Below are 167,330 nucleotides of genomic sequence, written 5' to 3' on the forward strand. Positions count from 1 at the left end.
GGGAGGCCCTGCGCCAGTCACTATGGCGACGGCTTTCAGCCTGGCAAACGTGCTCCCAGTCACGACAAAAATCTCGGCAATCACACCTGCAAACACCACTCTCGGCCTGCTGGGACTGACAAACGTCGCTGCGATCGGCGGCCCGCCGGAAGATCCGATACACAAAACCCCATAGCTCAGAGACTGCCGACCGCGGGTTCCTGCATGAGAGGCTTTCGTACGCCTGACGGCACCCGAAACCCTTCACCATACCATCCCAGTCGTAGGGCATCCCCTGGCGGAGCCCCGATAGCAGACCTGTGGATCGCGCGGCAGCATGTTGCGCCTCCGACAGGAGGCATTGTGGCTGCCGCAAAACTCCCTATTCTGCGACGTGGCAAAAGTCGGGAAAACAAGTCTCGCTTGAATCGGGAATTTTGCGACAGGGAACTGTTCATTGGAGTCTATCTGCTGATGACACCGGACGAATTGAAGATCGTGCGTCGAGCTTATGCGAAGCAGATCACGGCGGCTGTTAGAATTGTCGATGAGCGTGTTGAAACAGCTTTTGCCGAAGTGCCGCGAGAAGATTTCCTTGGTCCCGGCCCGTGGCCGATCTTCCGAATGCGAAAAGCCTATGTTTCGACCCCGACCGCCGACCCGGTCTACCTCTATACGGATGACGTTGTTGGTATCGTCCCTGAGCGCCACATCAACAACGGACAACCTTCACTTCATGCCTTCCTGCTTTCGCAGGCCGCCCTGCGAGCAGGCGAGCATATCGTGCATGTTGGCGCTGGTGCCGGCTACTATTCTGCGATCATGGCGAACCTCGTTGCCGCATCCGGCAGGGTGACGGCGATTGAGTTCGAGCAGGAGCTTGCTGCGCGGGCGAAAGCAAATCTCGCTGCCTATCCGATCGTTTCAGTGGTCCAGGGAGATGGCAGCTCCGTAGCGTTCGATTCAGCCGATGTGATCTATGTGAACGCCGGCGCGACCCGGCCCGCGAATATCTGGCTGGACCGGCTCAATAATGGCGGAAGGCTGATCCTACCGCTTACGACCGATCTTGGATTTACCAGCAGCAATTGGAGCAACATGCATCTTCGCGGGGCGGTGTTCCTCGTGACGCGTAGGGATGAGGAATTTCACGCGCAATGGATTTCGCCGGTGGCCATCTTCCCTTGTGAAGGAATGCGCGACGCGGAATCGGAAAAAGCGCTCGCGGAGGCATTCGAGAGCGGGGAGCACAAGCGGGTGACGCGGCTGCATCGTACTGATGAGGTGCCGGCCGAGCAATGTTGGGTTCGCGCTCCCGGCTGGTGCTTGGCCTATGTTTAGGCAACGGTCCGGCATCATACTGTCGCAGAAATGCTAACATGTTCTAATTCAGGCTGTAGCCGGAAGTTGATCCCGTTCTCAAGGTAGAGTCCTCGCCCTTTCTTCCATTTAGTTCTCGAGCACCCATGTCCATTTCAGATGCGATCTACCGCCCCTTCGAAAGCCTGATCCGCCCGCTCGACATCCCCTATCGGCCGTTGCCATCGAAGGGGCCGGGCGCCGTTCTCCTGCACTTCATCTCTATGTTTCGCGGCATACTGATCACGCTCGCCCTTTCCACTATGGCGATCGAGGCGATGAATCTGACGATCGTTTGGGGACTGTCGGTCATCGTCGATGGCGTAACGCAGCAGGGCGCTCGCGCTTTCCTGCACAATGACCGGCTGCTGCTGATTTTCCTCGGCCTGATGCTCTTCCCCGCCATTCCGATCGGCTCCTTCTTCGTCAATACGCTGAACTCGCATACGCTCGGCATCGCCATGCCTGCCGCCATTCAGTGGCAGGGCCACAGAGCCGTGGAGCGCCAGGATCTCGCCTTCTTCCATGATCTCTATGCCGGACAAGTCGCCTCGCGCCTGCAGCAGGTAGCTTCCGCCGTGCAGCAGCAGGTCATCTCGGCTTTCCAGTCCATCCCGCGCTTCGTTATGCAGATGGTTGGCTCCGTCATTCTCCTGACCGCGCTCTCCTGGCAGCTCGCCCTGCCGACCATCGTCTGGATCACGCTCAACGTCCTGCTCGCCGTCAGGCTGGCGCCTGTCTTCACCGAGCGCTCGCGCCGCTCCGCCAAGCGCCGCAGCCTGATTTCCGGCGCCATCACTGATGTCTACGCCAATATGCAGATGGTGAAACAATTTGCCGCCGAAGACAGCGAGGCGGGCGCTATCCGCGGCATCATCGGCAAGGCCATCGAAGCGCAGCAAAGTGAGCAGCGCATCTATCGCACTTCGGAGGTCATCGTCGTTGTTCTTAACATGATGCACTGGCTGGCAATCCTGTCGATCGGCTTCACCGGGCTCGTCGATGGTTTCGTCACGATCGGCGAGTTCACTGCCGCCGTTTATGTCCTCTCCCGGCTGTCCGGCCATACCTTCACGTTCCTGCAGATGGGCCAGCAGATCTTCCAGGCGATCGGCACGATCAAGGACGCCATGCCCGTCATGACGACGCCGCCGACGATCACCGACGGGCCGGATGCGGCCGAACTTGTTGTGCATCGGGGCGAGATCCGGTTCGAGAATGTCCGCTTCGCCTACAAGTCGGGCAAACCGGTGATCGACGCCCTGTCGCTGACCGTGCGGCCCGGCGAGAAGGTGGGCCTCGTTGGCCTTTCTGGAGCTGGCAAGACGACGCTCGCAAACCTGCTTCTGCGCTTCTACGATATCAAGGACGGCGTTATCCGGATCGACGGGCAGGATATCCGGGCGGTGACGCAAGCAAGCCTTCGCCGCTCGATCGGCGTCATAGCCCAGGATGTCGCGCTGCTGCACCGTTCCGTCGGTGACAATATCCGCTACGGCCGGCCGGAGGCGACGCAGGAAGAGATCGAAAGGGTCACGAAGATGGCGAGCGCCGATGGCTTCATCGCCGATCTTGCCGACAGCGAGGGCCGCAAGGGCTATGACGCCTTCGTCGGCGATCGCGGCATCAAACTGTCGGGCGGCCAGCGCCAGCGAGTGGCCATCGCCCGTGTGCTCCTGAAGGGTGCGCCGATCCTGGTGCTCGACGAGGCGACCTCGGCGCTGGACAGCGAATCCGAGGCCGCCATCCAGGAAAGGCTGAACCTCGTGATGGAGGGAAAGACGGTGATCGCCATCGCCCACCGCCTTTCGACCATTACCAGGATGGACCGCATCGTCGTGCTGGATCACGGCCGCATCATTGAGGAGGGCAGGCCGGAAGAACTGGTCGAGCAGGACGGGCTGTTTGCCCGCTTGTGGAAACGCCAGACGGGCGGCTTTATTCCTGACGACATTAGCTAACTCAGCCTTTGTCGCAAAAATCCTAACATTCGCGACAAAATCGGTGAGGCGGAACCTTCAAGGGAATTTGTATCGCAAAACTCAGTCGCAAAATCTGAAGATTTGCGACCAGTTTCGCGACATATCTGATATCCGCTTCGAGGCGATCCCGGACCTTCGCGTCGACGCCTCGAATGTCTGCCTTCGCGGTGACCGTCTTAGCAGCCGACAGTCCCCTTCCGGCCGAAAGTAGTCATTGGTGGCATTGCTACGGAAGGGCGGATATTCAGGGCAGCTCACAGGCCGTCCGCATTTTGCAGGCCGCCGTTCGCTACTCCTGGGTTTTCTTTTCCGCCCGTCCGGGGCATGGTCTGGCGCAATGAGTAAAGATTCTTCCGATCTGTTCGGTGCGCTTTTCGAGGCGGCGCCCGCGAAACCTGTGATGAGCCGCACGGTTCCGGTTTTGGTGCCGCTGCCGGCGCCGAAGGCCTATTCCTATGCGGTGCCTGAGGGGATGGCGGTCGAGCCCGGTTCCGTCGTGCAGGTGCCGCTCGGGCCAAGGCAGGTCATCGGCGTCGTCTGGGATGGCGATGACGATGATAGCGTCGATCCGAAGAAGCTTCGGCCGATCACGCGTGTGTTCGATTGCCCACCGCTCGGCAAGCATATGCGTGATTTCATCGATTGGGTCGCGACCTACACGCTGTCGCCGCCGGGGCTGGTGGCGCGCATGGCGTTGCGTGCGCCGGCCGCCTTCGATCCTGAGCCGATGATCGAGGGGCTGCGCTTCATCGGCGGGCAGCCGGAGCGGCTGACGCCGGCGCGCGCCAAGGTCATGGAGACTGCCGCCGACGGACTTTCGTGGACGCGCATTGGCCTGGCACATGCGGCGGGCGTTTCCACAAGCGTCGTCGACGGGCTGATCTCGCAAGGCATTTTCGAAACCATCTTCCTGCCGCCGCCGCCCGTCGTCGCCCGGCCTGATCCGGATTATATCGGCTCACGGCTGGAGGGGCCGCAGAAGGAGGCGGCCGACGAGATATTGGTGGATGTGCGCAAGGGCGAATTCTCCGTCTCGCTCATCGACGGCGTCACTGGCTCGGGCAAGACGGAAGTCTATTTCGAAGCGATTGCCGAAACGCTCAAGCGCGGCAAGCAGGTGCTGATCCTGCTGCCGGAGATCGCGCTGACGGCGAGCTTTCTCGAGCGTTTTCAGGACCGTTTCGGCGCCAAGCCGGCCGAATGGCATTCCGATCTCGCGCCGCGCATGCGCGAGAAGGTCTGGCGGCAGGCCGTTACCGGCGAGGTGAGGGTCGTGGCCGGGGCGCGTTCAGCCCTGTTCCTGCCGTTCGAGGATCTCGGTCTCATCATCGTCGACGAAGAGCATGACCCGGCCTACAAGCAGGAGGACCGCGTCTATTACAATGCGCGCGACATGGCTGTCGTGCGCGGCCGCATCGGCGATTTTCCCGTCGTGCTGGTCTCCGCCACGCCCTCGGTCGAAAGCCTGGTCAACGGCCAGAGTGGGCGCTACACCACCATTCACCTGCCGACGCGCTTCGGCGATGCCGCCCTTCCCGACCTGCATCTGGTCGACATGCGCCGGCACGCGCCGGAGCGCGGCGGCTTCCTCTCGCCGCTGTTGATCCGCGCGATCGGCAAGACGGTCGCCAAGGGCGAGCAGGCGCTGCTGTTCCTCAACAGGCGCGGCTACGCGCCGCTGACGCTTTGCCGCGTTTGCGGCCATCGTTTCCAGTGCCCGCAATGTTCAAGCTGGCTGGTGGAGCACCGGTTTCGCGGTCAGATCCAGTGCCATCAATGCGGCTATGCGGAGCGCACGCCTGAGGCGTGCCCCGAATGCGGCACGCTCGATCATCTCGTCGCCTGCGGGCCGGGCGTCGAGCGCATCGCCGAGGAGGTGGAGCGTCATTTCCCTGAGGCGCGGACGATCATGCTCTCCTCCGACATCATGGGCGGCGTCAAGCGGCTGCGGCTGGAGCTTGAAGCCATCGCCAAGGGCGAGGCTGATATCGTCATCGGCACGCAGCTCGTCGCCAAGGGACACAATTTTCCGCTGATGACGCTGGTCGGCATCGTCGATGCCGATCTCGGCCTTGCCAATGGCGATCCGCGCGCAGCCGAGCGGACGTTCCAGCTGCTGTCTCAGGTGACGGGACGCGCCGGCCGAACCGGGCTGAAGAGCCACGGTCTGCTGCAGACCTACCAGCCGCAGCATCCCGTCATGCAGGCGATTGTATCGGGCGATGCTAGCGCCTTTTATGAGCGCGAGATTTCCGAGCGCGAGAGGGCGGTGCTGCCGCCCTTCGGCCGGCTCGCCTCGATCATCGTTTCGGCCGAAACCCGCCAGGATGCCGAGACCCATGCCCGCGCCATGCGCAGCGCCGCGCCGCAGGTGCAGGGCATTTCCGTGCTCGGGCCGGCGGAGGCGCCGCTGGCCTTGGTGCGCGGCCGCCACCGGTTCCGGCTGCTGGTGCACGGCCGGCGCAATTCGGACATGCAGGGGTTCCTTCGGTCGATGCTGGCGCAATCGCCTAGGGAGCGCGGCTCGGTGCAGGTCCAGCTCGACATCGATCCACAGAGCTTTCTGTGATTTGACCCGGCTGATATGGCGGCGATGCCTTTCCCTGATCGGCCGGATCATGCCATAAGTCGGCCGTCTCATTGACGTGATTTGCGCACCGATCGATCTTTTGGGGGCAACTGATGGAGCTTTATTTTCCGACCGATTTCGGTGAGCAGCTTGCCTTCTGCTCGGCGGCATTCACGGCGCTTATCGGCATCGTCATGATGTTTGCGCCGGGCTACACCTATCGTTTCTTTCGATTGCAGGTGCGCGAGGGGCGCTCTGAAGCCTATGCCGAGGCACGTTCGGCGGGCGGCTTCCTTGCCGGCTTCGGGCTTATGGCGATCCTGCTCGCCCAGCCGATGATCTATCTGGCGCTTGGCGCCTCCTTCGGCGTTGCGGCGTTCGGCCGCATCCTGGCGATCATGTCGGATCGGGGAAGTGTATTCTTGAATCTTCTTCTTCTGGTTGTGCAGGCGATTCTGGCTGCTCTACCGCTTCTCTATGGAATGGGCTATATTTGAGCAGAAATAGGCTCGGCGTGGCCTTATTTGCCTGCGCTATCCCCATGCTTTTCGATTTTTGCCATCATAATTTCACCCGAATGGCCTATTCGGTGAATACGCGTGTTGCGAGTCTCAATATCCTATGTTAGACGAACCCCGAATTTCGGATGAGGTAGGAGAGCACTCCTGCTGATTTCTGGGGGAAATCAAAACGAATTCAAGGGTATATAGTTTCCGTCTCACGGAAGCTTAGTTCTTGGGTTGAAATCAGGGAATTTTGTGCCCGTGGCAGACACATCCCAGCATATTTCTGGTGTTGCAGAACGATATGCCTCGTCATTGTTCGAATTGGCCCTTGAGGAGGGTGCAGTACCGACAGTGACCGCCGATCTTGATCGGTTCCAAGCCATGCTCGATGACAGCGATGATCTGAAGCGTTTCGTCCTCAGCCCGGTCTTTTCGGCCGAGGAGCAGGTCGGCGGGGTTCAGGCGCTGGCGGCAAAGGCAGGCTTCGGCGTCTATTTTACCAATTTTCTCAAGCTTGTGGCCAGCAACCGGCGCCTCTTTGCGCTGCCGGGCATGATCAAGGCTTTCCGCATCATCGCCGCGCAGCATCGTGGCGAGGTTTCCGCCGAGGTCACCTCGGCGCATGCGCTTACCCAAGCGCAGGAAGATGAATTGAAGGCGGTGCTGAAGGGCGTCACCGGCAAAGACGTGGCGATCGCCGTCACCGTCGATCCGTCGATCCTCGGCGGCCTGATCGTCAAGATCGGTTCGCGTCAGATCGATACGTCCCTTCGCACCAAACTCTCCACCCTTAAGCTTGCATTGAAAGAGGTCGGCTGATGGATATCCGCGCCGCGGAAATTTCCGCAATTCTGAAAGATCAGATCAAAAATTTCGGCAAGGAAGCTGAAGTCTCCGAAGTCGGCCAGGTTCTTTCCGTCGGTGACGGTATCGCCCGTGTCTACGGTCTGGATAACGTCCAGGCCGGCGAAATGGTCGAATTCCCCGGCGGCATCCGCGGCATGGCGCTGAACCTTGAAGCCGACAACGTCGGTGTGGTCATCTTCGGCTCCGACCGCGACATCAAGGAAGGCGACACCGTCAAGCGTACCGGCGCGATCGTCGACGTTCCTGTCGGTCCGGAACTGCTTGGCCGCGTCGTCGACGCGCTCGGCAATCCGATCGACGGCAAGGGCCCGATCAACGCGACGCGCCGTTCGCGCGTCGACGTCAAGGCTCCGGGCATCATTCCGCGCAAGTCGGTCCATGAGCCGATGTCGACCGGCCTCAAGGCCATCGATGCGCTGATCCCTGTGGGACGCGGCCAGCGCGAGCTTGTTATCGGCGACCGCCAGACCGGCAAGACCGCCATCCTTCTTGACACGATCCTGAACCAGAAGGCCATCCATGATGCGGGTCCGGACAGCGAAAAGCTGTACTGCGTCTACGTCGCCGTTGGCCAGAAGCGTTCGACCGTTGCTCAGTTCGTCAAGGTGCTCGAAGAGCGCGGCGCGCTGAAGTATTCGATCATCGTCGCCGCCACGGCTTCCGATCCGGCTCCGATGCAGTTCCTGGCGCCATTCGCCGGTTGCGCCATGGGCGAATATTTCCGCGACAACGGCATGCATGCGCTGATCGGTTACGACGACCTGTCGAAGCAGGCCGTTTCCTACCGCCAGATGTCGCTGCTGCTGCGCCGCCCGCCGGGCCGCGAAGCCTATCCGGGCGACGTTTTCTACCTGCATTCGCGTCTCCTCGAGCGCGCTGCCAAGATGAACGATGAATTGGGCGCCGGTTCGCTGACCGCTCTGCCTGTCATCGAAACGCAGGGCAATGACGTTTCCGCCTTCATTCCGACCAACGTGATCTCGATCACCGACGGCCAGATCTTCCTCGAAACCGACCTGTTCTACCAGGGCATTCGTCCGGCCGTTAACGTCGGTCTGTCAGTTTCGCGCGTCGGTTCGGCCGCGCAGATCAAGGCGATGAAGCAGGTTGCCGGCTCGATCAAGGGCGAACTCTCGCAGTATCGCGAAATGGCCGCCTTCGCTCAGTTCGGCTCGGATCTCGATGCCGCAACGCAGCGTCTGCTGAACCGCGGTGCCCGCCTGACCGAACTCCTGAAGCAGCCGCAGTTCTCGCCGCTGAAGAGCGAAGAGCAGGTTGCGGTGATCTTCGCCGGCGTCAACGGCTACCTCGACAAGATCGCGGTTCCGCAGGTCGGCAAGTTCGAGCAGGGTCTGCTGTCCTACCTCCGTTCGGAAGGCAAGGAGATCCTCGATACGATCCGTACCGAAAAGGCTATCAGCGACGCGACCAAGGGCAAGCTTACGGCTGCTCTCGACAGCTACGCCAAGTCTTTCGCCTGATCGGACCTCACTTCTAGGACGGATACCGGATGCCTTCACTTAAGGATCTGAAAAACCGGATCGCCTCCGTCAAGGCGACGCAGAAGATCACCAAGGCGATGAAAATGGTCGCCGCGGCGAAGCTTCGGCGTGCCCAGGAGGCGGCCGAGGCCGCACGGCCGTATTCGCAGCGCATGGGCGCCGTTCTCGCCAACATCACGGCTGCTGTAAGCGAAGCTGACGGCGCGCCTCTGCTGATGACCGGCACCGGCAAGAGCGATGTGCATCTGCTCGTGGTCTGCACGGCTGAACGCGGTCTTTGCGGTGGTTTCAATTCGCAGATCGCGCGCTTTGCCCGCGAGCACGTTCGCAAGCTGCTTTCCGAAGGCAAGACCGTGAAGATCTTCACGGTCGGCAAGAAGGGTTACGACATCCTGCGTCGTGAGTATTCTTCTCTGATCGTCGAGCGCAAGGAACTGCGCGACGTCAAGCGCATCGGCTACGAGAATGCGGATGCCATCGGCAAGCGCATCATCGAGATGTTTGAAGCCGGCGAGTTCGATGTCTGCACGCTGTTCTACTCCGAGTTCAAGTCGGTGATCAGCCAGGTGCCGACCGGGCTACAGCTCATCCCGGCTTCGGCTCCCGCCGCCGTCGAAGAAGATGCCGCCCACAAGGGTGCAGTTTATGAATACGAGCCGGATGCGGCTTCGATCCTTGAGGATCTGATCCCGCGCAATCTCTCCGTCCAGGTCTTCCGCGCGCTCCTTGAGAACGTTGCCGGCGAAATGGGCGCCAAGATGAGTGCGATGGACAATGCGACGCGCAATGCTGGTGAGATGATCAACAAGCTGACACTGAGCTACAACCGTCAGCGTCAGGCACAGATCACCAAGGAATTGATTGAAATCATTTCGGGCGCGGAAGCGCTCTGAGGCTAGGAAAAGAGGGTAAGATTATGGCTGACGCAGCTCAGGCCGCAGTTTCGGTCGGCAAGGTTACGCAGGTTATCGGCGCCGTCGTTGACGTTCATTTCGATGGCGATCTGCCGAAGATCCTGAATGCTCTCGAAACCAGCAACAACGGCAACCGCCTTGTTCTGGAAGTCGCGCAGCACCTCGGCGAAAACTCGGTCCGCACGATCGCCATGGACTCCACCGAAGGTCTGGTTCGCGGCCAGCACGTTTCGGACACCGGTGCGCCGATCTCGGTTCCGGTCGGTCATGAAACGCTCGGCCGTATCATGAACGTCATCGGCGAGCCCGTCGACGAGGCCGGCCCGCTGGTCACGGCCCACAAGCGCTCTATCCACCAGGACGCTCCGTCTTACGTCGAGCAGTCGACCGAAGGCCAGATCCTGGTCACCGGCATCAAGGTCGTCGACCTGCTGGCGCCTTATGCAAAGGGCGGCAAGATCGGCCTCTTCGGCGGCGCAGGCGTCGGCAAGACCGTTCTCATCATGGAACTGATCAACAACGTCGCCAAGGCGCACGGTGGTTACTCGGTGTTCGCAGGCGTGGGTGAACGTACCCGCGAAGGCAACGACCTTTACCACGAAATGATCGAATCCGGCGTCAACAAGCATGGCGGCGGCGAAGGCTCCAAGGCTGCCCTGGTATACGGCCAGATGAACGAACCGCCGGGCGCCCGCGCTCGCGTCGCTCTGACCGGTCTGACGGTTGCCGAAAACTTCCGCGATGAAGGCCAGGACGTTCTGTTCTTCGTGGACAACATCTTCCGCTTCACCCAGGCAGGCTCGGAAGTGTCGGCTCTGCTCGGCCGTATTCCTTCGGCCGTGGGCTATCAGCCGACGCTCGCCACCGACATGGGTCAGATGCAGGAACGCATCACCACGACGACGAAGGGCTCGATCACCTCGGTTCAGGCCATCTACGTTCCGGCCGACGACTTGACCGACCCGGCGCCGGCTACCTCGTTCGCCCACTTGGACGCAACGACGGTTCTGTCGCGTTCGATCGCCGAAAAGGGTATTTATCCGGCCGTCGACCCGCTCGACTCCACCTCGCGCATGCTCGACCCGATGGTCGTCGGCGAAGAGCATTATGAAATCGCTCGTAAGGTCCAGTCGACCCTGCAGCGCTACAAGTCTCTCCAGGACATCATCGCCATCCTCGGCATGGACGAACTGTCTGAAGACGACAAGCTGTCGGTTGCCCGCGCCCGCAAGATCGAGCGCTTCCTGTCGCAGCCGTTCTTCGTCGCCGAAGCCTTCACCGGTGCGCCGGGCAAGCTGGTCGCCCTCGAAGACACGATCAAGGGCTTCAAGGGTCTGGTCAATGGCGACTACGATCATCTGCCGGAAGCTGCTTTCTACATGGTCGGCTCGATCGAAGAAGCGATCGAAAAGGCCAAGAAGCTGGCTGCCTGATAAGGCCAATCCATCGGCGCGCGGCATTGCCCGCGCGCCCTTGCCTTGCGAATGAGACAATCGAGAAGTGACGGGTCATGGCTGACAATTTCAATTTCGAACTGGTTTCTCCGGAGCGCCTGCTCCTGTCGGAGCAGGTCATCGATGTCGTCATCCCCGCCTCGGAAGGCGAGATGACTGTCATGGCTCATCACGCGCCGACCATGACCACCATCAAGCCGGGTGTCGTCAAGGTGCATCTGGCCTCGGGCAAGAAGCAGGATTATGTCGTGTTCGGCGGTTTCGCCGACATCCTGCCGACCGGCTGCACGCTGCTGGCTGAGTCTGCCGTTACCGTCGAGGACATGAGCCGCGACGAGCTGGAGCGCCGCATCAATGCTGCCAAGGCCGAGCTTGAAGATGCCGAGCATCACGAGCACAAGTCGCGCCTTGAGCATTTCATCATGGAACTCTCGCATCTGCGCGGCTCGATCCCGCAGGATTGAGCTTCATCTCAGTCCCGATTTTGATTGTGAGCGGCCTTCGGGCCGCTCTTTTCGTTTGAGCCGGGTCTTGTCCGTGAGCTGTAATTGCGGTGCTTCTCATTCGTTTTGCGCTTCGCCCAGCAGGTGCCGGTGCAGTTGTCCGGCCTCCGCCGAGAGGGTGCGGAAGCGCGGTACGCCGAGATAATAGCCGAAGCCGCTTTCGATCCGATCATTGCCGATGGTGACCAGCGCGCCGGAGCGTAGCTGCTCCTCGATCAGCCCGAGGCTGCCAAGCGCGATGCCTTCGCCGCGAAGTGCCGCCTCGACCGCCATGATATAGGTGGAGAAGGTAAGCCGCGGCCGGGGCAACTTGCCCTTCAGCGGACTGCCGATGCGGCCGAACCATTGGCGAAAGCTGATCCAGTGGGCATTGGCGCGCTCGTAGTCGATCAGATCCAGCGTCGCGATATCGGCTGATGTCAGTGTCTGCGGCTCCAGGCCCCGACTTGCCAGGTAATCGGGCGATGCGATGGGCACCAGGACTTCCTTCATCAGCAGCGTCAGGTTCCAGCGCGGATGTTCGCCGGTGGAATAGATGATGATGAGATCGTGGGTCTCAGACGCAAGTTCCGAGTGTGCATCCGTGGTCAACAGGCGAACGGAGACGCCCGGATTTTCCTTGCCGAAATCCCTGAGCCTCTTTCCGAGCCAAAGATGCGAGACCGAACCGCTGGCGGCGATCGAGATGATCTCGCCCGTGCCGGCGCGGAAGGGTTCCAGGCTCTCCTCCAGATATTCGAGCGTGGCGCGCACGCGCTGGAACAGCCGCTCTCCCTCCGGCGTCAGTGCCAGGTTTCGTCCGCGCCTGGTGAAGAGCGTCGCGCCGAGGTGATCTTCCAGCCCTTTGATACGGCGGCTGACGGCCGCCTGGGTGATGTTCAGCTCTCGGCCGGCGCGGGAGAAATTCATCGCGCGGGCGGCGGCGTCGAAGACGCGGAAGGCTTCCAGGGGTATTTTCTCGAGCATTGGCTCTCCATGACTTCAGATCATCAATATTCCCGATAATTGCCCGGATTTGAAGATCTGAAATTGTGATGCAGGATCACGACATCGTATCAGCCGCATTTATCAGGGGATCCCCCGTGTCCTTTTCCATTTCCGCCATCCCAGACATTCGTTTCGGCGACGGCGCCCTGTCCGACCTTCCCGCCGCAGTCAAATCCTTCGATGGTGTCGGAGCTGTTCTGCTTGTCATCGACGCCTTCCTGGCGCAGTCGGGCCTTGCCGGCAAGATCAGCGCTGAGCTCGCGGAAGCCGGTGTAATGACGCAGGTCTTCTCGGACTTCTCCGGCGAGCCGAAGCTCGCGCATCTGCAGGCCGCCATTCAGGTCGCCGAGGGAGCGGATATGGTGATCGGCATCGGCGGCGGTTCGGCGCTGGATATCGCCAAGATCGTCGCCTGCTGCGCGGCCTCCGGCGAGGACCCGATGCACTACGCGCTGGCCGCCAACCCGCTGCCGAAGAACCCGCTGAAGAAGATCATGGTGCCCACCACCGCCGGCACGGGCTCGGAGACGTCGGCGACGAACATCTTTGCCGGCCCCGAAGGCAAGAAGCTCTGGATCTGGGGTCCGGAAACGAAGGCGGATCTCGTCATTCTCGACGCGGCGCTGACGAAGACGTTGCCGGCCAACCTGACGGCATGGTGCGGCCTCGATGCCTTCATCCACGCTTTCGAAGCGGCGACGAACCGCAACACCCATCGCGGCGCGCAATTCTATGCGCATCAAGCGCTGCGGCTGATCACAGGTGCTCTGGAGACGGCGGTCAAGCAGCCGGATGCCATCGCCGCCCGTGGCGATGTGCTGCTCGGTTCCTGCTTTGCCGGTATCGCCATCGACAATTGCGGCACGGCGATCGCCCATAATGTCAGCCATGCGCTGGCGGGTCTGGCGCCCGTCCATCATGGTCTTGCGACCGCGCTCGGCTTCGAGGCGACGCTTGGCTGGCTCGTCGAGGCGGATACGGCGGAGCTGAATGCGGCGGCAAAGGCCTGCGGCGTCGCCAGCGCCGCCGAACTGCCTGGCTTCGTCTCCGATTGGATGGATCGTTGCGGGATCACGCGGTCACTGCCATCAGCCTTCAAGCCGTTCGACGCCACTGATCTTGCCCGCGAGATGCGCGCACCGGAAAACCTGCCGATGCGGCGCTCGACGATCCGCGATGTGACGGATGCCGACATCGACCGCTTTGCCGCTGCCGTCATGGCGCTGCCGAAAGGAATTTGAGATGACCAAGGAATACACGCGCGACTATTGGGAAAATGTTCTCTCCAGCCTGAAGCTCGAGGGGCGTCACTTCATTGATGGCGCCTATCGCGCTTCCTCTTCCGGCGACACCTTCACCCGCATCCGCCCGATGGACGGCAAGCCAGGCGCGCAGCTGGCACGCGGCAACGCCGCCGATATCGACGCTGCCGTCGCTGCTGCTCGCGCCGCCTTCGAAAGTGGTGTCTGGCGCAGGAAGGAGCCGCTGGAAAAGAAGAGGATCATGCTGAAATGGGCCGAGCTCATTCGCGCCCATGGCGACGAGCTTGCCATGCTGGAGACGCTGGATGTCGGCAAGCCGGTCATGGCCTCGCTTGGCGTCGACGTGCGCCTCTGCGCCGAAGGCATCCAGTTCTATGGCGAAATGATCGACAAGATGTATGACGAGATCGCCCCGACCGGCCCGAATGCCCGCGCCCTGGTGCGCAAGGTGCCGATCGGCGTGATCGGCGCGATCACGCCCTGGAATTATCCGATGATCATCGATGCCTGGAAGCTCGGGCCGTCTATCGCCGCCGGCAATTCCGTGGTGCTGAAGCCGGCCGAGCAATCCTCGCTTTCGGCGATCCGCCTGGCTGAACTTGGCTTCGAAGCGGGCCTGCCCGCCGGTGTCCTCAATGTCGTCACCGGTTACGGCGAGGAAACGGGCAAGCCGCTGGCGCTGCACATGGATGTCGACATGATCGCGTTTACCGGCTCGACCGAAGTCGGCAAGCTGATCATGGGCTATGCGGCGCAATCGAACGTCAAGCGCGTGGCGCTGGAACTCGGCGGCAAGTCGCCGCTCGTCGTCTTCGAGGATGCCGATCTCGATGCCGCCGCGGTCGCCGCCGCCTGGGGCTGTTTCTACAATTCCGGCGAGACCTGCCATGCCTCGACGCGCCTGATCGTGCAGCGCTCGGTGCAGGACAAGCTGATCGAGAAGATCGAGGCGGTGACGCGCTCGGATATCGCGCTGAAGCATCCGCTCGATCCCACCGCCCAGATCGGCGCGCTGATCGAGGAGGAGCACATGAATAAGGTGCTGGCGATGATCTCGGCCGGCGAGAAGGAGGGTGCGCGCCGCGTCTTCGGAGCCGAGCGTGTGCTCAGCGAGACCGGCGGCTATTATGTTTCGCCAGGTGTCTTCGTCGACATGACCAACGATATGAGCCTGGCGCGGCAGGAGATCTTCGGACCCGTACTCGCCGCCATTCCCTTCGATACGGAGGAGGAAGCGCTCAGAATCGCCAACGACACGATCTACGGGCTCGCCGGCGCCGTCTTCACCAAGGACATGGATCGGGCGCATCGCTTTTCCGAAGAGATCCATGCGGGTACGGTGTGGATCAACGCCTATGACATGTCGAACTTCGCGACACCTTTCGGTGGCTTCAAGCAGTCGGGCTTCGGCCGGGACCGATCGGTGCATGCGATCGACAAATATTGCGACTACAAGACCATCTGGCAGCAGTTCGGCTGAGACATGAAAATCGGCATGATCTCGAAAGCCGCTCACGTTTTTCGGGATCATGCTTGGGGAAGAGGGACGCCACCATGAGCAAGATCGTTTCCATAGAAATCACCCATCATCGTCTGCCGCTCGATCCGGCGTTCAAGGCGAGCTGGGACGGCCGGCCGCGCCGGCACTTCGATGCGACCATCGTGCGCGTCAGGGATGACGAGGGCCGCGAAGGCATCGGTTCCGGCGATCTCATGAAGGGCTTCGAGGGCCATGAGGATCTGTTCATCGGGCGGGACCCTCGGCATCTCGAGCGCCACTACGAAGTGCTGTCGCATATCAACTTCCATTATGGCCGCTGCTGGCCGATGGATCTGGCGCTATGGGATCTTTCCGGCAAGGTCACCGGCGAGCCGGTCTGGCGCATGCTGGGCGGTCGCGCCAGCCGCGTACGGCTCTATGCATCATCCGGCGTGCTGCGCGAACCGTCTGCGATGGCCGATCAGGCGGAACGCTATATCGAGGAAGGCTTTCCGGCGATGAAGGTGCGCTTCTCCTCGTCGGCGGGTGGCCGTGGCGGCTGGCGCGAGGACGTCAAGGCGCTGGAAGCGATCCGAGCCCGCGTCGGCGACAGGCTGGAGCTCATGGTTGATTGCAACCAAGGTTGGCGCATGCCCTGGGATACGACGCTCTCCTGGACCTTCAAGGATGCGTTGACGGTAGCGAGAGAACTGGAACGTCTCGGCGTCTACTGGATGGAAGAGCCGCTACATCGTTCCGATCGCAAGGGCATGAAGGAGCTGAAGCAGGCGACGTCGCTGCGCATTGCCGGCGGCGAGATGACGCGTGAGCTCTATGAGTTCCGCGACATCATCGAGGAGCGCGCCTTCGATGTCGTGCAGCCCGACGTGGCGCTGGTTGGCGGCATCACTGGCTGCCGGCGCCTCGTCTATCAGGCGCGCGAGGCGGGCGTGCAGTTCACGCCGCATTCGTGGACGAACGGCATCGGTGTTCTCGCCAATGCGCATCTGAGTGCTGGGGTCGGCGATGTCGCCTGGCTCGAATATCCCTACGACAATCCGGAATGGAGCGAAGCACGCCGCGACTATCCGATGGCATCGCCGCTGAAGCATGAAGCGGGCTGGCTGGATCTCGGGGAAGCGCCGGGTCTCGGCATCGTTCTCGATGAGGAGCGTCTGAAGGCGACGCGGATCTAAGGTTGCTTCCGATGGGGTGTCCTGTCTGGTTTTCTCGTCCCGTCACGCAGTGGCGGGACGCTTCGCAAGGTGTTCCCGGGTGCGAGCCCAGCGCATGACGGGGCGCTCCAGAAGCACATAGCTCAGCGTGCCGATGACAAAGATGATGGCGGTCGCAACCAGGCTCGAGACAATCCAGCCGCCGAACACATTGTCGGAGCCGACGCCGAACGTCCAGGGAAACAGCTGCTGCATCAATGTCAGGACGATGTCCTGCCAGATATAGACGCCAAAGGAGACGGTGGCGATATAGCGACTGAGGCGGTTGTCGAGCAGCCTTCCGAGGAGGGCCGACTGGGGCAGGGCGCAAAGCGCCACGGCAACGCCAAGCGGAAAGAGCGGAAAGCGATAGGGTATGTCGAGCCAGCCATAGCCTTCTCCCTCGCCGCCGAGGGATAACGGCAACTGTGATGCGCTCATCACAATTGCAAGCACTCCGACGAGATCGTAAATCACTGAGCGCCTTGCCGGGATCATGGTCTGGATGCCTGCCGCCAGGATGCCGATGGCGAATATCGCAAAGAAGCCGATGGGGTTGTAGCGCGGCATCCATTGCTTGGCGCCGCCCTGAAAACCATATTCCCATCCCCGGCCGACACTGTCGGTCGGCAGATAGGTGACAACAAGCCAATGGCCGACCAGCGATGCCGCGATAAGGCCGACCCAAAAGAGGCGGCTGAAGAGGGCGGAGCGCCATCCCAGCTTGAGACGAAACAGGAGCAAAAAGCCGATCGGCAGAAGCACGTAACAGGTCGTCTCGAAGGGGATCGACCATAACGGCCCGTCACCCTGCACCGGGAAGAAGGTACGCCAGTGCCATTGGCTCATCAGGAAGAAGCCGGCGATGTAGCGGCCGGCCAGTTCGCCATCGAGCGGAAAACCATAGATCGTGAAGCTCAGTACGAAGCCGACCGTCAGGGCAAACCAGAAGCCCGGCAGGATGCGGGCCGCGCGGCGCATGGCATAAATTTTCAGCGATGGTGATGGCTGGTTGCCGTCCAGCGCCAGCCAGAACGGGCGCGACAGAAGAAAGCCGCTGAGAACGAAGAAGACCGAGACGCCGTAATTGCCGTAGCGTACGAGATAAAAGGTCAGCGCCAAATCGTCGGGAACGTGGTTGAAATTCATGCGAAGCACGAGATGGTGGCCAAGCACCATCAGGCATGCGACTGCGCGCATGAAATCCGCTCCTCCCAGACGCGCGGTCTTATCCATCAGCCTCCCCGCCGAAATCTCCTCCGTAGTGGGTTAAGCCATCGATGCGGCATCGGCAAGCACAAGCGCTATCCTCTGTCCGTGATGGCGCTGATGCAGGGGAGTGGCAGACGCCCGAACCATGATGGCAGGCCCGGGCGTCGAGCCGGTCTTCCGCACCTGCCAGAAACGGAAAACCGGATTCGGATGTTGCGGATCAGGCAGCGACCGAGCGATAGGGGCGGGTGACGCGGGCCGGTTTCAGGGCAGCGCTCCACCAGTTCAGCCGCGCGATCAATAGAACCAGCGATTGACGCGCCTCGATTGGATTTTCGAGTGAGCCGTCCTCGGCAAACCTGCCCCAGGGATTGGCGAAGCTCACCGTGTCGCGCACGGTCACGGCATGCAGTTCGGCAAAGACCAGCCGCAACTGCTCAACGGCGCGCAGGCCGCCGGAGATGCCGCCATAGGAAACGAAGGCGACGGGTTTGCCGTGCCATGGCTCGTAGACGAGATCGAGCACGAATTTCAGCGAGGCCGTGAAACTGTGATTGTATTCGGGCGTGACGATAATGAAGGCATCGGCCTGCGAAAGCCGGGCGGAAAGGGCGGCGGCTCCGGCGTGCTCGCGGTCATGCTGGAACGGCAGATCGAATTCGAGGGGATCGATGATGTCGATCTCGATGAGGGGATAGTGCACCAGTTCCCGGGCGACCCAATTGACCACCCGGTCACATAGGCGGCCCGGACGTGTGCTGCCATAGATGATCGCCAGCCTGGTTGATTCCGTCATATCTTGCTCCTGCTTTACGCGGTTTGGAGCTTGGGTTATAGAACCTCAAGTAAAGTTGAGGTCAATAGCCTATCATGGGAAAAATCGAGCTAGGCCAATTTTCCAAGTTGCTGACGGTCGGCGAGGTTTCGGCGCGAAGCGGCGTGGCGGTTTCGGCGCTGCATTTCTACGAGGCGAAAGGGCTGATCGACAGCCATCGCAGCCGTGGCAACCAGCGGCGTTATCCGCGCGAGGTGCTGCGCCGGGTCGCCGTCATCAAGGTGGCGCAGCGGATCGGCATTCCCCTTGCCGAAGTTCAGGCGGCGCTCGAGGCGCTGCCGCAGGGGCGCACCCCGACGGCAGCCGACTGGAAAGCGCTTTCGAAACGATGGAAGAATGATCTCGATGCACGGATCCGGCGCCTGCAAGGCCTGCGCGATCAGCTCGATGGCTGCATCGGTTGCGGCTGCCTCTCGCTGGAAAGCTGTCCGCTGCGAAATCCCTGGGACAGGCTTTCCGAAGAGGGGGCGGGGCCGCGCTTGCTCGACCCCGAAGATTGAGGCGAAAGCATAGAGCGGTTTCGTGTTTCACAGAATAGCTTTGGTGCTCCATGCTATTGCCTTCACGCAATTCCAGACGGAAAACCGCTACGCACTTTTCCTGGAGTTGCTTTATGCGTGGACGCGGCTCTCAGCCATGTAGCCGTCAAGTGCGGCGGCTTCTTCCTTCGAGAGGTAAAGGCCCTTCTTCGAGCGGCGCCAGAGAATGTCTGCGGCTGAATAGGCCCATTCGTGTTCCATCAGATAGCGCACTTCCGCCTCATAGAGATCGCTTCCGAAGCAGCGGCCGAGATCGGCGATCGTCTTTGCGTCGCCAAGGATCGTCGCGGCACGCGTGCCGTAGCGGCGCACCAGCCGGCGCGCATGCTGATCGGCAAGGAAGGGATAGCGTGACTTCAGCTTGGCGACTTCGGCATCATAGCCGCGAGCCGGGAAGTCGCCGCCCGGCAGCGAGCTCTTCGCCGTCCATGGCGTTCCCTTGAGGCCGATGGCCTCGCCGATCTTCTCCAGCGCATGTTCGCCCAGACGGCGATAGGTCGTGAGCTTGCCGCCGAAGACGTTGAGCAGCGGCGCCTGGCCTTCCTCGCCTTCCACCTTCAGCACGTAATCGCGTGTTGCCTCCTGCGCCTTCGAGGCGCCGTCGTCGTAGAGCGGGCGCACGGCCGAATAGGTCCAGACGATATCCTCTGATCGTACCGGCTCCTTGAAATATTCGCTGGCGGCATTGCACAGATAAGTGGTTTCCTCATCGCTGATCTTCACATCCTTCGGGTCGTCCTTGTAGTCGCGATCCGTGGTGCCGATCAGGGTGAAATCCTGTTCGTAAGGAATGGCAAAGATGATGCGATTGTCCGGGTTCTGGAAGAAATAGGCGCGGGGATCGGAGAATTTTTTTCGCACGATGATGTGGCTGCCCTGAACCAGGCGGACATTGTGCACCTGGTTCTTGCCGAAAGCGTCGGACAGAACGTGATCGACCCAGGGGCCGGCGGCATTGACCAGCAGGCGCGACCGGAACAAACGCTTCTCGCCGGTGATCGTGTTTTCCGTTTCGATTGCCCAGACCGCGCCTTCGCGGCGGGCTGAGATCACCTTCGTCCGCGGCATGATCGTCGCGCCGCGGTCGGCCGCATCGCGGGCATTCAGCACCACCATGCGGGCGTCATCCACCCAGCCGTCCGAATATTCGAAAGCCTTGGTGAAGAGCGCCTTCAGCGGTTTGCCGGCCGGATCGGTCTTCATGTTCAGCGTCGCCGTCGGCGGCAGCAGCTTTCGGCCGCCGAGATGATCGTAAAGGAATAGGCCGAGGCGAATGAGCCAGGCCGGACGGATACCGCCCTTATGATAGGGGAGAACGAAGCGCATCGGCCAGATGATATGCGGTGCCATCGCCCACAGCACTTCGCGCTCCATCAGGGATTCGCGCACGAGCCGGAATTCGTAATGTTCCAGGTAACGCAAGCCACCATGGATGAGTTTGGTGGCGCCGGACGATGTGCCGGAGGCGAAATCGTTCATTTCGGCGAGCGCGACCTTGTAGCCGCGTCCGGTCGCATCGCGGGCGATACCGCAACCATTGATGCCGCCGCCAATAACGAAAATGTCGTAGATCTGCTCGCTCACCCGCCCCTCCGCAAAGGTCAGCCCATCTCGTGAAGATGGAAATTCGAAAATCAATCCATCTAAAGCGAAATAGATACGAATGTCAAACGAACGTTTTTTGACAGAAAGCGAGCCGGTCAGATCTGTCGGCGGGAGGTTTCCACGAGGCGAACGTCATGCTCCGCCGCGGTTGTCCGCACAGATTCGACGCGACATTCGTCGGTGACGAAAGTGTGCACTTGCGACAGATGGCCGATGCGCACCGGAGCGGTACGTTCGAACTTGGTGCTGTCGGCGACGAGAATGACATGCCGGGCATTGGCGATGATCGCCTGCGCCACTTTCACTTCACGAAAATCGAAATCCAGAAGCGCGCCATCGCCATCAATCGCCGAGGCGCCGATGACGGCGTAGTCGACCTTGAACTGCTTAATGAAGTCGACAGCTGCCTCGCCGACGATCCCGCCATCGGAACCGCGTACGACGCCGCCGGCAATGACGACCTCGATCGATGGGAATATTCGTAACTTATTGGCAACATTGATGTTATTGGTGATCACCATCAGTTCGTGATGACCGAGAAGCGCCTCGCCAACGGCCTCTGTCGTCGTGCCGATATTGATGAAAAGCGAGCTGTTATTGGGGATGAGGCCGGCGGCGGCGCGACCGATCGCCTGCTTTTCGAGCGCGGCGATCGAGCGGCGCGCCTCGTATTTCACGTTTTCGGTTCCGCCGGGGAAGATTGCGCCGCCATGCACGCGCGACAGCACGCGACCGTCGCAGAGATCGTTGAGGTCCTTGCGGATGGTTTGCGGCGTCACCGAAAAGCGCAGCGCCAGTTCCTCTACCTGTACGCGCCCCTCCGCCTTGGCGATGTCGAGTATCTCCGTCTGGCGTCCGGATAGGAACATGATCTTCGCTCCCTTTCTTTCGTTTTTTTTGTCATCATATGATAAAGTGAAAATTCCGCAATTACCGACGCGCGGATTGTGTGATTGGGGAGGTCGTCGTGTTTCATCCGAAGCTGTTCGAAAATCGCAACGTCGTGGTCACCGGCGCCGGTCGCGGCATCGGGCTGGAAGTGGCCAGGCAGTTTCTCGATTGCGGTGCCCATGTTCTCGTCCATATCGGGCGCAACTCCGCACGCGACTTGCCCGATTTCCTGATGGAGGCGGAAGCCGACCGCCGCGCCTTTCTGATCTCAGGCGATTTCGCCGCCGGCAACGGTACGCGGGATTTCGTTAGTGCCGCCAGCGAGCGATTCGATCGCGTCGATGTGCTGGTCAACAATGCGGGCACCATGGTCGGCCGCTTTCCCGCAGGCGAACTGACGGACGAGCAATATGAAAGAATCGTCCACCTCAATCAGACCGCTGTCATGGAGGTGACGAGAGGATTGTTGCCGCTGCTCAGGGCCGCAGGGCAGGCCGCGATCGTCAACACCGTATCGATTTCCGCTCTGACCGGCGGCAGTCCCGGCTCTGCCATCTATTCCGCGTCGAAGGCTTTCGTTACCACCTATTCGAAGGCCTTGGCGCGAGAGCTGGCGCCTGACGGCATCCGGGTAAATTGCGTCTCGCCCGGCACGATATCAACCGATTTCCATGAGCGTTACTCCTCAAGGGAGAAACTGGAGCAGACGCGCCGGTCGATTCCGCTTCAGCGTTTGGGTACACCGGAAGATTGTGCCCCCGCCTATCTCTTCCTCGCAGCGCCGACGCTCTCCGGCTACGTCACCGGGCAAGTGATCGAGATCAATGGCGGGCAGCTTATCTGCTGAGAAATCGGACCTTTTTTGGTCTCCGTGTCTTTTGAATCAGCTTGCGAATTCATAATATTATAAGCATATCCCTATGTGAGTTCTCACCAGAGGCTGTGTGATATGTCGTCGTCTCCACCGCAAGGCGGTGCCGCAGAGCATGATATCGAGGAAATGACGGGGAAGGCGCGCAATGCGAGCGTCTTGCTGAAGGCGCTCTCGCATGAGACCAGGCTGGTGATTTTGTTCATGCTCGCCAAGCGCGAAAAAACCGTGATGGAACTCGAGGCGCTTCTTAACTTGCCGCAGGCCGTGGTTTCCCAGCATCTGGCGCGGCTGCGCCTGGAAAAGCTGGTCGATACGCGCCGGGAAGGGCGGCTCATTCACTATGCCGTCGCCCGTTCGGAAATCTGCACCGTGGTCAATTGGCTGCAGGAGGCCTTCTGTCAGAGCGATTGTTGATCGTTTTTGGCGGGCGTGTCGGCTGACGACGGAACGCCGCCGCCTTCCTCGGAACGTCGGGTACGGCGAACTTTTTGCCCTAAAGGCCGAGGTGAACGGCGACAAGAAGCTCGGAAATCCCTTAGCCTCGTTTTGGCCTTCAATTCATCATTGTATCGTCAACTGCACGACACGACAGTGTTATGCGGGAGCGCTAATACGCCTTCATGGCATTGAAGGAGAATAGTCCGTGCAGAATAGTGAAATGACGATGTCGGAAGTTTTGCGAGACCCGGTGATCCGGAAAATGCTTCGTGCCGATCGCGTGTCGTTGAGCGAATTTGCGAAGCTTCTGGAAAAAACGGCCCGCGCAAGACATGCGGCCTTTGCCGAAGAGCATGCAATGCCGCTCATCCCTCGTATTCTCATTGAACGTCCATCTGCCGGTAAATGAGGTAGGTCACTGAGAGTTTTCGGAGAGGCGCCGCCGCAAGCGAAATGATTCCTGCCGGCGATAGCAGAAGAGATAGTGAGCTAGCCCAAGGTTTGGCGAAACAGCTCCTCGGCTACATTAACTTGTGCCTCTAGGTCCGTCGCTCCTACGCAGTTGGAGGATCCTCGTTCAATGCATCGGCAAGTTTTCGCATGAGCCTGACAAGCTCGTCGATGTCATTGATATCCCAAGCTCCAAGGATCGAACTGCCGATCCTGTCACGCGCAGCGTCCACCGCGTCCGTCATGAGCTTTCCCTTTGGCGCAATAACAGCCTCACGCACACGGCGGTCCGCAGCACCGGCTTGCCGGGCAACAAGATCGAGGCTCTCAAGCTTCGCGACCTGGCGACTGACGGTCGTATAGTCGCGGCCGATGCGATCCGCCAGATCGACCACGCCGATCGGACCGAAGCGCTCAATTGAGACCAGCAGGGGAAAAAGCGCCCGCTCGAGCGGAATTCCGGCCTCCTTGATGAGCACCTCGTCGCGCTGCGGTCGGTTTATCACGCTGACGATATCCAGCACTGCTGCATGAAGCTTCCGGAATTGCAGCTGTATATGTGTATTTTGCACATTATTTCTTGACGCCATCGCAGGTCTCCCATATGGGTGTATTATGCACATAATTTGGATGATCAAAAAGGAAAATATGCGATGAAAGCTGCAATCGTATTGAATGCCGGGCAAGTCCCAATCTTTGGTGATTTCGAGACGCCTGTCCCATCCGCCGACGAGAGGCTTGTTTCCGTCAGCGCCGCCGCGATCAGTCAAGTCGTGAAGAGCCGGGCGTCGGGAAAGCACTACAGCTCCGGCAATCAATTTCCCTTCATCGTGGGGATCGACGGCGTGGGCCGGCTTGACGACGGTCGGCGGGTTTATTTCGTTCTGCCGAACGCACCTTATGGCAGCATGGCTGAGCTTGCCGCGGTGCGATCTGCCCAGTGCATTGAACTGCCCGAGGAGCTCGACGATGTTACGGCGGCGGCTATCGCCAATCCCGGAATGTCATCATGGGCGGCCTATCAAGAGCGGGCCAAGCTCAAATCCGGAGAGACCATTTTGATCAACGGCGCAACCGGGACCTCGGGTCGGCTGGCTGTTCAGATCGCTAGATATCTCGGAGCGAGCAAAGTCATTGCGACGGGTCGAAATTCCGACAGTCTCAAAGCCTTGGAAGGGCTTGGCGCTGATGTGACCATTCCGCTCGTTCAGGATAAATCGGCTGTGGAAGATGCATTCAAGGAGCAGTTCGCGTCCGGTGTGGATGTCGTCATCGATTATCTATGGGGTGAAAGTGCGGAAAGCCTTCTCATCGCGGCCGCCAAGGCCGGCAAGGATGCGGTACCGGTCCGTTATGTCCAGATCGGCTCGATTAGCGGCTCGGAGATAAGCCTGCCAAGCGCCGTGCTGCGTTCGTCAGCCATCACGCTGATGGGCAGCGGTATAGGAAGCATCGCGCTCGACCGCATCATCAACGCGACTGCCGAGTTGCTCCGGGCAACAGTGCCGGGAAACTTCAAGATTGCCTCTAAAACCATTCCACTTTCCGACGTCGAAAATGCCTGGCCTCTTGATGACAGCAATCGGCGCACCGTCTTCGACATCGGCGGCGGCGCATGATTGCCAGTGGGGTGCGGTGATCCGGCCTATGCCGCACTCCTCTTTCCGATGTTGCGCTCACGACGCGGCCCATTTAACTGTCTCATTCGGGAGAGTTAAATGATCGACAAGCTGGAATTCTTCATCGCGCTTGCCAACCAGAAGCATTTTGGCCGCGCCGCCGAGGAATGCGGCGTGACGCAGCCGACCTTGTCTGCGGCGATCCGGCAATTGGAGGATCAGCTCGGCGTCATGCTCGTCAGTCGCGGCTCGCGCTTTCAGGGGCTGACGCCGGAGGGGCAGCGCGTGCTGGAATGGGCACGGCGCATCGTCGGCGACAGCCGAACCATGCGCGAGGAAATGCGGGCGGCGCGCAAGGGCCTTGCCGGCCATATCCGGATCGCCGCCATTCCGACGGCGCTTGCCATGGTGTCGAAGATCACCACGCCTTTCCAGGAAAGGCACCCCGACGTCACCTTCTCCATCACATCGCGCAATTCGCTGCAGGTTCTGAGCCTGCTCGAAAATCTCGAGATCGATGCCGGCATCACCTATCTGGAAAACGAGCCGCTTGGCCGCGTCACCAGCGTACCGCTCTATGCCGAGCGTTATCACCTGATCACCGCGGCGGGCAGCCCACTTTCCGAGCGTGAGAGTGTCACCTGGAGGGAAGTCGGGGATCTTCGGCTTTGTCTATTGACGGCTGACATGCAGAATCGCCGCATCATCAACCGGCATCTGGCGGAAGCCGGCACGGTGGCTAAGCCGACGCTGGAATCCAATTCGATGATCGTGCTGTTTTCTCATGTCCAGACTGGGCGCTGGGCAAGCATCATGCCGAAGAATATCGCCGATTCCTTCGGCTTTCCGGCCGATATCCGCAAGATCCCGATCACAGAGCCGGATGCCGAACATCTCGTCGGCCTGGTCGCCACGCATCGCGAACCCTTTACACCGCTCGTCTCGGCTCTGTTGCATGAGGCGAGATTGCTCGCGGAAGGCGATAAGAATCGATAGAAATCTTCTATCGAACGACGGGACTGCCTTATTGATCCTTAGCCTCCTCCCTGCAACTCTCATCCTAGGCGTGCGTCGATCGCGCACCCACGGAGGAAATGCCGCATAAGCGTTTCCGAAAATCGCCAGCGGTTTTCGGGGTTATGCGCAGGAGGCTGCTTATGAGTTTGAATTTGGGCGCGGCCGATATCGCGACCCGTGCCGGCGTTATCATCGACACCATGAAGTCGATGGAAGGGCCGCTTCTGCCGATCCTGCATGGGATTCAGGAAGAATTTGGCTATGTGCCGCAGGACACGCTGCCGCTGATCGCTAGGGCACTGAACCTTTCACGCGCCGAAGTGCACGGCGTCATGACCTTTTATCACGATTATCGCGACCATCCCGCTGGCCGTCATGTCCTGAAGCTCTGTCGCGCCGAGGCCTGTCAGTCGATGGGTGGCGATGCTCTTGCCGAGCGCGTCAAGCAGCTGTTGGGCATCGATTTTCATCAGACGACGCTGGATGGCATCGTGACGCTGGAGCCTGTCTACTGTCTCGGCCTTTGCGCCTGCGCGCCAGCGGCAATGCTGGATGGCGAACTTTATGGGCGGCTTGACGACGAGAGCGCCGAAGACCTCGTGAAGGAGGCGCGCCAGTGACCTTGACCATCTATGTTCCCCGCGATGCCGCCGCCCTCTCGCTCGGGGCTGAAAAGGTCGCCAAGGCCATTGCGCAGGAAGTCGCCAAACGCGGCCTCGATGCGCGGATTGTGCGTAACGGCTCGCGCGGCATGTTCTGGCTGGAGCCTTTGGTCGAAGTCGAGATCGGCGGCAAGCGCGTCGGCTACGGGCCGGTGAAGGCCAAGGATGTTCCCGCACTATTCGACGCCGGGCTCGCCGAAGGCGGCAAGCATCCGCTCTGTCTTGGGGAGGTCGAAAACCTCCCATTCCTGAAAGAGCAGACCCGTCTGACCTTTGCCCGCTGCGGCATTACCGATCCCCTTTCACTGGGAGATTATGAGGCCCATGGCGGCCTTAGGGGTCTGCGCCGCGCCATCGGCATGGCAGCGGCCGACATCGTCAAGGACGTCACGGACTCCGGCCTGCGCGGCCGGGGCGGGGCGGGTTTCCCGACCGGCATCAAATGGAAGACGGTGCTCGATGCGCCAGGCGACCGCAAATATATCGTCTGCAATGCCGACGAGGGCGACAGCGGCACATTCGCCGACCGGATGATCATGGAGGGCGATCCCTTCGTGCTGATCGAGGGCATGGTGATCGCTGGCCTGGCGACCGGCGCGACCAAGGGCTTCGTATACACGCGCTCGGAATATCCGCATGCGATCGCCGCGATGACCGTAGCGGTCGAAATCGCGCGGAAAGCCGGCGTTCTCGGGGCTTCGGTTCTCGGCTCGGGCAAGGCTTTCGATATGGAGATCCGTACCGGCGCTGGTGCCTATGTCTGCGGCGAGGAGACGGCGCTACTGAACAGCCTCGAGGGCAAGCGCGGCATCGTGCGCGCCAAGCCGCCGCTGCCGGCGCACAAGGGCCTGTTCAACTGCCCCACAGTCATCAACAACGTAATTTCGCTCGCCTCCGTGCCCGTCATCATGGACAAGGGTGCGGCCTTCTATCGCGATTTCGGCATGGGCCGCTCGCGCGGCACGATCCCGCTGCAGATTGCCGGCAATGTCAAATACAGTGGTCTTTACGAGACGGCCTTCGGCCTTTCCCTCGGCGATATCGTCGACAGGATCGGCGGCGGCACGGCAACGGGGCGGCCGGTGAAAGCCGTGCAGGTGGGTGGACCGCTCGGCGCCTACTTTCCGCGCGCCTTGTTCGATACGCCATTCGACTATGAATCCTTCGCGGCCAAGGACGGTCTGATCGGTCATGCCGGCATTGTCGTCTTCGATGATACCGCCGACATGCTGAAGCAGGCGCGTTTCGCCATGGAGTTCTGTGCGGTCGAAAGCTGCGGCAAGTGCACCCCCTGCCGCATCGGCTCGACCCGCGGCGTTGAGACGGCAGACAAGATCGCCCGCGGTATCGAGCCCGAGAAGAACAGGGTTCTGCTCGCCGATCTCTGCAACACCATGAAGTTCGGCTCGCTCTGCGCGCTCGGCGGTTTCACGCCCTATCCCGTCATGAGCGCGATGACCCATTTCCCGGAGGATTTCTCTCCGGTTCCCTTGATTGAAGCGGCGGAGTAAGACCCATGTCTCTCGTTCCAGAAATCGACTACGGCACACCCGCCTCCCGCTCCGAAACCATGGTGACGCTGACCGTCGACGGCCGCCCGATTACCGTGCCCGAGGGCACATCGATCATGCGCGCCTCGATGGAAGCCGGCATAAAGGTGCCGAAGCTCTGCGCCACCGACATGGTCGATGCCTTCGGTTCCTGCCGCCTCTGTCTCGTCGAGATCGAAGGCCGTAACGGCACGCCTTCATCCTGCACGACACCGGTTTCTCCGGGCATGGTGGTGCACACGCAAACCAACCGGCTCAAGGATATCCGTCGCGGCGTGATGGAGCTTTATATCTCCGACCACCCGCTAGACTGTCTGACCTGCGCCGCCAACGGAGATTGCGAGCTGCAGGACATGGCCGGTGCCGTCGGCCTGCGCGACGTACGCTACGGTTATGAGGGCGACAATCATGTCAAGGCGCGCTCGAACAGCGACATCAATCTGAAATGGATGCCGAAGGACGAGTCCAATCCCTATTTCACCTATGATCCTTCGAAATGCATCGTCTGCTCCCGTTGCGTGCGGGCCTGCGAGGAAGTGCAGGGCACCTTCGCGCTGACCATCGAGGGCCGGGGCTTCGGCTCACGCGTCTCGCCTGGCATGCATGAGCATTTCATCGACAGCGAATGCGTCTCCTGCGGCGCCTGCGTGCAGGCCTGCCCGACGGCGACTCTGACGGAAAAATCGGTGATTGCTATCGGCCAGCCAGAGCATTCGGTCGTCACCACCTGCGCCTATTGCGGCGTCGGCTGTTCCTTCAAGGCGGAGATGCGCGGCGAGGAACTGGTGCGAATGGTGCCCTGGAAGGACGGCCAGGCCAATCGCGGCCACTCCTGCGTCAAGGGCCGCTTCGCCTATGGTTATTCGACCCACAAGGACCGCATTCTCAACCCGATGGTGCGCGAAAAGATCAGCGATCCCTGGCGGGAAGTCACCTGGGACGAGGCTTTTGCCCATATCGCCACCGAGTTCAAGCGCCTTCAATATCAGTATGGCCGCGAATCCGTCGGCGGCATCACCTCGTCGCGCTGCACCAATGAGGAGACCTTCCTGGTGCAGAAGCTGGTGCGCGCCGGCTTCGGCAACAACAATGTCGATACCTGCGCCCGTGTCTGCCACTCGCCAACAGGCTATGGCCTCGGCCAGGCATTCGGCACCTCTGCCGGCACGCAGAATTTCGACAGCGTCGAGCATTCCGATGTTGTCCTCGTCATCGGCGCCAACCCGACGGACGGCCATCCGGTCTTCGCTTCGCGCCTGAAGAAGCGGTTGCGCCAGGGTGCGAAGCTCATCGTCATCGATCCGCGCCGCATCGATCTGGTGCGCACGCCGCATGTCGAGGCAAGCTATCACCTGCCGCTGCAGCCCGGCACCAATGTCGCCATTCTGACGGCGCTCGCCCATGTCATCGTCACCGAGGGCCTGTTCGACGAAAAGTTCATCCGCGAACGCTGCGACTGGTCGGAGTTCGAAGATTGGGCGGCTTTCGTCGCCGAGCCGCAGCATAGCCCTGAGGAAACGGAAAAATACACCGGCGTTCCCGCCGATCTCGTGCGCGGTGCCGCCCGCCTTTTTGCCGAGGGCGGCAACGGCGCGATCTATTACGGCCTCGGTGTCACCGAACACAGCCAGGGCTCGACGACCGTCATGGCGATCGCCAATCTCGCCATGGTGACCGGCAATATCGGCCGGCCGGGCGTTGGCGTGAACCCGCTGCGCGGCCAGAACAATGTGCAGGGCTCGTGCGACATGGGCTCCTTCCCGCACGAGCTGCCGGGCTATCGCCATGTCTCCGACGATGCGACGCGCGATATCTTCGAAAAGCTCTGGGGCGTGAAGCTCGACAAGGAGCCGGGCCTGCGCATCCCCAACATGCTCGATGCCGCCGTCGACGGCACGTTCAAGGGCCTCTACATCCAGGGCGAGGACATCCTGCAGTCCGACCCGGACACCAAGCATGTCGCCGCCGGCCTTGCCGCGATGGAATGCGTCGTCGTCCACGACCTCTTCCTGAACGAGACGGCGAATTACGCCCATGTCTTCCTGCCGGGCTCGACGTTCCTGGAAAAGGACGGCACCTTCACCAATGCCGAGCGCCGCATCAACCGCGTGCGCAAGGTCATGAGCCCGCGCAACGGCTATGCCGACTGGGAAGTGACGCAGAAGATGGCGCAGGCCATGGGTCTCGGCTGGAACTACACGCATCCGTCTGAGATTATGGACGAGATCGCCGCGACGACACCGAGCTTTGCTATGGTCTCCTACGACTATCTGGACAAGATGGGCTCGGTGCAGTGGCCCTGCAACGAGAAGACGCCGCTCGGTTCGCCGATCATGCATGTCGATGGCTTCGTGCGCGGCAAGGGCAAGTTCATCCGCACGGAATATGTCGCGACCGACGAACGCACCGGCCCGCGCTTCCCGCTGTTGCTGACGACCGGACGCATCCTCAGCCAGTACAATGTCGGCGCGCAGACGCGGCGAACGGAGAATGTCGTCTGGCACGCAGAGGACCTTCTGGAGATGCATCCGCACGATGCTGAGCAACGCGGCATTCTCGACGGCGACTGGATCAAGCTGACAAGCCGCTCCGGCGACACGACGCTCCGGGCGCTGATCACCGACCGCGTTGCTCCGGGCGTCGTCTACACGACCTTCCATCACCCGGACACGCAGGCGAACGTCATCACAACAGATTATTCCGACTGGGCGACGAACTGCCCGGAATACAAGGTGACGGCGGTACAGGTCTCGCCGTCCAATGGTCCGTCACAGTGGCAGGTCGATTATGACGAGCAGGCCCGGCAGTCGCGTCGTATCGCCGGGAAAATGGAGGCTGCGGAGTGATCCGGAGCGTGCGGAGAGATACCCCCCTCTGTCACTATCGTGACATCTCCCCCACAAGGGGGGAGATCGTTGGGAGTTTGCCGCTTGTCACTGGTAAGACAATAAACTGCGATTTCAGCAGAGTCGATGTTCGCTTTAGGCAAGAGAGTGCTGCGAGCTACCAATCTCCCCCCTTGTGGGGGAGATGTCACAAAGTGACAGAGGGGGGTATTCCACGCCCCGTCACTCAATGACCCCCTTCGAACCCACCACGACCGTCCCCGAGACCGCATGCCGTAACGGCGTCGTCCACTCGGGCTCCCGCATCGTCCCCGAGGAGGTGCCGATCGCCTTTTCCTATGGCGGCTCGTCACATGCCGTCATGATGGGAACGCCCGCTGATCTCGAGGACTTTGCCATCGGCTTCAGCCTGACAGAGGGCATCATTACGAATATCGACCAGATCGCCGCCGTCGAACCGATCGAGGACGAGCAGGGGATCGATGTGCAGATCACCCTGGTCGATGATGCGGCTGACGCGCTGCGCCTGCGCCGTCGTCACATGGCTGGGCCTGTCGGCTGCGGTCTGTGCGGCATCGAATCGATTGAGCAGGCGGTGCGCAAGGTGCCTGATGTTTCCGGAGTTGCGCTGTCGCTCTCGCATGCGGATATCGTCCGCGCCATCGCTCTCCTCAATGACGCCCAGCCACTGCACCGCGAAACGCGCGCCGTGCATGGGGCGGGCTTCTACGTTCCGGCCAAGGGATTGATTGCCGTGCGCGAGGATGTCGGGCGGCATAATGCGCTGGACAAGCTCTGCGGTGCGGTCATCCGGTCTGGCCATAAGGGTGGGGAGGGCGTGGTGGCCGTCACCAGCCGGCTATCCGTCGAGATGGTGCAGAAGGCTGCCATATTGGGCAGTTCAGTGCTGGTCGCCATCTCCGCGCCGACGGCGCTCGCCATCCGCACGGCCGACGAGGCCGGCATGACGCTGGTGGCGCTGGTGCGCGGCGACGACTTTGAGATTTTCACCCATCCGCATCGCATTATCACGGGGAGCATCGCCGATGTCGCCTGACGACAAGCCGCATGGCAAGACCGAAACGAAGCTCATCTATATGGCGAACCAGATCGCGACCTTCTTCAAGACGCAGCCCGCAGGCGAAGCGGTGAATGGTGTCGCCACGCATATCAACAAATTCTGGGAGCCGCGCATGCGACGCCAGCTTTTCGAGATCATCGATCATGGCGATAGCGGGTTGAGCCCTCTCGTGCTGGAGGCCGCTTCGCTGATCCACAGGCCGGCTCCGGCCGAAATAATTAAGCCGGCTTAGTATCTGGGCTGACAAGGGCAATGGGATGGAGGCGGGAGAATCCATCCGCGAATGCAATTCCCACAAAAGGGTTTAGGTGCCGGTCTTCGAAATGAGGAGGAGTTGTTCATGACGGCTGCGTATACGAATATTTCCAGGGAAGCGGCGACAGCGGGTCTGCTCGATCGCGAGCGCATTATCGCCAAGCCCGGCTTCAACAGATGGCTGGTGCCGCCGGCGGCGCTGGCGATCCATCTCTGCATCGGCATGGCCTATGGTTTCAGCGTCTTCTGGCTGCCGCTGTCCAAGGCGCTCGGCACGCCGACGCTTGCTCCAGCCGAATGCGCCAGCCTCAATCTCCTCTCCGCGCTGTTCACGACAAGCTGCGACTGGCGCGTCAGCGATCTCGGCTGGATCTATACGCTGTTCTTCGTTTTGCTCGGCTCTTCCGCCGCCATCTGGGGCGGCTGGCTGGAGCGTGCCGGCCCGCGCAAGGCCGGTGTCGTCTCCGCCTGCTGCTGGTGCGGCGGTATCCTGATTGCCGCGATCGGCGTCATCTTCCACCAGCTCTGGCTGATGTGGATCGGTGCGGGCGTCATCGGCGGCATCGGGCTCGGTCTCGGCTACATCTCGCCGGTGTCGACGCTGATCAAATGGTTTCCCGACCGGCGCGGCATGGCGACGGGCATGGCGATCATGGGCTTCGGCGGCGGCGCCATGATCGGCGCGCCGCTCGCCAATCTCCTGATGACCAACTTCCGCGTCGACGGTTCGGTCGGCGTCTGGCAGACCTTCATCGTCATGGGGGCGATCTATTTCGTTTTCATGATGGGCGGAGCTTTCGGCTATCGCCTGCCGCCGACCGGCTGGCGTCCGGAAGGCTGGACAGCACCTGCCGCCAAAAGCACGATGATCACGACGAAGCATGTGCATCTGCGCGACGCTCACAAGACCAAGCAGTTCTGGCTCATCTGGGCCGTGTTGTGCCTCAATGTCTCGGCCGGTATCGGTGTCATCGGCATGGCCTCGCCGATGCTGCAGGAAATCTTCGGTGGCGCGCTGATCGGCCTGCCGGACCTTGGGTTTGCCGCCTTGAGCAAGGATCAGGTGGCCGCCGTCGCGGCGATCGCCGCCGGTTTTGCCGGCCTGTTGTCCCTGTTCAATATCGGCGGACGTTTCTTCTGGGCATCGCTCTCCGACAAGATCGGCCGCAAGAACACCTATTACTGCTTCTTTCTCATCGGTATCGTGCTCTACCTGCTCGCCCCCTGGGCGGCCGGCATTCACAGCAAGATTCTGTTCGTCGGCGCCTTCTGCATCATCCTCTCGATGTATGGTGGCGGCTTCGCGACCATTCCGGCCTATCTCGCCGATATCTTCGGCACACAGTTCGTCGGCGCGATCCATGGCCGGCTGCTGACGGCATGGGCGACGGCCGGGATCATCGGCCCCGTGGTGGTCAACTATATCCGCGAGGCACAGAAGGCCGCCGGCGTCGAAGGCGCGCAGCTCTATACCTTCACCATGTATATCCTCGCCGGCATGCTGGCGCTGGGCCTCATCGCCAATTCGCTGGTCAAGCCGCTTTCGGACAAATGGTTCATGTCGGATGAGGAAGTGGCCGCCTTGCAGGCAAAGACGGCTGCCGCCAATGCCGGTCCGACCGGCTCCTTCGGCATAGGCAAGGGCGGGTTCGACGGCAAGGCACTTATTGCCTGGGCTCTCGTCGGCATCCCGCTGCTCTGGGGCGTTTGGGTGACGATCAGGAGCACGTACGCGCTGTTCGGCTGAGAGTTCGTCCGCACGAAAGCGCTATCGGTCAGCAACCGCCGCCTATGAGGAGCCTGCAGAGATAAGGCTCCTGGATTTTTGGGTGTCCCGTTCGTCAATACGACGTGCGGGACACCCAAATCATTGCATCAGATTCCGTAAGACGAAATCGTCTCCGGATCGATGCCGTGGGTGTCGAACCACCACTCCATGGACTTGCCGGGATGCCTGTGACGGAGCCGCTCGTACTTTCGCACGAGGCGGTTTTGACGCTCCACCTCTTCCTGGAAGAACGGGTGGTCCAGCGTGCCGCCAAGGGAGTGGACCCGGCGCAGAAGCTTGCGAAGCACGTAGCCCTGTTCCTTGTTCCCCGGACGATAGCCACTTTCGATGATCTTTAGAGCCGTGCCGCAGAGCGTCTCGAGAGCGTTCTCCGGCAAAGTCCCGTTCGAAAGCATGTCGAGGCGTTCAGCTCCGAAACCGGCGTCGATACAGGTGCCGAGCGGATTGACGATGTTGCCGATCTCGATCCCGTCCTTGTAGAACTCTGTACAGTATCCGCTGATGCTGCCGTCGCTCCACGTGCATTCCGGATCCGCGACGATGGGAATACGACCGCGATAGAGCGGCGTCCATTCGTCGATCCTGTCCGGATGGATCGTGACATGGTCTGGCCACACCCCGATTTGCTCGAGGAATTCAAGCCAGAACTCGATGGCCTCGGACAGCGTCATCTCCCGGAAGGAGAATAGCCCAAGCATTGTGAAGTGGAGGAAGTGTGTGCCGTCGCCAATCTCATCGAGGTCTCCCATCCGCAGGCAAGCCTGACTGTTCGAGACAGTACCCTTATGGGAAGGATTGGAGAAGAGCGGCTTGTACTGCTGCATGCCAGCGCTGCAGAAGAGCGTGGTATCGTCGTGCGGCCGTACGGATTGAAAGCATGCGTAATCGATGCCTTTGGAAAGGCAGTAGTCACGGTAGTCGTGTATCAGGCGTCCCGCGATGTCATAGGCAACCTCCTTTTGGTTCATATGCCCAGGCGGAAAATAGAGAGGCCGCGCCGGGATTGCAAGAAGAGCGATTTGGCAAGGCAGTTCCTTGCGTAGACGATGTCTTGGATGTTGCCGACCTGGGTGACGATCTGCTCAAGGGCCTTGCCCGTCTGGCCGGCAGGGGCCGCCTCGACGCCGGATTTCAATGGCCGCAATCCATCGTTCTGCGGCCTTTGCCGAAGGCTATCCCCACCTACCGTTCCGCTAGAACTATGCGGCGAGTTCTTCCGCTTCGCTTTCCTTGAACATCTTGGCGAGGTTCAGGAAGCAGATCATGCCGTTCTCGGTGGCGATGATGCCTTCGCAATAGGCGCGGTCGAAGGATGCGGTGACTTCCGGAACCGGCTGCACCTGGCTGGAGGCGATCGTGAGGATGTCGGAGACGCGATCGACCAGCATGCCGATGACCATGTTGTGGACTTCCGCGACAACGATGGCGCTGCGTTCGTTGGCGACCGTGCTCTGCATGCCGAGCTTGTAGGCAAGATCGATGATCGGGATGACCGAGCCGCGCAGGTTCATGACGCCGATGACATCGGCCGGCGCGTGCGGGATCGGCGTGGACGGCGCCCAGCCGCGGATTTCGCGGATCGTGGTGGTCTTGACGCAGAATTCCTGCTCATGAAGGCGAAAGGCAATGATCTCCAGAGTATCGCCGCTGAAGCTGGTGGAATTGATCGTGGCCATGAACGTTCTTCCCATTTGAAACGTGACGCCAGATTCGGCGTATTACCGTGACGATAGAGGAAGAACATTGCTTAAACCTAAACCTATACAAGCGGTTTCGACAGTAAGAGGACGAAACGCGCCTTTCCGCCGAAACGGGCATGATCCCGAATACGTTGTTCCGGGATCATGAAAATGCGCGACTATGCAGCTCTTGTCGGACGATCGAAGATGCGCCGGCCGAAGAGGCTTGCCGCCATTTCCACGAGGACGCGGGCGCTCTTGCCGCGATCATCGAGGAAAGGATTGAGCTCGACCAGATCGAGGGACGAAACCAGGCTGCTGTCGGAGAGCATTTCCATGATGAGATGGGCCTCGCGATAGGTCGTGCCACCCGGCACCGTCGTTCCGACGCCCGGCGCTATCTCCGGATCGAGGAAATCGACGTCGAAGCTGACATGCAGCAGGCCATTGGCGGCGCTGACCGTGTCGAGCACCTTGCGTATGATGGCGGCCACGCCCTGTTCGTCGAGCGAGCGCATGTCGAAGACGTTGACACCATGTTCGCGGATTTCCTCGCGCTCGTGCGCGTCGACGGAACGGATACCGACCTGGAAAACCTTCGTCGGATCGACCAGCGGCCTGCCTGCCGGCAGAACGCCTGCTATTTCAGCCTCGCCGCAGAAGAAGGCGACGGGCATGCCGTGAATATTGCCCGACGGCGATGTAGCGGGCGAATTGAAATCGGAATGCGCGTCCAGCCAGAGCACGAAAAGCGGCCGACCGACCTCTGCCGCATGGCGCACCATGCCGGAGACGCTGCCCATGGACAGGCTGTGGTCGCCGCCAAGGATCAGCGGAAAGCTTCCGGACGATGCGACGTCATAGACCTTGGCCTCGAGCGCGCGTGTGAAGGCGCCGACGATCTTCAGGTTGTGGGCATGCGGATGTTCCGGCAGGTCGGCGGCGGGAGCGGGATGCAGGTCGCCGCTGTCGGTGACGCGATGGCCGAGTTCGATCAGCGTCGTTTCGATGCCGGCGATGCGGAGCGCCGTCGGGCCCATGCCGGCGCCGCGGCGGCCGGAGCCTTCCTCAAGGGGAACGCCGATCAATGTGATGGGTGTGGATTGCGTATTCATCGGCGTCGCTCCGAGGGTTAGAGCAATTCCAGGAAAAGTGCGCAGCGTTTTCCGTCCGGAATTGCGTGAAGACAATGAGATAGAGCGGTTCAGAGATTCGGTGAAGAGCTGAACCGCCCTGGAAGCTGTCGGGCCGCATTATTGATTGTCTGCGTGACAGCAAAAAGATGGAAAATTGTCGAAAATAGATTAGCTTTCGACAGATTGATCAATGCGATTTAGCAGAATGATAAGCATATGGATGACCTTGACCGCGACCTCCTCAGTGCTCTGCGCAACAACGGGCGCATCTCCGTTTCGTCCCTGGCAGCAGCAACCGGCGCTTCGCGCGCCACTGTCGCGGCGCGGATAGAGCGGCTGGTGGAAAACGGCACCATCGCGGCCTTCACCATCCGAACCGGCCACGAAACCCGCGCCGCCGGTGTCAGGGCCATCGTGCTCATCGAGGTGCTCGGCAAGTTGGCGGACAAGGTCGCCGACCAGCTTCGCGGCCTGCCGCAGGTGAGGGCGCTGCACAGCACCAACGGCAAATGGGACTTCATCGCCGAACTCGAGGATCGCGACCTCGCCTCCTTCGACGAGACGCTTCGCCGGATCCGGCTGATCAATGGCATCAATACGACGGAATCCAATATATTGCTGAAGACCAGCAAGATGGGATTTTAAGAGAATTCCCCTTCTCCCCTTGGGGAGAAGGTGCCCGAAGGGCGGATGAGGGGGAGACGCGAAACTGCACCGGGATTGAACGCCAAGCGAAAGACAACTTTCCAGTAGCGCTCCCTCACCCGGCGCTGTCGCGCCACCCTCTCCCCGTTGGGGCGAGGGAGTTTTACCTTCAATACTCGTGCTCGTAGACGATGCCGGCTTCGCCAGCGCCGTCCGAGCCCGCGGCGCCGCGCAGCTTCACGCCGCGCCCGACATCGAGATTGATGATCGCCTTGGTGTTGTTGGCGGCGCCTTGCTGCAGCTCGATATAGGTACGCTTGTTCAGATATTTCCCGGCTCCGACCTGTGCCTGGCCGTTCGCATCCGTCGAGATGTCCAGATCGTCGACGCCGAGATGGCTGCGCAGGCCCTCGAACAGTGAGGTGGAACGCCCGCCGGCCAGCTGGCTTGCGGCATCGGCGAGCTGGGCGATCTGCATGGCTGATAGTTTCGACATGGACTGACCGAAGATGAGCTGCGCCAGAACTTCGTCCTGCGGCAGGGCAGGTGAGGAGGAGAAGCCGATCTGCGGGTCGGTGGCAAGACCCGTGACATCGACGGTGATGGTGGTGGAGCTTACCGACGACGTGGCTTCCATGTTGAGCGCCGGGATCAGGTCCCCCCCGAAGGTGATCTTGCTGGTGTCGGTGAAATCCAGCCGGCGGCTGAGGATGGTCAGGCGTCCGCGCCGCATGGTGAAGCCGCCGGATACGACCGGTTCTGACGCGGTGCCGCGGACTGAGATATTGCCGCCGAGTTCGGCATCGATGCCGCGGCCGCGCACGAAAATCTGCGATGGCGCTTCCAGTTGCAGGTCGATGCCCAGCGTCGTCGATTTGCTCCTCGGCGCTTCCGGCTTCTGGTCCTTGAACTGGGCATTGACCGCAGCCGAAGCATTCTTGTGCTTGATGTTGATCTCGGACAGCGAGGCGGGCAGCTTTTCTGGAACGGTGATCGACGCCTTGTTGATCCTGAGATTGCCCGTCAGCATCGGGGCTGTCAGCATCGGACCCTTGATGCCGAGCGTGCCGTTGACGGTTGCTGCCACCAGGGTTCCGTCGACATAGGTCGCATTGTTGAACTTCACCTGGATGTCTGCCGGGAAGCCGCTGTCCGGGGTTATGCCGACCGTACCGCTGCCCGATATGCTGCCGCCGCTGGCGAGATTGCTGCTCAGTCGCGAGATGACAGCCTGCCTGCCGTCGAGCGTCACGGTCAGGGCGAGGCCGTTGAGGGTCAGGTTTCGGCGGACATCGACGAGCTTGGTGCCGTCGGTGGAAATCGTGCCCGTGACGGCAGGGGCTGCCGTCGTGCCTGCGACCTGTATGTCGATCCTTGCCGTACCCGTCATGACCATGCCTTGGGCGGCAAGCTGGCCGGCAAGGGCGTCGAACGGCAGATTGCCGGAAAATTTCAGCGCCATTGCCTTGCTGCCGGCGATGGCGACGGTGCCGCCGCCATTGAGCGCCAGGCCATTCTGGCCGGTCAGGTTGGTGTTGATCGTGACGACATTGTCGGCGAATTTACCATCAGCCTTGATGCCGAGCGGCGCAAGGCCGGCGGATTTCGTCTGGCTGGTTGCCGCGCCCGACCAATTGGTCTGGAAGGCGACGACAGGCGAGGTGGCCTTGCCGGTAACCGTCACCGTGCCGGAGATGACGCCTTCGGCTGCGAGCGTCGGCGCCAAGACATTGGCGAGGCTTGCCGGCAGGTTTGCGATTTTGGCGGTTATGTTCAGAGCCTGACCGGCTGTGCCGTCGACGGTGACCGAGCCGCCACCTGTCTGGATCGTCAGCCCGTTGAGCGAGGCCGCACCGTCCTTGACGACGATCTTGGTCGGCGATGCCAGTTTTACCGGTATCGTCCGCGGCGCACCGGCGAAAGTGTCGAGGCTTATTGTGGTCTGGACACCGGCGGTTTCGACATTGCCGCTCGCGGTCAGGGGCGCGTTGTCATAGGTCGATTTCAGATCGAAATCCGTGCGGCTGCCTTGCTGGGTAAAGGTCAGCCCAAGGTCGGCGATACGGTTCGAGCCGGAGGCAATTGTGGCGGCGCGGATGCTGCCATTGGCGGAGAATGCCTTGAGGTCGTCGACGCTGAGGGCCACGGCCGGCTTGCTGATGACGAGATCGTCGCGGCGGATGCCGTTGCCGCTGGCGTTCACCTTCAATCCGATCTTGCCATTGGCGCTCGCTATATCGAGCGAGCCCTTGAGGTCGCCCTCGGCCTTCTGTCCGGCCAGCGCCGCGAGCAGGCTGAGATCGGGCAGATCGAATGTCAGCGCGCCTGATGGTTCGAAACTCGGCGACAGATCCAGCTTGCCCTGCAGTTTGTTCGCGCCGATTTCAGCTGATAGCGAGGGAATGCTGGTGCGGCCGTCCTTGGAAACGGCGTCGGCGGTGATGCGGATCGGCTTCCCGTCGATCGCGCCGCTGGCCTGGATGTTTGCCTGCGGAGCGTTGGGGTCGGCGGTCCCGGTCACGTCGATATCGAGCGTATCGAGAAGCCGTCCGGCGAGCTTGACGTTGACGGCCTTTACCGTCGCATCGATGCCGAGCGCGGTGAGCGGCCCCTTGGCCTTGAGGCCGATGTCGGCCTGACCTTCGGCATTCGGGATGAGCTTGGAAAGATCGAGCAGCTTGCCGGAAAGATCCGATGTCAGCGACTGGTCGTTGAGCGCGACATTGCCGCTGATCTCGGCAACGTTCGATTTCACCGCCAGATTGGAGAGCGTCATCTTGGTCGGCACCGTGCCGCCAACCTGGCCCTCCACTGAAATCGTCCCTTCGAACTTGTTCGATACGCTGTCCGGCAGCACGCCGGGCAGGGCGAACAGCTTGAAATTGCCCGTCAGCGCCTTCGTCGACAGCGTATATTTGCCATTGACCGTGCCGCCGATGCTGGCGCTTTCCAGCGTCGTATTGTTGAAGCCGATCGTATCGGGTGAAAGCTGCAAAGGTGCAGTGAGCGAGATCGGTGCTCGGATCAGCCGATTGAGATCCGGGCTGACGAAGGCCGTCTGGCCGACGACGAGACGCAGTTGCAGCGGCCCTGACATGGTCGCCAGATTGAAGGCATCGCTCCTGGCGCTGAGGTTCACCTGGCCGATCTGGCCCTGCGGCGCACTGGCGCTCTCAAGCGCGGCCTTGGCATCGATCCTCACCGATTGCGCCGCACCCGTCAGCGCGATATCGACGCGCGAAATCAAGGCGCGGACCTCACCGTCCTCCATCGGCCAGCGAAAGTCGACAGGGCCTGATGTGCCGATCAGGTTGGCGTTGAGGCTGTTGTTGCCGGCGGCATCGAGCGTGCCTGATGCGGCGATGACGACGCTGCCGGTGGCAAGATTGCCCGTCTGAATGTCGATCTTGCCCTTGCCGTCGAAGGTTGCCGAAAGATCGATCGTCGTCTGGCCGGTAAAGAGCGGACGCATGGTCGGCGGCAGCAGCGAATCCACGTCTCCGCCGCCCTTGACGTCTATGTGGTGCAGGCCATCAGCGGAAAGGCTGTGATGGCCGTTGATGGCGACCGTCGGCTTGCCGTCGAGTGCGGCCTGCAGCTTGCCGGCCCAGTTGGAAAGCGGGCCTTCGCCCGAAAGGTCGATATTGATCGCGGGGCCGCCCGGCAGGTGCAGGAGGCCGGCCAGCATGCCGTCGCGCGGTTCGCTGATCTGCGTCTTGAGCTTCAACTGGTTCTCGGCCGGTGCGAAGGCGATGTCGGCGGAGAACTTGGCGTCGGGCACATCATGGCGGTTCGCATTGAGCGTAAGGCCCATGCCGCCGCTGTTCGCCTTGACGCTGCCGTCGGCGGCCAGGATGAAGTCCTGACCGGCCACGGCCTGGCCGATGCGAAGGTCGGGCAGGGCGAGGGCGCCGATATCGATGGCGATGGGCAGGGAAAAGCCGCCGCTGCTGCTTGCGGCCAGCGGTTCCTGTGCGGGTGCTGCCGTCGAGACCGGCAAGCGCTGGAGGTCGACCAACTCGGCCGCGACGCGATCGGCTTGAAACGTGCCCGTCAGCAGCGACATCGGCGACCAGTCCACCGCAAGGTTCTGCACCTTGGCGAAAACGCCCTTGGTGTCGGCGACCGTGATCGAGCCTACCCGCAGATTGCCGTTCAGGAGGCCCGAAGGCGCTGTTATTGTGATGGTGTGGTCGGGTGTCGAGGCGAGCTTTGCCACTTGATCGACGGCATAGCCGGTTGCGGAAGGTACCAGGCCGACCACGAGCACAGCCGCGATCACGAGCAAGAGGATCGCCACGACCGCGTAGGCGATCCAGCGTGCCAATTTCCCGAGAATTCGAATCAATATGCTCATGAAAGCGATAGTAACCTCAGTTTTGTAACCGTGTGCTGAAGCGTCCGCGACAACTGTAGGTTTTGGTCAGAAGGCCTGGCCGATGCCGGCATAGATGCCATAGGCCGTGCCGTCGGGATATTTCTTCAACGGAACGGCGACATCGAGCCTGATCGGACCGAATGGCGTAGCGTAGCGCAGGCCGACGCCCGCGCCAATGCGCAGATCGGAAAAGTCCGGGAAGGCGGTATCGGTGACGCTGCCCATATCGACGAAAGGCACGATGCCGATCGTGTCGGTGATCTTCACGCGGGCTTCGAACGAGGCTGTCGTGTAGGAGCGTCCGCCGAGCGCATCCCCATTGGAATTGTAGGGCGATATCTCCTGATAGCCGTAGCCGCGGACCGAGCCACCGCCGCCGGCATAGAAGCGCCGGGTGGCGGGAATATCCTCGATACTGTTCGCGCCCAGCAGCGAGCCAACGGCAAGCTTGCCGGCGAAGACGACGTTGTTGTTGGCGCCGACACCCTGATAGCCGGTGATCGAGCCTTCGAAGGAGCTGAACACCGTGCCGCCCATTGCCTCATAGCTCGGCTTTGCGAGGACTGAGGCACGGTAGCCTTCCGTCGGGTCGAGCTTATTGTCACGCGTATCGCGAACGTATTCGAGCGGGATCGCCACCGTCAGATAGTTGTGCTTTCCGAAGGCATCGGTCGTGTCTGACTCGTAGCTTACCTCGCCGCCGGCGGAGACGGTGTTCTGATCGTTCAATTCGTAGGCAAGACCGGCGCTCGCCGTGACGGTGTCCGCATCATAGGCATCCGGATGCAGGCTCTGCATCTTCAGCCCGGTGGTCAAGGTTGCCGCGGGATAGAAGGTTGCGGGCCTGACGTAGGTGATGCCGGCGCTATAGTCGAGCTGGCCGACATCGGTCGTTTCGCCGAGGCGGGAGACGGATCCTTCGATGCGCAGCGAATCCGCGCGTCCCGTCAGATTGCGGTGTCCCCAATAGCCCTGCAGGCCGAAGCCGTCGATGGTGGAATATTGCGCGCCGACGCCGAAATAGCGCTGCTTGCCTTCGGATACTTCGATGGTCGTGGGGATGCTGCCGTCCGGCGCCAGCTTGTCGGCCTCGCGAATGGTGATGCTGGAAAAGACGCCGAGTTTTCTCAGGCGGTCCGAGGCCTTCTTCAGCTCGTCGGGCGAATAGGGCTTGCCTTCGTTGATGCGGGCGTAGCGCTTGATGAAATCCGGATCGACCGACTTCTGGCCGGTGACGGCGACATTGCCGAAAGGGGCGACGGGGCCGCTATCGACCCTCATCGACACATCGACCGTATTGGTCGCATGATCGGCGACGACGTCGCGCTTGTTCAACCTGGCAAGCGGATGGCCTTCATTCTTGAAGTCGGCGACGATCTTGTCTGCGGCCTTCAGGATGGTCAGCGAGCCTGCGTCTCCACCGCGCACCAGCCCATAGCGCGATGCATCCAGACCGGCGGCATCGCCAAGCAGGTTGATCGTGCCGAGCTTGAAGAGCGGACCGGGATCGACGCTGATGGTGACGGTAACGGGCTTGGAGCGATCGAAGGTCGGCGTCGGCGGCAACGCGTCGAGGTTGGTGCCATTGATGGTAATGGTGACCACGCCGCCATAGCGGGCTTTCTCATAAAGGGTGGCAATGAGCCGGTCCCGGTCGTCGCGTGCCTTGACGACGACGCCAAGGTCGCCGGACACGGGCTTGTCCTTGTCGGAAATCAGCATCGAGCTGCTGCTCAAGGCTTCCTTCATATCCTTGTCGAGATTGTCCGCCTTCAGATCGACCGTGTAGCGGACGGGATCGGAAACCTGATCCGCCGTTTCGTCCTTGCCCCACAACTTTATGCCGAAAATCTTGAAAGCAAAGGCATTTTCAACGCAAATTGGCCCGAGCGCAAGCGCTGCCGCAACCGCTGCAACGGTTCCTGCTTGCCGATACGCAATACTCTTCCTCGGTCCAGTTCTTTTATGCATACGCCGCTTTACGGTTACATGAGAACTTACTCAGGTTGACGTTTCCCCCGGGTTAACGCGCGGGCACCATAGAGGCAAAAGTTCCTCAGGTGTACCGTTTTGGAGTCAAAAACCTGGAAAAGATGACCGCCGAGGGGCGAACGCCCGGATTTCCGGTAGGGTTCCGGCATGTCTGGATGAGCTTTGCGGCGACGCGCAGGAGTTGTCGTCGCCATGTCGAAGCCAAGGCATTTCGCCTGGCTGGAATCAAAAAGTCCCGGACGTGTGGTCCGGGACTTCGGTATCTCGATCGAGGATCGATCAGTAACCGCCGTAGCCGCCACCATAACCGCCGCGATAGCCGCCGCGCGGGCAATCGTCGATATAGCGACGACCGTACCTGTCGCGATAGTAGCACTGGCCGGGCTGCTCCTGGACACTGCCGATGACGGCACCTGAAACACCGCCGATGGCCGCGCCGACGGCAGCGCCGCGGACGTTGCCGGTAACTGCACCGCCGATGATGGCGCCAGATGCGGCACCGATGCCTGCACCCTGTTCTGTCGGCGTGCAGCTTGCGATAGACAAGCCGACCAATGCGAGCATAAGAACTTTCTTCATTTACTCTCTCCAACGTTAGTTAAGCCGAACCCGGCCAACGTCGTCCCAATTCTTCAGCTCCACCAGGATGGGCTGTCTCTACAGTCCTGCAACTATAAAAAATATCGTGCAAAATATGATTGTCCATTGGGCGCCGGCAGTTTTTTTGTTGCTGAACAAAGGCGGCTTCTTATTCGGGCAATAAAACAATCCTTGCGGCATAGAAAATCTGCCAGCTTTCTAAAGTAGAGGTTGATTGGACTGCAAAAAAGTCAAATGATGCTCTTTGCCTCTGGAGGAGAGGCGAGGAGGAAAATATGGCAAAAGTGACTTTGACGGTGAATGGCCGTGCGGTCAGTGGCGAGTGCGAGGATCGCACGCTGCTTGTCCATTTCATCAGGGAAAAGCTTGGCCTCACCGGAACCCATGTCGGTTGCGACACGAGCCAATGCGGCGCCTGCGTCATCCACATGGACGGTAAGTCGATCAAGAGCTGTTCGATCCTGGCCGTGCAGGCTTCCGGCTCCAAGATCACAACCATCGAGGGTCTGGCCGCCAATGGCGAGCTGCATCCGGTTCAGGCTGCCTTCAAGGAGCATCACGGCCTGCAATGCGGCTTCTGCACGCCGGGCATGGTGATGACGGCCGTCGACATGATCAATCGTCATGGCGGAGCGCTGGACGAGAAGACGGTGCGCAGCGAGCTTGAAGGCAATATCTGTCGATGCACCGGCTATCACAATATCGTCCAGGCGGTGCTATCAGCCAATGCCGAAATGCACGCCGCCAATCGGGCGGCCGAATAGAATTTCACCGAGATCGTCTGGCGAAGCGCCTCGACCGTTATCTTGGCGTTTGCCGGCCCCGGAACCCCAATGGAGGATGTGATGGGCGTTGAAGGCATTGGTGCGCGGGTTGCGCGCAAGGAAGACAAGCGATTTTTGATGGGCAAGGGGCGCTACACCGATGATATGGTGACGCCGGGTATGAAATATGCATTTTTTGTCCGCAGCCCGCATGCGCATGCAAAGATCAGGAGCATCGACATAGCGGCAGCCCTGGCTATGCCGGGCGTGATCGGCGTGCTCGAAGGTAAGCAATTGCTTGCCGATGGCATAGGTAATCTGATCTGCGGCTGGATGATCCATTCCAAGGATGGTTCGCCGATGAATATGGGGGCCTGGCGGCCGCTGGCAATCGATACGGTTCGCTATGTCGGCGATGCCGTCGCCATCGTCGTCGCCGATAGTCTTGGCGAAGCGCGCGATGCGGCCGAGGCCGTGGCGGTCGATTATGAGGAACTGCCGGCAGTCGTCCAAGCCGTGGACGCGCTGAAAGCCGGCGCGCCGCAGATACACCCTGAAGCCGCAGGCAATCTGATCTTCGACTGGGAGCTTGGTGACGAAGCCGCAACCGACAAGGCGATTGCCGAGGCCGCGCATGTCACCGAGATCGAGCTCTACAACAACCGGCTTTCGCCGAATGCCATGGAGCCGCGCGCCACGCTCGGGATCTATGATTCAGCCGAAGACCATTACACTTGCTACACGACGAGCCAGAACCCGCATGTGGCGCGGCTCGTCATGAGCGCCTTCTACAATGTCGCGCCGGAAAACAAGCTACGCGTCATCGCGCCGGATGTCGGCGGCGGCTTCGGCTCGAAGATCTACATCTATCCCGAAGAGATCGTCTGCCTCTGGGCGTCGAAGAAGACCGGCGTGCCGGTCAAGTGGACGGCTGATCGCACCGAAGCGTTTCTCACCGATGCACATGGCCGCGACCATATCTCCAAAGTGAAGATGGCCTTCGACGCGCAGAACCGGATTATAGGGCTGAAGGTCGATACGATCGCCAATCTCGGCGCTTATATGTCGCTGTTCTCCTCGGCGGTGCCGACCTATCTCTATGCGACGCTGCTGTCGGGCCAGTACGCCATTCCCGCGATCCACGCCAATGTCCGCACGGTCTATACCAATACCGTGCCGGTCGATGCCTATCGCGGCGCCGGCCGTCCGGAAGCGACCTATCTGCTGGAGCGCACCGTGGAAACGGCTGCCCGCGAACTCGGTGTTTCGCCGGCGGAACTGCGGCGGATCAACTTCATCCGCTCGTTCCCCCATCAGACGCCGGTCATCATGAATTATGACGCCGGCGATTACGAAGCCTCACTCAATGCCGCGATGCAACAGGCAGACTGGAACGGTTTCCCAGTCCGGAAGGCGGCGGCCGCCCGGCGCGGCATGAAGCGCGGCATCGGCATGAGCTGCTACATCGAGGCGTGCGGCATAGCGCCGTCACAGGCGGTGGGGTCTCTCGGTGCGGGCGTCGGCTTGTGGGAATCAGCCGAGGTGCGCGTGAATGCCGTGGGAACGGTGGAAGTGCTCACGGGTTCGCACAGCCACGGCCAAGGGCATGAGACCACCTTTGCGCAGCTCGTCGCCGACCGGTTCGGCGTGCCGATCGACAGCGTCTCCATCGTCCATGGAGATACCGACAAGGTGCAGATGGGCATGGGCACCTATGGCTCCCGCTCGGGCGCCGTCGGCATGTCCGCCGTGGTCAAGGCGCTCGACAAGGTGGAGGCGAAGGCGAAGAAAATCGCCGCGCATCTGATGGAAGCCGACGAAAGCGATATCGTCATCGAGAATGGCGAATTGAAGGTCGCCGGCACCGACAAGGCGTTGCCCTGGTTCCAGGTGGCGCTCGCTTCCTACACGGCGCACAATCTGCCCGCCGGCATGGAGCCGGGACTGAAGGAAACCGCCTTCTACGATCCGGCAAACTTCACCTTTCCAGCCGGCTGCTATATCTGCGAGGTCGAAGTCGATCCGGAAACCGGCAAGACCGAGATCATCCAGTTCGTCGCGGCTGACGATTTCGGCAACATCATCAATCCGATGATCGTCGAGGGACAGGTGCATGGCGGCATCGCCCAGGGCATCGGCCAGGCGCTGCTGGAAGCCGTGCATTACGATGAGAGCGGCCAGCTTCTGACGGCAAGCTTCATGGATTACACCATGCCGCGGGCCGACGACCTGCCGTCCTTCAAGCTCTCGCACCAGAACACGCCTTGCCCGAGCAATCCCCTAGGGATCAAGGGGTGCGGCGAGGCGGGCGCCATCGGTTCGCCGCCGGCGCTGATGAATGCCATCACCGATGCCATCGGTAACAATGCGCTTACCATGCCGGCCACACCGCTCAAGGTATGGGAAGCGGCGCGGGCCGTGGCCTGAAAAGAGAGGAGGAGAAGATCATGTACGCAACAAACTATCATCGCGCCTCCTCGGTCGACGAAGCCGTCAAGCTTCTGTCGGGCGTCGACGAGGGCAAATACGTCTCCGGTGGAATGACGCTGATCGCCACCATGAAGCAACGTCTGGCCTCGCCGAGCGATCTCGTCGATCTCAGGCATATTCCCTCGCTGAAGGGCATTCGTGTCGACGGTCGCAGGGTCACCATCGGGGCGGCGACCACCCATGCCGAGGTTGCTTCTTCGGCTGCGATCCGCTCTGTCTGTCCCGCGCTCTGCGAGCTCGCCGGCATGATCGGCGATCCGCATGTCCGCCATATGGGCACGATCGGCGGATCCGTCGCCAATAATGATCCGGCGGCGGACTATCCATCCGCCATGCTGGCGCTCAACGCCACCATCGTCACCGACCGGCGTCAGATCGCGGCTGAAGACTTCTTCGAAGGATTGTTCGAGACGGCGTTGAAAGGCGGCGAATTGATCACCGCCGTCACCTTCGAGGCGCCGGAAAAGGCGGGTTACGCCAAATTCCCCAATCCGGCCTCGCGCTACGCCATGACCGGTGTCTTCGTCGCCAGGAGCGAGGCAGGCGTGCGCGTCGCGGTCACGGGTGCCGGCGCGGACGGTGTATTCCGTCAAACTGACATGGAACAGGAACTTGCGGCGAACTGGTTGCCGGATGCCATCACGAGCGTGACCGTCGATCCCGCGGCTTTGCTGTCCGACCTGCATGCGACGGCGGAATACCGCGCCAATCTGGTCAAGGTCATGGCCAAGCGCGCCGTGGCCGCCGCATAGGCCCGCTATGAAAAATGCCGGAGCGGCGGCTTGAACCTCCGCTCCGGCTCTTTCGAGCATGGTTTGGATTGTCAATTTGACGTGATCATTTATTCTTGTCTGGAATTGTTCAAAATTATGGGCCATTTGCCGCAGTGGCGCGCGAAAGCGATACGGAGGGGTTGACGTGCAGACCGGCATTTATGAAAAACGGTTGCATGGTTCTGGAGCAGATGATGGATTTCGAAGCATTTTTTAAGGGCGAGCTGGACGGCCTGCACGATGAAGGCCGCTACCGTGTGTTCGCCGATCTGGAACGCCGCCGGGGCAATTTTCCGCGCGCAACGCGCTATACGCCCGACGGCCCGCAGGAAGTGACCGTCTGGTGTTCCAACGACTATCTCGGCATGGGCCAGCATCCGAAAGTGATCGAGGCGATGAAACAAGCCATCGATCACTGTGGCGCGGGTGCGGGAGGCACCCGGAATATTTCTGGCACCAACCATTACCATGTTCTTCTGGAGCAAGAGCTCGCCGATCTGCACGGCAAGGAAGCCGCGCTGATCTTCACGTCAGGCTATATTTCCAACTGGGCGACGCTCGGCACGCTCGGCGCGCGCATTCCCGGCCTCATCATCTTCTCGGATGCGCTGAACCACGCCTCGATGATCGAAGGCATTCGCTATGCGAAGTGCGACAAGGTCATCTGGAAGCATAACGACCTGCATGATCTCGAAGCCAAGCTGAAGGCTGCCGATCCGAAGGCGCCGAAGCTGATCGCTTTCGAATCCGTCTATTCCATGGATGGCGATATCGCCCCCATCAAGGAAATCTGCGATCTTGCCGACAGGTACGGCGCGATGACCTATCTCGACGAAGTGCATGCCGTTGGCATGTACGGCCCGCGCGGCGGCGGCATTGCCGAACGCGAAGGCCTGATGGATCGTTTGACCGTCATCGAGGGCACGCTCGGTAAGGCATTCGGCGTCATGGGCGGCTATATCGCCGCTTCCACAGCGCTCTGCGACTTCATCCGTTCCTTCGCGTCCGGCTTCATCTTCACGACGTCGCTGCCGCCGGCTCTGGCGGCAGGTGCAGTCGCCTCGATCCAGCACCTGAAGGTCAGCCAGTTCGAACGCATGCGCCATCAGGACCGCGTGCGCAGGCTGCGTGCGCAGCTCGATGCCGCCGGCATCCCGCACATGCCGAACCCGAGCCATGTCGTGCCGGTCCTGGTCGGCGATGCGGCCAAATGCAAGTGGATTTCCGATCTGCTGCTTGACAGCGGCGTCTATGTCCAGCCGATCAACTACCCCACAGTGCCGAAGAAAACCGAGCGCCTGCGCATCACGCCGACGCCGCTGCATTCGGATGGCGATATCGAGCATCTGGTCGGTGCGCTGCATGCGCTCTGGTCGCGCTGTGCGCTGGCTCGCGCGGTCGCCTGAAGCGGCCGCTTACGCTTAACCTTAGGAAGGCCGCGGCTTACGCGGCCTTTTCTTTTTGTGCGACAAGCGCGGCCGCGCGGCTGCGGGCTTCCTCGTCGGCGGCAAAGACGGCGTCCATGGTTTCGGCGCTGCCTGTCGCGATCATCTGATCCATGACGGCCTCGGCGATGTCGGCCATCTCCAGGAAGCCGATGCGGCCGTCCACGAAGGCATGGAAGGCGATTTCCTCGGCCGCGTTCATGATCGCGCCCTGCAGGCCGCCGCGCTCGAGAGCGGTGCGGGCAAGACGCAGCGCCGGGAAGCGAACCTCGTCCGGCGCCTCGAAATCCAGCCGCGCCAGCTTGGCGAAATCCAGCCGATCGACGCTGAGCTTCGTGCGGGCGGGGTAGGTGAGCGCGTAGCCGATGGCCGTGCGCATATCGGGACAGCCGAGCTGCGCCAGCACCGAACCATCGCTGTAGCCGACCATGGAATGAATGACGGATTGTGGGTGAACGACGACTTCGATCTGGTCGGGGCGGACGTTGAACAGGTGCTTGGCCTCGATCATCTCCAGCGCCTTGTTGAACATCGAGGCGCTGCCGATGGAGATCTTGAAGCCCATGGACCAATTGGGATGGGCGCGGGCAATCGTCGGCGTGACATTGGCCATCTGCTCGCGCGACCAGGTGCGGAAAGGGCCGCCGGACGCGGTGATGATGATGCGCTCCACCGCATGCTGCTGATCATCCTCCAGCGCCTGGAAAATGGCGCTGTGCTCGCTGTCGACCGGGATCAGCCGGCCGCCGCCTTCGGCAACGGCACGCACGAAAAGTTCGCCGGCCGAGACGAGACATTCCTTGTTGGCAAGGGCGATATCGGCGCCGCGCCGGGCGGCCGCCAGTGTCGGGGCGAGGCCGGCCGTGCCGACGATCGCCGCCATCACCCAGTCCGATGGTATGGAGGCGGCCTCGATCAGGGCATTTCTGCCGGCACCAACAGCGATGCCGGTACCAACAAGCGCGTCTTTCAGTGCCTGATAGCGATCCTCATTCGCGGTAACCGCGAAAGCCGCGCCGCAGGCTTTGGCCTGCTCGGCCAAGAGGTCGATATTGTCATGCCCGGTGATCGCGGCGATGTCGAAGGCTTCACGTCCGCCCAGCTGCGCAATGACATCGAGCGTATTCTGGCCGATCGAGCCGGTCGAACCCAATATCGTCAGGCGGCGCCGCCCCTTGCTGCCGGTGGTCATTCAGGTATCCGCATATTGCCGAAATTCCCTAAGGCTCTACAGGGGAACGCGAAGTGCGGCAAGTGTGATGCCATGCAACCCCACTTGCCCGCCGATGCGCGTTTAAGGCGAAACCACTGATTCGATGATATTTTCAGCCAATTATTGAACCAAATGCGAAGTGCTGCGTTTTCCGTCCACTCGAATGCGGAGGGTAGTGGATGGTTTTCAAAGCGGCGACATTTCACGGCATGGAGCTCGATCTGGAAAGTGAGCAGTCCAGACGCTCGGCACTGGAATCCACAGTTGCCAATGCGCTCGCCGTCGCCGGCGGGATCGATGCGTCCGATGTCACGGTGACTGCCGCCGGCCAGGAGATCCGCCTGGACGGCACCGTCGCCACCCTGCAGGAAGTGAAGCGGGCGACTACGGTGGCGGAGTCGATCCCCGGCGTCAGGCTGGTGAGGAACAGGATCGCGGTGGGGTGATATCCCGCTCGTGCCCTTGTCTTTCGCTGAACATGGGTTCGCGATTCATCTCATTTTTCTGAGGGGAAACTCATGGGAAAGATGATGGCGGCCGTCGCGCTGGCGGGCATCCTCGTGGGCGCTCCATCAGTATAGCGCAGAAGGTTCACGTGATGAGCGCCTGCAAGCAGCATAATTGCGGCTCGGAGCGGATCGCCGTCATGTACAATACAGAAATGCGGTAGCGTTCAATGGCGGTTATCGTTGGCTCTGCGTGCCACCGGGCCGGCAGCCACGACCAACCACACCCTGCGGAAAGAGTGGAAAACCTCGCAGCGTCACTTGCCGAGCCAGCCCTTTCGGTGCCCCGCTGATTTGTAATTGTGGCGGAGGGTCAAGCTGATGTACCGAACGACGACAGAAGAAGAGCGCGAATTCCTAGCGCTGTTTGGCCTGGTTGTGATGGACTGGAATGTTCTTGAGGCAGCCATTGAACTGATCACTTACCGTCTCGCAGGTGGCGGCGGCCACATAGAGGTACTGACCGGTCATCTGGGCGCGCTCGGCATGAATGAAGCTATGAAGACTTTGTCGACTGAGTTCGGCCCTGCGGATCTACGTAACGATATTGCCCACCTTGCTGAAATGTTCGACCGCCTTCGGGAATACAGGAACTATTATGTCCATGGAATCAGGCTGCTAGGAGCGGGAGGTGATAGCGGTCCGGTGATCGGGCTTAGTCAGAGCACAACATCCAAATCTCGACTGAAGCTACATCAGGCCATTGTTACGAAGGACGAGTTGATGGTCCTGTCTGGGCAACTCGATGAATGCAAGCGTTTTGCCGATTGGCTCACCGTCAAATTATATGGGATCGAAGGGCCAGAGATGCCGATCTTACCCCGCCCGGACACGCCTGCGTTGCCGGTTAGATTAAAAAAGCCAACGATCTTTCTGACTGACCAAAGATAGCTGCGGCGCACAGTGAGCGATAAGCCTGTCAAAACACTAGCGCGCCCGTGAGCAGGCCTACGAGAGCGCCTATGCCCTGAAACGCTTCCCACATCAGTGAAAACCATCTCCAGCATGATCCATGCAGCGATCGGCGCGCCGAACATAGGTCTCAACCGTGCGGGGATCTCGATGCCGGTCACTTCCATGATGTGCGATATGCTGGCCCGGTTCTCCGCGGCCGACGCGAAGAAGCCGGCGCGCAGCGAGTGCCCAGAAGCTTCTCGACATCGAGGCCGGCCGTCTTAGCGCGGAAAGCCTTTATCCAGATAGTACCCGAACGCTTGGCAGAATGTGTTTTTGTGTTCGATTTTTCTGGATATCGGCGACGATCTGGTGAGCGCGCTTCCTTGCACGAGAAATGACCGCATCTTTGCTGATCGCATACTGGATCATTGCTGAGCCAATAGTGATCTGCATAGTTTCGTCGTTTAGTTGCATTCCGCAGACGCCTTGACCGACGGCCAGAATGGCGACCTTTTCAATCCATAACGATTCCGGCTTCGCGAGCGCTGGCATGGCGACCAGTGCAAATCCTATGCCCAAAATAGCAGCTCGCATCTACTCTCCTCCATCGCCTTATGGAGCAACGTGGCTGAGCATGTCGCATGTTGCAATTCATGTCGCATAGATTCGCGGTGATTCGCCGGGAAACCAACGGGGGCCAGTTGCAACAAGAATGCGACACGAGCTGGAGCGGTTTAATAGGTTTGTCCCAGAGGGGATAGATCGTAGTTGATTTTGTTGCGTTTTTTACCCTCGTTTAATTTGATATGTCCCTGACGCTTTAATAGGTCTGTCCCTGAAATCGCCCCCAGAATTAGGGCAATAAAAAAAGGCTCCGAATCGGAGCCTTCGAAAACGTCGTAAGATGATGGTGGCGCTAAGTCGTTACTCGGTCAAAAGTGAACTTGTCCAGATCGCTCCGCCAATAGTACCTTCCTGGCCGGGACCCGGGGTCGAAGCTTGGCTCAATGCCGAGCAATTCCATGCGTCGCGCAACGACATCGGCACGTGTGCCATAAATCGAGGCGATTTCGGCAACCGAAATATGAACGCGCTGAAAATCCTCGAGAGCCTTCGGTTCGATGAACGACTGCATCTGGCGCGACGACCGATTGAGTCTCCTGACCGACGAAAGGACCCCGCTCGCGACAAGAGGGTAGGCTTTGTACTTCGTGGTATTCAATAAATTGGCGGCTTCCGCGATCGTTAGAAGATCGGGACCAATCTCCTGCTTGACTAAAAGACGTCGCTTCTCTTGGGCCTCCTTCAAATTCACGAAGAGATTGACGAACGTGGGGCCGGTGCCGGTCCGGGCAACACCATGAATTTGGCCGTCCAGAATCATTTCAACAACTTCATTTAGCTGGCAGTTGCACCTGTGGGCCACCCTCAAGATTGGCAGGTAGCCATCGAGATCGATCGCCGTCTGAGCCCGTTCAAACAGGCGACTTTGAAAGTCGGTCAGCTCTTGCCTCCTGATGCGGGTGTAGATGCGAAGACCGCCACGATCTGCCTCGACGCGAGGCAAAAAACCGGCATCGATAATCTCGTGCAGCCTTGGCCCCCTCAAATCCAGAATGGCCGCCGCCTCGGTAAGGGATAGCGTATCCTGCGCTGCCTTCAGGATGGGCTTCGCCAGCTCCGCGTCGAAGGAAACCCTTGCCGTTGTTGCCGTTCTCGCTTTCAGAAGTCCGGCTTTCGTCAAAAGCTCTACGATGCGCGGTTCCCTCAGGCCGTATTCGACACTCGCTGAGCGTACGGTGTGACGGTAGCGCCTGCGCGTGGGCAGAATACAGATGTGGCCTTCACCCAATGGCATGTTTCTTTCCGCCAGGTCCTGAAATAGCTCGACGAGGGTTGTATAGGCCGGAACATCGCGATTGCGACGAAGCCAGCACAAGATTGGTTCCATCGGGGCCGCCTCGTCTTCCAAGGCGGGGCTTTCACCGAGCACAAGTTCCGAAACCAATTCCGAGATGTAGGCTTCGCCCAGCTTTACGGCGTTGAATCCGTACTCCGCATCGTCAAGGTGCTCGAACGAGCCATTTTCGCTAACCGCAGCGCCGCGATATCGACGCAGAAAGCGGCCGAAATGCTTGCTAAGGTCGGCGACTACATACGCCTCGAGACCATCAAGGAAAGGAAATGACCTCCCTCCCCGGATGCGGCTGGTGAGATAGATGTCCAGCTCCCTCGGACGATCGCCGTCGGCATCCCGATCATTGTTGGCAAACTCTTGTGGATGGGACCGAACGAAAGAAGCGAAATCGTCCTGGCCGTCATCACAGGCCACTTCCGTGATGCGCGACCCGTGGAGTGGGCAGGTTCGAATTGCCTTGGTTTCCCACCATGCTCGCACATAAGGGCGGGAGCCGATGCGGCCTTCTCCCGCCCGAAAGTCGTTCTCGACGCAACTGACACAGAAGCGGTGAGTCTTTCCGCGGCGATACTCGCGGCTGAACACCGCATCGCCCAACCCGAAGCAAAGCTTCTTGTCGAGCGTTCGCGAAGCGTAGCGAGCAAGTTTTGTGTGGTCTTCTCCAGACCATTCAGCCAGGAGAGCCATGGCAACGGAATCGCCGCGGGAGATCGCGAACGCTGTTGTTTCCGTGCAGTCCAGGAATGCCTCAAGCGAGGGATAGCCGTTTGCCGTGGAGAGGCGGGATGCGAAACCAAGCGGCGTTTCACATTCGTGAAACATGATCGAGATCGGCAGTTTCATCGGAACTTCCTTTCGAATGCCGTTATCAGGCGAGGTCCGCAAGTGCATGACGGGGGACGAGATCGCGCCAGCGGGCGGCGGTAAAGACGTTGTCACGGGGCATGCACCCGGTGTCGCGTTCGTAGTTCCGCGCGAACTCCTTGAGCGAGAGCGACTTTCGCCCTCGCTCAAGCGCACGGAAGCATGCCTCCTGCACCATCGCGATCATCGAGCCGAACGCGCCGTTGCCCGCCAGACACAGCTTCTCCGGGAAGTCGTCTTCCAGAAGCTCTGCGGACAAGCCCAGGCCGCATCCTTCGGTGGTTACCTTCGCCAAAATGCCGGTGATCCACTGCGTGTCCGCGGGGCAGTTAAGTGCGTCGTAGCGCAGGACGCGGGAACGGTTGGCAAGCTGGGGGTCGCCCCTGAGCAGTTCCGCCAGCTCGGGAACGCCGGAATAGATCGTGTGCAGAGGCCAGTCGGCAATCTGGATCAAGCTTTTCAGCGTGTCCTGCACATGGCGGATGGCCGTCGCAGTGTTGTGCCGCATGACGTGTTGCATTTCGTCGATATGGAGGTACTTCACGCCACGCTCGCGAAGCTGGACCTTGAGGACCGCAAAGAGCGTGTGTTCTGTCATTCGCTCCTTTGTGGGCAATCCCAAAGCCGTTAGGATCGCGATCGCCAAGGCCTTCGTGTTGCAAGGCCGCGGCGCGTCGATGCTCAGCACTGGCGAGACGGTCTCGCCGTGCTCGTTTAGGTACGGACGGAATTCCGGCATCGTTTCGAAGTGGTGCTGGAGCGAGCGGGTCTTCCCGCTACCCGAATCCCCGATAACAAACAGGGCGCGCCGTTTGGAACCAGCACCCAGTTCGCAGTCTTCGACGTTGACGGCCATCTCCCGGAGATAGGAAGCCAGCTTCGTGTCGCGGCCCGTCGTGAAATAGCTACCGCGAACGCCAGCCTTGAGGGCCGCGAAGTCGGAAGTTTCGTTGGACTTGGCGTTGGTCATGTCAGTCGTCCTCGTTGTAGTCGAGAGTGGAAACGATAGGGGCCGGCCGCGACGGAGGACCTTGCTCGGTCGTGGGTGCGTTCGCGCCAGGGGTGGATTTCAGGTGGTCGATGGGCAAGGCGCGCCTCGGCGGCCCGCGGAGGGGATCGGCGGGAAGTGCAATCTCCGACACGAGTTCGGGCAAGGTGCCGGATCGACGGGTGCCTGGCTTCCAGCCGCGCATGACTTCACGCTCCATGCGCTCACGTTCTTCGGCATCGGGAATGGCGGGGTTCAGATGGGCGCGGATGGTCGCCGATTCTCCGGCGCGCCGAAGCTTGTTGACGGCTCCGTACATCGCTGCCATCCCGTCTTCCGCCTCGGCGGCATTGTGCGCGAGTTCCTCCTTGCGGGCCGCGATCCACTCAGCGAGCGAAATGTCATCGTTGATGCCGACGGTGTTTTCGACGGTGAACCAGCCTTCGTTGCCTTTCACCGCGATCCAGCGGACGTTCTCGGGATCGGTCTTGATCTCGAACTCATTCTTGCCGTGGTGCATGCGCTGGACGTTGAGTTCGTCGCTTCCGTAGGTGATGCACTGGTAGGTGATCCCGTCGTCTGAGATCGGCCGCTTCGAAGGCTCGCCGAAAACGTGGAGCATTTCCTCGTCCGACGGCACCTGCCGAACGCGATACTCCTGCGTGGCGCGGACCCAGGCATTGTGCGGGGAATTCCCGCCGAGCGAGGCATGTGGCTTGTTGTGGTAGATGTCGCAGATCGCGTAGGTGAACATCCGGACGAACTCGTCCGTGGTTACCGCGGCAAATTCTTCCGGATCGTAGTCCCCCTTCTCGGCAACCGAACCAAAGGTGCGACCATCGAAGAACTGGGCGATCATCGGGCCGACGGAATGGAAAAGGCTCTCGATGAACGGACGGCGCGCGGGGTCGCCTGCGGGCGGACAGGTCGGGTTCACGAGGGCGGCCTTGAAGACCGTGCGCGTGCGGTCGGCGATGAACGCCGATCCGTTGTCGGAATAGACTTCCTTCGGTCTCAGCATGCCGATCCAGGGCGTTTTTGCGCCCACCGATTGCGAAAGCAACCGCTTGTCCGTCATGATCATGCGAAGCGCCGCGATGGCGGCGTTTGCAGTCGGATTGAATGTTGCCCTGAGCGCGAGGACATAACGGGTCGCAACGTCGATCGCCGCCACGAACCAGATACGCACCTTCGGAATGTTCGCGCGCACCTTCTCTGGGAGGCCCTCGTATAGACCCGTTTCCACGAGCAGCGTCATGAGGTCGACATTGACTTCGTCAATCTCGACACGCTGTCCGGGAGCCAGGATGTCGTAGGTCCGCAGGTTTCTGGAGTACTTGTCGACCGCCCACTTTTCGCCGTGACGGCTGGCGTCTTTCTCGAACTCGTCGAACCGGTTGATCATCGATTCGAACTTGGTTCTCGAAACCTTGTGCAGCTTCGTGGTCCGCGTCTGGTTGATCTCGAAAAGCTCGGCGCAATACAGCAGGTAGCAGTGAGCCTTCGTGGGTTTCTTGCGCGACAGATACCGACGCGCGCCACGGTGGGCGACCGCCATGCTCTCGGGGCAGCTCATGAAGAGGCGCTTGCCGGGGCCGTGATGACGATGCGCCAGCGCGAGCGTCTTCCTGCCGCATCCCATGTAATCGGCATAGTCGCGGTTGAACTGGCGCACCGACGGCGCACCGAACGAGATGGCCCCCTGATCCCCCCGCTTGCGGCGCTCGCCCTTCGTACCCTTTTCGATTTCATCCGCCCACTGGTCGAGCAGAGGCTGAAGCTTCTCTTCGGAGCGCGGGAGCGACTTTCCGGCTCTGAGGCACTCGTCCTCGTAACGCAGGATAAGCTTCTCGCGAAAGCTCGGCAGGGCGCGTTTCTCGGGATCGAGGCCTTCGAAGGTCTCGTCGCCCCAGATGAGGCGCAGTTTCTGTTCCGGGATGCTGTTGTAGCGATAGCGGATCGCCGCCCGCTTTTCCGTCAGTTGGCGGTGGATTTCCGCATGGCTCATAAAGACCTCGCGCCCGTCATCTTCGTGACGCACTACGTAGCCGTCCCCATCGGCGCGCAACGGAATGTAATTCTGGTTGGCGCAGGTGAAGAGGTCGGTGTCATCCATCTCGACAATGGAGTGGTGGTAGACGAGCGCAGGCAGGGCGTGGTTCGGCATCGAGGTCTCTTGACTCCGTTGAAAACGATAGGGCAGCGCGGGAAAGGACAGTCAGGACGGCACGGTCAGCCAGCTCAGGTCCGAAATGCGCCCCCGGGAGAGCGGGACCAGATGGCCACGATCAATCAGTTGCCACACGGCATCGCGCCGACTTCCGACATGGCGGCAGCCTCGGAGCAATTCGCCGAACCGGAAACGACCGGCGAGACGTTTCGCGATCGATAGGGTGGTTTCGTACTCGATCGTGTCGAAATGCTCGCGGGCGCGCAGGATGTCGTGGGCGTTATAGAAAGCCTCGTAGGTCGCATCCTCTTCCGTCATGAGGCGCAGGTCGTCCGCCACATGGGAAAAGTCTTGTCTGGCGATCCTGTTGAACATTTCGAGGATTTGCGCCTGCTTGCGGGCGTGTTTCACCGCGATGGCCACGCGGAAACCGTCGTTGAACACCACGTAGTAATCGAAGGTATGGTCGTGGATCACGCCATCGTCGTCGGAGAACGAGAGGACGGGGAACTGAGAATGAAGTTCCCGTACATCGGCGCGCCCCTGCATGATCGTCGAGACACGGTGTTCCAGCTCGCTCTCGTGGAACACCACGGTGCCGTTGAAGATCGTGAAACCGCGCGCCGTCTTCGCCTGGCGAAGCGCCGGACGCCGCGTCGCGTGTCCTTCGGTCGGCTCGTTCCAGAAGAGTGGGATGTCGCCGCGCTGGCTGGTGCGGCCGCGGTATTTACAGTCCTCCGTCTCGGTGCGGCCGTGCTTACCCTTCAGCTGGATTACGGGGGCTTCGTATTGCCGAGAAGACGCAGCCATAGGCGCAGGCGCACGGCGACGGTCGACAAGAAAGCCGAGTCTGGCCTTCTTGAGCGCGATATTACGGGCAACCGTGTGGGCGATGTTCATGCTCGGCTCCTTCCACCTTGTCGCTAAGCGACCTGCAAGATTGGCTGGAGGAGATGCCTTTTCGGAAGAGGACTAGCCTCGTTTCGAGAAGTCAAAACCTGCCATTCGCAGTGTGGTTCCGCCGTCCGCGGGGACGGTGATCCCCGCGTCAGGCAGCTATCTTCCGGTTGCTGTGCTTACAGGCCGTGGCGGCCCGGGCGGTCGGATACGGAGCAGATCATGCGGGCGATCTCCTCCTCCAACGGGATGGTCGTCAGGTCGTCGAGGGTGGGAAGATCGATGTCGGCCGTTCCGATAAAGAAAGCGGAATCGAGAATGTGTTTGGACAGATACATGGGCGCACTTCTCCTGTGGCCGCTCGCGTAGGCGGCGGCGTGCGTTGAAACGGATTGGAAAGCGGAGCTCCGTCCGGCGTCTACCTAGACCGGCCAGCAGGAGCAAATGCAGTCAGGCGTCGCCGCCTGGCTATTCGCTCCGGTTCACGGGCGGTGGGGCAGATGGTTTCCGGGGCAAGATGTGCCCCGGAAACCGACGTCCGGCGTGCGGGAGAACGCGGATCGACGATCGCCGTTAACGCTTTACGCGTCATACGGCGATGTGGGCCGGTTTTCCGTTTGATTTCCGGGGCGTGCCCATCTACAAGTACGTCATGGCTTAAATCCTCAAATGTGGGCCATAGGCTGACACCTGCGCTAACGGGTCCAGCCACTCCAAAACGGACCGCTCTGAACAGCGGTCCGTTTCTATCTCCGGCACCAGACAACTGGCACCGTTGAGTGGCATGTAGCCCTACACCCCCGGCAATATCAAGACCCCAACCTTGAGCGAAAAATGCCGATCGCGGCCGAGATTCAACTCTGACGCGTCCAGCCGATTTTCGACTCATCAGCTCTCCGCTGCAGACGGGCAAGCGACGCGCAAGGAAATTCGCGGAAAACCGGAGGCCACTGATTTCCTTGGAAAATTCTAGAACTCGTTGGTGAATCCTTGGAGAGGCAAAAGAGCAGCTGCGACGCGCAGGTGTCGCAAGGATTCGATGGTCCAAGGTCTCGCTTAGCGAGTTCTTGAATTCTCGTTTTGGATGTACCGGGCCTCTGTTCTCGCAGACGGCGTCGAGAAGCCAAGAAGCCTTGCGTGGTCTCGATTTCGAAGGCGTCGACACTTGACATGTGCCTTCCGAGAAAGATTGCCAGACCAGCGCGAGCCGTCTGCATTTTCCCGAGTTATCCGGAGAGCTCGCGTTAGCCAAACCCTCAGCGAATTCCTTGATTTCATGTCTTGCCATGACGCGATCTCCTTTCTTTGCCAAGGATTCGGGAAAGGATTCCCGATTTTAATAATTCAAGAACTCGATGCGGCAATTGATCGAGATTTCCTTTGCTCAGGCGTGTTGGCGGACTGACTTGAGCGGAGGTTCATTCGACAGCTCCGCGCAACCTATGCCGGTAGATGCAAAAATTAACCTTTCTGAAATCACTCGTAAAAAAAGCGATTTCAGGCTCTTCGAAGGCCAGGTGGCTCATTCAAACAGCCGGTTGCGTCGCTCGAAGCGGCATCTTGCAATGCGGTGCGAACGTCATCCGCCGAGAGCATACGCTCCTTCATGAGCCTTTCGTGCAGGGTCAACAGGACGCTTCGATGGTCTTGGAGCAGGGACTTTGCTCTGTCGAACTGCGTTTTCAGCATGGCGTCCACCGCCTGCCGGAGACCCTTTCGCTGCGATCGGAACGCCGACAGTCGTTCGGGAGTATCGGCCGTTTCCACCGCGAGGCTGCCGCCCAAGCCCCATTTGATTTCCATCATCGTCGCCAACTCGGTTGCCTGGTTCAGGTCCGCGTGCGGGTGACCGGCCGCTGCGGTCTCGAAGTCTCCGAACATCAGCTCCTCGGCCGCGGCTCCCGCGAGCAGCACCGCGATCTTGTTCTGGAAGTAAGTCGATGTTTTTCGGGCGAACATCCGTTCCTGGAACCTGGCCCCTCCCAGGGGCTGGACGACCAAGTCCTCTCGAACGGTTTTGTTGATCGAAACGGAGATCAGGGGATCGGCATCAACCAGCACACCGACGATGGCGTGGCCGAGCTCGTGGACGGCAACGAGTCGCTGCATGGCAATCGGGATCGTCCGAGTGGGTGGCAATGCTCCCTTGACGTCGGAAAGGATAATATCGCGGCCCTGCCGGCGAGCGCTACGTCGGGCCTGCCGGACACCCTTTTCGATATCCGCTCCAGACCACCCTTCCGACGCCGAAGCGACGATCCGGATTTCCTCGTCCGAAAGGCGGTCGCCAAGGTAGAAGCGGAAGATGCCCGAACGGGTTTCCTCGTCGGGAAGACCGATTTCGAAATGGCGTTCGAGGCGGCCGGAGCGCAGCAATGCGGCATCGATCAGATGAGGATAGTTCGTAGCGCCAATGACGATGACGCCGTCACGAGCTTGCCCTCCGTCCAAAAGCTCGAGGAGGCTATTGATCACCTGACGAGCATAGGACGAGTTGCGACCCGCGTCCTCGGTCCGGCTCCCGATGGAATCGAGCTCGTCGATCAACAGGATGCTCGGCTTCGCAGCTTCGGCGTCTGCGAAGCTCTTCCGCATAGCCGTCAGCATGTCGCCAAGGTAGCCGGAACCCGAGGATTGCCACTGAGCCGCCGATGCGTAGACGAACTTCGCTCCGCAGGTGCGCGCCAAGGCTGACCCGAACGAGGTTTTGCCCGAACCCGGCGGACCATACAGAAGGACGCCGCGATCAATGTCGTCCCAGGTGATCTTTCCGTCACGCCACGCTTCCACGTCGTCAGAGAGTTCCAGTCCCCAAGACTTCGCGTCACCGTAACCCGAGAGTTCGTGCAGGGTCGGCCCGGAAGGGACGTCCGTCGAAACACCCGTATTGGGATACAGACGCAGCCTCCGAAGAGCGGCAGGCAACGGACGCCCGTGTCGAACGGCGATCGCTGCGTGGATCGGGGGCTGACTGGCGAGGAGAGCAGCGTCTTCGTCGGTGAGATTCCCGAAGCCCATGTTGCGTGCTGCGATGCGGTGATCGTCGGCCGAAGGAGATGGTAGCTCCGCGACGACGTCTGCCGCGAGCCGGATTTCGTTGGCCAAGAGTTTCTTGTCGGCTACCAGAATGATAGCGCGTCTGAGCCTCTTTAGTTTCCTGAATTCCATGAACCCTTCATCCACGTCGGTCTCGTCAAGGACCGGGACGACGTAGTTGTAGCCTTCCACTTTGCTCAGTGGCAGGGTTCCCTCGAGCAGAAATCTGGCCGCGCGTTGGTACGCATTGAAGTTGCCGCCCGGTGGCAACGCGAATGCCACCACGAAACCCGATCGCTTCTTGAGGAAGTGCCGGATAACCCGGGACATGGTGATGACCGCCAGATGGGTAGGCAGCGACAGTGCGTCGCTATCCTCGTCGTCAAAGGGGTCGATGTATGTTTTAGGGAAGCGTCTGCTTTTCTTGATGGTCATCGTGGCCTCGGTGTTCGGAATTGGAGCGCGGACTAAAGGTCACGCACATATCCGTCTCACCGTGGTCTCAGGACCGATCAGGCCAGCATCGAGGTCCACCGAGATGAAGCCCTGAATGATCAGGCTTGCAAACCCGGCCACCGCTTTCGTTTCCGTGAAGGCCGCCAGGCTTTCCGCAACGGTCAGGGTACCGTTTTCGTCGAGCCCGGCGAGCAAACGTAGCCGATCTCCGAGCGGCACCTGGTAGTTGGTGTACCTTAGGAGGTCCTTCGCGTTTCGAAGTCTCGGCCCGCCATAGATTTCATCCCGCCGAAGCTGGCGGTAGGACATCCCCATTTTGCGTGCGGAAGCCGCCAGCAGGTCGATGTCGACATCCCTGTCCGGCGCGTCAACGAGTTCGAGGCAGCCATCGGCATCGAGGATTTCGAAATCCGGCACGTGAGCTTCGTCCCCGTAAGGAAGCGAGGACGGCAGGCATTTCCAATGAATGATGGCAGGATCGAAATCGAAAATACAGGCGGCGTCACGCGACACCTGCGATCGGTAGATGGTGACACCGTTACACTTGATGGTACCAGCTGGATAATAGGTTCGGATCGACGCGGTTTTTCTATTGGCGCGCAACGTCAGCGCGCGGGACGCAATACCCATAAGAGCACCTCAATGACCTAATAGATGATCGGAGCCGCCGACGGGCGGTTCGAAGATCAACGTATTCGTATGAGGGCGGCGCGCTGTTTCATGACGTGAACATTTAGAGAACATCGCGTGCACCGTCAAGAGGTCGCACGCGGAAAAGTTGAATTTTGTTGCCATTCAAGGTGCGAGGTTACTGTCTGACAATCCGCGACCTATGACAAAAACGGTGCGTCAGGCATATCAAACACCGTCTCGAACTCCCAACTCTCTTGCCAAGCGGAATCGATGTCGAGCGGGATACGCGTCACCTTGAATCCCGCGCTTTGATCCCATTCCAGCACCGCGTAATTTCCGAAATTGAGGTTGCGATACTGCTTCCACCGATCTCCTTTCAAAAATACCTTGGGGCGGATCGTACGGCGGAGATCAAGCGCCGAGACGTTGATGAATTTTGCGCCTTGGTGGCTGGTTTCAGCGAAACCGTGCCGATGACCAAAGAGGAAGACAGCGACACCAGCAAAATCAGTCTGTGTTTTAACAAGTCGGTCGTGAGTGACGATAACCGTTCGCTCCCTTGGCGCTTCCACTTGCGTCAAGACCTGACTGAGGCTGCGGCGATTCCATGCAAGGACCTCATCAGAAATGGATGATCGCTGACGCAAGTACTGGCTATAGGCATCTGCGCCCTTTATGTCTTCGACCATCTTGGAAAGTGCGTTGTTTCTCCGGCGGCGTTCCGCATCCAGAGCTTTCAGCTTCCGCTGAGACGGCGACCTCCGGGAAGTGGCCGTCAACGCATCAACGGAAGCAGTGTACTCGGCCTCGATGAGGGCCTTCTGTCGGATCGCCTCGTTTTCTGCGTCGTTGAGAGCGCGGATAATTTCAGAATGAGTGTCGCCTATTTCTTTATATAGACGGAGCGCCTCGGGGTTCTGCCCCCAACTGGCGGTGCACCCGCTGAAACCAGCGAAGGTTATCGGACCAGACTTGAACGGGGACAGGTGCAGATGGTGACAAGGGTCCCCGAAAGAAACATCGTAGCTGAGCTTGTGATCCCAGTTTCCATAAACGTACAACACCGGGCATTTGAAAGTCGCCAGGACATCGAAAATCTGATGGGTGCTATCTGAACCTATGTCACCCGCAACGATAAGCGCGTCAAAGCAATTGGATTCCTGCGCTCGCATCTTCTCGACCGCACGAAGGTTGTTGTGAATGTCGGAGAGGAGCAAAAATCTCATTCGTGTGGCCGAGTTGACGGGGGAGAATATCACGGCCTGCGTCTGTCAGTAACTGCTCGACCGCATCGACGGGGGCGTATGTCTGGAGTGGAGATTTTGAGAGCAAGGGCTTCCCCGAACGCTTGGGACACCCCGAAAGTCAGTCTTGTCGGCATTTGACCTCGTTGCCTTCGCTTGCCGCGATATAGGTGCGTTCAGCCGCTTACTCTACCTCGGTCGCCGGCGAATGGAATATGCCCTCGGCGCGTTCCCAGTCGGGGAAATCTGGATCGAAACGCCGGGGCTCGATGGCGAAGCCCGCGCGCGTCATGCGAGATGACGACGTAGCTTCCGTCATTCAGGAACCGATAGTCTCCCGGTCCAGCGCACCTCAATCCCTTCCCTATGATCTCCGGGTCATAGGCTATGTTGCGTTGGCAGATAACTAGCGCCACCGGCTAATGCGCTGGAAATCCCGACGCTAAAGAGGCGTGGTGATAGAGGTTGTCGAACTTGCGCACGAAGGCTTCTTGCAGGCCTTGGTCGGTTTTCAAGGCTTGGCGATAGTTCGCAAGGTAGGCGTCGATTGCGTCGCCCATGGCGTCACGGTTGACGACCTTGGTTTCGAAATCTACCAGCGGGTACCTGGACGAGCCACCTTTGACGACCCAACCATCCTTTGTCTGCGCTTCGTGGACGAGGCCGCAACGGATGTCGCGGTAGAAAGCGGTCGCCTTGGCTTTTGTCGGGATAAAGTTCGAGAACGGCGTGTTCCTTCGAAGGAAGTCCACGAACAGTCTCTTGCTGTCGCCGTACTCAAAATTAGCCCCCCAGTCTGCTCCGTGGCTGTAGTTCCACCCTAAGCGCAGGGACGCAAGGAACTCCAGAAGCGAGCACTGGATCGTGAGTATCAGAAACCCTTCGCCTTTCAGGTTTCTACTACGAGCGATTCCTTTGATGGGGTCGAGGTAACGATGCCTCAGTCTGGTGTCGAGACATTTGCCCGTCGCGTTCTCCCACTGCTCCGGAGAGGGGGCCACGGCCAGAGCGGCCTTAATCGCCGGCCAAGCGCCAGGAAATTGATCTTGGTTGTGCGGCGAGTTCACCCGCTCGGTGAGGATCGTGTCAGACATCTGGAGAGACCGGCGTGCCGATTACCGTCAAAGAAGCTCCCTCAGCCAACATCTCGCGATAGTCGACCTCGATCGGTGCCGAAGATGGTCTCACGTATACGGATGACTCGGGTAGCTTTTCGGCTAGACCCCTGATCGTTTTCGCCAAGCCATGTATAATCTTATGCGTGAGTTCCATTGTTGCTATACGCTTGAATAGCTCGCCGAATTCGAGCCCGTGATCGAATTGGAGGTGGGGAAAGGCGAATGTGCCGCCTGGAATGTCCATGTGCGTCACATCCATCCGCACATGCGCGAAACTCTCGTCGGAATGGGCATATGCCTTCTGTCGAAGGTTGACGATCAGTTCATGCAGCGCTCGCTCTTTCGCCGTAAGCTTGACCCCTATTCCCCGCAACGACAGCTGATCGTGCCGACTTCCCTTACTCTTGGTGAAGGCTCGGCCGTAAGAAACGATGAACGTGGTTTCGAAGCATTTGAAGCGCCGAAGCTCGATCGTCGAGTACTTTGCTTCCGGGTCCAACTCTTCCCCGAGAAACGTAATCGCGCTTAGGGCCATCTGTAGATCGGCATGCGCGATGAGCAACCGCTTCAAAAGGTCTCGCTCGTCGTTCGTGATTGTCGTCTTATCAGTTTCCACCCGTTCCCCTCGCGCGTAGCCCGTGCGTATATATAGTTTTATTGTGGTCCTTAGGCCAACCGGAACGCACAGCTTTCTCCGTGAGTAAGCTTTCCAACCTCAACTTATGACAGTATCGGGTCTTGCGAGACAATCTAGATTTCGATCCGGGGTAGACATGGTTTTGAGTACTGAAGAGGCGCTGAGGCGTGTCAGATCAATCGTTCCGATGCTGGTCGCCGATGTACAGACGGCCGTCCTGTCTCATGCTGTTCTAGAGGCCAGCAACGACACGATCCCCGCTGGCATGAAAGGGCGTTGGACTGAATTCAACGAAACGTACAACGCAGTCCAGAACGCTCTTACTTTGAAGCTCGCGCTGGACATCGCGCGTATCTTCGACGTTTCGGCTCCCGGGAGGTATGCCGTCGAGGAGCAGGACAAGGCATCGGTGCAGGTCCTGGCGGCGCTATTACAGCGGGAGGACGTCACGGCGGAGTTGGAGAAGACCGCAGCGGGATGGATGCCCGGTTTCGACTATGCGGGCGACGATTTCGCGGACATGCCCGATGGCGTCAGTCGTGTGCTGGAAGAGATGGCAGAGGATGATGCCGAGGAGAACAAGGTTGGTTGCCGCGCTGCGATCAACGCGTTCGTCGCCGAGGCGGCCAAGTTGAAGAACGAAGCCGAAGAGGCGCACGGCGCGCTAACCAGGGTGCGGGAGTTCCGCAACAAGCGGCTGGCCCACTCGCTTTTCGACAAAGAGCCTGATGCCCTTCCTCGGTATTCGGACCTCGACACCTTGCTTGGGATCGCCAAAATTGCAGCACGGCTGTCCAAGCTGGCTGTGGAAGGCGGCAACACCGAACTTGAGGAGCAAGCGAAGCGGAACCGGATCAATGCCGAGGGTTATGTCGTTTGCGTACTGGACGGCTTGAAACGGGCATCAAAACCGGAAACTTAGGTGAGAGCGGTTCTATTTGGAAAGCTGCTTTGCAATCGCTCCGAGGCAACCTGCGAAATCCTCGACGATTTGACCGCTCCGGCGCTGACGGCTCGTCGGTCGCAACCACTCGAGATCGAGAGGCAATCTGGTATCGGAGCTGCCGGACGTTTGATTGAAGACGACTGTCATCGCTTCAACGATCATCGAGAGGGTCAGATTTCATGTATGTCTATCGCCGTCTTCAACGCAGTGGTTAAAGTGATACGATCGACTGTAGGGATTGATGGTCGAGCATCGCGACCTGCGGGGAAGGACTGCTGCTGTCACACTAGCTGTTAAGGGCGGCCCAACGAGCCGCCCTTAACTTGACTATCGCACAGGGATCGGACGCGTATGCGAAAGAACGATCGGCTTGATGTGCATTTCAGTCTCCTTGTTGATCACTAGCCAAATATAGTAAAACGGCTCGCGGTAGGCGACGTAGATTCTTGGTCGGATTCTACGTATCACCACTAATCATCTGATCGTACTTAGATTTTTTTTGGTCTCGAGGCGACGAACTTCTGTCGGATTTGTTCATGGGATCGCATGTAGTTTGCGAGAGACGGCTCGTCAGACAGCGTCTCGTATCCCTTCAGAATCGGCTTTTTGAAATGGAAAACTGGGTGGTTGTAGTCGTACTCGTCAATGGGTGCGCGTTTCATGATTTTTTCGATCGTGTCGAGTACGACGAGGGCATATTTCTCGACAAAGTCGCCCTCGGCATGCGAGGCGAGGCAGGAAGCTACCATCAGTGCAACCCGCGCTTCGTCATACCGCCAGTCACAGATGCTAAGAAGCCAATCTATCTCGCCGAAGAAGCCGGTCTCACGAACCCGTGAGAGTAGCAAGGCTCGTTGCCTGTCGCTGGTAGCGGCCATGTCTACTCGGCCAGACAACTCGTTGCAAAGCGATTGAAGTAAGTAAAGACGCTTCAATGGCTTGGGTGCCTCGTCAGCGGGCCCCTGTTTTTTGGCGGAATGCCATAGAGCTGCACTTGTCGACATGGCTAATTCTGTGTGCCATCCAATTTTGCGTTTGTTCGGAATCTTTGCTTCGACCTCAATGAAGCATAACCAGCCATAGTAGTTGGCAAGCATCGCCGCGCCATCCAGCGACAATCCTTCCGCTGGCAGCGGGACCCCAGAGTCCTCGCCAGCCATGCCGACGTTATCGACTGAGGATTCGAGACTATCGTCCTCGTCGGGATCGTAACCGTCTGGGAGTGTGATGTTCGCCAGTCGCAGAAGCTCTCGAAACACCGGATCATAGTGGTCTCGAAACGCCTGCAGTCGTTGCGTTTGATCCTCGTAGCGCGTTGTCGCCACTTTCTCCATCGAAGACAAGAAGACGGTTGTGCTGGGCTGATATCTTACCTCATCGATCGAACAAACTTGCAGTGCCGCACGGACAAGTCGATCAGGGGCACGTCGGCCTCTGACTAAGCCGTATGGATTGGTAAAGAGGTCACCAACCCACTTTGGGTCTATGTCGCCTTTTTTGATCTCTTTTGGCTGCGCTGGTTGAAGAATATTGCCTAATTCAACTTGAGTATGCGGCCTTGCGAGCGGCGACGCGGTCCATGTCTTTGTCTCTGTGTCAAAGAAGTCACGATAGAGCCGAAGTTTCACCGCGGCGATAGACAATTCAACATCAAATTCAAATGCCATCCCAGCACCCTCCAACGTAGAATCCGTCATGAATCTACACGCATCTTTTGATGGTGCAATACGTGTAGAAAATGATCCGTATCTGCACGTAGTTCTCAACCGAAAAATGGTCGTATAAAAGAATTTAATCCAGCGTTTTCAATGATTTAGCTGAAAGGCATGTTGCGAGCATGGAAGGATTTTCTTCCCAACCGCTGAGGTGGTTAAATGCTCGCAAGGATCGCAATGGCTCTCGTTTTGGGAGTATCTGCAGTGGCTTTCACCGCGACGTCGGTAGCGATAGCCGACTTCTCCGTCGAGCCCCATCCGGCAACGACAGTCTGCCGCGGGTACAAGGAAATTCTCGATCTAATCGGAACGACGGAAGGAACGGATCGCGGCCGTGGGTACAACGAAACGCTGTCATACGGCGCATTCACTAACGGCCCCGTGAATTTGGTGGCGTTGTCTCTCATAGAGATCGACTCGCTACAAACAGAGATGTTGAAACACCCTAAGAACTCTCTCAACTCTTCGGCTGTTGGTCGCTACCAGATAGTGAGAAAAACTTTGCGAGCGCTTCGAAAACAGCTCGGCCTGACGGGCCATGAGTTGTTCGACGCATCGATGCAGGACAAACTCGCCAAGGCACTCCTGGATGGCCGAGGCTATCAGAAGTGGGTAGACGGCCTCATCTCCGACCGCCAGTTCCAAGCAAACCTTTCATTTGAATGGGCGAGCCTTACCAACCCGGCAACAGGGCGTGGCTCGTATAAAGGCCAGAACGCTCAGATCAAACTGTCCGTCCAGCAAGCGGCTCTCGATCGGGCGAGATGCGACCTGGCGGACCAACGTATTTCGACTGCATTCCCCTTCTAAAGCTTGCTCTGTCAATGGTTCGTATCCGAACGGGTGCGAACCATTGCTACCAAAGCGTTGCTGGCAGAAGCGCCTGAGGTCGCAACCCTGCTGGCGTCACCTAGCTTTGCTGTTGCCCCTAGAGCTTCGGGGCCGGGGCCGCGTTCCCGACGTTCTTGGCTTTCGCCGCATCGATCCGTTGCCGGGCGTCGGAGTTGTCCGCGTCGAAATCCTGGGTGAGATGCAAGTGGTCCATCATCTTCATCTCAAGCTCGTTTGCCAGACCCGTCTGATCACCGCGGACGACGAAGTCGATGTAGATGCCGCACATGCCCGCCGATTGCTTCGCCTTTTTCGCGGTAAATTCATCAAGACCAACGGGGAAATCGCTCGTACCAATGCAGGCCATCGGTGACGCGAGCTTTTCGGCGTGTGCGTCATCTGCGCTGAATTTCCATGCGGCCCAAATGCTGGTGGCGCTCTTCCCCGTGACCGAAGGCTCTCCGTATTTCTGGACTGCCGCCGCATAGACAGATTCGGTCGTCGGTCGTTGCGAAGGCCTGAATTTCAACTCTCGTGTAGCCGCGAATAGTTTGTTGCCCGAACCCAAGCCCGTGAACGCGAATTGCATCCGCTCGTGCTCCATGTCATCCGGGTTGGCAAGGTCGTTGTATAGGGTCCTGCCATTTGCGACCCATTCGGTGCCTTCCGGCAGCTTCCACTTCACGAACTCATATCGCGCGTCTGGCCGTACTTCCTCGAATTTCGCGATGACCTGGTCGGCGCTCATACCGAGAGCCATTCCGTTTATGTCAAATTCGGCTGCCTGCGAACCGGCGGCTCCTCCAAGAAGAAGCGCGGTTAGCGCGGTTAGTAGGGAGGTCTTCATTTGTGATTAAGCATGGAATGTTGACCCCTCCAGCGGGGTGATACTTATCCAATTTTGACCCCTCTACGGTTTCATCCGACCATCCGGCTTTTGGCAGCGGATGGAGTGGGGAGTTGAAGAGAGTGGACACCATTGCCCGCGTTCGACGAGCCTTCCATGTTCAAGGCTGGTCGGTGAAGAAGATTACTCGCGAGCTGAATGTTTCGCGCAACACGGTTCGCAAGATTCTCCGGTCCGATGCGACCGAGTTTTCCTACAAGCGAGAACATCAACCGCTGCCCAGGATCGGTGCCTGGAAAGATGATATTGAACGGTTCCTTGTTGCCAACGAAGGCAAACCATCACGCGAGCGGCTTACGCTGATCCGGATTTATGAAGAGGTTCGGGCGCTCGGATATGAGGGCAGCTACGATACCGTCCGACGTTATGCCCGGACTTGGGCAAAGAAGCGGGGGACGGTGACGGCGGAAGCCTATGTGCCGCTCTACTACGCACCAGGTGAGGCTTACCAATTCGACTGGAGCCATGAGATCATCCTGATAAACGGCGTGACGACGACTGTGAAGGTCGCGCATGTCCGGCTCTGCCACAGCCGGATGATGTTTGTGCGGGCCTATATGCGCGAGAGCCAGGAGATGGTGTTCAATGCGCACGACAAGGCCTTCGCCTTCTTCCGAGGCACCTGCACGCCGCCTCGAAACGGAAACGCGTAGCGGCAAGCAGGGTCGAACGGCGGACTATCTCACTCGTCTCGACTTCATCATCCTTGACGAACTCGGCTACCTGCCGTTCGCCCAGGCCGGAGGCCAGCTACTGTTCCATCTGATCAGCAGGCTCTACGAACGGACATCAATCATCGTCACCACAAACCTGGCCTTCGGTGAATGGCACACAGTGTTCGGTGATGCCAAGATGACGACAGCGCTTCTCGACCGTCTCACCCACCATTGCGAGATCGTTGAGACCGGAAACGAGTCCTGGCGCTTTAAAAACCGATCTCAAAGTTAAAGCCGAAGAACGACATCACCCGCGCTTGGCCTACCCTCTGCAACCCCGGCCAGCGCCGGGCAGGCCAAGCGCTGATCTACAGCATATAGGGGGTCAAAATTGGATAAGTAAAAGGGGTCAATGTTCAGTGCTGATTGACACTTGAAAAGCTCAAGGCAATCTTCGACGCGTGTGACCGCACCAAGCTGCAGGAGCTTTCTGTGCCAGTCCGAAAAGGTATCTCGACCGAAAGGATTTCGCTATTTCGCGGATGCGCCGGCCCAGCGCATACCCGGGGTATGTCGGGACAACCTCACTCGACAAGGCAATCTACTACGCCACATGGCATAGGGAATGGCATTTGGAGCACGGACATGCAGGCGAAGCCGCGGTTTACGCCGCGACGGTTTGTCTTGGCGATGTCTACTGTCGGCTCGATCACAATGAAGATGAGTTCTTGGTCGTCCCCGATAATATGTGGCGTATCGAGGTTCCGGCATCGGAGTTCAGGCTTAATCGGCCACGGCATTAAGCTTTGAGAAGCTGCTGACCGTCCCGCGGGGAACAATCTTTATCAAGCTGGCTTCCGCTTCAACTTCATGGACTAGGACCGCAGGCTGACCTCAGATCAAAGGACGACCCTAAGCTCCATCTTGTCTTTCACCGCGAAGGTCTCGACCCCGTGAAAATTCAAGTAGCGCTCGACAAGGTCAGTCAGAGGCTCGAAGTCCTTCATGCCCGACCACTTTTCCATCTCAAAAAACCGCCGTCCCTGTTCTGCGGCCTCGGCCACCACCCATCCGCTCGGATACCGTTGCAGTTCTTCCAAACGCTTCTCATACTTTTCGGAAACTGCCGCATGTTCGTCGTCATCTTCACGACGACACAGAATTCCGTCAACATGCCCGAGGGCGTAACCCATCGACTGAAACAGGAAGCTTACCCTCGATCTGGCCGCTTCCCAGAATGCTGCCAAGTCTCCGGTATCGTCCAATTCAGCTCTTGCTTCGACGATCTGATCATCGATCTTTCCGACTACTTCTTCAAGCAAGTCGATGTAGCCAAAGCCAAATTCGGGCAGAACCCAAGCCGCACCACGTTGGGCAAAATACTCCGACCGCAAGGGGTTACCGATAGCCTGTAGATGGCCATCGCGTTCGTTCTCCGGGCTCGCATTTTCCCATCCGCCAGGAAACGTTGCCGTGAATTTGGCAACGTCGGCAACATGCATGAGTTCATGCAGAAAAGTCTGGAACGCTAGCTTGCTGTCGGGATGACCATCCTCGAAGAGGTTGCGAACCAAGGGCGTCCAGATAACCACAGTACTCCACAGTTCGCCGTCGAGTTTTTGGTGAACCGCCATCGCCGCGCCCGTGGCAAATTCGTTCGCCGTAGCAACATGGTCGTCCTCACCTTCAAGCTTTACGCTGTGCAGAGCTTCCTGGTAATCACATCCGATGACAATCGATCTCAGATGGCTGAGGTCGCAGGCTTTGGAAATTTCCCTGGCAAGACCAATCATGCGATGCCCGAGTGTTCGCGCTTCGTCTTCATCCTCATCGTTCCATCCGCGCAATGACACATTTATGTTCGGGTTGAGAGTCGCCTCCCGCATACCCTCACTCGTTTTTGCATCGTCGGCGACTTCATCTATCACTGCAAATAATCCCAATCCATTGATATCCTGACTATTTCAAAGTCGAGTTGATGGCTTCTATTAATTTCGTCCACCCTTTGCGCTCTGTCTCGCTCAGATCGCTTGAGGAGTGATCTCGGGTCCATTTGACATAGGCTTTTGCCAGTTTGTATTTCGAAAAACTGGTGCCGCCCTTCCTCGTCAAAAGATCGATCACGGGAGTGGTAGGCGAAGCTGTTGCCTCCGCGGAAATGTCGATCCCCAGGCCTGACGTCGCTACAGTGATAAGTGTATCGCGGAGCAAGTCTTCGATTTCGGCCTTGGGAATTGAAGGAGCAGTGAAATCCATCGTGCGCAAAATTCGTTTCGCGCCCAACCTATGAACCAGGACATCCTGCTTTGCGGCTTGATCGCCTGCATTATCCGAATCGAGGAGCGCCGCGACCTTCAGGTTATGGGCAACCAGGATCGTTGCGAAGTAAACGACCTTGCTAGCCGTGTTGGCAGGAACAAGCGCGATTTTGGAATTCAGGTCGACGATGCCTTCCTGTCGTAGCAGCTCAGCCGTAGCTTCGACATACCAGAAGTCGGTAAGACCCTCGAGTATGAGATTGCGTTGCTGGGCGAAAAGGCTTTGTGCAAGATCGTAACCCAAAGCCTCTTGCAGGGGCAGGAGCGCAGCAGGGTCGGCGGCGGTAACTGTCGTGTGGGCTTTGGTTCCGGTTTTCCTGTCCTTCATCTCGATGACCCGAACCAGATCAAGCTCATCAGGGCCAACGAGAAAGGGCGAATGGGTGGTGTATACAGTCTGGTTCGCCTGCGCCAATTTTGAAATGGTCTCGCGGAAGTCGCGCTGCTTAAGCGCGTGCAAACTCATTCCCGGCTCGTCGAGCAGAAGGATCGCATTGGCATGCTTCCCTGCGGTCTCCGAGAAAAACACCACGAAAAACGACACCAGCCACTGGAAGCCTTCCGACCGTTGGTCGAGCTCGATCTCGACGCCCAACTCGTCTTCGACGACGACCTTCAGGTACTGGCCGTCCGCAGTAATCCTTAGCCGGTTGGCCTCTGCTCTATCCGGATTGGGATTCCATACATTTACGATTTCAGACGTCAACCGGACACTTGCGGCGTTGAGTTGGTAGGATCGCTGATCGAGTTGGTCCCTGTATTTTTTAAGTGCATCGTGATCATTGGCACCTGGTTCAGGTGCTCGTCCGAGTGTGGAAAGCTCGCGTGCCGTGAAACCGAGCAGTTTCAGAAGGCACTCGTTTCCATAGTCATACTGGTCGTCATCCAGCAGCTTCTGCTCGATACGTGTAGCCAGATGATCAAGATGAATTAGCGGTCTGACGCGATAGTAGTTGGAAAACAGCACGAAAACGGGGATCGCTTTCGCGAGCGTCTGGAGAGCGGTGTCCCGTCGCGCAGCGAACTTCGTCAGCTTCAAGAGCTTGTCATACCGCGCTTCTTCGGTTTCGTTGGCTTCGTCGACAAGCGGCAGATGTTTCGTCAACCAAGTCGATACGACTGTGGCAACGTCGCCTTGGAGCCAGTAATTAGCGCCAGACCATCTGGCCAGCGCTGCCTCCAACAGCTTGCTGGATTTTTCTTCTCCCTCTTTCTGTCGGGAGTCTATATGTGCGGACAGCCGTTGCAAATCCTTGGAGATTCCCTCCGTTGTCGCTACCGCAGGCCCGCCTTCAAAGCTGTGGGTCCAAGAATTGTCCAAGCGTCTGGTGAATATGTATGTAGCCTGCCTGAACTCTTCGTCGATCGAGGCTTTGTCATCCTCGTCAAGCGTGAAGTGGGCGACGACGACGTCCGTTTTCGCTGGGTCCGCCTTTTTCGTCGTGATATCGTTGTAATCCTTGCGAGGATAGTCTCGTAGCACGTCGAATTTGGCTGTGCCTGCCGGTGCATTGATTTGCTGGAGTGCGCGCAAGATTGCTGACTTACCAGCCTCGTTCGGGCCAACCATGATCGTCTTTGACTCTTCGAAATCAATCCAACCCGAGTCTTTGACGCTGCGGTAGTCTGTTATCCGGGCTTTCGAAAGCTTCAACTGCTGATCCTCCAATATTGTCTAAAGTCTATTGCGAAATAGGTCCTTATTTCAACTTAAGATAACTGAAAATCGACAGCTTCTTATCGCGTACGTAAGCAAGCTCGGTCATTAGACCACTTGGTGAGAAGTTCATTTGCAGCCTTTCGAATGAGGCCAAACGGTTATGAGTTGGTCCGATAACCGCTTACCATCGTCCGCGGATACCGATTTTTCTGGCCGTTGAAATCAAACCACGACAACGAATCCTGCGTCGAAGTCTCCATAGCTCGGTTCGCCTGGATAACCGCGTGGATTGGAAACCACCCGTGTCGAACCGACCATGTAATCCGACTTGTTGTGCAGGTGCCCGTGTACCCAAAGGTTTGGTCCGCGACCGTCCTCCATCAGATACTCGAGATCGGATGCATAGGCCGCCGTCAAGACCTCCGAGTGCCGAGGTTCCTCCACCGATTTCAGGCTGGGCGCGTGGTGAGTCAAGAAAACGAGCTTCCGATCACGGAGCCCGCCACGACGTTCCTCCAAAAACCTCCGGCTCGCCGCGTGTTTCTGGAAAGTGATCGCAAAGGAGGTGCTGTCGATGACGAAGATCAACTGGAATTCCACCCAGATGAACCAGAAACTGCCAATACCGATCCGGGCTGCACGGAAGGTTGGCGAGGTGCTGAAATACGTAGGAGACGGGAAGGTAAGTTCGGATTACACGAGGTACATGTGAGTTTCCGTATACCTCTGTTTATCCGTTTAACTCCCGGCAATCTAAGCGCTCTCTGACGACGAAATATTGGGCTGCGTGATGCCAGTTCGGCTGCTCGAATCGCATGAGCCCCTGGATCGCTAGTTGCAGATCGCATCATTATCGCCATGGCTAGTTCTTGAAACTCGCTAGCCAGCAACGGCCCCTAAATGGTGGTGGTTGCCACCTAGCTCGCATGACTCGTGTTCGAATTTCAGTAAAGTCTGGAATGCGGTCTCCCTCTCATCACCGCAGCAAGCCGCATAGATTTCGGTCAGCCGCTCCCAAGATGACGGTTTCAGAACGAGGTTTTCCTCAACGAATGTAGAAAGGAATTTTACGATCGCGCCAACCGCATCTTCGACGTTCAGGTGACCCGCTTGTGTGGTCCTGTTCGTGGATGTGGGCGTCTGGATGAAGGCATGTAGTTCAATGTGAACCTCGGCAGGGTTTCCAAATCCACCTGTGATTTGAATGACCGCTCCGACCGCTCCGTCTGTCCGTTCAAACTCCAGTTTTACGCCTCGTTCACCCTCAGCAAGTAACAATAAAGTTCGTTCCGCGCGATCAACATTCATTGGCTCACCTCCGCAGCCAGACTTCGCGTTGGCTACGCAAGTGACAAGGATCGCTGATGTTGTTGGTTGGGAAGCGTGGCGAAAAGCTAACGGAGGTATCGGGAGACGATACGAAGCGCCTGATACTCGCGTTCGGACGCGAGGGTGGATCGACGTTTGCTCGAAGGAACGCAAAATTAGTCGTGGAGACAACACAGAATGCCGGACACTGGTTTTTCTGCACGTGTAACCAGGACCGCGACACTTTGCTGGTCCCGTATGAATATGCCTATGTCCATCGCCGGATAAATTCCTCAAATTCTCATCACCATGACTGTCCCTTTGCCATAGACCCGCTGCGTCAGCTAGCTGTGGTAAGAAGCATGCGCCCGCATCCCCCCGAGAAGGCTTTCAACATCCTCTCGGCTTTCGCATCAGACAGGGGCGCACAGGAAGAAGACAGAACCGCCAGGACAAATACCGTTCGCCGCTCAAAGCTTGCTCGAGTCCTCGTCGCGCTGGCAGAGAGTTCCGGATTGCAGAAGCAAACGTCCGTAGCCACGTCCATCAGCGAGCAATTCAATTTGGTGGCGAAGCAAGCGGAAAAATATAAGCTCGCGGGCGATGTTCCATTGAAGCCCATGCTTTGCAAATACCCTCCCAAGCTCACAGAATTCCTTCGTGACTTTGACGAGAATGCCCGTCGTTTCACCTGGCCCAAGGGTTCCCGAGAACACGGTATCCTTTTACTCAAAGCGCTCTGCGTCGAGAATGGGAGCCTTGTCTTCAGCAACCAGGTTCGAGTTCCTGTAGCTGGGCCGATCGCGATCTTCGGACGCGATGATGCCCCGCGAAGAAAAGATCGTCCATATCTAGCAATTGGACTGATTGCAAAGCAATCTCAGTCATCTCCTCCCGAGGTAATCAGGGCCTACGTTCACCCTTGCTACTCGCATGACAACTTGATGTTGGTGGATAGCAACTACGAACGCGAGACCTTCAAATACCTGAGCACGATTCAAGCCGAATATTCAGGACGTCTCGACTTCGAGATAGAGAAGCCACTTTCAGATGTCGGCAAACGCTTTGAACAGGCGGAAGATGCGATCCCCGAGCGCGATAATCAGGAAATCGAGGCGCGAGGAGCGCCTCCAATCCTCATACCAGATTTTATCTTGAGGTTTGGAAAAGGTGACCAGCACGCCGGAGATTTTTTCGTGGAGACCATGGGCTTTCGATCCTCGATTTACAGAGCTGTCAAGCGGCGGGTGGTTCCGGAAATGGCGCAGGCGCTCGGAGGACTTGAGTGGGTGGAACATGACTTCCATTTTCCCAGAGATAAAACACCTCAGCAGCGTCACGAAAACTTCCGGACAGACGTCAGAAGTAAGTTAGCCGATTTAATGCGAAAGCGGTCGATCCGTTAAAGGCGTGCCAGAAAATAGGAGTGGCGAATAATAACCTGTTCGCGACCTAGTTGAGGGATTGAAGGCATACTCTGCGAGTGTAAGTTGCCCAAATCACAAACGTTGGGCAAGCGATTCTATGAGCATTACCGATGATCTGCTCGCATTTGCGAAGACGAGACCAACATGGGAACAGGACTTGTTCCGGCGCATCTACACGCAGCCTGATCTGGTCGAAAATGACTATGTTGAGGTCTTGGCCATAATTAAGGCCGCAAATGGAATCGAACTCGCCGTTGCGCCCGGTGATCCAGTCCCGCTTACTGTCGATCACGTGTTGCATAGAGCTGACGGCGCTGATCCTGTAGTGCTCGGTTCGATCAACGACATTCGTAGCGCGATGCAGTTGGCATCCGGACAAACGCTGTCTTTCGCGGTCAATGGGTTGACGATCGTTTACGGTGAAAACGGAAGTGGCAAGAGCGGTTACTGCAAGCTTCTAAAGCAGATTTGCCGCGCTCGGCGAGAGCGCAATGACGAAGTCGTGCTGGAGAATGCCTACTCGACGGACAGGCTTTCCAAGCCATCTCTCACGGTACGCTTCAAAGTAGGGCAAGCCGAAGTCCAGGATCATCGGTGGGAAACGGGCGCTCCGCCTCCGCAAGCCTTGTCCCGAGTGAGCGTCTTCGACAGCCGCTTGGCACCTCTCTATGCCGATAAGCAAGACAAAATCGAGTTTCTGCCGGCGGGGTTGGATGTGCTGCCGCGGGTGGTCAAGGCGTGCACAGAACTAAGCCGACGCCTGCACGACGAAATGGAGCCGATAAAGACGATTGTGGCCAGCCCTCTGCCCGACATAGAGCGGGACACCCCACAGGCCGAAGCCATCGGGAAGCTCAACGAGAAGACCGCCTTGAAATCCATTCCAAGCGCGACAGCTTTCCAGAATCTCGCGCTTTGGTCGTCAGCTGACGACGCGAGGATCGAATTGGTGCAGGACGATATACGTAGCGACCGGGCAGCTCTTGCCAAAGAGAAGACTCGCGGTGTCGGCATTTTGGAAAAGCTCAAAGAGCGGCTCGTGCATGCGGAAAACCTATTGTCTGCCGACGCGGTCGCGCGTTTGAACTCCACAATAGCGAAATGCGTCGCAACCCGGCAAGCGGCGACGCTTGCCGCTAGCCTCGAATTCCGCGAAGACCCGCTTGCAACAGTAATCGGCTCGGAACCGTGGAAGCAGATGTTTGGGTATGCGGTAGCGGTGTACGCTGACGCGTTTCACGGGGCGGAATTACCGTCGCATGGCGATAACGAAGTTTGCCCCCTTTGCGCTCAGAAACTATCGAATGGGGCGTTCGACAGACTGGTGAAGTTCCGGGCGCTCATTGCGAACGAAGCGGAAAAGCAAGCTGAGTCAGCGCTTGCGTCTCTGACCTCCGAGGTATTGGTTCTACGACAGTTGACTCTGCCGTCGGCCGATCAGATCGTCAGCGCTTTGACCCCTTTCTTCGTGGAAGGCAGCTCGGAAGCGAGTGTCGTGAATGACGTACTCAATTGGTTGGTATCCGCTGATCAGTTTCGGTCAGCTCTTACGAAGTCTGCCGAGTCACTCGAAGACGTGATGGTCCTTGGCGTACTGGAACCGGGCAAGTCCAGCGAGGTCGAAACTTGGGCCTACGCGCTAGCGGCGGCCGCAGCGGCGGATCAGGCTGCCGCGACTGATCCAGAGCGTTTGACCGGTCTCAAGACCGAACTCCGCGATCTTCGCGGACGCAAGCAGCTGCATGACAACCTGCCAGCGGTCCTCCAACGAAGGAGCCAACTGGTCAGCTTGTCGAAGCTTTCCGGATGCATCGCTTCTCGCCATAGCGCGCCGATCTCATCCAAGAATACTGAACTGTGCGAGAAGTACCTGACCGAAGACTTCCGCGGGAGGCTACAGAAGGAAATAGGCGACTTGGGCATAGGGTACCTGCCTGTCGTTGTGACTGGACGGACCGATAAGGGGGTCAGTTATGTTGGGCCCGACCTGTCGAAGTCGATTTCAGCAAAGACCTCGAATATCTTGAGTGAGGGTGAATTCCGCGCATTGTCGCTCGCGTGCTTCTTCGCCGAAATCTCTTCCATTGACGGCCATGACGGCGTGATCCTAGACGACCCCGTTTCCTCGCTCGACCATAAGCATGTTAGGCAGGTGGCCACTCGTATCCTTTCGGAAGCCAAGCACCGTCAGGTGATCGTATTCACCCATGAATTGAGCTTCTATTATGAACTCTGGCATCAGGCCATGGAGGCTCAAGTCGAAGTCTTACGGCATTGGATCGTGAAAACTGAAGAACATGGCTTTGGCACGGTTCGAAACGACGATGCTCCATGGCAAGTCAAGTCCACCAAGGATCGCTTGGCGGCGCTGGACATCAAGCTGACATCCATGGCCAGTAGGGCATCGAAAGACACCGAGGCTTACGAACGTGAAATCACCGATTTCTTCACTGGGCTGAGAGAGACTTGGGAGCGCTTGGTCGAGGAGATGCTTCTCAATGGTGTTGTCGGCCGCTTCCAGCCCGGAGTGATGACACAGTCTCTGAGTGGGGTTGAGGTCAGGGACAGTGACTTTACCACGATACATTTCGGAATGCGCAAGACCTCAGAGCTTTCCGGTCACGACTGGTCCAAAGGCAGGTTGCCCTATTCTCCCAGCGTCGATGATATGAAGCGCGAAGTTGAGACGGTGAGGACCTATTTCGCTGAGCTTAGAAAGAGGCGTGACGAACTGGCCTCCACCCGGCGGAAAGCCGTGTCGGCTCCGCAAAAGGCCGAGACGCTGCGTTAGTCCACGGCGAGGTGAACTTCGATTTCAACTTGAATGCTCGTGCGTCATGGAAGCGGTCGTCCGACTTAGTACGCGCTGCCCTGACTAACCAAGATAAAATGGATCAGACATTTCCGATACAATTTATCGATCTCCAGACAGCTCAGATGACGCCATCAGCGCCGTATGATGTGGGTTAGGGGCAACACAGGTAGCATCTGAGGAAAATTATGCTGATTTATCTCAGGGACAAACCTATTGAAGCCTCAGGGACATATCAGCGCTCGTAGGGACAAACCTTTTGAGCGATTCCACGAGCGGCTGAGAAATCCATACTAAGCGATAGAAAACAATGGTGATCTCGACGCGATTCGAACGCGTGACCCCCAGATTAGGAATCTGGTGCTCTATCCTGCTGAGCTACGAGACCACTTGAGATGATCCATACAAAAGCAAAGGCGCGAAGCCAAGCCCTTTTACGTCCTCGGGACAATTCGCTTTTGCGGTGCCGTGCGCCCGGGTGGGGCGCACGGAAAATGGTGGCGGCGTCTCAGGCGTTGAGGCGCTGTTCGGCCAGCCGCACCCAGTAGGAAATGCCGTGGGCGATCGCTTCGTCGTTGAAGTCGTAGGCCGGGTTGTGGAGGCCGGCCGAATCGCCGTTGCCGACGAAGATGAAGGCGCCGGGGCGGGCGAGCAGCATGTAGGAGAAATCCTCGCCGGCCATCATCGGGTCGACGTCGGGGACGACATTGCCCGCGCCGGCGATTTCCTCGGCGATGGCGGTGGCGTGGTCGGTTTCGTCGGCATGGTTGAAGGTGACGGGGTAGTTGCGGTGGAACTCGATTTCCACCTCGGCGCCGTGGCTGGCGGCGATGCCGGAGACGACCTGCCTGAAGCGCTGTTCGGCGAGGTCGCGCATCTCGGGATCGAGCGTGCGCACCGTGCCGCCAAAGCTCGCCTCGCTCGGGATGACGTTGTGCGCATTGCCGGCATTGAAGGTGGTGACAGAGACGACGACCGATTTCAGCGGATTGGCGCTGCGCGAGGCGATGAGCTGCAGGTTGGAGACGATCTGCGCGCCGATGGCGATCGGATCGATCGTCTTGTGCGGCATGGCGGCATGGCCGCCGACGCCCTTGATGGAAACGTTGAATTCGTCGGTTGCCGCCATGATCGGGCCCTTGCGGATAGCGAAGTGGCCGACGGGCAAGCCCGGCAGGTTGTGCATGCCGTAGACTTCGGCGATCTGGAAACGCTCCATCATCCCGTCCTTGACCATGGCGTCGCCGCCGGCGCCGCCTTCTTCGGCCGGCTGGAAGATGACGGCGATATTGCCGTTGAAATTGCGGGTCTCGGCGAGATATTTCGCAGCACCCAGCAGCATGGCGGTGTGGCCGTCATGGCCGCAGGCATGCATCTTGCCCGGTGTCTCGGAAGCCCAGGGCTTGCCGGTGATCTCGGTGAGCGGCAGGGCGTCCATATCGGCACGGAGGCCAACCGTGCGTCCCTCGCCTTTGCCGCGGATCAGGCCGACGACACCGGTGCGGCCGATGCCCGTCACCACTTCGTCAACGCCGAAGGAGCGGAGTTTTTCAGCGACGAAGGCGGCGGTATTGTCGACCGCATAGAGAAGCTCCGGCCGCGTGTGGATGTAGCGGCGCCATTCGGTCACTTCGCCCTGGAGTTCGGCGGCTCTGTTCAAGATCGGCATGCTGATGTTCCTGCTGCTCAATATCTGTTCTGGTTCAACTCTTCGGTTTGTCGCATAGCCTTGGCCAGCGCAGCGCATCTTCCAATATCACGCACGATCAAAAGGTCGTGATGCCAAAGCGTCTCGCCTCTGGGGAAATAAAGTCGTCAATCGCCTTTGCCTTCTCCTAGCCATATAGGTTAAATAGACGAAGCTTTCGAGAAAATTCCGGACCTCTGAAGGATAGATCGTGCCGACGAAGCAGAATCGTTTGTATGCCGCCCTGCGGCTCGTTCCCGTGGCCGCAGCCGCATCCATGCTTTTCCTGTCGACCGCGCAAACGGCCGGAGCCAATCCGCATGTCCTCGTCGATGTCAGCACCGGGCGCGTGCTCGATCAGCAGGAGGCGTTCCGCCGCTGGTATCCCGCCTCGCTCACCAAGCTGATGACGAGCTACGTCACCTTCCGCGCCATCCAGTCCGGTCAGATCAATCTCGACACGCCGGTCGTCATGTCGAAGCTCGCCACGGCGCAGCCGCCGGCCAAGATGTATTTCAAGCCCGGCCAGAAGATGACGCTCGACAATGCGTTGAAGATGATGCTGGTCAAATCGGCAAACGATCTCGCCATGGCGGTCAGCGAGACCGTGGGCGGCTCGCAGCAGAGCTTCGTGGCGCGGATGAACGCGGAGGCGGCCCGCCTCGGCATGCGCGACACGCATTTCATCAATCCCAATGGTCTTCCGGGCAAGGGGCAATATACGACGGCGCGTGATCTTGCCGTTCTCAGCGTCGCGTTGCGCCGCGAGTTTCCGCAATATGCCGGCTATTTCTCGCTGGAAGGCTTCACCAACGGCGTGAAGCAGGTGCCGAACATCAACATGCTCATCGGCCGCTTCGACGGCGCCGACGGCATGAAGACCGGCTTCATCTGTGCGGCAGGCTTCAATCAGATCGCATCGGCGACCCGCAACGGCCGCACGCTGATATCAGTCGTGCTCGGCACCGACAGCCTCGCGGCGCGCGCCGACGATTCCGCCAATTTTCTGGAAAAGGGTTTCCAGAACCAGCTTTCCGGCAAGGAGACGCTGGCAAGCCTGCGTCCTGACGGGCCGCAGGCGGCCGATGTCGCCGATGTCACCGCTGAGATCTGCAGCGCCAAGGGCGCACAGGCGCGCAGCGAAACCCGCGATCCCTTCGGCCGCACCAAGGTGCAGTCGCCCTATATCCACGAAATGGATCACGAGCCGAATTTCGTCTATGCCGGCCTGATCGGCGGCCAGGACGTCATGACCGCCAGCAAGGGCGATAAGGACGATGCCACCGCCAAGGGTGACAAAGCCATCAAGGGCGACAAGATTGCTATCTCCGGCCGGGCGGCGGACAATGTCCCGATCCCGATGCCGCGTCCCACTTTCTGATATCGGATTGGAACCATGAGCGTTTCGCAGCAAAGAGTGCCGGTCGCGATCCTGACCGGCTTTCTCGGAGCGGGTAAATCGACCCTGCTCAACCGCATCCTCAAGGATGAGGACATGCGCGATGCGGCCGTCATCATCAACGAGTTCGGCGATGTCGGCATCGACCATCTGCTGGTCGAGAGCTCCGGCGATTCCATCATCGAGCTGTCCGACGGCTGCCTGTGCTGCACGGTGCGCGGCGAGCTGGTGGATACCTTGGCGAACCTCATGGATGCCATGCAGACCGGCCGCATCCGGCCGCTGAAGCGCGTTGTCATCGAAACAACAGGCCTTGCCGATCCCGCCCCTGTCATGCAGTCGATCATGGGCAATCCGATCATCGCGGCCAATTTCGATCTCGATGGCGTCATTACCGTCGTCGATGCGGTCAACGGGCCGCAGACGCTCGATAACCATGAAGAGGCGCGCAAGCAGGTGGCGGTCGCCGACCGCTTGATCGTCTCGAAGACCGGGATTGCCGGCGCGACACCGGAAGACCTGCTGGAAGGCCGGCTCCGGGCGCTCAATCCGCGCGCGCAGATCCTGAACGCCGACAGCGACGAGGCCGGCCGCGCCGCCATTCTCATCAACGGCCTTTACGACCCGGCGTCGAAGATCGCCGATGTCAGCCGTTGGCTGCATGACGAGCTGGAGGCCGACGATGATCATCACCATCACCACGATGACCACGATCACCACCACCATCATCACGGTGAGCACGGCCATCACCACCACGGCCATCGGCACCAGCACGCCCATGACGTGACCCGTCATGACGGATCGATCCGGTCGTTCTCGATCGTCGAGACCCAGCCGATCGATCCGATGGCGCTGGACATGTTCATCGATCTGCTGCGTTCGGCGCATGGCGAAAAGCTGCTGCGCATGAAGGCGATCGTTGCCGTGTCCGACCGGCCGGAGCGTCCCGTCGTGCTGCATGGCGTGCAGAACATCTTTCATCCGCCGGTGCGCCTGCCTGCCTGGCCTGATCCTCAGGACCGGCGCACGCGCATGGTGATCATCACCAAGGATCTGCCAGAAGATTTCGTCAAGGGCCTGTTCGACGCGTTCCTGAGCAAACCGCGGGTCGACACGCCGGATCGCGCCGCACTGCAGGACAATCCGCTGGCGGTGCCGGGGATGAGGTTCTGAGAAGCCGATTCTAGGTCAGCTTCGACCACATCAAACAACCCGCCTCGCCCTTCGAGGGCCCTGCGGGCCACCTCAGGGTGAGGCTGATCTTTAGGGTGCGGCTGGCCTTTATGCATTGAGGCCTGGTTCGGGGTGATTAGAGGACGGCGGCACTCGCTCCATCCTCATGGTGAGGCGGGAGCGAAGCGACCCTCGGACCACGAGGATGGCCCACCGGCCGCAACGGATCACCCCTTGCGGATCACGAACCGATGACCTCTATCGGTCTTTTCGCTCGATAGCAGGGCATGGCCCTTTTCATTGCAGAGATGCGGAATATCGATGACGGCGAGGGGATCGGTCGTTTCGACCGTCAAGGTGGCGCCGCTCGGCATGCCGCGCAGGCGCTTTTCCGTCTTGATCGCCGGATAGGGGCATTTCAGTCCGCGCAGATCGTAGATCTCGGCGTCGAAACTATTCACTCTTCGCCCAGAACTTCCAGAACGGCGGCTTCTTTGCCGGCTCGGTCTGTGCGGTTTCGACAGCCGGATTTTGCGCGTAGGCGAGCGGATAGACGACCGGGCTCATCGGGTTCGCCATCGGGATCGGCACATTCGCCGGAATGTTGGTCGCGATCAGGGGACCGCCGGTCTGTTGCGCCGCCGCATCGGGAGCTGATGTCGCGAGCCGAATGCTTGCCGTCGTCGTCGGGCTTGCCACAGTGCCGCCGCGCGCGACCTGCTGCGCCGATTGATTGGACATCATCGACTCGAGATCGGCGACCTTCATCATCTTGCCGGCGGCAAGGGCCGTGCCGGTCGGCGCATAGGCAAGATCGTGGCCCTTGCGCTGCTTGGCGACGACGGCCTTGCGCTCGGCTTCGGTCGGGTCATACCAGGCCATGTCGCTATATTTCTTCGTGGCCGCGGCATAATCGGCCTGATATTGCTTGTCGTAGGTGGCAAGAGCCATCTGCAAGGCAGGCGGAGCCGTCATCACGGGGCATTTGCCGCCGGCGTTGAACGGGCCGCTGGCCTGCTGATTGAAGACGTATTTCTTCTCGCAGACTTCCACTTCCGGCGGCCGCTTGGTGACTTCGAAGTTGTCGTAGCCGACCTTCAGCATCTTCCAGAATTCGATATTGGGGCTGAGCCGGTGCTTCCACATGTTTTCCGCCGTCATGCGGAAGGGGAAAGCCTCGAGCTGAATGGCCTTCTGGCCGCCCTTGAAGGCGTCGCGCGCGAAGGCATAGATTTCCAGCACCTGCTGATCGGTCATCGAATAGCAGCCCGACGACGAGCAGGCGCCGTGGATCATCAGATTGGCGCCGGTGCGGCCATTGGCTGCGTCATAACGGTTCGGAAAGCCGGTATTGATGGCGAGATAGTATTTCGAATTCGGATTGAGATTGGCCGGCGTCAGCATGTAGAAGCCTTCCGGCGCTTGCCGGTCGCCTTCCTTGACCTTCGGGCCCAGGCGGCCGGACCAGGCGCAGATATTGTAAGCGGCGATCACTTCGAAACGATTGTTCTGGTTCGCCTTCAGGATCTCCATCGCGCCTTCTTCCTTGAAGATGCGGATCATGATCGGCGAATTGCGGTCCATGCCCTTTTTCGCCATGTCGGCAAGGATATGACTCGGAAGCGGCTGTTCGACCTTGTTCGCCACCTTCGACAGATCGATCGACGCGGTATCCAACGCGTCGTTGCAGCCGGCGAGCGCCAGCGTCATCAGGAAGATGTAAGCAAGGTTACGAATGCGCATTCTGACTTGGCCCATAAATGCGAAGAGCGGCAGCTCGATCTGTTTCGCCGCTCCCCCCTCGAAGCATGAAACGGAATCATAGATGGCTTATACTTGAAAATTCCTTACCAGCCTATGACGTGCCCGCGAAGCGTCGCAAGCTTTTCTTTGCCATAAAAGCTTCGATAACAGGAATGTGGCCAAGATTTGGCCTCATTCCCGTTTTTCGCGATCACGTTTTCAGAATGCGGTTTAGAGATTGCGACCGATGTTGAGGAATTTCTGGCGACGGTCGCTGCGCAGCTGTTCGCCCGAACGGCTGGAAAGCTCGCCAAGTGCGTTGGAAATCACGTCTCCCGCGGCGGCGATCACGGTCTGCGGATCGCGATGCGCGCCGCCAAGCGGCTCGGGAATGATGCCGTCGATCACACCAAGGCCTTTCAGGTCTTCGGCGGTGATTTTCATGTTGGTGGCGGCTTCCTTGGCGCGGGTGGAATCGCGCCAGAGGATCGAGGCTGCACCTTCGGGCGAAATCACACTGTAGATCGAATGCTCGAGCATATAGACGCGGTTGCCGGTGGCGATCGCGATGGCGCCGCCGGAGCCGCCTTCGCCGATGACGACGGAGATGATCGGCACCTTGACGCCAAGACACATTTCGGTGGAGCGGGCGATCGCCTCCGCCTGGCCGCGCTCTTCCGCTCCGACGCCGGGATAGGCGCCCGCGGTGTCGACCAGCGTGATGACCGGCAGCTGGAAACGGTCGGCCATTTCGAGGATGCGGATCGCCTTGCGGTAGCCCTCGGGGCGGGCACTGCCGAAATTGTGCTTCAAGCGGCTCTTGGTGTCATTGCCCTTTTCCTGGCCGATGATGGCGATCGGCTGGCCGCGAAAGCGGGCAAAGCCCGCCTGGATGGCGGCATCCTCGGAGAATTTGCGGTCGCCGGCCAGCGGCGTGAATTCCGTGAACAGTGCCTCGGCATAGTCGACGAAATGCGGACGCTGCGGATGGCGGGCGACCTGCGTCTTCTGCCAGGCATTGAGCTTGGAATAGATGTCGGCCATCGCCTCGCGGACACGGATTTCAAGCCGGCCCACTTCGTCTGACGTGTCGATGCTCTCGTCTTCGCTCGCCAGTTTCTTGAGCTCGTGAATCTTGCCTTCGAGATCCGAGATGGGCTTTTCGAAGTCCAGATAATTGTGCATGAGGTGCGTTTCCGATCCTTTTGCGCGTGACGAGCGACGGCAGGTTTAACCCTTGTGCCGGTCCTATTCCTGTTTTTTGGCCTGTTTGGCAAGGGGGTGATGCGTTTGGACGAGCTGATGAAGGCGTTCTTCCAACACATGCGTGTAGATTTGCGTGGTCGAAATGTCCGAATGGCCGAGAAGTTCCTGCACCACGCGCAGGTCCGCACCGTTTGCCAGCAGATGGCTTGCAAAGGCATGGCGCATGACATGCGGCGAGATCATCGAAGGCGTCAGCCCGGCGCGGATGGCAAGATCCTTGAGATCGCGAGCGAAGACCTGGCGCGGCAGATAACCCTGCCTGGAGGCCGAAGGGAAGAGCCACGGGCTTTCCGGGGCGGGCTCTTTGGCATTTGCCGCCAGCGCTGCCTGTAGCCGTCCATAGGCCTTCAGCGCTGATATGGCCGACTGCGACAGCGGCACCAGCCGTTCCTTGTTTCCCTTGCCGCGAATGATGAGGAAGCGCCCTTCGTGGTCCAGCACCTTGGCCGGCAATGTAACGAGCTCGCTCACGCGCATGCCGGTGGCGTAAAGCAGTTCCAGCAGCACAAGCATGCGCAGGCGCTGCAGCCGGTCAGGGCCTTCGGCTGCCGCTTCCATTTCTGCCTGAGTCAGAAGGCGTGTCACTTGGTCGACGCCCATGGTCTTCGGAAGGGGACGGCCCTTTTTCGGCGCATCGAGGATTCCTGTGGGATCGTCGGTGCGCAAGCCTTCTGCATAGAGGAATTTGTAGAACTGGCGCATGGCGGAAAGCCGCCGTGCCTGAGAGGAGGGTTTGAAGCCCTGGATCGAGAGGCCGGAGAGATAGGCGCCGAGATCGTTCGGCCCTGCCTCGGTCAGGCGGACGCTGCGCTCGGACAGGAAGCCGTGGAGATCCTCGAGATCGCGCTCATAGGATTGCAGCGTGTTGACTGCGGCGCCGCGTTCGGCGCTCATCATCTCCAGGAAGGCTTCCAGATGCGCCCGGCCCAGATCTCTCACCCCAGCCCTCGCATTCATGGCTTCAACGAGCCGGTGACCGGCGGATTGATGCGTTCCGGCGGAATGCGGATCGTGACTTCGCGCGGCTGCGGATCGACGAAGAGCACGAGCGCCCACATTGCCCCATATATCGATCCGCCGATGACCGCGCAGATGACAAGGAAGCGAAACAGGGTTGGCATTCGGAAATTCTCCTCGTCCCAGTCATAAGTCCGGCGACGCAATAATTATACCCACCAAGCGTTAGCTGAAGGATATTGCAGACATGTTTACGCAGCGGCGTCTTGACGCTACAGGCGCATTTGACGATACCGTTTCCAAAGAAATTGTGAATGGGCCGATGAGTGAACAAGTCCTGACCCTTGCAGAGAGCCTCAAAGACAGGGCGCGCGCCGCGCTCGGTCAGCGCAATCTTGTCCTCGTGGGATTGATGGGGGCGGGGAAGTCGTCGATCGGCCGGCTGGTCGCCCAGCAGCTTGGCATTCCCTTCGTCGATACGGACGCCGAGATCGAGCGCGTGTCGCGCATGACGATCACTGAACTATTCGCCGCCTATGGCGAACAGGAGTTCCGGGCGCTGGAAACGCGCGTGATCAAGCGTCTCCTCAAGGGCGGGCCGCGTGTTGTCTCGACCGGCGGCGGTGCCTTCATCAACGAGAGCACGCGGTTTCATGTCAAACGCGGCAGTCTTTCCGTCTGGCTGAAGGCCGATCTCGACGTGCTCTGGGATCGGGTCAACAAGCGCGATGTGCGTCCCCTGCTCAAGACCGAGAATCCAAAACAGACCCTCGAGGACCTGATGAACGCGCGCTATCCGATCTATGCGGAAGCCGATCTCACGGTTCTGTCCCTTGATGTGGGCAAGGAGACCATGGTCAAGGAAGTCCTTGCCGCCATCGCCGAGGGAAAGAAAGCAGAAAGCAAAACACCATGAATGCGATCACAGCGGCTTCCGCAGAACGTCTGGTGCGCGTGCCTCTTGGCGAACGCGCCTATGATATCCTGATCGGCCCCGGCCTGATCGCCCGGGCAGGGCGCGAGATCGCCGCACGGCTGAAGGGCCGCAAGGCTGCTATCATCACGGACGAAAACGTCGCGCCGCTCTATCTCGACGCCTTGGTCGCGAGCCTGCAGGCCGCGAGCATCCAGGCATCCAGCCTCGTGCTGCCGGCCGGCGAGAAGACCAAGAGCTTCGAACATCTCATGACGGTCTGCGATGCGGTGCTGACCGCGCGTGTCGAGCGCAACGATGCCGTGATCGCGCTCGGCGGCGGCGTCATCGGCGATCTCGCCGGCTTTGCGGCCGGCATCGTGCGCCGTGGCGTTCGCTTCGTTCAGGTTCCGACCTCGCTGCTGTCGCAGGTGGATTCTTCCGTCGGCGGCAAGACCGGCATCAATACCCATCACGGCAAGAACCTCATCGGCGTCTTCCACCAGCCGGATCTGGTGCTTGCCGATATCGATGTGCTGAATACGCTGAGCGAGCGCGAATTCCGCGCCGGCTATGCCGAAGTCGCCAAATACGGCCTGATCGACAAGCCCGACTTCTTCGCCTGGCTCGAGTCCAACTGGAGGCAAGTCTTTGCCGGTGGTGCGGCCCGCATCGAGGCGATCGCCGCAAGCTGCCAGGCAAAATCAGATGTCGTCGTTGCTGACGAGCGCGAAAACGGCCCCCGCGCGCTGCTCAATCTCGGTCACACCTTCGGCCACGCGCTCGAAGCCGCCACCGCCTATGACAGCCGCCGGCTGGTGCACGGCGAAGGGGTCGCGATCGGCATGGTGCTGGCGCACGAATTTTCTGCACGTCTCAATCTGGCAAGCCCGGACGATGCAAAACGGGTCGAGGCGCATCTGAAGGTCGTGGGCCTGCCGACCCGGATGGGCGATATCCCGGGCGAGCTGCCGCCTGCCGAGACGCTGATGGATGCGATTGCGCAGGACAAGAAGGTCAAGAGCGGCAAGCTGACGTTCATTTTGACCCATGGCATCGGCCAGTCCTTTGTCGCCGACGACGTGCCGTCCTCGGAAGTCCTGAGTTTCCTGAAGGAAAAGCATCCCTGATGACGGTCGAGGGCACGCTGGCTGTACTGTTCGAATATTGGCCCGAGATCATCTCGATCGTTGTGCTCGTGCTGCTGTCGGCCTTCTTCTCCGGTTCGGAAACGGCGCTTACCGCCGTCTCTCGCAGCCGCATCCATACGCTGGAGGCAAACGGCGACGAGGACGCCGGGATCGTGCGTCGGCTGATCGAGCGCCGGGACCGGCTGATCGGCGCGCTGCTCATCGGCAATAACCTTGCCAATATCCTATCGTCTTCGCTGGCGACCAGCGTCTTCCTCGGACTGTTCGGCAACTCGGGCGTGGCGCTCGCGACGGTCGCCATGACCGTCATCCTCGTCATCTTCGCCGAAGTGCTGCCGAAAAGCTGGGCCATTTCGACGCCGGACCGCTTTGCGCTCAATGTCGCCGGCACGGTGCGGCTCTTCGTCGCCGTCGTCGGTCCGGTATCGAGCTTCGTCAATGCCATCGTCCGATGGATCCTTGGCATTTTCGGCATCAACCTCTCGAAGGAGGTGTCGATGCTGTCGGCGCATGACGAACTGCGCGGCGCTGTGGATCTGCTGCACCGGGAAGGGTCGGTGGTCAAGGCAGACCGCGACCGCCTGGGCGGGGTGCTCGACCTCGGCGAACTCGAACTCTCCGACATCATGGTGCACCGCACGGCGATGCGCGCCATCAATGCCGACGACCCGCCCGAGGTCGTGGTGCGCGCCATCCTCGACAGCCCGTACACACGCATGCCGCTCTGGCGCGGCACGATCGACAACATCATCGGCGTCGTCCACGCCAAGGACTTGCTGAGGGCGCTAGCCGAGCGGAATGTCGAGCCGGAGAACCTCGACATCGTCAAGATCGCGCAGAAGCCCTGGTTCGTGCCCGACAGCACCAATCTCGAGGATCAGCTCAACGCCTTCCTGCGCCGCAAGCAGCATTTCGCCGTCGTCGTCGACGAATATGGTGAGGTGCAGGGCATCGTGACGCTGGAGGATATTCTGGAGGAGATCGTCGGCGATATCGCCGACGAGCACGATATCGACATCCAGGGTGTGCGGCAGGAGGCCGACGGCTCGATCGTGGTCGATGGCGTGGTGCCTATCCGCGACCTCAACCGTGCGCTTGACTGGAACCTGCCTGACCAGGAGGCAACGACGATTGCCGGCCTCGTCATTCATGAATCGATGACCATTCCCGAAGAGCGGCAAGCCTTCACCTTCTACGGAAAGCGCTTCATCGTCATGAAGCGGGAAAAAAACCGCATCACCAAGCTGCGCATTCGCCCCGCCGAGACGGAAGAGAACAAGCCGGAATAAGGGCCATCTACCGCAAGATTACCAGCGCACCGCCTCTCCGGGTGCAGCCGGCTCCACGGCAAGCGCATGCAATCCGGCATCCAGTTCCGGCTTCAGAAGATCGTTGATCGCCCTGTGGCGTGCGAGGCGCGGCATGCCCGCGAACTTGGCGGAGACGATGCGAACTCTTATATGGGTCTCGCCGGTTCCGGTCATGTCCGGCTGGTGGCCGGCGTGCAAGTGGCTTTCATTGATGACGGCAAGACGCTCGGGCGCGAAGGCGTCGTTGAGTTTCTTCTCAATGCGGGATTGCAGTGTCGTTTCCATGTTCCCGCTTCGTCCTTCCTAGCGAAAAAGGTTCCCACAAAGCCTGCAACATTCCCATTTGTCAATTCTTGTTGTGGGCTAATCCAGGCCCCATAATTAGGGCACTATGGGACTTGATTCAAAATACTTCGATCGCATTCGAACCCGCCGCAAACGCCCGCAGGAACCCGAGCAGGGCCCGCCGACGTGCCAATGGGACGGCTGCGACAAGCATGGCACGCATCGCGCACCCGTCGGGCGCAATGCGGAAGGGCAGTTCTTTTTGTTCTGCTTCGAGCACGTCAAGGAATACAACAAGGGCTACAATTATTTCTCCGGCCTCTCGGACGGGGAGATCGCGCGCTACCAGAAGGAAGCCGTTACCGGCCATCGTCCGACCTGGACCGTCGGCGTCAACAAGGCGGCGAAGCACAGCCCCTTGCAGTCGGAAATCCGCTCTGGCGCCTATACCCGGGTTCGCGATCCCTTTGGCTTCGTCAAGGATGGTGATGGGCGCGGCAGCGGACCGCGCTTCCCGGAGCAGCGCAAGCTGAAAACGCTGGAGGCGAAAGCATTCGATACGATGGGGCTCGGCGCCAATGCCTCTGCGCCGGACATCAAGCGCCGGTACAAGGAATTGGTGAAAATGCATCACCCGGATGCCAATGGCGGCGACCGCGGCTCCGAGGAGCGTTTCCGCGCGGTTATTCAGGCCTATCAATTATTGAAACAGAACGGTTTTTGTTAATTCCTGTCCTTGCTCTCCGCCTTCAATCAGGTATGGTCCAAATCGGCTGAAGCCGTGGGCAACCGCGGCAGGGTGCGCGTTTGGCTGGCTGCACCTCGGTCAACTTTCCGGACGCGGCGTTTCTTGTCCGGGACTCTGTTCAAGGATGCTCGCCAGCGATCATTTCATCGCGCCGAGATTTTGCTTTAGTCCCGGAGAAGTATCGCCGCTGTTCCGACCGAACGGATGCGGGCAACAAAGCTGCGGCGTTTCGGATAAAATGGCTGAGATTGATATGGCTGGGTGAGAGCCACCCGCCCTGGAGACATGATGAGCAAGATTGACCTTGATATTTCCGAGATTCCCGACACCACCGTTTCGGTTCGTGATGTTTTCGGTATTGATTCCGACATTCGCGTTCCCGCCTACAGCAAGGGCGGCGCCTACGTGCCCGATCTGGACACGGACTACCTCTTCGATCGCGAGACCACGCTCGCCATCCTCGCCGGTTTCGCCCATAACCGTCGCGTGATGATCTCTGGCTATCACGGTACCGGCAAATCCTCTCACATCGAGCAGGTCGCCGCGCGCCTCAACTGGCCTTGCGTGCGTATCAACCTCGACAGCCATGTCAGCCGTATCGACCTCGTCGGCAAGGATGCGATCGTCGTCAAGGACGGGCTGCAGATCACTGAATTCAAGGACGGGATCCTGCCCTGGGCCTATCAGCACAATGTCGCGCTCGTCTTCGACGAATACGATGCTGGCCGTCCGGATGTGATGTTCGTCATCCAGCGCGTGCTGGAATCGTCGGGCCGCCTGACTCTGCTCGACCAGAGCCGCGTCATTCGTCCTCACCCGGCCTTCCGCCTGTTCGCGACCGCCAACACCATCGGTCTCGGCGACACGACCGGCCTCTATCACGGCACGCAGCAGATCAACCAGGCGCAGATGGACCGCTGGTCGATCGTAACGACGCTGAACTATCTGCCGCACAACAACGAAGTCGCTATCGTGCTCGCGAAGGTGAAGTCCTTCCGCACCGACAAGGGCCGCGACACGGTCTCCAAGATGGTGCGCGTCGCTGACCTCACGCGTGCGGCCTTCATGAACGGCGATCTGTCGACCGTCATGAGCCCGCGTACGGTCATCACCTGGGCTGAGAATGCGGAGATCTTCGGCGATGTCGCCTTTGCCTTCCGTGTCACCTTCCTCAACAAGTGCGATGAGCTGGAGCGGCCGCTGGTCGCCGAGCATTATCAGCGCGCCTTCGGTATCGAGCTGAAGGAAAGTGCTGCCAACATCGTGCTCGAAGCCTAGGGAAGAACCCACACATCATGTCAGGTCGCGGAGACAATTCCAAAGCGAAGCCGGGTGCTCCGGTGGACATGGAGCCGTTGCGCCGTGCGATCACCGGCTGCGTGCGCTCGATCGCCGGCGATGCCGAGGTCGAGGTGGCATTCGCCAACGAACGCCCGGGGATGACCGGTGAGCGTATTCGCTTGCCGGAGCTTTCGAAGCGGCCGACAATGCATGAGCTGGCGGTGACGCGCGGGCTTGGCGATTCGATGGCGCTGCGGCTGGCCTGTCACGACGCTCGCGTCCACGCCGTCATGGCGCCGCAGGGCGCCGATGCGCGCGCTATCTTCGATGCCGTGGAGCAGGCGCGTGTCGAATCGATCGGTTCGCTGCGCATGAGCGGCGTTGCGGCCAACATCGGCTCGATGAATTCGGAGAAATACGCCAAGGCGAACTTCTCCGGCATCGAGCGGCGGGAAGACGCACCGGTCGGTGAGGCCATGGCGATGATCGTGCGTGAGAAGCTGACCGGCCAGATGCCGCCGGAAAGCGCCGGCAAGGTGCTCGACCTCTGGCGCTCCTTCATCGAGGACAAGACCGGCGGCGAGCTCGACAATCTGCTTTCGACCATCAACGACCAGCAAAGCTTTGCCCGCGTCGTCCGCAATATTCTGACGGCCATGGAAATGGCCGAGGAATATGGCGACGAACAGTCGGAGCCCGACAGCGATGAGCAGCAGAGCGAAGAGGACAAGCCGAACGGCGAAGACCAGGACAACGACGACGTCAAGGAAGACGAAGGCTCGGATGCGGCACCGGCCGAGGACAGCGAAGCCTCCGATGAGCAGATGGACGACGGCGCGACCGAGGACGGCGGCGAGATCTCTGACGACGACATGAGCGAGGAAGGCGAGGAAGATTCGGAAACGCCGGGCGAGACCCGCCGTCCGAATGCGCCCTTCGCCGACTTCAACGAGAAAGTCGACTATCACGTCTACACCGAAGAGTTCGACGAGACCACGACGGCGCAGGAGCTCTGCGACGTGGCGGAACTCGAGCGCCTGCGCGCCTTCCTCGACAAGCAGCTTGCGCATCTGCAGGGCGCGGTCGGGCGGCTTGCCAACCGTTTGCAGCGCCGCCTGATGGCGCAGCAGAACCGCTCCTGGGACTTCGACCTGGAAGAGGGTTATCTCGATCCGGCACGCCTGACGCGCCTGATCATCGACCCGATGCAGGCGCTGTCCTTCAAGATGGAGCGCGACACGCAATTCCGCGATACGGTCGTGACGCTGCTGATCGACAATTCCGGCTCCATGCGTGGACGGCCGATCACTGTTGCCGCTTCCTGCGCCGATATTCTGGCGCGGACGCTGGAGCGCTGCGGCGTCAAGGTCGAGATCCTCGGCTTCACCACGAAGGCCTGGAAGGGCGGGCAGGCACGCGAGAAATGGCTTGCCGGCGGCAAGCCGCAGACGCCGGGCCGGCTGAACGACCTGCGCCATATCATCTACAAGTCCGCTGATGAGCCCTACCGGCGGTCGCGCGCCAATCTCGGCCTGATGATGCGCGAGGGCCTGCTCAAGGAGAATATTGACGGCGAGGCACTGATCTGGGCGCATAACCGCCTGCTCGGCCGCCGCGAGCAGCGGCGTATCCTGATGATGATCTCGGACGGCGCGCCGGTCGACGATTCGACGCTGTCGGTCAATCCGGGCAATTATCTGGAGCGGCATCTGCGTGCGGTCATCGACCAGATCGAGACACGCTCGCCTGTGGAGCTGCTGGCGATCGGTATCGGTCACGACGTGACGCGCTACTATCGCCGCGCCGTCACCATCGTCGATGCCGACGAACTGGCTGGTGCCATGACCGAGCAGCTCGCATCGCTGTTCGAGGATAAGACAAGCATGCCGCGTTCGCGCATGCGCCGCGCAAGCTGAGCCCGCTCAGGCTTTCTTTCGCATCGGCCTCCCGGCCGATGCCCTTTCCCTCCGGCGATGCCGGTTCCAAGGGCCGGCCGGTCGCAATGAGATGCATCAGCCTGATGGCCATGTTGGCGCTGCTCGTCGGCTGCAGCTCCAGCGGCAAAGGCGATGAGGGCGGTCCGGCCGATATTCGCGCCACTGTCATTTCCACCTTCAGGCCGGGCTCGCAGGAAACGCAGTTCGGGGCGCTGGAATTCATCGGCGGTCTTGAACTCAGTTCGGACAATGCGCTCCTCGGCGCCATCTCGGCCATCCGCTTTCGCCCTGATCAACGTCATTTCATCTCGATACTGGACACCGGCCACTGGTTGACCGGCGCCATCGAGCGTGACGACAAGGGCCGGCTGAAGGGTGTCACCGAGGCGCGCATCATGCCGATGATCGACCGCTATGGTGGCACCGATGCCGGCAAGGGGGCGATGGATGCCGAGGGGCTGGCCTTGCGCGGCGATCATGTTCTCGTGAGCTACGAGCAGCATCATCGTGTCGATACCTATCCCGACCCGGGTTTCGAGACCTCGCCGCCGGACGACACCATCCCCATCCTCATTCCCAGGCGGCAGCTGCGCGCCAATCGCAGCCTCGAAGCCTTAATGATCGCGCCGCGGTCGAGCCCGCTTGCGGGAGCAGCCGTCATCGTTGCGGAGGACAGCCTGGATGATCAGGGCAACATGCTTGCGGCCATCCTCGACGGACCGCTGCAAGGCCGCTTCACCGTGCGGCATTACGGCGACTTCGATGCCAGCGACGGCGTCTTTCTGCCTGACGGGGATTTGCTGCTGCTGGAGCGGCGCTTCGGACTGGCCCATGGTCTCGGCATGCGCATCCGTCGCATTGCCGGCGCAGATATCAAGCCGGATGCGGTCGTGGACGGCAAGGTGATTTTCGAGGCCAATTCCAGAGAACAGATCGACAATATGGAAGGGATCGACGTGTTCCGCGCGGCCGATGGCACCCTGCACCTTATTCTGGTCTCGGATGACAATCACTCGATCCTGCAGCGCAGCCTGATACTCGAGTTCCGCCTGCGCGAAGAAAGCCTCGTCAGCCAGAACTAGAAGCGGTTCGGTCGAGAATTATTGCCCGATCACGCAGTCGGCGCCTGCGAGACCGGCTTCAGCATGTTCATCAGCGCGCCATAGGGCAGCAGCATGACGAGGCCAACGGTTACCTTGACCGAGAAATCGCCGATCGCCCAGGAAATCCAGCGCGGGGCCGAGGTGGAGAAAGCGCCGAGGATCGGTGCCCATTCGATCGCGAAGGGATCGTTTGGTCCGAAGAAGACGAAGAAGGGCGCGAAGGCAAAGGAGAAGAATATCAGCGTGTCCAGCATCGAGCCGATCAGCGAGCCGAACAGCGGCGCACGCCACCAGGCCATGCGGCGCAGGCGATTGAAGACCGAGATGTCGAGGAGCTGGCCGGCGAGATAGGCCGAGCCGGAGGCGATCGCGATGCGGGGCTGTGCCGTGAAGAACGACAGGGCGACGCCGACGACGAAACCGGCGAACACCACCTTGCGCGCGGCCTTCGGGCCGAACTGACGGTTGGTCAGATCGGTGATGAGGAAGGCGACCGGATAGGTGAAGGCGCCCCAGGTGAGGATATCCGCAAGGTTGATGCCGGCAAGCTGAGCCTGCAGCGGATACTGCACAAGGATATTGGAGGCGACGACGACGAGCGTCATCAGCAGAACGTAGATAAGGGTATGGCGTGCCGTCAGCATTTTTTTATCCTGGGTGATGCCACCAGTTGGAGGAAACCGGACATGGAAAAAGGCTTGTCCGGAAACCGTGCAAGCCTCTTAGCCCGTATGATATCGCGGAGTGCTAGAGCTGCTTATGCGGCAGCAGCGACTGCAGCTTCAGCGGTCTTCTTGATGATCTGGCGACGCAGCAGGCGGGCACGTATGCTGAGTTCATTTTCGCTAGCCTTGATAAGGAAAGCGTCAAGGCCGCCACGGTGTTCGACCGAGCGCAGGCCTGCAGCGGAAACGCGCAGACGATAACGCTGGCCAAGAACGTCAGAGATCAACGTGACCTGGCAAAGGTTCGGCAGGAACCGACGCTTGGTCTTGTTATTGGCGTGGCTGACATTGTTGCCCACGAGGACGGCCTTGCCGGTCAATTCGCACATGCGGGACATAGTACACCTACTTTTGTTTTTCTTGGCCATCAGATAGACATCCCGGGCAAAGCCCGACGCGCAATCCAAGAGGCCATAATTGGAAAGTTGCGGTTCTATAGTCAGAGCAGCCGGCCGCGTCAAGCCAAACCTTGTGTTTTCCCGCAATTCCGTCAAAAAGCTGCTGTTCTCTTGCGGTCGCAGCAAGCAGGTAAAGTGCCTATATATCCTGCTTGATCCTCGTTGAAGGCCCTGATCATGGTTCAAATTCGGAAGTGCCTTATTATCTTGGCCGTCGTCGCGTCGATGCCATCCCTGGCGTCGGCCGATGTGCTACGGCATGAAACACGGTATCGCGTTTCACTCGCCGGCCTGCCGATCGCCAGGGCGGATTTCAAGACCGAAGTTACGGGTAACCAGTTCACCATCCGCGGCGATATCACGTCCGCGGGCCTTGCGGATCTCGTTACCTCGATCGATGCGAGGACTGATGTAGCCGGCGTCGTCAGCGATAATAAATTGCAGGCCACGCATTACTCGCTCTTCTATAAAAGCGGCAAAAAAGAACGCACCTATGATGTCGCCTACACCAACGGCAATGTGACCTCGAATACGATCGTGCCGGAGCCGAAGCGGTCAGATAGCTGGATCCCGCTGGGTGAGGCCGATCTGAAGTCGGTGCTCGATCCCATTTCCGGCATGATCTTTCCGATCACGCCCAGCCTCAATCTCTGCAACCAGACCCTGGCCGTCTTCGATGGCGAGATGCGCATGGATCTGAAATTGTCGCCGAAGGGATCGCACCCGTTCTCGACTGATGGATTCAAGGGCAAGACCATTGCCTGCGGTGTCCGCTTCACGCCGAAGAGCGGCTACAAGAGCACCCGCAAGGACTATCTCTATCTTGCCAAGAGCGACAATATGGAGATCTGGTTTGCCAAGGCGGATACCATGAATGTATATGCTCCCGTCTACGTGCGCATCCCGACGCAATACGGGACGGTGACGATAACCGCCGTGAAATACGGTAGCTGAGGTCGTCAAACGCTTCACAGAATCGCTTGACGACCTCAGCCGTTATTTCTACGCAATTCCGGACGGAAAACCGCTGCGCACTTTTCCTGGTATTGCTCTAGCGGGCATGGGGACGTCCGCGGCATCAGACTGGGGGCAGAGTTGAAATTTCGTGCGACACTGACGGGATTCTCGGCCATCGTAATGTGGTCGTTTCTGGCGCTGCTGACGGTGGCCTCCGGCAAGATGCAGCCGTTTCAGCTGCTTGCCATCTGCTTCGCCATCGGCAGTATTCCCGGCATCGTCGTCTTGGCGCTGAGGCCGGAGCGCCTGCAGCTGCTGCGTCAGCCGGCCAACGTCTGGATAACAGGCATCGTGGGGCTGTTCGGCTATCACTTCCTCTATTTCACTGCGCTGCGTCATGCGCCGGCGGTGGAAGCGGGCCTCATCGCCTATCTCTGGCCGCTGCTGATCGTCGTCGGTTCGGCGCTGCTGCCAGGTGAGCGGCTGCGCTGGTATCACATCCTCGGCGCGCTGATGGGGTTGGCGGGCACGGTTCTGATCGTTGGCCGCAACGGCTTTCATTTCGAAGGCGCCTATGCCGTCGGCTATGGCGCCGCCTCGCTGTGTGCCTTCACATGGTCCGGCTATTCGTTGATGACGCGCCGCTTCGAGGCAGTGTCGACCGATGTCGTCACCATATTCTGCCTCGTGACATCAATTCTCTCGTTCGTCTGCCACCTCGGCCTGGAAGAGACGATCTGGCCCGAGAGCCCGACGCAATGGATCGCCGTGCTCGGTCTTGGTCTCTTTCCAGTCGGAGCGGCATTCTATGCCTGGGATTTCGGCATCAAGAACGGCGATATCCAGATTCTCGGCGCGGCAAGCTATGCCGCGCCATTGCTGTCGACGCTGATCCTGACCTTGTTCGGCTTTGCGGAACCGAGCTGGGGCATAGCGTTCGCCTGCCTGCTCGTCACCGGTGGAGCTGTGCTGGCGGCACATCGCATGATCCTGCGCCTAGATAATGGGGGGTCGGCGCAGGCGGAAGCGGCGGAGTAGGCTTTCGGCACGTTATGCCGGAAGCCGTATCCTATTTCTTGAAGATCTTTTCCAGAAACGCGACGAGCGACGGACGCCAGACATCCATCTCATGCTGGAGATCCGGATACTCGTGGTATTCGTGAACGATCTTCTTTTCCTCGAGCGTCACCTTGAGGCCGGCGACGTCCTTGCCGACGACCTGATCCTTGCTTCCAACCGTTACTGTGAAATTGCGCAGCGCCTTGTTGATCTTGGCCGGTTCGTTCAGCGCGGCATCGACGGCCTTGTTCGGCACGGTTGTCGTGCTGACGCCGCTGAAGGTCGCGACCCAGCCGAAGGTGCCGAGATGCGACAGGCCGGAGACGAGCGCCTGGTATCCGCCCTGTGACAAGCCCGCTATCGCGCGTCCGTCGCCGGTGTCGCGCACCCGATAATGCTTCTTCATATAGGGAATGAGGTCTTCGACGAGCTCGCGATCGGCGGCAATGGCGTTGTTCGGAAAGAACGTCTTGCGGAGATCGGCACCGAGGGTATTCTCGGCGATCGCGTCCGGCACATCGGTTTCCGTATCCGGAATGACGACGATCATCGGCTCGATCTTTTTCTCTGCAAGAAGGTTATCGAGGATCTGCGGTGCGCGGCCTTGCGCCACCCAGGAGCCGACCGTGTCGCCGAAGCCGTGATAGAGATAGAGCACCGGCAGCGGCTTCGATGAATCGGTGTAGCCGGGCGGCGTATAGACATACATCTGCCGCTCGGATTTGAGCGCCTTGGAATGCAGGGTCACCAGCCGCAGGTCGCCATGCGGCACATTGCGGGTGTCGAGAATGCTGCCGGGCACCAGAATGAGGCTGGTATTGACCTGCCGCTGCGGCTTGGGCGCATTGGTGCCGGTGTCGATGCTGCGGAAGCCGTCGATGTTGAAATAGTATTCATAGAGATCGGGTTTCAGTACCTCGGTCTTCACGCTCCAGGTGCCATCGTCACCCCGTTGCATGGCCATTGGATCGTGCGATCCAAGGGCGACGGAAACCGCTTTTGCCGCAGGGGCAAAAAGGCGGAAGGTGATCGACCCATCCTTTTCGACCGAGGTGACGAAGTCTTTCAGCGGGCGATCGGCCGGCGGTGAGGCGGGCGCATCGAGGGCAAGGGCGGGAACGCTCATGACGCAACCTGCCACGATGAATAAAGGGAACAACAAACGCACGAAAAAGCCTCCTCAAGATGAAACAATATTCTCTCTCCCCGTGTAAAGCTGACGCAGCGTGACGCTTTTTCAAGACGGTCGGCATCGCACCGGCGCTTTGGGCCTGCGCGATGTCAACGAATGGTAAAGGGTTTCAGGTGGAGACTGGCTTCCAGTCCGGTGCGGCCATCTCGAAGCTGGAAAATTCGAAACCCGGTGCCACCGTGCAGCCGACCAGTGTGAATTCGCCGAGGCTTTCGGCAGATTGCCACCAGTTGGCGGGAATGATCGCCTGCGGACGCTCACCCTTTGCCAGATCGGTGCCGAGTACCAGTGTTTCGCTGGCCCTGCCATCGGCGGACCGATGCAGGGCGAGCGGCGCGCCGGCATAATAGTGCCAGACTTCGGCGGCATCGCGGACCCGGTGCCAATGCGAGCGGTCGCCCGCCTCCAGCAGATAGTAGATCGCGGTCGAGTGGCCGCGCGCGCCGCCTTGTTCGTCACGGAAGGTCTGCACGTACCAGCCGCCCTCCGGATGCCGCTGCATGGAAAGCGTTTCGATGATCTCTTTCACCCGCATCAGAAATTGTCCTTGCGCTTGCGGATCTCTGTGAAAACCTCTTCGTTGCTGCGGCTTTCCATCAGCAGGTGACGGCGGATCGAGGGATCGGCGGCGCGCAGGAAGGGATTGGTTTCCTTCTCCAGTGCCAGCGTCGTCGGAATGGTGAACTTGCCTTCTGCCCTCATTGCCTCGATATCGGCGGCGCGCGCCTTCAGTCGCTCGTTGTCGGGATCGATGGTCAGCGCGAAGCGGGCGTTGGAAAGCGTATATTCGTGGCCGAAATAGATTGCGGTCTCATCCGGCAATACGGCAAGCTTCTGCAGCGAGGCCCACATCTCGGCTGGTGTGCGCTCGAACAGCCGGCCGCAGCCCAGCGCAAACAGCGTGTCGGCGGCAAACAGCAGCTTATCGTCCGCGAAGTGATAGCAGATATGGCCGGCCGTGTGGCCGGGCGTCTCGATGACGTTGACCGTGTGACCGGCGAACTCGAACGTATCGCCATCACTGACGGCCCGGTCGAGGCCCGGAATGGCGACGGCTTCGTTGATCGGGCCGATGATCTCGCAGCCGAATTGCTCCTTCAGCGCCAGATTGCCCTCGACATGATCGGTGTGATGATGGGTTGTCAGGATGTGGCTGATCGTCCAGCCGCGACGATTTGCCGCCTTCAGAATGGGATCGGCTTCCGGGGCGTCGATCGATGCCGTCAATCCGGTTTCAGGGTCATGGACCAACACGCCAAAATTGTCGGACCGGCAGATAAATACCTCTAATTCCAATGGTTTCATGATCGAAATCGTCCTCGTCTTTTCGGTTGAGACAGAATGTAAGCCGTTCGGCCTTGAAGTCCAACGCTCGGCTGATAACATTTGTTTCGATGCACGCCGATATTGTCGATCTCCGCCAGTTCTATCATTCCGAGCTCGGACGCTTGGCGGAGCAGTCGATTGCCATGGCGCTTTCCTCCATCTGGGCGCGCATGCCGGAAGAGCGCCTTGTCGGCCTCGGCTATGCCGTTCCCTATCTCGATCGCTTCCGCGCCGATACCGAACGTACCTTCGCCTTCATGCCGGCCGGGCAGGGCGCGGTGAACTGGCCGATGGACTCGGCATCATCGACGGCATTGATCTTCGACGAAGAGCTGCCGCTGCCTGACAGTTCGATCGACCGCGTGCTGATGGTGCATTCGCTTGAATTCGCCGAGAGCCCGCGCGAGACGCTGAAGGAACTGTGGCGCGTCCTGGCGCCCGGTGGACGGCTTGTGATCGCCGTGCCGAACCGCCGGGGCGTCTGGGCGCGCATGGAGCACACGCCGTTCGGCTCCGGCAGGCCCTATTCGCGCGGCCAGCTGACGTCTTTGCTGCGGGAAACCAACTTCACGCCGGGCGCGACGGCCGAAGCGCTGTTCTTCCCGCCCTCCAAGCTGCGAACGGTGCTGCGGCTGCGCCGCGCCTTCGAAAGGGTAGGGCGCACGCTGTGGCCCGCTTTCTCCGGCGTCATCATCGTCGAGGCGCAGAAGCGGCTTTATCAGGGCTTGCCTGTCGCCGTTCGTGCCTCGCGCCGTGTCTTCGTGCCTGTTCTTGCGCCGCGCGGCATACCGACGACGCGCGGCGGCGCCTGATAGGATCGCCGGCGGCGCAAACACTCGACAAATTTGTCAATCCGCATTAATGCGACGGGGTGTCTAAAGCCGGAAGTTTCCGGCCCTTCCCAAGGTCGAACCCATGAGCATGGAAATGAGCAAGCCCGTCCCGCGTCCCGGCATTCTCGATATCGCCGCCTATGTGCCGGGCAAGGAGCATGCACCGGGCGTTGCGCGCGTGTTCAAGCTTTCCTCGAACGAGACGCCGCTCGGCGCCAGCCCGAAGGCCATCGAGGCCTTCCGCGGTGCGGCCGAGCATCTGGAGCGGTATCCGGACGGGCAGGCCAAGGAATTGCGTCAGGCGATCGCCGATGTGCATGGGCTGAACGTTGCGAACATTCTCTGCGGCAACGGTTCCGACGAACTGCTGAGCCTGCTCTGCCATACCTATCTCGGTACCGGTGACGAAGGCATCATCACCGAGCATGGTTTCCTGGTCTACAAGATCCAGATCATGGCTGCCGGCGCGACGCCGGTTACGGTCAGGGAAAAGGATTGCACCGTCGATGTCGATGCTATCCTTGCCGCCGTCACCGAGAAGACCAAGATGGTCTTCATCGCCAATCCGGGCAATCCGACCGGCACCTATGTTGCGGTCAGCGAAATCCGCCGCCTGCACGCGCGCCTGCCGAAGCATGTGATCCTCGTGCTCGATGCTGCCTACGCCGAATATGTCCGCCGCAACGATTACGAGGCCGGCCTTGAGCTCGTCTCGGCCAACCAGAATGTCGTGATGACCAGAACCTTCTCGAAGATCTATGGTCTGGCGGCGCTTCGGATCGGCTGGATGTATGCGCCGGTCGATATCGTCGATGCGGTCAACCGCATACGCGGCCCGTTCAACATGAACAGCGGTGCCATCGCTGCGGGTGCCGCGGCCATTCGCGACCAGGGCTTCACCGAGACGGTCGTCGCATACAACACGCTCTGGATCGAGAAGATGACGAGTGCGCTTGAAGCCATCGGTCTCAAGGTGACACCGTCGGTCGCCAACTTCGTTCTTGTCCATTTTCCCGACACCGACGGCAAGCGCGCCGCCGAGGCCGATGATTTCCTCACCAGCCGCGGCTATATCGTGCGGGCGGTGCGCGCCTATGGCTTCCCGAACTCGCTGCGCATGAGCATCGGCACGGAAGAGGCCAATCTCGGCGTCATCGATACGCTGACCGAATTCATGGGGCGCAAGGCATGAGCGGCGTTCTGTTCAATCGTATCGCGCTGATCGGCATCGGCCTGATCGGCTCATCCATCGCTTATGACATCAAGCGGCTGGGCCTTGCTAAGGAAATTGTCATCTCGACGCGCAGCGCCGAGACGCTGAAGCGCGCCGAGGAGCTGAAACTCGGCGACCGCTATACGCCGTCCTCAGCCGAAGCTGTCAAGGACGCCGATCTCGTCATTGTCTCCGTGCCTGTGGGAGCATCGGAGAGCGTCGCTAAAGAAATTTCGGCGCATCTGAAGCCGGGCGCTATCGTCACCGACGTCGGTTCGACCAAGGCTTCCGTCATCGCGCAGATGCAGCCGCATATGCCCGCCAACGTGCATTTCATCCCCGGCCATCCGTTGGCGGGGACAGAGAAGTCCGGACCGGATGCGGGCTTTGCTGGGCTGTTCGAAGGGCGCTGGTGCATCTTCACGCCGATCCCGGGCACTGACGAGGCGGCCATCCAGAAACTCCGACATTTCTGGGAGACGCTCGGTTCGCGCGTCGACGAAATGGATCCTGAGCATCACGACAAGGTGCTGGCGATCGTTTCGCACCTGCCGCACCTCATTGCCTATAATATCGTCGGCACCGCCGATGATCTGGAGACGGTGACCGAGTCCGAAGTCATCAAATATTCCGCTTCCGGCTTCCGCGATTTTACCCGCCTTGCCGCTTCCGATCCGACCATGTGGCGCGACGTCTGCCTCCACAATCGCGATGCGATTCTGGAGATGCTGTCGCGCTTCTCGGAAGATCTTGCATCCCTGCAGCGGGCGATCCGCTGGGGCGAAGGTGACAAGATCTTCGAACTTTTTACCCGCACCCGCGCCATCCGCCGCTCGATCGTCGAGGCGGGCCAGGACGTCGACGCACCGGATTTCGGCCGTCATGCTCTCGATGCGAAGAAGTAGCATTACCGGAAGAGAGCCGCCTTTTACGTCCGTTCAAGGCCTCGAAGCTTCGCTCCGAGGCCCCCTCATCCGGCCGCTCTCGGCGTCGTTTCACTCCGCCGTTCGCGTCCACCTTCTCCCCGCTGGGTCGAAGGTGTTGATTCTCAGATCGGCGGGATTTTCCCGAGCGGGATGAAGCCGCTGAGCGCGAGGCGGCCGCGATCGGCCGTCAGGTCGACGGAGACTTTGTCGGCACCGTTTGCAAGCGCCTTCAGCAGCTTGGTCGCGGTCTTGATGACATTCTTGGCGGCCGGCAGCGTCGCCGTCAGGCTATCGCCCCATGGCCCGATCTGATTGATCTCCAGCTTGAACTGGCCGGACAGAAGTCCCTGATCGTCGAAATTGAAAGGGCCTGACAGCGTCATGACGCGGCCGTCGCCGATATCGATGACGGCCTGATGCAGCACGCCTGCGGCACCGCGAAGGCCTTCCCGGTCGCTGCCGTCGAGCAGGCCGGCCTTGCCGGTCAGCGTCACATTGGCGCTTGTCGAGGCGGTCGGCAGTGTCTGCGGGAAATCCTTGATGACGGCATTGGCATTCTCGATGCCGATCGCGAAATCCAGGTCGCTGCCGTTCTGGCTGGCGTGCATCTCTGTGCGGGCGGCGGTCACATCGGCGCTCTGGCCGGTGAGGGAGGAGACGATGGCTGCCTTCAGCCCCTCGATAACAGTCTGGCTCTGCGCGACGCCGCGACCCTTGGCAACGAGGTTCGATTGCAGGTCGGTCCATTCGGCCGATACCGTCAGGCCTTCGGCGGTGCGCAACTCGGCCGGTGATTTCAGGTTCCAGCTGACATGGTTCGGCTGATAGACCGGCGCCGAGGCATTGAGGGTTTGGAAATTGGCCGAGACACCTCGGGTCTGATTGTCGATGGTCACAGTGTCGCAGGTCAATCCCATGGAGAAGGGGAAGCCGCTGAAGTCCATGTTCGTGCATTTGCCGGCAATGCCGGCACTGTTCTGCTGGCCGAGCGCCTTCAGCACATTGGTTTTGACAATATTGGTCGCGTAATACCACCCGCCGGTATAGAGCCCGGCGAAGACCACCAACAGTCCTATCAGGATGAGCGATAGACGTTTGCCTCGACCGGTCGCTACGCTCTGGCTTGACGCTGCCATGTTGTTCTCCAATGGTTGGACTGAAGTTTCACACTGATTTGGCGTTGGATATGGACGAATTTTGGGTGTTTGGCTACGGATCGCTCATGTGGAATCCGGGCTTCGACTATGAGGAAAAGGCGGAGGCCATTATTTTCGGCTACCGCCGCTCGCTTTGCGTTCATTCCTGGGTCCATCGCGGCACCGAGGCGAGCCCCGGCCTGGTTCTTGGTCTCGATCGTGGCGGCTCCTGCCGCGGCATGGCGTTTCGCGTCTCGACGACTGCGTGGGACGAGGTATTGGCCTATCTGCGCGAGCGTGAACTGGTCACCAATGTCTATTTGGAAAGGATAGTGCCGATCCGGCTCGCCGATGGCCGGCGCGTGACCTCGGTCGCCTATGTCGTCGACCGCGATCACAGGCAATATGCCGGCGCGCTGGATGCCGTCGAGGCGGCTCATATCGTCGAATCCGCCAGCGGCCAATCCGGCCCGAACGATGCCTATGTCTTCAATACGCTGACGCATTTGCGCGAGATGGGCATCCGCGATCAATGGCTTGAGCATGTCGTCGGCGAAATCGAGCGAATGCGGGAAGCGTCCTGACAGGCTGCTCCTCCGCACGATGCGGCGGCCTTCGGTTCAAACCGCTGCGGCGGCAACCTTTGCCTTGTTGATTTCCGCCAGACGCTGCGCTGCGGTCGGTGGAACAGGGAGATGCGGATTGTTGGCGATGGTCTCGACCAGCAGTTCGTCGCTGGCCTTTTCCGTCTCCTCCATCAACCGCGCAAAGAAAGCGTCGGGATCCATGCCGGGCTGGATCGGCGGCAAGATGCGCACCTTCAGGTGGCCTGGATATTTGCGGAAGGTGCGGCGGGGCCAGAACAGGCCGGGATGCATGGCGACGGCGACGACTGGGATTTCGAGATCGCGATACATGCGGGCGATGCCGTATTTATAGACCGGTTCGGCGCCCGGCGGGCGGCGCGTGCCCTCGGGGTAGATGATGAGCTGTCGGCCGGTGGCGAGCTCTTCCCGCGTGCGTTTCAATACGTCGAACATCACCTTGCCACGCGCGCCGCGGTCCACGGGGATCATGCGCTGCTTCCCAGCATACCAGCCAAACAACGGAATCCACATCAGCTCGCGCTTCAGGATATAGACCGGATCGTCGAGATAGGGCAGCAGCGCGAAGGTGTCCCAGAAGGACTGATGCTTGGGCGCGAAGATGTAGCTTCCCTTGGGGATATTTTCGAGGCCTTCGATCTCGAAGGTCGTCCCTACGATCTTTTCCATCAGCCAGGTGCTGGATTTTGCCCATGCCTTGGGGATTGCATATGCGGCCTTGCGCGGCATCAGGAAATAAATCGGCGACAGCACGATCATGCGAATGATCAGATTGGCATAGAAGGCTGTGTTGAACAGGATCGAACGCAAGATAATCATCAAGGCTTTCCCAATGCACCGGCTTGCGCCGGCATCCTAAGGCTTGCCTACACGATTACGGCGTCAATAAAAAGTCGGTGCGTGCGCGCTCGCGCATCTCAGTCCGGATCGTCGCTCTGTTCCTGCGAGCGCAGGCCGACCGGGCGCCCCAGGCCAGTCAGATTGCGGGCGCCGGTCAGGAGAACCTTGGCATATTCGGAGATCATCGTGCGCAGCGCATTCGGGTCGGTGAACCAGTTCTTGGTCTTCAAATCGGAATTGACAACCGGATAGGGAATGAAATCCGTCGCGGGATCGACATATTTCAGCTCCGCGAGGCTGCGGGGCATGTGGTAGTTGTTCGTCACCACCAGGACGCTCTTGTAGCCCTTGGCGTGGATCCACTTTGCCGCTTCGCGTGCATTGCCGATCGTATCGATGGCGTCATAGCCGATGTCGACGCAGCAATTGAAGAGACCGACCGAGCTCTGCGTCAGCCTGCGGATCTGCGACGGCGTCGTGGTCGGATGCGCGCCCGATATCAGCAGCCGGTGGCCTGCGCCGGAGCGCAGCAATTCGACGGCCTGGTCGATCCGCTGATAGCCGCCCGTCAATACGACGATGGCGTCCGCCTTGGGCTCGAGCGGCGGCTTCAGCGTGGTGATCGAATCGGCAAAATGCAGGAAGCCGCCGAAAATGATGGCGGCGAGGAAAATGAAGGCGAAGCCGCCCCAACGCAGGAGACGCCGGAACAAGCTGCGACGCACAGGTCTATCGCTGCGGGATTCCTCCCGCATCGACTGCGAACTCACGGCCTTGCGAGTCGACAGATCCATGCTCATGATTCGGTATTATACGACAATTGCGGCAAGGAACGGGCTGACGGACAGCAAAAAATACTCACCGCGGCGTCAATTCTGCACACCGTCGGCCCTGCCTGGATCGGAACGGATCAGATCGATCTCGTAGATCGTGCGCATGACGGTGAAGCGTGCCGTGAGAGTCGTGAGCAGGGCGATGACGATCATGGTCGCGAGAATGCCGACATAGCCGAGTGCACCTACGGAAAAAGTGCCGAAAAGGGCGGTTGCCTGGTCGGTCTGCGGCGTGGCGATCGTGCGGCTCTGCAGGATGCCGGCGCTGGCGAAGAACAGGGCGGCAAGGCCGCTGCCGGCAGCAGATCCCTTCAGGCTGATCTTCAGGAAGTGCTTCTGAAATTCGGTTGCGACGAAGGTGCTTTCGGCACCGACGAAGTGCAGCACTTCGACGATGTGGCGATTGCCCGAGAGCGCACCGCGGGTGGCGAAGACCACGGTCAGCACCATGGCCGTGAAGACCAGCAGCAGGACGCCGGTGCCGATGAGAACGGTGGTGTGGGCCATCGACACCAGCCGGTCGACCCAGGTGCGGTGGTCGTCGAGCGTCGCTTGCGGGATCTGCGCCTTGAGCAGGGCGCGCATCGCCTCGAAATCCGGCGCATGCGTCTCGTCTATGGTGATGATGACAAGGCGGGGGACGGGCAATTCCTTGATGTCCAGGCCGGCGCCGAGCCATGGCTCGAGAAGACGTGCCGTCGCCGCCTCGTCGACGATCTGGCCGGACTTGGTGCCGACGAAGCTGAGCGCGATATCCCGGGCGCTGACCAGCGCCTTGTCCATGTCGAGATTGTCGTCCGGCTTGATCTGGATGGTGATCTCGCGGGAAATCTGGCTCTCCCAGCTTGACGCCGTCGCGCGCACCATGCTAACGGCGCCGAGCGTGAGGCAGGCGAGAAAGGCCATGATGGCGATGACGACGATCAGCGCGTTGCCCTGAATATTGGAGGACGGCACGATCGGCCCGGTGGGGCGCACGCGCATTTCCGGCCGCTTCCGCTCCGGCGGAGGAGCTGCGGGTGTTTGCCGCGACTGCGCAGCTTTGGCATTCGGGGCTTTCCTGCGGGGGGCGGGCTTAGTCATAGATATCGAGATGCCCTCCCGACAGGATCATGCGCCTAGCCTCGATCTGGTCCATCAGGCCGAGGTCGTGCGTGGCGATGACGACCGCAGTGCCCAGGCGATTGAGCTCCAGGAACAGGTTGAGCAACCGCCGTGCCATCGGCGGATCGACATTGCCTGTGGGTTCGTCGGCGAGCAGGATTTCCGGGCGGTCGATGAGGGCGCGCGCAATGGCGGCGCGCTGCTTTTCGCCGCCCGACAGAATCGGCGGCAGCACGTTGATGCGCTCGCCGAGGCCGACCCATTTCAGCAGTTCCAGCACATCGGTGCGATAGGAGCTTTCATCCTTGCCGCGCACGCGCAGCGGAAGGGCGACGTTCTCATAGGTCGTCAGATGGTCGAGCAGTCGGAAATCCTGAAAGACAATGCCGACGCGCCGGCGCAGGAGCGGCAGCTCGTTGCGCGGGATCGAGGAAATCTCCCGGTCGAACATGCGGATCAGCCCACGGGTCGGCTGCAGCGACATGAAGAGCAGCCGCAGCAGAGTCGTCTTGCCGGCGCCGGAGGGTCCGGTCAGGAACTGGAACGATTTTCTCGGTATGTCGAAGCTCAGGTCGCGGAGGATTTCCGGACCCATGCCGTAGCGCAAACCGACGTTCTCAAAGTGAATCAACGGGCAGTCCAGTCTTCCGCAGGGTTCAGTCAGGCGACTTGTTAACCAACGGCGTTAACAGCCGGTAAATTTTTCTGGAAAGGCGCCCAATTCATGGCGATCTTTGCGAAGCATTAACCATTAAAATTTACGACTGGGCAGGATTCGTTTCAATGCCCAGATTAGCAATGGGCGTCGAAACCATGTGGATCACCGCAAAGGGAGGTCATCATGGGCGCTTTTCGCCACCGTCAGCAGCAGGCGGGGTTGGTTTATGACCTCATTCCGCCCGAACGCGGGTCTGGTTCGGGTCAGTCGCACCGTTTCGTGCCGAAGCAGGATATCATCGATGCCGAATTCGTGACCGTCGTTGGCGGGCGCGGCAGGAGTGCTTCGGGCGTTAACATGCGCCACGACGGTCCCTCCGGATCGAAAACGCCGCCACGGCCGACGCGCGGGAATGTCCTCTTGCCCATCCTATCCGCTTTGCGTTTTGCCGAAGGTGTTTTGCAGCAGGCATCGCGGCGCAGCTTCGTGGCGCTGATCGTCGCCCTTGCAGTGCTCGTCTTCGGGCTTGCCGGCGGATTTTCCGGATTGTCCAGCGCGCCGACCGAGGCGGCGGTCGAGCCGCTGCAATTCTCGCATGTAACGCTGACACCGCGCGACGAGAACGGCATGCGGGTCCTGACGCTGAATGGCATCATCGAGAATGCGAGCGGCGCCACCCTGTCGATACCGTCGATGCGCGCCGATCTCTTTGCCGGCGACCAGCTGGTGCGGAGCGTTGTCGTCAATGCGCCGATGAACCGCCTCGCGCCGCATGAAAGCCGCGGATTTTCCACACGATTGCAGCATCCTGGTGGAAAAACGCCGGATGTTCGTCTTTCCTTCATACCCTAGAGCGTGATGCCGAAAAGTGTAAGGGGATTTCGGGCGACATCACGCTCTACCTGTTTGATTCTAGAGCGGATTCAGATTTTAGGTCGATTCGACCTAAAATCATCCGGCTCTAGGGGGTGTGTCGGGCTTGCCGATTGTGCTACGGGCTTGTGCTTGATCGGCGGCCGAGCGCCGCAGCAGCCATGGAGCATGCCAATCAATGCCTGTCGTACGCGGGAAGAACATCGAGCCGCTTTTCACTGCCGAGCAGATTGCCGAGCGCAATCATGCCATGGCGAAGGAAATCGCTAGCGGACCGACGAAGGATCTCCTCGTCATCGCCATCCTCAAGGGTTCGTTCATCTTTGCCGCCGACCTGTTGCGCGCGCTGCATGAGACGGGGCTGGCGCCGGAGGTCGAGTTCATCACCCTTTCGAGCTACGGCGCGGGCACGGTCTCCCAGGGCGTGCGCATCGTCAAGGACATCGACAGCGATGTGAGGGATCGCGACGTGCTGCTGATCGACGATATTCTGGAATCGGGCCGCACCCTGCGTTTTGCCAAGGAACTGCTCTATGAGCGCGGCGCCCGCAATGTGACGCTGGCCGTCCTGCTGGACAAGAGCGTCAAGCGCCAGGAAGAGCTGGAGGCCGATTATGTCGGCTTCGAATGCCCCGACTATTTCGTTGTGGGCTACGGTATGGACGTTGCCTATGCCTTCCGCGAACTGCCCTTCGTCGGCGTGGTCCTGGGCGATGCCACCCCGTAATCTGCGTTAATGGGGACAGTCGGCCCGGCTGTCCCATTCTGCTCCGGCGATGACGACTCATTAACCACGGAGCCTAATCGTCCCCCCGTCGTTTACCTATCGCAAACGGAATTCTGGTGATTTCTGTCGCGGAACATGATGGACCACGGAGCATAGACCATGGCAAAAATTCTGATTACGGAAGACGAGGACTCTCTTCGCACCTTTGTCGCCCGCGCGTTGCGCTTGGACGGCCACGAGACCGAAGAGGCGGCCGACGGCGCCGAAGGTCTGGAAAAGCTCAAGCAGGGCGGTTTCGACCTGCTTCTCTCGGATATCCGCATGCCGGTCATGGACGGCATCGAGCTCGCGCATCAAGCGCATTCGACCTGGCCTGGAATGAAGATCCTGCTGATGACCGGTTATGCCGAGCAACGCGAGCGCGCCGACGACCTTATGGAAAAGATCGTCGATGTCGTGGCCAAGCCTTTTGCGCTGCCGGATATCCGCAAGGCCGTCGCCCGCGCATTGGCGGCCTGAACCGTACCGCTTGTTCTACTGCGCGAGATCCAGCAAACGCTCCAGATAGCGCCGTTCCTCGGACAATGAGGGATTGTTGCTCAGCCGCTCGCGAATGGCATCGAGAATTTCGCGGGCACGCTGGGCATCGATGATGTTCGGCACCATGTTCTCATTGGCGCTGTCGACGGGACCGTTGGTTTCGCGGCTCCGGCCAAGCGGATCTCGGCCGTTCTGATTACCCTGGCCCGGTTGTCCCTGCAATTGGCCTTGACCCTGTCCCTGTTGCTGCATCTGCGCCATGAGCTGGTTCATCATGTCGCGGGTGCCCTTGCGCAGGGCGTCCAGCGCGCGGCCCTGGCCCTGTACGGCGCCTTCGCCATTGCCTTCGGCAAGCTGGCCGGATGCGCCCTTCATCTCCTGCTGGGCCTTGCCGTAATTCTGGTTCGGCTTCATGCCGAGCGAGCCCAGGTCCTTCTGGAGTTCGCCGAGTTGCTTGGCAAGGTCGTCCTGCTGCTGGCGCAGCTGCTTCAAGGCGTCGCGCAGCTGGTCGGCCGTCATGCCGTCGGTGGGATCGTTACCCTTTTGGCCCGGCTGGTTCTGGCCCTGCTGATTCTGGCTTTGCGGGTTCTGGCCTTGCGGATTCTGACCTTGCTGTTGATCCTGTTGGCCCTGATTTCGCTGGCCCATGTCCGGACGCATCTGATCATCGAGGTTGGGCAGCGGCTGGTCCATCAGGCCGTCGCCATCTTCGTTGGAGTCGCCGCGTTGCATGCGGTCGCGCATCGCCTGATCGAACTTGAAGGTCTGGTCCATCAGCTTCTGCTGATCGCGCAGGATGCGGCCGAGCTTGTCCATCTGCTCGCGCATCTTGTCATTCGCCTGGTTCTGTTGCTGCTGCCCAGGTTGCGGCTTGCCGGCCTGGAGGCTGTTCATCAGCTGCTGCAGCTCGGATAGCATCTGCTGCGCTGCCTGGCGATTGCCGGAGCGAGCGAGGTTTTCGATCTGGTCCATCATGCGCTGCAGGTCCTGCTGGCGCAGGATATTGGCCGACCGCTGGTTGGGCTGGGCCGGCATGTTGCGCATGCGTTCGGCCAGTTCTTTCATATAAGCGTCCATCGCCTTGCGCAGCTCGGCCGTCAGCTTCTTGATCTCTTCATCGGAGGCATTGCGCTGCAAGGCGTCGGAGAGCTTCTGCTGCGCATCTCGCAGCGCTTTTTCCGCATCGGTCAGCTGCGCGTCTTCCATGCCGAGCGCGATCTGCCAGAGATAGTCGGCCGTATCCTTCAGCGCCGCATCGCCGCTGGCAAGCTTCATGCGTGTCAGGGCCGATCTGATCGCGAGATAGTTGCCGAGATCGGAAATGGTTTCTTCCGGCCGGATGGTCAGTGATTTGTTGAGCTCGATCGCCTCCGGCATCTTGCGGGTATCGAGCGCGAAGACCTGGCGCTCCTCGGCGACGGCGGCAGCTAGCGGCTGGCTGAAATTGCGCGGCGGCAGCACCATCTCGTAGGGCGCGCTGCGCCCGGTCTGCCCGGCGCCGTCCTTGGCGACCAGGGCGATGCGAACACGCTTGCCGGCAAGGGGATCCTGCGTCAGATCGTGGCTCGCCAGACCCTTGCCGTCGCGGCGGTCTCGGCGCGGAATATCCAGCTTGAATTCCGGCAGGCCATAGAGCGGTGTCGCCGCGGGATCGGAATCGACGGGCACGATCTCCGCATGAGCTTCCTCGACGCCGTAATCGTCCTTGACCCTGAAGCCGAGTTCCAATGCGCCGTTGGCGGTCGCGTGAGGAATGCCGTCAAAGGTGATTTCCGGCGGCTTGTCGGAGATCACCTTGAATGACCAGGACTTGCCGTTGACCGTCAGCTCGCCACCCTTTTCGAGCTTGAGAACATGGGTGCGCGCAATCATTGCATCGGTGCTGGACGCGTTGGCGGTGCTATTGGCCGCCGGCTGCGCGACGGGAGGGGCCGCCGGTCCGCTACCGGCAGGTGCCTGATTGTCGGCATCGGCGACCTGTTCCGGAACCTCGGTGCCCTTGTCGGCGCCGGTCGCTTGGAACATCACCTTTTCATCCGCGGAGGCGCCCGTAACCCGCACCGTGAGTTCGGAGAATTGCGGCACGTTGAGATTGTCGCTTGCATTGGCGACATTGCCAGTCAGATATACCGGCGCCTGGCCGGTGTAATAGGGCGGGGTGACCCAGGCATCGACGCGGACATCCGGATTGCTCGACGTGGAGGCCGGTGCCGTGAAGGCATCGCTCAGCGAGCCGCCGCCATTGGACACGGAAAAGCTGAAGGCGGTCACCAGCAGCAAGGCCGGAATGGCACGCAATGCGAAGCGGTCGTAACGCGCGATATCCGGCCTCGGCAGGCCCGCATCCAATGCGGCGATACGCTCCGCCATCCGGGTCTGATGCTCGCGCCAAAGTGCACGGGCAAAGGGCGTGTCGAAAGCCGGCTCGTCCTCCTGCACGGCGACCGGCTGGTGCGCCAGGCCATTGCGTTCCTCCAGCAGGCGGTCGGCCTCTCTGACACTCGGCCAGCGCAGGCGGCGCAGCGGATAGAGGGAGACGGCGAAACCGACGGCGAAGACGGCGAGCAGCAGGAAGCGCAGGACATCGGGCGCGATGCGGAAGATGCCGAACCAGGCGGCTGAAAGGAAGAGAGCAAGAATGGACGCCGACAGCAGCAGCCGCGGCAGAAGCTGCTCGGAGACCAGCACGAGCCGAGCAAAGAGGCGCTTGACCGCAACCATGCGCGCCAGCGCCGGGCGGGTGGCAAAAGCGCCCTTCTTAGGGTTGCTGGGGCTGGTCATCGGTCCGGTTTTCTCCCGATCTGACGTTGATGGCTAGTTGCCCGTTGGAAATGGCCGGGCATCCCACACGCCCGCGCTTGCGGCGCCCGGCGAGACGCCATTTGAACAAAGATAACATTCTTTGTGGCAAAGACGAGGGCAAGCGGCGCCAAAGGCTGTTTTTTCATCGGATTTCGCTGAAACGTGATCGATCGGGCAGGGGCGGATAGGTTTGCCCTGGCTGCCCGAAATCCACGAGCAAAGCCGATTATCCCTCGAGCCAGGTCGGGATGGAATCCAGCTCGATCAGCTCCTCATAGGTGCCACGCGGGCGGATGACGTGGAACTCGCCGCCCTTGACCAGCACTTCGGGAACCAGAAGCCGGCTGTTGTAGGTGCCGGCCTGCACGGCGCCATAGGCGCCGCCGGAGCTGACGGCGAGGAGATCGCCGGGCTTCGGCATCGCCATTTCGCGGTCGAGCGCCAGATAGTCGCCCGTCTCGCAGACCGGACCGACGACATCGGCCTTGATGCGCGGCGCATTGGCGGCGGTGATCGCGACCGGCCGGATCTCGTGATAGGCCTCGTAGAGCGTCGGGCGGATCAGATCGTTCATGGCGGCGTCGACGATGACGAAGCTCTTGTTGCCGCCATCCTTCACATAGATGACTTCCGTCACCAGAATGCCGGCATTGCCGACGATCAGGCGGCCAGGCTCGGTGACGATCTTGCAGTTGAGGCCGCGCAGCTGGTTCTTGACGATCTGCGCATAGGCATCGGGCAAAGGCGGCGGATCGTTGTCGTCGCGATAGGGAATGCCGAGGCCGCCGCCGATATCGACATGATGGATATCGTGGCCGTCGCCGCGCAGCGTTTCCACGAGATCACGCAGCAGCTTGAAGGCATCGTCGAAAGGCTGCAGCTCGGTGATCTGGCTGCCGATATGCATGTCGATGCCGGTGGCATTGATGCCAGGCAGGTTGGCGGCGCGAGCATAGACGGCGCGGGCGCGCTCCCAGGAGATGCCGAACTTGTTTTCCTTTTTGCCGGTCGAGATCTTCGCATGCGTGCGGGCATCGACATCCGGGTTGATACGGAAGGAAACGGGCGCGATCTTGCCGGCGCGGACGGCGCGCTGGTTCAAAACTTCCAGCTCGGGCTCGGATTCGACGTTGAAGCAGTAGATGCCGGCTTCCAGTGCCATATCCATTTCCTGCGCCGTCTTGCCGACGCCGGAGAACATGATGCGGCTTGCCGGGATGCCGGCAGCCAGCGCGCGGCGCAGCTCGCCGACGGAGACCACATCAACGCCGGCGCCGAGGCGGCCGAGTGTCTTCAGCACCGCCTGGTTGGAATTGGCCTTCATGGCATAGCACACCATGGCATCGACATCGCTGAAGGCTTCGGAGAAGACGCGATAGTGGCGCTCGAGCGTCGCCATCGAATAGACGTAGAAGGGTGTGCCGACCGCCTTGGCGATCTCGGGAACCGGAACATCCTCAGCATAGAGGATGCCGTCGCGATACTGAAAATGGTTCACGGCCGATGCCTAATCAGAGAAGCGGATCGAGGAAGAACTTCTTGTCCGGGGTGGGCTCCTTGGTCGGCTTGGAGACGTCGCCACCCTTGGTCGCGTGAGCACTCGGCGGGTCGAGATCGCCTTTGCGGCCACATCCGACAACGGCAAGGCCGACGACCGAGAGCACGACGGTCAGGCGGATGATATGCGGCATGTTGATCTGCATCGAAATCCTCTTGAGCGGCAAACGCGGAAGTCACTCTTCTTAGCGAAGTTTCCCCGCCTTGTGCACCCTGATTGTTTGATTGCGTTTTCGTCGGTCTTCTCAGTTGCGGGCACGCCAGAAGGCGATCTGCTTGCGCACTTCCGACGGCGCCGTGCCACCGAAGCTCTTGCGGCTGGCAACCGAGGCCTCGACCGTCAGGACGTCGAAGATCTTGTCGGTGATATCAGGATGGATCCCTTGCAGATCCTCCAGTGACAGCTCGGCGAGCTCGCAGGATTTGCTTTCGGCAAGCGCCACGGCGCGCCCCGTCACATGATGAGCATCGCGGAAAGGCAAGCCGGCTTCGCGCACCAGCCAATCGGCTAGGTCGGTCGCGGTCGAATAGCCGGAGCCGGCGGCGGCCTTCATGCGGGCAACGTTGATCGTCAGGTCGCGCACCATGCCGGTCATGGCGGCGATCGCCAGTTCCAGGCTTTCGGCGGCGTCGAAGACCTGTTCCTTGTCTTCCTGCATGTCCTTGGAATAGGCGAGCGGCAGACCCTTCATGATGGTCAGGAGTGCCACCAGCGAGCCGTTGATGCGGCCGGTCTTGGCGCGCACCAGCTCTGCCGCATCCGGGTTCTTCTTCTGCGGCATGATGGAGGAGCCGGTGGAGAAGGCGTCGGAAAGGCGCACGAAGCCGAATTGCGGCGTCGACCAGATGACGATCTCTTCGGCAAGCCGCGACAGATGCATGCCGGCTATCGCGGCGATCGACAGGAATTCGATGGCGAAATCGCGATCGGAGACGGTATCGATCGAATTGCGGGTCGGTTCGCGGAAGCCGAGCGCCTTGGCGGTCATGTGGCGATCGATCGGGAAGCCGGTGCCGGCAAGGGCTGCGGCGCCGATCGGCGATTCGTCCATGTGTTCGATAGCGTGGCGCACGCGCGAACGATCGCGGCCGAACATCTCGACATAGGCCATGCAGTGATGGCCGAAGGTGACGGGCTGCGCCGTCTGCAGATGCGTGAAGCCGGGCATGACGGTTTCGGCATGCTCTTCGGCGCGGTCGAGGAAGGCTGATATCAAGCCAGTCAGCGCCTGCTCGCACTTCTGCAGCTCTTCCTTCACCCAAAGGCGGAAATCGAGCGCCACCTGGTCGTTGCGCGAACGGGCCGTGTGCAGCCGGCCGGCAGCCGGGCCGATCAGTGTGGCAAGCCGCGCCTCGATGTTCATATGGATGTCTTCGAGGCGGCGGGAGAATTCGAAATTGCCGCTTTCGATCTCTGACAGGATCGTGTTCAACCCGTGAACGATCTTGTCTTTATCCTCGGTTGAAATGATGCCTTGATGGGCGAGCATGCCGGCATGCGCGATTGAGCCGCGGATATCCTGTGCAAACAGCTTCTTGTCGAAACCGATCGATGCATTTATCTCCTCCATGATCGCCGTGGGGCCGGAGGCGAAACGCCCGCCCCACATCTGGTTGGAGGATTTGGTGTCCGTGCCGTCAGTCATGAGATGCCCACCTGGAGAATGAAATGACAGCAAAGAAGCCGTTCGGTCTGCCGTCCATGAAACTCGTTATGCTTGCCGCCGTCGCTGGGGTTATCGCCGGTGCGGCAGCGGTATACGTGAAGGAGGCGGGGTATGGCAATGGCATTGGTGAAACGGCGGCAGCCGATCAATGCGGGGCTGCCAAGGATCGCGCCGCTACCCTGACGCCCTTCACCAGGGGGCAAGTTGCCGCCATGAGCGTGCCGCCGGCGCCGATCTCGCTGCGGGATGTATCCTTCAAGGGTTCCGACGGGCAGCCGCTGTCAATCGGCAACTTTGCCGGCAAGACCGTGCTTTTGAACGTGTGGGCGACGTGGTGCGTGCCGTGCCGCGAGGAAATGCCGGCGCTGAATGCGCTCGAGAAGAACGTCGGCAACGACAAGTTCGAGGTGGTCGCCGTCAACATCGACACGGGTGACGAGGAAAAGCCTAGGGCGTTCCGCACGGAATATGCCATCGACAAGCTCGGCTACTATCGCGACAACACGATGGGCGTGTTCAATGTGCTGAAGAAGCAGGGATTGGCCTTCGGCCTGCCGGTGACATTGCTGATCGACGACAAGGGCTGCCTGCTCTCCGCGATGAACGGGCCGGCGGTCTGGGATAGCGACGATGCCAAGAAGTTGGTGAAGGCGGCGGCGGGGATTTGATTTTTCTCCTTCTCCCCTCGGGGAGAAGGTGCCCGTAAGGGTGGATGAGGCCGCAGTGCGTCATACTCATAGGCATTGATTAGGAAAAGAAGCGCCGTCCTCCCGGTAACGCCCTCTCACCCCGCGCTATCGCGCGACTGTCCTGGGTTGAGCCGCTGGTCTCAACCCGTCCTTCGGACCCCCGCTGGGGCGAGGGTGTTTTTTACCGCGTCGGAACCGGCACTTCGCCGCGATAGTCGTAGAAGCCGCGACCGGATTTGCGGCCGAGCCAGCCGGCTTCGACATATTTCACCAGCAGCGGGCAAGGGCGGTATTTCGAATCGGCGAGCCCGTCATGCAGCACCTGCATGATCGACAGGCAAGTGTCGAGACCGATGAAGTCGGCGAGCTGTAGCGGTCCCATCGGGTGATTGGCGCCGAGCCGCATGGCGGTGTCGATGGCATCGACGGTGCCAACGCCTTCATAGAGCGTGTAGATCGCCTCGTTGATCATCGGCAGCAGGATGCGGTTGACGATGAAGGCGGGGAAGTCCTCGGCGACGGTGATCGTCTTTTCCAGCGAGGTGACATATTCCCTTGCGGCGGAGAAAGTCGATTCGTCGGTGGCGATACCGCGCACCAATTCCACCAGCTTCATCACCGGAACCGGGTTCATGAAGTGAATGCCCATGAAGCGTTCGGGCCGGTCGGTGGCGGAGGCGAGGCGAGTGATCGACAGCGACGAGGTGTTGGTGGCGAGGAGTGCCTCGGGCTTCAGGATTGGGCATATCTGCGCGTAGATCTTGCGCTTGACGCTTTCGTCCTCGGTCGCAGCCTCTATGGCGAGATCGACCTGGGCGAGATCGTTGAGGTCGTTCGATCCGGTGATGCGGGCGAGTGCGGCCTTGCGGTCCTCATCGCTGGTCTTGCCGGAGGTAACCTGTCGGGCAAGGTTGCCGTTGATGGTGGCAAGTCCGCTTTCGATGCGATCCTGCGACAGATCGTAGATATGAACCTTGTAGCCGGCCATGGCGGATACGTGGGCGATGCCGCAACCCATCTGGCCGGCGCCGATAATACCGATCGTCTTCAGCGAACTCATTGCCAACTCCCCGGCGGCGCGCTCTTGGCGGTGCGCTATGTTTTACATCACAAATTTGCCGGGCCATTTCTAGCCCGGCAAGATTGATAGACCTATAAGAGACGATTTTCCAGTCTCTCGCAACTGCGAGAAGATCGATAGGCGCGATCAAAGCGCCTTTTCGAGTTCCGGCAGTGCTTCGAAGAGGTCGGCGACGAGGCCATAGTCGGCGATCTGGAAGATCGGGGCTTCCTCGTCCTTGTTGATGGCGACGATGACCTTCGAGTCCTTCATGCCGGCCAGATGCTGGATGGCGCCGGAAATGCCGCAGGCGATGTAGAGCTGCGGCGCGACCACCTTGCCGGTCTGGCCGACCTGCCAGTCGTTCGGCGCATAGCCGGCATCGACGGCAGCGCGCGATGCGCCGACGGCGGCACCGAGCTTGTCGGCAACCGGCAGGATGACCTCGCGGAACTTCTCGGCCGAGCCGAGCGCGCGGCCGCCCGAGATGATGATCTTGGCAGACGTCAGCTCCGGACGGTCGGAACTCGACAGCGCATCGCCGACGAAGCTGGAAAGACCGGGGTTTGCAGCTGCCGAAACGCTTTCGATCGCTGCATTGCCGCTTGTCTCCGCTGCGGCAAAGGAGGCCGTGCGCACGGTGATCACCTTCTTGGCGTCGGTCGACTGTACGGTCTGGATGGCATTGCCGGCATAGATCGGCCGCTTGAAAGTATCGGCCGAGACAACCTCGATGATTTCCGAGACCTGGGCGACGTCGAGTAGCGCGGCAACGCGCGGCAGGACGTTCTTGCCGACCGAGGTGGCCGCACCGATGATGGTGTCATAAGCGCCGGCAAGCGAAATGATCAGGGCAGCCAGCGGTTCGGCGAGATTGTTGGCGAGGCTCGCATCCTCGGCAACCAGCACCTTGGAGACGCCTGAAAGCTTGGCAGCCTGTTCGCCGGCAGCCTTGGCGCCCGAGCCTGCGACGAGCACGTGGACGTCGCCGCCGATCTTTGAGGCAGCCGTCAGCGTCTTGGCGGTCTGGTCGGAGAGGTGCGCATTGTCGTGATCAGCCAGAAGAAGAATGGCCATGATGAAGTCTCCTTTTCCTGGACCTTAGAGGACGCCAGCTTCGTTTTTCAGCTTGTCGACCAGCTCGGCAACCGACTTGACCTTGACGCCCGCCTTGCGGCCGGATGGCTCTTCCGTCTTCAAGACCTTCAGGCGCGGCTCGGTCGACACGCCGAAGTCGGCAGGTGTCTTCTTGTCGAGCGGCTTTTTCTTGGCCTTCATGATGTTCGGCAGCGAAGCATAGCGCGGCTCATTGAGGCGCAGGTCGGTGGTGACGACAGCCGGAAGCTTGATCTCGATGGTCTGCAGGCCGCCGTCGACTTCGCGGGTGACCTGGGCCTTGCCGTCGCCGATCTCGATCTTCGAGGCGAAGGTCGCCTGCGCCGTGCCGAGAAGGGCCGCCAGCATCTGGCCGGTCTGGTTCGAATCGTCATCGATTGCCTGTTTGCCGACGATGATCAGGCCGGGCTGTTCCGCATCCGCGACACCCTTGAGGATCTTGGCAACGGCGAGCGGCTCGACGGCATCGTCGGTCTCGACCAGGATGGCGCGATCCGCCCCCATGGCAAGCGCCGTGCGCAGCGTCTCTTCAGCCTTGGCAGGCCCGATCGACACGACCACCACTTCCTCGGCTTTGCCGGCTTCCTTCAGCCGCAGCGCTTCCTCAACCGATATCTCGTCGAACGGGTTCATCGACATTTTGACGTTGGCAAGCTCAACGCCCGAACCATCCGGCTTCACGCGGATCTTGACGTTGTAATCAACTACCCGCTTCACGGGGACGAGAATTTTCATGAGGTCCTTCCTTCAACACTGCGCTCTAGACCATGGCCTGTTCAGCGCCGCTCCGTTTGTCGAATGGCGACATGGATACGCGTTTTTCCCCCAATTACAACGCTTCCATGCCGCAGATAAGCAAATTGCTTTAGGACGATAAATAACGCTTACGTCAACGTCAATAAAAATGCCCCAATGGATGAAGCGCGCTGCTATCGATTCTTGCCGGGAACCCAGAGCACGTCGGCCCGCCCACGGTCGTTGGCATGGCGCGCGGCGACGAACAGGAAATCGGACAGTCGGTTGACATATTTCAGCGCCGCCGGACTGACGCGCTCGCCCTCGCTGCGCGACAGCGCCACCATCAGGCGTTCGGCGCGCCGCGCAATCGTGCGGGCGAGATGCAGATGGGCGGACGCAGGGCTGCCGGCGGGAAGGACGAAGGACTTCAGCGGCTCGAGATCGGCGTTGAGTGCATCTATGTCGTGTTCGAGGCGTTCGACCTGATGGTCGATGATGCGCAGCGGTTCATAGGCCGGTGGTTCGTCCGTTTCCGGCGTCGAAAGATCGGCGCCGAGATCGAAGAGATCGTTCTGGATGCGCATCAGCATGGTGTCGAGATCGGGCATATCGGCCGTGTGCAGCCGGGCGACGCCGATGGCGGAATTGGTTTCGTCGACGGTGCCGTAGCTTTCGACGCGCAGATCGTGCTTCAGCCGCCTTGGGCCGGCGACGAGGCCAGTCGTGCCGTCATCGCCGGTCTTGGTATAGATCTTGTTGAGTTTGACCATTGTCTTCCTGTTGTCAGGCGGGGCGCCCGCCGCCCGTCAGCCAGAGCGTCAGCATGATCAGAATGACTGCGACTGCCTGCAGCAGAACGCGCAGCTGCATCAGCCGATTCGAACGGCTGGGATTGTCGCCTTTCATCATGTTCAGCAAGCCGCGCACGAGAACGATCGCGACGAGGCCCATGACAATGATGGCGGCGATATAAGTTACAGTCGACATGGCTCCTCCATCCTTGTCTCTAGAGCAGTTCAGCCTTTTACGAGCCGTCTGAGCCGCTCTCTACTCATTATTTTTTCGCAATTACGGACGGAAAACCGCTACGCACTTTTCCTGGAATTGCTCTAGTCCAGCCGGCGCATCAGACGATAGAAAAGGTTAGCCGGCAATAGCCTTTTCAAGAGGACACCCTGCTTGGCAGGCGTGGTCACCAAATAATGTGGGCGCGGATTTTTCACATTCAACGCGGATTTTAACACATCGTAGACCGCTTCGGGCCCCAATTTATGTTTACTGATAGGCCCCGAGCCATCAAGTCGCCTCAGCTGCCGACGGTATTCGACGGCATGGGCCGAGCCTTCGAGGTCGATATGCTCGCGGATCTTTGCGAGCGCATTGGCGGTGAAGCGCGTCGCGATCGGGCCGGGCTCGATCAGGCTGACATGAATGCCGCTGTCCTGCAGCTCCATCCGGAGCGTGATCGTCAGCCCTTCCAGCGCGAATTTCGAGGCCGTGTAGGCGCCACGGAAACGATAGGGAATGAGGCCGAGGATGGACGAGCAGTTGACAATGCGGCCATGCCCCTGCCTGCGCATCAGCGGAATGATCTGGCGTGTCAGCTCGTGCCAGCCGAAGAAGTTGGTCTCGAACTGCTCGCGCAGAACATCGGTTGTGAGATCCTCGACGGCCCCCGGCTGACCGTAAGCGCCGTTGTTGAAGAGGGCATCGATGCGGTCGCCCGTCCGTTCGCGCAGGGTTGCCACGACAGCGGAGATCGTTTCGGGCCGCGTATAATCCATGAGCAGCGCTTCGATGCCGTCGGCTTCGAGCGGGCCGAGGTCTTCCTCTCTGCGCACGGTTGCAAAAACGCGCCATCCGTCGGTCTGCAACGCCCGGGCGCAGTGAGCGCCGATTCCGGATGAGCAACCAGTTAGCAGGATAATGCGTTGTTCCGTCATAGGATGTTTCCTGTACAAACAGAAACTCGTTTCCCATATTCGGGGAGCCGACACAATCGACAACCGGCGGGTGAATGCCGACGTCAAGTGGAGATGGAATGCCGACAGTCCTGCGGACGGTTTACAAGGTGGTTTATGACGCGGTGTTTCATTTCGTCGAGGATGACGGCTTCGCCATGGCAAGCCATGTGGCGCTTTCGACGCTGCTGGCAGTTTTCCCCTTTCTGATCTTCGGCACGGCGCTGGCAAGCTTTCTCGGCGCCAGCCAGTTTTCGTCCACGGCCGTACATCTGATCTTCGATACCTGGCCGGAGGCGATCGCCAAGCCCGTGGCTGATCAGGTCGTGCAGGTGCTGACGATCCCGCGCGGCGGCCTTTTGACGATCTCGGTGCTTGCGGCCGCCTACTTCGCCTCGAACGGCGTCGAGGCGCTGCGCATATCCCTCAACCGCGCTTACCGCGTTCTTGAGACGCGGCCCTGGTATTTCAATCGTCTCGCCAGTCTCGGCTATGTGCTGATCGCGGTGCTGATCTTCGCAATCCTAAGCATTCTGCTTGTCGCCGTGCCCTTGGCCCTCAACTACACGCGGCAATGGCTGCCGGCACTTGCCGATATCCTTGATATCGTCTTCAGCTGGCGAATCTACGGCACCATTTTCCTGCTGGTGGCCGGGCTGCTGATCCTGCATCTGTGGCTGGCAGCCGGCCGGCGTCGCCTTTTCGACGTCATTCCCGGCGTCGTCCTGACGCTGGTTTTCTGGTCGATCGGCGCGTTGCTCTTTGCCTATTATCTTTCGACCTTCGCCAATTATACCGCGACTTATGCCGGTCTGGCGTCTGTCATGATCGTGCTGATCTTCCTCTATATGCTCGCCGTGATCTTCATCCTGGGGGCGGAGATCAACGCCGCGCTGATGAAGTTCCGGGTGCGGCGCCTGCTTTTCGGCAAGGTGGCAAGCCGTGCGGTGGAGGTACCATCAGAAGAGGCGCCATCAGAGACCGAGGCCGATGCGGCGGCGAAGCTCCACCGGTGACAGGTCCTGCCTGCGCCATTCGGCAATGCCGGTATCGCCCATGCTCTTCGACAGCTTTCTACCGTCTTCCCCAGGGATCAGGCGGTGATGACGATAGAGCGGTTCGGGTAGGCCGAGCAGGGTTTGCAACAGGCGATGGATCGAGGTGGCTTGGAAAAGGTCGAGGCCGCGCACGACATGGGTGATGCCCTGCACCGCGTCGTCGACGACGACGGAAAGATGATAGCTCGACGGCGCGTCGGAACGTGACAGCACGACATCGCCCCAAGCCGCCGGATCGGCAAGGATATCGCCGGTCTCGCCGTCGCCGCTTTCCTGCCAGCGAAGCGGCTCGCCGACCGCCGCCATGGCCTTTTCCATATCGAGACGCCAGGCATGCTTGAGGCCGGCATCCAGCAGGCGCTGCCGCTCTGCAGCGTCGCGCTCACGATCGTCGGGCGGGTAGAGCGGCGTACCGTCCGGATCACGGGGCCATGGCCTGCCGCCCGCCTCGAATGCCGCGACCCTGGCCTTGACCTCGCCACGCGTCAGAAAGGCGGGATAGACAAGGCCGCGCTCGATGAGCGTCTGCAGGGCCTCCTGGTAGGCCGGGAAATGTTCGGACTGCCGGCGCACCGGCTCCTGCCAGCGAAGACCGAGCCAGGCGAGATCGGTGAAGATGCCGGCTTCGAAATCGGGTGTGCAGCGGGCCTGATCTATGTCTTCGATACGCAGCAGGAAATCGCCGCCGGCCTTGGCGGCCATCTCGTGATTGAGGATGGCCGACAGCGCATGACCGAGGTGCAACGGGCCGTTTGGGCTCGGGGCAAAGCGGAATTTCGGCTTTTGACGGGGAATCTCGATCATGCTTTCTTCTGCCACGAATTTGAACCGGGGACTACGAGACGCCATGCAGATCATTCGCGACGAGGGCGATATCGAACGGGGATTGGCCGCCCTGCTGGAGCTCGATCCGCGCCTGCGGCCCGTTGCTGCAGAGGCGGGCGCGGTGCCGCTGAGGCTGCGCGAACCGGGCTTCGAGGGGCTTGCCCATATCATCGTTTCGCAGGTCGTGTCGCGCGCCAGCGCCGATGCAATCTGGGGGCGGATGACGGCACGGCTGGGAGGTGTGACCGCCGATGGCTATGCCGGCCTCGAGCCGGACGCCTGGCGAGCCTTCGGCCTGTCGCGAATCAAGCATGATACACTGGCGCGTGTGGCCGATGCCGTCGTTGGAGGTGGCCTTGATCTGCATGCGCTCAGCGCCGAATCACCGAAAAAGGCGCTCTCCGAGCTGATGGCCATCAAGGGAATCGGCCCCTGGACGGCCGAGGTTTACCTGATGTTTTGCGGCGGTCACGCAGATGTGTTCCCGGCCGGCGATGTGGCGCTGCAGGCCGCTGTCGGCATGGCTTTCGGACATGAGGAAAGGCCGCTGGCCAAGGCTCTTGCCCGGGAAGCGGCGGTTTGGGCGCCCTGGCGCTCGGTCGCCGCCCGGCTTTTCTGGGCCTATTACGCCGCGAAAACCCGGCGGGATGCGCTGCCTATCGTTTAATCAGCGCCTCCTTGGTTTTGCCTTTATGCACTGAATTTATTGGACTTCACAATCCTGTAACAACCGGCCTAATATACAGGTGCAGATGCCGAATCGATCAGGAGGGTTCCTTGACGATTGCAGTCTCCCCGCAGTCCTTACCGGCGCTCGTCCTGAACGCCGACTATAGGCCGCTGAGTTATTACCCCTTGTCGCTCTGGTCCTGGCAGGACGCGATCAAGGCGGTTTTCCTTGACCGTGTGAATATCATTGCTGAATACGATCACTGCGTATCGTCGCCGAGCTTCTCGATGCGGCTGCCGAGCGTCGTCTGCCTCAAGACATACGTGCAGCCTTCCCGCAATCCCGCCTTCACCCGGTTCAACGTCTTCCTGCGTGACCGGTTCGAGTGTCAGTATTGCGGTTCGCATGACGACCTGACCTTCGATCACGTCATCCCGCGCGCCCATGGCGGCGAGACGACCTGGGAGAACGTGGTCGCCGCCTGCTCGCCGTGCAACCTGCGCAAGGGCAGCAAGCTGCCGAAGCAGGCCGGCATGTTCCCGGCGCAGAAGCCCTATCAGCCGACCGTGCAGGACCTGCACAATAACGGCCGTCTGTTCCCGCCGAACTACCTGCACGACAGCTGGCTCGACTATCTCTACTGGGATTCGGAACTGCAGCCGTAAGAGATGGCGTCTTTTCGACGGCGGAGCTCGCGGAGAGTGCGTCACCCCCTCTGTCACTTTCGTGACATCTCCCCCACATGGGGGGAGATTGGTAACTCGTGGCGCCTCCCCGCCCTAAGCCAATATTGCGTCTGCTGAAACTGAGATTATTGTTTCTTTGCAGGGGCGCGGCACACTCCCAACGATCTCCCCCCATGTGGGGGAGATGTCACGAAGTGACAGAGGGGGTATCAGCAGCACGTCATACAAGAGATCGCGACCACCTTCTCTCCGCTGGAGAGAAGGGGCTATGCGGCCTTCTTCACGCCGACAAAGGCGATTGCGGCCAGGATGATGCTGGCGATCACATTCCATCCGGCCATCGACAGGCCGAGGATGCGGAGGGCGGCTTCCGTGCAGGACGGGCCTTTGATGGTGCTCAGTTCGTTCAAGAGGTCGCCGGCATTCTGCGTCATGCTGCTTGCCGTGGTCGAGCAGGTCGTCGGGCCCGCCCAGAAGTGCCATTCGACGCCGGCGTGATAGACGCCGATACCGCCGCCGACAATCATCATCAGGCCGGCGATGGCCAGCAGCCCGCGGGTGATCCAGGAGGGCATGCCGGCTACGGCCGACAGCGCCGCGACGATGGCGACCGGAATGCCGTAGTAATAGGGCTGACGCTGATCCAGGCAGAGCGCGCAGGGAATATAGCCGCCGATATGCTGGAAGCCGAGTGCCGTGCCGATGACGACGATCATGCCGAGCGTCAGCAGCACGCTATAGCTAAGGCCGGCGCGTAGGGAAGGCGAGGTCGTGGACATGCGTGGGGGCTCCTTGGTCAGCGCGCCAGGGCATAATGGAAGATGATGTAGAGGATGATCAGCACGGCAGCGGCGGCCATGGTGATCTGACCGAGGCGCTTCTCGATGAAATGGCGGATGGATTCGCCATAGCGACGCAACAGGAAGGCCAGGAAGAAGAAGCGCGCGCCGCGGGCGACGATCGCCGAGATGATGAACAGGCCGAGATTGATGTGAGCGACGCCGGACAGGATCGTCACCACCTTGATCGGCGGCAGATGCGCGAGGCCCGAGGTGACCAGCAGCAGCACCACCCATCCATAGGTGACGCCGGCGCTCATCTGGTTGAAGGCGTCAAGCTTGCCGTAGAATTCCAGGATCGGCTTGGCGATGGCCTCGAAGGCAAAATAGCCGAGCGCCCAGCCGGCGATGCCGCCGAGCACGGAGGCGACCGTCGCCGTCAGCGCATAGCGCCAGGCGCGCTCGGGCCTGGCGAGCGACATCGGCAGGAACAGCACATCCGCGGGCACGAGAAAGATGGAGCTCTCGACGAAGGCGATAACAGCCAACCAGATTTCCGCCGATTTGCGGCCGGCGAGCGACATGGTCCAGTCGTAAAGTCTTCGAAGCATGAGGCCCCCTATTGCTGCGTTGCAAACCTTTAGGGAGCAGGATTATGGCTGTAAATGGTCGCCGGGTGACGGAAGCCGCACAAAATCAAAATTTTTCGTGATGGTGGGTGATGGCGGCTCCGCGGGATACGCCCCGAGGGGCAGCGCTCTTTGCATGATTGATGTCCCTTCTCACATGTACTCTGCCGCGTTCTGGAACCTTTTCTGCATCCAGGGGTTTTAGCGTGTGGAGGAGTATCGCTATGAGCAATGATCTCAATAGACCAAATCCGGACCTTAGAAGCACGCCGCTTTCACGCCGCCCGCCTTGGGCATCGTGGATGGTTATCCTGGCAGCTGTTGTCATAGCCGCGCTGGCGTGGAACTTCTGGCCTCATACAAAGTCGACCGAAGCTACAGCTCCGGCCGCTCAGACCACAACGACGCAGCCACCGGCAACGACGCAGCCACCGGCAACGGCAACGCCGCCTGCGACGGCGCCTGCTCAGCAGTAGAGAAAGCCCGCCAGCAATGGCGGGTTTTCCATCTGCAAGATAACGCCTCCAGATAATGCAGATCCATATTGCTCCAACCTTAAAAACCCGCCGGGTATTCAGGTGCAAGATCAGCGCAAGACCGACACGGTGTTTCGCGCTATCACCATAGGCAAAGTCACCCAACGGCTGGAGAACGCAGCACTGCGTATAGAGAGCGGGAACAGTCAACATGCCCGCAGCGTCCGTTTTGATTACACCTTGGGCGGTGCGCCGGCGGCTGCTTGAGCGATCCGCTTAGCCAATTAAACGTTCGAATGAGAAAGTCCGCTCTGTGCGGGGGGGGGCGTGAAATTTGGCTGTTCGGCCGGGTAATGGTGCCCCATGCCGGAGTCGAACCAGCACTTCTTTCGAAACTCGATTTTGAGTCGAGCGCGTCTACCAATTCCGCCAATGGGGCAACGGATCCTGACGAGGCGGCTGTCTAGCATGTGATCGGCGGGGCGCGCAAGCCGGGTGCGGCAGATATTGCGAGTGTTTCCGCAGGGTTGCGGTTTGGCCCATGGCGTGGATGGACGCCATGGGCTTTTGCGTTGTGGAGTCTAGTGGGCCAGGGCCGGACCCTTGGTGGTCGAGCCGGACTTTTGCAGCGTGATCGCCAGGATCGCGGCGAGCAGGCAGAAGGCGCCGGCGACGAAGAAGGCAGGCAGGTAGGTGTTGAGTTCGGTGCGGGTGAGGCCGGCGCCATAGGCGGCGGTGGCGGCGCCGAGCTGGTGGCCGGCAAAGACCCAGCCGAAGACGAGGCCGGCCTTTTCGCGGCCGAAGCGGTCGGCGGCGATCTTGACCGTCGGCGGCACGGTGGCGATCCAGTCGAGGCCATAGAAGACGGCGAAGATCGACAGGCCGTAGAAGGTGAAGTCGCTGAAGGGCAGATAGACCAGCGATAGGCCGCGCAGGCCGTAATACCAGAAGAGCAGCCAGCGATTGTCGAAGCGGTCGGAGAGCCAGCCGGAGCCGATCGTGCCGAAGAAATCGAAGATCCCCATGACGGCAAGCACGCTGGCGGCCGCGACCGGCACGATGCCGAAATCGCCGCAGAGCGTGACGAAATGCGTCTGGATCAGGCCGTTGGTCGATAGCCCGCAGATGAAGAAGGTGGCGAACAGGATCCAGAAGGTGGAGGTCGTGGATACCTCCCTCAGGATTAATAGGGGGGAGGCGAGCGCGGCCTTGAGGTTCTTGGTGGCGGGCGGCGCAGGTGTGACGTGGATCTCGCCGACCAGCGGCAGATTGACGTCCGAGGGGCGGTCACGCATCAGAAGCAGCACGATGAGGGCGGCAACGACGATCATGCCGCAGACGAAGATCACGGTCGTGCGCCAGCCATAGCGCGTTGTCAGCTCGGCCATCAGCGGCAGGAAGACGAGCTGTCCGGTGGCGGAGCTGGCCGACAGCATGCCGATGACGAGGCCGCGGTGCTTGGTGAACCAGCGCGTCGAGACGGTCGCCGCCAGCACCATGGCTGTGAGACCGGTGCCGAAGCCGACGATGATGCCCCAGCAGAGCAGCAGCTGCCAGACCTGCGTCATGAACAGCGAGCCGATGAAGCCGACGCTGATGGTTGCAAGCGCGAAGACGATGACCTTGCGAACGCCGAAATAATTCATGAACGCGGCGGCGAAGGGACCCATCAGGCCGAACAGCAACAGCCGGACGGCAAGCGCCGAGGAGATGGACGATGTGCTCCAGCCGAACTCGTCCTCCAGCGGCTTGATGAGCACGCCGGGCGCGCCCATGGCACCTGCCGTGACGAGCATGGTGAGGAAGGTGGCGCCGACGACCACCCATCCATAATGAATGTTGCGCCGGGCGAGCGTCGAGGCAAGAGCAGTTGAGACCATGGGTGCGTTCCAATAAAGTTTCGTGTCTTGGCGTCAGGATTGGGCGGGCGGTGGAAGCGCTTTTTCGCGAAAGACTGGGGTGCCGTTTTCGCTTGTAGCGCCATGCCGCTCTCCCGGCTTGAACGTTTGTGTAAAGGCATTTACATGATTGCAATCATATTTGTTGCGTATTGATGATGGCCATCATATAAATTGTCAATTCAGATTTATTGAAGCTCTGATGGAGTTTTTTGATGAGAGTGAGCCGGGAAAAATTCGCCGAGAACCGCGAGAAGATTCTTGCGGTCGCGGGAGAGCTTTTTCGCGAAAAAGGTTTTGACGGCATCGGTGTCGCCGAGATCATGAAGGCCGCCGGCCTGACGCATGGCGGCTTCTATGGCCATTTCGAATCGAAGGACGAGCTGGCCTGCGAAGCGAGCAAGGCGCTGGTGTCGCGCTCGCTCGAGCGCTGGAAGGAAGTGGCGGCAAGCTCGGCGGATCAGCCGCTGGAAGCGCTGCTCGCCCATTACCTCTCGCATCGCAACGTCGTCGAGCACGCGACCGGCTGTGTCTTCGCGGCGTTGACGCAGGAGGTCAGCCGCCATGGTCCCGAAATGCAATCGACCTTTACCGGCGGCCTGATGGGCTTGGTTGATGTCCTGGAGCAGATCGTTCCCGGCGAAGCGCCGGAGGACCGCCGCCGCAAGGCCTTTGCCAGCCTTTCGGCCATGGTCGGCGCCGTCATCCTGGCGCGGGCGATGGACGATACGGCACTGTCGCAGGAATTCCTGTCGGCAACCCGGCAGGAGCTGACGCCTCCGCCGGGTAAAGACGAGGGCTGATTGATCCTTTAGTCGCGGAAGGCGAGCAGCCCGTTCGCCTCGACAATCTCCTTGAACTTGCCGTTGGGTGCGGCCTTTAGCAACTCCGCGCGCAAGGCAGCCTCGAAATCCGCCGCCTTGTCGCCGAGCGCCTGCGGCGAAGTAGACGACATCGAGAAGACGCGGCCGACGATGTCCTCGATATCCCTTGTATATTCCGTGACGATACCGATGCGTTCGAGATTGCGGAAGGGCGAGGCCAGCAGCATGGCTTCATGCGGGGCCCAGGCCTTGCTCTTGCGTAGCAGGCGGTCGGCGTTGCGTTCGGGCGAGTAGGTTTCCGCCAGCGGCTCGACGATGCCCCGCCAGTCCGGTTCCGCCAGGATGCTTTTGTCATGGAAGAGGACGACAGCACCATCAGGCTCGATCAACTTTTCCAGCGCGGTAAGCGTTGCCGGCCTGTCCATCCAGTGGAAGGAGCGGCCCATGACGCAGAGGTGCAGCTTGCCGATATCAGGTCCGAGATCGTAGGAGGAGCCCTGCCGGACGGTGATTTCGACGCCGGCATCCTGAGCGCCGGCTTCGGCGGCGGCAAGCATTTCCGGTTCCGGATCCATGGCGGTAACAGCGGCGCCCTGAAGCCGCGCGAAGGCAATGCCGAGCTGGCCGGGGCCGCAGCCGAGGTCCAGCACATGATCGCCGCGCTTCAGGCCACTGCGCTCGGCGACGCGGTCAATCAGCCTGTCCGGATAGGGAATTCGGTAACGCAGGTAATAGGCCGCGGTCGATTGAAAGCGCCGCGCTATGAAGGGAACTGTGGTCATGGGTCGGTCCTCGGGGGTAAGGGGAACCTCATCCCGTTATGACTCAACTGTGACCGGCGCGTGAAATAACTTTTGCGCGATTTGCCGCAGGTTCAACGGCATTGTTGCCGCGCAACTCCTTCTCCCCTCGGGGAGAAGGAGCCGACAGGCGGATGAGGGGGTGCCAGGAGCACAAAAGCCGATGGATTCAGAGCGGTTAGCCCCCTCATCCGACCCTTCGGGCCACCTTCCCCCCGAGGGGAGAAGGTGCCTGCGACACTAGCATGCCCATATGCGATTGCCCGCATTGGCGGGGAGAAGGTCGGGGAGAGGGGCCAGGCAAATAGATGCGGCGTCATTGGCCTTGCCTGACCAGCTCCAAAATCTCCGGTCACTTAAATCCGGCAACTCCATGCGGGATATAGGGCGATTCCAGCGCCTCGATCTCTTCCGGCGTCAATTTGACGGCCAGCGAAGCGACGGCGTCCGTGATGTGGCCGGGCTTGGAAGCGCCGATGATCGGGGCGGTGACGGCGCTCTTCTGCAGGATCCAGGCGGTGGCGACCTGCGCGCGGGCGATGCCGCGGGCCCTGGCGATGGCGCCGACGGCATCGACGATCTTATGATCGGCTTCAACAGCCTGGGTGTAGAGCGTCTTGCCGAATTCGTCCGATTCCGTCCGTGCCGTTGCCTCGTCCCAATCGCGGGTGAGGCGGCCGCGGGCGAGCGGGCTCCAGGGGATGACGGCGATCTTCTGGTCCTCGCAGAAGGGCAGCATCTCGCGCTCCTCCTCGCGATAGAGCAGGTTCAGATGGTCCTGCATGCTGACGAATTCGGTCCAGCCGTTGAGGCGCGAGGTGTAGATCGCCTTGGCGAACTGCCAGGAATACATGGAGGAGGCGCCGATATAGCGGGCTTTGCCGGCCTTGACGACATCATGGAGCGCTTCCAGCGTTTCCTCGATCGGCGTCGTATAGTCCCAGCGATGGATCTGGTAGAGGTCGACATAGTCGGTGCCGAGGCGGCGCAGGCTGTTGTCGATCTCGTCGAAGATCGCCTTGCGCGAAAGGCCGGCGCCATTCGGACCCGGGCGCATGCGGTTGAATACCTTGGTGGCGAGAACGATGTCGTCGCGGCGCGCGAAATCCTTGATGGCGCGGCCGACGATTTCCTCAGACGAGCCGTTGGAATAGGTGTTGGCCGTATCGAGGAAATTGATGCCGGCCTCGATTGCCTGCCGCAGCAGCGGACGGCTGTCTTCCTCGTTCAAGGACCAGGCGTGCGTGCCCTTGTCGGGGTCGCCATAGGTCATGCAACCCAGGCAGATGCGCGAGACTTCAAGACCGGTCCTGCCAAGCTTTACGTATTCCATCGATATTCTCCGTCTGTTCAAGTATCCAGTGCAACAACGCTCTGCCGCCGAGGGGTGAGCGAAGTGGATGCGTCACCAAGGGTAAACCAGCGGAGCAAAGCCGCCGGTCAGTGCATCAGTTCGTGAAGAGCTTCGAAGTATTACTCAATAAATAAGGCGATTCGCGCGGTGGGGAAGACGGGAATTTCAAATGTTTCCTTGAACCTCAGGGGTGACAGGTGTTAGCTGCACCGCAACATTTTTCCGGAATTCCGCATGAAATTGCCCCCGCGTGATACTTATGAAGCCCTCTATCGCGATTTTCGTTGGGAGATTCCGGCGAAATTCAACATTGGGCACGCCGTTTGCGATACCTGGGCCGAGCGCGAGCCGGATCGGATCTGCCTGCAGCATTTCAATCCGGACGGCAATCATCTCTCCATGACCTATGGCGCGTTGCGGGATCGCTCTGCCGCGTTCGCCAATGCGTTATCGGCACTCGGGGTCCGCGCCGGCGATCGGGTGGCGCTGCTCTTGCCGCAAAGTTTCGAGACGGTCGTGGCGCATGTGGCGATCTACAAGATGGGTGCGATCGCCCTGCCGCTGGCGCTGCTGTTCGGTGCCGAGGCGCTGGAATATCGGCTGAAGGTCTCGGGTGCATCCGCGATCGTCACCAATCAGTTCGGCCTCGAGCGGCTGCGGCCGATCCGCGACCGGCTGCCGGAACTGGTGCACGCGATCAGCATCGACGGTGCGGAGAAGGATGTCGCCGGATTTGCCGATCTGGTGGCAGCACATCCGCCGCTCTTCGAGCTGGCCGATACAGGCCCGGACGATCCGGCATTGATGATCTTCACGTCAGGCACGACCGGGCCGCCAAAGGGCGCGCTGCACGGCCATCGCGTCCTGCCGGGGCATATTCCCGGCATGCAGTTCGCCCATGAGGGCTTTCCGCAGGCCGGCGACAAGCTCTGGACACCATCCGACTGGGCCTGGGCCGGCGGCCTGTTGAATGCCCTGCTGCCGAGCCTGATGCTCGGCGTGCCCGTCGTCTCCTCTCCGGCGCAGAAGTTCGACCCGCACACGGCTTTCCGCATCATGGCCGAAATGGGCGTGCGCAATGCCTTTATTCCACCGACGGCATTGCGACTGCTGAAAGCCGTCGACAATCCCCGAGCGCATTACGACCTCAAGCTGCGCACCATCGGCTCGGCCGGCGAGGCGCTCGGCCGCGAGACCTTCGAATGGGCGCGCTCGGCGCTCGGCATCAGCGTCAACGAATTCTTCGGTCAGACGGAGTGCAATTTCGTGCTGTCCTCCAGTGCGGCCTTCGGTGTCAGTCGTGCTGGTGCTACGGGCAAGCCGGTGCCCGGACATCGGGTTGCGGTCGTCGATGCCGATGGCGTCGAGGTCGCCTTGGGCGAGAGCGGGCAGATCGCGATAAAGCGACCCGATCCGGTGATGTTTCTTGGCTATTGGCGGGACGAAAAGGCGACGGAAGCAAAATTCGCCGGCGACTGGCTGCTGACCGGCGATATCGGCCGGCAGGATGCCGAGGGCTATATTTCCTTCGTCGGCCGCGACGACGATGTCATCACGTCTTCCGGCTATCGTATCGGCCCGAGCGAGATCGAGGATTGCCTTGGCGGCCATCCGGCCGTGCAGCTTGCCGCGGCCGTCGGCAAGCCGGATGCGGTGCGCACCGAGATCGTCAAGGCCTATGTCGTCCTGGTGCCCGGCCGCGAACCGAGCGAGGCGCTGGCAGTGGAGATCCGTGAGTGGGTGAAGACGCGGCTTTCCATGCATGAATATCCGCGCGAGATCGAGTTCGTCGACGCTCTGCCGCTGACGACCTCGGGCAAGGTGATCCGTCGCCTGCTGCGCGAGCGGGCGACCGCCGAAGATAGAGCATTTCCGTCTTAAACGGAGTCACGGAAATGCCCTATCTCTTTGTTTTTTCGCAATTCCGGACGCAGAACCGCTGCGCACTTCTGCTGGAATTGCTTTAGCGCTTCGTAAGCGACAGGATCTTTTCGCGCAGCAGTTTCGCCATGTTGCGGGTGCTGCGATACATGTGCAATTGCGTGGCCACCTGCCGGACGTCGCGGTCGCCGTTTTGGGCAAGGCCGATGATCAGCGTGCCCATCTCTTCACGCTCGTGCCAGAAGCGGCTCATGATCGGATGATCCGGCACCGCGCAGGAATCGGAGCGGACAACGTTGGCATCGTCGAGATGCCACTCCGTCAACTCGGCCATCAGCAGCTTGCCCGGCGAATAGCGGGCATAGGCCTCGTCATAGGCCGTCTTCCAGGTATAGGCCTCACCGCCCATGATCAGCACGATCATCGAGGCGATAGCTTTACCGTTGAGATCGATGGTGTGGATACGAACGGCGTCGACGGCCGCGAGATTGGAGATCGCTTCGCGGGCGAAGGCGGCATGATGGCGATCGGTGACCAGCGCCGTGCGCTTCTTGCCTTTCCAGCCGCTTGCCTCGAGCGCCAGGTATTCTTCCATGCGCTGGTGAACGTCGCGAGGCTGGCGGGCGACGCTATAGGCGACCTCGCCCTGGTTTTCCAAGAGGCGCCACTGCCTGCGCATTTCGCGCAGATGCGCGTTCGAGATCGTCCGCTTGAGATAGGCGAGCGCATCGTCCTTGCTGTCGAGTATCGGGCGCTGGAAGGGGTTCGCGACCGCAATGGGCAGATTTCGGCCGATGGCAATGACCTTCGCCATCTGCGCGAAACGGCCGTTCAGGCGGATATCAGGAAGTACGAGCGTGGTCGGTAGGTTCAGTTCCTGTCGGGCCAGCGCTTCGAAGAGATTGTCGAGCGTTTCGCCCGCATCCTCCGCATCGACCAGCGGTGTGCCGAGCGGGCCGAACGAATTCGACCAGACGCGAATGATCGAGGGGCCGAGCGCAAAGCCCGGCTTGTCGACTGTAAAGGGCATCAGCAGGCGCATGCGGCTGCGCGTGCTGCTGTTGTCGCGCATCAGGGCAAGCCGTACCTGCCGGTCTTCGAGCCGCGGCATGGCAGGCGCCAGGAAGCGCCCGGAGAAGAAGACGTTCGGCTCCATGGCGCGATTGGACAGGAAGTCCAACTCGTCCTGGAGCTCATAGCCGAGCTTGCCGGGATAGAGGCAAAGTTCGCGGCCGGCCCGGCCGACTTCGGCGCGGGCCTCGGCCTTCGGCGTTTCGAAATGCAGCGATGCGAGCGTATGCGTCAGGGCATTCACTTGGCTGTCGGTACTTTCGGTAAAGGGAGGGCGCGCCATGATCAGAGAGCCCCGTTCGTTGTTGCTTGTGCCGCCGGGCGGCGGATGAGGGCGAATAGCGTGATGCCGAGCGCATGGCGCACGGCAAGATGCAGAAGCAGGGCCTCGACCGCCATGGCGGCGGCGCCGGCAATGGCCGCGCCCTCGATGCCGAAATGCGGAATGAGGATGATGTTGAGGCCGATATTGGCGACGAGTGCCGCAGCATAGAGATAGACGCAGAGCATCTGCTTGTCCGCCATCGTCAGCAGTACTTCGGCGGGACCGACAAGCGCCTTGACGAGGATGCCGGCAAGCAGGATGGCCATCACCACCTGGCCCTCGGCGAAGACGGCGCCGAAAAGCGACAGCAGGAATTGCCCCGCCGCCAGGACGGCAAGGCCGACGGCAAGTGCCGGGAAAAAGGTCCAGCGCGTTGCTTCGGTGGCGAAGGCGGCGAGCTTGGACCGGTCGTTTTCGGCGATGATGGCGGCAAAGCGCGGGCCGATGGCCGCCTTGACGGCGAAATAGACGAAATGAACCAGAGCCATGGTCTTGGCAGCGGCGAAATAGACGGCGACCTCCTCCGGATTAAGAAAGATCCCGACGACGATGACGTCCGAATTGGTGAGGAGATAGCCGACGCCTTCGACGAGGAATATCGGAAAGGCGACCGCCAGCCAGGCGTTGAACTCGATGGCTTTCGCGCCGCTCGGATAATGGCGGCGTAGACGGAAGGTGACCGCGAGGTATTGCAGGAGGACGCTCGTAAACGCGCCGGCCAGCGCCGCTGCCATGGCCGTGACCGCATCGCGCGGCGCGCCTGTGAGGACAGCGGCGAGCATGAAGAGCAGGATCAGCGTCGGACGGATCAGGAAGGTCGGGCTCAAGGCCATGATCGGCCAGTGCTTGGCGCGCGCCGTGCCGTCCAGAACGTCGCCAAGCGCGATCATAGGTACGGCAATCAGGCCGAGGAAGATCGGCATGACGTAATAGTGCTCGATCGTGCCGCCGAAGGCATAGAGCAAGGCCGCGCCGATCAGCGCCAGGGCGCCGGAGACTGTGACGACGAACAGGCGCGCCGTCGCATTCAGGCCGCGGACGGCGTCATGATTGCCGCTGGCTTCATATTGCGGCAGGAAACGGATGACGGCGGTCGGGAAGCCCAAGCAGGCGAGATTGCCGAAGAGGATCATCAGCACCCAGACGAAGACGAAGACGCCATACTCGAATCTGCCCATCAGGCGGGCGAGGACGATCTGCGAGACGAAGGCGAGGGCGGCGCCGGCGATGCGGATGGCGAAGGCGATCAGTGCCATGCGCTGCGAAACAGACTTTTCGTCGTGGCCGGTGAGAAGGTCGGCAAGTTTCTGCAGATATGGCGATAGCGCAGTCCGCAATGCGGACGGCAGCATTCTCTCCGCTGTTTGAAAGACCGCCATCATCGATACGCAATACTTTAAATATGACCTCAACCTCCCGATAGTCTTGGCAGAGGAGAGTTAAGAATCGGTTCTTTATAATCTTTGAAAGCGACATAAGCGATGGCGGCTCACCGCAACAAAAAATGCCGCCCGAAGGCGGCATCCTATTGATTTTCAAAAGCAACGATATGTCAGACGACTTCGGTGCTCTCGAAGGCGCCATGGCAATGCTTGTATTTCTTGCCGGAACCGCAGGGGCATGCCTCGTTACGGCCGACGCGGCCCCAGGTTGCCGGGTTCTGCGGGTCGCGACTTTCCGGAGACACCAGGCTTTCGCTTGCGAGGCTAAACGGCGCGAACTCGTCTTCGCCTGTCGTGGCGTCGATATGGCGTGCCTGCATCGGCGGGGTCTGCGGTTCGGCCGGCTGCTGCACGAGTTCGACACGTGAAAGCTGGGCTGTCACGGCCTGGCGCAGGTTGTTCAACAGTGCCTGGAACAGCTCGAAAGCCTCGGCCTTGTATTCCTGCAGCGGATCGCGCTGGGCGTAGCCGCGGAAGCCGATGACCGAACGCAGATGGTCGAGGTTGACGATATGTTCGCGCCAAAGATTGTCCAGCGTCTGCAGGACGATGGAGCGCTCGACATAGGTCATGATCTCGGGGCCAAAACGCTCAGCCTTTTCGGTGGCGGCCTTTTCGGCTGCTTCCGTCAGGCGCGCGCGGATGTCGTCCTCGGCGATGCCCTCTTCCTTGACCCAGTCGTGAATCGGCAGATCCAAGTCGAAGAAGTTGGCGACCGCCGCCTTCAGGCCATCGGCATCCCACTGCTCGGCATAGGCGCGTTCGGGAATATGCTTGGAAACCAGATCCTCGATGACGTCGTGGCGCATGTCGCCAACGGTTTCGGTGAGATCAGTCGCATCCATCAGCTCGACGCGCTGCTCGAAGATGACCTTGCGCTGGTCGTTCAGCACGTCGTCATACTTCAGAACGTTCTTGCGGATGTCGAAGTTGCGGGCTTCGACCTTCTTCTGGGCGCGTTCCAGCGCCTTGTTGATCCAGGGATGGACGATGGCTTCGCCTTCCTTGAGACCGAGCTTCTGCAGCATGCCGTCCATGCGGTCAGAGCCGAAGATGCGCATCAGGTCGTCCTGGAGCGACAGGTAGAATTTCGAGCGGCCGGGGTCGCCCTGACGGCCGGAACGGCCGCGCAACTGGTTGTCGATGCGGCGGCTTTCATGGCGTTCGCTGGCGATGACATAGAGACCGCCGGCGGCGATCGACCGCTGCTTGAGTACTTGGATCTCCTCGGCGATCCTGGTGATCGCAGCGTCACGCTCCGGACCGGGCTCAACATCGTGCAGGTCGCGTTCGACGCGCATTTCGAGGTTGCCGCCGAGCTGGATGTCGGTGCCGCGGCCGGCCATGTTGGTGGCGATCGTCACGGCGCCGGGAACACCGGCCTGGGCGACGATATAGGCTTCCTGCTCATGGTAGCGGGCGTTCAGGACCTGGAAGTTGTTGAAGCCCTGCTTGCGCATGAGATCGGCCAGAAGTTCCGACTTTTCGATCGAGGTGGTACCGACGAGCACAGGCTGGTCGCGCTTATGCGCATCCAGGATCTCGGCGATGATCGCCTTGAATTTCTCTTCATGCGTACGATAGACCTCGTCGTCCTCATCGATACGCTGAATCGGCAGGTTGGTCGGCACCTCGATCACGTCGAGGCCGTAGATGTTGCCGAATTCTTCTGCTTCCGTCGATGCCGTACCGGTCATGCCGGCGAGCTTGCCGTACATGCGGAAATAGTTCTGGAAGGTGATCTGCGCCAGCGTCTGGTTTTCCGGCAGGATCTGCACGCGTTCCTTGGCTTCCAGAGCCTGGTGCTGGCCTTCCGAATAGCGCCGGCCCGGCATCATGCGGCCGGTAAACTCGTCGATGATGACGACTTCGTCGTTGCGGACGATATAGTCTTTGTCGCGCTGGAAGAGCTTGTGAGCCTTGAGCGCATTGTTGATGTGATGAACGATCGCGACGTTTTCGACGTCATAAAGCGATTCACCCTTCAAGAGGCCGGCTTCGTTCAGCATGTTTTCCAGCTTCTCGGTGCCCTCTTCGGAGAAGTTGGCCGAGCGCTGCTTTTCGTCGATTTCGTAATCTTCCTTCGCCAGGAGCGGGATGAAGGCGTCGATCGTCGTATAAAGATCGGAACGGTCGTCGAGCGGGCCGGAAATGATCAGCGGCGTGCGCGCTTCGTCGACCAGGATGGAGTCCACTTCGTCGACGATCGCGAAAGTGTGGCCGCGCTGGACCATCTGGCCGCGATCGTATTTCATATTGTCGCGCAGATAGTCGAAGCCGAGCTCGTTGTTGGTGCCGTAGGTGATGTCGCAGGCATAGGCGTCGCGCCGCTCGTCGTCGGACAGGCCATGGATGATGACGCCCGTGGTCATGCCGAGGAATTCGTAGAGACGACCCATGTTGGCGCTGTCGCGCTGTGCCAGGTAGTCGTTGACGGTGACGACATGGACACCCTTGCCGGCCAGAGCGTTCAGGTAGACCGGCAGCGTCCCGACCAGCGTCTTGCCTTCGCCGGTCTTCATTTCGGCGATGGCATTGGAATGAAGGATCATGCCGCCGATGAGCTGTACGTCAAAAGGTCGCATGCCGAGAACGCGGCGCGAAGCCTCGCGGGCCACCGCGAAGGCGGGAACGAGGAGATCGTCGAGGGTTTTGCCGTCGGCGAGCTGTTGACGGAACTCAACCGTCTTGGCGGCCAAAGCTTCATCTGACAGCGCGCGCATCTCTGGTTCGAGCGCGTTGATATCAACGACATTCGGCTGGAACGACTTGACGCGGCGGTCGTTGGACGATCCGAACAACTTGCGGGCAATTCCACCTAGGCTGACCATGTTACTGGTCCTTTCTGAGATTTCATCCCGCCGTTTCCTGCTTTATCCATTCCCAAAAAAACGGGAGTTTAGCACAAAACGGCCGGAAACTGTTCTGGACGCGAGGTTGCGTGACAGATAAGAGGGGGGTCGATTGATGTCAACGGGATTTGGCCGATACACAAAGGCCACATTCTCCTGCTGAAGGCTTTTTCACGCCGGAATCATATCTGTCGAGCCGGTCGAGATCACCGAAGGGTTATTTTATGTTGAAGTACAACAAACTTGCTGCGGTTGCTTTCGCAACAATCATCACCTTCCAGGCGCCGGTCTTTGCCGCTGACGCGCAGGATCCCGTTGTCGCCAAGGTCGGCGATGTTGAGATCCATCAGTCCGAACTCAATCTGGCGATCGCCAATCTCGATCCGCAGCTCGGCCAGCTTCCGGACGACCAGAAGAAGGTCGCTGCGCTTTCGGCTTCGATCGACGTGAAGCTGCTTTCGCAGAAGGCTGCTGCCGAGAAGCTCGACCAGACGCCGGACTTCCAGGCTCACATGGCCTATCTGCGCGATCGCGAGCTGCACAACGCCTATTTCAAGGCGCATGTTGCCGACGCGATCAAGGACGATGAAGTCAAGGCCCGCTACGACAAGGAAGTCGCCGCACTTCCGAAGCAGGAAGAAGTGCATGCCCGCCATATCCTGGTGAAGACCGAGGACGAAGCCAAGGCTGTCATCAAGGAACTTGACGCCGGCAAGGATTTCGCCGAACTCGCCAAGGAAAAGTCCACCGACCCGAACAAGGCCGATGGCGGCGACCTCGGCTATTTCGGCCATGGTCGCATGGTCAAGGAATTCGAAGACGCTGCTTTCGCATTGCCTGTTGGCACCTACACGAAGACGCCGGTCAAGACCGATTTCGGCTGGCATGTCATCAAGGTCGAGGACAAGCGCGCCGCCCCGCCGCCGCCGTTCGATCAGGTCAAGGACCAGGTTCGTCAGCTCGTCATGCGCGACAAGTATCTTGAGCTCTTGAACAATGCCAAGCAGGAGTCCAAGGTCGTCATCAGCGACCCGGCGCTCAGCAAGGCATATGAGGATGCGCAGAAGCAGCAGGACGCGGCACCGGCGGACGACGCCGTCTCGCCTGACGCCCAGCCGCAGCAGTAAGCAGTCGCAAGCAAGATCATCAGGGCCCGGATTTTCCGGGCCTTTCACTATCAGGTGGCTCTCATGTCCGGTTCCGTCTCTCCGCTTGCACCCAAAACCTTCGTTTCCATGCCTGCCGTTCGCGGTGTGCGCATGACCACGGCCTCCGCCGGCATCAAGTACAAGAACCGGACCGACGTCCTGCTGATGGTCTTCGACAAGCCGGCGGCTGTCGCAGGCGTTTTCACACGCTCGAAGTGCCCTTCGGCTCCCGTCGATTTCTGCCGGGCGAACCTGGCGCATGGCAGCGCTCGCGCCGTCGTCGTCAATTCCGGCAATGCCAATGCCTTTACCGGGTTGAAGGGCCGTCAGGCGACGGAACTCACCGCCAAGTCCGCCGCCTCTGCCGTCGGTTGCGGTGAAAACGAAGTCTATCTCGCCTCGACAGGCGTCATCGGCGAGCCTCTGGACGCGACCAAGTTTGCCGGCGTGCTCGACACCATGGCGAAGGATGCCGTCAGCGATTTCTGGTTCGAAGCGGCCAAGGCCATCATGACCACGGATACCTATCCGAAGGTTGCGACCCGCAGCGCCGAGATCGATGGCGTCAAGGTCACCATCAACGGCATCGCCAAGGGTGCCGGCATGATCGCGCCCGATATGGCGACGATGCTGTCCTTTGTCGTCACGGATGCCGATATTTCCTCTTCTGCGCTGCAGGCACTGCTGTCCGAAGGCGTCGGTCCGAGCTTCAATTCCATGACGGTCGACAGCGATACCTCGACCTCGGATACACTGATGCTGTTTGCCACCGGTGCCGCCGCGGCTGACGGACAGGCGCGCATCGAGCTCGCCGACGACCCGAAGCTTGCGGCTTTCCGCGCCGCGCTCAACGATATCCTGAAGGATCTCGCCATCCAGGTCGTGCGCGATGGCGAAGGCGCCACCAAGATGCTCGAGATCACCGTGACCGGCGCCGAAAATGACGCTGCCGCCAAGTGCATTGCGCTTTCGATCGCCAATTCGCCGCTGGTCAAGACCGCGGCTGCCGGCGAAGACGCCAATTGGGGCCGCGTCGTCATGGCGGTCGGCAAGGCCGGCGAGATGGCGGATCGCGACAAGCTTGCCATCTGGTTCGGCGATGTCCGTGTTGCCGTCAACGGCGAGCGCGACGCTTCCTATTCGGAGGAGGCGGCGTCGAACGTGATGAAGCAGCAGGATATTCCGGTGAAGGTCGATCTCGGCCTTGGCAATGGCCGTGCAACGGTCTGGACCTGCGACCTTACCAAGGAATATGTTGCCATCAATGGCGACTACCGGAGCTGATATCTCGCTGATGCATGCGCAGTCCACGATAAACAAACTGCCCTTGGTGCGCAGGCTCGAAGCTGTTGGCTTTCGGGCATGGCCTGCTTCGTCCGTGCAGTATGATGGCAGCTGGCAGGTGCGGCTGACGGCGGGTCATCCGTCGAAACGGCTCAATTCCGTGGTGCCGCTCGATCCCGCCGATCATCGCGATCTCGAAATCCGGCTGACGAAGGCGCAGCGCAAGTTCGAGGCCTATGGCAGGCCGATGGTGGTGCGCGAGACGCCGCTCGCCTCGTCGCAGCTCATCGATCTCCTGCAGAAGCGCGGCTGGACACGGTTCGACGAGACGCTCGTCATGATCGCCGATCTGGTCGATCTGGAGCTGCCGGATATGCTCGATCACCTTCCGAGCCATGACGTCGGACGCTACGTCGATGCCAGCCTGCTTGTTGACGGGGCTGATCCGGCCCTGAAGCCCGCGCTGGCCGAGGTGGTGAGCAGCATCAAGCCGCCGTCGGGTCTCTTCGTCATCGAGAATGACGACGCCGGACCTGTGGCGACGACACTTTGCGTACAGGACAATGATCTTGCCGGTATTCTGTCGGTTTCCGTTTCGGCGCAGCATCGACGCAAGGGGCTCGGTGCCGAGATCCTGACGTCGGCACTGCGTTGGGCGCGGATGCGCAGCGCCAAGACGGCCTGGCTTCAGGTCGCCGCCGACAACGAGCCGGCCCTGGCGCTTTATGCGCGCTTCGGATTCCGCGAGGCCTATCGTTATTGCTATTGGCAATCTCCGGAGGAAGCATGAGCGAAGCTGGCCGCAAGATCGTCCTCGTTGCCGCCTGCGCGCTTATCGATACGGATGGCCGCATTCTTCTGGCGCAGCGGCCTGAGGGCAAGTCGCTCGCCGGTCTCTGGGAATTCCCCGGCGGCAAGGTCGAGACCGGCGAGACGCCGGAAGAGACGTTGGTACGAGAGCTTCAGGAAGAGCTCGGCATCCAGACGAAAATCGCCTGCCTGGCGCCGCTGACCTTCGCCAGCCATACGTATGAAACCTTCCATCTGCTGATGCCGCTTTATATCTGCCGGCGTTACGAGGGCATCCCGCATGGCCGGGAAGGGCAGGCGATCAAATGGGTGCGGCCGCAGGCCCTGCGCGACTATCCGATGCCGCCGGCCGACGAGCCGCTGATCCCCTTCCTGCAGGATCTGCTTTAGGGTCAGATTTCCTTGAAGCGGAAGTTCGACTGAGCGAGCTGATCGAGGCTGGGCGCCGAAGCCTCATGAGAAGAATCTGCCTTTGGAGTTTTGCGCAGCAACTCCGTCAGCAACTCGGTCTGCGTGGCTGAATGCCGGCTGATTGTTTCCAGATATTCTAGCATTAGTCCGAATGCGATGATCACAACGCCGCCGAAAGCGGCTGAAATAGCGCCAGGCAACACGGCGAGAAGGCCGTCTATACTTCCGATAAAAAGCATCGCGACGGCGGCTAGGATCGCAAAGGCGATAATCAGTCCGCCGGCGGTTTTGAGCAAACCCACCATATATTACCCACCATATATTAGCCTCCGCAACCTATAATAATTATATCCATTTTATACGTCCTATCAGGACGCGCAGATGTCAATCTCAATTTTTTGGTGTACTATAATTCTCTGCCATTTTCAGGCGTGGCACCGAGGAGATCGGACGCCCCATAGTAGGGCGGATCGTTCAGCGCGTTTACGGCACGCCGTTTGGTGCGTTTGAAGATGGTACTCTCTAGATATGGTTAACGGAAATTAGCCGTTTGATATCAGGCCTGTAACCCGAATCAAGCACTGTCCCGGAATTTTACGTCTCTTTAATTTGCATGTGGATATTAAGGGATCGTTTATGACCTTCTGCCATTCAATGCTCTCAATCAAGCGGTTGTTGGGTGCGTTAAAGAAGGCTTGACATAATGGACGACGATTTCTGGAAAGCTGTTCAGGAAAAAGAGCAGTCCTATTCCACGTCGCGCAAGACGGGCGCGTTGAATATCGCTCTGCTGTTCGGTACGGCGGCGGTCGCGCTTTCGCTCATCCTGACGCCAATGCTCTCCGACAAATCCAAGTCGCGCGTGCTTGCAAGTGCGCCCGATCTCGACAATATTACCACGGGCTCAATCCCCCAGACTGAAAACGGCAAGCGTTATACGATCCGCCGCAGCGTGTTGCAGAATGAGCCGGGTTCGGTCTGCATCGTTCAAGGTTACGGCGCCGATAGCGGCTGCTGACAGTTGCATGAGCATAGCCTATGCATGAGCATAGCCTACCAGATGCCATGACGAGCATCGGATTCACTTGATGTCCAATGCTGGGGCTGGGAGCTTTGAGCGTATGCGTTCTGTACGGCGTTTTTTCAATGACAGGACCGGTGCCACGGTTATCGAATATGGCCTCATCGCTGCCCTCATGTCGGCGGCGATCATCAGCGGCGTAGGTGCTTTCGGCGGCAGCCTCGCGACCGTATTCAACACATTGTCCAATACGATTCAAAACTCGGCCGCTTCCGGGAACTGAAACGGCCGACGATCGCGTTCGCCTATTGTTTGAGCTTGTGCTCTTCGACCTTGAGCGCATCGGCTAGCCGCGCCTTGGCCGAACCCGGCTGCAGCGGCTTCTGCTGGCTTTCATGCGGCGTCCAGCCAGATGCATAGATGATCGAGAAGGTCGCCCTGATCCTGCCGTCGGCATCGGAATAGCGCTCTGCATAAAGCTCGGCCGCGCGCAGGAAAAAGGCGCGTGTCAGCGGCTTGTGGCTGCGATCGGCAAGCGGATTGGTCATGCCCATGGCGCGCAGGTCGCGCATCAGCGCGAACAGGTTGTCGTAGCGCACCGTATAGGTCTCGGCGTCTATGACCGGCAGGGTAAAGCCAGCGCGCTGCAGGAGGCCGCCGACATCGCGGACATCGGCAAAGGGGATGACGCGCGGGCTGGCTCCACCAGTCAGTTCGACCTCGGTGGCCAGCAGCACGTCACGCAATTCCTGCAGGGTTCCCAAGCCTGGGATCGCCGCCAGGAAAAGGCCGTCAGCCTTCAGCGCACGGCGGACCTGGATGAAGACGCCTGGCGTGTCGTTCGTGACATGCAAGCTGAGGGGAGAGAGGACAAGATTGACTGCCTCCGCCTCCAGCGGCAGCTCCTCCAGCGGTGCCTCGATCACGGTCTCGCCGGGCGCGGCAAAGCCCGTTTCGATTTCGATCCTGCTGAGATGGCCGATCTTGCCGGTCGCCAGCGCCATGCGCGCCGTGATACCGGTCGCGCCGTGAAGCTCCACCGCTTCGTCGAAATGCCGTTCGATGACACCAAGTCGCTCCGCCAGTTCGCTCGCCGCGATGTCAAGAAGAAACGCGGCCTTGACGTCGCCCTGTCTCAGCGCCCGGCGTTTGCGGGCGGCGAGCAGCGATTGGTCGAACACGATTTCCATGGCGGTTTCCTGCAATATCATCACTTCGGCGGGGCGTGACGAGCACGCGCGTTTTCCCTTCGCAAAGCCTGCGGGAAAAAGCTAGTGTCAATCATATGGGAATGATGGGGCGCGAAATCACGCTATCGAGATTGCAGTCCGGGCTGATAAGGCCTTGGCTGGTGCTGGCCGATCTGGTCTATCCGCCTGCCTGTCCCGGTTGCGGGGTTTCGGTTGGCGCGCATCGCGGTCTCTGTCCGGCCTGCTGGTCCGGCATCCGTTTCATCGAGCGGTCCTATTGCGAGGTTCTGGGCAGCCCGTTTTCCCATGATCTCGGGGCCGGGATCCTCAGCGCCGAGGCGATCGCCGATCCGCCTGTTTTCGACCGGCTGCGTTCCGCCGCCGTTCATGACGGCATCGTGCGGGACCTCGTTCTCAGCTTGAAATATCGCGATCGCACCGATCTGGCGCCAGTGATGGCCGGCTGGATGCTGCGCGCCAGCGACGGCACGGTCGCCGCATGCGACGTAATCATCCCGGTGCCGCTGCACCGCGCGCGGCTGTTTGCGCGCAAATACAATCAGGCGGCCGAGCTCGCCCGCCATCTTGCCCGCCTTTCGGGCAAACCGCTGCTCGCGGCGACATTGTTGCGCGTCAAGCGCACGAGCCAGCAGGTCGGCCTCGGCGCCAAGGCGCGGCAGGATAATGTGCGCGGGGCATTTGCCTTATCCGAGCATCGTGCCGCCGATGTGTTCGGTCGGCGCGTCGTGCTTGTAGACGATGTCTATACCACCGGCGCGACGGTGGCTGCGGCGACGCGCGCCCTGAAGAAAGCCGGTGCGGCGGATGTGACGGTTTTGACCTTTGCAAGGGTCGTCGGCCATCTTATATGACTGTGAACCTGTACTTTTCCGGAGTGGATCATGACATCCGTCGTTATCTATACGCGTGAATTCTGCGGCTATTGCGCCCGGGCGAAATCGCTGCTCGAATCCAAGGGCGTCGATTATGTCGAGCACAATGCGACCTATTCGCCCGAGCTGCGCCAGGAGATGATATCAAAGGCAAATGGCCGTTCGACCTTTCCGCAGATCTTCATCAATGGCGAGCATGTTGGTGGCTGCGACGACATTCATGCGCTCGAGCGGGCCGGCAAGCTCGATCCGATGCTCGCTGCCTGAACCGCTTTCGCAACGGAGACGATGATGACCTTCAAAGCTGCCGCCATTCAGATGTGCTCCGGTGTCGATCCGGTGAAGAACGCAGGCGACATGGCGCGTCTGGTCCGTGAAGCCGCTTCGCAAGGTGCTGTCTATGTACAGACGCCGGAGATGACGGGCGCCGTACAGAAGGATCGACCCGGTCTGCGCGCCGTATTGCGTGACGAGGCAGGCGACATCATCGTCAAGACGGCAGCCGAGCTGGCGAAGGAACTCGGCATCTATCTCCATATCGGCTCGACGGCTATCGCGCTCGACGACGGCAAGATCGCCAATCGAGGCTTCCTCTTCGGTCCCGACGGCAAGCTCATCAACCGTTACGACAAGATCCATATGTTCGACGTCGATCTCGACAATGGCGAGAGCTGGCGCGAGAGCGCGGTCTATCGGCCCGGCTCAGAGGCACGTATCACGTCGCTGCCCTTTGCCGAGCTTGGCTTTTCCATCTGCTACGACGTGCGTTTTCCGCAGCTCTTCCGCGCCCAGGCCGTGGCCGGCGCCGAAGTGATGACGGTCCCTGCTGCCTTCACCAGGCAGACCGGCGAGGCGCATTGGGAAATCCTGCTGCGCGCCCGCGCCATCGAGAACGGCATGTTCGTCATCGCCGCCGCGCAGGCCGGCAAGCATGAGGACGGTCGTGAGACCTTCGGTCACTCGATGATCATCGATCCCTGGGGCAAGGTGCTGGCGTCGGCCGGCGGTACGGGCGAGGCGGTCGTTATCGCCGAGATCGATATCGCGGCGGTGAAAGCAGCCCATGACAAAATTCCTAACCTGAAGAATGCACGCGAATTTTCGCTGGAAAAGATCGCGACGCCGGCGGCTGGAGGCGTCGCTGCTTGATCCGCTACTCCCTTAGTTGTGACAATGCCCATGAGTTCGAGGGCTGGTTTTCGGAAAGTGCTGATTTCGACCGCCAGGTCGAAAGCGGTTTCCTGACGTGCCCTGTCTGCAATTCCGCCGCGATTTCCAAGCTGCTGATGGCGCCGTCGGTTTCGACGGCGCGCAAGAAGAACGAGATGCAGACGCTTGCGATGGATGCGGCCCGCAAGGAGGCGATCGTCAAGCTCAAGGAAGCGGTCGAGGCAATCAAGGCCAATACCGAGGATGTCGGCACGAAATTCCCGGAAGAGGCCCGCAAGATCCACTATGGCGAGGCGGATGCGCGTGGGATTATCGGCAAGGCGACGCCGGACGAGGCGCAAGCCCTTGTCGAAGAAGGCATCGAAATCGCCGCTATCCCGGTCCTGCCCGACGATATCAACTGATGCCGGCGAGCGCCGGCAAACATCTGGTCATGTATAATTTCGGGCTGCATGTCGCGGCCTATGAAAGCCCTGAGGTCGAAGGATTTCGCCTGCGCGAAGCGGCAAATTTCGAGGCCGCCGCCCGAGCTCATGGCTTCATTGGCCGCTCCGGCTATGGCGGGGAGGCCGATGCTCCCCGTTGGGGCGAACAGGTCTTTCCGCGTTTCATCGAAGGCAGCGGCTTTGCGACCGCGCCGTCGTCGCTATCGCTCTGGGCCGATATCGAGTCGCTGATGGCGTTCAGCTATAGCGGCGTGCATGCGGATGCCTTGAAACATGCGCGGCATTGGAATGTCAGGCAAAGCTGGCCGCCGCTGGTTCTCTGGTGGATGGATGCCGATGTGGTTCCGAAATGGAAAGACGGTGTCGAGCGGCTGGAACATCTTCACGACAACGGGCCAAGCGCTGGCGCATTCTCGTTCAAGCATCCCTACTGTCCTGACGGCAAACCCGCCGAGATCGACCGTGGCCGGGTGAAGGAAATTGCCGCCCTGAATGCCACAGGCCAAGGTGACCTGCTGGCGCATGTCCGGATGCTGAAAGTCTAGGCCGCAATTGCCTGCTTTCGGCTTTATTAGGCCGACCGCTTTGCCAGCAGCATGTAGTTCACATCCATATCCTTCGACAGGTTCCAGCGGTCCTGCAGCGGGGAATAGAACACGCCGGTACGGGCTATGATGTCCATCCCATCGGCGGTAAGCGGCTTTTCGATCTCTTCCGGGCGAACGAGCTTTTCATACTGATGCGTGCCGCGCGGCAGCCAGCGCAGGACGTTTTCGGCGGCAAAGATGGCAAGCGCCGCCGCCTTCATCGTGCGGTTGATCGTGGCGACGAACATCAGGCCGCCGGGCCGCACCATTTTCGCGCAGGTCGATAGGAAGAACTCGACGTCGGCGACATGCTCGACCACTTCCATGTTCAGCACGATATCGAAGGTCTCGCCGGCTTCGGCGAGCTGCTCGGCGGTGACGGCGCGATAGTCGACGGCAATGCCGGAGGCCTTTGCGTGCGTCGAGGCGATGCCGATATTCTTTTCCGAGGGGTCGGCGCCGACGACGGAGGCGCCCATGCGCGCCATCGGCTCCGACAGCAATCCGCCGCCGCAGCCGATATCGAGCACGCGCAGGCCCTCCAGAGGCCGGCCGCTCTTCGGGTCGCGACCGAAGTTTTCGCAGGCATGGTCACGGATATAGGCAAGGCGCACCGGATTGAATTTGTGCAGCGGCTTGAACTTGCCGGTCGGGCTCCACCATTCGGCGGCCATGGCGGAGAAACGGTCCACTTCGCTCTGGTCGATCGTGCTTTTCGCCGCTTCGGTCATGGCTCACTCCCTGGTCTGTGCCGCGCCACTCGTTCGGACGGTCGCGAGGAATAATCTGTCGGATGTGAAGTCGGACGATCGGCGACCGATGTCAAGGGCTGGGCCTTCGATGCTGTCCGCCGGCTGTCCCGATCGGTGATAGCGGCCGGCAGACGGTGGTTGACAACGAACCGTCGCATGGCCGATCAATCGCCGGGGCTATCAAATGGACTTGCAGAGCCGGATCGATTCCGATCGGACGACTTGGGGAGGAGTTCCTTATGAGAACACTACGTTTCGCGACCGCGATTGCAATTGCCTGTCTGGCGGTCGCTCCGGCGATGGCCGGCGACGGCAAGGGGTTTCGCCTGACGATCGATGGCGTCGAGGTGGGCATCAATCCCGGCGACACGATCGACATGACCATGAAGGATGGCCGCAAGCTGTCGGTGGCGCTGCAGCGCAGCGAAACAGTGACGTTCACCGGTACCAAGTTCTCCTTCGATCATGATGGCCAGTTCACGGTCGCCAAGACCGATCTCGGCGGCGGCGTGCAGCAATATGCGCTGATGACGCCGATCGGCACCGGGATCATCGTACAGGAATATAAGGGGCTCAACCCTTCGAGCATCACCGATTTCGTGCTGCAGCAGATGGTGCAGGAGAGCATCAATGGCGGCGCCAATATGACGAAGGAAACCGCGCAACGGACGCTTCCCGGCGGCAGCGTGCTGAAGGGTGTCAAGGCGGAAACCGCCTCGGATGACGATGTCATGGATTATGAGATCGTGGCGACGGGACGGCCGGACGGCGGCGTGCTTGTCGCCACCTTCCTCAATAAGGAGAATATCCCCAAGGAGGGGGCGATCCTGAACAAGATGTGGTCGAGCCTAAAAGTGGAGTATTAAGGGAAGCTATTGTGGATGTCGGCTGCGCCAACCTATTGCACCCGCCTGCCAAACTCGCTAAGAGACGCCCCCATTGAGATCAAGCTTTTCCGGCTACCAAACCGGAAGGGTGATTTTGCATGCCGGGCTTATCGCATTTCGGCCGCCCGGCGCCGGGTACTGGTAGAGGCACATGGCACGCATCGTGATGAAATTCGGCGGAACGTCCGTCGCGGATCTGGACCGTATCAAGAATGTCGCACGCCATGTGAAACGTGAAGTCGACGCCGGCCATGAGGTCGCGGTCGTCGTTTCCGCCATGTCCGGCAAGACGAACGAGCTGGTCGGCTGGGTCCAGAACATGCCGAAGGTCGCCGGTGCCGATCATTCGATCTACGATGCGCGCGAATATGATGCTGTTGTCGCTTCCGGCGAGCAGGTGACATCGGGCCTGCTGGCGATCGCACTGCAAGCCATGGGCATCAACGCCCGCTCCTGGCAGGGCTGGCAGATCCCGATCCGGACCGACAACGCGCATGGCGCCGCGCGCATTCTCGAAATCGACGGCGGCGAAATGATCCGCCGCATGGGAGAAGGCCAGGTGGCTGTCGTCGCCGGCTTCCAGGGGCTTGGCCCGGACAACCGCCTCTCGACGCTCGGTCGCGGCGGTTCCGATACGTCGGCGGTGGCGATTGCCGCTGCCGTCAAGGCTGATCGCTGTGATATCTATACCGACGTCGACGGTGTCTACACGACCGATCCGCGCATCGAGCCGAAGGCGCGCCGCCTGAAGAAGATCGCTTTCGAGGAAATGCTCGAAATGGCGTCTCTCGGCGCCAAGGTGCTGCAAGTGCGCTCGGTCGAGCTGGCCATGGTCTTTAAGGTTCGCACCTTCGTGCGCTCCTCTTTTGAAGATCCCGATGCTCCGGGCATGGGCGATCTCTTGAACCCGCCCGGAACGCTGATTTGTGACGAGGAAGAAATCGTGGAACAGGAAGTAGTCACCGGCATTGCCTATGCCAAGGATGAGGCCCAGATCTCGCTGCGCCGTCTTGCCGACCGGCCGGGCGTTTCCGCCGCGATCTTCGGGCCGCTGGCCGAAAACCACATCAATGTCGACATGATCGTCCAGAATATTTCCGAGGACGGCTCCAAGACCGACATGACCTTCACGGTTCCTTCGGGTGATGTCGACAAGGCGCTGCGCGTTCTCGGCGAGAACAAGGAAAAAATCGGCTACGACGTGATCCAAAACGAATCAGGTCTGGTCAAGGTTTCGGTGATCGGCGTCGGCATGCGTTCGCACGCTGGCGTTGCTGCGACCGCTTTCCGTGCACTTGCCGAAAAAGGTATCAACATCAAGGCCATTACGACGTCAGAAATCAAGATTTCCATTCTGATCGACGGTCCTTATGCAGAACTGGCAGTCAGGACTTTGCATTCCTGCTACGGTCTGGATAAGAGTTGATACAGGACTGCTGACGACGGACCGTGACGGAGGCGAGTTTCGGCTGCCCCTGACGCGGGCAAGAGTGGCATGACATCTTGATTCGGGAGCTAGAGACGCAATGAGAGACCTATCCGGCGGTCCACGCGTTCTGCTCAAGCGGCTGCGCGAATTGATGGCGGAGCCGCTGGAGCCGCAGGAGCGTCTTGACCGGATCGTTCGCCAGATCGCCAGCAACATGGTCGCCGAAGTCTGCTCGGTCTATGTACTGCGCGCCGACGGGGTCCTCGAGCTCTACGCCACCGAGGGCCTCAACAAGGAAGCTGTCCACCTTTCGCAATTGAAGATGGGGCAAGGCCTGGTCGGCACGATCGCCGCCTCCGCCCAGCCGCTCAACCTGTCCGACGCGCAATCGCATCCCGCCTTCCGCTACCTGCCGGAAACCGGCGAAGAGATCTACCATTCCTTCCTCGGCGTGCCGATCCTGCGCACCGGCCGCTCGCTCGGCGTTCTCGTCGTTCAGAACAAGGCCAGCCGGACCTATCGCGAAGAAGAGCTGGAAGCGCTCGAAACCACGGCGATGGTGCTGGCCGAAATGATCGCCACCGGCGAGCTGAAGAAGATCACCAAGCCCGGCCTGGAGCTCGATCTCACCCGTTCGGTCACCATCGACGGCGACTGCTACAATGAAGGCATCGGCCTCGGCTATGTCGTGCTGCATGAGCCGCGCATCGTCGTCACCAACCTGCTGAACGAAGATGCCGACAAGGAAATCGGCCGGCTGGCCGAAGCGCTCGGTTCGCTGCGTATTTCGATCGACGACATGCTGTCGCGCCGCGACGTCTCCATGGAAGGTGAGCATCGCGAGGTGCTTGAAACCTATCGCATGTTTGCGCACGATCAGGGTTGGGTGCGCAAGCTCGAAGAAGCCGTGCGCAACGGCCTGACGGCGGAAGCCGCTGTCGAAAAAGTGCAGAGCGATACCAAGGCGCGGATGATGCGCCTGACCGATCCCTATCTGCGCGAGCGCATGCACGATTTCGAGGACCTGGCGAACCGGTTGCTCAGGCAGCTCATCGGCCATTCGGGTCGCACAAAAGCCGAAGGTTTCCCGAACGATGCGATCATCTTCGCGCGCGCCATGGGTGCTGCCGAACTGCTCGACTATCCCCGCGCCAATATTCGCGGCCTGGTGCTGGAAGAGGGCGCGGTTACGAGCCACGTCGTCATCGTTGCCCGTGCCATGGGCATTGCAGTCATTGGCCAGGCGACCGGGATTGTCGCCCTTGCTGAAAACGGCGATTCGGTCATCATCGATGGCGATGGCGGCCATGTGCATCTCCGGCCGATGGCCGATCATCAGCGTTCCTACGAGGAAAAGGTGCGTTTTCGCGCCCGCCGGCAGGAGCAATTCCGCGCGCTGCGCTCGGTCGAGCCGGTCACCAAGGACGGTCAGCGCATTTCATTGCAGATGAATGCCGGCCTGCTGGTCGATCTGCCGCAGCTTGCCGAATCCGGTGCCGAAGGCATTGGCCTGTTCCGCACCGAACTGCAATTCATGATCGCCTCGACCATGCCCAAGGCGGATGAGCAGGAAGCGTTCTACCGCAATGTGTTAAAGCAGGCGGACGGGCGTGTCGTCACCTTCAGAACGCTTGATATCGGCGGCGACAAGGTCGTGTCCTATTTCCGCGCGCATGAGGAAGAGAATCCAGCCCTTGGCTGGCGCGCCATTCGCCTCTCTCTCGATCGTCCGGGCTTGCTGCGCATGCAGCTCAGGGCCATGCTGAAGGCGGCGGCCGACGGCGAGTTGAAGTTGATGGTGCCGATGGTCACCGAGGTCTCCGAGATCAAGGCGGTGCGCGAGCTGTTGCAGAAGGAAGTGCAGCATCTCTCCCGTTTCGGGCATAGCTTGCCGCGCAAGCTGCAGTTCGGCGCCATGCTGGAAGTGCCGGCGCTGCTGTGGCAACTGGACGAGCTGATGGCGGAAGTCGATTTCGTCTCGGTCGGCTCCAACGATCTGTTCCAGTTCTCGATGGCGGTGGATCGCGGCAATGCCCGCGTGGCGGATCGCTTCGATCCGCTCGACCGGCCGTTCCTGCGTATTCTTCGGGATATCGTGCGCGCCGGTGAGCGTAACAAGACGCCGGTGACGCTTTGCGGCGAACTGGCCGGCAAGACGATTTCGGCTATGGCACTGCTTGGCCTCGGCTTCCGTTCGGTATCGATGTCGCCGGCCTCGATCGGTCCGGTCAAGGCGATGCTTCTGGGGCTTGATCTCCAGGCCCTCGCGACCGTCATGGAGGAGGCACTGAACGACAAGCGTCCGACGACCTCGATGCGCGATATCCTTGTGCATTTCGCCGAAAGCCACAATATTCCGCTTTAGCGTGTGATCCCGAAAGTCGATAAGCGGTTTGCGGACAAGATCATGCGCATCACATCACAGCAGATATAATAAGAAGAATTGGAGTCTAGGGTGGCTAAGCTTCCCGTTGAAAAAATGCGCGAATTGGAGCGCCGTTTCGGCGAAATCGAGGCGCGCATGTCCGCCGGTCCGGCCGCGGATGTCTATGTAAAGCTTGCTTCCGAATATTCCGAATTGCAGCCGGTCGTCGCCAAGATCCGCGATTATGAGAAGGCGATTGCCGAGGCCTCGGATCTGGAAGCCATGCTCGCCGACAAGTCCGTCGACCGTGAGATGCGCGATCTTGCCGATATGGAACTGTCCGAGGTCAAGGAGCGGATCGAGGGGCTGGAACAGGAAATCCAGATCCTGCTGCTGCCGAAGGACGCCGCTGACGAGAAGAGCGCGATCCTGGAAATTCGCGCCGGGACCGGCGGCTCGGAAGCCGCGCTTTTCGGCGGCGATCTCTTCCGCATGTATGAACGCTTCGCCGCGAACAATGGCTGGAAGGTTGAAGTCCTCTCGGCGAGCGATGGCGAGGCGGGCGGTTACAAGGAAATCATCGCGACGATCAGCGGCAAGGGTGTGTTCTCGCGGCTGAAGTTCGAATCCGGGGTGCATCGCGTGCAGCGCGTGCCGGAGACCGAAGCGGGCGGGCGAATTCATACTTCGGCGGCAACCGTCGCCGTGCTGCCGGAAGCCGAGGAAATCGATATCGAGATCCGTGCCGAGGATATCCGCATCGACACGATGCGTTCTTCGGGTGCCGGCGGCCAGCACGTCAACACCACGGACTCTGCCGTGCGCATCACCCATCTTCCCTCCGGCATCGTGGTAACGAGCTCGGAAAAGTCGCAGCACCAGAACCGCGCCAAGGCGATGCAGGTGCTGCGCTCGCGTCTCTTCGACATGGAGCGCCAGCGCGCCGACAGCGAGCGTTCGGCCGACCGCAAAAGCCAGGTCGGCTCCGGCGATCGATCCGAACGCATCCGCACCTATAATTTCCCACAGGGGCGCGTCACCGATCACCGCATCAACCTGACGCTCTACAAGCTCGACCGGATGATGGAAGGCGAGATCGACGAGGTGGTCGATGCGCTTCGGGCGGATTACCAGGCGAGCCAGCTCGCCCAGCTTGGCGAACAGGCATGAGCGGCGGGCAGGGGTCGACCGTAGCCGGGCTCCTGCAGGAGGTGCGCGCCAGCTTTGCGGAGGCCGACCTCGATGATCCCGCCACGGAGGCGCGCATCCTTGTCGGCGGCCTTCTTCACCTTTCATCCACGGAACTTGTGACGCGGGGTTCCGAGGCGGTGCTGCCGGATGATGTGACGACGGCGCGGGGAGCGGTCGCCCGCCGCTTGAACCATGAGCCGGTTTACCGAATTCTCGGTGAGCGGGAATTCTACGGCCTGTCATTGCGGCTGTCGCCCGCGACGCTCGAGCCGCGTCCCGACACCGAAATCCTCGTCGATACCATGCTGCCGCATGTGCGGCGCCTTGAATCCGAGCTTGGCAATGTCCACTTATTGGATCTAGGAACGGGAACGGGGGCCATTTGTCTGGCCCTGCTGCATGAATGCCCGCAAGCGACGGGCGTCGGTTCCGATATTTCCGGCGAGGCGCTGGAAACCGCACGTGGAAACGCGGAGCGGAACGGACTAGCGGCGCGGTTTGGCACTGCGCAGGGAAGCTGGTTTGAAGCCATCCACGAACGATTTCACGTGATTGTCTCAAATCCGCCCTATATTGCGTCCAGTGTCATTTCTACTCTCGCTCCAGAAGTAAAGGATTTCGATCCTCCCGCGGCCCTTGACGGGGGCCTTGATGGGCTGGATGCATATAGAGCGATCGCAAAGGATGCGGCGCGGTTTCTATACCCGAACGGTATGATAGGGGTAGAGATCGGTTACGATCAGCGTGAAACGGTGACTTCGGTTTTTGAAGGAGCAGGATTTCTCCTTGTCGAGGCGGTTCGTGACTACGGCCAGAACGACCGGGTGCTTGTGTTTGAATTTCATCAGTAACGCGACACGTTGCTGCAGGTTTGTAGGACCCCTGTTGTTATCGCAAATAAAAAGCTTGGATTTCCTGAGGAAGCGATATAGGTTGCGCTCACGCGTTGGGCGGCTGGGAATAGACGGGACGATTCGTCTATCTTGGACAAGCCTCGGGGATCCGCTCTTTGGTAAGAGTGTCAAAGGTTGAAGATAACCCAATGCGTGATCAGTTAATCTGACGTAGTCGAGCGGCAGACCGGCGCTAAAGCGCAGTTTGCTTGCGGCACGCAGGCCCTGGCTCGGGAGTATCCGCGCCACGGCGGCAGGTGTCGTGTATGATTTTATCCCAACGAAGAGAATTCAGGTGAAGGATCTATGAGGCCAGGACAGCAGAACAAGCGCGGTCGGGGGCGTGGTAACAACAACAACGGCGGCGGCGGAAATAACAATAACAACAACAACAACTTCAACCGCAAAGGCTCGAATCCGCTGACCAGGACTTATGACAGCTCCGGTCCCGATGTGAAGATTCGCGGAACCGCTCAGCATATCGCTGAGAAGTACGCGGCTCTGGCTCGCGACGCACACAGCTCCGGCGACCGCGTCATGGCTGAAAACTATCTTCAGCATGCCGAGCACTACAATCGGATTATCGCCAGCGCCCAGGCGCAGATGCAGGAGCGCTTTCAGCGCGACGATCAGAATAATTATAACGACCGCGATGCGGGCGACCGTGATATGGACGATATCGACGGAAACGACATGGACGACCAGCCGCAGATGGCTCCGCCTCCGGCTCGTCAGCATGCTCCCGTCGTTGCGGCTGCTCCGGCTCCCGAACCCGAGGTTATCGACGGCACCGGCCCGCAGCCAGTGATTGAAGGCATCCCGGCCGAGGTGGCAATCGAAGAAGAGACGCCTCCAGGCGGAGCCGCCGAGCGCCAGCCGCGCCGCCGCAATGCCGGCAACCGCCCGCGCCGTCAGCCCCGTCGCGCCGCCGGTGATGCGGAAGGGCAGGACGAGGCCGCCGCGGGCGACACCCCGGCTTTGGCGGACGCTGCATCGGAATAAGACGACCTCCCCTTCCGGGGAAGCCGATCAAAATACTGAAATGGGAACGGCGGCGCTGAAAGTACTGCCGTTCCCATTTCTGCTTTCGGTTCCCCTTTTTCTCGGAGTACGGCCAGAAATTTCCGGAGCCGTTATCATTCGCTTCCGAAACGGAACTTGTACTTCTCCGGCATATTGAGTGGAGATATTTGATGCTTTCGACTGATAAAGCCGACTGCCGTTTCTGTCTGGGGAATGAATTGCTCGCCGATGAGCCCCTGGGTGGTAACCGCTCCTTCTATATGCTTGGCAGTATCGATCCGGAAATGCCGGATGCCGTCATGATCATTCTGCGTCGGCATGCGGAAAGCCCTTTCGATATCCGCTCCGAGGAGTGGACCGGGTTGGGTGAAATGCTGACAATGGCAAAAGCTCACCTGGAATACTGCGGCCCGGATGGCTTCACTCTCGGTTGGAATGTCGGAGCCGTTGCGGGGCAGCACGTGTTTCATGTTCATTTGCACGTGGTTGCCCGTTTTGCCGATGAGCGCAACGTGGGTAAGGGAATCCGCGCCATCATTCGCGGATGACATGTCTTTCCTGCTTTGCTGAGACCCATGTCGCTGCAGTCTCCCGCCCTCGGGTCAACGCGGCTCAGCCCGGCAAAATCCCTCACTTTTTTCGCTTTTGCCGCCCTTTAAACTCCTCGGATACCCTCCCATATTCTCCTCAGTTGCTTTGCCGCAAATCCCAACGGCGACAAGGCGGGGCCTGCCTCTTGAGGGGGCTCAATCTCAATCATCGATCTGCGCCGGTTAGGGCAGGACGATTCATGGAGGTGCAGTATGAATATTGAAAAATACTCCGAGCGGGTGCGCGGTTTCTTGCAATCCGCCCAAACCTATGCGCTTGCGCAGGGTAATCAGCAGTTCACACCCGAACATGTTCTGAAAGTGCTTTTGGACGACGACCAAGGCATGGCCGCGTCGTTGATCGAACGCGCCGGCGGTGATGCCAAGGCTGCCCGTCTTGCCAATGACGCCGTCCTTGCCAAGTTGCCGAAGGTTTCCGGCGGCGATGGCCAGGTCTATCTCGCACAGCCGCTCGCCAAGGTATTCGCCACCGCCGAAGATGCGGCAAAGAAGGCCGGCGACAGCTTCGTCACCGTCGAGCGCCTCTTGCAGGCACTCGCGATCGAGTCGTCCGCTTCCACTTCAGCGACGCTGAAGAAGGCCGGCGTGACGCCTGTTACGCTCAATCAGGTTATCAACGATATCCGCAAGGGTCGCACCGCCGATTCCGCCAATGCGGAGCAGGGCTTCGATTCCCTGAAGAAATATGCCCGCGACCTCACTGCCGAGGCTCGCGAGGGCAGGCTCGACCCGGTCATCGGTCGTGACGATGAAATTCGCCGCACCATTCAGGTTCTTTCCCGCCGCACGAAGAACAACCCCGTGCTGATCGGTGAGCCCGGCGTCGGCAAGACGGCGATCGTCGAAGGCCTGGCATTGCGCATCGTCAATGGCGACGTGCCTGAATCGCTGAAAGACAAGAAGCTGATGGCGCTCGACATGGGCGCTCTGATCGCCGGAGCGAAATTCCGCGGCGAGTTCGAAGAGCGGCTGAAGGCCGTGCTCAACGAGGTCCAGTCGGAAAACGGTGAGATCATCCTGTTCATCGACGAAATGCACACGCTGGTCGGCGCGGGCAAGGCCGATGGCGCCATGGATGCTTCCAATCTGTTGAAGCCTGCGCTCGCCCGCGGTGAGCTGCATTGCGTCGGCGCGACCACGCTCGACGAATATCGCAAGCATGTCGAGAAGGATCCGGCTCTCGCACGCCGCTTCCAGCCCGTCTTGGTCGAAGAACCGACAGTCGAGGATACGATTTCGATCCTGCGCGGCTTGAAGGAAAAGTATGAGCAGCACCACAAGGTCCGCATCGCCGATGCTGCCCTGGTGGCGGCCGCCATGCTGTCGAACCGCTACATCACCGACCGTTTCCTGCCGGACAAGGCCATCGACCTGATGGACGAAGCTGCGGCTCGCCTGCGCATGCAGGTGGATTCGAAGCCGGAAGAACTCGACGAACTCGATCGCCGCATCATCCAGTTGAAGATCGAGCGTGAGGCGCTGAAGAAGGAAACCGACCAAGCCTCGGCCGACCGGCTCAAGCGGCTGGAAACCGAGCTGACCTCGCTTGAAGAGGAAGCCGATGCGCTGACCGCGCGTTGGCAGGCCGAAAAGCAGAAGCTGGGTCTTGCCGCCGATCTGAAGAAGCAGCTTGACGAAGCCCGCAACGAGCTGGCAACCGCCCAACGCAAGGGTGAATTCCAGCGTGCCGGCGAGCTCGCCTATGGCGTGATCCCGAAGCTGGAGAAAGAGCTGCACACTGCGGAAGAGCAGGACGGTGCCCGCGATTCCATGGTGCAGGAAGTGGTTACCGCCGACAACATCGCGCAGATCGTTTCCCGCTGGACCGGGATTCCCGTGGACAAGATGCTGGAAGGCGAACGCGACAAGCTGCTCCGGATGGAAGATGAACTGGCGAAGTGGGTCGTCGGCCAGGGCGATGCCGTTCAGGCGGTATCGCGTGCCGTTCGCCGTTCGCGCGCCGGCCTGCAGGATCCGAACCGGCCGATCGGCTCGTTCATCTTCCTCGGCCCGACCGGCGTCGGCAAGACGGAGCTGACCAAGGCGCTCGCCCGCTTCCTCTTCGATGATGATACGGCGATGGTGCGCATGGATATGTCTGAGTACATGGAGAAGCACTCCGTGGCCAGGCTGATCGGCGCCCCTCCCGGCTATGTCGGCTATGAGGAAGGCGGTGCGCTGACCGAAGCCGTCCGTCGCCGGCCTTATCAGGTTGTGTTGTTCGATGAGATCGAGAAGGCGCATCCCGATGTCTTCAACGTCCTGCTCCAGGTTCTGGACGACGGGCGTTTGACGGACGGGCAGGGCCGCACGGTCGACTTCCGCAATACCATGATCATCATGACCTCCAACCTGGGCGCCGAATATCTGACCCAGTTGAAGGAAGGCGATGACAGCGATCTGGTGCGCGAACAGGTGATGGATGTGGTGCGGTCGCATTTCCGGCCGGAATTCCTGAACCGTGTCGACGAGATCATCCTGTTCCATCGCCTGAAGCGCGAGGAGATGGGTGCGATCGTCGATATCCAGCTGGAGCGGCTGCTGAAGCTCTTGTCGGAGCGCAAGATCACGCTCGAACTCGACGAGGATGCCCGCAACTGGCTCGCCAACAGGGGCTACGATCCCGTCTATGGCGCAAGGCCGCTGAAGCGGGTGATCCAGAAATATGTCCAGGATCCGCTCGCCGAACAGATCCTCTCCGGGCAGGTGCCGGATGGCTCGCTGGTCAAGGTCACCAGCGGTTCCGACAGGCTGCTGTTCCGTTCACGTCATGCGGTGAACGAGGCGGCATAAAGCCTGGAATGTTTGTATGAGAATGCGGATGGCGGCTTTTGGGCCGCCATCTTGCTTTGAGAGCGCCGAGTTGCCTAACCTTGCCTCGTCTGTGATGTTGGAGCGGGACGGAGGAAACCATGCTTGTTATCTTCGGTGGCCTGCCGGGCAGCGGAAAAACCACGATTGCGCGCGCGCTGGCCAAGCGGCTTGGCGGCGTGCACGTCCGGCTCGACACGATCGAGCAGGCGTTGCGGAATTCCGGTATGTTGAGAGCTGACGTCGGGCCTGCCGGATACATGGTTGCCTATGGGTTCGCCGGAGACAATCTCAAGCTGGGAAGAACCGTGATTGCGGATACAGTCAATCCCATTTCGGTGACACGCGAAGCTTGGAGGCAGGTCGCGCGGCATGCGGGTGTGCCGGCGATCGAGGTGGAGGTCATCTGTTCCGATAAGACCGAGCATCGCCGGCGCGTGGAAACGCGCGAGGCTGATATCGAAGGCCTTGTGAACCCGACATGGGACGAGGTCGTCACGCGAATCTATGATGACTGGCCTCCGGGGCCTATCGTCGTCGATACGGCTTGCAAGGCGGTGGATGAGATCATCGCGGAACTGGTTGCTAAGATGGGATCCGTTCGGGCCTAACTAGCTGCCCGCTGACCGGGATGTGTCCAGCCTCCCGGCTACTTGCTTGCGATTTGCTTCGACTTGTCGTCGCTGAGCAGTGTGTCGATGCGCTTGCGCTCTTCCTGGAATTTGGCGAGAGCCTCGCCCTCGAGGGATTTGCCGCCGGGAAGGCGAATACGCAGCGGGTCGACCTTCGTCCCGTTGACGATCAGCTCGTAATGCAGATGCGGGCCGGTCGCGAGACCGGTCGAGCCGATGAAGCCGATGACTTGCCCCTGGACCACCTTCGCGCCCGGAACGATGCCCTTGGCGATCGCGCTCTGATGGTTGTAGGAGGAGACGTAGCCATTGGCATGGCGGATCAGCGTCTGGTTGCCGAAGCCGCCTGAATCCCAGCCCGCCTTCTCGACGATGCCGTTGCCGGCGGAGATGATCGGCGTGCCGCGCGGCGCCGCCCAATCCACGCCTGTATGCATGCGTGCAAAACCGAGGATCGGATGACGTCGCATGCCGAAGCCGGATTTGAACACGCCGGTCGGAACGGGATTGCGCAACAGGAATTGCCGGATGCTTTTGCCGCCTTCATCGAAGTAATCGATCGAATGATCGGCCGGATCTTCGAAACGGTAGAAGCGGGTCACGGTATCGCCGAACTTGGCGTTGACATAGAGCAGTTCGGAATCGGCTGTCGCCTGGCCGTTTTCATCGGCAACCGAGAAGAAGGCTTCGAGCGAATCCGTCGGTTTCAGCTGCGCCTGGAAATCGACATTGCTGGCAAGCAGCTTGACGATCTGCGCCACCATTTCCTTGTTCATGCCGTAGGAAAGTGCTGCGCGATAGATGCCGTCATAGACGCTCGGCAGATCGCGGCCGGCCACAGACGGGGGAGCATCGTTGTCGAAGGCGGTGGCGATGGCGTCGAGCATCGGCGGTTCGCTGCCGGCGACGAAATCGCCACGATCGTTCTGCGCGATGGTCAGCAGATGCTTGGTGCCGCGATAGATGCTGGCGCGGATGATCTTGGCCTGCTCACCCTTCTGCAGGATGCCGATGCGAAGCACGTCGCCGGCAGAAATATCGGACGAGCCGAAGAGCGGCTGGATCTTCGCCGTGATGTCGTCGGCATCCGCCTTGAGATAGCCGGCATTGATGAGGGCCGTGACAATCGGCATGTTTTCCCGAACCGGAATGATGTCGTCGGCAAACTCCTGCGTCTGCGGGGTCACGGCTTCCGAAGGGGAGACGGACATGTTTTCCTCGACGACGCGGGCGGTCAGGCCGGCTGTCAGGTCGACATCGGAATCATCGTTGGCGAAACGGCGCGGATCGACATAATAGAGTGCCGAAAGCTGGGTATTGCCGTCGGTCAGGACCGAGCCGTTGGAACGTACATTCTCTTCGACTTCCTCGAGCGACATGGAGCCGGCGAGCTGGAAGGGAATATCCTTGGACGGGAAGGGCACCGTCTTCAGGCTGACCTCCGATTCCACATCCGATCCATAGATCGCGCCGGTCCGGTTGGCCGGCGGCGGTATATTCTCATCGGCGGAGAAGATCGCCAGCGGATCAAATGGCGGATAGTTTTCGTTGGCGATGCGATTGGTGGCCAAGGCGATCTTCACATGGGCGAAGGGCTGGCGCCGCACCACTTCCTTGTCGCCGTCTTTCACAACGGTAGATACTTCGAGAATGTTGCGGTCCGAAGGCTTGGACGCGATGGCGGTGGAGATCAGGCGGCCGCCGCGGGTAACCTGGTCATCGGAAGCATCATGCTTGTCCGATGTCGCATAGGCTTCGGCCGGAATAGCCAGTTGCTGTCGTCCATCGAGCGCTGCAAACAATGCGACGCCCATCAATATGCTCGAGGTGACGCCGGTAAGGAAGGTGCCCGAGAGCCAGCGCAAGGAAACTTCGCGTCGATCCGGCGCCCGCCTGCCATCGGCCAGGATTGGCGGCTCGTTGCCGAGCGATCGGAGCATCATCTTGTCCGTCATCATGCCAATCGAAATCCGGTTCCTTCATGCGAGCCGTAGGCTGGGGGCGAAGATGTGCATATTTATGACAGGCGAGTCAAATCAACCGGGCAATATTCACTCATCCGGAGCCTCGTTTCCTATAGAAATCCATGGCGCAGGCGATACGGCTTGTGGGACGCTGCCGATGATCTACCTCATATTGTGCCGCCAGCTGCGCGCAATTGGGTAGCGCGAGCACGCCAGGGAAGGGATGTGCGGGCCCCTTGGTCGCGTCTTTAACCGGACCTCGGCACCCTTCATAAATATATCATAAGAATCAATCACTTATTTGTTTTTTGGTTTTTTTGAAAATCGGTTGTTGACTTGGTTCGTGGGGTGGGATTATAAGCCCACTCACTGAACGAGGGCGGCGGCGCTGCTGGCGACGACGACATTCGCTCTAGTGTTTCCTGGATTGGCTGCGATGCTGATTGAAGGTTCT

Annotated in this window: 153 protein-coding genes, 2 tRNA genes and 2 pseudogenes; 83 read left to right on the forward strand and 74 right to left on the reverse strand. The window is 60.2% G+C overall.

Going from position 1 to position 167,330, the window contains the following annotated elements; translation table 11 throughout:
- Positions 1-342 precede the first annotated feature (342 nt).
- From JTP94_RS00005 to JTP94_RS00045, 9 genes are all read left to right on the forward strand, one after another.
- The gene (locus tag JTP94_RS00005) at positions 343-1,320 is read left to right on the forward strand and encodes a protein-L-isoaspartate O-methyltransferase family protein (RefSeq protein ID WP_312038128.1); all 978 of its coding nucleotides are present in this window, start codon (positions 343-345) and stop codon (positions 1,318-1,320) included.
- 125 nt (positions 1,321-1,445) lie between these two features.
- Positions 1,446-3,299 (forward strand): ABC transporter ATP-binding protein, encoded by a 1,854-nt coding sequence (locus tag JTP94_RS00010; RefSeq protein WP_204848530.1) that lies wholly within the window; start codon positions 1,446-1,448, stop codon positions 3,297-3,299.
- 358 nt (positions 3,300-3,657) lie between these two features.
- Positions 3,658-5,889 (forward strand): primosomal protein N', encoded by a 2,232-nt coding sequence (locus JTP94_RS00015; RefSeq protein WP_204848531.1) that lies wholly within the window; start codon positions 3,658-3,660, stop codon positions 5,887-5,889.
- Positions 5,890-6,002: 113 nt separating this feature from the next.
- Positions 6,003-6,386 carry a DUF4345 domain-containing protein gene (locus tag JTP94_RS00020; RefSeq protein WP_204848532.1) on the forward strand — a complete coding sequence of 128 codons (384 nt, stop codon included), beginning with the start codon at positions 6,003-6,005 and terminating at the stop codon, positions 6,384-6,386.
- A gap of 261 nt (positions 6,387-6,647) precedes the next feature.
- Positions 6,648-7,214, forward strand: coding sequence for a F0F1 ATP synthase subunit delta (locus JTP94_RS00025; RefSeq protein WP_204848533.1), 567 nt, complete (start codon positions 6,648-6,650; stop codon positions 7,212-7,214).
- A complete protein-coding gene (gene atpA / locus JTP94_RS00030) occupies positions 7,214-8,743 on the forward strand; it encodes a F0F1 ATP synthase subunit alpha (RefSeq protein WP_204848534.1) in 1,530 nt (509 codons plus the stop codon). Before JTP94_RS00025 ends, atpA begins: the two co-directional genes overlap by 1 nt.
- A gap of 29 nt (positions 8,744-8,772) precedes the next feature.
- Positions 8,773-9,657 (forward strand): F0F1 ATP synthase subunit gamma, encoded by an 885-nt coding sequence (locus JTP94_RS00035; protein ID WP_204848535.1) that lies wholly within the window; start codon positions 8,773-8,775, stop codon positions 9,655-9,657.
- A 23-nt stretch (positions 9,658-9,680) separates the two neighbouring features.
- Complete coding sequence (gene atpD, locus JTP94_RS00040) at positions 9,681-11,111, forward strand: F0F1 ATP synthase subunit beta (protein ID WP_204848536.1); 1,431 nt, start codon at positions 9,681-9,683, stop codon at positions 11,109-11,111.
- Between the two features lie 77 nt (positions 11,112-11,188).
- Positions 11,189-11,596, forward strand: coding sequence for a F0F1 ATP synthase subunit epsilon (locus JTP94_RS00045; RefSeq protein WP_034511671.1), 408 nt, complete (start codon positions 11,189-11,191; stop codon positions 11,594-11,596).
- A 96-nt stretch (positions 11,597-11,692) separates the two neighbouring features.
- Here JTP94_RS00045 and JTP94_RS00050 read toward each other — a convergent pair whose 3' ends face one another.
- Entirely contained in the window at positions 11,693-12,601 is a 909-nt protein-coding gene (locus JTP94_RS00050; RefSeq protein WP_204848537.1) for a LysR substrate-binding domain-containing protein, read from the reverse strand.
- A gap of 116 nt (positions 12,602-12,717) precedes the next feature.
- Between JTP94_RS00050 and JTP94_RS00055 the strand changes: the two genes are divergently transcribed.
- The 3 genes from JTP94_RS00055 (at position 12,718) to JTP94_RS00065 (ending at position 16,560) form a co-directional block, all read left to right on the forward strand.
- Complete coding sequence (locus JTP94_RS00055) at positions 12,718-13,863, forward strand: iron-containing alcohol dehydrogenase (RefSeq protein ID WP_204848538.1); 1,146 nt, start codon at positions 12,718-12,720, stop codon at positions 13,861-13,863.
- Position 13,864: 1 nt separating this feature from the next.
- Positions 13,865-15,364 (forward strand): aldehyde dehydrogenase, encoded by a 1,500-nt coding sequence (locus tag JTP94_RS00060; protein WP_204848539.1) that lies wholly within the window; start codon positions 13,865-13,867, stop codon positions 15,362-15,364.
- Positions 15,365-15,438: 74 nt separating this feature from the next.
- Positions 15,439-16,560: a mandelate racemase/muconate lactonizing enzyme family protein gene (locus JTP94_RS00065; RefSeq protein WP_204848540.1), complete on the forward strand. Its 1,122-nt coding sequence runs from the start codon at positions 15,439-15,441 to the stop codon at positions 16,558-16,560.
- Positions 16,561-16,602: 42 nt separating this feature from the next.
- Here the strand turns inward: JTP94_RS00065 and JTP94_RS00070 are convergent, their stop codons facing one another.
- Positions 16,603-17,814 carry an acyltransferase gene (locus JTP94_RS00070; RefSeq protein WP_204848541.1) on the reverse strand — a complete coding sequence of 404 codons (1,212 nt, stop codon included), beginning with the start codon at positions 17,812-17,814 and terminating at the stop codon, positions 16,603-16,605.
- A gap of 196 nt (positions 17,815-18,010) precedes the next feature.
- Positions 18,011-18,586: an NADPH-dependent FMN reductase gene (locus tag JTP94_RS00075; RefSeq protein WP_204848542.1), complete on the reverse strand. Its 576-nt coding sequence runs from the start codon at positions 18,584-18,586 to the stop codon at positions 18,011-18,013.
- A gap of 74 nt (positions 18,587-18,660) precedes the next feature.
- Between JTP94_RS00075 and soxR the strand changes: the two genes are divergently transcribed.
- Positions 18,661-19,125, forward strand: a complete 465-nt coding sequence (gene soxR, locus JTP94_RS00080; RefSeq protein ID WP_204848543.1) for a redox-sensitive transcriptional activator SoxR — start codon at positions 18,661-18,663, stop codon at positions 19,123-19,125.
- A 111-nt stretch (positions 19,126-19,236) separates the two neighbouring features.
- Here soxR and glpD read toward each other — a convergent pair whose 3' ends face one another.
- Entirely contained in the window at positions 19,237-20,748 is a 1,512-nt protein-coding gene (gene glpD / locus JTP94_RS00085; protein ID WP_204848544.1) for a glycerol-3-phosphate dehydrogenase, read from the reverse strand.
- Between the two features lie 116 nt (positions 20,749-20,864).
- Positions 20,865-21,638: a DeoR/GlpR family DNA-binding transcription regulator gene (locus JTP94_RS00090; RefSeq protein ID WP_204848545.1), complete on the reverse strand. Its 774-nt coding sequence runs from the start codon at positions 21,636-21,638 to the stop codon at positions 20,865-20,867.
- A gap of 98 nt (positions 21,639-21,736) precedes the next feature.
- Here JTP94_RS00090 and JTP94_RS00095 point away from each other — a divergent pair, with 98 nt between their 5' ends.
- The 3 genes from JTP94_RS00095 (at position 21,737) to JTP94_RS00105 (ending at position 23,381) form a co-directional block, all read left to right on the forward strand.
- Positions 21,737-22,507, forward strand: a complete 771-nt coding sequence (locus tag JTP94_RS00095; protein WP_204848546.1) for an SDR family oxidoreductase — start codon at positions 21,737-21,739, stop codon at positions 22,505-22,507.
- A gap of 102 nt (positions 22,508-22,609) precedes the next feature.
- Positions 22,610-22,948 carry a helix-turn-helix transcriptional regulator gene (locus tag JTP94_RS00100; RefSeq protein WP_204848547.1) on the forward strand — a complete coding sequence of 113 codons (339 nt, stop codon included), beginning with the start codon at positions 22,610-22,612 and terminating at the stop codon, positions 22,946-22,948.
- Positions 22,949-23,177: 229 nt separating this feature from the next.
- Entirely contained in the window at positions 23,178-23,381 is a 204-nt protein-coding gene (locus tag JTP94_RS00105) for a hypothetical protein (protein ID WP_204848548.1), read from the forward strand.
- Positions 23,382-23,526: 145 nt separating this feature from the next.
- On the opposite strand, the gene JTP94_RS00110 is transcribed toward JTP94_RS00105, so the two are convergent.
- Complete coding sequence (locus tag JTP94_RS00110) at positions 23,527-24,012, reverse strand: MarR family winged helix-turn-helix transcriptional regulator (RefSeq protein WP_204848549.1); 486 nt, start codon at positions 24,010-24,012, stop codon at positions 23,527-23,529.
- A 63-nt stretch (positions 24,013-24,075) separates the two neighbouring features.
- Here JTP94_RS00110 and JTP94_RS00115 point away from each other — a divergent pair, with 63 nt between their 5' ends.
- The 8 genes from JTP94_RS00115 (at position 24,076) to JTP94_RS00150 (ending at position 34,199) form a co-directional block, all read left to right on the forward strand.
- The gene (locus JTP94_RS00115) at positions 24,076-25,041 is read left to right on the forward strand and encodes a zinc-binding alcohol dehydrogenase family protein (RefSeq protein ID WP_204848550.1); all 966 of its coding nucleotides are present in this window, start codon (positions 24,076-24,078) and stop codon (positions 25,039-25,041) included.
- 99 nt (positions 25,042-25,140) lie between these two features.
- Positions 25,141-26,037 carry a LysR family transcriptional regulator gene (locus tag JTP94_RS00120; protein WP_204848551.1) on the forward strand — a complete coding sequence of 299 codons (897 nt, stop codon included), beginning with the start codon at positions 25,141-25,143 and terminating at the stop codon, positions 26,035-26,037.
- A gap of 161 nt (positions 26,038-26,198) precedes the next feature.
- Complete coding sequence (locus JTP94_RS00125) at positions 26,199-26,678, forward strand: formate dehydrogenase subunit gamma (protein WP_204848552.1); 480 nt, start codon at positions 26,199-26,201, stop codon at positions 26,676-26,678.
- Entirely contained in the window at positions 26,675-28,231 is a 1,557-nt protein-coding gene (locus JTP94_RS00130; protein ID WP_204848553.1) for an NADH-quinone oxidoreductase subunit NuoF, read from the forward strand. The genes JTP94_RS00125 and JTP94_RS00130 overlap by 4 nt, the downstream gene beginning before the upstream one ends.
- Positions 28,232-28,236: 5 nt before the next feature.
- Positions 28,237-31,116 carry a formate dehydrogenase subunit alpha gene (gene fdhF / locus JTP94_RS00135; RefSeq protein ID WP_204848554.1) on the forward strand — a complete coding sequence of 960 codons (2,880 nt, stop codon included), beginning with the start codon at positions 28,237-28,239 and terminating at the stop codon, positions 31,114-31,116.
- 229 nt (positions 31,117-31,345) lie between these two features.
- Positions 31,346-32,173: a formate dehydrogenase accessory sulfurtransferase FdhD gene (fdhD, locus tag JTP94_RS00140; RefSeq protein ID WP_204848555.1), complete on the forward strand. Its 828-nt coding sequence runs from the start codon at positions 31,346-31,348 to the stop codon at positions 32,171-32,173.
- Positions 32,163-32,429, forward strand: coding sequence for a formate dehydrogenase subunit delta (locus JTP94_RS00145; RefSeq protein ID WP_204848556.1), 267 nt, complete (start codon positions 32,163-32,165; stop codon positions 32,427-32,429). Before fdhD ends, JTP94_RS00145 begins: the two co-directional genes overlap by 11 nt.
- Positions 32,430-32,537: 108 nt before the next feature.
- Complete coding sequence (locus tag JTP94_RS00150) at positions 32,538-34,199, forward strand: OFA family MFS transporter (RefSeq protein WP_204848557.1); 1,662 nt, start codon at positions 32,538-32,540, stop codon at positions 34,197-34,199.
- A 128-nt stretch (positions 34,200-34,327) separates the two neighbouring features.
- On the opposite strand, the gene JTP94_RS00155 is transcribed toward JTP94_RS00150, so the two are convergent.
- The 4 genes from JTP94_RS00155 to rocF form a co-directional block, all read right to left on the reverse strand.
- Positions 34,328-35,209, reverse strand: a complete 882-nt coding sequence (locus JTP94_RS00155; RefSeq protein ID WP_204848558.1) for an alanine--tRNA ligase-related protein — start codon at positions 35,207-35,209, stop codon at positions 34,328-34,330.
- Entirely contained in the window at positions 35,206-35,376 is a 171-nt protein-coding gene (locus JTP94_RS00160) for a hypothetical protein (RefSeq protein WP_204848559.1), read from the reverse strand. Before JTP94_RS00160 ends, JTP94_RS00155 begins: the two co-directional genes overlap by 4 nt.
- Before the next feature lie 64 nt (positions 35,377-35,440).
- On the reverse strand, positions 35,441-35,917 hold the full coding sequence (locus JTP94_RS00165) for a chemotaxis protein CheW (RefSeq protein WP_034481767.1): 477 nt from the start codon (positions 35,915-35,917) through the stop codon (positions 35,441-35,443).
- Between the two features lie 182 nt (positions 35,918-36,099).
- A complete protein-coding gene (gene rocF / locus JTP94_RS00170; RefSeq protein ID WP_204848560.1) occupies positions 36,100-37,035 on the reverse strand; it encodes an arginase in 936 nt (311 codons plus the stop codon).
- 237 nt (positions 37,036-37,272) lie between these two features.
- Here rocF and JTP94_RS00175 point away from each other — a divergent pair, with 237 nt between their 5' ends.
- Positions 37,273-37,701 (forward strand): Lrp/AsnC family transcriptional regulator, encoded by a 429-nt coding sequence (locus JTP94_RS00175; protein ID WP_204848561.1) that lies wholly within the window; start codon positions 37,273-37,275, stop codon positions 37,699-37,701.
- Between the two features lie 169 nt (positions 37,702-37,870).
- Here the strand turns inward: JTP94_RS00175 and JTP94_RS00180 are convergent, their stop codons facing one another.
- The 3 genes from JTP94_RS00180 to JTP94_RS00190 all read right to left on the reverse strand — a co-directional run bounded on the left by JTP94_RS00180 (position 37,871) and on the right by JTP94_RS00190 (position 44,650).
- A complete protein-coding gene (locus JTP94_RS00180) occupies positions 37,871-42,058 on the reverse strand; it encodes a translocation/assembly module TamB domain-containing protein (protein WP_204848562.1) in 4,188 nt (1,395 codons plus the stop codon).
- A gap of 66 nt (positions 42,059-42,124) precedes the next feature.
- Complete coding sequence (locus tag JTP94_RS00185) at positions 42,125-44,050, reverse strand: autotransporter assembly complex family protein (RefSeq protein WP_204848563.1); 1,926 nt, start codon at positions 44,048-44,050, stop codon at positions 42,125-42,127.
- A 300-nt stretch (positions 44,051-44,350) separates the two neighbouring features.
- Entirely contained in the window at positions 44,351-44,650 is a 300-nt protein-coding gene (locus JTP94_RS00190) for a glycine zipper domain-containing protein (protein ID WP_069612891.1), read from the reverse strand.
- Between the two features lie 296 nt (positions 44,651-44,946).
- On the opposite strand from JTP94_RS00190, the gene JTP94_RS00195 reads away from it, so the two are divergent.
- The 4 genes from JTP94_RS00195 (at position 44,947) to hemA (ending at position 50,104) form a co-directional block, all read left to right on the forward strand.
- Positions 44,947-45,435, forward strand: coding sequence for a (2Fe-2S)-binding protein (locus tag JTP94_RS00195; protein ID WP_204848564.1), 489 nt, complete (start codon positions 44,947-44,949; stop codon positions 45,433-45,435).
- Between the two features lie 81 nt (positions 45,436-45,516).
- Complete coding sequence (locus tag JTP94_RS00200) at positions 45,517-47,862, forward strand: xanthine dehydrogenase family protein molybdopterin-binding subunit (protein ID WP_204848565.1); 2,346 nt, start codon at positions 45,517-45,519, stop codon at positions 47,860-47,862.
- A gap of 20 nt (positions 47,863-47,882) precedes the next feature.
- Positions 47,883-48,677: a xanthine dehydrogenase family protein subunit M gene (locus JTP94_RS00205; RefSeq protein ID WP_204848566.1), complete on the forward strand. Its 795-nt coding sequence runs from the start codon at positions 47,883-47,885 to the stop codon at positions 48,675-48,677.
- A gap of 215 nt (positions 48,678-48,892) precedes the next feature.
- The gene (gene hemA / locus JTP94_RS00210; RefSeq protein WP_204848567.1) at positions 48,893-50,104 is read left to right on the forward strand and encodes a 5-aminolevulinate synthase; all 1,212 of its coding nucleotides are present in this window, start codon (positions 48,893-48,895) and stop codon (positions 50,102-50,104) included.
- Positions 50,105-50,141: 37 nt separating this feature from the next.
- Here hemA and dxr read toward each other — a convergent pair whose 3' ends face one another.
- Complete coding sequence (gene dxr / locus JTP94_RS00215) at positions 50,142-51,335, reverse strand: 1-deoxy-D-xylulose-5-phosphate reductoisomerase (RefSeq protein ID WP_204848568.1); 1,194 nt, start codon at positions 51,333-51,335, stop codon at positions 50,142-50,144.
- A gap of 200 nt (positions 51,336-51,535) precedes the next feature.
- On the opposite strand from dxr, the gene JTP94_RS00220 reads away from it, so the two are divergent.
- From JTP94_RS00220 to JTP94_RS00230, 3 genes are all read left to right on the forward strand, one after another.
- Complete coding sequence (locus JTP94_RS00220; protein WP_204848569.1) at positions 51,536-51,802, forward strand: BON domain-containing protein; 267 nt, start codon at positions 51,536-51,538, stop codon at positions 51,800-51,802.
- A gap of 131 nt (positions 51,803-51,933) precedes the next feature.
- Complete coding sequence (locus JTP94_RS35975; protein ID WP_409456571.1) at positions 51,934-52,026, forward strand: Ivy family c-type lysozyme inhibitor; 93 nt, start codon at positions 51,934-51,936, stop codon at positions 52,024-52,026.
- Between the two features lie 157 nt (positions 52,027-52,183).
- On the forward strand, positions 52,184-52,753 hold the full coding sequence (locus tag JTP94_RS00230) for a hypothetical protein (RefSeq protein WP_204848570.1): 570 nt from the start codon (positions 52,184-52,186) through the stop codon (positions 52,751-52,753).
- A gap of 300 nt (positions 52,754-53,053) precedes the next feature.
- On the opposite strand, the gene JTP94_RS00235 is transcribed toward JTP94_RS00230, so the two are convergent.
- The 12 genes from JTP94_RS00235 to JTP94_RS00285 all read right to left on the reverse strand — a co-directional run bounded on the left by JTP94_RS00235 (position 53,054) and on the right by JTP94_RS00285 (position 66,699).
- Positions 53,054-53,353, reverse strand: coding sequence for a hypothetical protein (locus tag JTP94_RS00235; RefSeq protein WP_204848571.1), 300 nt, complete (start codon positions 53,351-53,353; stop codon positions 53,054-53,056).
- 322 nt (positions 53,354-53,675) lie between these two features.
- Positions 53,676-55,520, reverse strand: a complete 1,845-nt coding sequence (locus tag JTP94_RS00240) for a TniQ family protein (protein ID WP_204848572.1) — start codon at positions 55,518-55,520, stop codon at positions 53,676-53,678.
- Between the two features lie 25 nt (positions 55,521-55,545).
- On the reverse strand, positions 55,546-56,511 hold the full coding sequence (locus JTP94_RS00245; RefSeq protein ID WP_204848573.1) for an ATP-binding protein: 966 nt from the start codon (positions 56,509-56,511) through the stop codon (positions 55,546-55,548).
- Position 56,512: 1 nt separating this feature from the next.
- Positions 56,513-58,696 (reverse strand): integrase catalytic domain-containing protein, encoded by a 2,184-nt coding sequence (locus tag JTP94_RS00250; protein WP_246754596.1) that lies wholly within the window; start codon positions 58,694-58,696, stop codon positions 56,513-56,515.
- 51 nt (positions 58,697-58,747) lie between these two features.
- The gene (locus JTP94_RS00255) at positions 58,748-59,599 is read right to left on the reverse strand and encodes a hypothetical protein (protein WP_210383990.1); all 852 of its coding nucleotides are present in this window, start codon (positions 59,597-59,599) and stop codon (positions 58,748-58,750) included.
- Positions 59,600-59,775: 176 nt separating this feature from the next.
- The gene (locus JTP94_RS00260) at positions 59,776-59,934 is read right to left on the reverse strand and encodes a hypothetical protein (protein ID WP_157385284.1); all 159 of its coding nucleotides are present in this window, start codon (positions 59,932-59,934) and stop codon (positions 59,776-59,778) included.
- A gap of 1,159 nt (positions 59,935-61,093) precedes the next feature.
- Entirely contained in the window at positions 61,094-63,067 is a 1,974-nt protein-coding gene (locus tag JTP94_RS00265; protein WP_210383991.1) for an AAA family ATPase, read from the reverse strand.
- A gap of 39 nt (positions 63,068-63,106) precedes the next feature.
- Complete coding sequence (locus tag JTP94_RS00270; RefSeq protein WP_204848574.1) at positions 63,107-63,718, reverse strand: hypothetical protein; 612 nt, start codon at positions 63,716-63,718, stop codon at positions 63,107-63,109.
- 200 nt (positions 63,719-63,918) lie between these two features.
- Positions 63,919-64,947, reverse strand: coding sequence for a metallophosphoesterase family protein (locus tag JTP94_RS00275; protein WP_204848575.1), 1,029 nt, complete (start codon positions 64,945-64,947; stop codon positions 63,919-63,921).
- Between the two features lie 202 nt (positions 64,948-65,149).
- Positions 65,150-65,284 carry a hypothetical protein gene (locus JTP94_RS35735; protein WP_281434770.1) on the reverse strand — a complete coding sequence of 45 codons (135 nt, stop codon included), beginning with the start codon at positions 65,282-65,284 and terminating at the stop codon, positions 65,150-65,152.
- Between the two features lie 100 nt (positions 65,285-65,384).
- A complete protein-coding gene (locus JTP94_RS00280; RefSeq protein ID WP_204848576.1) occupies positions 65,385-66,059 on the reverse strand; it encodes a hypothetical protein in 675 nt (224 codons plus the stop codon).
- Entirely contained in the window at positions 66,052-66,699 is a 648-nt protein-coding gene (locus JTP94_RS00285; protein WP_204848577.1) for a hypothetical protein, read from the reverse strand. Before JTP94_RS00285 ends, JTP94_RS00280 begins: the two co-directional genes overlap by 8 nt.
- Positions 66,700-66,856: 157 nt before the next feature.
- On the opposite strand from JTP94_RS00285, the gene JTP94_RS00290 reads away from it, so the two are divergent.
- The gene (locus JTP94_RS00290) at positions 66,857-67,642 is read left to right on the forward strand and encodes a hypothetical protein (protein WP_204848578.1); all 786 of its coding nucleotides are present in this window, start codon (positions 66,857-66,859) and stop codon (positions 67,640-67,642) included.
- A gap of 512 nt (positions 67,643-68,154) precedes the next feature.
- Here JTP94_RS00290 and JTP94_RS00295 read toward each other — a convergent pair.
- A complete protein-coding gene (locus JTP94_RS00295; RefSeq protein ID WP_204848579.1) occupies positions 68,155-69,333 on the reverse strand; it encodes a hypothetical protein in 1,179 nt (392 codons plus the stop codon).
- Between the two features lie 252 nt (positions 69,334-69,585).
- On the opposite strand from JTP94_RS00295, the gene JTP94_RS00300 reads away from it, so the two are divergent.
- Positions 69,586-70,191 (forward strand): hypothetical protein, encoded by a 606-nt coding sequence (locus tag JTP94_RS00300; protein WP_204848580.1) that lies wholly within the window; start codon positions 69,586-69,588, stop codon positions 70,189-70,191.
- 118 nt (positions 70,192-70,309) lie between these two features.
- Here the strand turns inward: JTP94_RS00300 and JTP94_RS00305 are convergent, their stop codons facing one another.
- Positions 70,310-70,960, reverse strand: coding sequence for a hypothetical protein (locus tag JTP94_RS00305; RefSeq protein WP_246754597.1), 651 nt, complete (start codon positions 70,958-70,960; stop codon positions 70,310-70,312).
- Between the two features lie 212 nt (positions 70,961-71,172).
- Here JTP94_RS00305 and istA point away from each other — a divergent pair.
- A pseudogene (gene istA, locus JTP94_RS00310) lies at positions 71,173-71,745 on the forward strand (IS21 family transposase); the annotation flags it as partial.
- 4 nt (positions 71,746-71,749) lie between these two features.
- Positions 71,750-72,067 (forward strand): annotated as a pseudogene (locus JTP94_RS00315) (ATP-binding protein); the annotation flags it as partial.
- A 607-nt stretch (positions 72,068-72,674) separates the two neighbouring features.
- Here JTP94_RS00315 and JTP94_RS00320 read toward each other — a convergent pair.
- The 4 genes from JTP94_RS00320 to JTP94_RS00335 all read right to left on the reverse strand — a co-directional run bounded on the left by JTP94_RS00320 (position 72,675) and on the right by JTP94_RS00335 (position 77,061).
- Positions 72,675-73,718 carry a hypothetical protein gene (locus JTP94_RS00320; RefSeq protein ID WP_204848582.1) on the reverse strand — a complete coding sequence of 348 codons (1,044 nt, stop codon included), beginning with the start codon at positions 73,716-73,718 and terminating at the stop codon, positions 72,675-72,677.
- Positions 73,719-73,734: 16 nt separating this feature from the next.
- Positions 73,735-75,747 carry an AAA family ATPase gene (locus tag JTP94_RS00325; RefSeq protein ID WP_204848583.1) on the reverse strand — a complete coding sequence of 671 codons (2,013 nt, stop codon included), beginning with the start codon at positions 75,745-75,747 and terminating at the stop codon, positions 73,735-73,737.
- A 228-nt stretch (positions 75,748-75,975) separates the two neighbouring features.
- The gene (locus JTP94_RS00330; protein ID WP_204848584.1) at positions 75,976-76,341 is read right to left on the reverse strand and encodes a hypothetical protein; all 366 of its coding nucleotides are present in this window, start codon (positions 76,339-76,341) and stop codon (positions 75,976-75,978) included.
- 291 nt (positions 76,342-76,632) lie between these two features.
- Positions 76,633-77,061, reverse strand: coding sequence for a hypothetical protein (locus tag JTP94_RS00335; RefSeq protein WP_204848585.1), 429 nt, complete (start codon positions 77,059-77,061; stop codon positions 76,633-76,635).
- Positions 77,062-77,423: 362 nt separating this feature from the next.
- On the opposite strand from JTP94_RS00335, the gene JTP94_RS00340 reads away from it, so the two are divergent.
- Positions 77,424-78,467, forward strand: a complete 1,044-nt coding sequence (locus tag JTP94_RS00340) for a hypothetical protein (protein WP_204848586.1) — start codon at positions 77,424-77,426, stop codon at positions 78,465-78,467.
- Between the two features lie 118 nt (positions 78,468-78,585).
- The gene (locus JTP94_RS00345; RefSeq protein WP_204848587.1) at positions 78,586-81,279 is read left to right on the forward strand and encodes an AAA family ATPase; all 2,694 of its coding nucleotides are present in this window, start codon (positions 78,586-78,588) and stop codon (positions 81,277-81,279) included.
- Between the two features lie 332 nt (positions 81,280-81,611).
- Here JTP94_RS00345 and JTP94_RS00350 read toward each other — a convergent pair.
- A tRNA-Arg gene (locus tag JTP94_RS00350) sits at positions 81,612-81,688 on the reverse strand.
- A 120-nt stretch (positions 81,689-81,808) separates the two neighbouring features.
- Positions 81,809-82,969, reverse strand: a complete 1,161-nt coding sequence (locus JTP94_RS00355) for a M20 aminoacylase family protein (RefSeq protein ID WP_204848588.1) — start codon at positions 82,967-82,969, stop codon at positions 81,809-81,811.
- A gap of 229 nt (positions 82,970-83,198) precedes the next feature.
- Between JTP94_RS00355 and JTP94_RS00360 the strand changes: the two genes are divergently transcribed.
- Positions 83,199-84,368 carry a D-alanyl-D-alanine carboxypeptidase family protein gene (locus JTP94_RS00360; RefSeq protein WP_204848589.1) on the forward strand — a complete coding sequence of 390 codons (1,170 nt, stop codon included), beginning with the start codon at positions 83,199-83,201 and terminating at the stop codon, positions 84,366-84,368.
- A 15-nt stretch (positions 84,369-84,383) separates the two neighbouring features.
- On the forward strand, positions 84,384-85,559 hold the full coding sequence (locus tag JTP94_RS00365) for a GTP-binding protein (protein WP_204848590.1): 1,176 nt from the start codon (positions 84,384-84,386) through the stop codon (positions 85,557-85,559).
- Between the two features lie 227 nt (positions 85,560-85,786).
- Here JTP94_RS00365 and JTP94_RS00370 read toward each other — a convergent pair whose 3' ends face one another.
- The 5 genes from JTP94_RS00370 to JTP94_RS00390 all read right to left on the reverse strand — a co-directional run bounded on the left by JTP94_RS00370 (position 85,787) and on the right by JTP94_RS00390 (position 89,689).
- Positions 85,787-86,020, reverse strand: coding sequence for a sulfurtransferase TusA family protein (locus JTP94_RS00370; protein ID WP_204848591.1), 234 nt, complete (start codon positions 86,018-86,020; stop codon positions 85,787-85,789).
- A complete protein-coding gene (locus JTP94_RS00375; RefSeq protein WP_204848592.1) occupies positions 86,013-87,302 on the reverse strand; it encodes a murein L,D-transpeptidase family protein in 1,290 nt (429 codons plus the stop codon). The genes JTP94_RS00370 and JTP94_RS00375 overlap by 8 nt, the downstream gene beginning before the upstream one ends.
- Before the next feature lie 231 nt (positions 87,303-87,533).
- Positions 87,534-88,487 (reverse strand): acetyl-CoA carboxylase carboxyltransferase subunit alpha, encoded by a 954-nt coding sequence (locus JTP94_RS00380; RefSeq protein WP_204848593.1) that lies wholly within the window; start codon positions 88,485-88,487, stop codon positions 87,534-87,536.
- Between the two features lie 63 nt (positions 88,488-88,550).
- A complete protein-coding gene (xerD, locus tag JTP94_RS00385; RefSeq protein ID WP_204848594.1) occupies positions 88,551-89,507 on the reverse strand; it encodes a site-specific tyrosine recombinase XerD in 957 nt (318 codons plus the stop codon).
- Between the two features lie 14 nt (positions 89,508-89,521).
- Positions 89,522-89,689: a hypothetical protein gene (locus tag JTP94_RS00390; RefSeq protein ID WP_034511589.1), complete on the reverse strand. Its 168-nt coding sequence runs from the start codon at positions 89,687-89,689 to the stop codon at positions 89,522-89,524.
- Positions 89,690-89,847: 158 nt separating this feature from the next.
- Here JTP94_RS00390 and JTP94_RS00395 point away from each other — a divergent pair, with 158 nt between their 5' ends.
- The 3 genes from JTP94_RS00395 to JTP94_RS00405 are packed head-to-tail and all read left to right on the forward strand — an operon-like array spanning position 89,848 to position 92,878.
- Entirely contained in the window at positions 89,848-90,441 is a 594-nt protein-coding gene (locus tag JTP94_RS00395; RefSeq protein WP_204848595.1) for a shikimate kinase, read from the forward strand.
- Positions 90,438-91,568: a 3-dehydroquinate synthase gene (gene aroB, locus JTP94_RS00400; RefSeq protein ID WP_204848596.1), complete on the forward strand. Its 1,131-nt coding sequence runs from the start codon at positions 90,438-90,440 to the stop codon at positions 91,566-91,568. Before JTP94_RS00395 ends, aroB begins: the two co-directional genes overlap by 4 nt.
- Complete coding sequence (locus JTP94_RS00405) at positions 91,568-92,878, forward strand: HlyC/CorC family transporter (RefSeq protein WP_204848597.1); 1,311 nt, start codon at positions 91,568-91,570, stop codon at positions 92,876-92,878. The genes aroB and JTP94_RS00405 overlap by 1 nt, the downstream gene beginning before the upstream one ends.
- Positions 92,879-92,896: 18 nt before the next feature.
- Here JTP94_RS00405 and JTP94_RS00410 read toward each other — a convergent pair whose 3' ends face one another.
- Positions 92,897-93,184, reverse strand: a complete 288-nt coding sequence (locus JTP94_RS00410; protein WP_204848598.1) for a BolA family transcriptional regulator — start codon at positions 93,182-93,184, stop codon at positions 92,897-92,899.
- Between the two features lie 106 nt (positions 93,185-93,290).
- Here JTP94_RS00410 and JTP94_RS00415 point away from each other — a divergent pair, with 106 nt between their 5' ends.
- The 4 genes from JTP94_RS00415 (at position 93,291) to JTP94_RS00430 (ending at position 98,232) form a co-directional block, all read left to right on the forward strand.
- Positions 93,291-93,911 (forward strand): J domain-containing protein, encoded by a 621-nt coding sequence (locus JTP94_RS00415; RefSeq protein ID WP_204848599.1) that lies wholly within the window; start codon positions 93,291-93,293, stop codon positions 93,909-93,911.
- A 309-nt stretch (positions 93,912-94,220) separates the two neighbouring features.
- The gene (gene cobS / locus JTP94_RS00420; RefSeq protein ID WP_034511583.1) at positions 94,221-95,210 is read left to right on the forward strand and encodes a cobaltochelatase subunit CobS; all 990 of its coding nucleotides are present in this window, start codon (positions 94,221-94,223) and stop codon (positions 95,208-95,210) included.
- A gap of 17 nt (positions 95,211-95,227) precedes the next feature.
- Entirely contained in the window at positions 95,228-97,129 is a 1,902-nt protein-coding gene (gene cobT, locus JTP94_RS00425; protein ID WP_204848600.1) for a cobaltochelatase subunit CobT, read from the forward strand.
- Between the two features lie 38 nt (positions 97,130-97,167).
- Positions 97,168-98,232, forward strand: coding sequence for an esterase-like activity of phytase family protein (locus JTP94_RS00430; protein ID WP_204848601.1), 1,065 nt, complete (start codon positions 97,168-97,170; stop codon positions 98,230-98,232).
- 29 nt (positions 98,233-98,261) lie between these two features.
- Here the strand turns inward: JTP94_RS00430 and JTP94_RS00435 are convergent, their stop codons facing one another.
- Together JTP94_RS00435 and rpmB are read right to left on the reverse strand one after the other, a co-directional pair.
- On the reverse strand, positions 98,262-98,897 hold the full coding sequence (locus JTP94_RS00435; protein ID WP_204848602.1) for a queuosine precursor transporter: 636 nt from the start codon (positions 98,895-98,897) through the stop codon (positions 98,262-98,264).
- A 113-nt stretch (positions 98,898-99,010) separates the two neighbouring features.
- The gene (rpmB, locus tag JTP94_RS00440) at positions 99,011-99,316 is read right to left on the reverse strand and encodes a 50S ribosomal protein L28 (protein WP_204848665.1); all 306 of its coding nucleotides are present in this window, start codon (positions 99,314-99,316) and stop codon (positions 99,011-99,013) included.
- A gap of 237 nt (positions 99,317-99,553) precedes the next feature.
- Here rpmB and JTP94_RS00445 point away from each other — a divergent pair, with 237 nt between their 5' ends.
- Together JTP94_RS00445 and JTP94_RS00450 are read left to right on the forward strand one after the other, a co-directional pair.
- Positions 99,554-100,330, forward strand: coding sequence for a DUF3108 domain-containing protein (locus JTP94_RS00445; RefSeq protein WP_204848603.1), 777 nt, complete (start codon positions 99,554-99,556; stop codon positions 100,328-100,330).
- A gap of 141 nt (positions 100,331-100,471) precedes the next feature.
- Positions 100,472-101,371: a DMT family transporter gene (locus JTP94_RS00450; protein ID WP_204848604.1), complete on the forward strand. Its 900-nt coding sequence runs from the start codon at positions 100,472-100,474 to the stop codon at positions 101,369-101,371.
- Positions 101,372-101,402: 31 nt separating this feature from the next.
- On the opposite strand, the gene JTP94_RS00455 is transcribed toward JTP94_RS00450, so the two are convergent.
- From JTP94_RS00455 to gloB, 3 genes are all read right to left on the reverse strand, one after another.
- On the reverse strand, positions 101,403-102,518 hold the full coding sequence (locus tag JTP94_RS00455; protein ID WP_210383993.1) for an esterase: 1,116 nt from the start codon (positions 102,516-102,518) through the stop codon (positions 101,403-101,405).
- A 175-nt stretch (positions 102,519-102,693) separates the two neighbouring features.
- Positions 102,694-103,119 carry a cupin domain-containing protein gene (locus tag JTP94_RS00460; RefSeq protein ID WP_204848606.1) on the reverse strand — a complete coding sequence of 142 codons (426 nt, stop codon included), beginning with the start codon at positions 103,117-103,119 and terminating at the stop codon, positions 102,694-102,696.
- A complete protein-coding gene (gloB, locus tag JTP94_RS00465) occupies positions 103,119-103,889 on the reverse strand; it encodes a hydroxyacylglutathione hydrolase (RefSeq protein WP_204848607.1) in 771 nt (256 codons plus the stop codon). Before gloB ends, JTP94_RS00460 begins: the two co-directional genes overlap by 1 nt.
- 53 nt (positions 103,890-103,942) lie before the next feature.
- Here gloB and JTP94_RS00470 point away from each other — a divergent pair, with 53 nt between their 5' ends.
- From JTP94_RS00470 to JTP94_RS00480, 3 genes are all read left to right on the forward strand, one after another.
- Positions 103,943-104,722: a class I SAM-dependent methyltransferase gene (locus JTP94_RS00470; protein WP_204848608.1), complete on the forward strand. Its 780-nt coding sequence runs from the start codon at positions 103,943-103,945 to the stop codon at positions 104,720-104,722.
- A gap of 103 nt (positions 104,723-104,825) precedes the next feature.
- Entirely contained in the window at positions 104,826-105,935 is a 1,110-nt protein-coding gene (hisC, locus tag JTP94_RS00475) for a histidinol-phosphate transaminase (RefSeq protein ID WP_204848609.1), read from the forward strand.
- Positions 105,932-106,861: a prephenate/arogenate dehydrogenase family protein gene (locus JTP94_RS00480; protein ID WP_204848610.1), complete on the forward strand. Its 930-nt coding sequence runs from the start codon at positions 105,932-105,934 to the stop codon at positions 106,859-106,861. Before hisC ends, JTP94_RS00480 begins: the two co-directional genes overlap by 4 nt.
- Before the next feature lie 143 nt (positions 106,862-107,004).
- Here JTP94_RS00480 and JTP94_RS00485 read toward each other — a convergent pair whose 3' ends face one another.
- Positions 107,005-108,018 carry a DUF2125 domain-containing protein gene (locus JTP94_RS00485; protein ID WP_204848611.1) on the reverse strand — a complete coding sequence of 338 codons (1,014 nt, stop codon included), beginning with the start codon at positions 108,016-108,018 and terminating at the stop codon, positions 107,005-107,007.
- 50 nt (positions 108,019-108,068) lie between these two features.
- Between JTP94_RS00485 and JTP94_RS00490 the strand changes: the two genes are divergently transcribed.
- Positions 108,069-108,602: a gamma-glutamylcyclotransferase gene (locus JTP94_RS00490; RefSeq protein ID WP_204848612.1), complete on the forward strand. Its 534-nt coding sequence runs from the start codon at positions 108,069-108,071 to the stop codon at positions 108,600-108,602.
- A gap of 36 nt (positions 108,603-108,638) precedes the next feature.
- Here the strand turns inward: JTP94_RS00490 and JTP94_RS00495 are convergent, their stop codons facing one another.
- The 4 genes from JTP94_RS00495 to ftsE all read right to left on the reverse strand — a co-directional run bounded on the left by JTP94_RS00495 (position 108,639) and on the right by ftsE (position 112,031).
- Positions 108,639-109,442, reverse strand: coding sequence for a 1-acyl-sn-glycerol-3-phosphate acyltransferase (locus JTP94_RS00495; RefSeq protein ID WP_204848613.1), 804 nt, complete (start codon positions 109,440-109,442; stop codon positions 108,639-108,641).
- A gap of 98 nt (positions 109,443-109,540) precedes the next feature.
- The gene (locus tag JTP94_RS00500; RefSeq protein WP_037196917.1) at positions 109,541-110,218 is read right to left on the reverse strand and encodes a YdcF family protein; all 678 of its coding nucleotides are present in this window, start codon (positions 110,216-110,218) and stop codon (positions 109,541-109,543) included.
- 114 nt (positions 110,219-110,332) lie between these two features.
- Positions 110,333-111,379, reverse strand: a complete 1,047-nt coding sequence (locus tag JTP94_RS00505) for an ABC transporter permease (protein ID WP_204848614.1) — start codon at positions 111,377-111,379, stop codon at positions 110,333-110,335.
- Positions 111,372-112,031: a cell division ATP-binding protein FtsE gene (gene ftsE / locus JTP94_RS00510; protein ID WP_204848615.1), complete on the reverse strand. Its 660-nt coding sequence runs from the start codon at positions 112,029-112,031 to the stop codon at positions 111,372-111,374. Before ftsE ends, JTP94_RS00505 begins: the two co-directional genes overlap by 8 nt.
- 210 nt (positions 112,032-112,241) lie before the next feature.
- On the opposite strand from ftsE, the gene JTP94_RS00515 reads away from it, so the two are divergent.
- From JTP94_RS00515 to JTP94_RS00525, 3 genes are all read left to right on the forward strand, one after another.
- Complete coding sequence (locus tag JTP94_RS00515) at positions 112,242-112,910, forward strand: hypothetical protein (RefSeq protein ID WP_204848616.1); 669 nt, start codon at positions 112,242-112,244, stop codon at positions 112,908-112,910.
- A 199-nt stretch (positions 112,911-113,109) separates the two neighbouring features.
- A complete protein-coding gene (gene hpt / locus JTP94_RS00520; protein WP_037196699.1) occupies positions 113,110-113,658 on the forward strand; it encodes a hypoxanthine phosphoribosyltransferase in 549 nt (182 codons plus the stop codon).
- Positions 113,659-113,817: 159 nt separating this feature from the next.
- Positions 113,818-114,177 (forward strand): response regulator, encoded by a 360-nt coding sequence (locus tag JTP94_RS00525; RefSeq protein WP_037196697.1) that lies wholly within the window; start codon positions 113,818-113,820, stop codon positions 114,175-114,177.
- A gap of 15 nt (positions 114,178-114,192) precedes the next feature.
- Here the strand turns inward: JTP94_RS00525 and JTP94_RS00530 are convergent, their stop codons facing one another.
- The 4 genes from JTP94_RS00530 to argH all read right to left on the reverse strand — a co-directional run bounded on the left by JTP94_RS00530 (position 114,193) and on the right by argH (position 120,203).
- Positions 114,193-116,979: a TIGR02302 family protein gene (locus JTP94_RS00530; protein WP_204848617.1), complete on the reverse strand. Its 2,787-nt coding sequence runs from the start codon at positions 116,977-116,979 to the stop codon at positions 114,193-114,195.
- Between the two features lie 247 nt (positions 116,980-117,226).
- On the reverse strand, positions 117,227-118,498 hold the full coding sequence (lysA, locus tag JTP94_RS00535; protein WP_204848618.1) for a diaminopimelate decarboxylase: 1,272 nt from the start codon (positions 118,496-118,498) through the stop codon (positions 117,227-117,229).
- 13 nt (positions 118,499-118,511) lie between these two features.
- Complete coding sequence (lptM, locus tag JTP94_RS00540; RefSeq protein ID WP_204848619.1) at positions 118,512-118,703, reverse strand: LPS translocon maturation chaperone LptM; 192 nt, start codon at positions 118,701-118,703, stop codon at positions 118,512-118,514.
- A gap of 99 nt (positions 118,704-118,802) precedes the next feature.
- Positions 118,803-120,203: an argininosuccinate lyase gene (gene argH, locus JTP94_RS00545; RefSeq protein WP_204848620.1), complete on the reverse strand. Its 1,401-nt coding sequence runs from the start codon at positions 120,201-120,203 to the stop codon at positions 118,803-118,805.
- A gap of 23 nt (positions 120,204-120,226) precedes the next feature.
- Between argH and tlpA the strand changes: the two genes are divergently transcribed.
- Positions 120,227-120,892 carry a thiol:disulfide interchange protein TlpA gene (gene tlpA, locus JTP94_RS00550; protein WP_204848621.1) on the forward strand — a complete coding sequence of 222 codons (666 nt, stop codon included), beginning with the start codon at positions 120,227-120,229 and terminating at the stop codon, positions 120,890-120,892.
- A gap of 202 nt (positions 120,893-121,094) precedes the next feature.
- Here the strand turns inward: tlpA and JTP94_RS00555 are convergent, their stop codons facing one another.
- The 6 genes from JTP94_RS00555 to JTP94_RS00580 all read right to left on the reverse strand — a co-directional run bounded on the left by JTP94_RS00555 (position 121,095) and on the right by JTP94_RS00580 (position 125,770).
- Complete coding sequence (locus JTP94_RS00555; RefSeq protein ID WP_034511539.1) at positions 121,095-121,973, reverse strand: 3-hydroxybutyryl-CoA dehydrogenase; 879 nt, start codon at positions 121,971-121,973, stop codon at positions 121,095-121,097.
- A 147-nt stretch (positions 121,974-122,120) separates the two neighbouring features.
- On the reverse strand, positions 122,121-123,050 hold the full coding sequence (locus tag JTP94_RS00560; RefSeq protein ID WP_204848622.1) for an electron transfer flavoprotein subunit alpha/FixB family protein: 930 nt from the start codon (positions 123,048-123,050) through the stop codon (positions 122,121-122,123).
- A gap of 24 nt (positions 123,051-123,074) precedes the next feature.
- A complete protein-coding gene (locus JTP94_RS00565; protein ID WP_204848623.1) occupies positions 123,075-123,824 on the reverse strand; it encodes an electron transfer flavoprotein subunit beta/FixA family protein in 750 nt (249 codons plus the stop codon).
- Between the two features lie 194 nt (positions 123,825-124,018).
- Positions 124,019-124,597, reverse strand: coding sequence for a cob(I)yrinic acid a,c-diamide adenosyltransferase (locus JTP94_RS00570; RefSeq protein WP_204848624.1), 579 nt, complete (start codon positions 124,595-124,597; stop codon positions 124,019-124,021).
- Between the two features lie 13 nt (positions 124,598-124,610).
- Complete coding sequence (locus JTP94_RS00575) at positions 124,611-124,814, reverse strand: twin transmembrane helix small protein (RefSeq protein ID WP_034511534.1); 204 nt, start codon at positions 124,812-124,814, stop codon at positions 124,611-124,613.
- Between the two features lie 122 nt (positions 124,815-124,936).
- Positions 124,937-125,770, reverse strand: a complete 834-nt coding sequence (locus tag JTP94_RS00580) for an SDR family oxidoreductase (protein ID WP_204848625.1) — start codon at positions 125,768-125,770, stop codon at positions 124,937-124,939.
- Positions 125,771-125,868: 98 nt separating this feature from the next.
- Here JTP94_RS00580 and JTP94_RS00585 point away from each other — a divergent pair, with 98 nt between their 5' ends.
- A complete protein-coding gene (locus tag JTP94_RS00585) occupies positions 125,869-126,804 on the forward strand; it encodes a YihY/virulence factor BrkB family protein (RefSeq protein ID WP_204848626.1) in 936 nt (311 codons plus the stop codon).
- Here JTP94_RS00585 and gluQRS read toward each other — a convergent pair.
- Positions 126,763-127,650, reverse strand: coding sequence for a tRNA glutamyl-Q(34) synthetase GluQRS (gluQRS, locus tag JTP94_RS00590; RefSeq protein ID WP_204848627.1), 888 nt, complete (start codon positions 127,648-127,650; stop codon positions 126,763-126,765). The genes JTP94_RS00585 and gluQRS overlap by 42 nt on opposite strands.
- On the opposite strand from gluQRS, the gene JTP94_RS00595 reads away from it, so the two are divergent.
- A complete protein-coding gene (locus JTP94_RS00595; protein WP_246754598.1) occupies positions 127,649-128,338 on the forward strand; it encodes a DNA-3-methyladenine glycosylase family protein in 690 nt (229 codons plus the stop codon). The two genes, gluQRS and JTP94_RS00595, sit on opposite strands and share 2 nt — an antisense overlap.
- 110 nt (positions 128,339-128,448) lie before the next feature.
- Positions 128,449-129,006 (forward strand): HNH endonuclease, encoded by a 558-nt coding sequence (locus tag JTP94_RS00600; RefSeq protein ID WP_204848628.1) that lies wholly within the window; start codon positions 128,449-128,451, stop codon positions 129,004-129,006.
- A 287-nt stretch (positions 129,007-129,293) separates the two neighbouring features.
- Here the strand turns inward: JTP94_RS00600 and JTP94_RS00605 are convergent, their stop codons facing one another.
- A complete protein-coding gene (locus JTP94_RS00605; protein WP_204848629.1) occupies positions 129,294-129,806 on the reverse strand; it encodes a disulfide bond formation protein B in 513 nt (170 codons plus the stop codon).
- A 17-nt stretch (positions 129,807-129,823) separates the two neighbouring features.
- Positions 129,824-130,417 carry a YqaA family protein gene (locus JTP94_RS00610; protein ID WP_204848630.1) on the reverse strand — a complete coding sequence of 198 codons (594 nt, stop codon included), beginning with the start codon at positions 130,415-130,417 and terminating at the stop codon, positions 129,824-129,826.
- Between the two features lie 242 nt (positions 130,418-130,659).
- On the opposite strand from JTP94_RS00610, the gene JTP94_RS00615 reads away from it, so the two are divergent.
- On the forward strand, positions 130,660-130,911 hold the full coding sequence (locus JTP94_RS00615; protein ID WP_204848631.1) for a hypothetical protein: 252 nt from the start codon (positions 130,660-130,662) through the stop codon (positions 130,909-130,911).
- A 354-nt stretch (positions 130,912-131,265) separates the two neighbouring features.
- Here JTP94_RS00615 and JTP94_RS00620 read toward each other — a convergent pair.
- Together JTP94_RS00620 and JTP94_RS00625 are read right to left on the reverse strand one after the other, a co-directional pair.
- Positions 131,266-131,350: transfer RNA gene (locus JTP94_RS00620), tRNA-Leu, on the reverse strand.
- Positions 131,351-131,492: 142 nt separating this feature from the next.
- Entirely contained in the window at positions 131,493-132,791 is a 1,299-nt protein-coding gene (locus JTP94_RS00625; RefSeq protein WP_204848632.1) for an MFS transporter, read from the reverse strand.
- A 233-nt stretch (positions 132,792-133,024) separates the two neighbouring features.
- Here JTP94_RS00625 and JTP94_RS00630 point away from each other — a divergent pair, with 233 nt between their 5' ends.
- Positions 133,025-133,612 (forward strand): TetR/AcrR family transcriptional regulator, encoded by a 588-nt coding sequence (locus JTP94_RS00630; protein WP_204848633.1) that lies wholly within the window; start codon positions 133,025-133,027, stop codon positions 133,610-133,612.
- Positions 133,613-133,620: 8 nt separating this feature from the next.
- Here JTP94_RS00630 and JTP94_RS00635 read toward each other — a convergent pair whose 3' ends face one another.
- Together JTP94_RS00635 and JTP94_RS00640 are read right to left on the reverse strand one after the other, a co-directional pair.
- A complete protein-coding gene (locus JTP94_RS00635; RefSeq protein WP_204848634.1) occupies positions 133,621-134,415 on the reverse strand; it encodes a class I SAM-dependent methyltransferase in 795 nt (264 codons plus the stop codon).
- Between the two features lie 370 nt (positions 134,416-134,785).
- Positions 134,786-135,766 (reverse strand): aldo/keto reductase, encoded by a 981-nt coding sequence (locus tag JTP94_RS00640; RefSeq protein WP_204848635.1) that lies wholly within the window; start codon positions 135,764-135,766, stop codon positions 134,786-134,788.
- A 255-nt stretch (positions 135,767-136,021) separates the two neighbouring features.
- On the opposite strand from JTP94_RS00640, the gene JTP94_RS00645 reads away from it, so the two are divergent.
- On the forward strand, positions 136,022-137,668 hold the full coding sequence (locus JTP94_RS00645) for an AMP-binding protein (protein ID WP_204848636.1): 1,647 nt from the start codon (positions 136,022-136,024) through the stop codon (positions 137,666-137,668).
- A gap of 82 nt (positions 137,669-137,750) precedes the next feature.
- Here JTP94_RS00645 and JTP94_RS00650 read toward each other — a convergent pair whose 3' ends face one another.
- The 3 genes from JTP94_RS00650 to secA form a co-directional block, all read right to left on the reverse strand.
- Complete coding sequence (locus JTP94_RS00650) at positions 137,751-139,022, reverse strand: GNAT family N-acetyltransferase (RefSeq protein WP_204848637.1); 1,272 nt, start codon at positions 139,020-139,022, stop codon at positions 137,751-137,753.
- 2 nt (positions 139,023-139,024) lie between these two features.
- Positions 139,025-140,443: a lipopolysaccharide biosynthesis protein gene (locus JTP94_RS00655; protein ID WP_204848638.1), complete on the reverse strand. Its 1,419-nt coding sequence runs from the start codon at positions 140,441-140,443 to the stop codon at positions 139,025-139,027.
- Between the two features lie 173 nt (positions 140,444-140,616).
- Positions 140,617-143,337 (reverse strand): preprotein translocase subunit SecA, encoded by a 2,721-nt coding sequence (gene secA / locus JTP94_RS00660; protein WP_204848639.1) that lies wholly within the window; start codon positions 143,335-143,337, stop codon positions 140,617-140,619.
- A 245-nt stretch (positions 143,338-143,582) separates the two neighbouring features.
- On the opposite strand from secA, the gene JTP94_RS00665 reads away from it, so the two are divergent.
- From JTP94_RS00665 to mutT, 4 genes are all read left to right on the forward strand, one after another.
- Entirely contained in the window at positions 143,583-144,485 is a 903-nt protein-coding gene (locus JTP94_RS00665) for a peptidylprolyl isomerase (protein WP_204848640.1), read from the forward strand.
- A 63-nt stretch (positions 144,486-144,548) separates the two neighbouring features.
- Positions 144,549-145,790 (forward strand): bifunctional glutamate N-acetyltransferase/amino-acid acetyltransferase ArgJ, encoded by a 1,242-nt coding sequence (gene argJ, locus JTP94_RS00670; RefSeq protein WP_204848641.1) that lies wholly within the window; start codon positions 144,549-144,551, stop codon positions 145,788-145,790.
- On the forward strand, positions 145,771-146,580 hold the full coding sequence (locus JTP94_RS00675) for an N-acetyltransferase (protein WP_204848642.1): 810 nt from the start codon (positions 145,771-145,773) through the stop codon (positions 146,578-146,580). Before argJ ends, JTP94_RS00675 begins: the two co-directional genes overlap by 20 nt.
- Positions 146,577-146,990, forward strand: coding sequence for an 8-oxo-dGTP diphosphatase MutT (mutT, locus tag JTP94_RS00680; protein ID WP_034511513.1), 414 nt, complete (start codon positions 146,577-146,579; stop codon positions 146,988-146,990). Before JTP94_RS00675 ends, mutT begins: the two co-directional genes overlap by 4 nt.
- A 2-nt stretch (positions 146,991-146,992) precedes the next feature.
- On the opposite strand, the gene JTP94_RS00685 is transcribed toward mutT, so the two are convergent.
- Positions 146,993-147,316, reverse strand: coding sequence for a hypothetical protein (locus tag JTP94_RS00685; protein WP_204848643.1), 324 nt, complete (start codon positions 147,314-147,316; stop codon positions 146,993-146,995).
- Positions 147,317-147,714: 398 nt separating this feature from the next.
- Here JTP94_RS00685 and JTP94_RS00690 point away from each other — a divergent pair, with 398 nt between their 5' ends.
- Complete coding sequence (locus JTP94_RS00690; protein WP_034511510.1) at positions 147,715-148,029, forward strand: hypothetical protein; 315 nt, start codon at positions 147,715-147,717, stop codon at positions 148,027-148,029.
- 70 nt (positions 148,030-148,099) lie between these two features.
- Entirely contained in the window at positions 148,100-148,315 is a 216-nt protein-coding gene (locus JTP94_RS00695) for a Flp family type IVb pilin (RefSeq protein WP_409456570.1), read from the forward strand.
- Between the two features lie 22 nt (positions 148,316-148,337).
- Here the strand turns inward: JTP94_RS00695 and JTP94_RS00700 are convergent, their stop codons facing one another.
- On the reverse strand, positions 148,338-149,222 hold the full coding sequence (locus JTP94_RS00700) for a class I SAM-dependent methyltransferase (protein WP_204848644.1): 885 nt from the start codon (positions 149,220-149,222) through the stop codon (positions 148,338-148,340).
- Between the two features lie 95 nt (positions 149,223-149,317).
- Between JTP94_RS00700 and JTP94_RS00705 the strand changes: the two genes are divergently transcribed.
- From JTP94_RS00705 to JTP94_RS00725, 5 genes are read left to right on the forward strand one after another with little or no spacing between them, the layout of a single operon-like run.
- The gene (locus tag JTP94_RS00705) at positions 149,318-150,094 is read left to right on the forward strand and encodes a ComF family protein (RefSeq protein ID WP_204848645.1); all 777 of its coding nucleotides are present in this window, start codon (positions 149,318-149,320) and stop codon (positions 150,092-150,094) included.
- Between the two features lie 30 nt (positions 150,095-150,124).
- Positions 150,125-150,382 (forward strand): glutaredoxin 3, encoded by a 258-nt coding sequence (grxC, locus tag JTP94_RS00710; protein WP_204848646.1) that lies wholly within the window; start codon positions 150,125-150,127, stop codon positions 150,380-150,382.
- A 24-nt stretch (positions 150,383-150,406) separates the two neighbouring features.
- Entirely contained in the window at positions 150,407-151,264 is an 858-nt protein-coding gene (locus JTP94_RS00715) for a carbon-nitrogen hydrolase family protein (protein WP_204848647.1), read from the forward strand.
- Positions 151,261-151,689 (forward strand): DUF1178 family protein, encoded by a 429-nt coding sequence (locus tag JTP94_RS00720; protein WP_204848648.1) that lies wholly within the window; start codon positions 151,261-151,263, stop codon positions 151,687-151,689. Before JTP94_RS00715 ends, JTP94_RS00720 begins: the two co-directional genes overlap by 4 nt.
- Positions 151,689-152,276, forward strand: a complete 588-nt coding sequence (locus JTP94_RS00725) for a DUF3291 domain-containing protein (protein ID WP_204848649.1) — start codon at positions 151,689-151,691, stop codon at positions 152,274-152,276. Before JTP94_RS00720 ends, JTP94_RS00725 begins: the two co-directional genes overlap by 1 nt.
- Positions 152,277-152,302: 26 nt before the next feature.
- Here the strand turns inward: JTP94_RS00725 and ubiG are convergent, their stop codons facing one another.
- Positions 152,303-153,049 (reverse strand): bifunctional 2-polyprenyl-6-hydroxyphenol methylase/3-demethylubiquinol 3-O-methyltransferase UbiG, encoded by a 747-nt coding sequence (gene ubiG, locus JTP94_RS00730; protein WP_204848650.1) that lies wholly within the window; start codon positions 153,047-153,049, stop codon positions 152,303-152,305.
- A gap of 260 nt (positions 153,050-153,309) precedes the next feature.
- Between ubiG and JTP94_RS00735 the strand changes: the two genes are divergently transcribed.
- The 9 genes from JTP94_RS00735 (at position 153,310) to JTP94_RS00775 (ending at position 164,891) form a co-directional block, all read left to right on the forward strand.
- The gene (locus JTP94_RS00735; RefSeq protein WP_204848651.1) at positions 153,310-153,936 is read left to right on the forward strand and encodes a hypothetical protein; all 627 of its coding nucleotides are present in this window, start codon (positions 153,310-153,312) and stop codon (positions 153,934-153,936) included.
- A 172-nt stretch (positions 153,937-154,108) separates the two neighbouring features.
- On the forward strand, positions 154,109-155,383 hold the full coding sequence (locus JTP94_RS00740; protein ID WP_037196641.1) for an aspartate kinase: 1,275 nt from the start codon (positions 154,109-154,111) through the stop codon (positions 155,381-155,383).
- Positions 155,384-155,483: 100 nt separating this feature from the next.
- Positions 155,484-157,751, forward strand: a complete 2,268-nt coding sequence (gene ptsP, locus JTP94_RS00745) for a phosphoenolpyruvate--protein phosphotransferase (protein WP_204848652.1) — start codon at positions 155,484-155,486, stop codon at positions 157,749-157,751.
- Between the two features lie 90 nt (positions 157,752-157,841).
- Complete coding sequence (gene prfA / locus JTP94_RS00750; protein WP_204848653.1) at positions 157,842-158,921, forward strand: peptide chain release factor 1; 1,080 nt, start codon at positions 157,842-157,844, stop codon at positions 158,919-158,921.
- A complete protein-coding gene (prmC, locus tag JTP94_RS00755; protein WP_204848654.1) occupies positions 158,918-159,793 on the forward strand; it encodes a peptide chain release factor N(5)-glutamine methyltransferase in 876 nt (291 codons plus the stop codon). Before prfA ends, prmC begins: the two co-directional genes overlap by 4 nt.
- A 348-nt stretch (positions 159,794-160,141) precedes the next feature.
- Complete coding sequence (locus JTP94_RS00760) at positions 160,142-160,837, forward strand: DUF4167 domain-containing protein (RefSeq protein ID WP_204848655.1); 696 nt, start codon at positions 160,142-160,144, stop codon at positions 160,835-160,837.
- A gap of 191 nt (positions 160,838-161,028) precedes the next feature.
- A complete protein-coding gene (locus JTP94_RS00765) occupies positions 161,029-161,406 on the forward strand; it encodes an HIT family protein (RefSeq protein ID WP_204848656.1) in 378 nt (125 codons plus the stop codon).
- A gap of 255 nt (positions 161,407-161,661) precedes the next feature.
- Positions 161,662-164,262: an ATP-dependent chaperone ClpB gene (gene clpB, locus JTP94_RS00770; RefSeq protein WP_204848657.1), complete on the forward strand. Its 2,601-nt coding sequence runs from the start codon at positions 161,662-161,664 to the stop codon at positions 164,260-164,262.
- Between the two features lie 119 nt (positions 164,263-164,381).
- Positions 164,382-164,891, forward strand: a complete 510-nt coding sequence (locus tag JTP94_RS00775) for an AAA family ATPase (protein WP_204848658.1) — start codon at positions 164,382-164,384, stop codon at positions 164,889-164,891.
- Positions 164,892-164,929: 38 nt separating this feature from the next.
- Here JTP94_RS00775 and JTP94_RS00780 read toward each other — a convergent pair whose 3' ends face one another.
- Complete coding sequence (locus tag JTP94_RS00780) at positions 164,930-166,870, reverse strand: M23 family metallopeptidase (RefSeq protein ID WP_204848659.1); 1,941 nt, start codon at positions 166,868-166,870, stop codon at positions 164,930-164,932.
- Positions 166,871-167,330: the final 460 nt, after the last annotated feature.

The sequence above is a fragment of the Martinezella lusitana genome (assembly GCF_016901135.1).
GTDB lineage: Bacteria > Pseudomonadota > Alphaproteobacteria > Rhizobiales > Rhizobiaceae > Rhizobium > Rhizobium lusitanum_D.

Bases quoted from the DNA above. Each gene is read 5' to 3' on its own strand.
- JTP94_RS00125 (WP_204848552.1), top strand. From the start codon at position 26,199: ATGAGTTTGAATTTGGGCGCGGCCGATATCGCGACCCGTGCCGGCGTT.
- JTP94_RS00365 (WP_204848590.1), top strand. From the start codon at position 84,384: ATGAGCGTTTCGCAGCAAAGAGTGCCGGTCGCGATCCTGACCGGCTTT.
- JTP94_RS00715 (WP_204848647.1), top strand. From the start codon at position 150,407: ATGACCTTCAAAGCTGCCGCCATTCAGATGTGCTCCGGTGTCGATCCG.
- JTP94_RS00260 (WP_157385284.1), bottom strand. From the start codon at position 59,934: ATGTATCTGTCCAAACACATTCTCGATTCCGCTTTCTTTATCGGAACG.
- tlpA (WP_204848621.1), top strand. From the start codon at position 120,227: ATGACAGCAAAGAAGCCGTTCGGTCTGCCGTCCATGAAACTCGTTATG.
- JTP94_RS00565 (WP_204848623.1), bottom strand. From the start codon at position 123,824: ATGAAAATTCTCGTCCCCGTGAAGCGGGTAGTTGATTACAACGTCAAG.
- rocF (WP_204848560.1), bottom strand. From the start codon at position 37,035: ATGAATACGCAATCCACACCCATCACATTGATCGGCGTTCCCCTTGAG.
- soxR (WP_204848543.1), top strand. From the start codon at position 18,661: ATGGGAAAAATCGAGCTAGGCCAATTTTCCAAGTTGCTGACGGTCGGC.
- JTP94_RS00405 (WP_204848597.1), top strand. From the start codon at position 91,568: ATGACGGTCGAGGGCACGCTGGCTGTACTGTTCGAATATTGGCCCGAG.
- JTP94_RS00180 (WP_204848562.1), bottom strand. From the start codon at position 42,058: ATGAGCATATTGATTCGAATTCTCGGGAAATTGGCACGCTGGATCGCC.
- JTP94_RS00605 (WP_204848629.1), bottom strand. From the start codon at position 129,806: ATGTCCACGACCTCGCCTTCCCTACGCGCCGGCCTTAGCTATAGCGTG.
- JTP94_RS00345 (WP_204848587.1), top strand. From the start codon at position 78,586: ATGAGCATTACCGATGATCTGCTCGCATTTGCGAAGACGAGACCAACA.
- JTP94_RS00100 (WP_204848547.1), top strand. From the start codon at position 22,610: ATGTCGTCGTCTCCACCGCAAGGCGGTGCCGCAGAGCATGATATCGAG.
- JTP94_RS00650 (WP_204848637.1), bottom strand. From the start codon at position 139,022: ATGGCGCGCCCTCCCTTTACCGAAAGTACCGACAGCCAAGTGAATGCC.
- JTP94_RS00235 (WP_204848571.1), bottom strand. From the start codon at position 53,353: ATGCGAGCTGCTATTTTGGGCATAGGATTTGCACTGGTCGCCATGCCA.
- atpA (WP_204848534.1), top strand. From the start codon at position 7,214: ATGGATATCCGCGCCGCGGAAATTTCCGCAATTCTGAAAGATCAGATC.
- JTP94_RS00015 (WP_204848531.1), top strand. From the start codon at position 3,658: ATGAGTAAAGATTCTTCCGATCTGTTCGGTGCGCTTTTCGAGGCGGCG.
- JTP94_RS00530 (WP_204848617.1), bottom strand. From the start codon at position 116,979: ATGACCAGCCCCAGCAACCCTAAGAAGGGCGCTTTTGCCACCCGCCCG.
- gluQRS (WP_204848627.1), bottom strand. From the start codon at position 127,650: ATGATCGAGATTCCCCGTCAAAAGCCGAAATTCCGCTTTGCCCCGAGC.
- JTP94_RS00185 (WP_204848563.1), bottom strand. From the start codon at position 44,050: ATGCATAAAAGAACTGGACCGAGGAAGAGTATTGCGTATCGGCAAGCA.
- JTP94_RS00640 (WP_204848635.1), bottom strand. From the start codon at position 135,766: ATGGAATACGTAAAGCTTGGCAGGACCGGTCTTGAAGTCTCGCGCATC.
- JTP94_RS00075 (WP_204848542.1), bottom strand. From the start codon at position 18,586: ATGACGGAATCAACCAGGCTGGCGATCATCTATGGCAGCACACGTCCG.
- JTP94_RS00585 (WP_204848626.1), top strand. From the start codon at position 125,869: ATGCCGACAGTCCTGCGGACGGTTTACAAGGTGGTTTATGACGCGGTG.
- JTP94_RS00695 (WP_409456570.1), top strand. From the start codon at position 148,100: ATGTCCAATGCTGGGGCTGGGAGCTTTGAGCGTATGCGTTCTGTACGG.
- JTP94_RS00035 (WP_204848535.1), top strand. From the start codon at position 8,773: ATGCCTTCACTTAAGGATCTGAAAAACCGGATCGCCTCCGTCAAGGCG.
- dxr (WP_204848568.1), bottom strand. From the start codon at position 51,335: ATGACCACCGGCAGCAAGGGGCGGCGCCGCCTGACGATATTGGGTTCG.
- prmC (WP_204848654.1), top strand. From the start codon at position 158,918: ATGAGCGGCGGGCAGGGGTCGACCGTAGCCGGGCTCCTGCAGGAGGTG.
- JTP94_RS00445 (WP_204848603.1), top strand. From the start codon at position 99,554: ATGGTTCAAATTCGGAAGTGCCTTATTATCTTGGCCGTCGTCGCGTCG.
- JTP94_RS00760 (WP_204848655.1), top strand. From the start codon at position 160,142: ATGAGGCCAGGACAGCAGAACAAGCGCGGTCGGGGGCGTGGTAACAAC.
- JTP94_RS00175 (WP_204848561.1), top strand. From the start codon at position 37,273: ATGGATGACCTTGACCGCGACCTCCTCAGTGCTCTGCGCAACAACGGG.
- JTP94_RS00515 (WP_204848616.1), top strand. From the start codon at position 112,242: ATGGGCGCTTTTCGCCACCGTCAGCAGCAGGCGGGGTTGGTTTATGAC.
- JTP94_RS00775 (WP_204848658.1), top strand. From the start codon at position 164,382: ATGCTTGTTATCTTCGGTGGCCTGCCGGGCAGCGGAAAAACCACGATT.
- gloB (WP_204848607.1), bottom strand. From the start codon at position 103,889: ATGAAACCATTGGAATTAGAGGTATTTATCTGCCGGTCCGACAATTTT.
- JTP94_RS00415 (WP_204848599.1), top strand. From the start codon at position 93,291: ATGGGACTTGATTCAAAATACTTCGATCGCATTCGAACCCGCCGCAAA.
- JTP94_RS00460 (WP_204848606.1), bottom strand. From the start codon at position 103,119: ATGCGGGTGAAAGAGATCATCGAAACGCTTTCCATGCAGCGGCATCCG.
- clpB (WP_204848657.1), top strand. From the start codon at position 161,662: ATGAATATTGAAAAATACTCCGAGCGGGTGCGCGGTTTCTTGCAATCC.
- JTP94_RS00665 (WP_204848640.1), top strand. From the start codon at position 143,583: ATGTTGAAGTACAACAAACTTGCTGCGGTTGCTTTCGCAACAATCATC.
- JTP94_RS00245 (WP_204848573.1), bottom strand. From the start codon at position 56,511: ATGACCAACGCCAAGTCCAACGAAACTTCCGACTTCGCGGCCCTCAAG.
- JTP94_RS00490 (WP_204848612.1), top strand. From the start codon at position 108,069: ATGGACGAATTTTGGGTGTTTGGCTACGGATCGCTCATGTGGAATCCG.
- JTP94_RS00240 (WP_204848572.1), bottom strand. From the start codon at position 55,520: ATGAAACTGCCGATCTCGATCATGTTTCACGAATGTGAAACGCCGCTT.
- rpmB (WP_204848665.1), bottom strand. From the start codon at position 99,316: ATGTCCCGCATGTGCGAATTGACCGGCAAGGCCGTCCTCGTGGGCAAC.
- JTP94_RS00265 (WP_210383991.1), bottom strand. From the start codon at position 63,067: ATGACCATCAAGAAAAGCAGACGCTTCCCTAAAACATACATCGACCCC.
- JTP94_RS00305 (WP_246754597.1), bottom strand. From the start codon at position 70,960: ATGAGCGCCGACCAGGTCATCGCGAAATTCGAGGAAGTACGGCCAGAC.
- JTP94_RS00115 (WP_204848550.1), top strand. From the start codon at position 24,076: ATGAAAGCTGCAATCGTATTGAATGCCGGGCAAGTCCCAATCTTTGGT.
- JTP94_RS00230 (WP_204848570.1), top strand. From the start codon at position 52,184: ATGTACCGAACGACGACAGAAGAAGAGCGCGAATTCCTAGCGCTGTTT.
- JTP94_RS00595 (WP_246754598.1), top strand. From the start codon at position 127,649: ATGCTTTCTTCTGCCACGAATTTGAACCGGGGACTACGAGACGCCATG.
- JTP94_RS00635 (WP_204848634.1), bottom strand. From the start codon at position 134,415: ATGACCACAGTTCCCTTCATAGCGCGGCGCTTTCAATCGACCGCGGCC.
- JTP94_RS00485 (WP_204848611.1), bottom strand. From the start codon at position 108,018: ATGGCAGCGTCAAGCCAGAGCGTAGCGACCGGTCGAGGCAAACGTCTA.
- JTP94_RS00190 (WP_069612891.1), bottom strand. From the start codon at position 44,650: ATGAAGAAAGTTCTTATGCTCGCATTGGTCGGCTTGTCTATCGCAAGC.
- JTP94_RS00525 (WP_037196697.1), top strand. From the start codon at position 113,818: ATGGCAAAAATTCTGATTACGGAAGACGAGGACTCTCTTCGCACCTTT.
- JTP94_RS00375 (WP_204848592.1), bottom strand. From the start codon at position 87,302: ATGCGCATTCGTAACCTTGCTTACATCTTCCTGATGACGCTGGCGCTC.
- JTP94_RS00560 (WP_204848622.1), bottom strand. From the start codon at position 123,050: ATGGCCATTCTTCTTCTGGCTGATCACGACAATGCGCACCTCTCCGAC.
- JTP94_RS00220 (WP_204848569.1), top strand. From the start codon at position 51,536: ATGGTTTTCAAAGCGGCGACATTTCACGGCATGGAGCTCGATCTGGAA.
- fdhF (WP_204848554.1), top strand. From the start codon at position 28,237: ATGTCTCTCGTTCCAGAAATCGACTACGGCACACCCGCCTCCCGCTCC.
- JTP94_RS35735 (WP_281434770.1), bottom strand. From the start codon at position 65,284: ATGACGGAAGCTACGTCGTCATCTCGCATGACGCGCGCGGGCTTCGCC.
- JTP94_RS00020 (WP_204848532.1), top strand. From the start codon at position 6,003: ATGGAGCTTTATTTTCCGACCGATTTCGGTGAGCAGCTTGCCTTCTGC.
- JTP94_RS00435 (WP_204848602.1), bottom strand. From the start codon at position 98,897: ATGCTGACGGCACGCCATACCCTTATCTACGTTCTGCTGATGACGCTC.
- lptM (WP_204848619.1), bottom strand. From the start codon at position 118,703: ATGCAGATCAACATGCCGCATATCATCCGCCTGACCGTCGTGCTCTCG.
- JTP94_RS00675 (WP_204848642.1), top strand. From the start codon at position 145,771: ATGGCGACTACCGGAGCTGATATCTCGCTGATGCATGCGCAGTCCACG.
- JTP94_RS00110 (WP_204848549.1), bottom strand. From the start codon at position 24,012: ATGGCGTCAAGAAATAATGTGCAAAATACACATATACAGCTGCAATTC.
- JTP94_RS00500 (WP_037196917.1), bottom strand. From the start codon at position 110,218: ATGCGGGAGGAATCCCGCAGCGATAGACCTGTGCGTCGCAGCTTGTTC.
- JTP94_RS00390 (WP_034511589.1), bottom strand. From the start codon at position 89,689: ATGCCAACCCTGTTTCGCTTCCTTGTCATCTGCGCGGTCATCGGCGGA.
- JTP94_RS00165 (WP_034481767.1), bottom strand. From the start codon at position 35,917: ATGGCCACGATCAATTCCACCAGCTTCAGCGGCGATACTCTGGAGATC.
- secA (WP_204848639.1), bottom strand. From the start codon at position 143,337: ATGGTCAGCCTAGGTGGAATTGCCCGCAAGTTGTTCGGATCGTCCAAC.
- JTP94_RS00120 (WP_204848551.1), top strand. From the start codon at position 25,141: ATGATCGACAAGCTGGAATTCTTCATCGCGCTTGCCAACCAGAAGCAT.
- JTP94_RS00340 (WP_204848586.1), top strand. From the start codon at position 77,424: ATGCGCCCGCATCCCCCCGAGAAGGCTTTCAACATCCTCTCGGCTTTC.
- JTP94_RS00700 (WP_204848644.1), bottom strand. From the start codon at position 149,222: ATGGAAATCGTGTTCGACCAATCGCTGCTCGCCGCCCGCAAACGCCGG.
- cobT (WP_204848600.1), top strand. From the start codon at position 95,228: ATGTCAGGTCGCGGAGACAATTCCAAAGCGAAGCCGGGTGCTCCGGTG.
- argH (WP_204848620.1), bottom strand. From the start codon at position 120,203: ATGACTGACGGCACGGACACCAAATCCTCCAACCAGATGTGGGGCGGG.
- JTP94_RS00685 (WP_204848643.1), bottom strand. From the start codon at position 147,316: ATGGTGGGTTTGCTCAAAACCGCCGGCGGACTGATTATCGCCTTTGCG.
- JTP94_RS00335 (WP_204848585.1), bottom strand. From the start codon at position 77,061: ATGAATGTTGATCGCGCGGAACGAACTTTATTGTTACTTGCTGAGGGT.
- JTP94_RS00690 (WP_034511510.1), top strand. From the start codon at position 147,715: ATGGACGACGATTTCTGGAAAGCTGTTCAGGAAAAAGAGCAGTCCTAT.
- JTP94_RS00430 (WP_204848601.1), top strand. From the start codon at position 97,168: ATGCCCTTTCCCTCCGGCGATGCCGGTTCCAAGGGCCGGCCGGTCGCA.
- JTP94_RS00495 (WP_204848613.1), bottom strand. From the start codon at position 109,442: ATGATTATCTTGCGTTCGATCCTGTTCAACACAGCCTTCTATGCCAAT.
- JTP94_RS00505 (WP_204848614.1), bottom strand. From the start codon at position 111,379: ATGACTAAGCCCGCCCCCCGCAGGAAAGCCCCGAATGCCAAAGCTGCG.
- aroB (WP_204848596.1), top strand. From the start codon at position 90,438: ATGAATGCGATCACAGCGGCTTCCGCAGAACGTCTGGTGCGCGTGCCT.
- JTP94_RS00270 (WP_204848574.1), bottom strand. From the start codon at position 63,718: ATGGGTATTGCGTCCCGCGCGCTGACGTTGCGCGCCAATAGAAAAACC.
- hisC (WP_204848609.1), top strand. From the start codon at position 104,826: ATGAGCATGGAAATGAGCAAGCCCGTCCCGCGTCCCGGCATTCTCGAT.
- JTP94_RS00765 (WP_204848656.1), top strand. From the start codon at position 161,029: ATGCTTTCGACTGATAAAGCCGACTGCCGTTTCTGTCTGGGGAATGAA.
- JTP94_RS00275 (WP_204848575.1), bottom strand. From the start codon at position 64,947: ATGAGATTTTTGCTCCTCTCCGACATTCACAACAACCTTCGTGCGGTC.
- JTP94_RS00295 (WP_204848579.1), bottom strand. From the start codon at position 69,333: ATGGCATTTGAATTTGATGTTGAATTGTCTATCGCCGCGGTGAAACTT.
- JTP94_RS00290 (WP_204848578.1), top strand. From the start codon at position 66,857: ATGGTTTTGAGTACTGAAGAGGCGCTGAGGCGTGTCAGATCAATCGTT.
- JTP94_RS00200 (WP_204848565.1), top strand. From the start codon at position 45,517: ATGGGCGTTGAAGGCATTGGTGCGCGGGTTGCGCGCAAGGAAGACAAG.
- JTP94_RS00740 (WP_037196641.1), top strand. From the start codon at position 154,109: ATGGCACGCATCGTGATGAAATTCGGCGGAACGTCCGTCGCGGATCTG.
- JTP94_RS00555 (WP_034511539.1), bottom strand. From the start codon at position 121,973: ATGAGTTCGCTGAAGACGATCGGTATTATCGGCGCCGGCCAGATGGGT.
- JTP94_RS00630 (WP_204848633.1), top strand. From the start codon at position 133,025: ATGAGAGTGAGCCGGGAAAAATTCGCCGAGAACCGCGAGAAGATTCTT.
- JTP94_RS00610 (WP_204848630.1), bottom strand. From the start codon at position 130,417: ATGCTTCGAAGACTTTACGACTGGACCATGTCGCTCGCCGGCCGCAAA.
- JTP94_RS00195 (WP_204848564.1), top strand. From the start codon at position 44,947: ATGGCAAAAGTGACTTTGACGGTGAATGGCCGTGCGGTCAGTGGCGAG.
- JTP94_RS00410 (WP_204848598.1), bottom strand. From the start codon at position 93,184: ATGGAAACGACACTGCAATCCCGCATTGAGAAGAAACTCAACGACGCC.
- JTP94_RS00580 (WP_204848625.1), bottom strand. From the start codon at position 125,770: ATGACGGAACAACGCATTATCCTGCTAACTGGTTGCTCATCCGGAATC.
- grxC (WP_204848646.1), top strand. From the start codon at position 150,125: ATGACATCCGTCGTTATCTATACGCGTGAATTCTGCGGCTATTGCGCC.
- JTP94_RS00205 (WP_204848566.1), top strand. From the start codon at position 47,883: ATGTACGCAACAAACTATCATCGCGCCTCCTCGGTCGACGAAGCCGTC.
- JTP94_RS00380 (WP_204848593.1), bottom strand. From the start codon at position 88,487: ATGCACAATTATCTGGACTTCGAAAAGCCCATCTCGGATCTCGAAGGC.
- JTP94_RS00570 (WP_204848624.1), bottom strand. From the start codon at position 124,597: ATGGTCAAACTCAACAAGATCTATACCAAGACCGGCGATGACGGCACG.
- JTP94_RS00010 (WP_204848530.1), top strand. From the start codon at position 1,446: ATGTCCATTTCAGATGCGATCTACCGCCCCTTCGAAAGCCTGATCCGC.
- JTP94_RS00645 (WP_204848636.1), top strand. From the start codon at position 136,022: ATGAAATTGCCCCCGCGTGATACTTATGAAGCCCTCTATCGCGATTTT.
- JTP94_RS00705 (WP_204848645.1), top strand. From the start codon at position 149,318: ATGGGAATGATGGGGCGCGAAATCACGCTATCGAGATTGCAGTCCGGG.
- JTP94_RS00155 (WP_204848558.1), bottom strand. From the start codon at position 35,209: ATGAACCAAAAGGAGGTTGCCTATGACATCGCGGGACGCCTGATACAC.
- JTP94_RS00615 (WP_204848631.1), top strand. From the start codon at position 130,660: ATGAGCAATGATCTCAATAGACCAAATCCGGACCTTAGAAGCACGCCG.
- fdhD (WP_204848555.1), top strand. From the start codon at position 31,346: ATGACCCCCTTCGAACCCACCACGACCGTCCCCGAGACCGCATGCCGT.
- JTP94_RS00250 (WP_246754596.1), bottom strand. From the start codon at position 58,696: ATGCCGAACCACGCCCTGCCTGCGCTCGTCTACCACCACTCCATTGTC.
- JTP94_RS00255 (WP_210383990.1), bottom strand. From the start codon at position 59,599: ATGAACATCGCCCACACGGTTGCCCGTAATATCGCGCTCAAGAAGGCC.
- JTP94_RS00060 (WP_204848539.1), top strand. From the start codon at position 13,865: ATGACCAAGGAATACACGCGCGACTATTGGGAAAATGTTCTCTCCAGC.
- JTP94_RS00090 (WP_204848545.1), bottom strand. From the start codon at position 21,638: ATGTTCCTATCCGGACGCCAGACGGAGATACTCGACATCGCCAAGGCG.
- JTP94_RS00050 (WP_204848537.1), bottom strand. From the start codon at position 12,601: ATGCTCGAGAAAATACCCCTGGAAGCCTTCCGCGTCTTCGACGCCGCC.
- JTP94_RS00655 (WP_204848638.1), bottom strand. From the start codon at position 140,443: ATGGCGGTCTTTCAAACAGCGGAGAGAATGCTGCCGTCCGCATTGCGG.
- hemA (WP_204848567.1), top strand. From the start codon at position 48,893: ATGGATTTCGAAGCATTTTTTAAGGGCGAGCTGGACGGCCTGCACGAT.
- JTP94_RS00780 (WP_204848659.1), bottom strand. From the start codon at position 166,870: ATGATGACGGACAAGATGATGCTCCGATCGCTCGGCAACGAGCCGCCA.
- argJ (WP_204848641.1), top strand. From the start codon at position 144,549: ATGTCCGGTTCCGTCTCTCCGCTTGCACCCAAAACCTTCGTTTCCATG.
- JTP94_RS00575 (WP_034511534.1), bottom strand. From the start codon at position 124,814: ATGTCGACTGTAACTTATATCGCCGCCATCATTGTCATGGGCCTCGTC.
- mutT (WP_034511513.1), top strand. From the start codon at position 146,577: ATGAGCGAAGCTGGCCGCAAGATCGTCCTCGTTGCCGCCTGCGCGCTT.
- JTP94_RS00065 (WP_204848540.1), top strand. From the start codon at position 15,439: ATGAGCAAGATCGTTTCCATAGAAATCACCCATCATCGTCTGCCGCTC.
- JTP94_RS00355 (WP_204848588.1), bottom strand. From the start codon at position 82,969: ATGCCGATCTTGAACAGAGCCGCCGAACTCCAGGGCGAAGTGACCGAA.
- hpt (WP_037196699.1), top strand. From the start codon at position 113,110: ATGCCTGTCGTACGCGGGAAGAACATCGAGCCGCTTTTCACTGCCGAG.
- JTP94_RS00725 (WP_204848649.1), top strand. From the start codon at position 151,689: ATGCCGGCGAGCGCCGGCAAACATCTGGTCATGTATAATTTCGGGCTG.
- atpD (WP_204848536.1), top strand. From the start codon at position 9,681: ATGGCTGACGCAGCTCAGGCCGCAGTTTCGGTCGGCAAGGTTACGCAG.
- JTP94_RS00395 (WP_204848595.1), top strand. From the start codon at position 89,848: ATGAGTGAACAAGTCCTGACCCTTGCAGAGAGCCTCAAAGACAGGGCG.
- JTP94_RS00735 (WP_204848651.1), top strand. From the start codon at position 153,310: ATGAGAACACTACGTTTCGCGACCGCGATTGCAATTGCCTGTCTGGCG.
- cobS (WP_034511583.1), top strand. From the start codon at position 94,221: ATGAGCAAGATTGACCTTGATATTTCCGAGATTCCCGACACCACCGTT.
- ubiG (WP_204848650.1), bottom strand. From the start codon at position 153,049: ATGACCGAAGCGGCGAAAAGCACGATCGACCAGAGCGAAGTGGACCGT.
- ptsP (WP_204848652.1), top strand. From the start codon at position 155,484: ATGAGAGACCTATCCGGCGGTCCACGCGTTCTGCTCAAGCGGCTGCGC.
- JTP94_RS00045 (WP_034511671.1), top strand. From the start codon at position 11,189: ATGGCTGACAATTTCAATTTCGAACTGGTTTCTCCGGAGCGCCTGCTC.
- JTP94_RS00455 (WP_210383993.1), bottom strand. From the start codon at position 102,518: ATGAGCGTTCCCGCCCTTGCCCTCGATGCGCCCGCCTCACCGCCGGCC.
- JTP94_RS00145 (WP_204848556.1), top strand. From the start codon at position 32,163: ATGTCGCCTGACGACAAGCCGCATGGCAAGACCGAAACGAAGCTCATC.
- JTP94_RS00150 (WP_204848557.1), top strand. From the start codon at position 32,538: ATGACGGCTGCGTATACGAATATTTCCAGGGAAGCGGCGACAGCGGGT.
- JTP94_RS00070 (WP_204848541.1), bottom strand. From the start codon at position 17,814: ATGGATAAGACCGCGCGTCTGGGAGGAGCGGATTTCATGCGCGCAGTC.
- JTP94_RS00625 (WP_204848632.1), bottom strand. From the start codon at position 132,791: ATGGTCTCAACTGCTCTTGCCTCGACGCTCGCCCGGCGCAACATTCAT.
- JTP94_RS00480 (WP_204848610.1), top strand. From the start codon at position 105,932: ATGAGCGGCGTTCTGTTCAATCGTATCGCGCTGATCGGCATCGGCCTG.
- JTP94_RS00280 (WP_204848576.1), bottom strand. From the start codon at position 66,059: ATGTCTGACACGATCCTCACCGAGCGGGTGAACTCGCCGCACAACCAA.